We start from the raw sequence: 230,686 nt of genomic DNA on the forward strand, positions 1-230,686 counted from the left end.
CCATTCGGGCTTTGTTTGCGACCGGGAACTTCGAGGATGTCCGTGTCCTGCGTGATGGGAATTCGCTGCTGATTCAGGTCAAAGAGCGTCCGACCATTGCCAGCCTGACCTTCTCCGGCAACAAAGCGGTGAAGGAAGAAATGCTCAAGGAGAACCTTGAGGCATCGGGTGTGCGCGTCGGTGAAGCACTGGACCGCACCACCTTGTCCAACATTGAAAAAGGGTTGGAAGATTTCTACTACAGCGTAGGTAAATATAGCGCCACGGTGAAAGCGGTAGTGACGCCGCTGCCTCGCAATCGTGTCGATCTCAAACTGGTGTTTACCGAAGGGGTATCCGCCAAAATCCAGCAAATCAATATTGTCGGTAATAAATCTTTCAGTTCCGATGAGCTGATTTCCCGTTTCCAGTTACGCGATGAAGTGCCGTGGTGGAACGTGGTGGGAGATCGCAAATACGAGAAGCAGAAACTGTCAGGCGACCTGGAAACGCTGCGCAGTTTCTATCTCGACCGCGGCTACGCGCGTTTCAATATTGATTCAACGCAGGTGAGCCTGACGCCGGATAAAAAAGGCATTTACATCACTGTCAACATTACCGAGGGCAACCAGTACAAACTCTCGGGTGTGGTAGTGCGTGGCAACCTGGTGGGACACGCCACTGAAATTGAAGATTTAACCCGCATCCAACCGGGGGAGCTGTATAACGGCACCAAAGTAACCCGGATGGAAGAGGACATCAAAAAATTGCTGGGACGTTACGGTTATGCTTATCCCCGCGTGGTGACTCAGCCGGACATCAACGATACCGACAAGACCGTACGCTTGAACATCAATGTGGATGCGGGTAACCGCTTCACAGTGCGTCGTATTCGTTTTGAAGGCAATGATGTGTCCAAAGATTCCGTACTGCGCCGTGAAATGCGCCAGATGGAAGGTGGCTGGCTTGGCAACGATCTGGTGCAACAGGGTAAAGAGCGACTGAACCGTCTTGGGTATTTTGAAAGTGTCGATACCGAGACCCAGCGCGTGCCCGGAACACCGGATCAGGTTGACGTGGTGTACAAGGTCAAGGAGCGCAATACTGGTAGCCTTAACTTCGGTGTGGGCTTCGGTACAGAAAGCGGTATCAGCTTCCAGGCCGGTGTGCAGCAGGACAACTGGCTGGGAACCGGTAACTCGGTAGGGATTAGTGGTACCCGTAACGACTACCAGACCTATGTTGAACTGTCGATGACTGACCCGTACCTCACGGTGGATGGTGTGAGTCTCGGTGGTCGTGTTTTCTACAACAACTTCAAAGCGTTGAATGCTGATCTGGCCGACTATACCAACCAAAGCTATGGTATCGGTTCAACGCTGGGCTTCCCGATCAACGAAAACAACTCGTTACGCCTGGGTCTGGACTACGTGCATAACTCGTTGTCGGATATGAAACCTCAGGTCGCAATGTGGCGCTATCTGAATAAAGCGGGCGTCGATCCTGATCCTAACTCGACGTCCAGCGCCAGCTTCAGTGCCAACGATTTCTTCCTGACGCCAGGATGGACTTACAACAACCTTGACCGTGGCTACTTCCCGACCGCAGGTAACCGTGTCAACCTGAGTACCAAGGTGACGGTGCCGGGTTCGGATAACGAGTACTATAAGATGACCTTTGATTCCGCCAGCTATTTCCCGCTGAGCGAGAGTCGCAATTGGGTGCTGATGGCGAAAACCAAAGCGGGTTATGCTGATGGTCTGAGCGGTAAAGAAGTGCCGTTCTACGATAACTTCTTTGCGGGCGGCTCCAACACAGTGCGTGGTTTCCGTTCCAACACCATCGGTCCGAAAGCGGCCTACTACACCGCTGGGTCTTGTTCATCATCAAGCGTGTCATCGTGTAGCATCGCTAACTCGACTGATGCGGTGGGTGGTAACGCGATGGCGGTGGCCAGTGCCGAGTTAATCGTTCCAACACCGTTTATTAGCGATAAGTACGCCAGCTCTGTACGTACGTCGTTCTTCGTTGATGCCGGTACTGTGTGGGATACGCACTGGGAGAATACCGCCCAGACGTTGGCGGCTGGTATACCGGATTACAGTAAGCCTGGCAACATCCGTATGTCTTCGGGTCTTGCCGTGCAGTGGGTTTCACCTCTGGGGCCATTGGTCTTCTCTTACGCTCAGCCGTTTAAGAAGTATGATGGGGATCGCTCCGAGCAGTTCCAGTTTAACATTGGTAAGACCTGGTAAACGGGCTGCGTAGGTTTGAGTTTGAAAGGAAGATGTATCGGCATCCGGTGGCGATTTGAGCATATAGCTTGACTGCCGATGCCGTGATTACGATAAGCGCGTTCAGCGCAGAAATACTTAGGGTAAGGAGTTTTAACGTGAAAAAGTGGTTGTATGCCGCAGGGTTGGGTTTAACGCTGGCTGTTTCTGCTGGTGCTCAGGCTGCTGATAAGATTGCGATTGTCAATGTTTCCAGCATCTTCCAACAGTTGCCGCAGCGTGAAGCCGTAAGCAAACAGCTGGAAAACGAGTTCAAAGGCCGTGCTGCAGAATTGCAGTCCATGGAACGCTCTCTGCAGGAAAAAATGCAGAAGCTGCAGCGTGATGGTTCTACCATGAAAGCCAGCGATCGTTCCAAAATGGAAAGCGACGTGATGGCTCAGCGTGAGCAGTTCTCCAGCAAAGCTCAGGCTTTCGATCAAGACAATCGCCGTCGTCAGATGGAAGAACGCAACAAAATCCTGAGCCGTATTCAGGACGCGGTAAAAGCGGTTGCCACCAAGCAAGGTTATGACGTGGTTATCGACGCTAACGCGGTTGCTTATGCCGACAATGCGAAAGACATTACTGCTGACGTGCTGAAACAGGTTAAATAATCCATGTTTTCAATTCGACTGGACGCCTTGGCTCAACAGTTGGATGCACAATTACACGGTGATGGCGATATCGTCATCACCGCTGTTGCTTCTATGCATTCAGCACAAGCTGGACAGATTACATTTTTATCCGATAGCCGCTATCGTGAACAACTGAGCAGCACCCAGGCTTCGGCGGTAGTACTGACGCAAGCGGATTTGCCGTTCTGCAATAATGCCGCTGCGCTTGTGGTAAAGAATCCTTATTTGGCCTATGCGCGTATGGCGCAGTTGATGGATACAACGCCGGCGCCTGCACAGGGGATCGCACCTTCAGCGGTGATTGCTCCTGATGCGCGTTTAGGAGATGGGGTTTCGATTGGGGCTAATGCAGTTATTGAATCCGGCGTTGAGCTGGGTGACGGCGTGGTGATTGGTGCCGGTTGCTTCGTCGGTAAGCATGCCCGTATTGGTGCAGGCACCCGTTTATGGGCCAATGTGGCGATTTACCATAACGTTGTATTGGGTGAGCAGTGCCTGATTCAGTCCGGTGCGGTCATCGGTTCCGACGGATTTGGGTACGCTAATGATCGTGGTAATTGGATCAAAATTCCCCAGTTGGGAACGGTCATCATCGGCGATCGTGTTGAGATCGGTGCCAGTACCACTATCGATAGAGGGGCGCTGGACGACACCATTATTGGTAACGGTGTCATCATTGATAACCAATGTCAGATTGCACACAACGTTGTGATTGGGGACAATACCGCAGTTGCTGGTGGGGTAATCATGGCGGGCAGTCTGAAGATTGGCCGGTATTGCATGATTGGCGGTGCCAGTGTGATCAATGGTCACATGGAGATTTGCGACAAGGTTACAGTCACAGGGATGGGGATGGTCATGCGGCCGATCACCGAGCCGGGCGTTTATTCATCCGGGATCCCATTACAACCGAACAAAGTCTGGCGCAAAACAGCCGCGCTGGTGATGAATATTGATGAAATGAGTAAACGACTCAAGGCTGTCGAGCGTAAGCTCGAAGACCGCTAATCGTCCGTATTCGTTCCTCTGTGTTTCGGGTGTAAGACTCACGCCGACGTGCGCAATTTTTGTTTGCGGCCTGCATGTTGTTCCTCCCTTGTTGGGGAATACGCAGGCCGTGTTGTTAACGCTATCAATTTTTATTGACAGGAAGAGTATTTTGAATACAGACACGCATACTCTGCATATCGAAGAGATTCTGGATCTACTACCACACCGCTATCCGTTCTTGCTGGTGGATCGTGTACTGGATTTTGAGAAAGGAAAATTCCTGCGAGCGGTAAAAAATGTTTCTTTTAACGAGCCGTTCTTTCAGGGGCATTTTCCTGGCAAACCGATTTTCCCCGGAGTGTTGATTCTGGAAGCTATGGCGCAGGCTACCGGTATTCTGGCGTTTAAGAGCATGGGTAAACTGGAGCCGGGTGAATTGTATTACTTTGCTGCCATAGATGAAGCACGTTTCAAACGTCCGGTTGAACCGGGCGACCAGATGATTCTGGAAGTTGAGTTCATCAAGGAGCGCCGCGGTATTGCGCGTTTCAAAGGTGTTGCTAAAGTTGATGGTGAAGTGGCTTGTGAAGCGGAAATGATGTGCGCTCGTCGTCGGGAGGGCTGATTAGTGATTGATCAAACCGCCTTTATTCACCCCAGTTCCATTGTTGAAGACGGCGCTGTTATCGGTGCCGGTGTGCATATTGGTCCATTTTGCCATATCGGTGCGCAGGTTGAGATCGGTGCAGGTACGGTACTGAAGTCCCATGTCGTTGTTAACGGCATTACCAAAATCGGTTGTGACAACGAGATTTATCAGTTTGTCACGATCGGTGAGGTTAATCAGGATCTGAAATACGCCGGTGAGCCGACCCGTGTTGAAGTGGGCGATCGTAACCGTATCCGTGAGAGTGTGACTATTCACCGTGGTACTGCGCAAGGCGGTGGGTTGACTAAAGTCGGTAACGATAACCTGCTGATGATCAATACCCATATTGCTCACGACTGTGTTGTCGGCAATCGCTGCATTCTGGCAAATAACGCTACGCTGGGTGGTCATGTCAGCGTTGATGATTTCGCGATTATCGGCGGTATGACAGCGGTGCACCAGTTCTGCGTCATCGGCGCGCACGTAATGGTGGGCGGTTGCTCTGGCGTAGCGCAGGATGTCCCTCCGTATCTGATAGCTCAAGGCAACCATGCCACGCCATTTGGTATCAATATTGAAGGGCTTAAGCGTCGTGGGTTTGAGAAAGAGACCTTGCACGCTATCCGCAATGCTTACAAGTTGATCTACCGCAGCGGTAAAACGCTGGATGAGGTAAAAGCTGACCTTGAGGCTCTGGCGGCAGAGCATCCAGCGGTACAGGCCTATCTTGATTTCTTTAGCCGCTCAACGCGTGGCATTATTCGATAAGACATGACACAACGTCCCTTGACTATCGGACTGGTCGCCGGAGAAACCTCCGGCGATATTCTTGGCGCCGGTTTGATTCGTGCGCTAAAAGCGCACATGCCTGATGCCCGCTTTGTCGGTGTGGCGGGGCCACTGATGCAGGCTGAAGGTTGCGAAGCCTGGTACGAGATGGAAGAACTGGCGGTAATGGGCGTGGTTGAAGTGCTGGAACGCCTGCCCCGCTTGCTGAAAATCCGTCGTGACCTGACGCAGCGTTTCAGCGAATTGCAACCCGATGTGTTTGTCGGTATCGATGCGCCTGATTTCAATATCACCCTGGAAGGCCGCCTCAAGCGCAATGGTATCAAAACCATCCACTATGTCAGTCCGTCGGTATGGGCGTGGCGACAAAAGCGCGTTTTCAAGATAGGTAAAGCGACGCATCTGGTGCTGGCGTTTCTGCCGTTCGAAAAAGCCTTTTATGATCGTTTCAATGTACCTTGCCGTTTTATCGGTCACACCATGGCGGATGCAATGCCATTGCGTCCAGACAAAGCGGCGGCCCGGCGTGCACTGGGATTGCCGGAGCAGGGGCGTTGTCTGGCGATATTGCCCGGCAGTCGTGGTGCCGAAGTGGACATGCTGAGTGCGGATTTCCTGAAAACGGCGCAGATGCTGCGGCAAACCTATCCGGAACTGGAGATTGTCGTACCGCTGGTTAACTCGCGCCGCCGTGAGCAGTTCGAAAAAATCAAAGTGGATGTTGCTCCTGATATGGCGGTTCGACTGCTGGATGGGCAGGCGCGTGAAGCGATGATAGCCTGTGATGCCACGCTGCTGGCGTCCGGTACGGCTGCGCTGGAGTGTATGCTGGCGAAGTGCCCGATGGTGGTCGGTTACCGCATGAAGCCCTTTACCTATTGGCTGGCGAAACGACTGGTGAAAACACCATGGGTCTCATTGCCCAATTTGCTGGCAGGACGCGAACTGGTCAGAGAATTACTGCAGGATGATTGCACTCCTGACAAACTGTCGGCAGCGTTATTGCCCTGGCTTGAAGGCGGCGATGTGGCGCAGCACTTGCAGCAGACATTCTTACATTTGCATGAGCAGATTCGATGCGACGCTGATGAACAGGCGGCGCAAGCAGTACTGGAGCTGTGGCGGTCATGAGTGAAGTTTTTGTTTATCCACCGGCACATTGTATTGCCGGTGTGGATGAAGTTGGGCGTGGTCCGCTGGTTGGGGCGGTGGTAACGGCGGCGGTGATTTTGGACCCGAGTCGCCCGATCGTTGGACTGGCAGATTCCAAAACGCTCAGCGAGAAACGTCGTCTGGCGTTATATGATGAGATTCGCGAAAAGGCGTTGGCCTGGAGTCTGGGTCGTGCCGAGCCGGAAGAGATCGACACGCTTAATATCCTGCACGCTACCATGCTGGCGATGCAGCGTGCGGTGGCTGCGTTGCCTGTTACTCCAGATTTTGTGCTGATAGACGGCAATCGTTGCCCGGCTTTGCCGATGCCGTCACAGGCGGTGGTTAAGGGCGACAGTCGGGTGGCAGAAATCAGTGCGGCCTCGATTCTGGCTAAAGTGACGCGGGATCGTGAAATGGAAGTGTTGGACCAACAATTTCCAGAGTATGGATTTGCGCAGCACAAAGGGTATCCTACGGCATATCATCTTGAAAAGCTGGCGACGCTGGGCGCCACCCTTCACCACAGGCGCAGTTTTGCCCCGGTTAAGCGGGCGCTGGGTCTGGCGTAACGCAACCGTATGTAACACAAGCGCCTGTAACGTAAACGCATAGTGTGCCTGAGAGTATGCATCAGGCGATTTACTGAAAAGATTATGGGATCCGGAAATGGCCGAACCACGTTTTGTTCACCTGCGTGTTCACAGTGACTATTCCATGATCGATGGGCTGGCGAAGACCGGCCCGTTGGTAAAAAAAGCCGCCGCGCTGGGGATGCCAGCGCTGGCTATCACCGACTTTACCAACCTGTGTGGGCTGGTGAAGTTCTATGGCGGCGCGCATAGCGCCGGTATCAAGCCGATCATCGGGGCAGATTTTTATCTGCAGAGCGAAGAGTTAGGCGACGAACTGGCGCATCTCACCGTTCTGGCAATGAATAACGAAGGTTATCAGAACCTGACGTTGCTGATTTCGCGGGCTTATCAACGCGGGTATGGTGCTGATGGCCCGACCATTGACCGGGAATGGCTGGTGGAACATCAGGCCGGGATACTGCTGTTGTCCGGTGGGCGTCATGGTGATATTGGCAAGTTTTTGTTGCGTGGTAATCAGGTGCTGGTGGAGCAGAGCGTCGCGTTTTATCAGCAACATTTTCCTCAGCGGTTTTACCTCGAACTGACGCGTACCGGCCGACCGGATGAAGAAAGCTATCTGCATGCGGCAATAAAACTGGCGACCGCGCATGGCCTGCCGGTCGTTGCGACTAACGACGTTTGCTTTATCAGCCAGGATGATTTTGAGGCACATGAAATCCGCGTAGCGATTCATGACGGCTTTACGCTGGATGACCCTAAGCGTCCCCGTAATTACAGCCCGCAGCAGTACATGCGCAGTGAAGACGAGATGTGCGAGCTGTTTGCCGACATCCCTGAAGCGCTGATTAACACGGTAGAGATCGCCAAACGCTGTAACGTGACTATTCGGCTCGGTGAATATTTCCTGCCGCAATTCCCGACCGGCGACATGTCGACCGAAGACTATCTGGTGATGTGTGCCAAAAAAGGGTTGGAAGAGCGACTGGCGTTCCTGTTCCCGGATGAAGAAGTACGGGCTCAGCGCCGCCCGGAATACGATGAACGTCTGGATATCGAACTCGGCGTTATCAACCAGATGGGGTTCCCCGGCTACTTCCTGATTGTGATGGAGTTTATCCAGTGGTCAAAGGATAACGACGTACCGGTAGGCCCGGGACGAGGCTCCGGCGCAGGCTCGTTGGTGGCGTATGCACTGAAAATAACCGACCTGGACCCGCTGGAGTTTGACCTGCTGTTCGAACGTTTCCTCAACCCGGAACGTGTGTCGATGCCTGACTTCGACGTCGACTTTTGCATGGAAAAACGCGATCTGGTGATAGACCACGTCGCGGATATGTATGGCCGTGATGCGGTGTCGCAAATCATCACCTTCGGTACCATGGCGGCTAAAGCGGTAATCCGTGATGTGGGCCGTGTGTTGGGACATCCGTATGGTTTTGTCGACAGAATTTCCAAGCTGGTGCCGCCTGACCCAGGGATGACGCTGGAGAAAGCCTTTGCGGCCGAGCCGCAATTAGGTGAGATCTACGAGGCGGATGAGGAAGTCAAAGCGCTGATCGATATGGCGCGCAAGCTGGAAGGGGTGACCCGTAACGCCGGTAAACACGCCGGGGGGGTGGTGATTTCGCCGACCAAAATCACCGATTTTGCGCCGCTTTATTGCGATCAGGAAGGCAATCACCCGGTTACCCAGTTTGATAAGAGCGACGTAGAATACGCCGGTCTGGTGAAGTTCGACTTCCTCGGCTTACGCACGTTGACCATCATTAACTGGGCGCTAGAGATGATCAACGCCCGGCGCGAAAAGCAAGGGCTGGAACCGGTCGATATCGCCGCCATTCCGCTGGACGACAAGAAAAGTTTCGATATGCTGCAGCGTTCGGAAACCACAGCGGTATTCCAGCTTGAATCGCGCGGCATGAAAGACCTGATTAAGCGCCTTAAGCCGGACTGCTTTGAAGACATGATAGCATTGGTGGCGCTGTTTCGTCCGGGGCCGCTGCAGTCGGGGATGGTGGATAACTTCATCGACCGTAAGCACGGGCGTGAAGAAATCTCCTACCCGGATATTCAGTGGCAGCATGAAACACTGAAACCCGTGCTGGAACCGACCTATGGTATCATTCTGTATCAGGAACAAGTGATGCAGATTGCCCAGGTACTGGCGGGGTATACCCTCGGTGGCGCGGATATGTTGCGCCGTGCGATGGGTAAGAAAAAGCCCGAAGAGATGGCTAAACAGCGCTCGGTATTCAAAGAGGGTGCTGAGAAGATGGGCGTCGACGGTGAACTGTCGATGAAGATCTTCGATTTGGTGGAAAAGTTCGCCGGTTACGGGTTTAACAAATCGCATTCTGCTGCTTACGCATTGGTATCGTACCAGACGCTGTGGCTAAAGGCGCACTACCCGGCAGAGTTCATGGCGGCGGTGATGACCGCTGATATGGACAACACCGATAAGATAGTCGGGCTGGTGGATGAGTGCTGGCGTATGGGATTGAAGATCCTGCCGCCAGACATCAACAGCGGGCTGTACCATTTCCACGTTAATGATGACGGCGAGATTGTCTATGGCATCGGCGCCATCAAAGGGGTGGGCGAGGGGCCGATCGAAGCAATTATCGATGCGCGCAACAATGGCGGTTATTTCCGCGATTTATTTGATCTGTGCGCCCGTACGGATATTAAGAAGCTGAACCGACGAGTATTGGAAAAGCTGATTATGTCCGGCGCGTTTGACCGTCTTGGTCCCCATCGTGCGGCGCTGATGAATTCGCTGGCAGATGCCATGAAATCCGCCGATCAGCATGCAAAGGCGGAGGCTATCGGTCAGGCGGATATGTTCGGCGTACTGGCGGAAACCCCCGAACAGGTGGAGCAATCCTACAGTACCGTGCCGCCGTGGCCAGAGCAGGTGGTGCTGGATGGTGAAAGGGAAACACTGGGGTTGTACCTGACCGGCCACCCCATCAACCAGTATCTGAAGGAAATCGAACGTTACGCCGGAGGCGTGCGTTTGAAAGACATGCATCCCACGGAGCGGGGAAAAATGACCACTGCCGTTGGGCTGGTGCTTGCCGCCCGGGTGATGGTCACCAAGCGGGGTAACCGCATTGGGGTCTGCACGCTGGATGATCGTTCCGGTCGTCTGGAAGTGATGTTGTTTACCGATGCGCTGGAAAAATATCAGCACCTGCTGGAACAGGATCGTATTTTGATAGCCAGCGGACAGGTCAGCTTTGATGACTTCAGCGGTGGACTTAAAATGACAGTCAGAGAGTTAATGGATATCAGCGAAGCGCGTGAAAAATATGCGCGTGGACTTGCTATCTCGCTGACTGACAGGCAAATTGATGACCAGTTGTTAAACCGTCTTCGTCAGTCGTTGGAACCCCATCGATCGGGGACGATTCCGGTGCATCTTTACTACCAGCGTCAGGATGCGCGCGCCCGGCTACGTTTTGGTGCCGCATGGCGTGTGACGCCTACCGACGTGTTGCTGAATGATTTACGCACCCTGGTTGGTAATGAACAGGTTGAGCTGGAATTTGACTAAAATAGGAATACTATGAGTCTGAATTTTCTTGATTTTGAGCAGCCGATTGCAGAGTTGGAAGCGAAGATTGATTCCCTGACCGCAGTCAGTCGCCAAGATGAAAAATTGGATATTAACCTGGACGAGGAAGTAAAGCGTCTGCGTGAAAAGAGCGTAGAACTGACGCGTAAAATCTTCGCCGATCTGGGTGCCTGGCAGATTGCCCAATTGGCTCGCCATCCGCAGCGTCCTTATACTCTGGACTATGTTCAGCATATTTTCTCTGACTTTGATGAGTTGGCAGGCGATCGCGCTTATGCCGATGACAAAGCGATCGTCGGCGGGATTGCCCGTCTCGACGATCGGCCAGTGATGATTATTGGTCATCAGAAAGGCCGCGAAACCAAAGAAAAAATTCGTCGCAATTTCGGTATGCCGGCTCCGGAAGGCTACCGTAAAGCACTGCGTCTGATGGAGATGGCCGAGCGCTTTAAAATGCCGATCATCACCTTTATCGACACCCCAGGCGCCTATCCGGGCGTGGGCGCGGAAGAACGCGGTCAGTCTGAAGCGATTGCCCGTAATCTGCGTGAAATGTCCGGCCTGCGTGTACCGATTGTGTGTACCGTTATCGGGGAAGGTGGCTCCGGCGGTGCACTGGCCATCGGTGTTGGCGATAAAGTGAACATGCTGCAATACAGCACCTATTCGGTGATTTCGCCGGAAGGCTGTGCCTCGATTCTGTGGAAGAGCGCCGATAAAGCGCCGCTGGCGGCAGAAGCGATGGGCATTACCGCTCCGCGCCTGAAAGAGCTGAAGCTGATTGATTCCGTTATCCCAGAACCGCTGGGCTCTGCTCATCGCGATGTGGCTGCGATGGCGGCGTCTCTGAAGTCTCAGTTACTGTCTGACTTAAAAGAACTGGATACACTGAGCGAACAGGAACTGTTGAACCGTCGTTACCAGCGTTTGATGAACTACGGCTACTGCTGATTTAGCTCACTTGACGCCAGAAAAGTCCGCGATTGGGAACGATCGCGGACTTTTTGTTATGCTGATAACGGTTTTAGGCGATGCCTGATTTCCATTACGGTGATTGCCCGGATTGCCCGGATTGCCCGGATTGCCTGATTAGACCCTTTCCCCTTGTTTCATGACATCGTATCGACAAGCGTGGTGGTACGCCTTTTCGGAGAACCAACCTTATGCTGACACTGCTGGATATTCACCATATCGCGATTATTACCTCGGATTATGAGCGCAGTAAGCGCTTTTATTGCGACGTGCTCGGTTTTACGCTGCAACAAGAAGTTTACCGGGCAGCCCGTGATTCCTGGAAAGGGGATCTGGCGCTCAATGACCGCTACCTGATCGAACTGTTTTCATTTCCCTCGCCGCCTGCACGGGTTAGCCGACCGGAAGCCTGCGGGCTGCGCCATCTGGCGTTTGCGGTTGACGATATCGAACAGGCGGTCACCGCGTTGCACACTGCAGGTGTAGACTGCGAACCGGTACGGACGGACGAGTATACCGGGCGTCGGTTTACGTTTTTCGCTGATCCTGATGGGTTACCGCTCGAATTGTATGAACGCTGAGACCGATATTTCCTCCACACTGTTGACCACCGTTGGCGAACAGCTAGCTACCGGCGGGCGTTATCTGGTGGCTTACAGCGGCGGTCTGGACTCCACCGTGTTGCTACATGTGATGACACGCCTGCGTTTACCTCGCGCCTTGTCGTTACGGGCGGTATACGTGCATCACGGTTTGAGTGTGAATGCCGATGCATGGGCCGAGCACTGTCGTACCCAGTGTATTAACTGGCAGGTGCCGTTTAATGTGCTGGCTGTGAAGGTGGATGCACGCGATGGCGGCATTGAAGCGGCGGCCCGAACGGCGCGTTATCAGGTTTTGCATCAACATCTGTGTGAGGGAGAAACGCTGCTGACGGCTCAGCATCAGGATGATCAGAGCGAGACCTTTCTGCTGGCGCTTAAACGCGGTAGCGGCCCGGCAGGATTAGCGTCGATGGCGGCAAGTGCCACCCTGAACGGTGTGACGCTGTTGCGACCGCTGTTGGGTATCAGCCGTGAGCAACTGGAAGGGTATGCCAGGGCGCACCAGTTGGTTTGGGTGGAGGACGACAGTAATGCCGATGAGCGTTACGACCGTAACTTTCTGCGTCGACAAGTGCTGCCGGCACTCAGACAGCGCTGGCCCCATTTCCCTTCAGCCGTAGCGCGCAGTGCGGCACTCTGTGCCGAGCAGGAACAATTGTTGGATGAATTGCTGGCGGAGTCGCTGGCAACGTTGCGTAATGCCGATGGCGGATTAAGTGTGGATGCGCTGATCCCCATGAGCGCGACACGACGATTTGCGTTGCTGCGTCGCTGGCTGTCAGAGCAGGGGGCGCGTATGCCATCCCGCGAGCAATTGATGCGATTATGGCATGAGGTGGCACTCAGCCGTGAGGATGCCAACCCCCAGCTACAACTCGGCTCATGGCAGGTCAGACGGTTTCGTCATTATCTTTATTGGCTGCCGACAATGCAGCCGGTAACCGGTTATGTGTTGCCGTGGCGACCGACCGTCGCGCCGTTATCTCTACCGGATGGTCTTGGGCAACTGACGCTTTCGGCACAAGGGATTCGGGTGCGGCAGCCACGTAGCGATGAAAGCGTGACAGTACGCTTTGGCTTTCAGGGTTATGTACAGATAGTCGGGCGCGAGCACGGTCGCCCGATAAAGAAGCTGTGGCAGGAGCTGGGTGTACCGCCGTGGCTGCGCGATCGTACACCGCTGATATTTTACAACGAGCAGTTGATTGCAGCGGTGGGGCGGTTTGTGACCCGTGACGGGCAGGTGATGCCGGATGACGGCAAGCCGTTTATCGATGGCGAATGGTTTATCGACTGGTGCAAGGCGGAATGAAAACGGACAACCTAAGGTTGCCCGTTCGTGTTGCGAGGATAGGGGTCAGGGTTCACTGACGACAACTTTTCCAATCTCTGGGTGACTGAAGCTGAGGATATGGTCGAGACGGAGTTCGCGTTGTTGGCCCGCGTCGTCAATCACCAGATATTCGATGTTTTTTCGAGAGATCATATCACTGGCTTTACCCACCACGACTTCGCCATTACGCAGTTCTACCGTTAACGTCAAATGCTGCTGGCAGGTGGCTTCCAGGTTATCGTAGTCATCACAATTAATGGGTTGATATTCATTACTCATTGACATAATCGCTCACCAATAAGTTAGCGGCGGCATAGGCCGCCTGTTCCCTGACAGAGGATGGTAACTCGCTGTTTGTCGCGATGCCATCCAGGGTTTTCAACACACAACCCAGCGCGTCGGGTATATACCCCAGATCACCACTGGCGATCTCCGCGTACAGACGGCGTACTAATTCACTGTATTGTTGCACAATATCCTCCCTTAGAGCTTAACCCGGTAGAGATTCATGCACCCTTCGCTGTTATCGTGACTGCAATGTAATTCTACGAAGATAAACTCTCCTCTTCTTTCCGACTATAGCATAGGCCCCGGCAGGTTATCAGCATAATGCAACAGCATATTCTGCCATTACCGCCGGTTTGACGCGCGCGACTGTGATGTCGGTCGCTGCTGGGGTAGACTACCGGTTCTGTGACAAGGGGTAGAGAATGGCCTTAAAAGCAACGGTTTATAAAGCCAGTGTTAACATCGCCGATATGGATCGCGCGTTTTTCCAGGATGTCAGCCTGACGCTGGCTCAGCACCCTTCGGAAACCGACCAACGCATGATGCTGCGACTGTTGGCATGGATCTGTCATGCTGATGAGCAACTGAGTTTTACCAAAGGATTGTGCGCGGATGACGAGCCGGAAATCTGGCGCCACAGCGATGATGGTCGATTGATGTTATGGATTGAACTGGGGTTGCCGGACGAGAAGCGTCTGAAAAAAGCCTGCAGCCTGTCACCTGACGTGGTGCTCTATGCTTACGGTGAGCGTGCTGCCCGGGTGTGGTGGCAAAGCATGGCGGATAAAGCACGAGCCCTGTCTAACCTGACGGTACGTTTTTTGGATGATCAGCAACTGGCGAGTCTGGCTGCATTAGCCAGACGCACCATGACGTTACAAGCGACGTTGCAGGAGGGAACTATTTGGCTGTCCGACGATCAGAATAATCTGGAATTGTCGTTCAGTGACTGGCAAATTGCACAGGGTTAGGGATGATCTGACAGCATGCCAGCACAACACAGCAGGAGAATAAGGATGAAAAAACTGGCGACAGGGGTGATGCTTGTTGTTTTGTTATCGGGGCTGATGGGGTGTCATTCCCGTTCTCAGGTTCAGGATGAGCCGTTACGCCCGATGGCGCAGTATTATCGCGGTAAGCTGCCTTGTGGTACCTGCGGCGAGGCGGACACATCGCTTTTTTTGAGTGCGGATGGCAGTTTTGTTATGCAGGAGAGCTATCCATCGGGGGCTGATGGTAAGACGACGGTTGCGGAATCCGGTCGCTGGAGTCGCACTGCCGAGCGCCTGGTCTTGACCGATAGTCATGGTGAGAAGCGCTATTTCCGCCCATCGAATAATGATCTGGAAGTGTTGGGTGATGATGGTCATCCGCTGGCGACGGCTTCGCGTTACCGGCTTTTGGTGGTAGATAAGCAGGAGAAGTTGGCCGCACCCGATTGCATTAGCTGGCTTTCGAATGTCGACACGAGAGCGGGCACTACCGTGGCAGAGCGTCCTATAACGAAACAGCCGACTGGGTCTGTGCTTTCGGTGACGACCACGCAAGGGGTTGCAGCTATCCGCGTGAGCTATTACTCCCACTCCCGTGTGATCGCTTATCCCGTTTCATCGTCTTAATCTCATCGTTTTAATTTTATTTTTTTAACAACGACGTGAGCCGAATGAGTCGGCTTGCGTGAGCGGAGAACCTGGGTCGCACAGTTCTCCGCTCGGTGTGTTACCGTTACAGCATGCCTTTTAATTTATATAACCAGTCCAGCGCCTGACGCGGCGTCAGCGCATCGGGGTCGATAGACTCCAGCGCTTCCAGCGCTGGTGACGGCTCTTCTGGCGTTAGTAGCGCCAGTTGCGAACCATCAACATGGCTGGCGGAGGCATGACCAGCCAGTGACTCCAGTTCTTTCAGCTTTTGTCTGGCCCGTTTGATGACTTCTTTGGGTACGCCAGCCAGTGCGGCTACCGCCAGTCCATAACTCTTGCTGGCCGCCCCTTCCTGCACGCTGTGCATAAAGGCTATCGTGTCGCCGTGTTCCAGTGCGTCAAGATGGATATTGATCACCCCTTCCATTTTCTCCGGCAGGTTGGTGAGCTCGAAATAGTGGGTGGCGAACAACGTCATGGCTTTGATGTTGTTTGCCAGCGCTTCGGCACAGGCCCAGGCCAGCGATAAACCATCATAGGTGGAGGTGCCGCGCCCGATTTCATCCATCAGTACCAGGCTGTGTTCGGTAGCGTTATGCAGAATATTGGCGGTTTCCGTCATTTCCACCATAAAGGTGGATCGGCCAGATGCGAGGTCGTCAGCAGCACCGACGCGGGTGAATATACGGTCAACCGGGCCAATGACGGCCTGTTCGGCTGGGACGTAACTGCCAATATGTGCCAGTAAGACAATTAACGCCGCCTGGCGCATGTAGGTGCTTTTCCCGCCCATATTGGGGCCGGTGATGATCAGCAGTCGGCGCTGGGGTGACAGTGACAAGGGGTTGGCAATAAACGGTTCGCTCAGTACCCGCTCGACGACGGGGTGACGGCCGCCGCTGATTCTGATCCCCGGTTTGTCACTCAGGGTCGGGCAGACGTAATTCAGTGTGTCGGCACGCTCGGCCAGGTTGCTCAGCACATCCAGTTCCGCTAGTGCAGATGCACTTTGCTGGAGTTCCGCCAGATGCGGCAATAACAGGTCGAACAGCCCTTCATACAGCGCTTTTTCCAGCGCCAGCGCCTTGCCTTTTGAGGTCAGTACCTTATCTTCGTATTCTTTCAGTTCGGGAATGATGTAACGCTCGGCGTTTTTGAGCGTCTGACGGCGGACATAGTTCATCGGCACCAGGTGGCTTTGCCCACGGCTGACCTGAATGTAATAACCGTGTACACCGTTAAAGCCGACTTTCAGCGTATCGATACCGAGCCGCTCACGTTCACGGATCTCCAGTTTATCCAGATAATCGCTGGCACCGTCAGCCAGCATGCGCCATTCATCCAGCTCGTCGTTGTAACCGCTGGCAATAACCCCACCGTCGCGCACCAACACTGGCGGCGTTTCTACCACGGCGCGTTCCAGCAGGTCGCGCAGTTCATCGAAATGGCCGATAGAGGCGCGTAACTGCTGTACGGCTTCGGCGTTGACGGTTTCCAGCAGGGCATGGATATCGGGCAGTTGCTGAAACGCGTGACGCATTCTGGCCAAATCACGCGGGCGCGCGGAACGTAACGCCAGACGCGCCAGAATACGTTCCAGGTCGCCGACCTGACGCAAAAACGGTTGCAGTTCGGTGGCGGTATCCTGCAGCGCGCCGATAGCCTGTTGACGTTGCAGCAACACCTGAGTATCGCGAATGGGGGCGTGCAACCAACGCTTAAGCATACGGCTGCCCATCGCGGTCACGGTACAGTCGAGAACGGAAGCCAACGTGTTGTCGACCCCACCAGACAGGTTCTGCGTCAGTTCCAGATTACGGCGGGTTGCCGCATCCATAATAATGCCGTCCTGCTGGCGTTCCATGGTGATGCCACGGATATGCGGCAGCGATGTACGCTGGGTATCTTTGGCGTACTGCAACAGACAACCCGCGGCACGCAGGCCCAGTCGGGCTTGCTCTACGCCAAAACCGGTCAGATCGCGGGTACCAAATTGCAGGTTGAGCTGCTGGCGAGCGGTATCAAGCTCGAATTCCCACAGCGGACGGCGGCGCAGCCCGTGGCGGTGTTCGATCAGGGACATCGCTTCGAACGTTTCCGGATAGAGCAGTTCCGCCGGGTTGGTGCGCTGCAACTCAGCCGCCATGGTTTCCTTATCAACCGGCTCTACCAGACGAAAACGACCAGAGCTGATGTCCAGCGTGGCGTAACCAAATCCCCGGTTTTCCTGCCAGATGGCGGCCAGCAGGTTATCTTGTTTTTCCTGTAACAGCGCTTCGTCACTGATGGTGCCGGGGGTAACGATACGCACCACTTTACGTTCTACCGGCCCTTTGCTGGTCGCCGGGTCGCCAATTTGTTCGCAAATGGCTACGGATTCGCCTAACTGCACCAGCCGGGCCAGATAGTTTTCTACCGCGTGATGAGGGACACCGGCCATTGGAATCGGCTCACCCGCTGACGCGCCACGTTTGGTGAGCGAGATATCCAGCAATTGCGATGCGCGTTTGGCATCGTCATAAAACAGCTCATAGAAGTCGCCCATACGGTAAAACAGCAAAATATCGGGATGCTGGGCTTTCAACTTCAGATACTGCTGCATCATGGGGGTGTGGGCGTCTAAACTCTCTGGTGTACTCATCGCGTTGTGATGTCCATCTTCTTAAATTTTAATGCGTTAATGATACCGGCGATGATCATTAGCGCACATGAAATCCTGTGTTGCTCTGCTGGCCGGTTTGGTTATCACCCGGTGATTGGGCATATAGCCGACCTGCGTGGCTTTCATTCGTATGCAGGCTGCATGATAACGGAGTCTTCAAGGCAGGAAAACAAGAGGGGACGCCGCATTCTTCGAGCGCGCTCGAAACAATCGCGTTTGGTGATGGCGGTGACGTGGCTATCGATGCAAATCGAGGCCTGCGCGGCTGAGTTGGCAGCATTTCTCACATGGCTACCAGGCTCAGCCTCTTCTTCAAGGATCAAAAACGTCCTGTGTATGACGCGCCCGACGTGATGTCGTCTCCGTGGCGTCTGTATCAAAATGTTGACCAATGTTCGGCCGCGGGTTTTGAGTGTTTGCGTGTAGCATTTCTTCCCCCTGAAGAGTCCTGGCTGGATGTCAACAGAGGCGTTGCCTGATCTGCAACTGCCAGGTATCCATGATCGGTACTGGCCTGCGTTGTAGGGTTTTCCAGTCGGAATCGTCCCACCAACCCGGCAAGCAATTGCGACTGGTGGGTGAGGTTTGTCGCCGTCGTTGCGCCTTTTTCGACCAGCGATGCGTTTTGTTGTGTTACGAGGTCGAGCTGCCCTACGGCATCGGTAATTTGACTGATGGCGGAGACCTGCTCCTTCGCCGTAGAACTGATCTCTGTGATGAAGTCAGAGACGGTGCGTACTTGCGAAACGATGCTGTCCATCGATGCGCCAGCACTTTCAACCAGATGCGAACCGTTTTCGATTTTCTCCATACTGGAGCTGATCAGTTTTTTGATCTCTTTAGCGGCTTCAGCACTGCGTTGGGCTAGTGAGCGGACTTCACCCGCAACAACGGCAAAACCTCGACCCTGCTCACCGGCGCGGGCGGCTTCAACCGCTGCGTTCAGGGCCAGAATGTTAGTCTGGAAGGCGATGCCATCAATGATGGCGATGATCTCCGTGATTTGCTGGGCGCTGGCCGTGATGTCTTGCATGGTTGAGATCACCTGATGCATCACATCACCCCCTTGTTGCACCGTATCACGGGTTGACGACACGAGCCTGGTCGCTTGCTCCGCTGTTTCCGCGTTCTTTTGTACCGCGGAGCGAATTTCCATCATTGACGCTGTAGTCTGCTGTAAGCTGGAAGCTTGCTCTTCCGTACGCTTGCTCAGGTCGGTGTTGCCTGTGGATATCAGCATTGAATCGGTGAAAATAGCGTCGGAACTGGTACGTACCATCGCGACGATGCTCTGCAGACTATCTTTCATGTCGGCCAACGCGTTGAGCATTTCTCTGGCTTCGTCGCGGCCATGTACCTGGATGTGGCAGGTCAGGTCACCCCCGGCAATCTTCTGTGCCGCTTCGCAGGCATTCAGCAACGGTGAGGAGACGGCGGTGTGCAGGCGACGGCGTGCACCGAGGTAAAGGGCTAAACACACACATAGCGCCCCAATAAGTACGCCCATGCTGGTTCTGGCGTTCGATGCCTCGATCGCATCAAAGGCTGCCTGGTTCTTATCAGCGAAAGCATTAGAAACCTCAACAGTCTTGTCCACCGCTACGCGATGCGCTTCATAGAGCCTGTGCACGCCTGGCAGTCCCGCGCGCGCGGCCGCGGTATTGCCAGCGGCCAGCGGCTGCAATACGTCACGGCGCGCTGCCTCCATAAATTTCAGTGCGGCATTGTGTTGTTCTCCCAAAAGGTATTGCTCGATACCGAAGGTCGGTGTCTTGCGCCAGTAGTCCACACGAGTGGTATAGTCCTGGGCCAGTTTGTCGAACGTTTTTGTCGCTTCGGCTGGTGATAGCGTGCCATCAAGCCCTTGCGATAACGTCAGCCGAGCCTCAATCAGGTATAGAGGCGGTGGCAGGATATCCGCAGTGATGTCTTTCGCGGTGAAGATCTTACTGGCCTGCGAGAGCATTTGCTGCCCTGACCGCCAATTGACTGCACCTTGTGTTAACACTGACCCTAGACCGATAAGCAGCAAAAAAAGCAGGATGGATTTTATCGATTTCATTGGAACATCCTCTAAGTAGCGTCCTGGCAGAGAGTTTTTCTGCGCCCGAATTCGTTGCCAGCGAGAAGCTCGTGGCTGACTAAGCACACATGGTCAAATGGCCGCCTCATCATCCTGCAAGTCATTCCTGAACGCGGCTCATGAATTCCTACAGTAATTGTAATCGTTCTGGCATATATTGCTCGGGGCAATGTTCATGACAATCGGTTATTTCAGGCTATTTTTAAGAGAAATGCATTGCCGGGATGGGAATATTGTTTTTATAAAACAAGGTTATTGTCAGAATATTGTTGTCAGAGAGACGCCAGCCCTTGTTATGGGCTGGTTGTGTTGACCCGCTTCCTCTCGGTTAGTGCAATCCGGAATTAGATAATTGTGCTAATGATTTTGACCCTGACCTAAAACAGAACGAATTGGGTATGTCCGTAGAATTGGGTATGTCCGTATAAGTACTCGACTAACCTACCGTCAACCCGGCCCCTCGCTTGCAGCCGCTAACAGGGGGACCAGCACGTCGCTGATGGGGGTGGGAATACCGTGTAAATGGCCGTAGCGCTGTATCACGCCGTTACGGATATCCCACTCCAACGGGCGATTAGCCTGTCGGTCGGCGAGGATTGAGGTGCTTAAATCCGCTGGTGCATGATGGAAAACATCAACGATCTCCTGCACAACGCTATCGTCAAGCACCGCGCCTTGCGCACGTGCGACTGCCAGACATTCACGCAGATAGGCCAGCGCCAGCTCGGTAATATCCCCACGAGAGAACATCCCGGCGCGGCGATTTGCTAGCACCATCAGGCCGCCGACGGCATTTTGCAGCAGTTTACGCCAGGCCACCGAGGTGAAATCCGATGACAATTCAACCGTGCAGCGTGTGCCGCTGAGCGCATCAACGACCCGTTTTGCCTGAGGTACATCCGGCAGTGTCAGACGTGGTTTGGCGCGCAGCCAGACAGAGGCATCGGGTTCGCGCTGTGCCGGAAACCAGACGACTGAAGGCAGCACCTGTGCGCCGTTGACCAAAGGAGCCAGTTGGGTTTTCTGCTCGACGCCATTTTGCAGTGCACACACGACGGTATTTTCATCGCACAGTGTCGCCAGCCAGTCGGCGCAATCAGCAACCTGGGTCGTTTTCACCGCAAGAAACACCAAATCGAACGGATGGTTGAGAGTTGCAGGGTTACTCAATACCGGGCCAGGCACCACCACTTCACCGTCATCGTGGCGCAGAACTAACTGAGGATGTGCAGTGCGCCCGCAAAGGACTGGCGTGCGGTTAACGTCATGCAGTAGCGCCGCGATAGTGGTGCCGATAGCACCGGGGCCAATGAGCGCAATCGAAGGATGGTCTGGCATCTTGTCTCTCCTGATTTGACTGATTTATCACCAGTGTGCCGGTAGTCATCGTCGAGCGCAATTGGGTAGGGAATCATGGGGCGCTTGTTAGAGGAGCACGAGCGCCCTATGAGTCATTCATCACCTGCGCAATGCCGATGGCACGATGCCGAAGCGGCGGCGGAAAGCGGCGGTGAATTTGCTGTGAGATTCGTAACCGACATCAAGGGCGATGGCGGCAACTGAGCGTTCGGATGACTGCAATAACACCATGGCGGTTTCCAGCCGGGTTTCGCGCACGCAGCGGGTAATGGTGTTGTCTTCCTGCGCCAGTCGGCGGTTTAAGGTGCTGATAGTGGTGGATAGCGCTTGGGCCACCCGACCCGCTGACCAGTCGTCATATGGGCGTTGTGCCACTAGCCGACGCACGCGCTCACTCCAGTTCATCGTCACTGGCGGGGCGAGAACCACACCGGCGTGTTCAGCCAGTAGTAACAACACCTCCAGCATTCGGTGTTCACTCAGTGTGGCTGAACCGTCTGCATCGCGTAGTGCATCGACGGTGCGTAAAAACGCGGTTTTGATAGCAACGTTATCCGCCACCCTGGCGACTCGGCGTAGTGGTTCCAGCGCGGCAAACTGACCGAAAGACTGATAAAAATGGGTTATCGTCTCGGGTTGCAGGTTAAGGATCTGGGCCACATAGCGCCCTTGTGGCGCAGGGTCGTTGACAACATCCCATTGAGTGCCACGCGGTAAAATGAATATTTCTCCGGTCGAAAAATCACTGTGGCCTTCCGGTGCCAGCAACTGCTTGGTGCCAGAAACGACTAACCCAATCAGGTCGGCACGAATGACCACGGTGCGTAATGCGTATTGGCTGCGGGCAACAATCTGATGCAAAAGCAGCGGGCTGGTTGCAGCGTGTCGTGGGATAGGCTCGACGGGATTCGTCAGGGACAAGGCAGCATGATGGTGGGTTAGCGTCATCCCGTATTGTTATCCGTGGTGAAAATGGAGCAGAGATTGCACGAACCGGAACAACGGGAGCAAGGGCGGTTCGCTACTATTAGTCTCACAGTTTTAGTGTGTGCTGACACTCATCGTCGAGACGTCGCCGTTTGGAAAACGCGGTGAGTGACGGTCCAAGCCTATCATGAATAACAGAGGAGTATCGATATGAAAACCGGTTTGCGGATGTCCCGTTCCTGCGTTTCGTTATTTGCTGGTGCCATCATGACTGCTGCCGCAGCCCATGCGGATACGCTGACGTTGTCCAGCCCGGCAATTGCGCCGAACAGCACGCTGCCTGCCAGCTTTGAATTTAACGGTTTTGGCTGCAGCGGGCAGAACCAGTCCCCTGCGCTGAACTGGCATGGCGCACCAGCAGCAACTCAGAGTTTTGCCGTCACTGTCTATGACCCAGATGCACCGACGGGTTCCGGCTGGTGGCACTGGATGGTTATCAATATTCCAGCGAATGTACACAGCCTTGCCACTAACGCAGGCGAGATCGGTGGTAAGCACTTGCCAACGGGTGCCAGCCAGGTGCGTATTGACTACGGGGTGGCGGCATGGGGTGGTGTCTGCCCGCCAGCAGGTGACAAACCGCATCGGTATATTTTTACCGTGTACGCACTGAAAACCAAAACGCTGGATATTCCTAAAGACGCGAATCCGGCACTCGGCGGCTTTATGATCAACGCCAATACACTGGCTAAAGCCAGTTTCACGGCTTACTACGGCCGTCCGGCGCAATAATTGCCATCCATCTTTCCCCGTCAGAAGGCGGGGATATTTCTTTGCTGGTAAACCCGTGGTACGAGGTTTAGAAAAGGAGTAGAGCAATCCATTCTTTGACGATAATCACCGCTCAAACCATTTACACTGAGAAACGATGGTTGCCTCGTTTACCGCCCAGTGTACTATTGAGAGGAATCGCTGATTTTTGCCAGAACCGGACCTAATAATCTAATACCATGTACTTCTGCGTCAGTAAGTTCAGGATGTAAAAAATTTATCAATAGAATATCCCGATCTTCATCCGCATGGTTATAGACGTGATGGAGAAAACTATGATCGAAGAAAATGGATTTTCCCTCTTCCCAACGACGTTCCTCTCCTGCAACAATAAGCCCGCAATCCTCGGGAATATTAATGCCAAAGTGGCAAGTTATTTGCGCATTAGTCCAGTCATAATGTTCAGGAAGCCAGGCGCCGCCTTTTAGTCGCATAAAAGTGACCTCTCCACGCCATGGAAAGAGACTCTCTTCAACCCTATCAATTAATTTTTTCAAATGGGGGAAGTGAATTATTTTTTCACTGAACTCTCCACGACTCCAGAGCGAAATGGATGACCAATCTTTCTCTGAGAGATTCTTGAACAAATTACTGGAGGAATATACCTTAAGCTGATCCGTTGCGGCGGTGAATTCCTCTTTAATTGCCTGAAAATTTTCGGCTAATAGACCGGCGATTGACGCGGTTTTTTCACTTGCGCTCTCGTCAATCCATGGTCCATTGCTCAGTCCGGGGAAAAATAGTAAACGCGGTTTTTGTAATGGGTGCAATGGCTTATGGTGGGATTCGCCCAACATACCGGCCATAAAATCTGATAATCGCTCCGTTGAGTTAAGTCCATAGATGTCGGATACCTTTGCCACTATCTCAGAAAAGGATTTTCTGAGATAGTGGCTTAATTCACGCTTATCCATGTTGTTTATCCTTCTATTTTTCAGCAGTTACGTATGAGTTCAGAACGTGATCTTGCCACTTCCCATTTATTTTTAAGTAGGATTTTGCAAATCCTTCTCTCTCGAACCCCAGGCTTGCCAATATATTCTGGCTGCGTATATTATCGGGGAGATGATTCGCCATAATACGATGCAGACCATAGTTTTCATGGACGTAGGCGATGGCACTTTGTAGCGCTTCACGCATCAACCCTTTTCCCTGATAGGATTTATCGATGGAGAAACCTAAATAGCCCGCCTGAAATACACCATAAACAAAGTTAGTGAAATTAATACTCCCAATGATTTTGTCTTCTCCCTTAACCGTGAACACGAGCAGTAGGCATTTTTTGGCGTTGAAATCAGGTTGAGAGTCAATAATACGTTGCCTGATATTCTCAAGTGAGAAGTAATCTTCTGTACGCAATGGCTCAAACGGTGCGAAATTTTCCCTATTCTCAATTAAGAAGCATTGAAGTTGCTCGGAAAAATCCTCAGTAAGACGGTACACATCAGTTCTGGCTGTAGAGAATAACTTGGCTTTTTCTGTACTCATGGTTCTTTTTCCGATCAAATTGTTAGTTAGATGGCTGCAACTCAGAAGCATCAGGCTCATCTAATGGCACTATTTTTAGCGACAGGGCAAAAATTCCGCCAATTAAAGCAATCGCAAGAATTTCTATCAAAACATTTTGTGCGGGTTCCGCACCAATACCGATAAATGTTAAATAGACAGAGTAAGCCCCGTATAACACAATGACTGAGCTCATTACCAGGCTAAGCGTAAATGCACGGATCTCTTCAGGAAGACGAGCCAGTAAGTTACTGATTGCCACGTCTTGCCCCATTGTCACGCAGGCGCGGAAAAATAACACATATAAGATGAGTGAAAATATTCCATCCACATGTATATAAAGTAGATAACAACCAGCAGATAATAACGCCAGGCTACCAAAAGATAACATAACCAGAGTCTTATCATTGAACTTCGCTGCGGCACGAGGAACAATGATGCCTTTAACATAGTGAGCAGCATCAAAAGAGGCAATAAACAAGAATAATGGAATTAGATAGATAATGCTGATATCCATAATGTTATACTCTCTGAACTCTGCCACCATCAGATAAGTATGAACATGTACCATTGAGAAATTAAGTAAAACAATTATCAATGATATCTTCATTAACATGATCAACTGTTCCCGACTCATTGCTTTGAGATGGTAAATAAATGTCTTAAGTGTGTTTTTATTACTTGCCTTTGTATGGTGGTATTGGTTATCTGATTCTTTAGTTGTATTTTTCTTTGGGTAACGCCATAACCAGAGACCTAAGGCGATAAACATAATTGCCGGGATAAACAGCATCGCTTCTGCATATCCGATAGTACGATACATGATAAGTAAAATGAGGAGGAAGATAATTGGAACAATAGATACAATTTCCTTACCATAGCGTTGAGAAAGCAGAAGCGCTTTGGTGCGCAGACTACTTTCCTCGCCGTACTTAATTATTTGACTATCTATCATATCTTGCAGCATGGCCTGATAGGCCCCTGAAATCAGACTCATACCGATAGCACTGAGAAATGAGCTGAGGATCAACAGGGATATCTGCAAGCTGGCATCGTGAGTGCTCGTCAGAGAGAAAAATAGCGTGAGCAGTGCGGAGGCAGTAAAATAGCTACCCAGTGCAACACTTCTAAAATGCCCTAGCTTATCGGCGAGTAAGCCTGAAGGAATTTCAAGAAGAATGGAGGAGTAGAATGCGATAGAAACGCGTAGTGATACTGCAGAATTAAACATCCCTCCTAAAGCACCAACCAAGAGATGGCTTAACTGATTTGATGTCGATTGCATCGCACGGAAGGTACTATCCAGATAACCGATACCTTTTAACCAATGACTATTCTTCATTTTTATTGCTCACGTCTTGCCAGATAAAATTGAGTTAGGTAGTTAATAGCGAGTTGCGCATCATGTTTCTTAGGATGCAGAATATTGTCATGAAACAATGACCTTAATTCACTTTCTATGAGCTGTGGTGAAAAAGAGCGAATGATTTCTATCACCTGGTCGATATAACGCTCATACCAACTAATGGCGCGGATTTTTGCCAAAATGAGCCTGGCAGTCAGTGATGAGAATTTTTTCTGCATCACGAGATGGCGAGTAATATGGTCTATATGTACCCATGAAAGCGTTATTTCCTCATAACTTCCTGAATGATAGCGTACTGCCACATCAGCATCAGAGTGGTAATACCCCATAATATAGCCATGAAAAATTTGCCCCACGCCTACCATCCCTGAGCTATAACAATCAGCTGCACGCAGTGCCCCCATACTGGAACAACCCAGCAATAAACCGCCTGCCTGAATAAATTCCAGACACTCAACCACCGTTACAGACATTTTAGTACCGAATAAACCATCAGCGATTAATACCGGGCGACCACTGCCTGCCAATGCCGCTAATTCCCCACCCTGGATCGGCGGGCGATACTCGATAACATCACCATGTTTTTTAATTGCAGAAACTGACGGGCCCCCAAATACGATCGGTTTCCGTTTCGGCGAAAAAAGCATAAGTTACCCCACTCGGCCTGGATTTACATGCCAGTCATAGAGGCCAGGAATAATGGCTTTAACTGTATGAAAAGGCAGGTCGTTTAGCGATAAATCCACAATGTAAACATCGTCTAGCCCTTGCTTTTTGAGAGCGTCAGTAAGAAATTGCGTCGCCACTGTCAGGTTGGCAGGAGGGCGCTCTGATGGTGGCATCGTGACACCAGCATAGTGTTTGTGGAATAACGTCCTCAATTTGCTAAATTTAGAGGTATCAAACAGAGACTGAGAACGGTACTTCTTCTCCTGCCGATTTAGGTCTTCTCGGGATGCCTGTAGAGCTACGACCAACCCCTGAACCGCTTCCATCATCGCGGCGTCCAGCGCTTCAGACTCTGTAAAACCTGAGGCAGAACCCGCAATCATAAATTTCGGCCCCATACTGACGGGGTCATACAGCGCCACATAGTAAGTTGGCAAAGGGCCGTGTATACGCAACGCGAAGCTTTCGTACCCTTTATTGTTAAGGTTTTCCCACAGTGTCATGGTGGATTGTCTGGAAATAGTCGAGAGATCAACAAAGTCGGCACATATCTGGGACAAGCAGTTTTTATAGAACAAGGATGTCGTATTACGCTCGATTGATTCCATGATCGCAAAACAGATGGCCTCTTCCTGACTTCCTCCGCAGGCCAGTCCGGATGTATGAGCCTGTATATTAGAGTGATGTCTGTCAGGACCATGATAGGGAAATTGAACCTCAATAGCCGGGATAAGCCGTTCACGGCCTGTATGGTACTCATACCCTTTTATCCATTGCTCAATGGCGCACTCTGGCGTAAAGCCTAATTGCTGTAGTGTTTCTTTATCATCCTCGGTTGCCTGATGGTTAAAAATAGCGTGCTCACACCAGCAAGCACAGTACCTTTCATACGCTTCCATTAATGCGCTGCAGGTTGCTGCGGTTAAGCTACGACCTTTACCTTGTGTGGATGATATCTGACCTCTTTTTATCTCAGTTCTCACCGCATTAACGATAGATATTCCGGGAAGATTAATGAACTCGCCAACTGACGTGAGTCTTGAAATACCTAAACGTTTACGCAATGGTAGCGCAAGCGCTAATACTTCTTTTTCGGTATAACGTCTTAAACCGGGATGGGGTGCTGTCTTCAACAATCATTCCTCCCAGTTAAAAAATCATGGGCAAGGTTCAGACATTTCAATTGAATATATTTGTTTATCTGCTTTCTGACTGTTAAAGGAAGGTCGGCATAGATTTTCTGTGCATCGACTAAACTATGGGTTCTGACCAACTCTGTTAGTGAATGATAAAGTTGTGCGCTAATTAACTGTGACTTTCCCTGATAGTCATGAGTAAGCCAGTACTTTATTTCGTTTTTTTCTAGTGCACTGTGTAGCTTGCAACCAGGGCTAAGGCGTAACAACCCTTGCAGGTTTGTTTCATCTAATTCCCACTGGCGAAGTTCAACGATATGGTCACCAAAGACGACGGCATCAATATGTGTTGAAAGCAACATCTCTATTGCTTGCTGTGGTTCTTCAACGATTGGCTGCCCGCGCACATTGAATGAAGTATTGAGTAGAACGGGAAAACCAGAGAGTTTGCCAAAAGCATTCAACAATGTATGGATTTCGCTATTGTCATGCTCTGAGACTGTTTGTACCCGCGCCGTACCATCAACATGGGTGACTGCTGCGAGTTTGTCCCGATATGCCTGCTTCACTGGCAGTACTTCGAGCATATATTTATGTTCACCATCCCCGTCAAAATAATGGCTAAGGTGTTCAGCGGCGACCATTGGAGCAAAAGGGCGGAAGTCTTCACGGAATTTCACCCATTTGTTTATAAACTTCCAGGTATCGATAGAACATGGGCTTGCCAACAATGAACGAGCGCCAAGGGCGCGTGGGCCAAATTCAGAACCTTTACTGCAGGAAAAATACCCAATGATTTGTCCGGCGTTTAATCGTTCTGCTAATGCGGTAGTGTCAATCGGCGTAACGGTTATTCTGTCGGCAAAGCGGTTAGTGGCAAAAGCAATGTCCCGGTAATGGTACACTTTACCCAGATAGTCGTGGCTAAACGCATCGTTCAGGATTCTTCCATGCCTTTTATAATAAGCGGCGCTGGCTGCTCCGATTGAAATACCGGCATCGTGCTGTGCTGGGAATAGATAGAAATTTTTTAATTTAAGGTGATGACGGACTTTGAAATTAACAACGGAATTTAAGGCTATTCCACCAGTCATGACCAACGGCGTGCTATTTGTAATCTGGTAACGCTCGAGGCGAGAAAATATGCCTTTTTCCAACACTGCCTGTACCGATGCGGCCAGATTGGCATAATCCATAGGATTAGATTTCTTTTCAGTGAATTTTTGCTTCCACGAATAGCCATATGAGATGCCCGAAGGTGTTTCAATAGCGATTTCATCCGCATACTCGGGGGTGCCATACGGTGCTAATCCCATCAACTTACCGGAGGCCTGCCAGGAGTTAAAGACGAACTGACTTACCGACGCATAGGCTTCTCCAAGGGAAAAACTGCCGTTTCTTATATTAAACGATGGGCTGTATTCCCTATTGACCAATCGATAACCCTGCTGATCAAAAGCATAGTGCGATACGACATGTAACTGTGGCTTAATGCCGCTTAGGCCAGCATTGAGGTACGCGGCAAACTCTTCGCCGCTGCACAGAAGATCGTCGCAACCCACGACGGTGCCACCTGAACCATCAACGACCAACGCATTACCTTGGTCGAATCCTGAACCAGACCAGGCTGCAAAGGCATGGCATAGATGATGACTGGCAAATACTGCGTTGGCAGAAAACGGATCAAACAGCGTGAAATCAGCTGCATGGACTGGCTGATTAAGGCCGATGTATTCGGGCGTCGCAGACTGGATATTATAGGCAAAGCAATTCACATCATGATAAGTCAAACCAGCCGCTGAAAGGCAGTAATCGACAGCAAGGGTACTATCGAGGATGCTTCTGCCATCATGTTTAATCCGTGTTAGGCGCTCTAGCTGAATACCATAACGAATTTTACCGTTGACCATCAGGCATGCTGATGCGTCATGGCTGGCGGAAATACCGACAATCACATCATCATCAGGTCTAATAAGGGGGACTGAGGATGTAATGTCTGCGGTGATGCTCGCTTGAGAAGCAACGGTGATCCGATCGAACAGTCCGTCAGCCTGAAGATAGAGCGTCTGTTCGTTGGTACGACTTAGTTTATCTGGCGAAATGAGCAGTGTTCCGTTTTCTCCGACAATCTTCTGGCCATCGATGATTGCCGTCAGTTGGGTGGTGCGTGCGATGCTTCCCTGAAAACTGGCGACCAGACCAATTTTTACTCCAGTGTTTGCCTGGGGCAATGTGAGCCTGAGTTCTATGTGCGTCGATCTCTCTACATTCAGATGCCAACAATGCGGCATCAGGTGAGAAAGTGGCTCATTTGTAAATAAGTACAACCCGTGATAGTTCTCACTGAGCGATATCATACCGGCGTGCAACGCAAGGTGATCGTGCGGACTTCTCGATTTTATAAGACTGTCGCGTAGATTGGCTGCCAGCCCCGCGAGGTAAACAACAGCAGCAGACGTTCCTTTTACCGAATCGGTCTCGCCCGTGTGATTACGGGTTGGGTAGTCAAACTCTCTAACGATAAACTCTATATTGCCATTACCGACGGGCGTTTTCCCTGGGATCGTATTGTTTGTTAACAATAAGGCGACACCGATCACCTCTGGTGAAGAACCAGGAAAACGCTGACGCCCAACATCATGGCCTACTGATGCCAGGATATAAGGCTTTTCAGCGCTGTCGGAAAACGTGGACAACGTCGCATGCAGTGAATGAGAAAATTCAGTTTCAGCAGAAGAATACGCGTGAGCTTCAATATGGCAGTGTCCAAATTGCTTAGCGGCACGATGTCTTACGCTGTCGTAACCTTGGGAGAAAGCATCAAGGTAGCTGGCAGAAATAATACGGGAGAAATCCTCCCCAGAGTAAGAAAAAAGATAACTGGTTAATAAACTGGCGATTTTGACGGTGTGAGGGTTCAATATCTCTTTATTCGATACTTCAGCCAATCGTGCGATTTCATTTTTTATTGCACTATCAAATAGAAGGATATTCGTATTGTTAATGTCCATACATTGCCTCATCAACCAGTGTTGTTATATTTTTAAAGTCAAAATGAAGGGGTGAAGTTCATTCTTTGACAGGAATTTTCTATATTTGCCAAATCTGCCACGATGACTTCAGATGAGATGCCTACGCCTAATTCATAGGTGACAGCCTTAAGGTTGGTACACTTTTCTAGTGCCTGTTCTAGCAGCGGGAAAACGCCATCAACAATTTTTTCTGAGTGAGTGTCACGATATCGCCAGTGATGTGTAGGGTGAACGCTGCCTCCGGCAATATGAATTTCATTGACAGCGTGAAGTGGCAAACTATTCAGGACATCTTCCGGTTTAAGACCACAATAGATGGCATAAGAAAATACATGGCTGATATCCAGGACGACACCACACCGGGTAGAGTCAACCAGTCGATGAAAGAACTCACCTAATGTCATATCACCAGCAGCAATACTGAAAGAAGGTATTTCAGCACTAAATGGAATGCTGGAGACTTGTTGGATGCGATTGACCCCGTCGATTGCCATGGTGAGGACTGGTTCACAAAGTACCGGCGCTGCGAAATAGGGGAGGTTATAAGGCCCAATATTCCAGATACCAATATCTTCCAGACACCATGCTGCGTTTAACGCATTACTGATGTCATTCTGATGTTCCAGTACATCAGGTCTTAACCCATCAATTCCTGCAGGCTCCATACCTGAAAAATGGTGAATGATGGGATAATCGATAAAGCTCTGGCGAAATGCTTTGGCTACCACAATGTCTGGAATAGCGACAACGGATAGATGACTAATACCCTTTTGAGATAATAGCAATAACTCACTTAATTTATGACCATAGCTGTGGGTATAATCAATACCTAATCCTACAAGTGAGCTCATGCTGTTTCCTTAAGTGAAATTGCTACCTTCCCATTTTCATTGTGCAATCGTAAACACGCTGTTTTATTCTCGAATTTGATATCGGAAAGATGAACTGCTTTGCTCAATGATGATAATGAAAAATATTTATCGAGAATGATTTCTTCAGTTATGAATTTACCGGTAATATGATTTATATCCGATTGCCATGGTGAATTTTTTGAGTTTGTTGATATGCCAGAGTAAATGCCGTCAATCAGGAATATCGTTTTCTCTTCTTCAGTCAAATCGGACTTTTCAACAACAAATGAGCAAAAGCTTTCGATAAGGGTTCGGCTATTCCAGTTCCAAAAACTGTCAGACTCACAATAGGCTATTACCAGAGAAAGAAACTGTTCTTTGCTAAAAAAACGTGGGGAAAAATGCATATCTGAATAAAGCACTGTTCGCAAGTTACGCTGTCTTGCCGCTCGTTCAACGAGCAGTCTTTTGCTGTCCATGGTTTGAGCAAGATATTGATATTCTTTATCTGCATCCTTCATCCGATAGCGGTCACTATATAGCATTGATACATAGGCTTTCTGTAACTTTTTCGCGTCCAAGATTAACCTCCAGAAATAGCGACTTCGAATGTCAAATGATCGCCATCGGCTAGGGCTGGATTACTATCAACTGACATTGTGCTGTTAATGAAAAGGGTAATGAAAGGTTTTAACTTACAGCTTTCATCTTTCTCAATGGCTATTAATTTGAATGCCTCTGGATGTATGTTCCTGATTTCAAGTAAAACTTCATTAATGCTTTTCGCTTCCGTTTTTATCTTGCTCGTGATTTTTAATGATTCGGGCAGTGATATCTCAATCATTGTTGTGCGGCTCCATTAATGATTATGGCATTGGCATCCAGGGCGTTTTTTTGTAGTCAATAACTGATGTTGATTGTTAAGCATGTCTATTTTTAATAATTTTCCATTCAAACAATCACCAATCCCAAGAATAATCTTTAGTACTTCATTTGCTTGATATATCCCGAGCATTCCAGGGATAACACCAATAACACCATTTTCTGTGCAGGATGGGGCAAGTTCTGCTGGAGGGGCTTCAGGATAGACACAACGATAACAGGGGGCCTGGTTATTAGAACGTGTCATAACTTGCCCTGAATAGCGAAACACAGCCGCAGAGACTACGGGCTTCCCGGCTTTGACGGCTGAATCATTAATAATATACCGGGCGTTAAAGTTATCTGTGCAATCGACGATGATATCGTAACCGTCTACTAATCCATCAACATTTTCTGGTGTGATTCGTTCATCGATAGTATTTACTGTGATTTCTGAATTTAGAGCCCGCAGTGTATGCAATGCAGAATCAACCTTTTTCTTTTTAAGCATTTTTTCGTTATGAATAACCTGTCGTTGCAAATTGCTTAGATCGACAATGTCATGATCGACGACTGCAATTTCACCAACACCGGCCGCCGCGAGATATAGCAGGCATGATGAGCCAAGACCACCCGCTCCAATAACCAGTACCTTCGCTTGCATGATTTTTAACTGGCCATCGGTACCGATATCTTGCAGAGACAGATGTCTTGCATAACGCTTTTTATCATTTTCGCTCAGACTCAGTGGATACTCGATGGGATTTCCCTGTGCTTTCCAGGCTTCAAAACCACCTTGAAGGGAATAAATGTTAGAGTAATTAAGTAGCATTAAATTTAATGCTGCATACCGGGAACGTAAACCGCTGGCACAAAAGAGGACTATTGGTTTATCTAATTCTATTTTTCTCTTCTTTAGCTCTATTTCTAAAAAACCACGACCTATAGTAAGTGCCTGGGGAATAGTACCATCAAGATATTCATGGCTTTCTCTTACATCAATCAAAAGAAAACCAGTGTTGTCTTTCAACTCATCTACAGATATTGAACGGATACCGTCAATTCCATCGACTATGTTGTTCATAAATAAATACCTTTCGATTGTTGAAAGTGAGGTGTGATTTTGATGTCATGTTTAGATAATAAATTAAGGAAAGGTGGCCGCATTGCGGCCACTTTTTCTTACTCTTGCCACTCTTTGTTAGAAACAGTGCAAGTGACATCCAGCAGAATTTCATTTTCTGCTTCAGCATTTTCTGCATTCAGTTCAGCAACAGCCAACTCTAATTCTTGAGCCTTATCCATATCACTTTCCTTATAGTTGCACATCGATTTTTGAATTACGCAGAGCATGTTTATTCTGCGTGACAAATATTATGCACAATGAATAATTGTGTCAATGATGTTAAATAATGTTGTTTAATTTGGAGTAAAATTCCGTTCACTTGGTTTTTATATGGTTAATGGAGTGTTTATGCCTTTTCTGGGCATAAGATCAGAAGTTAATCTCTTCTTTATAAAAAATAATAACTTTTGATTTTAAATTATTTTGGAATTAAATATTTCACTGAAATATCATATTAAATAATTATCATGATTATATTTCGTTCTGTTAAAAGTGGAGGTAGCTGAATTTTATTCATTCTATTGGCGTTTATGGTGATGTAATTACGTCAAGGGATTATTTGTTGGATGGATTTTTCAGGTTGAACATGCTTTTTATTTAGGTCCGTTATTTTTATTAGGTCATATTCTGAAATGGCTATCTGGTTTTTCATTATATTTGATACTCAGTGGATTATCGGGTTTGGCGAAAACGGCATAATCTGTGAGGGGCAAGAAAGAAGGCGATGGCAATGTGCGCGATGAGAAATTTTTACTTTCACTGCTGGCCAAAGCCAGTTTCACGGCTTACTACGGCCATCCGGCGCAGTAACGGGCGGGCAGCGTATTTTCACCCCTACCAAACCGACTGCACTGTTACAGGAGGCCCTTCGCGGGTTGGGTATTGCCTGGTTACCCACTTTACTGTGTCAGGATGATCTACAAAAAGGGAGTCTGACACAGGTTTTAACGTTGTGGTGTCCTGAGTCTGTCACCTTTTTTGCTATTCATCTTTTGCTATTCATCCCAGCTATCCATCACGACGGTGCTCCGTCCTGTCGGTAGACTGCTGTACTGCCCCCATCGTCATCAAGATGACGGGTTCGCACTACCCGCAGATCCAGAAATACCCGTGTCGCTGCGGTCATCGCTTTGCTACCAGGAGTGGTGACAGTCAACCAGGACTAGGCATTTTCTCCGGCCTCAAGCGTTTGGCGCTGAGCGAGTGTCGGGAAGCATTTCATCCACAGCGCGACGACCAGCAAGGTGCCAATCCCCCCGACGACGATAGCCGGCACGACCCCCAGCCAGGCCGCCGTCACGCCGGATTCGAATTCCCCCAGTTGATTCGATGTGCCGATAAAGATGGAGTTAGCGGCACTCACCCGGCCACGCATCTCGTCCGGCGTTTCCAGTTGCACCAGCGTTGAACGGATGACGACGCTTATCATGTCGGATGCGCCCAACAATAGCAGGGCGAGCAACGACACAAACAGATTGGTGGACAGGCCAAAGGCGATGGTGGCGATGCCAAACATCGCGACGGCGGAAAACATGATTTTTCCGACGTGACGGGTCAGCGGGCGTCGGGTCAGGTAAACCGACATCAGCACGGCGCCAAGCGCGGGCGCGCAGCGCAGTAACCCTAATCCCCACGGGCCGGTGTGCAGGATATCTTTGGCGACGATAGGCAGTAGCGCGGTAGCGCCACCCAGCAATACGGCAAACATGTCCAGCGAGATAGACCCCAGAATCACCGGATTACGGCGGATAAAATTCATGCCGCCGAACAGCGTTTCCAGATTGGCCGGTGTGCGAGCCGGTGCTTTGTACTCATAGCGCAGATTGAGCAACACCAGAAATGACATCAGAAAGCAGGCTACGCTGGCGGTATACAGCGTGGTGGCCCCGATGAGGTAAATCAACCCGCCGAGTGCCGGGCCGACGATCACCGTCGCTTCACGGGCCGAGGCCATCAACGCCACGGCACGAGACAACTGGTTGGGGGCGATCAGATTCGGCAATAGCGCTTGGGTGGCTGGCATTTCGAAGGCTCGTGTCGCCCCCAGCAGCGCGGAACACGCATAAATCATGGTGGCGCTGATGGTGTGGGTAATGTTGCCCAGCACCAACACCAGTATCGTGGCCGCCATCAACAGACGGCAACAAAGGATAATTACCCGGCGGTTGTACTGATCGATAGCATGACCGGCAACCAATGTCAGCGCCAACTGGGGCAGGAACTGCGCCAGCCCGACCAGACCCAAATTCAGCGCGCTGTTGGTCAGGTCATACATTTGCCAGCCAATCCCGACCACCAGCATCTGAAACGCAAAAGAGGAAGCAATTTGTCCTAACCAAAAGCACAGAAAGGTGGGGTTTTTGAGTGGGGATGCGATTTCCACAGGGTGTTATCCATGCCAGTTATTGTAATGAGAAGTGTTCAGTGTACCCAACTTATTGTTTTATTAAACTGAAGTTTGCTCCACAGATGTAAGGAAAAGATAACGAATGACCCATGTCTTTCACGGCGCGTTGCGGTGGCGAGAAAAGTGAATAAATTGAGTGACTTTGATGAAAATGGCGAACGAATATCGGTTTGTCCGGCTCTTTTTGCTGACAGTGTTGAGTAAAAGGCTATAAAATAATAAACACGAGATTCATTATGTATTGATATATTTAAAATTTATCAAACTTATTTGGTATTAATGAGGATTATTATGCAACAGTTGCCTGCTTGCCCTAAATGTCAGTCTGAATACACCTGGCAGGATGACGCAATGCTGAATTGCCCGGAGTGCGGACACGTATGGTCGATGGAGGGTGACGCGGGGGCACAGGAGGAAGGCCTGGTGGTACGTGACGCCAACGGTAACCTGCTGGCAGATGGCGACACCGTTACCGTCATCAAGGATCTCAAGGTTAAAGGAAGCTCATCGACATTGAAAATCGGCACCCGGGTGAAAGGGATTCGTCTGGTGGAAGGTGATCACAACATCGATTGTAAGATCGAGGGTTTTGGCGCAATGAAGCTGAAATCTGAGTTTGTGAAGAAAAACTAAGCCGTTCCCCGCCTTATCGGGCGGGGCGTACTGCCCGACATAGTGTGGGATATTACGGTGAGGTACGGTGGGCTACCCGTGAGTTAGCTGGCAGTATCGATCGGTATATAGTCCACCCGGTTACGGCCCTGGTGTTTGGCCCGGTATAACGCGGCATCGGCCGTGCCGTACAGGGTATCGAATCCGGTGTGTGGCGGCGCCCAACTGACGCCGAAGCTGGCGGTGACCTGATGGTCAGGCAGCGGTTCCAGCGGTGTGTGATTCAGACTGGCGTGGATATGCTCGGCGATATCCACCGCTGCCATCAGCGTGTAGCCATCCAGCAGGATGGTGAACTCCTCGCCGCCGACGCGGCCAATACTGCCTTTTCCTTGTAATACATCACGAATACGAGCAATCAGAGAGCAGATGACGGCATCACCGGTTGGGTGGCCGTAGGCGTCGTTGACCTGTTTGAAATGGTCGATATCCAGCACGATCAATGCGGCCTGATCCTGCTCCAGTGCGTGATCGACCAGGTCGATGATCGCGCTGCGGTTGAATACGTCGGTCAGCGGGTCATGGGTGGCCTTGTACTCCAGTTCCACCGCCAACTGATGCAATTGGGTATTCAGGCGGGTCAGCTCGCGCTCCGCCCGATCGCTACGGGTGATCAGCCGGTGGGTTTCACGTACCAGACGTTGGTAGTGTTCTGCCAGCATAATCAGGCTTTCCCGATACACCTCCGCTGGCATGTCGGCCTGGGCGGCGATATTACGCGCCGACAGCAGGATGTCATATTCGGGGGTGAACAGTTCGTAGCTACTCATGCCGTTACTCCAGAATGTGAGGGTGGAATTCGAGTGCAGAAAAGTCGATATGCAGCTCCTGCCCAAACTCCTCGGCGATGTCATCGTCCTGGTCGTAGTACCAGTGCAATGCGATAGGAAGCTGCTGCTGGGCGGCCTTGTCGAGAATATTGAACAGGCTAAAAAGCATCTTGGTGCTGGAGCTATTGAAGTAGGGCAGCGATACATGCACGTCAATGCGCGTTGGTGAGGAGGGGAGTGCGGCAAGACACGCTTGCAGGTAGTGTTGTACCTGTTCAATCAGCGGGCCATAAAATGCTGCTGCGTTTTCCGGGTAAGACTCGCCGGAAAGTGAGAGCTGATGTGTATCAAAGCGAAAATCCACCGTCGGCGTGCTGGCTGTGCCGGTAATATGGAGATTGTTCGTTGTTATTATGTCTGTCATGGTTAAATCACCGCCTTCAGATAAAACGTGGAGAGCCCGGTGGCGTCGTCGCTATGAAAGGTGAACTGCAGTGGCTCGCTGGCGTCGCGGGCCACGGTCAACAGACCGATATCCGCCCCTTTGCTGGAAGCCGGAATGTCTTCACGCAGCGAGGTCTTATAGGCAAGTCTGATTTCATCAAGTGTCATCGTACACAGCGGTTCCAGCCGCTGGCGCAGTATCTCCGCATCTGCCGGGTATACCCGATTGGCGCTCAGTAAAAAGTATTTCCCCGCTTCAACGCCGATACACACCGAGCCATGACGGATTTCATTGGTTTGCTCTTCCGTCGTCAGTGCTGAGGCAGAATAATGAATGATGTTTTGCACCATTTCCACAAAACTGGAAAACAGTTTACGGCGCACGCTGGGTGGCACCCGGCTTTTTTCCAGTTGCAATCGCACCGTTTCCGCTAGCGAGCAGATAATGTTTTGTGAAAAGTACCCCACATAGTACAGCGCGATATCCTGCTGTTGGGTGAGGTCAAAGAATTCAGCGTACTTCGTTTCAGACATGTTCCGGTTTTACCTGGTTAAGCGTGTTCATGGTGCCTGAAGCCCCAAAATGTAAGATCGTCTCGTCGTGCCTGCGTCCCCTGCCAGGCGCGATGGTGTTGTAAGAGTTGAGTGGCAAGCTGGCTCATCGGCAATTCCCCGAGGCGTTGAAGCAGATTTTGCAGGCGACGTTTGCCGAATTTAATCTGCCGTTCGCCGCCTATCTGGTCGAGTAAACCATCGGTGGCGGCAAAGAACAGATCCTGCGCGGATAACGGGCGCTGAAACGCTGGCCAACTGTAGTCATATGGCGTGTTGGTATAACCCACGCCCATCCGGTCGCTATCAAGCGTCAGCAGGTCACCGCTTTGCGCATCGGTCAAGAATGCCGTCATACGCGCGCTGGCCCAGTTAAGGGTCTGTTCAGTGGTATTCACGTAGACCACCAGCGCGTCGCACCCATCATCGGAAGCGGACATCTGTCCCTGATAGCTGCTCTTTTGGCCCAATGTGTCTTTGATGTATCGATTGATGCTGCCTAGCAATTGCCCCGTCTGGTCCGGGCGGTATTGCGCCAGTGCCTGTTCCAGCGCTGAATTGAATATCAATGTCATAAAGGCACCCGGTACGCCATGCCCGGTGCAATCGGTAAGCACGGCCAGCCAGCCCTGTTCATATCGCCGGAAGGCATAGCAGTCTCCCCCGACGCAGTCGCGCGGTTCCCACACCAGACACCAATCCTGCAAGGTGGCTTCCAGTGTTTGACGGAATGGGGTCAGCATCGCCCCTTGAATGACGCTGGCGTACTCTATGCTTTGGACAATCTGCTGGTGCTGGCGCACATGGGTGTCCGACACGATGCGGAACAAATCGATACCCAGGCCGATACCAAGGTAGTGGCCGTTTTCGGTAATAATGAAGCCGTCAGCCAGAAAGCGATCACCGCTGATGACCGCCTTGTCCGCGACATCGCTCAGCGAGGCTGAGGCCTCGACGATAAGCGGCGTTTTATCCATAAACGCGATGCAGCTTTTTCGGTCATACAGTTCACGGTAATAAGGCCGTGCCATTTGCGACAGGAAACTATGGCGGTTGATCAGGCCAAACGGGCGTCCGTCTTCCACGACTGGCAGGCTAACCAGGTCTTTGTGGCGGCCGAACAGCTGCAATACAGTGGCGTTATCGGTGGAGGGAGAGACATCCGGCGTGGTGATACACAAGTCGCGTGCGCTTGGAAAGGAAACGAAATGTAACCGATGTTCCTGTGGCGGTAAGGCGCTCATTGTCTTGTCTTTCTGGGAAAATAGGCTATCGTCACGGTAACAGCCGCAGATGACGGAAACATGACAACGTGCTGAAATGCTAAGAAACTGTCAGGTTTCTCTTTACAGTCATGGCTAAATATTTCTGATGTGCTCGTTTCCTGAGCGTTTTTATGCTTTTTTCGTATTAATGAAAAAATAAAATGGCCGATATATTTTAGGAGTGGATCTGTCTTTTCTATTTCGTTCACGCGGTGCGAAAAATGAGACGGCGCCGTGTGGTTTGTAAACCACTCTTTCTATTTCCTGATAGTTTTAGGCGGCACTACCCTAAATAACGTGAGTGACGGAAGGTCAATACCACTCGACGTATAACAGATGTAAATCTGTTAAGCCGCCTGTTTGATACATGCTTCGGCAGGTATGTTGTTTTTTTCGGTGTGTTGGTGTTACGTCGCGGTAGTAAATCAGTGCCCTTAGAGGCATGTTTTCGTTAGAAAAAAGGAGTGATATCGTGGTTATATCAGGCATTCAGAGTCAAAACATTACATCGTCTTCCTATCCACAGCAGACTTATGTTGCGAATAGTAACTCAAGCGACAGCACCGATACTCTCGGCGCTAATCAATCTGTTTCCCTGAAAACAGGGAAAACAAATGATTCGCAAAATAATCAGTTCCAGGATAATAATTCTAGCGATGTGACCGACACGCGTGATCATAGTGTATCATCACTGGATGAGCGTTTAGCTAAAGAAAAATTACAGAAACAGCAAAATGAATCCTCCGTGGAGCGCTCATTGCGGATGACCGGTATCCCGCTGTATGGCGGCGTGCTGGTGTCTGTCGTGAAATATCCTGATGGTCAAAGTGAAAGTTATAATGTATTTACCGGGAAACGTATTTCATCTACGGATCCCAGTCTGAGTGGCGTGCGTGCGCCAGCGAGTGCAGCTGAGTTTGGTTATTATAGCCAGGGCTTATATAGCGGCATGTCGGCAGCGGAAGTGTACGAGAAAATACAGCAGTTATTGGGCGCGGGTTCTGGTGACGTTCCCTGGAAATTGCCGGGCAGCAGCAAATTGCCGCAAACCAGTTGATATGTAAACGTATTGCCGTCACTTTTGCCATATATAAAATATAATTAATGGCCTGATTTATTATCAGGTGGTTATCTATTTTCAAATTTTATGTCTTTAGCCTTTCCAAAACTAAGGCGCATATTCTTTTCTACGAACAACGTTTTTTCCCGCTTGCTCATCTGCATCCCATTCCAGTGAGTTCTTGTCTCTGATGGCCTCATCGCCGTCTATTTCCATCATCGGTTGCAATAAGATGTTCTCATTATGGATATAAGTAATTGTTTCTGTCGCTACGTTCGCACGTTGGTTAAGCTAGAGGTTATTGGTTGACCCTTCAGTGAGTTATGGGGCAACAACACCAGGCTTAATCTCATTCGCTGTGCTGACAAGGATACAAGAATGACCGCGATTCTCATTGAGGATGCCAGAGAAGAACACATTGCTGCTATCAGGGATATTTATACCCATTATGTTTTGCATGGCACCGCGACGTTTGAAACTGAACCGCCCGATGAGGCGGAGATGCTGGCCCGCTGGCGGAAAATTCATGACGCTGGCTTGCCCTGGCTGGTGGCAACGGAAAATCAACAGGTGTTAGGGTACTGCTATCTGGGGTTTTATCGCCCTCGCTACGCGTATCGTTTCACACTGGAAGATTCTATCTATTTGCACCCGGAGCAGGTGGGAAGAGGTTTAGGTAAGCGCTTGCTATCCGAAGCCTTATTACGGGCAGAGCAGCAGGGATACCGTCAGGTGGTGTCGGTCGTGGCTAATAGCGGCAATCAAGCCTCGATGCAATTGCACCTGTCGCTGGGGTTCGAACTGGCAGGCACGTTACGTTCCGTGGGCATGAAGCACGGGCGCTGGTTGGATACGGCCTTGTTGCAGCGTAGCTTGGGAGAAGGCGACAGTTCATTGCCACCAGCCTGAACGGTGTGAGCGAGTTCGCTTACCGGTATAACGGCGGTGGAGCCCGTCAGAACAGCGTGGTCGCTCTGACGGGGATTGGCAGTCATCAACGATGATGTAACTGGGCTTTCCACAGCGCCAGCACGCTCATCAACGCGGTGATCATCAGGTAGTAGCTCGGTGCCAGGCTACTGCCGGTGGCGCTGATCAGTAACGTACAGATGAATGGGGCAAAGCCGCCAAACACGGTGACAGCTACGTTATAGCTGATCGCCATGCCACTGGCACGGGTCGAGATTGGGAACAGATCGGCCATCATCGACGGTACGGTGGAGAAATACACTGACTTCAACAACGCCATCCATCCGACAACGATAATCAGTGATATGGCCGACAGATATTGTGTCATCAACCAGAATGCCGGATAGATAGTCACCGCCAGCAACAGCAGTGATCCCCACATCAGCGGCAGGCGTCCGATTTTTTCCGCCCACAGCCCCACCAGCGGCGTAATTACCGTCAGGATAATGCCGGCAATCAACGTGGCGCTAAACGCTGCGCCTGACGGCAAATGCAACGTTTTGGTCGCATAAGTAGGGACATAATTCAGCATGTAGTTGATAGCGGTGGAAATCACCATCAGGCCGACGGCAATCAGGAACAGTGCTTTCTGTCGGGTGAACAGGGTTTTGATCGGTGCCTGCGTTTTCTCGGCCTGCGCGAAGTTCGCCGGTTCATGCACATGACGGCGGATATACAACCCCACCGGGCCAATCAACAAACCGAAGGCAAACGGAAGACGCCATCCCCAGTCCTGAATCTGGGCTTCGCTCAATGATTGTGATAATCCCAGGCCGAATGCCGATGCCATCAGAGTACTGGCCCCTTGGGTGGCAAACTGCCAACTGGCGATAAAGGCGCGACGTTCAGGGAAATGCTCCACCAGAAACGCGGTGGAACTGCCGAACTCGCCACCTGCGGAAAAACCCTGAATCAGACGCGCCAGCATAATCAGAATCGGTGCCGCTACGCCGATGCTGGCATACGTGGGCATCAGGGTTATCATTGCGCCGCCCAGTAGCATCAGGCTAATGGACAACAACAAAGAGGCTTTGCGTCCGGCTCGATCGGCATAGGCACCCAGCACGATGGCACCCAGCGGGCGAATGAGAAAAGAAACGCCGAAGCTGCCGAAAGCCAGTAGTAAGGATACGGTTGGATCCTGCGTAGGGAAAAACGCATGGGCGATGTAATTGGCAAAAAAGCCGTATACCGCGATGTCAAACCACTCCAGCGCGTTGCCGATGCAGGTGGCAAATAGCGTTTTATACAGGCTGGGGCGTGCGGTACTGTGGTGTGAAACGGATGCAGTCGTCATAGATGTCTCCCTCAGCGTGGCGTATTGGCGTCACGGTGTGTGCGATGCGCAGACATAACCGTATGGCCTTGTTCACCCAGTTCCCAGAACAGGCGCGTCATGATCTGCAAACCTTCGCGGGCGACACTGATCAGCATGTGTTCATCCACGGCATGTTGGCCGCAGGCCGGGTAAGAGTGAGGGATCCACAATGTCGGCAGGCCGAGGATATCGGCAAACACTTCATTGGGCAGCGAACCGCCGAGGTTGGGCAGCAACGCCGGTTTTTTATCGCTGGTCTGGTGCATCAGGTCGAGCGTCCAGTTGACCAGCGGGTCGGTGGGGTCAAGGCGGGTGGCCGGTGTGCCACGCATGTCGCTGATTTCCACCATGGTGAAACCGTGAGTGTCGAGGTGCTGACGTAAATGCTGTGTCAGTTGTTGCCAGTCGGTGCCGACCACGAAACGCAACTGACAGACTGCGGTGGCGTGGCCGGGAATGGCATTCATCGGCCGTTGTGGGTTACCGGTCAGAAACGACAGCACTTCCAATGTATTCCAGCCGAACAGCCTTTCAGATGCGCTCAACCCAGCTTCACCCCAGTTCGGATCGATAGCCGGATCCGTTGCTTGCCCGCCGGGCGTGATATCTGAAAGGATGGTACGCAGGGCGGGTGTCAGATGCGGCGGCTTCAGTGCCTCTACCTGCATCTGGCCGTGCTGATTGACCAGACAGGCAATCGCGTTAGCCAGTTGTGTACCGGGGTTGCTCAGCAGCCCGCCCCAGTTGCCGGAGTGGTAATCCCGCTCGCGCGCACGGATGGTCAATCGAAAATTGACGCAACCGCGCGAGCCGAGGAACAGCGTCGGGCGTTCTGCGTTCAGACGTGGGCCGTCTGACGCGATGAACAAATCGGCTTGCAGCGCTTGTGCATGTTGATGACATACGTCGGCCAGGCCTGGTGAGCTTATTTCTTCACCCATCTCGAACAGCCACTTGCAGTTAAAGCCCAGTCGTCCCTGGCGAGCCTGAAATACCTGCTCCAGCGCCGCTATATTGACGGAGTGCTGGCCTTTGTTGTCGGCGCTGCCGCGTCCGTACCAGCGGCCTTCCCGTTCCACCAGTTTCCACGGGGAAAGCCCTTCGCTCCAGTGCTCATCATCGCCGAACACCACGTCGCCGTGGCCATAGCACAGCACGGTAGGCAGGCTGTCGTCTTCAATACGGGACGCTATCAAAAACGGGCGGTTAGCGCCTGTCGGGTTATCGATTTGCTGTAATTCGAAACCTAATGCCTGTAGTGCCGGTATGATTTCCCCGGTGAGATAGTGCTGTAGCTCAGCGTCCCGGTCGTTTCGCTGACTTTCGCTGGCGATGGCGACGCGACGCGCTAAAACGTCGCGAAAGCGACCGCTATCGAAGTACGCCAGAGCCTGTTGAATAACCTGTGGTGTTGTCATGTGATGCCTGTCTGTGATGATGTTGGGTGTTGTGTTTTTATGTTGGATGGTTTTTTGTCGAACTGATTCTTATCGAACAGACTCGTGTCGAACCGCTTTGTATCGATCTATTAACCATGTTCTAAGTCATCGCCAGCATTGCCACAATAATAATAATTGCAAGCGAGCTTTGCTTTTAATATAAAGCTGGGTTGCACAAAAACGAGGCAGGCAAAAAGGCGATGCATAACAGTGAAATCAGGTATTTTCTGGCGGTGGCCAATACTGGCTCGTTGAGCGCCGCCAGCCAGCAGCTGTTTGTGGCGGTATCCGCTATCAGCCGACAGATTCATAAACTGGAAGAACGCATCGGTGCGCCGCTGTTTGAGCGCCATGCGCGCGGTATGGTGTTGACCGATGCCGGGCAAATACTGGAAAACCATGTGCGTAAAAGCATGATGGACATGGAATACGCCATCGCGGAGATTCAAGGGTTAAAGGCGGTACGGCGCACGTTTGTCCGGGTCGCCTGTACTGACGGGATGGCATTCGATCTGCTACCGGGATTATTTGCCCGTTTTCGGCGGGATAACCCGGCAGTCACGTTCTTCCTGCAAGTCGGTAGCGCGATACAGGTATCAGAAATGGTACGCAACGGCGAGTGCGATGTGGCACTACAGTTTAGCTTATCCCCGGATCGCGGCGTTGAAGTCATGGCGTCTTATCCCGCACCGGTGCTACTGCTCATGCGGCCTGATCATCCGCTGGCGAACAAATCGATCCAGCTACCGGACCTGCATGGGTTTCCGCTGGTACTGCCGCAGCAGGGGACCACTATCCGCCAACTGTTTGATCTCTCTTGCCGGATGAGTGGCACGTTTCTGGAGCCGACGCTCAGTTGTAACAACTTCTCCGCGCTTTACTACTTTATGCAGCAAACGCCGGATGCCGTCACCGCCTGTAGCCATTTCTCGGTACTGTATCGAGCCAGGGAAGACGGCCTGTTGCTTAAGCCGGTACACAGCGAACCGTTGACCCAACGTAGCCTGCAGGTGCAGACACTCGCCGGTAAGCACCGTTCTGCCGCATTAAGCCACTTTATCACTTTTGTGATTGACGAACTGGGCCGCGAGCATGCGAGACTGGCGGCAGATATCGGGCTGGAGCCGCTACCTGCCGGGGCGTTGAAATAGTTGAGAATAGTGAAGAATAGTAGTCGATGAGTCTACCGTTCCCAGCGGCAGATACGCCAGCCCTTCTCTTGGGCTAACTCCGCCAGTTCAGGCTCCGGGTTGACGACATAAGCCTGATCAACGAATTCCAGCATGGCCCGGTCGTTAAGCGAGTCGCTGTAACCGTAAAGCTGACCAAAAGGCTCGGCGTCACGTTGTGTCAGCCATTCACGGATGCGGGTAACCTTACCGTGCTGATAAGTTGGCACCCCGTGAATATCGCCGGTAAAGCGGCCGTCTTCCAGGGTTACACCAATCGCCAGCGCGTGATCGGCCCCCAGGTGACGAGCAATCGGCCCAACCAGATGTTCGCCGCTGGCGGAGATGACCACCAGGGTATCGCCACGCTGGCGGTGCCACGCCATTTGTTCGCGTGCTGCCGGGTAGAGGCGGGGCAGAATATCGCGCTGGATAAAGCGTTCTATCCAGCCGGACACGGTCTCTGTGGTTAACCCAATGAGTGGCGACAGTGAGAGATACATATAATCTTCGATCGCTAATGTACCTTCGTAGTAGCTCTGCATCAGGTGTTTTTCCCGTTGCAGCAGCTCTTTGCCAGCGAATCCCTGTGATTCGAGCCAGCGTAACCACAAGCCGGTGCTGTCGGCGCAGATCAGGGTTTCGTCCAGATCAAACAGGGCTAAATCCATTGGGGTCCTCCGGGAAAATCAGAACGGATAGTGAAAACAGTGCGTATAGTGAAAACAGAATGTATCGGGCTGTCGATATTGTGGGCATTTACATTGACCTCCAGTGTATCAGTGATTGATGACAACGGCGCGTCAACAAAAGGCATCCGGCATGAACACGACCAGCCTGTAGCGTATGGCAATAACTTCAACCTTGCGAGCAAGCGCGCACAATCGCAACGAGATATAACAAGCTGATTGACGAGAATCATCCGTTGAATCATAAAGATGGCGGTCAGTTTATGGACATTTTTATTGTGGGCGAACCGGCGGTTTGGCGGCCCGTGGTGGCAGACAGTCATCATGTCTTCCACCGGTTTAATCGATAGCATAAAAATAATTAAATTTTGTTATTTGTTATCGGCAAGTAATCAATGCGACAATCACCCGCTTTCATCTATTGACGCTGGTGGGCGGAGCGGTAACAGTTCGCCACCTTAATGATAATCCGAACAAACCAAAGCGCATTGAAGCGCTGACAGTGTTGTGTAAACCCTCGTATAAGCCAACAGTGTCGTGTAAACCAAAAGGACGCGTGAGATGCGCACAGTAAAAAAACCTTACCCGTCGTTTCATGCCGAACATGTAGGCAGTTTTGTGCTGCCGCCTCGTTTGAAGCAGGCTCGGCTGGCGTGGCGGCAAGGGCTCATGACCCGTGATCGGTTAACCGAAATCGAAAACGAAGAAGTGCTGAATGTGGTCGAGCGCCAAAAGGCGTGCGGTCTGCACGCGATTACCGACGGTGAACTGCGCGTTCGCAATGGCATTACCGATTTTTTCTCTTGTCTGACCGGGGTCGACGTTGATGACGCCGTTTCCCCTGACGGTGATATGCCCCACCCATTACGGATCGTGGGCAAACTTGATTTTGACGACAGCCATCCGTTTCTGACCCATTATCGTTTTTTGCATCAGGCGGTGGGCGAGGGTGGGGAAAACCTGGCGAAACAGACGCTACCCAGCCCGAATATGCTGATGTACCCGGCCATTCGCACCAATGAGGTTTATCCGTCACTGGATGCATTTTGCGATGATCTGGCCGCGCTGTATCGCAAGATCATTCAGGCGTTTTACCGCCAGGGTTGCCGTTATATCCAGCTCGACGATCTGTTTTGGGCTCGCCTGTGCGACGGCCAAATGATGGCGCGAGAAAATGCCGCCGGGTTTGAATTATCTGAGTTACTGGAGCGCTGCACCCGCACGTTGAATCAGGCACTGGCGCAACGTCCGCAGGATATGTTTATCAGCCTGCACATGTGTTGTCGTCGTTTTTCACCCAACTGGGTGCATGGCCGTGGTCGGGAAGTCATGGGGCATGCGATGGCGAACCTGTCGGTAGACAGCTTGTTTATCGAGTACGATGACCGCCGTCCGGTTGGGTTGGAACCGTTGCGCCAGGTGAGTAGCCAAAAGGTGGTGCTGGGTGTCATCGATTCCCATAGTGCTGAGCTGGATGCGCCACAATCAGTCAAGATGGCCATCAATACCGCATCATTGTATGTACCGTTACAACAGTTAGCTATCAGCCCGAAGTGTGGCTTTGGACACTGCGAGCAGGATGGGATTACGGAAGAACAGCAGTGGGCCAAGCTGCGGCATATGGTGAATATCGCTCATAACGTCTGGACCTTGCCGGAATAGCCTGCCCGGTGAAACAGTTCTGTGATGTTGCGTCAGCGTTGACGACATGCGCCTGACGCAGGTTCGTCAGTGGTTCGTCTCTCCCCCTGAAACGTGTCGGTTGAAAATAGTTAGGTCATTCAGTGATCTGGCTCTCCTGTTGATTATTGGGTGCTATACATAATTCTTATGGCACTGCAACATAACCGCCGATGCCAGTCCTGCAGACTGGCAGCTAATGCGTTTCACGAGAAAAAATGATCGGCTGGTGCCGGTGTTATGGCAAAACAGACCGATCATCCTCTGACCAAATAAAGAGAATCTGTTATGGAAAGATGGTTTAAATCTCTGTTTGTTCTGGTTTTATTTTTTGTTTTCACGGCGAGTGCGGCAGATAAACTGCCCAATATCGTTATTCTGGCGACCGGCGGTACAATTGCCGGCTCAGCGGCAACGGGTACCCAAACCACGGGTTACAAGGCTGGCGCGCTTGGCGTGGATACGCTAATCAACGCTGTGCCTGAGGTGAAGAAACTGGCTAATGTGAAGGGGGAGCAATTCTCCAACATGGCCAGCGAAAACATGACCGGTGATGTGGTGCTGAAGCTAAGCCAGCGTGTGAATGAACTGCTGGCACGGGATGATGTGGATGGTGTGGTGATCACCCACGGGACCGACACGGTGGAAGAGTCGGCCTACTTTCTTCATCTGACGGTAAAAAGTGACAAGCCGGTGGTGTTTGTCGCGGCGATGCGTCCGGCAACGGCCATCAGCGCCGACGGCCCGATGAATCTGCTGGAAGCGGTACGCGTGGCGGGTGACAAGCAGTCTCGCGGTCGTGGCGTGATGGTGGTGATCAATGATCGTATCGGCTCTGCCCGCTACATCACCAAGACCAACGCCTCTACGCTGGATACGTTCAAGGCGAATGAAGAAGGCTACCTGGGCGTCATCATTGGTAACCGCATTTACTACCAAAACCGTATCGACAAGCTGCATACCACCCGGTCAGTGTTCGACGTGCGTGGCCTGACCTCACTGCCGAAAGTCGACATTCTTTATGGCTATCAGGATGACCCGGAATATCTGTATGACGCGGCTATCCAGCATGGCGTAAAAGGTATCGTCTATGCTGGTATGGGCGCGGGTTCAGTGTCGGTTCGCGGTATTGCCGGTATGCGCAAGGCGCTGGACAAAGGCATTGTCGTGATGCGTTCTACCCGTACAGGCAATGGCATTGTGCCGCCGGATGAAGAATTGCCGGGTCTGGTTTCTGACTCTCTTAACCCGGCGCATGCCCGCATTCTGTTGATGCTGGCATTGACTCGCACCAGTGATCCGAAAGTCATTCAAGAGTATTTCCATACTTATTGATTGTCTTTGTGTTGATTGCTTTCGCGTCGATAGCTGTCGCGTTGACGTGTGAGTGCTGTTTGATATACGCAGGCCGCCTTTGGGCGGCCTTATTGTTGGTAACAGAACCATCAATAGCAGCCGATGTTTCATGGGAAGATTAGCCATGTCTGGTGTAAATCGTGGCGTGTTGTGCTGGATTTGTGCGGAAAGCTGGCGTGAAGTGGCTTTCCCCGTGCCAGAGCCGTACGGAGGCTTTCTTAATGAGGATTATTGCCTGTATGATTCTGCTCTTGGTACGACAGGCGCTGGCTGACGGCAACGTTGCTGCGGGGAGCTGGCCTGAGAAAAAGAAGGACAGGTCGTGACATGACAGAACCCATTTTTATGGTCGGCGCCAGAGGGTGCGGAAAAACCACCGTCGGCCGTGAGCTGGCGCGGGCGCTTGGCTATGAGTTTGTCGATACGGATATTTTTATGCAGCACACCAGCGGCATGACGGTGGCGGACGTGGTGGCAGCGGAAGGCTGGCCGGGGTTTCGTCGCCGGGAAAGTGAGGCCTTGCAGGCTGTCGCGACATCGAATCGCGTGGTGGCGACCGGTGGCGGCATGGTGTTGCTGGAGCCAAACCGTCAGTTTATGCGCACGCACGGAACGGTCGTTTATTTGTTCGCGCCAGCCCAGGAGCTGGCGTTACGTTTGCAGGCCAGCCCACAGGCACACCAGCGACCGACACTGACCGGGCGGCCTATCGCCGAGGAAATGGAGGCGGTGCTCCGTGAACGCGAAGCGTTGTATCAGGACGTGGCGCACTATGTGGTCGATGCGACCCAACCGCCTGCCGCAATTGTCTGCGAATTGATGCAGACGCTGCGTCTGCCTGCGGCCTGACGGACAACTGATTTTTTAACAGAAGGGTTGGCATTATGCTGAATGTAAATGAGTATTTTGAAGGGAAAGTAAAATCCATCGGGTTTGACGGTAGCCGCATTGGCCGTGCCAGCGTCGGGGTGATGGAAGCAGGCGAATACACGTTTGGTACCGGGCAGGCGGAAGAAATGACGGTCGTCAGCGGTGCGTTGAATGTGTTGCTGCCGGGGGCACAGGAATGGCAGTTGTTCGAAGCCGGTGCGGTTTTCAACGTGCCGGAAAAAAGCGAATTCAAACTGAAAGTATCCGAGCCGTCCTCTTATCTGTGTCGCTATCTGTAATCCCTACTCGTTTCCTTGCGTGATAATCGGCTGCCGTGACTGGCAGCCGTTTTCTTTGCGCCAATCGTGTATTTTGCACATTCAGTATCGGTGTAATCTCCTGATCATTTCGTTGTCATATTTTCGTCGAAACGTTTTGCTATTTCGTTTTATAGTGATAGTGACGTTTGGTAATTATCAGAAAAACCGATGGTGATAGTGAGAATATATATTTATCTATATTGTTGATTTGTTATTAATTGGGAAAGCAATATTCTTTTCTTATAGAAAAAATTTCAGATAAGTCTGTAAATCTGCTATCAGCCATTGTATTTTCCTGTAAGGAGACCTTGCTTTGGACTCCGATGTCGTGAGTCCGCGTGATGGTAAGTGATACTTATGGCTGATGGTTTCCTTTTTTCTTCGAATGGAATGCCTCGTCACCAATGAGGCGATCGGTGTAGTTATCTAGGGAAGCATTTTAATAATAACGTGGTCATTATGCTCAAAACTATTCGCGCTCGAATTCTGGCCGTGTGTACGGCTATCATTGTGGTTGCTTTGGTAATTAATACGTTTTTAAATTACCGGGTAACCGATAAATATAACGATGAATCTATCAATAACCTGCTTGTTGCCGTAACCGCTGGTCATAGTCTGGCGATCAGTGATTGGGTAGCCTCTAAAAAACAAATTATTACTTCACTCAACGCCGTTGCGTTAACCAATGACGACCCCATCCCGGTGTTCAAACAGATGGCGGCTGCGGGCAGTTTCATCAACGTGTACATGGGGTATGCCAATCACACGGCGAAATTCTCAGACCCTGGCGGTATCCCGCCCACTTATGACCCGACCGTTCGCCCCTGGTATCAGCAGGCGGTGAGAGAAGGGAAGGCTGTTGCGACAGCACCTTATCTGGACATGGCAACCAATACCATCGTGGTGTCGTTTGTCGCTCCGGTACTGGATGGCGGTAGCGTCAAAGGCGTGCTGGGCAGTGACGTCACCATGGATAGCGTCATCGCTAACGTCAAAGCTATTCATCCGACACCGTCCAGCTACGGCATTCTTATCCAGGCCGATGGCACGATTATCGCCCACCCGGATGCCAAACTGACGCTGAAAAAGCTGGCTGAGATCGCCCCGCAGTTGAATCTGGCGCAGGTGCTGAAATCCAGCAGCCCGGTACAACTGAATATCAGTGGACGTGACATGCTGGTGAGAACGCAGCCAGTAGCCGGTACCGACTGGTATGTGCTGGTGGCGCTGGATAAGGCAGAAGCCACGGCGGGGATGGGATCGCTGTTGTGGACGTCGGTTATCGCGCTGGTGATCATCAGTATTCTGGGCTCGGTGGTGCTGGGGCTGCTTATTAGCGCGTCGTTGCGTCGCCTGCTGCAGATTCGTGACGCCATGGACGACATCAGCCACGGTAATAACGACCTGACCCAGCGTCTGCCGGATGAAGGTCATGATGAGGTGTCGCAGATCGCCCGTTCGTTCAATAGCTTTGTCGATAAGCTCAGCATGATCATGCTGCAGATCCGCGATATTAGCGCGTCGCTGCAAATGGCGACCGATGAAGTGGCGACCGGCAACAATGATTTGGCCTCCCGTACCGAAGCTGCCGCTGCCAGCCTGCAACAGACCGCTGCCGCGCTGGAGCAGATTTCCGCCACCGTTACACAGTCGGCCGGTTCTGCCCAGCAGGTGAATGACCGGGCGCTGGCGCTGGCGAACGATGCCAGCGTCGGGGGCAAAGTGGTCTCTGAAGTCATCAATACCATGGAAGAGATTGAGGTGGCGTCCGGCAAGATTGGCGACATCATCGGGGTTATCGACGGCATCGCCTTCCAGACTAACATTCTGGCGCTGAATGCGGCGGTGGAAGCGGCCCGTGCAGGTGAGCAAGGGCGTGGTTTCGCGGTGGTGGCCGGTGAGGTGCGTAATCTGGCGCAGCGCAGTGCGCAGGCGGCGAAAGAGATTAAGTCGTTGATCGAATCTACCGTTGATAGCGTGAATGTCGGTTCGCGTCAGGTTCGCCAGGCCGGGAATACCATGAGTGAGATTGTCGGCGGCGTATCATCGGTAACGACGGTCATGTCGGAAATCACGCATGCATCGGGAGAACAGATGCGTGGGATTCAGGAGATCAACAAGGCGGTCGCACAACTGGATTCGATGGTACAGCAGAATGCGGCTATGGTGCAGGAAGCGGCGTCTGCGTTCGCGTCGTTGCAATCGCAATCTGAAGAACTGCACTCGTCTATCAGTCACTTCAAGCTGTAAATCAACAAGGCGCCGGGTAACCCGGCGCCCAGAGGCCAACGGAGATGACCAGTCAACGTTGTGCCTCGCCCCCTAAGGCGTCGGTGAGGCTGGCTATCAATGCGGCGACTTCGCCGGTCATCAGCGTAAAATCTGCATCAAAGCGTTGTGCCACGTCTTCCCGGTCGATATCGTCGTTTTGTTCACGCAGCGTATCAGCGAATTTCAGCCGTTTGAGTGAGCCATCATCCGCCAGTACGAGCTGGATGCGCTCCTGCCAGTCCAGCGCCAGTTTGGTTACCACTTTGCCCGCTTCGATGTGGGTGGCTATCTCGTCACTGACCAGTTCCTGCTTCTTACAGCGGATCACGCCGCCATCTTCCAGCACCGCTTTCAGTTCGGCTTCGTCCTGCAAGGTAAAACCGGCGGGCGTTTGACCGGAGCGGACCCATTCGGTCAACGTCAGTTCAATCGGATTTTCCATCGTGAGTGGGACCACCGGCAGCGACCCCAGCGTTTTACGCAGCAGCGCCAGCGTATCTTCGGCTTTCTTGGCGCTGGCGGCATCCACCATAATCAGATGATTGACGGTGTCTATCCACAGCGAAATCTGGCTAAAACGACTGAAGGCGCGAGGCAACAGACTGTGCAACACGTCGTCTTTCAGCGCGTCTTTTTCGGTTTTCTTCAGTTTGCGGTGCTGTTCGCCTTCCAGTTTGTCGATTCTGGCTTGCAGTGCCTGTTTGATGACGGGAGCCGGCAGGATTTTCTCTTCTTTGCGCGCGCAGATCAGAATCTGACCGTTAGCCACGTGCGTCAGGGCATCACCATGAGGGCCCATCGGTGACACCCAGCCGGTTTTGGTCATATCCTGACTGCCGCAGGGGGTGAACGCGAAGGAGGCCAGCTGTGTCTCCATGGCATCCGCAGAGAGGCTGATATCGCGACTCAGACGATAGATCATCACATTTTTAAACCACAGCATTTTTCTTCCCAGACTGGCGCGTCTCTGGCGCACTTTCTCGTGATAACACGAAGCGAGTTTCAAGACGCAAGGGTTAATCGCAGCGGGCATAATAACGAATTGTGGAGAGAGGCGGTACGATTACGATAATGTCATCGTCAGTCAGACGTGAGTTCGGTAGATAATGGGCTCGGTAGATAAACAGGAGACAACGTGCGAATAGGTATTGATTTGGGCGGCACCAAAATCGAGGTGATCGCGTTGACGAATGACGGTGAGGAAGCCTTTCGTCATCGTGTGGCGACGCCGCGCCACGATTATCGTCAAACCCTGCTCACTATCGCCAACCTGGTCGAGATGGCGGAGCAGGCCACCGGGCAACGCGGCAGTGTGGGTATGGGTATTCCCGGTACGTTGTCACCGGTAACCGGGCTGGTCAAAAACGCCAACTCGGTTTGGCTGAATCAGCAGCCGCTGGATCAGGATCTGGCGCAACTGTTGGGACGATCGGTACGGGTGGCGAATGACGCCAACTGCTTTGCGGTATCCGAAGCGGTGGATGGTGCTGCGGCAGGGGCCAGTAAGGTGTTCGCGGTTATTATCGGTACCGGCTGTGGCGCGGGTATGGCGTTGGATGGCAGAGTGCACAGCGGGCGCAACGGCGTCGCAGGTGAATGGGGTCATAACCCATTGCCGTGGATGGATGAGGACGAATGGCGCGACCAGCAGACGATGCCCTGCTATTGCGGCCGTACCGGGTGTATCGAAACCTTTATTTCCGGGACAGGCTTTGGCATGGATTATCAACGTCTGAGCGGTCATGCACGGCACGGTCATGAGATTATTGCGTTGGCTGAACAGGGCGACCGACTGGCGGAGCAGGCATTGCAGCGTTATGAACAGCGGCTGGCGAAGTCGCTGGCGCATATCGTTAATGTGCTGGATCCTGATGTGATCGTGCTGGGTGGGGGAATGAGTAACGTGAAGCGACTGTATGACACCGTCCCGGCGCTGCTAAAGCAGTGGGTATTTGGCGGTGAGTGCGACACACCGGTTCGACAGGCGATGCACGGCGACTCCAGCGGTGTGCGCGGTGCGGCATGGCTGTGGCCGCGAGAATCATAACCGAGCAAGATGACGATGACAGGGGACGTCGACGACGTCCCCTGATGACTCATTTCACGGCATGATTCATTTCACAGCATAGACGCTGTCGAGCTGGCTGATGCCGAGACCGTTGCGCTTTTTGACCCGAATTTGCACCTGTATGCGCTCTTTCATCGCTTCCACATGGCTGATAACGCCGATGGTTTTGCCGGAGGCATTGAGGTTGTCCAGCACGTCCAGCGCGGTATCCAGCGTTTCGCCATCCAGTGTGCCGAACCCTTCATCAAGAAACAGCGAGTCGATACGGGTTTTCGCGCTCACCAGGTCGGATAATGCCAGCGCCAGCGCCAGGCTGACCAGAAAACTTTCGCCGCCGGACAAGGTTCGGGTATCGCGTACCGCGTCAGCCTGCCAGGTATCGACCACCTGTAACTCCAGCGTGTCGGAGGCCTTGCGTTGCAACAGGTAGCGTCCATGCAGCCGCGAGAGCTGACGATTGGCCAGGAACACCAGGTGATCCAGCGTCAATCCTTGTGCAAAACGGCGGAATTTATCGCCTTTTTGCGAGCCGATTAACTGATTGAGATAGCCCCAGTCATCACACACGTGCTGGCCTCGCTCGATAGCCTCGAGTAATTGGCGTTGCTTATCGCGGCGTTGCTGGTCACTGGTCAGTTGCTGGCGTAATTCGCCTTGTCGTTCGGCTTCGACTTTTACCATATCGCCGAGTCCGGAAAGCAACTGGCGAATATCCCAGTCGTTGATGCCTTCCGGCATGGATTCTGGGCGTGACGCCAGATGGTTTTCCAGCGTGTTATTCGCCTGTTGCAGCAAAGCCTCCACCTGCTGCTGGCGCTGGTTCAGGCGCTCTTTTAAGGTGACGAGCTGCTGGCGTTCCGTTTCATCCAACAAGGCCTGGCGAAACGCGGTTTCGTCATCGAACCCGGCCGCGGCCAGTTCTTCGGCAAACTGAGCCTGAAGCTGTTGTAACGCCGTATCGGCATGCTGGCTTTGTTGCTCCAGACTGTCGACTTCCCCGCTAAGACGGCTTTGCAGTGACTGGCCTTGTTGCCATTGCTGCTGTGCTTGCTGGCCTTCCTGCTCCAGTGTCTGACTGACCTGCCGCAATTGCTTGAGCACGTCGTTGACCGCCTGATTACCCATCAATTGCCAGCGTTGTTGCTGGGCCTGTTCCAGCGTGCGCTGGGTTTCAGTCAGTTGCAACTGGCCGGTTTTGATGGCGCTTTCGGTTTCTTCCAGCCGTCGCTGGCTGGCGATGATTTCCGCTTCCAGCGCGGCCAGTTGCGGCCGACACTGATTCTGTTCGTGCTCGTTTTCCTGCCAGCGTAACCATTCTGTCTGGCGTTGGCGTAACCATTCTTCCTGCTGTGCCAGTGTTGGTGCGGTCAACCCGAAGGTTTCCATCGTTTGGCTCAGGCTGTCGTGCAGGCGTGCCAATTCACGTTCGGTTTTATCCAGTAATAGCTGCTGTTCATCCCGTGATGCCTGCAATGCGGCCTGCTGCTGGCTGTTGAGCTCCAACTGCTGCACGGTTTGCGCCAGCAGTTGCTGGGCAGACGTGAGTAAATCCTTACTTTCCTGAATATGGCGTTGGTTGCGCTCACGGCTGGCAATTTGCGCCTGTAGCGACTGTTCTTGTGCATCGCAGGATTCAATCCACTGGTGTAGCGTCGGCAATTGGAGTGGATCGAAGCTCACCAGTAAATGCTCACTCACCGACTGGCACTGTTGCCGCAGCGATTCGTAATCGCGCTGGACGCTCTCAAGCGCGTTTTGTTGCTGCTGGCGGTGCTGTTTTTGCAACTGGAGCTGGGTTTCGGTTTGCACGACGTTGGCTTTCAGCGTCTCGACTTCCTGACGCAGCGCGTGCAATCGAATCTGGGTTTCTGAGGGGCGCAACGCCTGATAACGCTCCACCGCCGGGTGATGCGTTGAACCACACAGCGGACATTCTTTGCCCGGTTGTAATTGCTGGCGTTCTTTTTCCAGGCTAACGATGTGCAGTTCCAGCTCGTGACGTTTATCGAGATCCGCCAGATGGCTGGCCTGATTTTGATAATCCCGACGTTGCTGCACTTGCAGTTCTTCCAGCGTTTGAATCCGTTGTAGCGTCTCTAGCTGTTGCGCTTCCAGTAGGGTGCGCTGGCTAATCAACCGTTGCAGTACCGCTGCGCTGGTAGCCAGTTGCTGACGCTCCGGGCGTTCCGCCATGCGTCGTGCCAACTGCTGACGCAAGCCTGCCAGCGGGTGTTCCGCCTCCATCTGTTCATCCTGCTTCAGATGGTCATTCAGCAGTTGTTGGGCGCGCTCAGTGGCATTTTGCTGCGCCTGCTGTTTCTCAACCAGTGAAGCGCGCTGCTGGTCGAGGTATTCCGCCTGAATCTGCTGCTGTGCCACTTTTTCCTGCACGACGTGCAGGTCCTGCTGCCATTTATGCTGTTGCGGGAATTGCGCCTGCCACAGTGGAATATGGCTGCCCAGATACTGGTGGCGGCTATGCTGCTGGCGATAGGTATCGATATCTTCCAGCCGTTGCCGCGTTTGTTCTTGCTGGCGCTGCAATCTGGCCAACGTGGTTATCAGCATTTTTTGCTGTTCAACCAGATTATCCAACGCTTGCTGTTGCTGGTTGCGCTGTGTTTGCAGAGTGGCGATGTGATGATCCAGCGGCAAAATCCGCTCGTTAATCAGTGTTTCTTGTTGCTGACGGTAGTCCGCATGTTGCTGGCGTGCAGACAGCGCTTTTTCCAGCTGTGTCTTCAACTGGTTCTGGGCTTCCTGCTGGCGGCTGATTTGCTGGCGCACGTTGGTCAACTGTTGGCTCAGACGTTGTTTTTCCCGCTGCGCCCGCCCACGCTCGTCGAAGCGGGGACGTAGTTTTTCTGCGGGTTCGCCGCGCTCTAGTTTATCCAGTTGCGGTTGGGACTGTTGCTGTAATTGCTGCTGTGCGACGTGCTGTTGCTGTACGTGTTTTTGCGCCTGCTGGAGCTGTAATAGCGTGTCGTACCAGCGTTGATGCGCCAGGACTTCTTCCCGGTGTATCGACAGGGATTGCTCCTGCTGGCGGATAGCGTCCAGTTGTTGTTCCAGCGCCTGACGCTGCTCGTCACTCAGTAGTTCCAGCGTAGCGACCTTCGCCCGTAACGTTTCCAACTGGGTTTGTGCTTCTTTGTGTTTCTCAAAGACGCGCTCGGAGATCAACCCATAGATATCGGTGCCGGTCAGTTCTTCAAGTAATTCTGCCCGTTGATTGGCATCGGCGTTGAGGAACGCGGCGAACTGCCCCTGAGACAACATCATTGACTTGGTGAATCGATCGAAATCCAACCCGGTGAGGTCGGCTATCATCGTCAGCTTGTCGTTTACTTTGTCGGTCAGGATCTTGCCGTCAGCGCACAACGCCAGCTCAACTTTGGGCGGCTGCAGATTGCCTTCCGGGCTGTTGTGGGCGCGACGCTGGCTCCAGAACGCGCGGTAAGCGACATTTTTTACCTCGAATTCCACCTCAGCCAGACATTCGGCCGTGTGGCGGGTCATTAATTCGTTATGGCTGGGGCTGACCTTCAGGCGCGGCGTCTGGTGGTAGAGCGCCAGACAGATGGCGTCCAGCAGGGTGGTTTTCCCGGCACCGGTAGGCCCGGTGATGGCGAAAAGGCTATTGCTGATAAATGGCTCGCGCGTGAAGTCGATTTTCCACTCGCCCTGCAATGAGTTGAGGTTTTTCAGGCGCAGGCTAAGAATTTTCATGCGGACGTCTCCTGTCGCTGTGCGTCAATCTCCTGCATAACCCGATTGAACAATCCTTTTAGACGTTGCTGGCGCGGCTCATCCAGACCGTCTTCCAGTGCCAGACGTCGTTCAAATACCTCGGCCGGTTGTAACTCTTCCAGCGTCTCTTTTTCCAATTGCACCAGCATTTGCTGTTGTTGTTCCCGGGCACGACGCAGCAGGATCACGTCCACATTGAGTGGCTCGGTCAGTGCCTGAATATGTTGCTGGATGTCACTCAGGTAGTCCTGTGTGGCGATTTCAATATCCAGCCATACCGGTTTGTCGCCATGATAATCGCGGAACCCGGCCAGACGGCGTTCTATCTCCGGCAGATTGCCTTTCACCAGTTGCATCGGCTGTTCGCTCGGTATCGTCAGCGCGGTGACTTCCTGCAATTTTCCCTGTTCAAAGTGCACCAGGTAGACCGATTTCTCATGATTGAGCTCATCAAAACTCAGCGGGATCGGTGAGCCGCTGTAGCGGATGTGTTCGCATTGCGCCACGCGCTGTGGACGATGAATATGCCCAAGCGCAATGTAGTCAGCCGGTGGGAAAGCCTGTGCCGGGAAGGCATCCAGCGTACCGATGTAAATATCGCGCACGGAATCCGATGTGGCGACGCCCACGGTGGTGAGGTGCCCGGTGAGCACGATCGGCAGTTCTTTACCCAGTGCCGCACGCTGCTCGCAGGCAAGCTGATAACAGCGCTGATAATGGCTGGCGATAGCGTCTTGTAACGCCTGCTGTTTTTGTGCGCCAGACTGTCCCGCCTGGCTGGTAAGCACATCGCGCGGACGCAGAAACGGAACAGCGCACAGCATCGCGCCGGGCTCGCCGTCACGGTTATTCAGTACCCGTACCTGCTCATGGATATCGCCGTCAAAACCGGCGATCACCTGGGTATTCAGGCAGGCCAGCAACGCGCGGGATTCGTTCAGGGTCGCGACGGAGTCATGATTGCCGCCGAGCACCACCAACTGGCAACCGGTACGCTGCAACGCCACCACAAACTGGTTATACATTTCTCGGGCATAGCTGGGCGGTGCGCCATTATCGAACACATCACCTGCTACTATTACTGCATCGGCCTGATATTGCTCAACCTGCTGCACCAGCCAGTGCAAAAAAGCCTGATGCTCAGGCGCACGGCTACGGGTATAAAAGTACTGACCGAGATGCCAGTCAGACGTATGAATAATTCGCATGAGACTCCCTGCAGGTGAGTGCAAACGAGATGTTGTTTTTGGCGGTGTTCAGACAACGGCACAAGGCGGGCACCGTAGTTAATGGCGAAACGCCGCGTCTTTATCATCGGCGATTATAGGCGTGCAGTTTAGGGCATGTCCCATAATATCTGTATGAACATGGCAACATAGCGTGGTAGGGCGGAGAAAATCAGCCGGGCGGAGGTGCTGGTAAGGCCGCGTCAGGGGCGTGGTTTGTCGGGGGATTTTTCATAAATCTGTCATAAAACTGACGCATAATGCACACCGCACGCTAACCGTGACGATTAACGGCAGGATTGATATGGCAAGACGTATTTTGGTGGTGGAAGATGAAGCGCCGATTCGTGAGATGGTGTGCTTCGTGCTTGAGCAGAACGGCTATCAGCCGGTTGAGGCCGAGGATTACGACAGCGCGGTGAACCGGCTGGCTGAGCCTTATCCTGAGCTGGTGCTGCTGGACTGGATGCTGCCCGGTGGGTCCGGTTTACAGTTTATCAAGCACATGAAACGTGAAGCGCTGACGCGGGATATTCCGGTCATGATGCTGACGGCCCGTGGTGAAGAAGAAGATCGTGTGCGCGGTCTTGAAGTCGGTGCCGATGATTACATCACCAAACCGTTTTCACCGAAAGAGTTGGTGGCGCGCATCAAAGCGGTAATGCGTCGGATTTCGCCGATGGCGGTGGAAGAAGTGATCGAAATGCGCGGCTTAAGCCTGGATCCTTCCTCTCACCGGGTGACCACGGAAGAGCACGCGCTGGACATGGGGCCGACGGAGTTCAAACTGCTGCACTTCTTTATGACTCACCCTGAACGGGTATATAGTCGAGAGCAGTTGCTGAATCACGTGTGGGGCACTAACGTTTATGTTGAGGATCGTACTGTGGATGTCCATATCCGCCGTCTGCGCAAGGCGTTGGAGACCAGTGGACACGACAAGATGGTTCAGACCGTTCGGGGAACTGGATACCGTTTCTCAACACGTTATTGATAGCGTGAGTCCCGGAGAAAATCTGACGTGCTAGAACGTTTGTCCTGGAAAAAGCTGGCGCTGGAGCTGGCTTTTTTTTGTTTGCCCGGCTTATTACTGGGGCTGATTATCGGTTATCTGCCCTGGTTTCTACTGGCGTCGGTGCTGACGGCGCTGTGCTGGAACTTCTATAACCAACTGCGCTTGTCCTACTGGTTGTGGGTTGACCGCAGTATGACCCCGCCGCCCGGCCGCTGGAGCTGGGAGCCTTTGTTCTACGGTTTGTACCAAATGCAGTTGCGTAATCGCCGTCGTCGGCGCGAACTGGCACTGCTGATCAAACGTTTCCGCAGTGGGGCGGAATCGCTGCCGGATGCGGTGGTCATCACCACCGAAGAGGGCGTCATCATTTGGTGTAACCGGCTGGCGCAGCACCTGCTGAGTTTTCGCTGGCCGGAAGATAATGGTCAGAATATCCTCAACTTGTTGCGCTACCCGGAATTTACCCAGTATATGCAACAGCAAGATTTCAGCCGCCCGCTGACGCTGACGCTGAAAAATGCGCATCATGTCGAATTCCGGGTGATGCCGTATTCAGAAGGGCAGTTGCTGATGGTGGCACGTGATGTCACCCAGATGCATCAACTCGAAGGGGCGCGGCGTAACTTTTTCGCCAACGTCAGCCATGAGCTGCGCACGCCGTTGACGGTGTTGCAAGGCTATCTGGAAATGATGAACGACGAATCGCTGGATGGTGCTTTGCAGGCTAAGGTGCTGCACACCATGCAGGAACAAACCCGCCGGATGGATGGGCTGGTGCGGCAACTGCTGACACTGTCGCGTATTGAAGCCGCCGCGGCTATCGATCTCAACGAGAAGGTGGATATTCCGCTGATGTTGCGGGTGCTCAAACGCGAAGCGGATACCTTGAGTCAGGGGCGTCATGAGATAGTGTTTCGCGTCAATGAGCAGTTACAGGTGTTCGGCAACGAGGAGCAGTTGCGTAGCGCGGTGTCGAATTTGGTGTATAACGCGGTTAACCACACGCCGCAAGGCACGCGTATTGAGGTGTGCTGGCAGCAAACGCCGCAGGGCGCGCAGTTCCAGGTTAGCGATAACGGTCCGGGCATTGCCGCAGAACATCTTCCCCGTCTGACGGAGCGCTTTTATCGTGTCGACAAAGCCCGTTCGCGCCAGACTGGCGGCAGTGGGTTGGGGCTGGCCATCGTCAAGCACGCGCTCAGCCATCATGACTCTCGTCTGGAGATCCTCAGTGAAGAAGGTACAGGCTCTCGCTTCATGTTTACCTTGCCGAATCAGCTGATTGTTCGTTCGGTATTAAGTCAGAATGCCGCGAATCCGCTGCGCTAAGCCATGCGGCGGGACTTGATTGTCCCCGCCGCAGTGCCGAGAATAGTGCGTTCTTGTCTTTCACTTCTTTCATTTTCACTCCGATGGAAAACGCACATGAAACCCGTCCGTTACCTGTTTGCTTTGCTGTTGTGCCTGTCTGGTCAGCTTGCTGCTGCGCCGCAGGCGATGTTGGCAGGTAACCTTTCCAGTGCGGGTTCCGACACGCTGGCGAACCTGATGACGTTCTGGGCGGCGGATTTCAGTCAGCATCATCCCGGTGTTAATCTCCAGGTTCAGGCGGCGGGGTCATCCTCAGCGCCAACGGCACTGGCAGCAGGGGCGGCGCAACTGGGGCCGATGAGTCGGCCAATGAAAAGTAGCGAAATCGAAGCGTTCGAGCAGCATTATGGCTATGCGCCAACGGCAGTACCGGTCGCGCTGGATGCACTGGTGGTGTTGGTCAATCAGGATAACCCGTTAACCGGACTGACGGTGCGTCAACTGGACGCCATTTTCTCCATAACCCGCCGTTGTGGCGCGGGGAAAACGGTACAGCGCTGGCAGGAGTTGGGACTAAACGGCGTCTGGCAACAGCGTTCGTTACTGCGTTATGGGCGTAATTCTGCGTCCGGCACGTACGGCTTTTTCAAACAACAGGCGTTGTGTGGTGGTGATTTTCTGCCGCAGGTCAATGAGCTTCCCGGTTCTGCCTCAGTAGTGCAGGCGGTTGCGGCATCGGTGAATGCCATCGGCTACGCCAGTATTGGTTTTCGCGCCAGCGGGGTACGGGTGCTGGCACTGGCCATCAGCGACAAAGACGACTACGTGTTGCCGACTGCCGATACTATCCGTAGTGGACGTTATCCTTACACCCGCTATCTCTATATCTACGTGAATAAAACACCGGGCCAGCCACTGGAGCCGCTGACGGCTGCGTTTTTGGACCGGGTGCTGTCAGTGTCAGGACAGGCGTTGGTCAGCCAGGACGGCTACCTGCCATTGCCGGAAATGGTGCGTGAGCAAACCAGACGATCGCTCGGTCTTGATGACCTGACACCGGCGTCAATGAGTGTTTCTGCAACAAATTGATGATAAAGATGAATTTATTTCATGTGTCGTGAAAATTCCTCCATTGTCGTTGAGAAAAATGCATGACAGGATAGTTTTACTTTTAGCCGTCTGGATGGCTATAAAATTCAGTGGCGAAATTATTTTAGTTAAAACTATTTCTTCTGAAAACTATTTCTACTAAAAACGCATTCATCTAAAAATCGACTCGTCTGACACCTACTGCCGGAAATCAGCTATTTGGGGTCAGACGTGCAGGAGCAAAACATGACACAAGCCCTTCCTCCGTTTCGTGCCGATGTGGTCGGCAGTTTGTTGCGCCCGGCGGCTATCAAGCAGGCCCGTTTACAGTTTCAGGCCGGTGAGATCGATGTCGCCGCGTTACGCCGTGTTGAAGATCAGGAAATCCAGCGTGCCGTGGAATTGCAGCGTGCTGCTGGCCTGCAATTGGTGACCGACGGCGAATTCCGTCGTGCCTGGTGGCACTTTGACTTTTTCGACAGCCTCAATGGCGTGGAGCGTTATGAAGCGGAGCAGGGCATCCAGTTCACTGGTGTGCAGACAAAAGCCCGTGGCGTAAAAGTCACCGGCAAGGTCAGCTTTAATCCTCAGCATCCGATGCTGGAGGATTTCCGTTTCCTCCAACGTGTGTCTGGCGACGCCGTTGCCAAAATGACGATCCCCAGCCCGAGCGTGTTGCACTTCCGTGGCGGTCGTAAAGTGATTGATAGCACTGTTTATCCTGATCTGGCCGACTACTTCGACGATCTGGCGCTGACCTGGCGTGATGCCATCCGTGCCTTCTATGATGCCGGTTGCCGTTATCTGCAACTGGACGATACGGTATGGGCTTATCTGTGCTCTGAAGACCAGAGACGCCAGATTCGTGAGCGTGGTGATGACCCGGATTATCTGTGCCGTACCTATGCGCAAGTGCTTAATAAAGCACTGGAAGGCAAACCGGCCGATTTAGTGGTGGGCCTGCATGTCTGCCGTGGTAATTTCCGCTCCACCTGGATTTCCGAAGGGGGCTATGAACCTGTGGCGGAAACCCTGTTCGGGACAGTGAATGTGGATGCCTTTTTCCTCGAATACGATACCGAGCGGGCGGGTGGATTTGAGCCGCTGCGCTTCATCAAGCCAGGTCATCAGAAAGTGGTGTTGGGGCTTATCACCACCAAAAATGGGCAATTGGAAAACGCAGATGACGTACAAAAACGCATCGCCGAAGCAACACGTTATGTGGCGCTGGACCAACTGTGCCTGAGTCCGCAGTGTGGCTTTGCCTCTACCGAAGAGGGCAATACGTTGTCGGAAGAGCAGCAATGGGCAAAACTTAAACTGGTCGTGAATATCGCTAACCACGTTTGTCATTGCTGTTAGTTGGTGCAATGTCCTTTTTATAACGCCGGTATGCCCTACCGGCGTTTTTTATTCCCATAAGTTTTTAATATGGTTATTTGTTGCTCTTTGATGGAATTTTGAGCTTATCTTTCGCGCTGCAAACTGTTTTCATGCACAAATCATGTATAGTCTGTGGGTGAAAATATAAATTCTAATGCTGACTTTATATTGAAGATCAGATTAATGTTCTGGTTTACCGATCACGTATTGCCTTTTATTGCTATAAACGTTTTACTTAGCCCCCATTAACGCTGTGCAATAAAACCTCACATCATAATCCTGCACATCGCACGGCTCCCGCTTCTTGCGTGCGCCGCTTTACGCGCCCGGTTTGTGCCGGCAACACCATTTTTACAGGCAACAACAACATACATTATGAGTCATCGTTTAACTTCCAAAGATATCGTGGCATTGGGCTTCATGACCTTTGCCTTGTTCGTCGGCGCCGGGAATATCATTTTCCCGCCGATGGTCGGTCAACAGGCTGGCGAACACGTGTGGGTAGCCGCACTCGGCTTTCTGATTACCGCTGTTGGCTTGCCGGTGTTGACGGTGATAGCACTGGCGCGTGTGGGGGGGGGTATTGATACGCTCAGTAGCCCGATCGGCAAGAAAGCAGGTGTACTGTTGGCGACGGTCTGCTATCTGGCGGTAGGGCCGTTGTTTGCTACGCCGCGTACCGCGACGGTCTCGTTCGAGGTCGGTATTGCGCCGCTGGTGGGTGAGGGCGCGACGCCTCTGCTGGTTTACAGCCTGATCTACTTCGCTATCGTGATCGCGATTTCGCTCTATCCCGGCCGTCTGTTGGATACCGTTGGCCATATTCTGGCACCGGTGAAAATTATCGCCCTGACCGTGCTGGGGATTGCCGCGTTGGTATGGCCGGCAGGCACGCCAGCACCGACCGTTGAAGCCTATCAGCAGGTGCCATTCTCCACCGGTTTCGTGAATGGTTATTTGACCATGGATACGCTGGGCGCGCTGGTGTTCGGTATCGTCATCGTCAATGCGGCCCGTTCTCGTGGCGTGAGTGACGCCGGGTTGTTAACCCGTTACACCATTTTGGCTGGGCTGATTGCGGGGCTGGGATTAACGCTGGTTTATCTGAGCCTGTTCCATCTCGGTTCTTTCAGTGGTTCGTTGGTGCCGAACGCGCAAAACGGTGCTGAAATCCTGCATGCGTATGTACAGTACACCTTTGGCAACATGGGCAGCAGTTTCCTGGCGTTGCTGATCTTCATTGCCTGTATGGTCACTGCGGTGGGGTTGACCTGCGCCTGTGCCGAATTCTTTGCGCAGTACCTGCCATTGTCTTACCGTGCACTGGTGTTTGTGCTGGGGCTGTTCTCGATGGTGGTGTCCAATCTGGGGCTGAGCCACCTGATTCAACTGTCTGTGCCGGTACTGACCGCCATTTATCCGCCGTGCATCGTGTTGGTACTACTGAGTTTTACCCGTCGTTGGTGGAATAACAGCACGCATGTTATTGCACCGGTGATGCTGGTCAGCCTGGTCTTTGGCCTGTTGGACGGTATCAAGTCGTCGGCTTTTCAGTCATTACTGCCCGGCTGGACACAGAGCCTGCCGATGAGCGAGCAGGGGCTGGCCTGGTTGCCGCCATCCTTACTCATTCTGCTGGTAGTAGGGATTTATGACCGCATCACCGGTCGTCAGGAAGTCACGGCACATTCCTGAGTGGCAGTGGGACGGATGCTTTTCACCACAGGCGTTTGCCTGTGGTTTTTTCGTTTATAAAGACAGGGTTGCTCATTTATGGAACAACAATCCAAACCTATGGAACAACAATCCAAACTCAAGCGCGGCTTAAGTACGCGGCATATTCGTTTTATCGCGCTGGGCTCCGCCATTGGTACCGGGCTGTTTTACGGCTCGGCCAGCGCTATTCAGATGGCTGGCCCTAGCGTACTGCTGGCGTATCTGATTGGTGGCGTGTTCGCTTATATCATTATGCGGGCACTGGGGGAGATGTCTGTTAACAATCCGCAAGCCAGTTCTTTTTCCCGTTATGCCCGCGATTACCTCGGCCCGTTGGCCGGTTATATCACCGGGTGGACCTACTGCTTTGAGATGCTGATCGTCGCGATTGCCGATGTTACCGCTTTCGGCATTTATATGGGGGTCTGGTTTCCGGAGGTGCCGCACTGGATTTGGGTATTAAGCGTGGTGCTGATTATCGGTGCCATCAACCTGATGAATGTGAAAGTGTTTGGCGAACTGGAGTTCTGGTTTTCGTTTTTCAAGGTCGCGACCATTGTTGTCATGATCGTGGCCGGGGTTGGCATCATCGTTTGGGGGATTGGTAACGGCGGTGAGCCTACCGGTATCCATAATTTGTGGAGCAATGGCGGTTTCTTCAGTAACGGCGTGATGGGGATGATCCTGTCATTGCAGATGGTGATGTTTGCCTATGGCGGTGTCGAGATCATCGGGATTACTGCGGGTGAAGCCAAAGAACCGCACAAGTCCATTCCGCGCGCCATCAATTCTGTACCCTGGCGTATCCTGGTGTTCTACGTCGGCACCCTGTTTGTGATTATGTCGATTTACCCGTGGAATCAGGTGGGTACCAACGGTAGTCCGTTTGTACTGACCTTCCAGCACATGGGTATCACGGCGGCGGCCGGCATCCTGAATTTCGTGGTGATCACCGCCTCGCTGTCTGCCATCAACAGTGATGTGTTTGGCGTGGGGCGTATGTTGCACGGCATGGCGGAGCAAGGCCATGCACCGCAGGTGTTCGCCCGGTTGTCCCGTCGTGGTACCCCCTGGGTAACGGTGGTGGTGATGGTACTGGCGTTGCTGGTGGCGGTGTACCTCAACTACATCATGCCAGAGAAAGTGTTTCTGGTGATTGCGTCGCTAGCCACCTTTGCCACCGTATGGGTATGGATCATGATTCTGTGCTCACAGATTGCGTTTCGCCGCAAACTGAACCGCGAACAGGTGAATGCGCTGGCGTTTCCTCTGCCGGGTGGTGCGGCGACCGCAGCGGTCGGCGTTGTATTTCTGGTCTTTATCATCGGCCTGATTGGTTACTTCCCGGATACGCGCATTGCGCTGTACGCAGGTATAGTGTGGATCCTGCTGCTGTTGGCAAGTTACGCCCTTCGCCGTCGGCGCTGAGTGATAATCGTATTATCGTCGTTTACTTGCTGACCTGATACGGCGGAGCCGCAAGCAGCAGCATGATCCACGGCGGGCGGTGTTATGCAACGGCACTCATGCCAGGTTCTCTTTGGCGTCTTGTCGTTGCACATCCTGTGCGGAACGGGCCACCACCACTTTGCCGGTGATGCCACCATGTTCCACCAGTCGATGTGCCTCGCGCAGCCGGGCTGCATCTAGCGGATGCAGCACGCGGCAGGCAGTCGAACGTAGTACGCCCGCATCCACCAGCGCGGCCACTTCGTCGAGGATGCGGTGTTGCGCGATCATGTCCGGCGTGCCGAACAGCGGGCGTGTGAACACCATTTCCCAGTGTAGCGACACGCTCTTGCCCTTGAACGGCACCGCATCCAGCATCTCGTGATCAGTAATGATGCCCAGGTGCCCTTGTGGCGCGATTAAATCTGCCAGTTCGATCCAGTGCTCGGCCGTGTTCGACAGAGCAGCCACATGGGTGACAGGCGGCACCGGCAGTGCGCGGATCTGTGCTGGCAACGGTTTCTGATGGTCAATGACGTGGTGGGCGCCCAAGGCGAGGCACCAGTCGCGGCTTTCTTCGCGCGAGGCCGTGGCGATTACCGTCAGGCCAGTCAGCCGCCTGGCGAGCTGGATCAACATGGAGCCGACCCCGCCAGCGCCGCCCAGCAGCAACAGGCTGCCGACATTGGCTGGTTTGCCCGGCGGCACGCCAAGGCGGTCGAACAGCAGTTGCCAGGCGGTTAGCGAGGTTAGCGGCAGGGCCGCTGCTTCGGCGAAGCCCAGGGTTTCGGGCATATGGCCGACGATGCGCTCGTCTACCAGTTGAAACTGGGCATTGCTACCATTGTGATCGAAGGAACCTGCATAGTAGACGGCCTCACCCGGCCGGAACAGCGTGACCGCTTCACCAACGGCTGTGACGATCCCTGCCGCATCCCAGCCCAGCGAGCGGACGCTGTCGGGCGCAGCAACCAAACCTGCCCGGATCTTGGTATCCACCGGATTGACCGAGACGGCATGGACTGCCACAAGCAGGTCGTGCGGTCCCGGCTTCGGTCGCTCGGTGTCGATATCGGTCAGGCAGTCCGGATCGGTTAGGGCCGTACCGCGGCGAAACGCGATGGCAGCCATACGGGCAGGTGTCGTTTTCATCAGCAAACCTCCAGCGTGCCATACACGGCATCACGCAGTTCGGTGATGAAGCGGCCGGACATACCTTCGTACAACGTGTTGGTGAAGGCCACGACACTCAGACCTTGCGCCCGGTCCATGAACCAGGAGTGGCCGTAGGCACCGCCCCAGCGCCAGGTACCTTCGGATTCTGGTGAAGCCGCCAGACCGCGGTCACGCAGTACCGAGAAACCCAGACCGAAACCGAAACCAGGGGCATCGGGCAATTCTAGCCCGCCGGTCTGGTCACGTCCCATTTCCTCGACCAGTTCAACGGGTAGCAGTGTGCCGCCGCCTTGTCGCAGGATTTCCAGCAGACGTAGAAAGTCACCAGCCGTACCGGCCATACCGGCACCCCCCGATGGGAAGGCCTGAGCGTCGAAGATGCGGGCCGGACTATAGGTAATACCAACGGCTCCTTCGAAGGCGGAGACGGTTTCGCCCTCGGCGAGCCGGTGCGGCTTCGGCGCATCGTTGACATAGGGGGTTGCCACGCGCTGCGCATCACAGGCGACGAAGCCCGTGTCGGTCATACCCAGTGGGTCTGTGACCAGTTCCCTCACCGCCTTGTCCAGTGGTGTACCGTATATACGCTCGATCAGTGTGCCCAACACATCGGTTGCCAGTGAGTAGCCCCAACTCGTCCCCGGCTCGTATAGCAGCGGTACGCTGCTGAGGCGTCGCAGATTCTCCTCCAGGCTGATACCGGAAGCATCCATGCCATCCGAGACGCCAGCCCGTGTATAGGGGCCGTCTGCGTCGGCTTCAAAAAAACGGTAACCCAGCCCCGCTGTATGGCTAAGCAGTTGTCGCGCGGTGATACGCGCCGGTTGGCCATTGACCAATGCGGGACGAAACGTCGGCAACCAACGTTCAATACCCGTATCCAGATCGAGTCGGCCTTGTGCCACCAGCGCCAGCGCTGCGGTAGAGACGATGGGTTTGCTGACCGAAGCCAGTCGAAAGACCGTCTCCAGCGTCATTGCCCGTGCGCTTTCATCGTCGGCTAAACCAGCGGCTTGCTGGTGGATCAGTTCGCCGTCGCGGGCTACCAGGATAACGGCACCGACCAGACGACGGTCGTCCAGCGCCTGCTGCACGGCGGTCTCGATACGTGCTGACAGGTGTGCGTGTCGAACACCCTGACGCAGCGGGAATGACTGATTTGTCATGACAAATACCTCGATTCAATGGGTAACGCATCGACGATAGAAAATTTTTGATTAAAGAAAAAGTAGGCTACAGTTCCGTGATATGCGGAACTTTATGTCCGTAATTGTGAGAGGAGTAATTGTGAGAGGAATAGTATAGTGGACAGCCTAAATGGCTTCGTGGTGTTTGTGCAGGTTGCCGAGACGCGCAGCTTCGTCGCCGCTGGTCGGCTGCTGGGGGTCTCGGCCTCAGCTGTCGGCAAGAGTGTGGTGCGGCTGGAAGAGAAGTTGGGAGTGCGTCTGTTCCACCGCAGCACACGCAGCATCACGTTGACCGCCGAGGGCTCGCTATTTCTTGAGCGCAGCCGACGCATTCTGGCCGAGATTGAGGCGGCGGAACTGGAATTGTCGCAAGCGACTGCCGCACCGCGCGGACGCCTGCGGGTGAGCCTGCCGCTGGTCAGTTCGCTGGTGCTACCAGTACTTGGCGAGTTCATGCGTGAGTACCCCGAGATAGAGCTCGATCTGGATTTTACCGACCGGATGGTCGATGTGGTCGAGGAAGGTTTCGATGCCGTGGTGCGCACCGGTGAACCGGCGGATTCGCGTCTGTCGGCACGCCGTCTGGGCACCTTTGAAATGCAGCTGGTAGCCTCGCCGGACTATCTGGCACGTCGTGGTACCCCCATGCTGCCCGCCGATCTGCGTCAGCACTCCTGCCTGCACTATCGATGGCCCAACAGTGGCAAGCTGGAGAATTGGGCGCTGCGGCAAACGCCCGGTGAGCCAGAATGGCAACTGCCCACCTCGATGATCTGTAACAACATCGAGACGCGCGTGTGTTTTGCATTACAGGGACTGGGGATCGCCTATCTGCCGGATTTCGCCATCCGAGAACCCTTGGCTGATGGTCGGCTCAAGCCAATCCTGGCCGAGTATGTGCAGCACAGTGGGGTTTTCCATGTGCTGTGGCCTGCGAGCAAGCACCCCTCGCCAAAGGTTCGGGCGTTGGTCGATTTCCTGTGCTGTCGGGTATTCCCTGTCGTGAAGAGTAAGACACCCAGCCCCTGAGGTAAGCGCAGCCGATAACGAGGCGTGTCCCATGCCGCTTCATGAGAATGCCGAGTCACGTTTCAGAGAGTGTCTGCGTAGGATGAACCTGCCTAATTTATTGATAAAAAGGCTGTGTCTGGTTTTGGTATCGTTCAGCGACGTGCCGGGCTGGAGTCATGGTGAAATAAAAAAGCCAGCGGCAAGACCGCTGGCTGGTGCCTGAATAGCGAGAGCTGATTACAGGTTGTTGGCGTTTTCTTTCAGGTATTTCGCTACGCCGTCCGGGGAAGCGCCCATACCGGCTTTACCTTTTTCCCACTGAGCCGGGCACACTTCGCCGTGCTCTTCATGGAACTGCAGCGCGTCGACCATACGGAGCATTTCATCGATGTTACGACCCAGCGGCAGATCGTTCACGACCTGATGACGCACGATACCGTTTTTGTCGATCAGGAAAGAACCGCGCAGCGCCACACCCGCTTCCGGATGTTCGATACCGTAGGCTTTCTGGATTTCGCGTTTAATGTCAGCGACCATCGCGTATTTCACTTCGCCGATACCGCCGTTGTCGACTGGGGTTTTACGCCAGGCGTTGTGTACGAATTCAGAGTCAAAAGACACACCAACCACTTCAACGCCACGTTTCTTAAACTCTTCGTAGCGGTGATCGAAGGCGATTAGCTCAGACGGACAGACGAAAGTGAAGTCCATCGGCCAAAAGAAGATCACAGCCGCTTTACCGTTGATGTGTTTCTTCAGATTGAAATTCTCAACGATTTCCCCACTTCCCAGTACGGCGGCGGCAGTGAAGTCAGGGGCAGGACGAGTTACCAGGACCATAATTACTCCTGTAAATAGCTGTTAATGATAGGTGAATGTAGTAAACGCCGTAAGTATAGGTACAGCCTGCCAGTGAATAAAGCAAAAGCGACCAATCAATAAGATAGCTTTTGCCTATCGGATCAATTGATGATCCTTTTCACTGACGTGGGAACAGTCTGGCGCGCTGTCCCTCCTTTTACCCTGTGTTACTGTGCGACGTTAGCCGGGCCATCCAGCTGACCTGTTTTTGCCAGATGCATCATACGAGGATAGAACTGCCAGAATAATGTTTCAAATTGATGGTAGCCACGCTCAATATCGATAAATGAGCCCGAAAGCGCCGCCAGCTTCGGTCTTCGCACTGACATACGGTGCAGCACCTCGGCGATAAACGGCAGCTCGGCATAGCGTTCCAGCCAGCGTTCCGGCCACAAGTAATGATTCAGGTTACGAAAGCGCTCCGGGGTGTCGGGCAGGTGGGGGGCTATTTGCTGTTCTGCCTCGCTGACGAAGTGCGTCAGAGGTGTTGCCGGTTCTATCATCGACCAATGGCGCGCCAGAAAATGATCCCACAGCACGTCCAGCGCGATGGGCGCGACCCGGCGATAGTCCGCGCTGAAATGGCGGCAGGCCGTACGCACCTCCGGCAAACTGTCGGTCAGTACATCAACACGCCGGTGCAGGCGAATACCGGCGACCATCTCGGGTGGGTAAAGCTCGTCGGGGTTACCACGCACAAAGTCTGCCATCAGGTTTCCGGTCAGCGAGCTTTGCGCCAGCGTGGCGAGATGCAGATGTGCAAGAAAATTCATAGCGTCGACGCGCACTCCCAAGAGGCATAACGAATAAGGTTGGTGCGCCAAGTATAGAGGAAGGTGGGGGGATGTCCCGCTTATTTCTTGCAGCCTGTCCCGACGGGCTCTAGACTAAGCCGCTTCGTTTGTTCCACTGTGCCGAAATGTAAGTGAATAGTCATGCGTGTTGCCGATTTTTCGTTTGAATTGCCTGAATCCCTGATTGCCCGCTATCCGCAGGCACAACGTAGCGGTTGCCGACTGTTATCACTGGATGGCCCTACAGGCGCGGTCGCGCACGGCGTTTTTACCGATCTGCTCGATAAACTCCAGCCTGGAGACCTGCTGGTGTTTAACAACACCCGGGTGATTCCAGCGCGCCTGTTTGGTCGTAAGGCCAGCGGCGGCAAGCTGGAAGTGCTGGTAGAACGCATGCTGGATGATAAGCGTGTGCTGGCGCATGTGCGCGCTTCCAAGGCACCTAAACCCGGTACAGTGTTGTTGCTCGGCGAGGACGAGAGCGTGAAAGCGACCATGCTGGCGCGTCATGACGCCTTGTTTGAGATTCAGTTCGATGATACGCGCGATGTGTTGACCATTCTCAATGACATCGGGCACATGCCGCTGCCACCCTATATCGACCGTCCGGATGAAGCCGCAGACCGTGAGCTTTACCAGACTGTGTACAGTCAGCGCCCTGGTGCGGTGGCGGCACCCACCGCCGGTCTGCATTTTGATGAGCCGTTGCTGGCTGCTCTGAAAGAAAAAGGCGTGGAAATGGCCTTCGTGACTCTGCATGTCGGTGCCGGTACCTTCCAGCCAGTGCGGGTTGAGTCTATCGAAGACCATGTGATGCACGCCGAGTATGCCGAAGTGCCGCAGACGGTGGTGGATGCGGTACTGGCCTGTAAAGCGCGCGGCAATCGCGTGATCGCCGTCGGTACGACCTCGGTGCGTTCGTTGGAAAGTGCGGCTCAGGCTAGTGCGGAAGCTGTGATCGCCCCGTTTTTCGGCGATACCCGCATCTTCATCTATCCCGGTTATCACTATCAGGTGGTGGATGCGCTGGTGACCAATTTCCATTTACCGGAATCGACGTTGATTATGCTGGTGTCGGCGTTTGTGGGTTACCGCCATACGATGGATGCTTACCGCCAGGCGGTGGCCGAGCAATACCGCTTTTTCAGTTACGGTGATGCCATGTTCATCACCCGTAACCCGTCAGCGGAACAGGAGCAGGTGGGATAATCCGCCGCTGAACTTTTTCATATCTTTTTCATACCGCAGGCCAGGTTCTGTGGGTATATCAATGGTGTCATCAGACTGTTTTCTGATGCTGGAGGTTAAGTGAAGTACGAACTGTTGCAAACGGACGGCCGCGCGCGTCGTGGTCGTCTGGTTTTTGAACGTGGTGTGGTGGAAACCCCGGCATTTATGCCCGTCGGGACCTATGGCACCGTCAAAGGGATGACGCCGGAAGAAGTTAAAGAGACCGGTGCCCAGATAATCTTAGGTAACACCTTCCACCTGTGGTTACGCCCGGGGCAGGAAATCATGAAACGGCACGGCGACCTGCATGATTTTATGCAGTGGCATGGCCCGATCCTGACTGATTCTGGTGGTTTTCAGGTATTTAGTCTCGGCGATATCCGCAAGATTACCGAAGAGGGTGTGCATTTCCGCAATCCGATCAATGGTGACGCCATTTTCCTGAGCCCGGAAAAATCCATGGAAATTCAGTACGATCTCGGTTCCGATATCGTGATGATTTTCGACGAGTGTACGCCTTACCCTGCAGACTGGGACTATGCCAAGCGGTCGATGGAGATGTCGTTGCGTTGGGCGAAGCGCAGTCGTCAGCGTTTTGACGAATTAAGCAACAAAAACGCGCTGTTCGGCATCGTTCAGGGCAGTGTTTACGAAGATTTACGTGATGTGTCGGTAAAAGGGCTGGTGGACATCGGTTTTGATGGTTACGCTGTGGGCGGCCTCGCGGTCGGCGAGCCGAAGGCCGATATGCACCGCATTTTGGAGCATGTCTGTCCGCAGTTGCCGACAGATAAACCCCGTTACCTGATGGGGGTAGGCAAACCGGAAGATTTGGTGGAAGGGGTTCGTCGCGGTATCGACATGTTTGACTGCGTCATGCCGACGCGCAATGCCCGTAACGGCCATCTGTTCGTGACGGACGGCGTGGTCAAAATTCGTAATGCCAAACATAAAGACGACACCGGACCGCTGGATGAGCACTGTGATTGCTACACATGTCGCAATTATAGCCGTGCCTACTTGCACCACCTCGACCGTTGTAACGAAATACTCGGCGCGCGCCTCAATACCATCCACAACCTGCGTTATTATCAGCGCCTGATGGCGGGTTTACGTCAGGCTATCGGGGAAGGTAGATTAGAGAGCTTTGTGGCTGAGTTTTACCAGCGCATCGGTAAACCGGTTCCGCCGTTGGCCGATAGCGCGGCGGGAAATGACCATGAAGGTCATGTACCGCAATAAGCACGTTTGCGTGGCATGAACGTTTTATAGATAACTGTTGTTTTGATAACTAAAGAGGACATTTAAATGAGTTTTTTCATTTCCGACGCTGTGGCAGCAACTGCAGGTGCTCCGGCTCAAGGAAGCCCGTACTCTCTGGTGATTATGCTGGCCGTGTTCGGTCTGATTTTTTACTTCATGATCCTGCGCCCTCAGCAAAAACGTGCCAAGGAACACAAGAAGTTGATGGATTCGATCAGCAAAGGTGATGAAGTGCTGACTAACGGCGGCCTGGTTGGGCGTGTGACCAAAGTGGCTGATAACGGATTTATCACCATTGCCCTGAACGACACCAACGAAGTCGTGATCAAGCGCGATTACGTGACGTCCGTACTGCCGAAGGGTACCATGAAGGCCCTGTAATTTTTCGACTTTCCCGAAGGGAACTACCGTGTTAAACCGCTATCCTCTGTGGAAGTACCTGATGCTGATCGTGACGATCGTCGTCGGTCTGCTCTACGCACTTCCTAACCTGTATGGTGAGGATCCGGCAATTCAGGTCACTGGCGCGCGAGGAACCGCCGCCAGTGAATCTACGCTGGTCCAGATCCAGAATGTTTTGCAAGAACAACATATCGCCAGCAAATCTATTGCGCTGGAAAACGGTGCTATTCTCGCACGCTTCTCTACGCCGGACATCCAGCTTCGCGCTCGTGAAGTTCTGTTGAGTGCGTTGGGCGAGAAATACGTGGTTGCCTTAAACCTGGCACCTGCTACGCCGACCTGGCTGAGAATGCTGGGGGCGGAACCGATGAAACTGGGTCTTGACCTGCGTGGCGGTGTGCACTTCCTGATGGAAGTGGATATGGATACCGCGTTAGGCAAGTTGCAGGAACAGACCATGGATTCCCTGCGCAGCGATCTGCGCGAGAAAGGCATCCAATATGCGTCTGTTCGTAAAGCAGATAATTATGGCGTGGAAATTCTGTTCCGCGACGGTCAACTGCGTGACAACGCAGTGAACTACCTGACTCCGCGCCATCGCGATCTGGTGTTCAACAATAGCGGCAGTGATGCGCTGCGTGCGGTGATGAGCGATGCGCGGCTGAGCGAAGCCCGCGAATACGCGGTACAGCAGAACATCAATATCCTGCGAAACCGTGTCAACCAGCTTGGTGTGGCTGAACCCTTGGTACAGCGTCAGGGTGCTGACCGTATCGTGGTAGAGCTGCCGGGTATTCAGGACACGGCGCGTGCGAAAGAAATTCTGGGGGCGACCGCCACACTGGAATTCCGTCTGGTGAACAGCAATGTTGACCCAGCGGCGTTAGCCAGCGGTCGTGTGCCGGGCGATACCGAAGTCATGAACATGCGTGACGGTGGGCCGATAGCGTTGTACAAACGCGTGATTCTTACCGGTGACCATATTACCGACTCTACCTCCGGTAATGATGAATACAACCGTCCGCAGGTGAATATCTCGTTGGATAGCGCTGGCGGCAACATGATGTCCAATTTCACCAAGGACAACATCGGTAAACCGATGGCGACCCTGTTTGTGGAATACAAGGATAGCGGCAAGAAAGACGCCAACGGTCGTGCGATTCTGGAAAAACAGGAAGAGGTAATTAACGTCGCCACTATCCAGTCTCGTCTGGGCAATAGCTTCCGTATTACCGGTATCGACAACCCGAACGAAGCGCGACAGCTGTCGCTGCTGCTGCGTGCCGGTGCGCTGATTGCGCCGATTCAGATTGTAGAAGAACGTACCATCGGCCCGACGCTGGGGATGCAAAACATCACTCAGGGGCTGGAAGCTTGTCTGGCCGGTCTGGCGGTGTCTATCCTGTTCATGATCTTCTTCTATAAGAAGTTCGGCCTGATTGCGACTTCTGCGCTGTTGTTGAACCTGGTGCTGGTGGTCGGGATTATGTCGCTGTTGCCAGGGGCTACGCTGACCATGCCAGGTATTGCGGGTATCGTGTTAACCCTTGCCGTGGCGGTGGATGCTAACGTACTGATTAACGAGCGTATCAAAGAAGAACTCAGCAACGGACGCTCTGTGCAGCAGGCGATTGATGAAGGGTACCGGGGCGCATTTAGCTCCATCTTCGATGCCAACGTCACGACGCTGATTAAAGTCATTATCCTGTATGCGGTGGGCACCGGCTCGATTAAAGGATTTGCGATTACGACCGGTATTGGCGTGGCAACATCCATGTTTACCGCTATCGTTGGAACCCGTGCCATCGTGAACCTGCTGTACGGCGGCAAGCGCATCAAAAAGCTGTCTATCTGAGGAGTGCGTTGTGGCACAGGAATATACTGTTGAACAATTGAACTACGGCCGTAAAGTGTATGACTTTATGCGCTGGGACTACTGGGCCTTCGCGTTGTCCGGTCTGTTGTTGATCCTGTCTATCGTCGTGATGGGCGTGCGCGGTTTCAACTGGGGGCTGGATTTTACCGGTGGTACGGTTATTGAGATTTCGCTTGAGAAATCGGTCGATCTGGAGCAGATGCGCGAAGCGCTGCAAAAGGCTGGCTTTGCCGATCCGTTGGTACAGAACTTCGGTAGCAGCCGTGACATCATGGTGCGTATGCCGCCTGCTCACGACGAATCTGGCGGCCAGGCTCTGGGCAGCAAAGTGGTTAACGTCATCAACGCGTCAACCGGCCAGAATGCGGCAGTTAAGCGCATTGAGTTCGTCGGGCCAAGTGTGGGGGCGGATCTGGCGCAGACCGGTGCGATGGCACTGATGGCGGCGTTAATCTGTATCCTTATCTACGTCGGCTTCCGTTTCGAGTGGCGTCTGGCGGCAGGGGTGGTTATCGCGTTGGCGCATGACGTGATCATCACGATGGGGGTGCTGTCGCTATTCAATATTGAAATCGACCTGACCATTGTGGCGTCGCTGATGTCGGTCATCGGTTACTCGTTGAACGACAGTATCGTGGTGTCTGACCGTATTCGTGAAAACTTCCGCAAAATTCGTCGTGGAACGCCTTACGAAATCTTCAACGTGTCGCTGACCCAAACGCTGCACCGTACCTTAATCACATCAGGAACAACATTGGTGGTGATCCTGATGCTGTACCTGTTCGGTGGCGCGATGCTGAAAGGGTTCTCGCTGACGATGCTGATCGGTGTGACCATCGGTACGGCGTCTTCTATTTATGTGGCTTCCGCGCTGGCACTTAAGCTGGGTATGAAGCGTGAGCACATGTTGGTACAGAAAGTGGAAAAAGAAGGTGCGGATCAGCCGTCGCTGTTACCGTAACCCTGTTTGCACTAGTGCTTTGGTAACGAAAAACCCGCCGTCCGGCGGGTTTTTTTATGGCTGGTTGCAGGAGGGAAAATCAAGGGTGGGACTGACCTGGCTCACGGTGATTCTGCCCGGATTCGGCAATCACATCATGAACGCGCACAAAGCCGAGTTGCTCCGGTGTCATGCCTGAAAGCCGCACTTCTATTCTCGCCTCTGAAACCGGGGTGAGCGCAGGTGAGAAGGTGATCAACTGCGTCTGCATGTCGCCAGTCAACGGTTTGCCGCTAACCGGGTCCAGCGACCCCCAGTCAAATTGCGCCTGAAATGCGGGTAGCGTCAGGGTGTTCATGGTCTGGATAACCAGTAACGCCCGTGTGCCATTGGCTTCTGGCTCAACGTTGGTCAGTTCCAGGCTTAACCTGCCGATGCTGCTGTCGAGTAAGGCCCGGTTCTGCGCGGCGGGTAGCAGATAGACACCCGAGGTGGAGTTAGCGTTTAACGTATTCTGCTGTTCCAGCGCCATGGCACGGTTAGTGATGTCGTGTAATTTTTGGTCTATCTGACCTAATTCGTTTTTCACGTGGATAGTCTGCGGTTGTGCACATCCGGCGAGCAGCACAATAGCAGATAACATCGGGATAACTCGGTGGTACAAACGCATAGCCTGTTTCTCCCCGGAACCATAGCAGTGAGTCATGCTTCAATAATGTAGTGTCAGTGTAGACGTGATTTGCTGTCTCTTATAGTGAATGAGATACGGAGAAAAAGATAAGCAGAACAGGCTGAATCAAGAGAGAAAAATCAGAGCGTAGTGATCATCGACCACTACGCCGACTGCGGTTATTGCCAGCCGTAGCGACGGGCGAAGAAGTCCTTCATGGCCTGGGTGAGTAGCAGATAACCACTCAAGATTGCCAGTAGCCACGGGAAGTAGCTCATCGGCAGCGCTTGCAGTTGCAGGAAACCCGCCAGCGGTGAAAATACCAGACCAATGCCAGTTATCATGACTAATAGCGTCATCATCATCACCGGCCAGGAGGGACGGCTTTGGATAAACGGAATCCGCCGGGTACGGATCATGTGCACAATCAATGTCTGTGAGAGTAGCCCTTCAATAAACCAGCCGGACTGGAACAAGGTTTGTGCCTCCGGTGTATTCGCATGGAAGAACCACCACATCAGCGAGAATGTCAGTACGTCAAAAATAGAGCTAATCGGGCCGAAGAACACCATGAATCGACCAATATCGCCCGCATTCCAGCGCTGTGGCTTTTTGACCTGATCATCGTCCACGTTATCGAACGGGACTGCTATCTGCGAAATATCGTACATCAGGTTTTGAATCAACAGATGCAGTGGCAACATCGGCAAAAACGGCAGGAAGGCGCTGGCAATCAGTACGCTAAAGACGTTACCGAAGTTGGAGCTGGCTGTCATTTTGATGTATTTCAGCATGTTGACGAAGGTACGACGCCCTTCGATGACGCCTTCTTCCAGTACCATCAGGCTTTTTTCCAGCAGGATGATATCCGCCGCCTCGCGGGCGATATCCACCGCCGAATCCACTGAAATACCGATATCCGCTGCCCGCAGTGCTGGCGCGTCATTGATACCGTCGCCCATAAAGCCGACCACATGGCCTTCGGAACGCAGCAAACGGACAATACGCTCTTTGTGTAATGGTGTCAGACGGGCAAACAGCGTGGTGTCGCGGGCGGCTTGCGCCAGTTGTTCATCACTCAGCGCATCGATGTCACGACCCGTCAGTACGCCGGTCAGCTCAATATCCACTTCGCGACACACCTTGGCGGCCACCAGCTCGCTGTCGCCGGTGAGGATTTTTACCGTCACGCCGTTGTCCTTCAGCGCTTTCAGCGCAGGGGCGGTACTTTCTTTTGGCGGATCGAGAAAGGCGATGTAACCTTCCAAAATCAGGTCGGACTCGTCGACCCGGCCGTAATCCTGACGGTCGGCAGGCATCACTTTGCTGGCGACGGCCACCACCCGCAGGCCCTGACGGTTCAGGTCATCCGTCAGATGGCGAATGCGAGATAACAAGCTGGCGTCCAGCGGCAGTAACTGTTCAGCATGGCGCACCTGAGTACAGGCGCTCAGCGTTTCCTCCAGCGCACCTTTGCAGATTAACAGGTGTTCATGATTGTTTTCTGCGACGACAACCGACATACGGCGGCGCTCAAAATCGAACGGGATTTCGTCCACTTTGCGCCAGCGGGACAGTTCGGCTTGCTGTTCCTCACATGGAATACCCGCCAGCACCGCTTGATCAAGCAGATTGCGCAGCCCGGTCTGGTAGGCGCTGTTCAGCCAGGCTCGACGCAACACGCGCTGGCAGCTATTCCCAAATGCATCGGTGTGGCATTCCAGCACGATTTTATCCTGCGTCAGTGTCCCGGTTTTATCGGTACACAGGATGTCCATAGCGCCAAAGTTCTGGATGGCATCCAGCCGTTTGACGATTACCTTTTGGCGAGACAGTTTGACCGCGCCTTTTGCCAGCGTTGAGGTGACAATCATTGGCAACATTTCCGGCGTCAGGCCGACCGCGACCGACAGGGCGAACAAGGCAGCTTCCCACCAATCGCCTTTGGTGTAGCCATTGATAAGCAACACGATTGGCGTCATTACCAGCATGAAGCGGATCAACAGCCAACTGACGCGGCTGATACCTAGCTGGAACGCGTTTATTTCACCGGGATGTTGCACCACCCGGCCAGCCAGTTGGCCAAACCAGGTATCGCTACCGGTAGCAATGACCATCGCCTGCGCGGTACCGCTGACTACATTCGTACCCATAAAGCAGAGGGTGTCACATTCCAGCGCGGTGGCGGCATCGCTCTGGCGGCTGTTGGCTACTTTCTCCACAGGGAGAGATTCGCCGGTGAGCGATGCCTGACTGATGAACAGGTCGCGCGCCTGTAATATACGCAGATCGGCTGGGATCATATCGCCTGCGGCCAGCTTCACTATGTCACCCGGCACCAGTTGATCCAGCGGGATATCCTGAAAGTCGCTATAACCGGTGTGAGCATCGCTGCGCAGTACCGTGACCTTATTGCTGACCATCGCTTTCAGCGCATCAGCCGCTTTACCGGAACGGGCTTCCTGAATGAAGTTGAGCAGGGTTGATATCAGCACCATCAGCGCGATAACCAATGCGGCAGTCAGGTCTTCCGTGGCATAAGAAATCATGCCCAGCAGCGTCAGTAACAGGTTGAATGGGTTGCGATAGCAACGCCATAAGTGCCGCCACCAGGGCAGGGGTTGTTCGCCAGGAATACGGTTATCGCCATGCATCGTCCGCGCCCGTGTCACTTCATCCGGCATTAACCCTTCGGGATGGCTGGCGAATTCCTGATACAAGGCTGTTTCATCAAGACGGGCCAGCCGCAGGCAACGTGTCGCCATGGTATCCGTCATGGCCTGACTGGCGTTTACTTTTCCGTCTGGCATCAGGTCGCGCTGGAACAGGCGACGCGGCAGATGAAGGCCTAGTTGTGAAAACAGCTGTCGTGTGAGTCGAATAAACAGCATAAAAAATACTCCCTGCCGTAGCCAAAAAACGCTACAGCCTGATAACACGCAGGGACCGTAGGGCCTGCATGCGGCTACTAAATCAAAAGCAGGGACGAATTGAACGTCGCTGCCTTGCCTGTGTTAACCGGCAAGGCAGCAAAAGCTGACTTACCGGTAAATGACGCGCTGTCCTGGATGAGGATTCGGGTCAGGTCCCATTGAGGGGTCTCCGGTAGTGAAACGGTATGAAACTTGGGGAGTTTCCGCTTGATAATCCTGAGATGCCAGATGGCGATGAGCCGTTGATTGCTATCGACAAACCACATAATCAAGAAGCGACATTACTTTAGCCTAACTCACTTCAATCGAAGCTAAACCATCGTGCAGTCGACACAGAAAAAAGGCGTCGTACCGGCATTTGGGTTATAAGCGGAATTCGGGGTAAACTAGGCCAGGTTTATACGGCTAGGGTCTGGAAACGTTATGCATTGTCCTTTTTGTGCCGCAGTAGATACCAAGGTCATTGATTCTCGTCTGGTCGGCGAAGGGTCGCAGGTTCGTCGGCGTCGTCAGTGCCTGGTATGCAATGAGCGTTTTACTACCTTTGAGGTGGCGGAACTGGTGATGCCGCGCGTCATCAAGAGTAATGATGTACGTGAGCCATTCAATGAGGACAAACTGCGCAGCGGGATGTTGAAAGCACTGGAGAAACGCCCGGTCAGCTCTGATGACGTGGAAATGGCGATAACCCACATCAAATCCCAATTGCGGGCGACCGGCGAGCGTGAAGTGACGGCCAAGATGGTGGGCAATCTGGTCATGGATGCGCTCAGAAAGCTCGACAAAGTCGCTTATATCCGCTTTGCATCGGTATATCGCAGCTTTGAGGATATCCGCGAATTTGGCGAGGAAATCGCCCGTCTGCAGGATTAATCGTGCGTTGTTTTTTTGCGTATCGCACGATTCCAACATAATTCTCAATCCAGGATAAGCACCGGATGGCTACATACTCTGATGAATTCTATATGGCCCGCGCGCTGGAGTTAGCTCGCCGCGGCCGCTTTACTACGGCACCGAATCCGAATGTCGGGTGTGTGATCGTCAGAGATGGCGAAATAGTCGGTGAGGGGTACCACCAGAAAGCCGGTGAGCCCCATGCCGAAGTGCATGCGTTACGTATGGCAGGCGACAAGGCACGTGGCGCTACGGCGTATGTGACGCTGGAACCCTGTAGCCATCACGGGCGTACCCCACCTTGTGCCGATGCACTGGTCGCGGCCGGTGTGGCGCGGGTCGTGGCCGCGATGCAAGACCCTAACCCGCAGGTGGCCGGGCGCGGTTTGCATCGTTTACAACAGGCGGGTATCGCTGTGCAGCATGGCGTCCTGATGGATCAGGCGGAAAAAATTAACCGCGGCTTTTTAAAACGCATGCGCACCGGTTTCCCGTATGTACAACTCAAGCTCGGTGCGTCGCTGGATGGTCGAACGGCGATGGCTTCCGGTGAAAGTCAGTGGATAACCTCGCCGCAGTCTCGTCAGGATGTGCAACGTTTTCGTGCACAGAGTGCCGCTATCTTAAGTAGCAGCGCCACCGTGCTGGCGGATGACCCGTCGCTGACCGTGCGCTGGTCAGAATTGGATGCCGATACCCAGCGCCTTTATCCGCAAAGCGCGGTACGCCAGCCGGTACGCGTCATCGTCGACAGCCAGTCACGGGTGACGCCGCAGCATCGTCTAGTGAGTCAACCGGGCCAGACCTGGCTGGCGCGAGCGAGTCAGGATGCGCAGTCCTGGCCGGATGGCGTGGAGCAACTGACCATGCCGTTGCATGGCGGTGGCATTGATCTGGTGGCGCTGATGATGACGCTGGGCAAGCGTCAGATTAATACGGTCTGGGTGGAGGCGGGCGCTCATCTGGCCGGTGCATTATTGCAGGCTGGGGTGGTGGATGAACTGATAGTCTATCTGGCTCCGACATTATTAGGTGATGCGGCCCGGTCGTTGTGCGTATTGCCGGGGTTGGAACAGTTGTCGCAGGCCCCGATGTTCGAGATGACCGATGTTCGTCAGATAGGACCGGATGTTCGCCTGACACTGAAGCCTCGTTAGCCTGTTTCTGCGCGCGTTGAGGTGGCGGATATCCGTTACAGGGTCAAAAGCGGATACGCGCCCGGAAGAATATGATAGAATCCGCCCCCCTGCGGGGTCGTAAAACAATCAAAGGAAAGCTATGAACATTATTGAAGGTGTTGTTGCCGCTCCGAATGCCCGCGTGGCGATTGCTATTGCCCGTTTCAATCACTTTATCAATGACAGCCTGCTGGAAGGCGCGCTGGACGCGCTCAAGCGTATTGGTCAGGTGAAACAAGAAAACGTCACCGTGGTATGGGTACCGGGTGCCTATGAATTGCCGCTGACCGTGCGTGCGCTGGCTAACAGTCAGAAGTATGACGCCGTGGTGGCTCTGGGTACGGTGATTCGCGGCGGTACAGCGCATTTTGAATTCGTTGCCGGTGAATGCAGTTCCGGCCTGTCTCATGTCGCGATGAATAGCGACATTCCGGTCGCCTTTGGTGTGTTGACTACGGAAAGTATCGAGCAGGCTATCGAGCGCGCCGGCACTAAAGCGGGGAACAAAGGGGCGGAAGCCGCTCTGACCGCGCTTGAAATGATCAATGTATTACACTCAATCAAGTCAGCCTGATTTATTTTGTAAGGGGTATTCCGTGAAACCTGCTGCTCGTCGCCGCGCTCGTGAATGTGCGGTTCAAGCGCTTTATTCCTGGCAGTTGTCCAAAAACGATATTGCCGATGTTGAACTCCAGTTTCTGAGCGAGCAGGATGTCAAAGGCGTGGACATCGCCTATTTCCGCGAGCTGCTGGCGGGTGTCGCCACTCAGGCGGAAAAACTGGATGCCCAGATGGCGCCGTATCTTTCCCGTCAGTTGAATGAACTCGGGCAAGTTGAGCGTGCTATTTTGCGTCTGGCGGTGTATGAGCTTAGCAAGCGCGAAGATGTGCCGTACAAGGTTGCCATCAACGAAGCGATTGAGTTGGCTAAAGTGTTTGGCGCTGAGGACAGCCACAAGTTTGTCAACGGTGTGCTAGACAAAGCCGGGCCATACCTGCGGCCGGGTAAAAAATAAGTCAGTCAGGGCCGGTTTTCCGGCCTTGGTTTTTTTTAGGTTACCACTGTCTGGAAAGAGTATGGCTCAAGGTGAGTTTGACGTGATTGCCCGCTATTTCAATCGGGCTGGCTATTCACGACGGGGTGTTGAACTGGGGATCGGTGATGATTGCGCCCTGCTGAACATTCCGGACAAACAACTGCTGGCAGTCAGTACGGATACGCTGGTCTGCGGCATTCATTTTCTTCCCGATATTGACCCTGCCGATCTGGCGTATAAATCACTGGCGGTCAACTTAAGTGATTTGGCGGCGATGGGTGCAGATCCTGCCTTTGTGTCACTGGCGCTCACGTTGTCGGGCATTGATGCGGACTGGCTGGCCGCCTATAGCGACAGCCTGTTTGAGCAGCTTTCTTACTACGATATGCAACTGATAGGCGGTGATACCACACGTGGGCCGCTTAGCATGACGCTGACTATTCAAGGGTTGGTACCAGCAGGACGTGCGCTCAAACGCAGCGGAGCACGTATCGGCGACTGGATTTATGTCACCGGGACGCTGGGGGACAGTGCGGCAGGGTTAGCCATTTTGCAAGAGAGACTGCAGGTGTCTGATGCTGACGATCGCCAATGGCTGTTGCAGCGCCACCTGCGTCCTCAGCCCCGTATTCTGCAAGGGCAAGCGCTGCGCGATCTGGCCAGTGCGGCTATCGATCTGTCTGATGGATTAGCGTCAGATTTAGGACACATCCTTAAAGCCAGTGATTGCGGCGCACGTATCAATCTGGAGGCGTTGCCTTACTCTGGCGCGCTGCTGCGGCATACCGACCCGGAACAGGCTATGCGCTGGGCGCTGGGTGGCGGTGAAGACTATGAGCTGTGCTTTACGGTACCCGAACTGAATCGGGGCGCGTTAGAGGTAGCGATTGGTCATCTGGGGGCCAGTTACACCTGCATCGGCCAGATTGGGCCTGCGTCGGAAGGGCTGAGTTTCTTTCATTCTGGTCAGCCGGTGGACATCAATCTGAAAGGGTATGACCATTTTGGCGAGTGAGAACAAAGGATCGTTAGTTGCCAAACGCCGCCTGCGGATGAGTAATCCGTGGCATTTTCTGGCAACCGGTTTTGGCAGCGGTTTATCGCCGTGGATGCCAGGCACCGCCGGTTCGCTGGCGGCCATTCCTGTGTGGTATCTGTTGATGCTGCTGCCATTACAGCTGTATTCGCTGTTGGTGATGCTCAGCATCTGCGTAGGAGTTTACCTTTGCCACCGTACCGCCAAAGATATGGGCGTACATGATCATGGCAGCATCGTCTGGGATGAGTTTGTCGGCATGTGGATCACCCTGATAGCGGTGCCTTCAACCCACTGGGGCTGGGTCGTCGCCGGGTTTGTGATTTTCCGGATCCTGGATATTCTTAAACCCTGGCCGATCCGTTGGTTTGATCGTCACGTGCACGGCGGTATGGGCATCATGGTTGACGATATTATTGCCGGTGTCATCGCCGCGGCCATATTATATGTGGCAGGGCATGTGGTCTGATAAACGATAGTCAGATACATCGATAGCCCGGCACTTCGCACTGATAGCGCTGCCAGCGATAAAAAAACCGGGATATTCCCGGTTTTTTTCTGCCTGTTGGTGGCCAGTATCAGGCCAGCCAGTTTCGAATGCGACGTTCGATGCCAGCGGCATCCAGCGACAGCTCGGTACGGATTTCCGCTTGTGAGCCCTGCGGAATAAATATATCGGGCAGGCCCAGATTGAGTACGGGGACGGGCAGACGATTCGCCATCAGGTATTCATTCACACCGCTACCGGCACCGCCCATCACGGCATTTTCTTCCAGCGTCACCAGCACATCGTGGCTGGCAGCCAGCGAGGCGACCAGCGCTTCATCCAACGGTTTGACGAATCGCATGTCCACCAGTGTGGCGTTGAGCGCGTCGGCTACCTGTTGTGCTTCTGGTAACAGCGTACCGAAATTCAGAATCGCAATCTTCTCGCCCTGACGTTTAACGACGCCTTTGCCGATAGGCAGGGTTTCCAGCGGTGTGAGTTCCACACCCAACACATTGCCGCGTGGGTAACGAACCGCACACGGCCCCTGCTGATAGTGATAACCGGTATGCAGCATCAACCGGCATTCGTTCTCGTCGCTGGGTGTCATGATCACCATCTGTGGAATACAGCGCAGGAACGACAGGTCAAACGCGCCCTGATGCGTTTGACCATCTGCGCCAACGATGCCGCCACGATCGATAGCAAACAACACCGGCAGGTTCTGAATGGCGACATCATGGATGACCTGATCGTAGGCACGTTGTAGGAACGTGGAATAAATCGCCACGACCGGGCGATAACCGCCAATCGCCAGGCCAGCAGCAAAGGTCACCGCATGTTGCTCGGCAATGGCGACATCAAAGTACTGCTGCGGGTAGGTGCGCGAGAACGATACCATGCCTGAACCTTCACGCATGGCTGGGGTAATGGCCATCAGCCGGGAGTCTGCTGCTGCGGTTTCTTTCAGCCATTCGCCGAAAACGGCGGAATAGGTCGGCAGCGCTTCTTTATTCTTCGGCAAGGTGCCACTGGCCGGGTCGAATTTCGGTACGGCATGCCAACTGATCGGGTCCTGCTCAGCGGGGGCATAGCCTTTGCCTTTCTTGGTCATGATATGCAGCAACTGCGGGCCTTTCAGACTGCGCATATTCTTCAGGGTATGCACCAGTGATTGCACGTCATGCCCATCAACCGGGCCGATATAGTTAAAGCCCAACTCTTCGAACAGTGTACCCGGTACCACCATTCCCTTCAGGTGTTCCTCGGTACGCTTGACCAATTCTTTGATCGGCGGCAGGCCGGACAACACTTTCTTGCCACCCTCACGCAAGGTGGAGTAGAGCTTGCCAGAGAGCAATTGCGCCAGATGGTTGTTCAGGGCACCGACATTCTCGGAAATCGACATTTCGTTGTCGTTCAGAACCACCAGCATGTCCGGTTTGATATCACCAGCATGATTCATGGCTTCAAACGCCATACCGGCGGTGATCGCGCCATCACCAATCACACAGACGGTGCGCCGCCCCAGGCCTTCGCGCTCTGCCGCCACCGCCATACCGATACCAGCGCTGATGGATGTGGAAGAGTGACCGACGCTCAGGACGTCATACTCGCTTTCGCCACGCCACGGGAACGGGTGTAGCCCGCCTTTTTGGCGAATAGTCGCGATACGATCACGCCGCCCGGTCAGGATCTTGTGGGGATAAGCCTGATGACCGACATCCCATACCAGATGGTCGAAAGGCGTGTTATAGACATAATGCAACGCCACAGTCAGCTCGACTGTACCCAGACCTGAGGCAAAATGCCCGCTTGAGCGGCTGACGCTGTCCAACAGATACTGTCGCAGTTCATCGCACAATTTAGGCAGGCTTTCCCGTGGCAGCAGGCGCAGTTCCTCAGGGTTTTCCGCCAGCGCCAGCGTAGGGTATTTCGCTATATCAAAGGTCATTGGATACTCATCAAGCGGTATTGGTATTAAAATTATTTATCGCGTTCAACGACATAGTTCGCCAGCGCTCGCAGCGGGGCAATGGCTGCGGGTCTGTCCAGCGTGTCTTCCAGTTCATGCAGTGCCGAGAGCGACTCTTTGCACAACTCCCGGGCTTTTTGTTTGGCTTGCTCCAGCCCCAGCAACGCCGGGTAAGTGCTTTTACCGAGTTGTTGGTCGGCACCCTGACGTTTACCGGTGGTGGCACTGTCACCAATCACATCGAGAATATCGTCTTGCACCTGAAAGGCCAGTCCGACAGCGTTGGCATAACGATCGAGGTAAGGCAGAGCAAGACGCCCACGCTCACCGGCAGCCAGGGCACCCAGCCGTACCGACGCACGAATCAGCGCTCCGGTTTTGTGGCGATGGATACGTTCCAGTGTTTGCAAATCAACCTGATGGCCTTCCGCTGCCAGGTCCAGCGCCTGACCGCCGCACATCCCCGCCACACCGCTGGCGCTGGCCAGCTCGGAGATCATCGCCAGTCGGTCACGGTCGCTGACGTGTGGCATCGGTGCGTCAGCCAGAATGGAAAACGCCAGCGTTTGCAGGGCGTCACCCGCCAGAATCGCCTTGTCTTCGCCAAACCTGACATGGCAGGTTGGCTGCCCGCGCCGCAGATCGTCATCGTCCATGGCGGGTAAGTCATCGTGGATCAGAGAATAGGCGTGGATACATTCAACGGCAGCCGCCGGTGCATCAAGGCTGTCTGGCGAGACTGCGAATAACTGGCCGGTGGTATAAACCAGAAACGGTCGTAGCCGCTTGCCCCCCAACAGTGCGCCATGCGCCATCGCTTCCACCAGTGGACTACTCTGAAAAGGCAGGGTGGAAATGAAATGGTTGAGTGCGGCGTCGATACGCTGATGATGCGCTGCAAGCTGCTTGAGAAAATCTGTCATAACGGCTCATTATCCGGCGTAAAAGGTGTCAGGGCGGTATCGGGATCGTCATTGAGCAGAATCTGAACGCGTTGTTCAGCCTGCTGCAGTTTTACTTGTCCCTGACGTGCAAGCTGGACACCCTGTTCAAAGGCATTCAATGCCTCTTCCAATGGAAGCTCGCCCGACTCCAGACGCGACACAATCTGTTCCAGTTCGGCGAGTGAGCTTTCAAAGCTGACGGGTTGTTCAGTTTTTTTCGGCATATTCGTTTCCGGATCCTGTTTATACGCGCCTGTCGGCGCCGACGCTACCGGATTGTCACGGTAAGCGCCCTTATGGTGCGCAATTATGCGCTTAATCTGCGCAGCTTACCGCAATATGGTGGTATACTCCGCGCCCTGGATGCTATTGGTAACGCCACCCGGCTCGGGATAGTGTGTTACCAATAACGTAACTTTAGCGCTCAGGGTGCCCGCGTGTTGTCCGCGTACCCGTGTTTCACGCCTTCAGAATTAACTAACAATAGCCGCCATGAAGTTTATCATTAAATTGTTCCCGGAAATCACCATCAAAAGCCAATCTGTGCGGTTGCGCTTTATAAAAATCCTTACCGGTAACATTCGTAACGTTTTAAAACAGTATGATGAAACGCTGGCGGTTGTCCGTCACTGGGATCATATCGAGGTTCGTGCCAAAGATGAAAGCCAGCGCGTAGCGATACGTGATGCGCTGACACGCATCCCCGGCATTCATCATATCCTTGAGGTGGAAGACTGCGCCTATACCGATATCCACCATATTTTTGAACAAACGTTGGCCACTTACCGTGATCAACTGGAAGGCAAGACATTCTGCGTGCGGGTGAAACGTCGTGGTAAACACGATTTCAGCTCTCAGGATGTGGAGCGTTATGTCGGCGGTGGGTTGAATCAGCATATCGAGAGCGCACGGGTTAACCTTACCGCGCCTCAGGTCACGGTGCATCTGGAAATTGACCAGGATCGCCTGTTGCTGATCAAAGGGCGTTATGAAGGCATCGGCGGTTTCCCGATCGGTACCCAGGAAGATGTGTTGTCGCTGATTTCCGGCGGGTTCGATTCCGGTGTTTCCAGCTATATGCTGATGCGTCGTGGCTGCCGGGTTCACTATTGCTTCTTTAATCTCGGTGGGGCAGCGCACGAAATCGGCGTACGTCAGGTCGCGCATTATTTGTGGAACCGATTTGGCAGTTCACACCGGGTGCGGTTTGTCGCGATTGATTTCGAGCCGGTAGTCGGTGAAATCCTGGAAAAGGTGGACGACGGCCAAATGGGCGTGGTGCTCAAGCGCATGATGGTGCGTGCCGCGTCACGGATTGCTGAACGTTATGGCGTGCAAGCGCTGGTCACCGGCGAAGCGCTGGGGCAGGTATCCAGCCAGACGCTGACCAACCTGCGTCTGATTGATAATGCCTCGGATACACTAATCCTGCGGCCGCTGATTTCTCACGACAAAGAACACATTATTCGTCTGGCGCGAGAATTGGGTACGGAAGATTTCGCCAAGACCATGCCTGAGTATTGCGGCGTGATCTCCAAAAGCCCGACGGTGAAGGCGGTGAAAGCCAAAATCGAGCACGAAGAAAGCCTGTTTGATTTCTCGATTCTCGACCGCGTCGTGTCACAGGCGCGCAATATCGATATCCGTGAGATTGCTGAACAAACCCAGCAAAGTGTGACCGAAGTGGAAACCGTTGATGCCTTTGCCGCAAGCGATATTCTGCTGGATATTCGTTCACCCGATGAGCAGGACGAACACCCGTTGGCAGTGGAGCACGTTGAGGTGAAATCACTGCCATTCTATAAGCTGGGGACACAGTTCGGCGATTTGGATCAGAGCAAAACCTATCTGTTGTATTGTGAGCGTGGGGTGATGAGCCGTTTGCAGGCGTTGTACCTGCGTGAGCAGGGGTTCAATAACGTTAAGGTCTATCGTCCCTGAGGTGATCCCTGCGTTCGCTACCAGCAAAAAGCGCCATCATTCGGCGCTTTTTGTTTTTGTACGGCAATCAGGCCGGGTCCTGATAATTGTAGATCCCCGGCGGCAGAACCAGTTGTGCGGCGATTTCTGCGGCCTTGCTCTTACCTAGCAACAAATCGATTAGCTTCAGCGCAAAGTCGATGCTGGTCCCCGGTCCCTGACTGGTCAGCAGATTGACGCGTGGGTCGAATACCACCCGTTTTTCCAGCCATTTTTCTGGTGAAATCTGCTCTTTCAGTGCGGGGTAACCGGTCATGTTACCGACAGGAAACAACTGGTGATGCTCCAGCACCACAGCGGGCGAAGCACAGATCGCCGCGACGATTTTTCCTTCCTGATGAGTCTGGCGCAGGCGTTCAACCAGCAACGGGCTGTCGCGGAAACACTCGGCGCCTTGCAGGCCACCGGGCAATACCACGGCATCAAAGTCATGATCGGCGACGGCGACCAGCGGCGCGTCAGCAAGCAGTTTCACACCACGGGAACAGGTGATCTCTGTGTTGCCATCGCTCGCGACGCTGGCCGTGGTCACAAGGATCCCCGCCCTGACCAGCAGGTCGATGGTGGTCACGGCTTCGATTTCTTCGCTACCAGGCGCCAGACAGACCAGAACCGAGGCGGTCATATTCATTCTCCTTTCGTTTGATATAGTCGAACAGGCGGTTGTTTTCTGGCAGGGCGAGTCCGTGGGCGCGAGCGCGACGCAACAGGTAACCGGTGATGTAGTCGATTTCCGTATGACGCTGCGCCAGCACGTCCTGACGCATTGACGATGTGTTGGCCGCGGTGTTCTGAATGATTTGATTCACATAAAGCAGCAGGCTTTCCGACGAGGTATGGAATCCTTCACGGTCCATGACCAGCGCCACTTCCTGGCAGAGTGCGGCTATTTTTTCCGGATAAGCCTGCAACTCGCCGTTGGTGCACTGGTATTGCACGGTCAGCGGATTGATGACGCAATTGGCGGCCAGTTTCAGCCAGCAGGTTGCCGCAATATGAGTGTGCCAGGCAACGTCAGGCAGTGCCTGATGCAGCGTTTCAGCCAGCTGGCTTTGTTCTTCTTCATGGTGTGTGGTACGGCCAAGTGAACCGATGTGGGTTACGCCTGCCGCGACGTGTACTACTGTTGAGACGTCACGCCGTGCAGCATGAGTGGTGACGCCTAATAATAATGGTTGGCTGATTGGCGGCAGTTCTTCCCAGGTACCCATTCCGTTATGCAACAATAAAATAGTACAGTCGGGGCGTAGCCGAGGGAGCAGGGTGACAAGTGCATCGGAGACTTGCCATGCCTTTAGCGTGACCAGCAGTAATTCACTTTGCGCCAGATGTTCTGCGTTGTTGGCTGTCAGATTAAGGTTACAACGCTCACCGCTGAGCATCGTAACGTTAATCTGGCAGGAGACTTGCGGAATGCGCAACCACCCTTGTACATCATGCCCTTGCCGATGTAACGCGTTAAGCCAGAGTTGACCGATGGCGCCACAGCCAAGAACGGTAATTTTCATCCACACTTTCCTTTATCGAGCCAGCTTGTATCTGTCGGCCTATCATCTTTCTAACCTATCATAAAGTATTCTGCTGCCGTCTGCCGCTGCTTGTCGCCACGAAGGCGGTAAGGTCGGTGAAGTTTGCTTATTGGGCGTGAGCGGTTATCATGCTCGGCAGCTATTGTCAGGAGAAAAAATTATGCCATCTTTCGATATTGTTTCGGAAATCGATATGCAGGAAGTCCGCAATGCGGTGGAAAACGCGACCCGTGAACTGGGTACTCGCTGGGATTTTCGTAATGTGCCTGCCAGCTTTGAGCTGAATGAAAAAGCACAAACCATCAAGGCGACCAGTGAATCAGATTTTCAGGTTAAGCAATTGATTGAAATCATAAGGGAAAAGCTGGCAAAACGCGGAATTGAGGGCGGTTCGCTGGATATTCCTGAAGACATGGAACACAGTGGCAAAACCTACAGTGTGGAAGCGAAGCTCAAGCAAGGCATTGAAACTACGCTGGCGAAGAAAATCGTTAAACTGATTAAAGACAGTAAGCTCAAAGTTCAGGCCCAGATCCAGGGTGAACAAGTCCGTGTTACCGGGAAATCCCGCGATGACCTGCAAGGTGTGATTGCGCTGATACGTGGTGCTGATTTGGGGCAACCCTTCCAGTTTAACAACTTCCGCGATTAAACCGGCTGCCGATATGGCAGCAATACACGACATAACCAAAGGCACCGTCTCGGTGCCTTTGGTTTTTCAATCGATGAGGTGGTTTGGGTTGACCCTATTGAGGGTGTGACTGCGGCTCTTTTTCCTTTATAGGCGGTTAGCCGGTCAGGAAAAGTTAGCCAGCCGTCTGACCGACTAGCTGTTCCAACTGCTGCCGATTGGTTTTGCTGCGATCAATTTTCACATAGGCGCTGAGTTCGTCCGGTACGATCACCACATCTGCCACGCCAGGATGTTGTTGCAGTTTATCGGACAGCTTACTATCGCGTAGCGCTTCATCCGGTAGGGTAATGCGCAAGCTACTCAGATATGGTGGTTCCTGCATGGTGACGCTGACCAATAACCAGATAACCCCCAGCAATGCGCCCGCACTGAATACCAGTGACGCGCCATGCAGGTCATACAGCGCGCCGCCAAGACTACCGCCAATTGCCACCCCCATAAATTGGGTGGTGGAGTAAACCCCCATGGCAGTACCTTTGTAGCCTGCTGGCGACTCTTTGCTGATAAGAGATGGCAACAGTGCCTCCATGACATTGAACCCCAGAAAAAACAACTGAATGCCGATAAACAGCTGCCACAGTGCATGGTTGCCTGCTTGCAGTAAAACCAGCTCTGCGGCAATGATTATTATCACGCAAACAATAAACACCTGCTTCATGCGGCGTTTAACTTCCGCATAAATGACAAATGGCACCACGGCAGCGAACGATATCAGCATCGTGGTCAGATAGACTTTCCAGTGGTCTTGCGGTGCCAGACCTGCTTGCTCCATGACTCTCGGTAAAGCGACAAAGCTCGACATCAGCAGAATGTGCAGGCACATGATGCTGAAGTTGAGTTTTAGCAAGCGAGGGTTGGCTAGCACTTTGGCGACACCGCCACGCACGATGGCCGACTCACGGTTAAGCACATGGGAAGGGGCAGAGGGAATGACTGCCAGCGTGATGGCGATAGCCAGCAGCGCCAGCAGCGCAATTCCCCAAAACAGCGCATTCAGCCCTAGCGCATGGGTAACAATCGGGCCGACAACCATGGCAATCGCAAACGTAATACCGAAGCTGACGCCGATAAACGCCATGGCTTTGGTGCGGTTTTGTTCACGTGTTAAGTCTGACAGCAGCGCCATGACCGCAGCAGAAATCGCCCCGGAGCCTTGCAAGGCACGCCCCAGAATAATCCCCCAAATGGAATGGCTGAGTGCGGCGATGACACTACCCAACACAAATATCAGTAAACCGCCAACAATGAGCGGTTTGCGACCAATACGGTCAGACATGAGCCCGAATGGGATTTGAAAAACCGCCTGCATCAAGCCATAAATGCCGATGGCTATGCCAATCAGTGACTCGCTGGCACCCTGCAGAGCCATACCGTAGGTGGTGAGTACCGGGAGCACCATGAACATGCCAAGCATGCGAAGTGAAAAAACCAGACCCAGTCCCCATGTTGCCCGCTGTTCAATCGGGGTCATGCGATTATCGTTCATTGCTACCTCTGATATTTTATCAGCGCTATTTTAGTGTCCGTGCCAGAAGGCGTAAACGACGGGTTTGTTTCCGTATTTGGCAAAGCAGGGGAGGGGAGATAAAAAAACAGACGGGCAAGCCCGTCTGTCTGGTCGTATAGACTGATGAGATCAGTGCAGGTAGGTCAGCAGCGTGTCCTGCATCGGTGTCATGGAATCGACTGACATCATGACGCTCAATGACGTAATGGCGACAATAGAGAACAAGAACAGCTTTTTGGCCCAGGCACGATCGTCGTTCGGGCGTTTGTAGCCGGATAACGCCATGCCAAGCCACCAAACGCTGACCGCTGCTGCCACCACCAGGTATTTGTAACCAGCATAACCGCCCAATGACAGCATCAATGTAGCAATCATAAACGCCAGGATATACAACGTAATATGGTGCTTCGCGACGGAAATGCCTTTGACGACCGGTAATACCGGGATATTCGCTGCCTGATAATCTTTAAAGCGGAAAATCGCGATGGCGTAAGAGTGCGGCATCTGCCACAGACTGAAAATCAGCAACAGGATCAGTGCGCCAGCGTCAAACTGATTGCTGACGGCGCAGTAGCCGATAACCGGCGGTGCCGCACCGGACAGACTGCCAATCAATGTGCCATAAACTGAATGGCGCTTCATGTACAGGCTGTAAACACCGACATATACCACAAACCCCATCACCGCCAGCCACATGGCCAGCGGATTTGCCGCAAGATACAGTAACGCGAAGCCAGCAATACCTAACAGCGACGCATAAACCAGCGTATTTTTAAGCGGAATCAGCCCCTTGACCAGAGCCCGATTCTTGGTCCTCTCCATTTTTTTGTCGATGTCGCGATCGATAACGTTGTTAAAGACGCAACCAGATGCAACAACCAGCGATACCCCGATCAGGGTCGCGACAAACAGTGGGTAGTTAATGGTGCCTTTGGCTGCCAGTAAAAAACCACCGATAACGGAAATCAGGTTGCCAAAAATAATGCCGGGTTTGGTGACCTGCAGGTATTGCTTAATCATCATGTAAAAGGCTCGGTTACTGAATCATCATATTGTGGTGCGCGTTCATCATGATCCAAATGGATCCCACCACCACAATTGCGATAATCAGGGCGGTAAACACGATGGCTACCAGATTCCAGCGCTCTTCTGATGAGGTGTTGAGATGCAGGAAGTACACCAGATGAACCAGGATCTGGATAACAGCGCAACCCAGCACGGTTAACAGAATGGCGCTATGGGACGCCGAACTATTCATCACCAGACCGAATGGAATGACGGTCAGGATGATGGACAGGACGAAACCAATCAGATAGGACTTCACGCTACCGTGGCTGGCGCCTGCATGATCGTGTGTGGAATGACTCATTACATCGCCCCCATCAGATAAACAACAGTGAAGACACAAATCCATACCACGTCAAGAAAGTGCCAGAACAAGCTCAGGCACATCAGACGGGTTTTGTTGGTGCTGGTCAGGCCGTATTTCGTTACCTGAATCATCATGATAGCGATCCAGATAAGGCCTGAAGTCACGTGGATACCATGAGTACCAACCAGCGCAAAGAAGGAAGACAGGAATGCACTGCGGTCAGGGCCTGCGCCTTCTACGATCAGGTGGTGGAATTCATAGACTTCCATCCCGATAAACACCAGCCCGAACAGGAAGGTCAGACCCAGCCAGGCGTTAACCTGGCTCTTGTTACCTTTGTTCATGGCAATCATCGCCATGCCGTAAGTAATACTACTAAACAGCAGTGCGAAGGTTTCCACCAGCACGAACTTCAGATCGAACAGTTCTTTGCCCGTTGGGCCGCCAGCGGTACCGTTCACCAGAACGGAGTAGGTGGCGAACAACATCCCGAACAGGATGCAGTCGCTCATCAGGTAGATCCAGAAACCGAAAACCTTATTGGAGCCGGTATCGTGGTGCCCATGCTCGGCATGGGCTGCATTGTGATGAGTTAACGTATCAGTGGACATTTTTCACGCCTGCCTTGCTGAGTTTATCGAAGTTTTGATTTTCGATGTGTTCGACCTCGTTAACCGGCACGTAGTAGTCCACGTCCTGATTAAAGCTGTGGGCTATCCAGGTTACAATCATGCCCACAAAACCGATGATCGCCAGCCACCAGATGTACCAGATCATCGCAAAACCAAATACCAGACTGAATGCGGAGATGATTACGCCCGCACCGGTATTTCTCGGCATATGAATTTCTTCATACTGTGCCGGTTTGCGATAGGCTTCACCTTTTTCCTTCATTTCCCAGAACGCATCGCGCTCTTGAATATGCGGCACGATGGCGAAGTTATAGAACGGCGGCGGTGAAGACGTTGCCCATTCCAGCGTGCGAGCATCCCACGGGTCGCCAGTCAGATCGCGGTTTTGATCGCGGTCGCGGATACTGACGGCAAACTGGATAATCTGGCACAGCACACCGAGTGCAATCAGACCGGCACCGACGGAAGCGACCACCAGCAGCGGGTGAAATTCCGGGTTGATCTGCTGGCTCAGACGACGCGTCATCCCCATGAAGCCCAGTGCGTACAGCGGCATAAAGGCAACGAAGAAGCCGATGATCCAGCACCAGAACGCGCGTTTACCCCAGGTTTCATTCAGCGTGAAGCCAAATGCTTTCGGGAACCAGTAAGTGATACCGGCAAAGCAGCCAAATACCACACCACCGATGATCACGTTATGGAAGTGAGCGATCAGGAACAGACTGTTATGCAGTACAAAGTTAGCGCCCGGAACGGCCAGCAGTACCCCAGTCATACCACCGATGGAGAAGGTGATGATGAAACCGGTGGTCCACAGCATGGCAGAATGCGGTTGAATACGCCCTTGATACATGGTGAACAGCCAGTTGAAGATTTTAACCCCAGTCGGGATTGAAATAATCATCGTCGCTATACCGAAGAAGGCGTTGACGTTGGCTCCAGAACCCATGGTAAAGAAGTGGTGCAACCAAACGATGAACGACAGAACGGTAATTGCGATGGTTGCCCATACCAGTGAGGTATAGCCAAACAGGCGTTTTTTACAGAAGGTTGCCACCACTTCGGAGTAAATACCGAAGACCGGCAACACCAGAATGTACACTTCCGGATGGCCCCAGGCCCAAATCAGGTTGATGTACATCATCATGTTGCCACCCATATCATTGGTAAAGAAATGGGTGCCGAGGTAACGGTCCAGCGTCAGTAACGCAATGGTCACCGTCAGAATCGGGAACGCAGCAATAATCAGTATGTTGGTGCACAGCGCCGTCCAGGTAAACACCGGCATTTTCATCAGACTCATGCCAGGCGCGCGCATTTTCATGATGGTGGCGAAGAAGTTAACACCAGTCAGCGTCGTACCGACACCGGAAATCTGGAGACTCCATATCCAGTAGTCTACCCCCACACCAGGACTGTACTCCTTACCCGACAACGGCGGATAGGCCACCCAACCGGTCTGGGCGAATTCCCCGATACCTAACGACAGGTTGATCAGGATAACGCCGGCAACAAACAGCCAGAAGCTCAGTGAGTTCAGGAAGGGGAAGGCCACATCACGTGCGCCGATCTGCAACGGCACGGCCAGGTTCATCAGACCGACGACAAACGGCGTTGCCACGAAGAAAATCATGATAACGCCATGCGCGGTGAAGATCTGGTCATAGTGGTGGGGGGTAAGGAAACCCGCTTCACCAGCGGAAGCCAGCACTTGCTGACCACGCATCATCACGGCATCAGCAAAACCACGCAGCATCATCACCAAACCGACGATGATGTACATGATACCGATTTTCTTATGGTCTACAGAGGTGAACCACTCGGACCACAGCCATTTCCATTTACCGAAATAGGTAACGGCAGCCAGCAGCGCCAATCCACCTACAATGATTGCCGCCACCGTGACCATGATAATCGGCTCATGGTAGGGGATCGCATCAAGAGTTAATTTTCCGAACATCGTTTATCCCTCGACTCCTTTAATGAGAGGAGTGCTCGCTCATGTTCATGCCCTGGTGATTCTGCATGCCTTCTTCTTTTTTAGGCTCGCTTTCAGCACCATGCTGCATGTTCATGTTGTTGCCAATGAATTTGGTAATGATCTGGCGGAACAAATCAGGTTGTACCTGAGAGTAGTACTCTACCGGATGGTACTCGGTAGGCTGTGCCAGTTTGTTAAAGTCATTCATCGTGCTCAGCGTCTTGGATGACTTGCGTACATTCTCAACCCATTGGTCAAAGGCTTGCTGATCCGGGGTCGCAATGGCAGTGAACTTCATGCCAGAGAACCCTTGGCCACTGTAACCACCAGAGATACCGTCGTATTTGCCCGGCTCGTTGGCGATCAAGTGCAACTGGGTCTGCATGCCGGCCATGGCGTAGATCTGACCACCAAGACGCGGGATAAAGAAGGAGTTCATCACCGTGTCGGATGTAATCTTGAAATTGACCGGAACATTGGTCGGGAACGCCAGTTCATTGACCGTGGCGATGCCAAGATCCGGGTAAATGAACAACCATTTCCAATCAAGAGACACCACTTCAACATTAATGGGTTTGACCGTGGAATCCAAAGGCTTGTACGGATCAAGCGAATGGGTAGTTTTCCAGGTGATCGTCCCAAGGATGAGGATAATGATGATAGGGACCGTCCAGACAACGGCTTCGATTTTGTTTGAGTGCGACCAGTTTGGCGTGTACTTCGCTTTTTCGTTGGAGGCTCTGAACTTCCAGGCGAAGGCAATCGTCATAATGATCACCGGGATAACAACGATCAGCATCAAACCGAGTGCTGTCAGTATCAACGAACGTTGCTCTAACCCGACTTGTCCTTTGGGGTTCATCAATGCCATATCGCAACCACTAAGAAACAGTGTGGTGGCGATTAAAGACAACATCCCAAAAATTTTATTGTATTTCCTGAGTCTCATCTAGCGACCTCAATTACAAGGGCTCTATTGTCATTTCACGCGAGCGGGCATTTTACGGGAAGGTTACCGCACTGTAAACATCATTAAAGAGATGTCAGTCCGCTGTTTACAAATTTTGCCTGACCTGTCACACGTGAGCTACATTTCACAAAATTACTTTTAAAAACAGTGGGTAAACCGCCTACAGAAAAAGTATGTATCGCTTTTCAGGAATTACAACTATTCCTGAATATTATTTTATCTGAGTGTTAATATTTCGTTTCTGTAACGTTGCGTAAATTAATGTGGGCGACAGGATTTATTAAAGACAATGAAATAAATGTTTTTTGCCGTATGCCTGGAGAGAAAAATAATTTAATAAAGTGATAATAGATAATGAGGGTGTGTTTTTTAGCGATATCGCTTACCTGCCTCAGACGATGAAGTAAGCGAGTGCTCCTACCTTATCCTGACAGATGAATGTATGAGGCAGTGCACAACCGTGTTTACACATCACTGCTTTGTGCTGCCAGGTTTACCGGCGTTGTAAGGACAGATAATCAAGCAGAGCACCCAGCAAAACCGCCATTGCCGCCAGTGTTGCGCCTGTCGCCATCAGCATGTTTTTGGCACGTCCGCTCTCCAGCCAGCCCAATCCCAGCATGCCCCAGACAAGCAGGCCACCGACAAACACAATACAACCGATGAAAAACAGGCGGGAAGCCAATAGATAAAGGTGTGGATAGGCGTTACGACGCAGAAATTCGCCGCCTGATTGCACCTGTTCTAATGATGAACGACAGATACTCAGCAGGAGAAGTCCTGGGATAGCGATGATGATTGAAAACAGGTAAAACCAGGCCCACCCATACAGTTCTACAAACCAGCCAGCAATCGGACCGACATAAACCCGCCCCACAGCCGACAGTGCGGACAACAAGGCGAACTGGGTGGCGGAAAATGATTTGTTACAAAGCGTCATTAAGAGCGCCACGAAGGCGGCAGTTCCCATACCACCACACAGGTTTTCCAGAAACACCGCGCAGGCCATGGTGAACAGGTGTTTATCGGTGATGGCTAGCACCCAGTAACCGGCGTTCGAGACCGCCTGTAGCAGGCCGAACAGCATCAATGACCGAAATAGCGTCCAGCGCTGCATCAACACACCGCCGTACAACGCACCGATAATAGTGGCGAACAAGCCCAGCGTCTTATTAACTAACCCGACATCGCCCGGATTGAAGCCGACTCCGCGAATTAAGAAAGGTGTACTGAGGCTGACGGCAAACGCATCCCCCAGTTTGTACAACACGATCAACAGTAAAATTAGCCAGGCATTATCGCGGCCGAAAAAATCTTTCAGCGGCGCTAAGACCGCCTGCTCCAGCGAGCGAGGGGCCGGTTCGCTCATGGCAGGCTCCGGCGACAGCCAGGTTGCCAGTGTGCACAGTAATAAAAGACCAGCCATCAGCCAGTAGGTGGCATGCCAGCCGAGAAAACGATCGGCTATCCATAATGCCAGCCCGCCGGAAACCAGCATCGCCAGGCGATAACCTAAAACGGAAATAGCCGCGCCGCTGCCGCGTTCTTCTGGCGGTAACACGTCGGTTTTATACGCATCAAACACAATGTCCTGTGAGGCGGAACAAAATGCGATGATGACCGCCAGTAACGCCAGCCACCATAAATGATGTGCCGGGTCTACGGTGCCGATGGCGATGATGGTGGCTACCAGCAACAGCTGTGTGACCAGTAGCCAGCCACGCCGACGTCCCATAAACGGCGGCGTGTAGCGATCCATCAGCGGCGACCACAAAAACTTGAAGACATACGCCTGCCCCACCAGAGAAAAGAAACCGATGGTTTTCAGGTCCACGTTTTCCACCGTCATCCACGCCTGCAACGTACCGGAGGTCAGAGCCAGTGGTAAACCAGAGGCGAACCCTAAAATCAGAAGAATGACACTGTTGCGTTCACGGAAAAGCGAAAAAAAGCGGCTGAGCATGCGAGGTCCTTTTCCCTTGCCCCAGGAGGAGCAAGGGAGGTGAGACGGAATAAACCGTTATCGGGAGTTGGTTTTGATGAAGGTACTGATGCTGGTGTCCTGAGCCATGTCACTGATGACATCGCTCAGCACCTGATTGACCGACTCGGTAATCTTGCTGTTCGTGGCGGTAAGCGCGCCCTGTACATTATAGCTGGCACGGTAGTTCTTGATTTGCTTATTGCCATTGGCGGCTTGTGCGATGATAGAAATATCGGCACGAGTGGTAATGTTGTAGCGCAGGTTCCCTTCAGAAACATCCGCATACAGCTTGTTAACCACCACTTGCAGTGCTACCGGGCCGCCAGTGCCTATCATATAACCACGGGCAGACATCTGTTTCTCCAGCACTTCCTGCAACAGGAACCGCAGATCGCGTGATGGCATCAGCGTGATCAGTTGGCCGTCGCGATTGACCCTGGCCAGCGACTGGTCGGCACGTTGGTCTGCGCCATTAATGCTGATAGTTACCCCCATCAGGGTTGGATCCTGCGACGGCAGGGCAATTTTCGGGGTGACGTCCAGCGTGTTGCTTTTACTGGCGCATCCTGCCAGCACGAGTGCGGCGAACAACGGGAAAATGAATTTTTTTAACATGCGTGTCTTCTCGTCATAAAACGGTGGTTGGCGGATAAATATAGTTCGGTATCATATCATCGTCTTGGACAAGGGAAAGAGCAGAAAGTGGCCAGTATCCTGCTGAGCTTGCATCATTTTTTTCCATTGTGCTTGACGTAAAAGCTGTCTGGCACCGACGACTGGCATTTCAGCGAGATGCATTTCGGCGAGATATAGTGCAGTCCGTAGCCACGTATCCAGACCAGCGATGATTCCATTAATAATCAAAAAATGACTGAAATTGAAGTGGATAAGCGTGCAATCAGTAATAAAGGCCGCTTTGTCGAGAGCAGTTTCACTGATACCTGAAAAAGGTCACCCTATGATTCGCGAAACAATAGAAGCTAAGTTGCGTACCGAGTTCGAACCGCAACATATTGAAGTGATTAATGAAAGTTATCGCCATAATGTACCCGCTGGTTCAGAAAGCCATTTCAAAGTGGTGCTAGTCAGCGAGCGTTTTTCCGGTGAGCGGGTCATCGGCCGTCATCGTGCGATTTATCGCGTATTGGCTGATGAATTGGCAGGCCCGGTTCATGCGTTGGCATTACATACCTATACACCCCAAGAGTGGCTTGATTTACAAATGGCGGTGCCGTCTTCCCCACCTTGCGGCGGCGCGGGGTTAGACCGCTGAAATCAGGTGTCTCTCTACTTCTGTGAAGATGCGCATGACGGTGTGTATATGCCCGCTGGTGCATCACCGGTTGAGGGCATTGCGGTAATAAAAGGTGGTAATACTGGGCAGAGACAGGTGAAAAGTGTGAAAGTCCTCTGTCAATAGTCTGGTTACTCTCCTCGACTCGGTCTATTGATGCCGCTATAATGCCGCGTCTTATTTTCCGGAATGTATTCGGGACGCTTCTGACTATAGGGAACGGGTCCGCTAAAGTGGCCGTTCTGGTTCTGTGAGACTGTGATCAGCAAGGTTGCCCCAGGGCGCTTTATGAAAACGGCCTCTGAGGTTGACCGAGAACTGTGATTTTTTGAGGTAACAAGATGCAAGTTTCAGTTGAAACCACTCAAGGCCTTGGGCGCCGCGTAACGATTACTGTTGCTGCTGACAGCATTGAGAATGCCGTTAAGAGCGAACTGGTCAGTGTGGCTAAAAAAGTTCGTATCGACGGTTTCCGCAAAGGCAAAGTGCCGGCGAAAATTGTTGAACAGCGCTATGGCGCTTCCGTCCGTCAGGATGTACTGGGCGATCTGATGCAGCGTCACTTCGTTGATGCCATCATCAAAGAAAAAATCAATCCGGCTGGCGCACCGAACTATGTTCCGGGCGAATACCAGGTCGGTGGCGATTTCACCTACTCGGTAGAGTTCGAAGTTTATCCGGAAGTTGAGCTGAAAGGCCTGGACACTATCGAAGTTGAAAAACCGCTGGTAGACGTGTCTGACGCTGACGTTGACGGCATGCTGGACACCCTGCGTAAACAGCAGGCGACCTGGAGAGACGCCGATCGCGCTGCAGCGGCTGAAGACCGTGTAACCATCGATTTCACCGGTTCTGTTGGCGGTGAAGAGTTCGAAGGTGGCAAAGCGTCTGATTTCGTACTGGCCATGGGTCAGGGTCGTATGATCCCGGGCTTTGAAGACGGCATCGTCGGTCACAAAGCCGGTGATGAGTTCACTATCGATGTGAAATTCCCGGAAGATTACCACGCTGAAAACCTGAAAGGTCAGGACGCTAAGTTCGTTATCGTTCTGAAGAAAGTGGAAGAGCGTGAACTGCCGGAACTGACTGCTGATTTCATCAAACGTTTTGGCGTTGAAGACGGTTCTATTGACGGTCTGCGCGCTGAAGTACGCAAAAACATGGAGCGCGAACTGAAAGGCGCTATCCGTAATCGCGTGAAGTCTCAGGTTATCGACGGTCTGGTCAAAGCCAATGAGATTGACGTGCCGGCTGCATTGATCGACGGCGAAGTCGACGTACTGCGTCGTCAGGCGGCTCAGCGTTTCGGTGGCAACGAGAAGCAGGCTCTGGAACTGCCGCGTGAACTGTTCGAAGAGCAGGCTAAACGCCGTGTCGTTGTTGGTTTACTGCTGGGCGAAGTGATTGAGTCCCACGAACTGAAAGCTGACGAAGATCGCGTTAACGTACTGATCGACGAAATCGCCTCCGCGTATGAAGATCCGCGTGAAGTGGTTGAGTACTACAAGAAAAACAAAGAAATGATGAACAACATGCGTAACGTCGCTCTGGAAGAGCAGGCGATTGAAGCGCTGTTGTCTAAAGCGAAAGTGGTAGAAAAATCAGTGAGCTTCAATGAGCTGATGAATCAGACGACCGCTGCCTGATTACGATTTTTACCTGATATCGTTTCTTCAAAAGCCCGCAGCCTGTGCTGTGGGCTTTTTCCTTCCCGAGTACAGTAAACCGTTGGGCGTGCTGTTAGTTCCTGTCAAATCTGCACTATGATTAATAACGATTAATCAGGGCGTCATTCGATATGCTTTCGGCGCAGGATATCGCTTTAACCGAAATGAATCACTGGTGTAATCTTGAAAAAGGACGCATCGGTCCCCAACTGGTTAAATAACTGCGTAGATCGCATCGTCAGGGACATTCGCCTGATTCCGGCAACACAGAGATGGCTAACTGCGAGTCTTAGCATGGTCATCACTTTCTATCTCAAGTAGAATCAGGGTATATGCGCCAAATGCATTTTATCTAGGAGACGTTAATGTCATACAGTGGCGAACAAGAAAAACTGGCCCCGCACATGGCTTTGGTGCCGATGGTGGTTGAGCAGACTTCGCGTGGGGAGCGTTCTTACGATATCTATTCCCGGCTCCTGAAGGAGCGTGTGATCTTTCTGACTGGTCAGGTTGAAGATTACATGGCTAACCTGATTGTGGCGCAGATGCTATTTCTGGAAGCCGAGAACCCCGAGAAAGATATCTATTTGTACATTAACTCTCCGGGTGGCGTGATTACTGCCGGTATGTCGATTTACGACACCATGCAGTTCATTAAACCGGATGTCAGTACCATTTGTATGGGGCAGGCAGCGTCAATGGGGGCTTTCCTGCTGACAGCCGGTACCAAAGGCAAGCGTTTCTGTCTGCCGAACTCTCGGGTGATGATCCATCAGCCGTTGGGGGGATTCCAGGGGCAGGCGACGGATATTGAGATTCATGCCAAAGAGATCCTCAAGGTGAAAGCCCGGATGAATGAGCTGATGGCCAAACATACCGGTCAGTCTCTTGACGTGATAGAAAGGGATACGGAGCGTGACCGTTTCCTCTCTGCCGCCGAGGCAGTAGAGTACGGGTTAGTAGATTCTGTATTGACCCATCGTGAATAACGCCATTGATGCGAAATAGCCCGATGACGCGGGTTGTCGGCCGTTATGATAGCTGGCTGGTGTTTGTTGTGGCGCGATTGCTATGTGGTTGGCCTGCGGGCAAGAGACTAAAGAAGAGGTTTGACTCATGACAGATAAGCGCAAAGACGGTTCAGGGAAGCTGCTGTACTGTTCTTTCTGCGGCAAAAGCCAACACGAGGTTCGTAAGCTCATTGCCGGGCCGTCAGTGTATATCTGCGATGAATGTGTTGACTTGTGTAACGACATTATTCGCGAAGAAATTAAAGAAGTAGCGCCACACCGTGAGCGCAGCGCGTTACCGACGCCACACGAAATCCGCCGTCATCTTGATGACTATGTTATTGGTCAGGAGCAGGCGAAAAAGGTATTGGCGGTTGCCGTCTACAACCACTATAAACGTCTGCGCAATAGCGACAGCAACAATGGTGTTGAGCTTGGCAAAAGCAACATTCTACTGATTGGTCCGACGGGTAGCGGGAAAACGTTGCTGGCGGAAACGCTGGCCCGTTTCCTGGATGTACCTTTCACCATGGCGGATGCGACTACGCTGACTGAAGCCGGTTATGTGGGTGAAGACGTCGAGAATATCATTCAGAAGTTGCTGCAGAAGTGCGATTACGACGTACAGAAAGCGCAGCGTGGTATTGTTTATATCGATGAGATCGACAAGATTTCCCGCAAATCCGACAACCCATCCATCACGCGTGATGTGTCCGGTGAAGGTGTTCAGCAGGCACTGCTGAAGTTGATTGAAGGGACGATCGCCGCTGTTCCGCCGCAAGGTGGCCGCAAGCACCCACAGCAGGAGTTCCTGCAGGTTGATACCTCCAAGATCCTGTTTATTTGTGGCGGTGCATTCGCCGGGCTGGACAAGGTCATTGAGCAGCGTACTGATACTGGCCGCGGTATTGGCTTTAACGCGACAGTGAAAGGCGTGTCCCAGAAAGCGACAGAGGGTGAATTGCTGGGCCAGGTTGAACCGGGTGATTTGATCAAGTTTGGTCTTATTCCTGAGTTTATTGGCCGTTTGCCGGTGGTTGCTACGCTCAAAGAGCTGGATGAAGACGCATTGATCCAGATTCTTCGCGAGCCGAAAAATGCGTTGACCAAGCAGTATCAGGCGCTTTTCAAACTGGAAGGTGCTGAGCTGGAGTTCCGTGACGAGGCGTTGACTGCCATTGCGAAAAAAGCAATGGCACGTAAAACCGGTGCACGTGGTCTGCGTTCTATCGTGGAAGCGGCACTGCTGGAAACCATGTACGATCTGCCTTCACTGGAAAACGTGGATAAAGTGGTGGTTGATGAGTCTGTCATTTCAGAACAGACCGAACCGTTGCTGATTTACGGCAAGCCTGAAGCTCAGCAGGCATCTGGTGAATAATTAGCCTAAAAAACAACGCTGAACGATAAAATGGGGGAATTTAGTCCCCCATTTTTTTTTACACACGTTCAGTCGTTGAATGTAAGACATTTATCCCCATATACTCGATTACCTATAGGTGAAACCCGTGATGCACGTGTTCCACGGATTCCCTTAACCTGGCGGAAACGAAACTAAGAGAGAGCTCTATGAACCCTGAGCGTTCCGAACGCATAGAAATCCCCGTATTGCCGTTGCGCGATGTGGTGGTTTATCCGCACATGGTCATTCCGTTGTTTGTTGGTCGGGAGAAATCAATTCGGTGCCTTGAAGCGGCTATGGATCACGACAAAAAGATCATGCTGGTGGCACAGAAAGAAGCCTCAACGGATGAGCCTGGTGTTAACGATCTTTTCTCGGTAGGGACGGTCGCCTCTATTCTTCAAATGCTGAAATTACCCGACGGCACCGTTAAAGTGCTGGTGGAAGGGTTGCAGCGCGCGCGCATCACCACACTCTCCGATAGCGGGGAGCATTTTGCGGCCCAGGCGGAATACCTGGAGTCGCCGGCAATTGAAGAGCGTGAGCAGGAAGTGCTCATGCGTACGGCCATCAATCAGTTTGAAGGCTACATCAAACTGAACAAGAAAATTCCTCCTGAAGTATTAACATCGCTTAATAGTATTGATGATGCGGCGCGTCTTGCCGACACCATTGCTGCCCACATGCCGCTGAAGCTGGCGGACAAGCAATCCGTGTTGGAAATGTCCGATGTGACTGAGCGCCTGGAATACCTGATGGCGATGATGGAATCCGAAATTGATCTGCTGCAGGTGGAAAAACGGATCCGTAGTCGCGTTAAAAAACAGATGGAAAAAAGCCAGCGCGAGTATTACCTGAATGAGCAGATGAAGGCCATCCAGAAAGAGCTGGGCGAAATGGATGACGCGCCTGACGAGCAGGAGGCGCTGAAACGTAAGATTGAATCCGCCAACATGCCAAAAGAGGCCCGCGAGAAAGCGGAAGCGGAATTGCAGAAACTGCGCATGATGTCACCGATGTCGGCGGAAGCGACCGTAGTTCGCAGCTACATCGACTGGATGGTACAGGTACCATGGCAGGCTCGCAGCAAAGTGAAGAAAGACCTGGTGAAAGCCCAGGAAATGCTCGACAGCGACCACTATGGTCTGGAGCGTGTCAAAGAACGAATCCTCGAATATCTCGCAGTACAGAGCCGGGTTAGCAAGATAAGAGGGCCGATCCTGTGTTTGGTAGGGCCGCCGGGGGTAGGCAAAACCTCTCTGGGCCAGTCTATTGCCAAAGCCACCGGGCGCAAGTATGTCCGCATGGCGCTCGGCGGCGTACGTGATGAAGCGGAAATCCGCGGTCACCGCCGTACTTATATCGGTTCTATGCCGGGTAAACTGATCCAGAAGATGGCGAAAGTGGGCGTGAAAAACCCATTATTCCTGTTGGATGAAATCGACAAGATGTCTTCTGACATGCGTGGCGATCCGGCTTCTGCTCTACTGGAGGTACTGGATCCGGAACAGAACGTGGCATTTAACGATCACTATCTGGAAGTGGACTATGACCTGTCTGACGTGATGTTCGTCGCGACGTCTAACTCCATGAACATTCCGGCACCGCTGCTGGACCGTATGGAAGTGATCAGACTGTCTGGCTATACCGAAGATGAAAAACTCAATATTGCGCGTCAGCACTTGCTGCCCAAGCAAATTGAACGTAACGCCCTGAAAAAAGGCGAGTTGACGGTTGAAGATAGTGCCATCATCGGCATCATCCGCTATTACACCCGTGAAGCCGGGGTGCGTAGTCTGGAGCGCGAAATCTCCAAACTGTGCCGTAAAGCGGTGAAATCGCTGATGATGGATAAAGCCATCAAGCACATCCTCATCACCGGCGATAACCTGAAAGAGTATCTTGGCGTCCAGCGCTACGATTACGGCCGGGCGGATGAAGAAAACCGTGTTGGTCAGGTAACCGGTCTTGCCTGGACAGAGGTCGGTGGTGATCTGTTAACGATCGAAACCGCTAGCGTACCGGGCAAAGGCAAACTGACCTATACCGGCTCGCTGGGCGAGGTAATGCAGGAGTCAATTCAGGCTGCCTTGACCGTGGTACGCGCCAGAGCGGAAAAGCTGGGTATCAATTCCGATTTTTACGAAAAACGCGATATCCATGTGCATGTACCGGAAGGGGCGACACCGAAAGATGGCCCGAGCGCCGGTATTGCGATGTGTACTGCGCTGGTGTCTTGCCTGACGGGTAATCCGGTACGTGCAGATGTGGCGATGACCGGTGAAATTACCCTGCGTGGGCTAGTGCTGCCGATTGGTGGGTTAAAAGAGAAACTGCTGGCGGCGCATCGTGGTGGTATCAAGACCGTGCTGATTCCGGAAGAGAACAAGCGCGATCTGGAAGAGATTCCACAGAATGTGATTGCCGATCTGGAAATCCACCCGGTAAAACGCATTGAGGAAGTGCTGACGATTGCTTTGCAGAACTCGCCTTACGGTATGGATGTGGTAAAGACGGCTAAGAAGAAATAGTGACCTATAGCAAAAACCACTGAGAAAATAAGGGCTGGTAAGTGAAATGATGCTTGCCAGCCTTTTTTCGTGCCGCTAAGTTAGAGCACTGTTGATCCTGTTGGCTGGTAGCCTGCGGTTTGACTGAATAGATAAAGCTACGTGTTGCGCTGGGGGCTCTGGCGTAATGACAGTATTTCAGAGGGGATGAGAGTGTGAACAAGTCACAATTGATCGACAAAATTGCCGCAGATGCTGATATTTCCAAAGCGGCAGCAGGGCGTGTGTTGGATGCAATTATTGGGTCTGTTACTGAATCTCTGAAAGCCGGGGATGACGTTGCTTTAGTTGGTTTTGGTACGTTTTCCGTGCGTGAACGTGCCGCACGCACAGGACGTAACCCGCAGACCGGGAAAGAAATCAGTATTCCGGCTGCTAAAGTACCTGGTTTCCGTGCAGGTAAAGCACTGAAAGACTCAGTGAATTGATGATTAAGTAGCAAATTCCGAGTTGAGACGGTTTTCCAGTCCAAACACTACCTGACTCAGCGTGATGGGTAAGGTAAGATATAAGGCGCATCATGGTATGATGTGCCTTTTTTTACAGGTAATTAAGATTACTGTTATCCGGCAAATACTTGAATGCGCCCTGGCCGAGTGTGGCTATAGCGATAGCAGGGAGGCATGGCTACGGCCTGCGCAGGGGAAGTGTTATCCATTCTACAGCGGAGTGTTGTCACATTATGATGGACAATTTACGCGCGGCCGCTAACAACGTCGTGCTGAAAGTTATTCTTGCCTTGATTATTGGTTCATTCGTGTTGACCGGTGTGGGAGATTACCTGATACGTGGTTCAGGTGATTACGCGGCCAAGGTGAATGGACAAGAGATTACCCGTTCTCAGCTTGAGCAAGGGGTACAGAATGAGCGCAATCGTCAGCAGGAAATGCTGGGAGATAATTTCTCTGCCCTGGCCGCTAACGAAGGGTATATGCAGCAGTTGCGCAAACAGGTGCTGTCGCAGCTAATCGATGAAACGCTGGTGGTGCAGTACGCTCATACCCTGGGGCTGAATATCAGCGACGAGCAAATCAAACAGGCGATTTTCTCCGTGCCTGAGTTTCAGACCAATAACCGTTTTGATAACGACAAATACCTGGCGCAGGTGCGTCAGATGGGGCTGACGCCAGACGCCTATGCGCAATTCCTGCGTAAACAATTGCTGACTCAGCAGTTGATTCGTGGGTTAGGCAGTACGGATTTCGTATTGCAGCAGGAGCTTGATAACCTGGTGGCGATGGCTGCGCAGGATCGCACCATTCGTACGGCGACCCTTGATCTTGGCGTTCGTGCCAGGAGTCAGACTGTCTCTGATGACGAAGTGAAAAATTTCTACGATCAGAACAAGAGCCGTTATCTGGCACCTGAGCAGTTCAAAGTCAGCTATATCATGCTGGATGCAGCGTCTATCATGGATAAAACCAAGGTAGATAACAATGATATCGCGGCTTATTACGAACAACATAAGGGCGAGTTCACGCAGCCGGAACGCAAAAAGTACAGCGTTATTCAGCTGAAAACCGAAGCAGATGCTAAGGTCGTGCTCGACCAGTTGAAGAAAGGCGCTGATTTTGCAGCGTTGGCTAAAGAAAAATCCACCGACATTGTTTCGCGTCGTAACGGTGGCGATTTAGGCTGGATGGACGATGGCTCCACGGTCGATGAAATCAAACAAGCAGGTCTGAAGCAGAAAGGCCAACTTTCTGATGTTATCAAATCTTCCGTGGGCTATCTGATTATCCGCTTGGACGATATTCAGGCGCAGCGCGTCAAAGCGTTGGATGAAGTACGTGCTGATTTGGCTGAAAAGGTAAAACGTGAGAAATCACTGGATGCGTTTTACGCTTTGCAGCAGAAGGTGAGTGAAGCGGCCAGCAACGATAATGAGTCGCTGGTTTCTGCTGAGAAAGTCGCCAATGTCAAAGCCGTTCAGACCGACTGGTTTACGCGTGACAACGTACCTGCCGCATTGAATTTCCAGCCGGTTACTCAGGCGATTTTGGGTGGTTCTCTGGTGGGTGAGAATGGCACCCCGGGTAACAATTCCGATGTGATCAGTGTCGAAGGCGATCGTGCGTTCGTATTGCGTGTGACTGACCACAAACCGGAAGCAACCCAGCCGTTGGATAAGGTGCGCGATCAGGTCGTACAGTCGCTCAAGCGCCAGAAAGCGGAACAACAGGCCAGAGTTGACGCAGAAAAGATTCTTGCTGATCTCAATCAGGGGAAAACCGATAGCATGACTGCCGCTGGTCTGAGTTTTAGCGCAGCGAAAGTGATATCTTCGATCGGCCAGACGGATGCGCTGTCAGAGACGGTGTTTGCGATGCCACAGCCGAAGAAAGATAAACCGTCTTACGCTGTCGCGCAGGATCAGGCAGGCAATATCGTACTGGTCGCGTTGGATGCGGTGAAACCGCACGCTTTATCGGACGATCAGAAGAAACAGTTCGGTAACCAGATAGAGCAGAGCTCGGTGGGTGCACTGTTCGATACCCTGCTGACGAGTCTGCGCAGTCAGGCGAAAATTAAGCTCGGTAACGCGGCACAAGAAGTGCAATAACCCCCGCAGCGTTTTGCAACTCACTGCAACATTCAAAGGCCGCTTTCGCGGCCTTTTCCACATTTTTAGTTTGCTGTTTGCCGTGTATTGAGCGCTCGGGCATTGTAGCCGTGCTGTCAAACACAAGGAGGAAACAGCATGAAAAACTCAGGAATCAAAGCGTTATGTTTTATGGTGGGGTTGAGCCTTGCGGGGATGTCAACGTGGCTTCATGCCTCTCCCACAACAGCTTCACTGGAAAAAACTGGCGTGAGCGCAGCAAAACCTACCTCGTCGGAACATAAACCTGAAAAAGCGGCTAAGCCATCGGTGGCAACCGATGAAGAAGAAGTAAGTATTAACAAGGCGACAGCGGAACAACTGGCTGCGGCGCTTAATGGGGTGGGACTGAAAAAAGCACAGGCGATAGTTTCTTATCGTGAGCAAAACGGGCCATTCACCCAAATTGAGCAACTGCAGGAAGTACCGGGGATTGGCAGTGCGCTAATCGAACGTAATCAGTCACGTTTGCGTCTGTAAGTACGTTTATCGTCAGAACGTGTTGTTAAGGGAACGGTTTCAGTACGAGGGTAAACGTCAATGTGAAAAGCCAGTACCAGACAAGCATTCTCTTGTCTGGTACCTGACAGGGTTATTTCAGCCCGGTTTTTTTCTTCATGGCGGCCATGACCACGGATGGATTCTGGCGGTATTCAGCCAGCCCTTTTGCTCTCAGGTGACACGCCGCGCATTGCCCGCATCCTGTTCCTTTAATGCCGTTGTAGCAGGTGAGCGTATGGTTTTGCACGGTATCAAGCTGTTGATAGTAGTCTGCCAGTGCCCAGGTTTCTGCTTTGTTGAGCCACATCAGCGGGGTGATAAAACGAATGTCTTTGGCCAAACCCAGGGCTACTGCCTGGTTCAAGGCCTTAACGAATTCGTCCCGGCAGTCTGGATAACCAGAAAAATCGGTTTCGCAGACACCGGTAATAACAGTCTCGGCCCCCACCTGATAGGCGTAGATCGAGGCCAATGTCAAAAAGAGGATATTTCGGCCAGGAACAAAGGTACTTGGCAAGCCATCGACCGTGGCATCAAACTCGGGTACAGGAATATTGTCACGCGTGAGGCTACTCACAGCCAGTTCGTTGAGCAGATTGACGTTCAGTACCTTATGCGCTCTGGCTCCCAGTGTGTGAGCCAGCTCGGCAGCAACATCGATTTCAGCACGGTGGCGCTGCCCGTAGTCAAATGTGACGCAGTGGACTTCATCGTACTGCTGCAATGCCTGTATCAGGCAGGTGGTAGAGTCCTGACCACCACTAAAAACTACAACTGCACTTGTCATTCTTCTCTTCCCTCATGCATGGGTGCTACCAGTCGGCCGCAATCCGCCAAACTTATTCTGGCGGATACTGTACTTGTTCTGGTGGTTATAGTACTTGAAATCCCGATGCAGTTCAGTGCGAGGGGAGCGTGGCCGACCAGAATACCATCAGGAAAAGGGATGTCCTTCGGTCAGTTGCTGCAAGTAGGGCGTGACATCACCGATATGATTTTTTACCCAATCTGGATGGTAATAGGTATCGAGATAACGCTCACCGCTATCGCACAGCAAGGTAACGATCGCACCGCGGCGTCCTTCAGCCACCATTTTCCCTGCCAATTGCAACATACCCCATACATTGGTTCCGGTAGACGGGCCGACTTTACGTCCCAGAATTTTCTCCAGCCAGTACAAGGTGGCGATGCTGGCGGCATCAGGTACTTTCACCATATCGTCGATTACGCCGGGAATAAACGAGGGTTCGGCACGCGGGCGACCAATCCCTTCAATACGGCTGCTGGATGCTCCGATGAGAGTCCGGTCCTGCTGGTGATAGCAGTCATAGAATACCGAGTTTTCCGGGTCTACCACCACCAACTGCGTATCCAACCCTTTGTAATGGATATAGCGCCCAAGCGTAGCAGAAGTACCGCCAGTACCGGCGCTCATGACCAGATAGTCAGGGACAGGAAACGGTTCACGCGCCATTTGCCGATAGATGCTGTCCGCAATATTGTTATTACCGCGCCAGTCCGTGGCCCGTTCAGCATAGGTGAATTGATCCATATAGTGGCCGTGCAGCTCTTTGGCCAGCTCTTCGGAGGCGGCATAGATCTGACAGGATTGTTCGACAAAATGGCAGTTACCGCCGTAGAACGCGATTTGTTCGATTTTTCGTTTGGCGGTGCAGGATGGCATCACAGCAATAAACGGTAATCCCAGCAGGCGGGCGAAATAGGCTTCTGACACAGCGGTACTGCCGGATGAGGCTTCAATGATCGGCGTGCCTTCTTTGATCCAGCCGTTGCACAGGCCGTACAGAAACAGGGAGCGTGCAAGGCGATGTTTGAGGCTGCCGCTTGGGTGGGTGCTCTCGTCTTTGAGATAAAAATAAATACCGGGGTAATCCGGCAGAGTAAGGCGAATCAGGTGAGTATCTGCCGAACGTTGAAAGTCTGCCTCAATCGCGCTAACGGCGTCGCGTACCCAGGTGGTGGTCATGTGATGTTATCCTGCTGAAAGAAAATGATGTTTCATGGAATGTCCCACCACCTTAACGGGCGTGTATCAGCCTTGGGTGGCATACGATGTAGCGTATCGGGTTTTGCAGAAAAAAAGGTTGCCTTTTTGTTTTCGAAAAGCGCTAATGAGAGAAAATTTTTCTCTTTTATGACGCGATGATGGATAAAACCGATCGTATGCTGCTGTCGCTGTTACAGCAGGATTGTACCCTTTCACTGCAGGCGCTGGCTGAAGCGGTGAATCTGACTTCGACACCGTGCTGGAAGCGGTTAAAGCGGCTGGAGGATGACGGATATATCAAATCCCGGGTTGCATTGCTGGATAACGAAAAGCTGGGGCTGGGGCTGACGGCATTTGTGTTGTTGAAAACCCAGCAGCATAACAGTGCCTGGTATCAGACGTTTTCCCGGTTTGTCTCCGAGATGCCGGAAGTGTTGGCATTTTACCGTATGGCAGGTGAATACGACTATTTGATGCAGGTTCAGGTCGCTGATATGAAAAGTTACGATGCATTTTATAAACGTCTGGTCAATGGCATACCGGGGCTGGTTGATGTCACGTCCAGTTTCGCGATGGAATGCATAAAGCAGACAACCGCCTTGCCCCTTCAGGTATAAAATTTATTCACCATACACTTGATGTATAATAGCCCGTTTACCGCATTCTACTCTGCTATGCAGCTAATGGATTGAAACCGCGTGAGACTTTTTGTTCAACTGGGATGGTATTTCCGCCGTGAATGGAAGCGCTATCTGGGGGCAGTCATCCTGTTGATTGTGATTGCTGTTCTGCAATTGCTGCCGCCCAGACTGGTTGGCATTATCGTAGATGGCGTAACGCAGCACCAAATGACTACGGCTTCCGTGTTGTGGTGGATTGGTGGAATCCTGTTGATTGCCTTATTAACGTATCTGCTGCGTTACTTCTGGCGTATCTGGTTGTTTGGCGCGGCCTATCAACTGGCTGTTGAACTGCGCGAAGCGTTCTACCGGCAACTGAGTCGCCAACATCCCGCCTTTTATCTTCGTCATCGTACCGGAGACCTGATCGCCCGCGCGACCAATGACGTGGATCGGGTGGTATTCGCTGCGGGCGAAGGCGTGTTGACGCTGGTGGATTCACTGGTCATGGGCTGTGCGGTGCTGGTGGTCATGAGCACCCAGCTTAGTTGGCAGTTAACGCTGATAGCACTGGCACCGATGCCATTGATGGCGATTATTATCAAACGTTATGGCACCCAGTTGCACCTGCGTTTCAAAGACGCGCAGGCCGCGTTTTCCTCACTCAATGACCATGCTCAGGAAAGTCTCACCAGTATCCGCATGATCAAATCGTTTGGTCTGGAGGATCACCAGTCTGGCAGTTTTGCCAGGGTGGCTGCTGACGCCGGTCAGAAAAATATGCGAGTCGCACGGGTAGACGCGCGTTTTGACCCCACGATTTATATTGCCGTCGCCCTGTCTAATTTGCTGGCGGTCGGGGGCGGCAGTTGGATGGTGATACAAGGTTCTTTGACTCTGGGGTCATTGACCAGCTTTGTGATGTATCTCGGGTTGATGATTTGGCCGATGCTGGCGCTGGCCTGGATGTTTAATATTGTCGAGCGCGGCAGTGCCGCTTATAGCCGCATTCGCCAGCTCTTGTCCGAAGCGCCAGTGGTTGAGGATGGGACTCAACCCTTACCCGCTGAACCCGGAACGCTGGTGGCTGAGATTACGGCCTTCCACTACCCAGAACACTCAGCAATGGTGCTTAACGATGTCCGTTTTACATTGACATCCGGCAAAACACTGGGGCTTTGTGGGCCAACGGGTTCTGGCAAGAGTACGTTGCTGGCACTGCTATTGCGCTATTTCGATGTCGGGCAGGGGCAGATTACTTACCATGGGCAGGCATTGCATCGCCTCCAGTTGGACGCGTTGCGAGCGCGTTTTGCGGTGGTTGGGCAGACGCCTTTCCTGTTTTCGGATTCTGTCGCCAGTAACATCGCGTTGGGGCGTCCTGAGGCATCCCAACAACAAATAGAAGAGGCAGCGCGACTGGCAAATGTTCATGACGACATTCTTCGCCTGCCACAGGGTTACCAGACTGAGGTGGGCGAGCGGGGCGTGATGCTGTCTGGCGGTCAAAAACAGCGTATCGCTATTGCCCGTGCCTTGTTGCTGGAAGCCGAAGTACTGGTGTTGGATGATGCGTTATCGGCGGTAGACGGACGTACAGAACATCAGATTTTAAGTAACTTGCGCCAGTGGGGACAGAAGCGAACCCTGATTATCAGTGCACATCGCTTGTCGGCGCTGGTCGATGCCGATGAGATTCTGGTGTTGCAGCAAGGGCATGTGGCGCAGCGTGGTGATCACGCACATCTATCACAGCAGACGGGATGGTATCGCGATATGTACCGTTATCAGCAACTGGAAGCCGCATTGGATGATTCCCCCCGTGAGGAGCAATCAAGTGAATAATCCTCGTGCATTATGGCCAACGTTAAAACGGTTGCTGTCTTACGGATTACCGTGGAAGAAAACGGTAGGAACCGGCGTGTTGTTATTATGGATTGCGGCGGGGGCTGAGGTAGCCGGGCCGGTTTTGGTCAGTTACTTCATCGATCACCTGGTCAGCAAAGGCGAGTTCCCGCTGGTGATAGCGGCTGGCCTGGCGGTGGGATATGTGTTGCTGCAAGGGATGGCTGCTTTTTTGCATTACGTTCAGGCGCTGATGTTCAATCGGGTAGCTGTCGGCGTCGTGCAGCAGTTGCGCACGGATGTCATGGACGCAGCCCTGCGTCAACCGTTGGCGGTGTTCGATACCCAGCCGGTAGGGCAACTCATCTCTCGGGTGACCAACGATACCGAAGTTGTGCGTGATCTGTATGTCATGGTCGTGGGCAGCGTGTTGCGTAGCGCCGCATTGATTGGGGCGATGCTGATTGCCATGTTTAGCCTGGACTGGCGTATGGCGCTGATAGCCACTGCTATCTTTCCAGCGGTTGCGATGGTGATGGTGATTTACCAGCGTTACAGCACACCGATTGTTCGCCGGATGCGTAGCTATCTGGCGGATATTAATGACGGCTTTAACGAGTCGATTAGCGGCATGAACGTCATTCAACAGTTTCGCCAACAGATGAGATTCGGCAAAAAACTGAGTGACGCAAGCTGGGCGCATTATAACACCCGGATGCAGACGCTGAGGCTGGATGGGTTTCTGTTACGCCCGCTATTAAGCCTGTTTTCGGCATTGGTGATGTGTGGCTTGTTGCTGCAATTCGGATTCAGCGCGGTCGGTTCTATTGGCGTCGGGGTGTTGTATGCGTTCATCAATTATCTGGGGCGATTGAATGAACCTCTGATCGAACTCACCACCCAGCAATCGATGCTGCAACAGGCTGTTGTTGCCGGGGAGCGCATTTTTGAACTGATGGATGGTGCCCGACAGCAGTACGGTGACGATACTCGCGCACTGGAAAGCGGCCGTATCGATATTGAGCAGGTGACGTTTTCTTACCATAAAGATAAACCGGTATTGCACCACATTGAGTTGCATGTGCCGGATCGGGGATTTGTCGCGTTGGTTGGGCATACCGGTAGTGGTAAGAGTACGCTGGCAAGTCTGCTGATGGGGTATTACGTTCCAGATAGTGGTGAAATCCGTCTGGATGGTCGTCCATTGTCGGGGTTATCGCATCAGGTGCTGCGTCAACATGTGGCGATGGTACAACAGGACCCCGTTGTGTTGGCTGACTCCATGTTCGCTAATGTCACGCTGGGGCGAGATATCAGTGAGGAAAAGGTCTGGCAGGCGCTGGAGGCGGTGCAACTGGCCCTGCTGGTGCGAGACATGCCAGAAGGCATTCATAGTCGCATTGGCGAGCAGGGCAATAACTTGTCCGTGGGGCAAAAACAGTTGCTGGCGCTGGCCAGGGTACTGGTAGCGGCCCCCCGGATCCTGATTCTGGATGAAGCGACCGCCAATATTGACTCCGGTACGGAACAGGCTATCCAGCGAGCGCTGCGGCTGGTGCGCTCCCACACCACCTTGGTGGTGATAGCACATCGCCTGTCAACCATCGTTGAGGCTGATAACATTTTGGTACTGCACCACGGTAAAACGGTGGAGCAGGGAACGCATGAACAGTTGTTGGCGAAAAACGGTCGCTACTACCAAATGTATCAATTGCAGCAGGCGAGCAGAGAACTGATCCTTTCACAGCCACATGATTCTGCGGAACTGATCTCCCAGGCACCATGACTGCCAGTATCGGGCAGCGTTTCGCACCATAATTTGGCAGAGCTTTCCTTACTGTGCAGTGCCGTGCACTGAAATTAAGCGTGATGCACTATTTTTGTGCGTTGCGCGCTCCTGTTTTTCCCGTTCATTGTCCATACTTTATTCACTCCTCTTCTTTTCTGTCTTTAAAGCGTCGCGTTTCGTCACTTTTATGCGGGTGCTGTCGTTATGGCACACGATTTGCTTTAAGTGATACGTGGACATATTGAGAGTGACGGGCACAAGCCTGAACTTACACAGTTAGGGGGATGAGGATGAAACTGGTTACTGTAGTCATTAAACCGTTCAAGCTGGAAGACGTTCGTGAAGCACTGTCTTCTGTAGGCATCCAGGGGCTCACCGTCACTGAGGTGAAAGGGTTTGGGCGTCAGAAAGGGCATGCCGAGTTATATCGCGGCGCAGAATACAGCGTGAACTTTTTACCAAAAGTGAAGATCGACATCGCGATTGCTGACGACCAACTGGATGAAGTTATTGATGTCATCAGCAAAGCTGCTTACACCGGTAAGATCGGCGACGGCAAAATCTTTGTTGCAGAACTGCAACGCGTCATCCGTATCCGTACCGGCGAAACTGACGAAGCCGCATTATAACAATTACCTGATTTAGCCTTATTAAATAGGGATGAATGAAAAAATGAAGAAACTTTCCTTGTCGTTAGGTTTAGGTGCGGCAGCCATGCTTCCGACATGGGTTATGGCGGATACGCCAGCACCTGTAGTAGACAAAGCGGACAATGCGTTCATGATGATTTGTACCGCGTTGGTACTGTTCATGACCATTCCTGGTTTGGCGCTGTTCTACGGTGGTTTAATTCGTAGCAAAAACGTACTGTCCATGCTGACCCAGATAACAGTGGCTTTTGCCCTGGTGTGCATCCTGTGGGTGATTTATGGTTACAGCGTGGCATTTAGCACGGGTAGCCCGTTTTTCGGCGGCCTGACTAACTTCATGCTCAACGGCATTGATATCAACTCAATCAGCGGTACATTTTACCAGTTCATCCATGTGGCTTATCAGGCGTCTTTTGCCTGTATTACTGTGGGTCTGGTGCTTGGCGCGCTGGGTGAACGTATTCGTTTCTCAGCGGTACTTATCTTCTCTACACTGTGGTTCACCTTGTCTTATCTGCCGATGACCCACATGGTCTGGGGCGGCGGCTATCTGGCGGCCGATGGTGCACTGGACTTCGCTGGCGGTACGGTGGTGCATATTAATGCGGCGGTTGCGGGTCTGGTTGGTGCATTGCTGTTGGGCAAACGCGTTGGTTTCGGTAAAGAGGCGTTCAAACCACACAATCTGCCGATGGTTTTCCTGGGTACTGCGATTCTGTATATCGGCTGGTTCGGCTTTAACGCCGGTTCTGCCGCTGCCGCTAACAATATTGCTGGCCTGGCGTTCCTGACTACGGTGGTGGCGACCGCCGCAGCGATTCTGGCCTGGGTTGTAGGCGAATGGATTACTCGTGGTAAACCATCGCTGTTGGGTGCTTGCTCTGGTTGTATCGCCGGTCTGGTTGCCATTACGCCCGCTGCTGGTACGGTAGGTGTCGGTGGTTCCATGGTGATTGGTTTTGCCGGTGGCTTTGCTGGCCTGTGGGGCGTGACCGTGCTGAAAAAATGGCTGCGTGTTGACGACCCTTGTGATGTGTTCGGTGTGCATGGCGTTTGCGGTATCGTTGGGTGCTTGCTGACGGGTGTGTTTACAGCGTCATCACTGGGTGGTGTCGGTTATGCGCAGGGCGTGACAATGGCGCATCAGGTATGGGTTCAGCTGTTTAGCGTGATTGTTGCCATCGTATGGTCTGGCGTTGCAGCGTTCATTTCCTTCAAGATTGCGGATATTGCTGTTGGTCTGCGTGTACCGGAAGAACAAGAGCGCGAAGGTTTGGACGTCAACAGCCACGGCGAAAACGCGTACAACCAGTAATCTTTCGTGTTCAGTATCGGTAACGGATAAATACCGGCTACCGTTATGAGGCAAACAAAAAACCACCTTGAAAAAGGTGGTTTTTTTATCGCTCAACATTTTTATCTTTCAATATCGCGGGGATTACTGTCCATGCCGACGGATGACGCCTTCCTGCACACTGGAGGCGACCAGCACGCCTTCGCGGGTGTAGAACTGGCCGCGTACAAATCCGCGAGCACCGGAGGCTGAAGGGCTTTCGACAGTGTAAAGCAGCCAGTCATCAAGCCGGAACGGCCGATGGAACCACATCGCGTGGTCAATCGTCGCGACTTGCATACCCCGTTCCAGGAACCCGACACCATGTGGCTGTAGTGCCGTGAGCAGGAAGTGGCAGTCAGAGGTATAACCGAGCAGATACTGGTGAGTCCGCTCGTCATCCGGCATGGTGCCGTTGGCTCGACACCACACTTGCCTGACCGGGGGCGCGGCCTCGCCTTTCAATGGATTGTGGAATTTTACCGGACGAATTTCGATAGGCCGGTCGTTAGTAAACACCTGCCGCATAGCAGGAGGAATCAACGACTCCATGCTACGGGCAATGTCCTGCTCTGAAGGAAGCGATTCTGGCGGTGTGACGAGTGGCATGTCGCTTTGATGTTCAAAACCACTCTCCCGAGTCTGAAAAGACGCCGTCATGTAAAAAATCGAACGGCCGTTCTGAATCGCGCTGACGCGTCTGGCGCTAAAACTGTTGCCATCCCGTAGGGTTTCTACGTCGTAAATGATCGGTTTCTGGCTGTCACCGGGGAGTAAGAAGTAACTGTGAAACGAATGGACGAAACGCTCTGGCGGCACGGTCTGCTTGGCAGCGGACAACGCCTGGCCGACCACCTGACCGCCAAATACCTGGCGTAATCCCAGATCCTGACTTTGGCCGCGAAATAGGCCTTCTTCGAGTTTTTCCAGATTTAGCAGGTCGAGAAGTTGTTGTAATGCCTGACTCATAGTTCTGCCTTTGGAGTAATGTGATTACGCACGTCAATTCATCGTCTAAGGAACCTAATTCCATCAAAACAAATCAGTGGAGTTTGGGATAGCCATGAGCGTTGCCATAACTATCGGAATTTTCCACCATAATTGTCATGCAGGTTGGTTCATACTTCTTAACGGATGCAGTCAACTGACTGCCATCCTGAATAGAATAATTAAGGAGGCTTAGCCTATGAGATTATGGCATATCTTTAGCGGTATTACGGTATCGATCGCGCTCAGTGGGTGTGTTAACAACCATAGCGTTGCTCCTGAAAACCATAATATTGCGCCTGAAACAACTGCACCGGCAATGCGGCAGACCCAGATGCTTTCTCAACCTGTTAGCGGCATGCCTGCTGTTACCGGCACAGTGAATATTCGCCAAAAAATCGCGTTGCCGCCTGATTCAGTACTGACGGTGACAGTTTCTGATGCAACGATCCCGGATGCGCCTTCAAAAGTGATTTCCCAGCGCGTAATCCGTACAGAAGGTCAGCAGGCACCGTTCCGATTTGTATTACCCTATAACCCATCAGAAATTCGGCCGGATGCGCGTATTCTGCTTAGCGCTGCCGTCGCAATAAATAACCGGGTCACACTGATTACTGAGCATGTCATGCCTGTGGTCACGAATGGTGTGAATAATGCCGATCTGAACCTGATACCGGTTCAGGCGGTGCCTGTTCCTGCGAAACCCGCCGGGTTTCTGACACCTAACACAGAAACGACAACGCCTGATGAGTCTTCTGGCTCGTCACCGCAGTTGTATTAATCTCAATTAACGTTATTTTTCGCTGGCGGTGCGTTGTCTGTTAAATGTCTTGCATATACCGCCAGCGAAATCTATCCAGATCGATCTTCCCTTCTGAATTCAGCATAACGCCTTCAGCCTGAAGGGCTGATTTTTGGCGCTGAAAATCCGGGCCTGTCAGCGAGATCTCACCTTTTCGGTTAATCACCCGATACCAGGGCAATTGGCTGCCTGCAGGCAGCCCACGCAATATGCCGCCAACCTGACGGGCCGCACGTGCTGAGCCAGCAAGATGCGCGACATCACCATAAGTAACGACACATCCGTAAGGAATCGCGGCGATAACGTGAATGACACGCTGGCGGAAATTATCCGATTCAATAGTCATGGACGGGCTCAGAAGGTGTTAGAACGGGTAAGGTGATACATAATATTGAGTATAAAAGCTGGCGGTGAGTAAGAAAACAGCGGTTAAGCGCTGTTTCCTTGCAATTGCTTAGTCCATCACCGATAATGCCCTCCGCTTCGCAACTGCGGAGCTGTCAATGGAGGCCCCGTTGGTTCTCCCGCAACACTAACCTGCGGACCCGGTCAGGTCCGGAAGGAAGCAGCCGCAGCAGGCGACGTGTGTGCCGGGATGTAGCTGGCGGGGCCTCCACCATTTTACGCCTTCCTGATGTTGTCACCATTTTCTTTTCCCCCGCCGTTTAACCATTAGTAAAAAAATTGAATGTTTAACTATCTAGGTAAAAAAATAAAAATTGATAAGACGATGGTTAAATTAATTGTGGGAGAAGGGGTGAATAATAAATAAGGAAAGTCTTAAGTCAAAATGTACACTTTTTGTTACAAATGGTGTGGATTTCTGGCGCTAAAAAACAAAGGCCGATAACATATCGGCACAGTGTATTCATGTATTAAGCTGCTGTTTTTCGTGCTTATCGAACATATTTCCATACGGCAGTTGGCACTTTGTCGTAAAGTTTATTCATCGTTAGCTCAGCCAGACGATGGTCGGCAGCTGAATAGAACATTTCAAGTTCGTCGTTAGAAAGCTCGTACTTGTTTTTTTCTATAACACGCTCAAGCGTGTCGATGGTTGTACATTTACGCAAACGCATTAAATAGTCGATTTTTTTCATAGTGACCTTGTTAATTTTCCTGGATTTAAATTAAGTATGAAACAAATTATTGCTTAAGTTTTTACTACCGTACAGACGCTCTTTTCTGAGAACATTCTGAATAATTGCGACTTGGATTTTTTCCATTTCTGCAACTCTGAATCATTTATACCGTAGTTGCTGAAAAGAATATAAGTATCGTCCAGGTATTTTTCAACCCGCTCACACAGCGCCGCTTCATGCGGATATTTTATTTTGTAGGTAACAACAAATGCCGCAATGTGTTCGATAAGTTCGTTTAGTTGAAGATTGACCGCAGAGGTCGGATCATTCACCCAGCCACGACTGCTGTCACCTAATGTTGCGATACTTTCGTCGTGCAGATTTTCACACAAGAATCTGAGTTGGGCAATATCATAATGTTGAGGTGTGTACTCATCCATTTCTATCCCTCCGTAAGCTACGATTCAATGTCACTTAGGGCTACCACTTGGCCAGACAGGTGGTGTGATGAAGTGCAGAAGATAGAATGCCCCTCAGTATGCCTCAATGTCCCTTAATCTTAAGACGAACAGGGGTAACACGGTGAATGCCGGAGAATGATGCAACGTCACTGTCAACAATCATTCTGAATTCATTATAGCAAAAAAGCTAACAGTTATGATGTGGTCGAACCATCTTTATGACGATGGCTGTCATCGGTGTAGGCTGCTTCCGGTGTGCCGTGATATATTTATCGGCCACTGAAGCAAGTATATTTAATTTTTTTCGACGTTAGCAAGAATCACTGTGTTAATTATTCTTTCTGGCTTGTCTTTATTTGTAAAGATTTTGAAGATGTGAAAACGCTCTTATTTTATCCTTTTGTTTTTAAAAGAAATTGGAAAAGTGGTCTGATGTGATGGACGGTGCGACGATGCGCACCTTCCGATAAGTTTTTAGCTAATAATAATTAGCGTTTTTTCTTTTTCCTACCCTGTACTACGTTGAAGCGTGGGTTTGTTTTACAGATAACATAGACACGCCCGCGCCGTTTGACCACGATACAGTCTTTGTGGCGAGTTTTGGCACTGCGAAGAGAACTTAATACCTGCATGGATAATTCCCCCTATTACGATTTGAGAAAGCGGCCGAAACGCTGCTGAAAGCGCGCTGCGCTCCCTTCTTTAGCGTATTCTTTCTGTTTACCGGTGTAATAAGGGTGAGAAGCGGAAGATACGTCGATGGTAACGTATGGGTAGACTTCCCCCTCGTATTCGTAAGTCCGGTCAGTGTTGATTGTAGAGCCGATTTTATAAAACACATTCTCACTGGTGTCGTGGAACAGTACGGTACGGTAGTTAGGGTGGATACCCGATTTCATGATGACCTCTTTTGTTATGTTATAACATATCTTTATTTTGCGCTTTTTCAGATCAATGATCAACGCCAGTGTTTGTAGGGATTGGTGAGGTGGAGGAGTGTAGGGCGATGTTCGCTGTGTTTGTCGCGCATTAAAAAAGGCCGCATAGCGGCCTTTTGAGAAGAGATATCACGGTTTAGTGACTGGTTTGTGAGTGCTCATGATGCGGCTCGTTGTCGTCTTTCTTCTTGCCGAAGCGTCGGCGAACGACCACAAAGAACACGGGTACGAAATAGATAGCCAATACGGTGGCGGTGATCATCCCACCCATTACGCCGGTACCGACCGCGTTTTGTGCACCGGAACCTGCACCCGTACTGATGACCAGCGGGACCACACCCAAAATGAACGCCAGCGATGTCATCAGAATGGGGCGAAGACGCATACGCACCGCATCCAGCGTGGCTTCCACCAGGCCTTTTCCTTCTTTCTCCATCAGGTCTTTGGCAAATTCGACGATCAGGATGGCGTTCTTGGCGGATAACCCAATGGTTGTCAGCAGGCCCACCTTGAAGTAGACATCGTTTTCCATTCCACGCAAGCCAGCCGCCATGACGGCACCGAACACGCCCAACGGAACCACCAACATAACCGAGAAGGGAATTGACCAGCTTTCATACAGCGCTGCCAGACACAGGAATACTACGATGGCGGAGATAATGAGCAGTGCCGGTGCCTGGTTACCTGCCAGTCGTTCCTGATAGGACATGCCCGTCCAGTCGAAACCAATACCTGGCGGTAATTGCGAAGCCAGCTCTTCCATCAGGGCCATCGCTTCCCCTGTACTTTTACCAGGAGCCGCTTCACCCACCAGTTCCACAGACGGCAGGCCGTTATAACGCTCCAGACGTGGTGAACCGTATTCCCAGTGTGCAGAAGCAAACGCCGAGAACGGTACCATCTGATTAGACGTACCACGGACGTACCATTTCTGGATATCGTTGGGCAGCATACGGTATTTGGCATCAGCCTGAACGTACACCTTTTTCACCCTGCCACGGTCAATAAAGTCATTGACGTATGTGCCCCCGAGTGCGGTAGACAGTGTGGCGTTGATGGTGGCAATCGATACCCCAAGCGATTGTGCTTTTTCCTGATCAATTTCCAGGCGGTATTGCGGTGTATCTTCCATCCCGTTAGGACGAACTCGCACCAGCGTATCCGGATGTTGGGCGATCATACCCAGCAACTGGTTACGGGCTGCCATGAGCTTATCGTGACCGAGGTTATTCTGATCGATCAGTTCAAAGTCAAAACCACTGGCAGTACCCAACTCGACGATAGCCGGTATGTTGAACGGGATAACGATCGCTTCTTTGATTTGCGAGAAAGCGCCAAAAGCACGACCGATAATGGCATCGACTTTGTTGGCTGCACCTTTTCGTTCATCCCAATCGTTCAGGCTGGCAAACGAGATCCCCATGTTCTGACCGCGGCCAGCGAAGCCGAAGCCGTTAACGGTAAAGACCGATTTCACGTTGTCTTTTTCGTTATGCAGGTAGTAGTCACTCACCTGGTCGAGCACCTTCTGGGTACTTTCCTGAGTTGCACCTACCGGCAACTGAACCATTGTCAGTAATACGCCCTGGTCTTCCTGCGGCAGGAAAGAGCTGGGGATTTGAGTAAAGGCAAAGCCCAGGCTCGCGACCACGAGCAGATACACCACCAGATAACGGCCCGTGCTGCGCAGAATATTGGCAACACTGCTGGTGTAGTGATGGGTACTCTTGTCAAAAAGACGGTTAAACCAACCAAAGAAACCTTTTTTCTCGCCGTGGTTGGGCACGGGCTTCAGGATGGTCGCACATAACGCCGGTGTCAGAATCAATGCCACCAGTACCGACAAGACCATGGCGGACACGATAGTGATGGAAAACTGGCGGTAGATAGCACCGGTCGAACCGCCCGAGAATGCCATTGGGATAAATACCGCGGACAACACCAGTGCAATACCCACTAGCGCGCCCTGGATCTGCCCCATGGATTTGCGGGTCGCTTCCTTGGGCGATAGCCCTTCTTCCGACATCACACGCTCTACGTTCTCGACCACAACGATGGCGTCATCCACCAACAGACCGATGGCGAGCACCATGGCGAACATGGTCAGCGTGTTAATCGAGTAGCCGAAAGCGGACAGGATGGCGAACGTCCCCAGCAATACCACCGGTACGGCAATAGTGGGAATCAGTGTGGCACGGAAGTTCTGTAAGAACAGATACATCACCACGAACACCAGCACGATGGCTTCAACCAGCGTTTTCACCACTTCGTAAATAGAGATTTTTACGAACGGGGTGGTGTCATACGGGTAAACCACTTTCAGACCGGCAGGGAACGTCGGCTGCAATTTGGCGATTTCCGCTTTTACCGCTGAGGCGGTATCCAGCGCGTTAGCACCAGTGGCGAGCTTAATCCCCAGCCCCGCGGCCGGGCGGCCATTGTAACGTGCGATAGTGGTATAGTTTTCACCGCCAAGCTCAATGCGGGCAACGTTATTCAGGCGAACCTGCGAACCATCCTGATTGACCTTAAGCAGAATGTTGCCGAACTGCTCGGGTGAATTAAGCCGGGTTTGCGCAATGATCGACGCATTCAGCTTTTGGCCAGGCACTGGCGGGGTACCACCTAACTGACCTGCGGCTATCTGGTTATTTTGTACCTGAATCGCTGTAACGACATCGCTGGTGGTGAGCTGGTAATTGTTCAGCTTGTCCGGATCAAGCCAGATACGCATGGCGTACTGTGCACCGAACAGCTGTGTATCGCCCACACCGCGCACACGGCTAATCGGGTCTTTGATGGTGGAACCGACAAAGTCAGCGATATCCTGCTGGGTGACACTACTGTCATCGCTGACAAAACCTAACACCATCAGAAAGCTGCTGCTGGATTTCTGCACGCTCACGCCTTGCTGCTGTACTTCCTGTGGCAGCAGAGGCGTGGCCAGTTGCAGTTTGTTCTGCACCTGAACCTGAGCAATATCCGGGTTAGCATCGGCATCAAATGTCAATGTGATCTGCACGGTACCTGACGAATCACTGTTGGAAGACATATACAGTAATTTGTCGATACCGTTCATGTTCTGCTCGATGACCTGTGTGACGGTATCTTGCAGGGTCTTCGCATCAGCCCCCGGGTAGGTCGCTGTTATCTGAACTGCCGGTGGCGCGATGGTCGGGTACTGCGCAATAGGCAACTTCAGGATTGCCAGTGTCCCGGTCAACATCACCATAATGGCGATGACCCAGGCAAAAATCGGGCGATCTATGAAAAACTTGGCCATGGATTACCGGCTCCTGTTAAGACTTAGCGGGTTGAGACTGCGGTTGCTGCTGCGCATTACCTGCGGTCACTTCCTGCGCTTTTACCTGCATACCCGGTCTGATTTTTTGCAGGCCTGTCACGATGACACGATCACCCGGTTTAATGCCCGAGGTGATGAGCCATTTGTCGCCAAACGCCTGACCGGTAGTAACAGGATGGACTTCCACTTTATCGCCTTCGCCAACGACCATCACCGTAGCGTCGCCACGAGGTGTGCGGCTCACGCCCTGCTGTGGAACCAGGATGGCATTTGGATTCACGCCAGCATCCATTTGTGCGCGAACGAACATGCCCGGCAACAGGTTGTGATCCGGGTTGGGGAACACGGCACGCAGCGTAATGGAGCCAGTCGTCTCGTCGACAGTGACGTCAGAGAATTCCAGCGTACCGTTCTGACTGTAACGCATTCCGTTATCCAGCGTCAGATGAACGCTAGCTTTGCCATTGGTCTGTTGTAACGCACCGCTTTCCAACTCTTTTTTCAGATGCAGGAAATCGTTAGTGGATTGGGTGACATCCACATAAATCGGATCCAACTGTTGGATGGTCGTCAGCGCCGTTGTCTGGGCATTGGAAACCAGCGCGCCTTCCGTGACGGTGGATTTTCCTACCCGGCCAGTAATTGGGGCGGTTACACGCGTATAGTTCAGGTTGATCTGGGCGCTGTCGAGCGTGGCTTTGGCGGCTGCGACGGCAGCTTCATTCTGGCGCGCCGTCGCGACGGCCTGATCGTAATCCTGCTTACTGACGTAATTGGTGCCGAGCAGCGGTTTGTAGCGCTTAACCGTTAACTCTGCAATTTCAGCATTCGCCTGAGCCTGAGACAGGGCAGCCTTGGCGTTGTTGTACTGGGCCTGATAGGTCGCTGGATCAATCTGGTACAGCGATGTACCCGCTTTGACATCGCTGCCTTCGACAAAGTTACGCTTGAGAATAATACCATTTACCTGAGGGCGTACTTCGGCAATACGATAGGCGCTGGTGCGTCCCGGCAGTTCCGTGGTGATATTCAGAGTTTGTGATTTTATCGTAACGGTGCCGACTTCCGGTGCGCCCCCCTGATGGGCACCCCCTTTAGAGGCCTGATTGTCACATCCTGTGAGTACGAGGCCGCCAGAAAGCATCAGCATTGTTGCCAGAGGCGTAAGCCTTCTGTTTTTATTCATAGGTAAACCCCAAGTATCCGATTTTTAATTGACCAATGGATCACATGCTATTAAACCCATTGCTGCGATAAATTCAGGTCCGTGCTATGTTACATACATCCGTGAATGTATGTAAATCTCGCTTCTCTTTAAAGTCAGCGCTATGGCACGAAAAACCAAACAACAGGCACATGAGACCAAACTCCAGATTATGGACGCGGCAATGCGTCTGTTTTCTGAGCATGGTGTTTCCTCAACATCATTGTCTGATATTGCGACCGCTGCTGGCGTGACACGTGGTGCTATTTACTGGCACTTCAAAAACAAAGCTGAACTGTTTGATGAGATATGGACGCGGTCTGAGTCCAAAATTTCTGACTTTGAAGCTGAGTATCAGGCAAAATTTCCTGACGATCCACTGCATGTGCTCAGAGAGTTGCTAATTTATATCTTGAGACTGACTGATTCCGATAGCGAGTGGCGATCGATGATGGAAATTATCTTTCATAAATGTGAGTTTGCCGACGAGTTACTGCCGACATCCAATGCCCGTAAAGATCTCTACTTCGACTGCTATAACAAAATAGAAGTCTCGCTGATAAAGTGCATTTTGCAAGGCATGTTGCCAGCGGATCTCAATTCCCGGCGTACGGCGGTGATCATACGGGCTTATCTGTCGGGCATTATGGAAAACTGGTTGTTCCTGCCGGAAAGTTTCGATTTGAAAAATGAAGCGCCTTATCTGGTGGATGGGCTAATTGATATGCTGCGTAGCAGTCCTGCCTTGCGCCAGATAGGCAAGACCGTCGTATAAGTGGCGTGATAAACACAATCAGTATAAATGGAGACAGAATAGAACGTCATAAACACCACCTGACATACCTTGTCTTTCGGCAGACGTGATAAACTGCGTTATCTCTGTAAAACTGATGATGCATCATGAAGCGCTGTGCCGCCATTTCTGGTTTATTTCCTATTTCGCTCCGCTCTTTTTCCGATATCTGCTCCTTTATTCGTGCTATGAGTGCACGATATGGTCGCCTCTGTTTGCCGGGCATCTGGGTCGGCTTATTCGGCATCCTCCTGCTGCAACCTGCATTAGCTGCGGGTAACGATTTGCCCAGTCGGGCTGAGATCCAAAACCGTCTTGATACGCTGAATAAGCAAAAAAGCCTGACCTCGGTAGACAAACTGAGCCAACAGGATCTGACCCAGACACTGGACGTGCTGGACTCTATCGATCGCGTCCGGCAGGAAACCAACCAACTGAAACAACAGGCGGCACAGGCGCCGGCCAAACTTAAGCAGGTGAATGAGGATCTGGTGTCGCTGGGCGGCGCGGCACCGGTGCCCCAGCAATCGTTGGAGTCGCTGGCGTTAAAGCAGCTGGAAGCGCGCCTGAATGAAACGCTGGACGATTTGCAGTCAGCGCAGGAAAACCTTTCTACTTACAACAGTCAATTGATCTCGCTGCAAACCCAACCAGAGCGGGTGCAAAGCGCACTGTATGCCGCTTCGCAACACAGTCAGCAGTTACGCACCCAACTCAGTGGACTGGACCCGTCACAGGAGCCACTACGGCCGAGTCAACAGGTTTTGCTACAGGCAGAGCAGGTGCTGGTCAGTCTGCAAATGGAGCAGCAGCGCAAAAGTTTGGAAGTGAATACCACGTTGCAGGACCTGCTGCAAAAGCAGCGGGATTACACCGCCGCGCAGATAGGCCAACTGGAGCACATGGTGCAGACGTTGCAGGGCGTGATTAACAATAAGCGCCTGACGCTGTCGGAAAAAACAGCCAAAGAGGCACAGAATTCCGATGAGCTGCAACGTATTCAGGAAAACCCGCTGGTGAAAGCGGAAATGGAAACGAATCGTCAACTCAGTCAGCGTCTCATTAAAGCAACGGAAGCGGGAAATACGCTGGTTCAGGAGAGTATTCAGGTTAAAAACTGGCTGGATAGGGCTACGCAATCGGAACGTAACCTGAAAGAGCAGATTACCGTGTTAAAAGGCAGCCTGTTGCTGTCGCGTATTCTTTATCAGCAACAGCAAAATCTGCCGTCGGCTGATGCAATGAGCGATATCAGCGCGCAGATAGCTGACCTGCGTCTGGAGCAGTTTGACATTAACCAGCAACGCGATGTGTTGTTTCGGGGAGATGAATACATCCAGCAACTGGTCGCGCACACTAACACCGCCGTAGATGGTGAAGTGACGGATGCGCTGGAACAGATTCTGGATATGCGCCGCGAGTTACTCGATCAGCTCAATAAACAACTCGGTAATCAATTGATGCTGGCGATTAACCTGCAAATCAGCCGCCAACAGTTGATGAGCGTTAACAATTCACTGCAACGAACCCTGACCCAGCAAATTTTTTGGGTAAGCAGTAATAAGCCGATGGATTGGAGTTGGCTGAAAGATTTGCCGTCGGCGCTGAAACAACAGGTCAAAAACCTGCATTTCACCCTCAAAAATGGGCAACTACGCCAGGGGCTCATGGATTCGCTGCTGCTGATTATCCCGGCAATGGTGATAGTGGGGTTGCTGTGGTGGCGGCGCAAAAGTATCGATGCCTATATGGGGAAACTGGCAGACGACGTAGGGCAACTCAAGCGCGACAGCCAGTTGCATACACCGAAAGCCATTTTGCTGTTGATCCTGCGGACCTTGCCGGGTGTGCTGGTGATACTGTCGCTGGGGCTATGGCTGAAACGCAGCGATAACCAGATCAGCAGTTTTGCCTGGTTGCTGAGTGAACATCTGGCATTGTTTTGGGTGGTCTTCGCTACGGCTTGCCTGAGTCTTAAACCGGGGAACCTGAGCGAACGTCATTTTAATATCCCGGCGTCCCGCTGTGCGCATTATCGGCGTCAGACGGTGCGGCTCGGCGGCGCACTACTGCCGTTGATGTTCTGGTCGGTGGTGGGTGAGAAAGCGCCACTGTATCTGGTGGATGATGTTATTGGGCAGAGTGTGATGGTCTGCAACCTGTTGTTGCTGACCATTCTGGTGTTCCCGGTATGCCGTGACTGCTGGCGCGAGAAAGAACGTCATACCGTGCAATTAATTGTCGTCACCATGATGGCTGCCATGCCGCTGTTCCTGATCGGATTAATGCTGAATGGGTTTTTCTATACCACATTGCGACTGGCCAGCCGCTGGATTGAGAGTCTGTACCTGTTGATCGTCTGGAATATTGTGTATTTCGCGACTATCCGTGGGTTAAGTGTGGCGGCTCGTCGTCTGGCTTATCGCCGCGCGGTGGCACGACGCCAGAATCTGGTCAAGGAAGGTGCGGAAGGCAGTGAACCGGTACCAGAAGCGCCGCTGGCGCTGGAGCAAATCAGCCAGCAGTCTTTGCGCCTGACGACCATGGTGCTGTTTCTGGCGTTCTCCGGCGCGTTTTACTGGATTTGGGCTGATCTGGTTACCGTTTTCTCTTATCTGGATAGCATTACGCTATGGCATTACAGCACGGCGAATGCCAGCGGTACGGTCTTGCAACCGGTCACCTTGGGTAACTTGCTGGTGGCACTGGTGATTGGTGGGGTGGCGTATGTGATGACGCGTAACCTGCCAGGCTTGCTCGAAGTGCTGGTGCTCTCACGCATGCAGTTACGACAGGGCACGTCTTATGCCATCACGACGATATTGACCTATTTTATTACGGCGGTTGGTGCTATCACATCACTCAGCTCCCTCGGGGTCTCCTGGGACAAATTGCAATGGCTGGTGGCGGCATTATCGGTGGGGTTAGGGTTTGGCTTGCAGGAAATTTTCGCCAACTTTGTCTCGGGGCTGATTATTCTGTTCGAACGCCCCGTGCGTATCGGCGATACCATCACCATCGGGGCGTTCTCCGGTTCAGTCAGTAAGATTCGCATCCGGGCCACCACGATCACCGATTTTGACCGTAAGGAGGTGATCATTCCCAACAAAGCATTCGTGACCGAGCGTTTGATCAACTGGTCATTGTCCGACACCATTACGCGCGTGTTGATTCGTATTGGCGTTGCCTATGGTTCTGATCTGGATAAGGTTAAAGAAATACTGCTACAGGCCGCGCGTGAGAATCCGCGCGTGATGGCGGATCCGGAACCGCAGGTGTTCTTCCTGTCGTTTGGCGCGAGTGCGTTGGATCATGAGCTGCGTTTATATGTGCGTGAACTGCGCGATCGCAGCTATACCGTCGATGAGTTGAACCGCACGATTGACAGGCTGTGTCGCGAAAATAATATCAACATTGCTTTCAACCAGCTTGAAGTATATCTGCACAATACGCAGGGCAAAGAAGTACAAGAAATATCCCGCGTGCTGACGCCACCGCAGAATGAGGGTGAAACCCGGTAGCCGCCGGTTGTGGCAACGGGCAAAGGGGAGCGATATCGGATGCCGGTGCAGGTGGTAGGCCTGCTCCGGTATCAGGCTGGTGTTTGCTCGGGGGCGTTGGCCTTTAACTGATAATCCCGGCGGACGATTTCCAGCGCGGCCAGTACCACCTGTGGCTCAATGTGATTGTCTTTCCAGCAGCATGATGAGATCGACCGCCAGTTTGACGTCTGGCGTTTCATTTTCCAGCGACATGATTTTTCTACCTCACTCCGATCCTGTTTTGTTTTTTCTAAAACATAGCAGAAAATAGTGAACTACGGTCAATATCCCTGTTCCTGACGTTCAATCTGCCTTTCCAGTTTTGAGAGCGCCTGACGGCAACGAGTCAGTCGGCCTTCCAGCGCCGCCAGTTCGCGTTGCAGACGCTGTTGTTCATTGAGCATATGTTGTTCGCTGAGCGTGCTTTGGGTTGCCAGCAGGCTCTCCCTGTCCTGAATCATCGCCAGTAGTCGACGCTCATAACCCTGATATTCAGCCAGTTTTTGATAACGGTCCTGCGGTGCTGGCGTTGTGGGTTCGTGTTCCCGTAATGGCTGCGTCGCCAGCTCTCGCTGGAGCGCTGTCATTTGTGTCAGCAATTTCTCCGCCATGAATGCAACCCTGTCCTGACGCTGCTCTTGCACATACTGTTGCAGATGCTGGTAATTAAGGCGGATTTCATCGAGATAATCGCCGAGCCTGGTACCGTAACAGCTGAAAAGCTGACGGTCAAAACGTGACCGGGGAGCTTGTCGCGCGGCAATCGGTTCGACAGCTTGCGCCAGCGTATCAATCTGGCGTGTCAGTACGGCCAGCAATGCCTGTGTATCCATGTCGTCTCCTCCGTCGCTTTACCGCTGTATCCGTACGTTGCGGCAGGGGAATAACGGGCCGGTTCAGTGTGTGCTGAAAGCCGGTTTGCCGCTGTGGAATTTGAAATCGTTGTCCGGGCTGGTAATCAACTGTGCTTCTGTCTGCGCGAAAAACGCGATACGCGCGCTAATATCCTGTCCGGCAATCTGTTGTGCCAAAGCAAGATAATCCTGATAGTGCCGGGCCTCGGAGCGCAGTAGTGAAATATAGAACTTGCGCAGACTCTCTTCCAGATGGGGCGCCAGTCTGGCGAAGCGTTCGCAGGAGCGAGCTTCGATAAATGCACCGATAATTAACTTATCCACCAGCGCATCCGGCTCATGTGTTTTCATGTGTTGCGTCATGCCACGCGCGTAACGGCTGGCGGGTATGTTCTGGTAAGAAATACCGTGTTGCTCCATGACTTCCAGCACCTGATAAAAATGGTGTAATTCTTCACGGATCAACAGCACCATTTTATCGATCATGTCCTGACTGTAATGGCAGTTTGCACGTGCGGTAATCTGCCGTGAAATCAGCGCATTGGCTTTCAGCGTCTGCATGTCGCCCATTCCCCGGAAGGCAAACTTCTCATACGGGGCAATCCACTCCTGCAACTGATGCCTGATATCCTGCTCGACAGCATAACGTCGGAGCAGAAACAGCGCGCTTTGGGCGGCTTTCAACTCACACAGTACGTGGTCGCGCAACAGCGTGGGCAGGTTTTCCGGTTTGCGGGCTTCGTCAATCCACTCATCGGGTGTAGTGGCCTGAAGAAAGGCGTGAATCGGGTCGAGGATGGAATGTTCAAACATGTACGACGATGGGTTGAGTTAACGTGGCGGTATGATACAACGTTTCCTGTGGATTGCGATCGGGTCAAGCGGGCCGGGCTGCCGGGGCCGATAAAGGCGGGGAAGACAAGGAGGCGATATGTATCGGATAGTGTTGATAACCGTAGGGTGGCTGGCGGTGGTGCTGGCAGCGTTGGGCGTGGTGTTGCCGTTGCTGCCGACTACGCCGTTTTTACTGCTGGCGGCCTGGTGCTTCGCCCGCTCTTCACCACGGTTTCACGACTGGTTGTTGTATCGTTCCTGGTTTGGTAGTTACCTGCGTCACTGGCAACAGCACCGTGCCCTGCCGCCGGGCGTCAAAGTTAAAGCAGTTATCGTGGTTATCGCGACCTTTGCCTTGTCATTGTGGCTGGTGGAAGTCAGTTGGGTCAGGGGGATGCTGCTGGTTATTCTGGCGGTGTTGCTGACGTTTATGCTGCGTTTACCGGTTATTGATCCGAAACAATAGCCTGCGATAAAAATGTGCAGATCCGAGCGGGCCGGTTGCATTTGCCCGTCAGTTTGACTAGATTTGAGCGTTTTCGTGCGCGAGCCGCCACCGTATTTTTTATCGTCAGCACCTGTAGGCAGCATGGCGAAGCACCGTGGCGGTGTTCAGTGAATATCAGGTTTTATCAGGCACAACATTATGACCGCAACTCAGCAGCCAGAATTAATTAAAAACAGTATCAAGAGTATTCCGGATTATCCCAAGCCGGGCATACTGTTTCGTGATGTGACCAGCTTGCTGGAAAATCCGCAGGCGTATTCGGCGAGCATCGACATGCTGGTTAAACGTTATCAGAACACCGGCATTACCAAAGTTGTCGGTACCGAAGCACGTGGTTTCCTTTTTGGTGCCCCGGTAGCGCTGGCGTTGGGCGTCGGGTTTGTTCCGGTGCGTAAGCCGGGTAAACTGCCGCGAGCGACGCTGAGCGAAAGCTACGAGCTGGAATACGGCAGCGATACGCTGGAAATTCACACCGACTCTATTACCGCTGGTGATAACGTGCTGGTGGTAGACGACCTGCTGGCGACCGGCGGCACGATTGAAGCGACGGTCAAGCTGATTCGCCGTCTTGGCGGCCAGGTTTCCGACGCGGCATTTATTATCAATCTCTTCGACCTGGGTGGACAGCAGCGCCTTGAAAACATGGGCATCACTTGCTACAGCCTGGTCGATTTCCCCGGCCATTGATGACAGCAGTCTCGCCGATGGCGGCGAGACTGTGTTAGCATCACCTCCTCAATAACTCAACTTCTGCGGTATTGATGAGCTATCAGGTTCTTGCCCGTAAGTGGCGTCCCCAAACCTTTGCCGACGTGGTAGGCCAGGAACATGTCCTGACCGCGTTGGCTAATGGTCTTTCGTTAGGCCGTATCCATCATGCTTACCTGTTTTCCGGTACCCGGGGCGTAGGCAAGACGACGATCGCCCGTTTGCTGGCGAAAGGGCTGAATTGCGAAACCGGGGTGACGGCGACACCTTGCGGTCAGTGCGATACGTGCCGGGAAATAGAGCAAGGCCGATTTGTCGATCTGATTGAAATCGATGCGGCATCCCGCACTAAAGTTGAAGACACGCGAGACTTACTGGATAACGTGCAATACGCGCCAGCTCGCGGTCGTTTCAAAGTTTACCTGATTGACGAAGTGCACATGCTCTCCCGCCACAGTTTCAACGCGTTGTTGAAAACACTGGAAGAGCCGCCTTCGCATGTGAAATTTCTGCTGGCAACCACAGACCCGCAAAAACTGCCGGTGACGATTTTGTCGCGCTGTTTGCAGTTTCATCTCAAAGCATTGGATGCCGAGCAAATTCGCCAACATCTGCAACAGGTTCTGGAGCAGGAACAATTGGCGGCGGAGCCACGTGCGCTGCAATTGCTGGCCCGTGCGGCCGATGGCAGTCTGCGTGACGCATTGAGCCTGACCGATCAGGCGATCGCCATGGGGCAAGGGCAGGTGACAGCCGCTGCGGTCAGCGAAATGCTGGGTACTCTGGATGATGAGCAACCGCTGGGGCTGATTGAAGCACTGGTAAAAGGCGATGGGGCCGGGGTGATGGCGCTGATGGAGCAATCGGCAGTACGCGGTACTGACTGGGAAGCCTTGCTGGTAGAAACCCTGACACTGCTGCATCGGATTGCCATGCTGCAGTTGCTGCCATCCGCTCTGGGCGATGAATACCACCAGGTCGCCCCTCGTTTGCGCGAGCTGGCGCGGGTTGTCCCGCCTTCGGATGTGCAACTCTACTATCAGACATTGTTGGTCGGCCGCAAAGAGCTGCCGTTTGCACCCGATCGTCGTATGGGCGTGGAAATGGCGCTGTTGCGGGCATTGGCGTTTCATCCCAGTCAGGTGATTGCTGAACCGGTTCCTGTTAGTGCATCTCCGCTCGCACCTGCGGCTGGAGTGCCTTTAGCGACTGAACCGGTCCGTATGCCTGCATCAGCACCGGTGGTCGGTGCTGTACCGGCTGCACCCAGCGCCGAGCCGGTGATAAGCCATGCGCCGCCGGGGGGAAGTGAATCCTCTTCGCCTTCAGCCTTGCCGCCAACGCAGGAAAGTAATTTGCCGGATGCGACCGCACAACTGTTACAGGCGCGTAGCCAGCTACTGAACCGGCAGGGAAATCCTCCCGCAAAAAAGGCTGAACCGGCGGCGTCAGGAAAAACGCGGCCGGTAAACTCGGCACTGGAGCGTCTGGCGTCAGTGACCGAGCGTGGTCAGCAGCAAATGGCAGCCAAAGCGGTGGCGCAGGACGAGCAGAAAAAGCAGGAGGCGTATCGCTGGCGGGCGCAGAAGAAAGCCGCGACGACGGAAACCGAGCCGGTGACGACGCCCAAAGCGCTGCGTTCGGCACTGGAATATGAAAAAACGCCGGAACTGGCCGCAAAGTTGGCGGTAGAAGCGATGGCGCGGGATGCCTGGGCGGCGGAAATCGATCGTCTGACGCTGCCGAAACTGGTACAACAGCTGGCGCTTAATGCATTTAAAGAGACGCCGGAAGACGGGGTGATTCATCTGCACCTGCGTTCTTCACAGCGTCATCTGAATTCGGCGGCGGCGCAGAAAGCGTTGTCGGAGGCACTGGCGGCGCATTATGGACGCGATGTCAGCCTGACGGTTACCGAAGACGATACCCCGACGGTGCTGACACCACTGGAGTGGCGACAGGCCATTTATGAGGAGAAGCTGGCGCAGGCGCGTCAGTCCATCCTGTCTGATACTAATATTCAAACGCTACGGCGTTTCTTTGATGCGGAACTGGACGAAGAAAGTATCCGCCCCGTTTAACCCCGCTGCCCATCGGCAGCCCGAAAGTGGTAGAGAGAGCGATATGTTTGGTAAAGGCGGTTTAGGCAATCTGATGAAGCAAGCTCAGCAGATGCAGGAAAAAATGCAGAAAGCGCAGGAAGAGATTGCCAATCTGGAAGTGACCGGGGAATCGGGCGCAGGGATGGTAAAAGTGACGATTAATGGCGCTCACAATTGCCGTCGTGTTGAAATCGATCCGAGCTTGATGGAAGACGACAAAGAAATGCTGGAAGACCTGATTGCGGCAGCATTCAATGATGCGGCGCGCCGTATCGCTGAAGTTCAGCAGGAAAAAATGGCGTCGGTTTCCAGCGGTATTCCGTTGCCACCCGGCTTCAAGATGCCGTTCTGATGCAAACCAGCCCGCTTCTTGAAACATTGATGGAGGCGCTGCGCTGCTTACCCGGCGTGGGGCCAAAATCAGCACAACGCATGGCGTTCCACCTGTTGCAGCGCGATCGCAGCGGTGGTATGCGTCTGGCGCAGGCGCTGACCCGTGCCATGTCGGAAATAGGCCATTGTGCCGATTGTCGGACTTTTACCGAGCAGGACGTTTGCAGCATTTGCGCGAACCCGCGCCGTCAGCAGAACGGCCAGATTTGTGTGGTGGAAAGCCCGGCGGATATCCACGCCATTGAACAGACCGGGCAGTTCGCGGGTCGTTATTTTGTGTTGATGGGGCACCTGTCGCCGCTTGATGGCATAGGCCCTGGCGATATCGGGCTGGATCGGCTGGAAGAACGTCTGGCGTCGGAAACCATCAGTGAGGTGATTCTGGCGACCAACCCGACGGTGGAAGGCGACGCAACGGCGAATTACATCGCTGAGCTGTGCGCCGAACACGGGGTTATGGCCAGCCGTATCGCCCACGGTGTGCCGGTAGGCGGTGAGCTGGAAATGGTGGACGGTACCACGCTGTCTCACTCGCTGGCTGGGCGTCATCCTATCCGGTTCTGATTTTTACTACCGTCAATCTCTACGGCCGTCACCCGACGGCCTGTGTGCCTCAGCCGTCTTCTGTATCGTCAATTGCACATCCCCCCTTGAAACCCTGACGGTTAATCCCCATCTGTTGCTCATCCTCCGTTGAATCAGCCTGAATAAATACGTATTGAGGGAAGTAATAATGAGTATGAAAGGCCAAGAGACCCGCGGCTTCCAGTCAGAAGTCAAGCAACTGCTGCACTTGATGATCCATTCGCTGTACTCCAACAAAGAAGTGTTCTTGCGCGAATTGATCTCCAACGCGTCCGATGCTGCGGATAAGCTGCGTTTTCGTGCACTGTCCGCCCCTGACTTGTATGAAGGTGATGGAGAACTGCGCGTTCGGGTATCTATCGATAAAGAAAAGCGCACTCTGACCATCAGTGATAACGGTATCGGCATGAGCCGCGATGACGTTATCGACAATCTGGGGACGATTGCCAAATCCGGTACCAAGGCGTTTCTGGAGTCTCTCGGTTCTGATCAGGCAAAAGACAGCCAGTTGATCGGCCAGTTTGGTGTCGGGTTCTACTCCGCGTTTATCGTCGCCGATAAGGTCACGGTAAAAACCCGTGTGGCGGGTGCCGATGCCGAACAGGGTGTGTTCTGGGAGTCAGCCGGTGAAGGTGAATACACCATCGCTGATATCGCTAAAGCGCAACGTGGTACCGAAATCACCCTGCATCTGCGCGAAGGCGAAGATGAGTTTCTCGATAACTGGCGGGTGCGCTCAGTCATCAGCAAATATTCCGACCACATCGCACTGCCGGTAGAAATTGAATCCCGCACGGAAAGTGAGGAAGAGGGCGGTGAAGAGACCGTCACTTGGGAGAAAATCAACAAGGCTCAGGCCCTGTGGACCCGCAACAAGTCAGACATCAGCGATGATGAGTACAACGAGTTTTACAAACATATCGCCCATGACTTTACCAACCCACTGAGCTGGAGCCACAACCGGGTAGAAGGAAAGCAGGAATACACCAGCCTGTTATATATTCCTTCCCAGGCTCCTTGGGACATGTGGAATCGCGATCACAAGCATGGTCTGAAACTGTATGTGCAGCGCGTATTCATTATGGACGATGCCGAACAGTTCATGCCGAACTACCTGCGCTTTGTCCGCGGTTTGATAGACTCCAATGACCTGCCGCTCAACGTATCCCGTGAAATTCTGCAGGATAACCGTGTCACGCAGAGTTTGCGTACTGCGTTGACGAAGCGTGTGTTGCAAATGCTGGAAAAACTGGCTAAAGACGACAGCGAAAAATACCAGACGTTCTGGAGTCAGTTTGGCCTGGTGTTGAAAGAAGGCCCGGCGGAAGACGGCGGTAACCGTGAAGCCATTGCCAAACTGCTGCGTTTTGCGACCACCCACAATGATAGCGATGCACAGACCGTATCGCTGGATGACTATATCAGCCGCATGGTGGAAGGTCAGGATAAGATCTATTACATCACGGCTGACAGCTATGCTGCGGCCAAGAGCAGCCCGCATCTGGAACTGTTCCGCAAGAAAGGCATTGAGGTCCTGCTGCTCTCCGATCGTATCGACGAATGGATGATGAGCTACCTGACCGAGTTTGACGGTAAATCGTTCCAGTCGGTTAGCAAAGCTGACGAGTCGTTGGATAAGCTGGCAGATGAAGCCAACGAGTCGCAAAAAGAAGCAGAAAAAGCGCTGGAGCCATTTGTCGAGCGTGTTAAGACGCTGCTGGGAGAGCGTGTAAAAGAGGTTCGTCTGACGCATCGCCTGACTGATACCCCGGCGATCGTAACGACGGATGCCAATGACATGAGCACCCAGATGGCGAAGCTGTTTGCCGCAGCCGGGCAGCAGGCACCGGAAGTGAAGTACATTTTTGAATTGAATCCGGAACATGCACTGGTGAAACGTGCCGCTGACACCCAGGATGACGCGCAGTTCGGTGAGTGGGTCGAACTGTTGCTGGATCAGGCGCTGTTTGCCGAGCGTGGTACGCTGGAAGACCCTAACCAGTTTATCCGCCGTATGAACCAACTGCTGACTGCCTGATTAGCACCGTTAGCATGATAAGCGCCCCGGTCAACCGGGGCGTTTTTTATCGGCCTAAAACCCTGTCTTCAGGGGGATGAGGGTTTGTTACCATATCGGTTTCCCGCCTGACTCCCTGTCGTCTACACTCTCAGAGTCGGCTGAAAAGCCATGCGCCATCACGAATTTCAGCTTTGCCGTGCCCGCTGAAGCGAGCCCGTTCCTTGAGGAAGCGCCTCCGGAATGGTATGGTTTAGCGTTTTTCAAATTTTTTTTAAAAAAACTACATAGCAAGGGGAATTACGCAATGCGTATTATTCTGCTGGGCGCTCCGGGCGCAGGCAAAGGTACTCAGGCTCAGTTCATCATGGAGAAGTATGGCATTCCGCAAATCTCCACCGGCGATATGCTGCGTGCGGCGGTAAAAGCCGGTAGCGAACTGGGCAAGCAGGCAAAAGAGATCATGGATGCGGGTAAACTGGTGACAGACGAACTGGTGATTGCCCTGGTTAAAGAGCGTATCGCACAGGATGACTGCCGCAATGGTTTCCTGCTGGATGGTTTCCCGCGTACCATTCCTCAGGCTGACGCGATGAAAGAGGCTGGTATTGCCGTCGATCACGTGATTGAGTTTGATGTGCCGGATGAGCTGATCGTTGAGCGTATTATCGGCCGTCGCGTACACGCGGCTTCCGGTCGTGTGTATCACGTGAAATTCAATCCGCCCAAAGTGGAAGGCAAAGATGACGTGACCGGTGACGAGCTGACTATCCGTAAAGATGATCAGGAAGACACTGTGCGTAAACGTCTGGTGGAATATCACCAGCAGACCGCTCCGCTGGTGAACTACTATCAGCAGGAAGCGGCAGCTAACCACACCCTTTACCACAAGATTGATGGTACACGTCCGGTTAACGATGTCAGTGCAGAACTGGCTCGTATTCTGGGCTGATCCCGTTTTTCGCAGGCGCTGCCATCACTGGCGGCGCTTCTTCTTTATCCCCTGACAGTCTCCTTTCGCTGTTTCCCCTATTCGGCAGCAGGATAACAACGGCGTTTTCAGCCAACGGTTTGCCCCGATGAGGGAGTATCGTTCCCGGCAATCGCTGGTATCGGCGTTAACCTCGTAGCCTGCGGTTCCTCATCGTCCGGTTTCCGCTACAATGTGGTTTCATTCTCGTCTACACATGATGCCGAAGCGACAGTAAAGGAAAACGTTGATGAAAAAAGAGAAACGCGGTGTGTTGATGGTGAATCTGGGGACGCCGGATGCACCGACGCCGCAAGCGGTAAAACGTTATCTGGCCGAATTCCTGCATGACCGGCGTGTGGTTGACCTGACCCGGCTGATATGGTGTCCGTTGCTGCACGGTATTATTCTGCCGACCCGTTCGCCACGAGTGGCAAAGCTGTATCAGTCGGTGTGGATGGATGAAGGTTCACCGCTACTGGTTTACAGCCGCCGACAGCAGCAGGCGCTGGCAGCAAGCCTGCCGGATATTCCGGTAGCGTTGGGGATGAGCTATGGCTCGCCGAGTCTGCAGTCCGCACTGGACGCGTTGCTGGCACAGGGCGTGACCGAGGTGACGGTATTGCCGATGTACCCACAGTATTCCTGCTCCACCACTGCGGCAGTGTGGGATGGTGTGTCCGCGCTGTTGCGTAACCGGCGACAAATTCCGGGTATTCGCTTTATTCGTGATTATGCTGAGCACCCGGCCTATATCGCAGCGTTAAAGCACAGCGTTGAACAGTCATTTTTACAGCATGGCGTACCGGATAAGCTGGTGATTTCCTTTCACGGCATTCCACAGCGCTACGCCGATGAAGGTGATGATTATCCTAAACGTTGTGCCGCTACGGCACAGGCGTTAGCGGCGGCACTGGGATTATCGTCAGAGCAAGTGATGATGACCTTCCAGTCTCGTTTCGGTCGTGAGGCCTGGTTGACGCCTTATACCGATGAAACGATGCAGGCGCTGCCGAAGCAAGGGGTAAAACGAATCCAGGTGATTTGCCCTGGTTTCGCGGCTGACTGCCTTGAGACGCTCGAAGAGATCAAAGAGCAGAATCGGGAGCTCTTCCTGCACGCGGGCGGCGAGTCTTTTGAGTATATTCCCGCGCTGAACGACGCGCCGTTGCATATTGCACTGCTGGCGCAACTGGTCGGTGAGCAGGGATAAACCGATATCGGTGAGGAAACGTCAGGCACCGTGGGGTGCCTGACAGGAGTTTTCTTAGATTGGACAGGCTTTGGCGGCGACGATCTCGTCCACGTCCAGCATGGTTATCATGGTTTCGGCGATTTCCCGCTCGCCCATCACAACGTGGTCGGCACCGTGCTCGGTGATATAGGTGACTTCATCGTCATAGTGCGCTCGGGCGATGATTTTCAGGTCTGGACGTTTGGCTCTCGCCGCTGCCACAATTTCCCCGGCTTCGTATCCGTTAGGGATCGTCAGCAGCAGCCAACTGGCGCAATCGAGGCGGGCAATGTCCATGATGTCAGGCCGGGTCGCGTTGCCCAGTACGGTTTTAATCCCCTGTTCCCGCAAGCTATCGACGCGCGCTCGCGATGTTTCAACCACCACCATCGGAATGTCGGCCTGATGCAGCCGGGCGCCGATCAAGCTGCCTACACGTCCGTAGCCGACCAATAGCGCATGGTTACACAGTTCAACCGGAATCTGCTTTTCTTCTTCGATCGCTTCTTCAACGATTTGCTCTTCAATGGTTTCGTGCCGTGCCAGATAACGTTCCAGCAAAGCGAAGAGCAGCGGGTTGAGCATAATCGACAAAATCGCGCCTGCCAGCACCAGATTGCGGCCATTCTCTGACAGCATACCGAGCGAAATACCAAGGCCCGCCAGAATAAAGGCAAACTCGCCAATTTGTGCCAGACTGGCGGAGATGGTCAGTGCTGTACGTCTTGAGTGACCGAACATATGCACCAGCAGGAACGCGGCCATCGACTTACCTATCACGATAATCAGCAACGTGGCCAACACTGCCAGTGGTTCATGTATCAGGATCATGGGGTCGAACAACATGCCGACGGACACAAAGAACAGGACGGCAAAGGCGTCACGCAAGGGGAGAGTATCGTGGGCGGCACGTTGACTGAGTTCTGACTCGTTTAACACCACACCCGCGAAAAAAGCCCCCAGTGCGAATGACACATCGAACAGTTTGACGGCACCGAAGGCGATGCCCAACGCCATTGCCAGCACGGCCAGCGTAAATAATTCCCGTGAGCCGGTACTGGCGCTTTTTGCCAGCACCCACGGCACCACACGTCTGCCGACCACCACCATCAGCGTAATAAACGCCACCACTTTACCCAGCGTAATTGCCAGATCTTGCAAAAGCTGGCTGGTATTGGCGGTATCGATTTTCAACATGTCGGCGAACGCTGGCAGCAGTACCAGTGTCAGTACCATCGCCAGATCTTCAACAATCAGCCAGCCAATGGCGATTTGCCCGCGTTGGCTGTCAATTAACTGGCGCTCTTCGAGCGCTCGTAGCAGTACCACGGTACTGGCGGTGGACAGACACAAACCAAACACCAACCCCTCAGGTAGACTCCAGCCCAGTATTGATGACAGTCCGGCCCCTAGCAGGGTCGCCATCACTATCTGTGCCACAGCGCCGGGGATGGCGATCGACTTTACCGCCATTAAATCCCGTAGCGAAAAATGCAGCCCAACACCAAACATCAGCAAAATTACGCCCAGTTCGGCAATTTCCGGTGCCAGTTGAGTATCAGCGACAAAACCGGGTGTAAACGGGCCGACCATCACACCGGCCACCAGATACCCGACTAATGGCGAAATACGCAGTCGGTTAGCCAGAATACCCAGTAAGAAAGCCAGCACCAGACCGACGGCCATCGTGGAGATTAAGGGGGTGGTATTATCATGCATTCCGACTCCTTTACCATGCGTAACGAGAATGGGCGGATATTCCTGAGCCGACGGCAGGCTGTGGCTCCTGAATGCTTATGTGCTCTGCCGCGCTAACTCGTTCTCCGTCCGTGTAACGCCGGTGCTATGCAACGTCAGAGGAGTTAAAACCGTCGGAAAGGCGACAGAGTGAGACATAAATGATGTTTTTCATCTGTTTAAATAGTGTAACACATATTTATAGTTAAATTATTGCTTTTATCATTGATATATAGAGCTAATTTAATTTCTTTTTGTGGGTAAACCAGATGGGACGCTATCAGTGATATCACGGCCATGATTCAATGTATGAATTATCAGTCGGATAGTTCCACATCATTGTGATATGGCTACTGCATCGCTATCACCACGCCATAGTGAAAAAACGCTCGGGTTCACCATAACGTCAACTATCCCACCCTGACTTGTGTTAGCTTGTGCATGTATTTACCAGTTTAATGTAACAATCCTATACCAAAAGTTATTCGGGTTGCAGGGGGGGCATACTTGCGTTTTGCACGTGCCGCCTGGTCGTAGCCTGGATATGACGAGTCGATAAGGGATTTTTATCACGGGAGTTGTCATGCATTTTTCTGTCAAAAGTCTGGGGTGCCTGATTGCGGTAACACTGGCGGTGTCGTCACCTGCTGCACAGGCATGGGAAAAAGATAAAACTTACAACATCACTATCCTGCATACGAATGATCATCATGGTCATTTCTGGCATAACGATTACGGCGAATATGGTCTGGCGGCGCAAAAAACGCTGGTAGACCAGATTCGTCAGGACGTCACAGCTAAAGGCGGCAGCGTGTTACTGCTGTCAGGCGGGGATATTAACACCGGGGTGCCGGAGTCAGACCTGCAGGATGCTGAGCCGGACTTTCGTGGCATGAACCTGGTCGGCTACGACGCCATGGCAGTCGGTAACCATGAGTTCGATAACCCACTCACGGTGTTGCGTCAGCAGGAAAAATGGGCGCATTTCCCGCTGCTTTCCGCCAACATCTACCAGAAAAGCACCAGTAAGCGATTATTCAAACCCTATGCGCTCTTCGATCGTCAGGGGGTGAAAATCGCAGTGATTGGCCTGACAACGGATGACACGGCCAAAATTGGTAATCCAGAGTATTTCCACGATATTGAGTTTCGCAAGCCAGCCGATGAGGCGAAGAAAGTCGTGGAACAGCTACGCAAAAAAGAAAAACCAGATGTGATTATCGCCGCCACCCACATGGGGCATTACGATAATGGCGAGCACGGTTCTAACGCACCGGGTGATGTGGAAATGGCACGCAGCCTGCCTGCGGGGTATCTCGATATGATTGTCGGCGGCCATTCGCAGGACCCGGTATGTATGGCCAGCGAGAATAAAAAACAGGTCAATTATGTGCCCGGTACGCCTTGCGCGCCGGATCGTCAAAACGGCACCTGGATTGTGCAGGCGCATGAGTGGGGTAAATACGTCGGTCGTGCTGATTTTACCTTCCGTAATGGTGAGCTGACACTGACGCATTATCAACTGATTCCCGTCAATCTGAAGAAGAAAGTAGAGAAGGCCGACGGTACCAGCGAACGTGTGTATTACACCCAGGAAATCAGCCAGAATCCGGACATGGTGAAACTGCTGACGCCCTTTCAGGAAAAAGGCAAAGCACAGCTGGATGTCAAGGTGGGGAGTGTGAATGGCCGACTGGAGGGTGATCGTAATAAGGTGCGTTTTGTACAAACCAACCTGTCGCGCGTATTGCTTTCTGCGCAACTGGAACGCGCCAAAGCTGATTTCGCTGTGATGAGTGGCGGTGGCGTGCGCGACTCCATTGAGTCCGGTGACATCACTTACAAGACTTTGCTCAAAGTCCAACCGTTCGGCAACACGCTGGTATACGCCGATCTGAAAGGCAGCGAGGTGGAAAAATATCTGGCAGTCGTCGCCAATAAGAAAGTCGATTCCGGCGGTTATGCTCAGTTCCTGAATGTGGGTCTGCAAGCGGATGGCACTGGCGTTAAGAACGTGAAAATTAAGGGCGAACCACTGCAGGCCGACAAAGTCTACCGTATTGCCACCTTGAGCTTTAATGCCACTGGCGGGGACGGTTATCCGAAGCTGAGTGAGCTGCCAGGTTACGTCAATACCGGTTTTGTGGATGCAGAAGTACTGCGCCAGTATGTTGAGGATCATTCTCCTCTACAGGCGGCAGATTATGAGCCGAAAGGTGAGATTGTTTATCAGTAGTGATGGCTTATTAGTAATGATTGCTGAGTCAATGAATCGCATGTAATCGATAAGTCATTTGGCGGTTGCTATCCTGGTATTAACGGGGCAACCGCTACTTTACTTGTCACGTCATGGATCGTGGGTCATGTCTGGACCCGGTTATCCGGTATTTGAGATATTTCGTAAAATAACCGTTGTTATTTTTATCTCCCAATAAATGATGATGGTTTGAATATTGTTTTTAACTGCGTTTTTAAAATAATGAAAATATGAAGTGTGTGGATGTATTCGCCATGCTTCATTTTACGAGTACGTTGATTGAATTACCCCCCCTCCCTCTTTTGGCAGCACGATGCATCGCGTTACAAGGCCCAGTCAGCCTCATTCAGGTGGGGCAGAGCATAAGCGTATTAAGCTGTAATTCGAATTATTTCGGATATATAACTCACTAATAATTACCTGCCACTTGAAAAGGGTTGAATAGGTCATGAGGTGATAACGTTGACAGTTTTTTATTTTATCAGCTAGGATGGCGTGGCCATAATTCGTTGAATCGTATGGCTTGAACAATAAATTACACATTACTATTTTTTATATGCGATTTATTCAGGAGATTGAATAATGCGAATGACCTCTATTGGCATTTTTATGCTGGCTACCTTGCCTTTTGTGAGTGAAGCGGCAACCAGCGTTACGATTGATGCTCTGCGTAATTGTCAGACCGCGCCATTGGTAGACACAGTATCGGGTACATCGGCTAAATTCTCCTTAGAACCAGGAAGGTATGTTTTATCTCTTGTTTCTAACACGATGAACTGTACCAGCTCTTCTGGCTGTATTATTGATACCGTCATGGTGCAGGGTGGGTTTAAAAACGCGCGTTGGGGTGTTTCTGTTACCAGTAATCCGGTTGTGGTAGATTCAACCGGCTCAGCGTTTATCGCCTATGTTAGCGATGACAATTGTTCTGATAATATTGGCCAGGCCACGTTGTTGATACAAAAAGCAAACTAATCGAGTGATGGCCTGTAGCCGGATTAGCTGTCGGGTACAGGCTGATGGTTTGCTTGTTGGGATTAAATCAGTTTCCACCGTGAATATAAACGTGTTGTGGTGTTGGTGATGTGTTTATGCATCTCAGATTATTGACGGTGCTCGCTTGAAAATAACGCCTCGTTGGAGTGAACCCTGTGGCGTTATTCCTTTCTATCTCTTCCCGTCCTTGTATCGTTTCAGGTGATCATGATCGCATTTCATTATGAAAGAAAATGAGAATGTTAGCCTGAGAACTTTTTAGTCCGGGGAAAATACATTTTGTTTTCTTTTTCAAATCAGTGATGTCAGCATCAAATTTGCCATATGCTGGGGGAAGGCTTGCTTAACGTTATGATACTGTTGAATCATCGTATTAGGGCGTGGTGGCTTGTCTTTTCGCCGTACGACAGCTTACTCAGCGATGTCGAGGGTTGTTATGCCATGCAGAGAGTAAACCGGATTTACTGATGAATACTCTTTTTTATGCTTAAAAAGCATATAAGTAATCTTTATGTTTTCTGCTATTTAAAAGGGGGGCGCTGATTTTATTAGATATAGGGTATGTGATTGGCGAGTGTGGCATAAAAAATTGATAATACAACCTCATAAAAAGGTGTTAAACAAATGAAAATATCTCTTGCCAGGAAGATTTGGCTTCCACTTATCATTAGTTTGTTATGTCTGGCAGGGACGCTGCTTTATGGATCGATGAAAATTAAGCAAGATCAATTATCGCTGAGGGAAATGGAGTTAATGCATGTGACTCAGCTGGCGTTGGGGATTGTAAAAACTAATGCTGAGTTAGCCAGCAGCGGAGCGATTTCTTTAGAGGAAGCTCAGCGGCGTGCAATGAGGTCTATAAAAGATTTGCGCTATGGCGATTCAGGTTATTTCACCATTCTCAACTCCGAACCCCGCGTCTTAATGCACCCGATTAATGAAAAGCTGATTGGTCAAGGGCCAGATGTAAAAGACGCTAACGGTACCTTTATTTACCGGGATATGGTGGCCGTGACAAAGAACAGTGAAGCGGGTTATACGGCTTACGCCTTCCCCCGTCCCGGCTCCACCGTTGCACAACCTAAAGCAGCCTATAATTTACGCTATGCGCCCTGGGATTGGATAATCACGACGGGGCTGTATATTGATGATATTAATGAGGCGTTTACTCATTCTTTATATAACAACGGCATGATTTTTATCTTAGTCAGCGTGTTACTTTCGCTGCTGGTTTACTGGATAAATCGCAGTATCTTGCGTGTACTGGGAGGTGAACCGTCTTATGCCGCAGAAGTCGTAGAGCGTATCGCGGCGGGGGATTTATCGCATTCGGTGACGACATTACCTGGCGATAATATCAGCCTGCTGCATGAAATGGAGATGATGCGCAAACAGCTGATTACTGTCATCGAAGATATTCGTGCTGGCGCAGAGGTGATTGATGCCAGTAGTGGTGAGGTGATTGCCGGTAATAGCGACTTATCCTCTTATACGGAACGGCAGGCTAGCGCACTGGAGAAAACCTCGGCGAGTATGGAGGAAATTACCTCTACCGTTAAACAGAACGCCGACAATACGGAACAGGCCCGTCACCTGGCGCATTCGGCACTGGGTATTGCCTCTCGCGGTGGTGAAGTGATGCGGGAAGTGAACGACACCATGGATGGCATTTCTGAAAGCTCAGATAAAATCGCTAATATTACCGAAGTGGTGAATAACATCGCATTCCAGACCAATATTCTTGCGCTGAATGCGGCGGTGGAAGCGGCGCGAGCCGGTGAACAAGGGCGCGGTTTTGCTGTTGTGGCTGGTGAAGTACGAAGCCTGGCGTTACGCAGTGCGCAAGCGGCTGGAGAGATAAAAAGCCTGATAGAAGAGTCGGTTTCCCGCGTGAATAGTGGCTCGGCGAAGATAAAAATGGCCGACAGCAGCATCAAGGATGTCATCAGCGCGGTGCAGCATGTGGCGGACATTGTGTCAGAAATCGCGACGGCGACCAGCGAGCAGGGCAAAGGAATCAGCTATATCAATGAATCGATCGTCCAGATTGATTCTATCACTCAGCAGAATACCGCTCTGGCTCAACGGGCCGTCGCGGCGGCGAATGAACTGGAAATACAGGCTCAGGGGTTAAAAACCTCGGTTGCCTATTTTAATACCGACGGCGTGGATCATAGCCGGGGGGCGCTGGCGATTGGCCGGGTGTCATCACGGTAACGTCAATCTACTCATAGCACTGGCGGCCGGTAGATGGCCGCCTTTTCATCCGCGTGTTTGCACTTACTGGGTTTGTTTGATTGGCACTCATTCTTGTCTTCTTGCGGTCTTTTCGGCCCTCTTTTGCCGTGTCATGGCGCATCCCAATCACTTGTTTTACAAACCAAATCGTGATCACCACCGTCGTTTTTGAAAGAAACTGATGTTATATTGGTACTAAATGAAACGTTGTTTTAATTATGGATTGTCACTCATCAACTCATGACCGTTATGAAGCGGTGGCAGAGGGCGACACTGGCCGTGGAACCCTCTGCCGCCGTCTTCTTCCTGATGATTAATATCGCTATGGTCAGTCGTGCTTGGCTATGTCGGCAAACTGCGCCTTCAGTACATTGGCCAGATCAGTCGCGGCCAGTTCGAGGTCTAATCCTCGTTTGCCACCTGAGACAAAAATGGTACCGAATTGCTGAGCACCCTCGTCGATTACCGTCGGTAACAGTTTTTTCTGCCCTAACGGGCTGATACCCCCGACCAGATAACCCGTCACCCGCTGGGCTAGCTGTGGGTCTGCCATGTCGGCCTTTTTGGCCGCCAGCGCTTTGGCCACTTTTTTCAGATCCAACTGACTGGCGACTGGAGTCACCGCGACAGCCAGCTGTTTGGCATCGCCGTTGAGCGATACCAGCAGGGTTTTGTAAACCTGCTGTTTATCCAGCCCGAGTTTGCGGGCGGCTTCTTCACCAAAATTGGTTTCATCAGCATCATGATGGTAGCTATGAAGCGTAAAGGTGATTTTTTGCTTCTCAAGCAGTTTGACTGCGGGTGTCATAATGTACTGTCCTTGCTTCAAAAGGTGGCCGTATGGGCCTGTAACAAGTCGGGTAGGTTATTTTCACCGTACAAATGCAGGGCGCCGACAGACACAACATAATTTCCCTGCGGCAGCGCGGCCAGTTGCTGTTGCCAGCGCTGATTGCGGTGATTCATCAGCATTTCCGTTATTTCGTTGCTGAATGTGGACGGTACATTGTCCGCCCAGGTTGGTTTGTGATTGAGCCACCAACTGACCATCGTTTGCAACAGGCGTGCGTTGGTATGCCAGTGGATAAGGGTGTCTTCCAGCAATGGCAATCCACCCTGTGGTAATTGCAGCAACAAGTCGACCTGCTGCTGTTGGCCTTCCAGCTCGATGATGTTCACCCCCCTGTCGCGAGCGGCGTTAATCAACTGGTAATCAATGCCATAATCCGGTCGCAGGCCTAACATCATCGCCTGACGTGCCTGTAGCATCAGTGCGGCCTGCCAGGCGGGAACCCTGTCAATACTGTCGTAGCTGAACGACAGTTCCCGGCATATCTGTTGCAGACGCGCGAGCGTGGCGGCGTCCAGACGTTCTGCCAACGGGGGCTCTGCGCCAATCGGGTCAAACGGTGAGTCACTGCCAGAGATATCCGCTTCCACGATGAGTGCGGTGGCCTGTTCAAGGCGGCCCAATAATTCGGCAGGTAAGGGGAACATATCCACCGTACCCATGTGAATACTGCCCACCAGATGGAACTGGCGTTGGTTAACGATCTCGACATCCAGCGCCGGGTAACGGTAACCCGCAGGCGCGAGAAGACCGAGAAACGTCGCAATCTGGCGTATCAGCCGTTTCATATCGACATCTCCGGTTGTGGCGGTTTCGGGCGTCATCTTGCGAACAGACATCATGCCTTCGCAACGAAGACCGCTCGTGCCGTCAGGTCCTCTATGCTAAACGGTTCGCCCGGCAAGTTGTATCGCTAATTCGGCATGTCCACTACGGGCGTGGTAAGAAAAAAGGGTGTGAAAGCGGTGCGATGCAGCATATCGATAGCACATCGCACCGAGAGATGTACCCCGATTTAGCCATGTCCGGTTGGCGCGTCCGGGGGGGTAAAGCGCAGCAGCCGGTTGGCGTTGCTCACCACGGTAATCGACGAGAGCGCCATCGCTGCACCAGCGACGACCGGGTTTAGCAGGGTACCTGTTAAGGGGTAGAGCACACCGGCGGCAATGGGAATACCAAGCGTGTTGTAGATAAACGCACCCAGCAGGTTCTGCTTCATGTTGCCCAGTGTCGCCCGGGAAAGCGCCAGCGCATCGGCAACACCGTGCAGACTATGGCGCATCAGCGTCATGGCCGCAGTTTCTACGGCGATATCGCTGCCACTGCCCATGGCGATTCCGACGTCGGCCTGTGCCAATGCTGGTGCATCGTTGATACCATCACCAATCATCGCGACCCGTTTCCCCTGCGACTGCAACTGACGAATGGCGTCGGCTTTACCGTCCGGCAGTACCCCGGCGATGACCTGGTCAATACCGGCTTCACGGGCAATGGTCTGGGCTGTCGCCGCATTATCGCCCGTGAGCATCACCAGCTGATAGCCCTGCCGATGTAACCGTTGCAGCGCACTCACGCTGTCCTGACGCAGGGTGTCCTGCACGGAAAATAGCGCCGCTATATGACCGTTTGCCACCAGTAACACCGGGGTCATGCCATCTGCCGATTGTTTTTCGAGCCAGTAGCGCGGTGAGTTTTCACCGTCATCCAGTGTGACCTGATGCTGTTTCAGCAACGCCGGGTTGCCGAGCAGCAGTGAAGTGTCGCCTACCTGGCCGCTGACGCCTAACCCCGGCAGGGTACGAAATTGCGTCACGGTACTGAGCGGGATGTCATCAGCGCGCTGAACTATCGCCTGCGCTAGTGGGTGATGAGCGCTTTGCTCCAGCGAGGCAGCCCAGCTCAGTGCCTGTGATTCGCTGATACCACCGAATGTATGCAGGGCCACCACATGTGGCTTGCCTTCTGTCAGTGTGCCGGTTTTATCGAACACCAGTACATCAAGCTGGCTGGCCTGCTGTAGCGCTTGCGCATTTCTCACCAGTACACCCAACTCAGCGGCTCGCCCGACGCCGGAGATTATCGACATCGGCGTTGCCAGCCCCAATGCGCAAGGGCAGGCGATAATAAGAACAGTCGTCACGATAACCAGCGTGTACACGAGGTGGGGTGCCGGGCCGACAACATACCAGATAGCACCGCTCACCAAGGCTATCGCCACTACAACTGGTACAAAGACGGCGGAAATCCGGTCAGCCAACTGGCCGATGGCGGGTTTACTGCTCTGTGCCTGACGTACCAGATGAATGATACGGGCCAGCGTGGTCTGGTTGCCGATAGCACCGGCGCGCAAGGTCGCACTACCATCCTGCACCTGGGTTCCCGCGTGTACTTTATCACCCGCCGATTTCTGCTGCGGGAGCGCTTCACCGGTGAGCATGGCTTCGTCAACCCACAACTCGCCTTGCTCTAGCTGACCATCTACCGGAATACGGTCGCCGGTAGTCAGGCGCAGTGTCATACCGGTTTGCACCTGCGAAAGCGGAATAACATGGTCACCTTGTTCTGTAACCAAACGGGCGGTGGGCGGCGTCAAATCCAGTAATCGCTCCAGCGCCTGCGATGAGCGTTGACGGGCCCGTTGCTCCAGCGCATGGCCAAGATTGATCAAACCGATGATCATGGCACTGGCTTCGTAGTAAAGGTGACGTGCCTCCATCGGGAAGGCAGTCGGCCACAGGTTGACGGTAATGGAGTAAAGCCAGGCTGCACCGGTACCGAGTGCCACCAGGGTATCCATGGTCGCACCGCCATTCATCAGGCTACGCCAGGCATTGCGATAGAAATGTCCGCCAGCGGCGATCATGACCGCCAGCGTCAACACCCCAACCAGCAACCACCCGGTACGATTGTGGTCGGTGAGCATCATGTTATCGCCGATCATGCCCCAAACCATCAGTGGAATACCGAGTGTCAGGCCGAGAGCAGCCTGCCAGCGAAAACGCCGCACCGCCTGACGCGATGTGTGCTCTTGCCGGGCGCGCCGTTCGGCTTCATCAAGGATGATTTCCGCACCGTAACCTGCGTTTTGTACTGCTTCAATCAGCGTCTGATGCGGCACGCTGCCACTGACCAGTGCGCTGCGTTCGGCCAGATTAACGTGTGCTTGTGTCACGCCGGGAACCCGTTGCAGCGCTGACTGCACCCGGCTAACGCAACTGGCACAGCTCATGCCGCTTAATAACAACTGGACCGTGTCGTCATCACTCGCAGCGAGATTGTCGGCTGGCGTGACGCCAGCCGTTACCGCGTTGGCCGTGCTCATGTCGACACCGGTACGTGTATTGACAGCATCGGTGTTTGCCGGAACAGAGGTAAAAGCCGCTGACAGCCTGTCCGGCGTGAAGGCGTGGGGTGTTGTCAGCGGCTCAGATTTTGGGTGATGGCTCTCCGCTGCCAGCGTGGCATGAAAACCGGCCTGCTCAACGGCGGCTACCAGCGTTTGCGGGTCGGCATCACCATAAACTGCCGCCTGTTGCAGGGTAATGTCTGCTGCGGCGACACCCGGTACCGCTTCCAGCGCTTTGCGGGTTGATGCCACGCAATGCTGGCAATTGAGGCCGGAGAGCTGCAGGGTGACATTCGGGATGGCTGGGCTGGCTTCATAACCGGCTTCTTCGATGGCGGTTATCAGTGTTTGGGTATCTGCATCGCCGGTAACGTTGGCGTGTTTTAGTGATACATCAACCTGTTCCACATCCGGCCGGGACTCCAGGGCTTTTTTTACCCTGCCGACGCAGTGTTCACAGGATAATCCCTGTAATGAAAGACGTATGGTTTGCGACATAATAATATTCCTCGGTGATCACAGCAGGCTGTCAAAGGCATTGACCGTCGTCGTGATTTTGATTAGTTCTAAGCACTACCTGAAGCGTAAACCTTCCAGCAAGGGAAGGGTCAAGGGGGAATCATGAATATCAGTGATGTGGCGAAAAAAACCGGACTGACCAGCAAGACTATCCGTTTCTATGAAGAAAAGGGGCTGATGACGGCACCGCTACGATGCGAAAATGGTTACCGTAGTTATGATCTTCACCATATTGAAGAGCTAACGCTGTTGCGGCAGGCGCGTCAGGTGGGGTTCACGCTGGAGGAGTGTCGTGAGCTGGTCACCCTGTTCAATGACCCGATGCGGCACAGTGCCGATGTGAAAGCCCGCACATTACAGAAAGTGCAGGATATCGAACAGCAGATCGAAGAGCTCAAGTCGATGCGTCAGCGTTTACTGACGTTGGCAGAGTCCTGCCCCGGCGACAGTAGCGCCGAATGTCCGATCATTACCCAACTGGCTGGATGCTGCCATACTGGCGCAGGTGGGCAAGGTAAGCACCCACAGCCTTAGAGCCTATCCCATGATATTACGCGCGCGGTTTGACCTGTAGCGTAATGCCTTCCACGGCGGTGACTTCCACCACGGTGCCAGCAGGCAGGTCTTGCTCTGCCTGGATGCGCCAACTGCTGTCGCCAATGTTAACGCGACCAAAGCCGTTAACCAGCGGTTCGCTCAACGTGGTATGCAGGCCAATTAACTGCTGGCCACGTTGATTGAGCACTGGTGCTGGCTGTTTTTCAAGGCGACGGCGTAACCACTGCCACCACCATAACGCGGCAATCACTGTGAGTACGGCAAAGGCGATGCCTTGCCAGGCCCAGTCCAGCGGCAATAGCCAGGCAAGAATGCCGGTGAGCAGCGCGGCGACACCGCTCCACAACAGATAACCGCCAGCACCCAGCATTTCAGCCGCCAGCAGCAACCCGCCGAGCGATAACCAGAACCAGTGGGCGTTTTCCAACACCTGCGCCATCATGACTATTTTCTCCGGTCTGCCTGACTCTCTTTGATAAGTTCACTGATGCCGCCAATGGTGCCCATCAGGTTGCTGGCGTCTAATGGCATCATGATCACTTTGCTGTTGTTGGCAGACCCGATGGTTTGCAGTGCGGCGGTGTATTTCTGCGCCACGAAGTAATTGATTGCCTGGATGTTGCCTGCGGCAATAGCTTCAGACACCATTTGGGTGGCGCGGGCTTCCGCCTCAGCCGCACGTTCGCGAGCTTCGGCTTCGAGGAAGGCGGATTGACGCTCCCCCTCGGCTTTGAGAATTTGCGCCTGTTTTTCCCCTTCGGCTTTCAGAATCACCGCCTGCCGTACCCCTTCCGCCTCCAGAATATCGGCGCGTTTGGTTCGTTCCGCTTTCATCTGGGCATTCATCGAGGCAATCAACTCGGCTGGCGGGCGTACGTCACGAATTTCGATACGGGTGACTTTGATACCCCAGGGATTGGTCGCTTCGTCGACGATATGCAACAACCGGGTATTGATACTGTCGCGCTGCGACAGCATTTCATCGAGTTCCATCGAACCGAGCACAGTACGAATGTTGGTCATGGTCAGGTTGATGATGGCCAGTTCCAGATTGCTGACTTCATACGCGGCGCGGGAAGCGTCCACCACTTGAATAAAGCAGACGGCGTCGATGGTGACGTTGGCGTTATCCTTGGAGATGATTTCCTGAGACGGAATGTCCAGCACCTGCTCCATCATATTAATTTTGCGGCCGATTCTGTCCATAAACGGCACCATCAGATTCAGGCCGGGCATCAGTGTGCGGGTGTAGCGGCCAAAGCGTTCCACTGTCCACTGATAGCCTTGCGGTACGATTTTGATACCAGACCAGACGATCACCAGCGCAACGACGATCAGAACCGGGATAAAGGTCAGCATGTGCTCTGTTCTCCGTGGGTTTCTCCTGTGGAAAGTGTAACGCAGGATAGCCTAACTGGCGTAGTAAAGTTACGGGTGAACAAGGGATTATGCGAGCCTGCCTGTAAAGCAGGCTGCAAGAGCAAAATACCGATTACATATCCAGTTCGATGTCATCTAATGGCATACAACAGCAGGGCAGAATTTCGTCCCGTTGCAGGCAGGCGAGCGGTGTTTCCCGGTAGGCAACTTTGCCTTTGGTGAGGCGTAGTCGGCAGGAGCCGCAATAACCAGAACGACACTGATACTCGACCGGAACACGCTGGGATTCAAGCGCTTCCAACAAGGTGGTGTGTTCGTCAGAGCAAAGCAACTGCGCCCCTGACAGGCGCAGTGTAATGGTGGGAGCCGTCATCGTGATTACAGTTGGAAGTCGCTAAGGTCGTCAGTGTTGATTTCTGAGTCAATCTGGCCGACTAAATAGGAGCTGACTTCCACTTCCTGTGGTGCCACCTGCACGTTATCCGACACCAGCCAGGCATTGATCCACGGAATGGGGTTGGTGCGGGTTTCAAACGGCAACGGTAGACCCACTGCCTGCATGCGGATGTTGGTAATGTATTCAACATACTGGCACAGGATGTCTTTATTCAGACCGATCATCGAGCCGTCGCGGAACAGGTATTCCGCCCACTCTTTTTCCTGTTGTGCCGCCAGCACGAACAGGTCGTAGCATTGCTGCTGACACTCTTCTGCGATCTGGGCCATTTCCGGGTCGTCCTGGCCTGCGCGCATCAGGTTGAGCATGTGCTGGGTGCCAGTGAGGTGCAATGCTTCATCGCGGGCGATCAGCTTGATGATTTTGGCGTTACCTTCCATCAGTTCACGCTCGGCGAAGGCGAAAGAGCAGGCGAAGCTAACGTAGAAACGAATGGCTTCCAGCGCGTTAACGCTCATCAGGCACAGGTAGAGTTTTTTCTTCAACTCGTAGAGGTTGACGGTCACGGTCTTGCTGTTGATCTGATGGGTACCTTCCCCCAGCAGATGGTAGTAGCTGGTCAGTTCAATCAGCTCGTCATAAAAACCGGAGATGTCTTTTGCCCGCTTGAGGATTTCCTCATTGGTGACGATGTCATCGAACACAATCGACGGATCGTTGACGATATTACGAATAATGTGGGTATAGGAACGGGAGTGGATCGTTTCCGAGAACGCCCAGGTTTCCACCCAGGTTTCCAGTTCCGGGATGGAAATGAGCGGCAGCAAGGCGACGTTAGGACTGCGGCCCTGAATGGAATCCAGCAAGGTCTGGTATTTCAGGTTGCTGATAAAAATGTGTTTCTCGTGTTCTGGTAACGCCTGATAGTCGATACGGTCGCGGGAAACGTCTACCTCTTCCGGGCGCCAGAAGAAGGAAAGCTGTTTTTCGATCAGCTTTTCGAAAATTTCATACTTCTGCTGATCGTAGCGCGCCACATTAACCGGCTGACCGAAAAACATCGGCTCCAGCAACTGATCGTTTTTATTCTGTGAAAAAGTGGTATAAGCCATGGTCTCTCCAAACAAGCCAACAGCGCGGCCCGAGGGCGGCGCTGTTAAACCTCTGTAACCCGAGCGGGCGATGTCGCCGCTACCCTGTCAGGCTAACCGCGACGAGATGAGGAAGTCGTCATTGCAGGGGAACCGCCAGTGCGGCTCCCCCAGCGCCGTGCTTAGATTTTACACGCGCCGCTTTCGCAGCCGTCGTCCTGCGGTGCAGAGTCCAACAGGTCATCCTGCGCATCTTCGGCACCGTCGCGGGTGTTTTGATAGTAGAGGGTCTTCAACCCGAATTTGTACGCCGTGAGCAGATCTTTGAGCAACTGCGTCATCGGCACTTTGCCTGACGGGAAACGCGCCGGGTCGTAGTTGGTGTTGGCTGAAATCGCCTGATCGACGAATTTCTGCATCAGACCAACCAATTGTAGGTAACCATCGTTAGACGGCATATCCCACAGCAACTCATAGGCGTTTTTCAGCGTTTCGTACTCTGGCACCACCTGACGCAGAATACCGTCTTTGGATGCTTTGACGCTGATGTGGCCGCGCGGAGGCTCTATGCCGTTGGTGGCATTGGAGATCTGCGATGACGTTTCCGACGGCATTAGCGCTGACAGCGTAGAGTTACGCAGACCATAGGTCTGGATATCCTTACGCAGCGTTTCCCAGTCATAGTGCAGCGGTTCACTGCAAATATTGTCCAGATCACGCTTGTAGCTGTCGATTGGCAAAATGCCCTGCGAATAGGTGGTTTCGTTGAACCACGGGCAGGCACCTTGTTCGCGAGCCAACTGATTCGAGGCTTTCAGCAGATAGTACTGGATGGCTTCGAAGGTCTGATGCGTCAGGTTATTGGCGCTACCGTCGGAGTAACGCACGCCGTGTTTCGCCAGATAGTAGGCGAAGTTGATAACACCAATACCCAGCGTACGACGGCCCATCGCGCCGCGTTTCGCAGCCGGAATCGGGTAGTCCTGATAATCGAGCAGGGCATCCAGCGCGCGCACGGCTAATATCGCCAGCTCTTCCAGTTCATGTAGCGAACTGATAGCGCCCAGGTTAAAGGCCGACAGGGTGCACAGCGCGATTTCGCCGTTTTCATCGTTGACGTCTTCCAGCGGTTTGGTCGGCAACGCGATTTCCAGACACAGGTTAGACTGGCGTACCGGCGCAATCAGTGGATCAAACGGGCTGTGGGTGTTGCAGTGGTCGACGTTCTGAATGTAAATACGACCCGTGGAGGCACGCTCCTGCATCATCAGCGAGAACAGTTCAGCGGCTTTGAGCTGTTTTTTGCGAATGCTGTCGTCCCGCTCGTATTTCACGTACAGGCGTTCAAATTCATCCTGATTGTTGAAGAAGGCATCGTACAGTCCCGGTACGTCAGACGGGCTAAACAGCGTGATGTCTTCGCCTTTCACCAGACGCTGGTACATCAGCTTGTTGAGCTGTACGCCGTAGTCAAGGTGACGCACGCGGTTGCCTTCCACGCCTCGGTTGTTTTTCAACACCAGCAGGCTTTCCACTTCCAGATGCCACAGCGGGTAGAACAGTGTGGCCGCGCCGCCACGCACCCCGCCCTGAGAGCAGGATTTCACCGCGGTCTGGAAGTGTTTGTAGAATGGGATACAGCCGGTGTGGAAGGCTTCGCCACCACGGATCGGGCTGCCCAGTGCACGAATACGGCCCGCGTTGATGCCGATGCCGGCGCGCTGAGACACGTATTTTACGATAGCACTGGACGTCGCATTGATGGAATCCAGGCTGTCGCCGCATTCGATCAACACGCAAGAACTAAACTGGCGGGTTGGCGTACGCACGCCAGACATAATCGGCGTCGGCAGCGAGATTTTGAACGTCGATACGGCGTCATAGAAACGCTTGACGTAGTCCAGCCGGGTTTCACGCGGGTAGCTGGAAAATAGACAAGCGGCGACCAGAATGTACAGGAACTGGGCGCTTTCGTAGATGTCACCGGTCACGCGGTTTTGGACCAGATATTTCCCTTCCAGCTGTTTGACGGCTGCATAGGAGAAATTCATGTCTCGCCAGTGATCGATGAAAGCGTCCATGTGAGCGAATTCTTCTTCCGTGTAATCTTCCAGCAAATGGCGATCGTACTTACCCATCTCGACCATTTTCACCACGTGATCATACAACTTCGGTGGTTCGAACTGACCGTAGGCTTTTTTGCGAAGATGAAAGATAGCCAGACGCGCAGCCAGATACTGGTAGTCGGGGCTTTCACGAGAGATCAGGTCAGCCGCAGCCTTGATGATCGTCTCGTGGATATCGGCAGTTTTGATGCCGTCGTAGAATTGGATGTGGGAACGCAGTTCTACCTGAGAAACAGAGACATTGTGTAACCCTTCTGCTGCCCAGGTGATTACCCGGTGGATTTTGTCCAGATTGATGCGTTCTTTACTGCCATCGCGTTTGGTAACAAGCAGACTCTGGTTCATGTGGCGTAGCACCTGTTTTTTGACACGAGTTTTGTTTTTATCGGCCCCCCCGCTGCTTCATTTACAAAAAACGCAAACAAAAAAATAGTGTTTTCTGTCAGAAGCAAACACTATATATAGGGGGTGGGCCAACTTTTGATAACAAGATAATGTGAAAAGTGACGTATTGCAAGTGAGCAAAACGGGGCTCTCTTGTGGATAACATAGGGAATAAATGTTACAAGCGCGCTAAATCCCAGCCACTGTGCGGCTTCCTTATTTTGTCAACCGCAGGGGATAAAAAATAAAAAAATTGATCAACCGCCGGTTTCTTGTCCTGTTGCCGTGCTCACGCTATGGCTAAAACCGTGTTTCAGACAAGTTGTTAGGAATAATCTGAGTTTGATGTGTTGCCCAATTGTTGATAAGGCGCAGTTTATGCCGGGAAACTTATTCTCCATTGATAAAAAAGCCGGTGGGGTGACCACCGGCTTGCGCCTTTAACGGCCACGCGATTAAAGACATACATAACGAAAGGTACGCCCAACCGCTTTGTTTGGTCAGCTTACTTGTTCGGTATGAATCATATAATTGACGTCGACGTTCGCGCCGAGCCGGAAGCGGTCTAGCAACGGGTTATAGTGCAACCCAGTCATGTGACGCTCCCGTAGCGGCGTCTGGTCTACCCAGGTCAGTAGTTCCGCCGGGCGGATGAATTTTTTGATGTCGTGTGTGCCGCGCGGCACCATATTAGTCAGGTATTCGGCCCCGACAATCAGCATCAGCCAGGCTTTGGCGTTGCGGTTGATGGTAGAGAAAAAGACGTGACCACCGGGTTTCACCAGTCTGGCGCAGGCCAGGACTACGGAGCGTGGGTCCGGCACGTGTTCCAGCATCTCCATACAGGTGACGACGTCATAAGCACCGGCATGGGCGTCGGCATGGGCCTCCACCGTTTCTTGCACGTAACTGACGTCAATGCCGCTTTCCAGCGCGTGCAGTCGGGCGACCTGCAAGGGTTCAGCCCCCATATCCAGTCCGGTAACACGGGCACCTTCTCGTGCCATGCTTTCGGCCAGAATACCGCCGCCGCAGCCTACATCCAGTACCTGTTTGCCGAAGATGCCGTCGGCACGTTCGATGATGTAATCCAGGCGCAGCGGGTTAATACGGTGCAGCGGTTTAAATTCTCCTTCCAGATCCCACCAGCGTGAGGCGACAGCCTCAAATTTGGCGATTTCATCAAGGTCGACATTCAGTGTTGCGGCCGAGGATTTCAGAACATCGGCTTCTGCGGGGTTCGTGGTGTCTGTATTCATGGTGCGTGATCACCTTTCATCAATAATTGACTGGGGCCGAGTATAGCGAGCGAAAGGCGCTGGGTGTAGTCGCTCGCACTGGCTTGATAACTTGCGGCGTCTTGTGATGACGGTAGCACTGCCGCAATGAAATGCGCCGCATCCGGTAAAGAAGCACCCGCAAACCGGCGCGAAGTTTCCCCTGAAACCCCGGTTTATGATATCATTTTCCACCTTTTAAAATCGGGTAGATGTGAATAGAGGGATAGCGGCTCCATGAGCGACCTAGCCAGAGAAATAACACCGGTCAACATCGAGGAAGAGCTGAAAAGTTCATATCTGGATTACGCCATGTCCGTCATCGTCGGGCGTGCGTTACCGGACGTTCGCGATGGTCTAAAGCCGGTACACCGCCGCGTGCTGTACGCGATGAGTGTGCTGGGTAACGACTGGAACAAGCCTTATAAGAAATCGGCCCGTGTGGTCGGGGACGTTATCGGTAAATATCACCCACACGGTGATAGCGCGGTTTACGACACGATTGTGCGTATGGCCCAGCCGTTCTCGTTACGCTACATGCTGGTAGACGGGCAGGGCAACTTCGGTTCCATCGACGGCGACTCCGCCGCAGCGATGCGTTATACCGAAGTACGCATGTCGAAGATTGCCCACGAACTGCTTTCCGATCTGGACAAAGAAACCGTGGATTTTGTGCCTAACTATGACGGCACAGAACAGATCCCGGACGTGATGCCCACCCGTATCCCCAACTTGCTGGTCAACGGTTCTTCCGGGATTGCAGTGGGGATGGCGACCAACATTCCACCCCATAACCTGTCTGAAGTAATTAACGGCTGCCTGGCCTATATCGATGATGAGAACATTAGCGTTGAAGGGCTGATGGCTCACATTCCGGGGCCGGATTTCCCGACTGCCGCTATCATCAACGGCAAACGCGGTATTGAAGAAGCCTACCGTACTGGCCGCGGCAAGGTGTATATCCGCGCGCGCGCCGAAGTGGAAGCGGATGCCAAGACCGGTCGTGAAACCATCATCGTGCATGAAATCCCTTATCAGGTGAACAAAGCACGGTTGATTGAAAAGATAGCCGAACTGGTAAAAGACAAGCGCATCGACGGTATCAGCGCGTTGCGTGATGAGTCCGACAAGGACGGCATGCGCATCGTTATTGAGATCAAACGTGATGCCGTGGGCGAGGTGGTGCTTAACCATCTGTATTCCCAGACCCAGATGCAGGTGTCCTTCGGCATCAATATGGTGGCGTTGCATCAGGGTCAGCCGAAGCTGATGACCCTGAAGGACATTCTGGCGGCGTTTGTTCGTCACCGCCGTGAAGTGGTGACGCGTCGTACCATTTTCGAGCTGCGCAAAGCACGCGAACGCGCCCATATCCTGGAAGGTCTGGCGATTGCGCTGGTTAATATCGACCCCATCATCGAACTGATTCGTCATGCCTCGACCCCGGCCGATGCAAAAACCGCGCTGGTGGCACAGGCGTGGGAACTGGGCAGCGTGGCCGCGATGCTGGAACGTGCGGGTGATGACGCCGCGCGTCCGGAATGGCTGGAGCCGGAATTCGGTATCCATGACGGCAAATATCGCCTGACCGAACAGCAGGCGCAGGCGATTCTGGACCTGCGTTTGCAGAAACTGACCGGTCTGGAACATGAAAAACTGCTGGATGAATACAAAGAACTACTGACGCAGATAGCCGAGTTGCTGTTCATCCTGCGTAGCCCTGAGCGCCTGATGGAGGTGATCCGTGAGGAGTTGGAGGCTATTCGTGAGCAGTATAACGATGCGCGCCGCACCGAGATCACCCACAATAGCGCTGACATCAACATTGAAGACCTGATCTCCCAAGAGAACGTGGTGGTGACCCTGTCGCATCAGGGTTATGTGAAGTATCAGCCGTTGACCGATTATGAAGCCCAGCGTCGTGGTGGTAAGGGTAAATCTGCCGCTCGTATCAAAGAAGAGGACTTTATTGACCGTCTGCTGGTGGCCAATACTCACGATACCATCCTGTGTTTCTCCAGCCGTGGTCGCCTCTATTGGTTGAAGGTCTATCAGTTGCCGGAAGCCAGCCGCGGTGCACGTGGTCGTCCGATTATTAACCTGTTGCCGTTGGAACAGGATGAACGCATTACCGCCATTCTGCCGGTACGTGAGTACGAAGAAGGGATGAATGTGTTCATGGCGACGGCCAGCGGTACGGTCAAGAAGACCGCGCTGACTGAGTTCAGCCGTCCGCGTAGCGCCGGTATTATCGCGGTCAATCTGAATGACGGCGATGAACTGATTGGCGTCGATCTGACCGACGGCAGCAACGAAGTGATGTTGTTCTCCGCCGAAGGCAAGGTGGTACGTTTCTCTGAGTCCGCGGTGCGCACGATGGGACGTACGGCTACTGGGGTACGTGGCATCAATCTGCAGGATGACGATCGCGTCGTGTCGCTGATTGTTCCGCGCGGTGATGGCGATATTCTGACCGTGACGCAAAACGGCTTCGGTAAGCGTACAGCCGTGACCGAGTACCCGGTGAAATCGCGTGCCACTAAGGGCGTTATTTCCATCAAGGTCAGCGAGCGCAACGGTAAAGTGGTTGGTGCGGTGCAGGTTGATACCGCCGATCAGATCATGATGATCACCGATGCCGGTACGCTGGTGCGTACCCGCGTATCCGAGGTCAGCATTGTTGGCCGTAATACGCAGGGGGTCACCTTGATCCGTACCGCTGAGGAAGAGCGTGTAGTTGGTCTGCAGCGTGTGGCTGAGCCGGTGGAAGACGATGAACTCGATAGCGTGGTGCCGGTTGACGGTGAACTGCCGCAAGAGGATATCGACGAACCGGAAAGTGATGATGATGCACCCGCAGACGATGAGTAATGCCTTGTCCTGCAGGTAAATTGTCCTGCCGGTAACCCCGCAAGAGCCAGCGCCTGATGCGCTGGCTTTTTTTATGCAGGATCGGTACTGTATCGACTGGTTCTGACCGTGTTTTCCCGTGCTGACAACCTCTACGGTATCCCTTTGAAAGTTATCGCTTCTTTTCAGACTACCCTCAAAGTCTCCCGGTATATGTTCCGGGTGCTGGCGACCACGCTGTGGATTCTGGGTGCGCTGATTTCCGTTTTTTACGTGAACAAGGAACTGAATCAGCGGGAATCGCACCTGCGCCAGATTTTCTCACTCAATTTTGAACAGTCGCTGGGGTATATCCGCCATACTACGGATGTTGCACGTGAATTACGGTATATCGCCGCCAATCGCTTCAGTACTCCGACGTTATCTCGCGAACATCCATCGGCCAAAAAAACGCCGTTTTCTGTTTACCCGTTATCACCCACGTTTAACTGCGCCGAGCAGTACGCAAAGAACCCTACCCAGTTGCAGTCACTGAGCGGTTTCTTTGAGCAGTGGCATGATGATTTTTCGTCGGTGTATGACCTTAACCGTATCTTTTTTATTGATGGCAGCCAGCAATGTCTCGTTGATTTTAGTATCCGCAATCAATCGCTGGATAGCGATAGCCTGTTGAAAAGCGTGCAGGAGCGGTTACAGAACCAGAAATCCAACCTGACCGGCAATCGCCGCGAGGAGAGCCTGTTTTGGGTGACGCCCGGCCCGACGCCGGAAGAGGGGTATCTGTACGCGCTGACACCGGTGTATGTCGATAATCATCTGGTCACCATGATGGGGATAGAGCAGACCATCCGGCTGGATGATTTCATGCTCAATGGCGACCTGCCGTTTAGTATCAGATTACTGGACCAAAATGACCGCGTATTATTGCAACTGACCAATAGTCAGTCTGGCGGCAATATTCCTGGCCGTTATCCCGACTCGAACAATTACTTCGGTTATAGTGATGGGTATAGTGCGCTGTTGATGAAAAAGGCACTACCGCCAACGTCAATGGCGGTGGTGTATTCACTGCCGCTGGAAGTGCTGCTGATGTCGCTCAATACGCTGATGATCAATATCGCGTTGTTGAACCTGATGTCGGCTATCTGTCTGTTTTTATTGACGCGTCTTTTTGAACGCAAGATCTTTTTGCCAGCCGAGCGTAACGCGTTCCAACTGGAAGAAAATGAGCAATTTAACCGTAAAATCGTGGCTTCGGCCCCCGTCGGGATTTGTATTTTAAGGATTAGTGACGGCACCAATATCCTCAGTAATGAGCTGGCGCACAATTACCTCAGCCTCCTGACGTATGAGGACCGGGTACGCATTATTCGTATCATTTGCGAACAGCAGTCCAAATCGCTGGATGTGGTGACCGGGCGCAATCACCATTTGCAAATCAGTTTCGTACACTCACGCTATCGCAACGAGAATGTGGCTATTTGTGTCTTGCTTGACGTCAGCGCCCGGGTGCGTATGGAAGAGTCATTGCAGGAAATGGCGAATGCCGCCGAACAGGCCAGCCAGTCCAAATCGATGTTTTTAGCGACAGTCAGTCATGAACTGCGTACGCCGCTGTATGGGATTATCGGCAACCTGGACTTGCTGCAGACTAAATCGCTGCCCTCGGATGCCAACCGACTGGTGGAAGCAATGCAAAATTCTTCAGCGCTGCTGCTGAAGATCATCAGCGATATCCTTGATTTCTCGAAGATTGAATCGGAACAGTTGAAGATTGAGCCCAGCGAGTTTGCACCGCGTGAGGTGATCAATCACATCGTGAGCAACTATCTGCCGCTGGTGGTGAAAAAGCGCCTCGAGTTGTATTGCTATATCGACCCTCGCGTCCCCTTGCAATTGATGGGAGATGCGGTGCGGCTACAACAGGTGCTGAGTAATCTGCTTAGTAATGCCATCAAGTTCACCGATACCGGTTGTATCGTGTTTCAGGTGGTGTGCAGCGATGAAGGGTATCTGGTGTTTAAAGTGCGGGATACCGGGGTGGGAATCGATACCCGTGCCGTAATGAAGTTGTTTGACCCGTTCTTTCAGGCTGGAACCGGTGTGCAGCGCCATTTTCAGGGGACTGGGTTGGGGCTGGCGATTTGTGAAAAACTGGTCAGCCTGATGGATGGCGACATTACGATTGAATCCGAGCCGGGGCTTGGTAGTGAGTTCGGCATTCGTATTCCGCTTTACCGTGCGAGCTATCCGCAGACATTACCATTACCCGATGTGCAGGGAAAAACCTGCTGGCTACAGATTCGCAATGCGGTGATGGAGCGCTATCTGCTGGATTTACTCCAGTCCTGTGGTCTGGGCGTTCAGCGCTATGAAGAGGAGCTCACGGTAGGCCACGATGACGTGATGATAGTTGACCATCCACCAGAGGTTGAACCGAATACGCACGTCTGTGTGGAAATCAGCGGAACGCATGCCGGCGCTGCTCAGGAGGTCCGGACTGGGTACTGGCTCTACAGTACCGCCGTATTACATGAACTGCCGACGCTGTTGCAGCGTATTTATCGGGGAGAAGAAGCGCTTTCGACGGCAGCATCTTCCCTGTCGACGGTCAGTTACAGTCGTACTGAAAATGGCGATATTCGCCTGCTGGTGGTGGATGATCATCCGATTAACCGTCGGTTGCTGGCTGACCAGCTCGGTTCGCTCGGGTATCAGGTGATTACTGCCAATGACGGGCTGGATGCATTGGACGTGCTGGCGAAAAACCCGGTAGATATTGTCCTTACTGACGTCAACATGCCGAATATGGACGGTTACCGCTTTACTCAGCGGTTGCGGGAGATGGGACAGACACTGCCGGTGATTGGTGTAACGGCTAACGCATTAGCCGAGGAGCGGCAACGCTGCCTGCAGGCCGGGATGGATAATTGCCTGTCCAAACCGGTGACGCTGGATACATTGCAACAGTCACTGTCGTATTACAGTAATCTGGTCAGATTGGGGAACACGGCGTAACGGTATAGCCGTTATGCAGTCTTTGCCGACCTATCACCACGTCACAAAGAAAGAGGGGGTCGGCAAACAAGCCTGTTTGCCGACAAGATGATTACTCTTTGTCAGACGGCGACACGCCGACCGAGGAGAGGTAGTTTAACAACGCAATATCGTTGTCCACGCCCAGTTTGGTCATGGCCGATTTCTTCTGGCTGCTGATAGTCTTAATGCTGCGGTTGAGCTTTCTGGCTATTTCGGTAACCAGGAAGCCTTCGGCAAACAGGCGCAACACTTCACTTTCTTTCGGCGACAGGCGCTTATCGCCATAGCCGCTGGCGCTGATTTTTTCCAGTACCTTGCTGACGCTTTCCGGCGTGAATTTTTTGCCTTTTTGTAACGCGGCCAGTGCTTTGGGCAGGTCAGTCGGTGCCCCTTGCTTCAATACTATCCCTTCGATGTCCAACTCCAATACGGCACTGAGAATAGCCGGGTTGTTGTTCATGGTCAGCACGATGATGGAAAGATGGGGGAAGTGGCGCTTGATATATTTAATTAAGGTAATGCCATCACCGTATTTATCGCCTGGCATGGATAAATCGGTGATCAGGACGCTGGCGTCCAGTTTGGGAAGATGGTTAATCAGGGCTGTCGAGTCTTCGAATTCACCCACGACGTTAACCCATTCAATTTGTTCCAGCGATTTTCTAATGCCGAACAAAACAATAGGATGGTCGTCTGCGATAATTACGTTTAGATTGCTCATTGTTTTTTACTCGTATTGTTGGCCACCAGGCTGCAACAGTGCTGTGACAAAACTGTCTATCTGCTGAAGATGGTCTTCTATCTGCGCACGATCCTGGGTGGTAATAAGCTTTTCCAGCGCTTCACATAACTGCTTGCCGGGATGAAGATTCAACATGGCAAAGACACCCTTCAGGCGGTGTGCGGTTTGCGCGAGTGACAAAAAATCGCCATTTTGGGCTTCAGTATATAGTCTCTTTATGTCCTCCGGTACTGTATCAACAAACAAGGAATAGTAGTCACTGTTGTGTAACTGACGGACATAGAAGCCGATATCATCCTGTTCTTCAGACAGGCCATCATCCGTGTTTGTCTCCAGTTGCTGTTCGATCAGTTTCAGCAGACCGTCCTGCAGCAGTTGGCTGATATTGTAATTGGTACGCAGACGACGGTGCCCCAGCGGGATCAACTGCGTATCGTCACTGGTAACCAGCAACGTATCGCTATTCACCCTGTTGGGATCATCGGTAATCGTGATCTCTGCATCCTGATTCACCAGCCGCTCGTCATAAACCACGACATCCGCGCCCCAATTGCCAGCCATACGGCTCACAATGGTACGAACTTCGTCCGAGGTGATATTCAGAAGCAGTGTGATATCGTCCAATAATTTCTCATCTTCTTGTGCAGGCAGTGGCTCCGGCTGCATTTTCAAGGTCAGCACATACTGGGTACCGAGTCCTGGCCGACTATTGATTTGCAGTTGACCGCCCAGTTTGTTGCACAGTTGATTGCATAAAAATAGGGTTAATCCGGAATTGTGGCGGAAGCGATCGGAAAGTGGGGGGGTGGCGAATGGATGCACCAGATTATCCCGTTCCATACCGGAGATATCCGTGCCAGTGTCGCTGATTCGGATCAGCAACTGATCGGCAGCATGGGCCGACAGCTCGCAAGAGAGGGTAATTTTGCCGTAATCAGTATTGGTGATGGAGTAATCCAACAGTAACGACAGGGTTTTCTTCAGCAATTCGCTGTCGCCCAGATAGGTCTGGCGTGGGTCAAGTTTGTAGTGATTGAACAGCTTAAGCCCTTTTTGCTGGATACGCGGCAGCAGCTCCAGGATTAAATCGTCGAATAACGTTAGTGGTGAAAACGAGCCATGCACCAGATGCCATTCAGCGGTTTCCAGCCGTGCTTGTAGGGCGATGTTTTCCATCAGACGGATAGCACTGCTGGTCTCGGCTATCAGCGTCTGGATCGTTTTCTGCTGCTCTGACGGTGTATCGATGTGACGCAGCGCCAGCGCCAATTGGTGCGCAGCGGACAACGGTTGCCGGAACTCCTGACTCAGGTTACGGAACAGGCGCTTGCGAACCGACACATTCTTGTCGAACTCCCGCTGCGCCAGCTGCAGCCTTTTGGTAATCAGTATTTCCTGATCCTGCTCGCGCAACAGGAACAGGCACAGAGAAGGCGTATGCTGGCTATGAAAAACGCGGACTTCGTACATTTCATTATCCACGGTAGCCTGGATCACCCCTTGATGTTCTTCTGCCAGCGTGGAGATTTTTTTCAGGCTAAGGTGAGGGTAAAGCCTTTCCGCCAGCGCGTTGGCCACCATCACTTTATTGTTGTTGAAATCGTAAACCAGTACGCCTATCGGGATACGGCTGACAATTTCGCTGTACATTCGCTGCTGTTCTTGTAGGTGATGAGACCGGTCATCTTTGGGGCGGGCATAGTAGCGTCGTAACGCGTAAAACCACGCCAGTGAGATAAACAGCAACGCCAGATTGAGCGCAATCAGCCAGATATTATTGCGTAGCATATCCGCCACCAGTCGGCCCAACGGAATGGCATACACCAGCTTAATCGGCGCGTTCATTAACTGGGCGGAGATTTCCAGTAAGGAACCCTGGCGACGAATGTCGGTGGGAATGTCGTTATCAGCGCTGGCGTCGGCGTTGACCGGTGGGGTCTGTTGTCGAAGGATGAAGCTGTCTTGAGATAGCGAGTGAGGAATTAAATCATTGATGGATAAATCAAATGCAATAACCGTGGCCAGATGCCCAGGCTGATTGAAGGTGGTACGCAGCGTAAAATAGTAATCGTTGTAAAAGCGCAGTTTACGCAAGGGGGAAAAACTTTCACGTTCATCCAGCGTATTCGCCTGCTGTAGCATCTCGGCTTTGCGTGACTCCACCATGGATGACAAATAACTACCACGGAATTGCGACGAGATATCTTTCAGCGGCTGGGTGGAAATCATCGTCAGGCTATTGTCCTGCCCGTTGAGGTAGTACATCGAGTAGATATCAGTCTTCGCGCCCCATAACACATCCAGATATTGCGACATCCGTTGCATGGTGCCGAGGGTGCTCTTGTCGTAGGGCCCGAATACTAATGCATCGGTTTTATGACCACTCTTTTCGACATAAAACACGTTCGGCATCAGCGTAATCAGATTGACGCCAGGGGGAGTCGGCGTGCTGGCGTCATTGATGAAGTTTTTGTAGATCTGGTCGGTAAAAAAACGGTAGGCGTCAATACGCTTTTGCATGCCTTGTGCAATGTCTGTCAGGGTGGATTTTTTCTCCGTCATCCAGCTAGTAACATAGTTATAGCTATAGGTGCCGGTCATCAGTAGCAACAACAGGATAAACAGCAGGAAAAAACGCACGATAACCGCAGGCATGACATCAGGCTCCTGATGAACAGATAAAAAGATGAGGACTGACGCTATCTGTCAGTCGTGGCAGGACAACGCCGGGTACCGGCAGCCTCCACGCCATGAATGCCTTCCCTGCGAGGACATGACGGGCAATAAAACCAGCAGCCCGCATGGCGAGGCGCACCGCGTTGTTACCCCACCGCGATGACAGAGCATGTGTGAAAGAACGTAAAAAGGAACCTGAAATCGTATCCATTACTAAATAACTATCGTCACTGAACCTGACAGAAGGGTATTTTTACCACAATTGTGGCGTTTTATCGAAAGGGGAAGTGTGACGACAACCAGAGGGTACAGCCGCTGAAGTGTTAGGTCAGCGGGAAATACGCCACGAATTCTACAATGCGTGTGCAGATAAAAAATGCCGGGAACAACCCGGCAAGGAGAAGGTAATTTATGATAAAACGGAGTGAAATTTGATGATGGCAATGGAATTCTAGGGCCGTCGGTAATAAGAAATTTGTCACTTAATGCTAACTTCACCGGATTGTTTTTCATTCTGTGCGGTAGCGATTTATACCATGGCTGTTTATACAATACGTTGTTTACGCAGTCAGGCGCTTAGGGCTTCTTGCGGTATTCACGTGAGTCGCTACAGGTAAAATAAATACTACCCATTGTTATATGCCAGACGAACAATCAGCGCTTTTATCGATTGATTTATCGCAGGAATAAATAGAAAAAGGCATAAATAGTCAGGATGAAGAAAAACACAATAATCCCTGTTTTTTATAAGGGTAAAAAGAGGTGTTTCATTTTGTGGCAATTTGCGTTACTGACGCAGAATTATTGGGAAACTATTTTAGGCGATTGTGTGGCTAATATGTCGGTAGGCAAACGGAAATCGCAGGCCGTCTGGTTATACAATACCGTTTGGGCAGCTTATGGCGATGCGCTTCACATCGGATGTGTTTAGCGCATCTTGCCAGATTGTGAGCGCAATACAGAAATAATAGGTGAATATGCGGGTTATTACGGGGTAGATATCAAGCTAATGACTTTTTTTTTGTAGGGATAGGCCCGTATAATTCCCTACTTTCAGTTAGGCTATGGGGTGAATGTGTTGCAATTCTCCGACCTGCTGCGCCAGATGCATCAGGCACTCAACGAACCCTTGCCGGAGCAGGCAGGTTTTCATGCGATTACGCTGACCATGTCATTGCAGGACAGTTCGCAATTGCTGGCGTGGCTGGCCTCGCAGCCTGTTTATCCGCAGTTTTACTGGCAGCACCGTCAGGATGATGAAGAAGCAGCGGTGTGTGGTCAGGCGCGTGTGTTTGAGGATGTCGCGCACGCCGAGGCATTTCTGCAACGTCATGATGTGGATGACAGTGTGCGTTTGTGGGGGTTGAACGCCTTTGAACAGCGCCCATCAGGAGCCAACACGTCTTCATTTCTGTTTTTGCCGCGTATTGCCTTATTACGGCAAGGACGGCGCCTTCGTTTGCGGGTGAATTTATTCAGCGACATTTCGCTGCGCGCCGAGGCTCGCGACGCACAGGACTTTCTGCGCCAGCTACACGCTCCTCAACCGTTGCCGCAACTGCATTCCCGCATTGAAGCCACCCAGCATTGTCCGGATCGCCAGCAGTGGATTGCGTTATTGCATCAGGCACTGGCGGATATCGCTGCTGGCAAAATGGAAAAAGTCGTGCCTGCACGAGAGACGGTCTTATCGCTTGATAAGCCTTTGCGGGCAACAACATTAATGGCGGCCAGTCGTGCCGTTAATCACCACTGCTACCATTTTATGCTGGCATTTGCACCGCATCAGGCCTTTCTTGGATCCAGCCCTGAGCGCCTCTATCGCCGACGGCATACCCGTCTGGAAACGGAGGCGCTGGCGGGAACGGTTGCCAGTCACCAGAATGATGAAAAAGCCGCTGAACTGGCAGAGTGGCTGATGAACGATGTCAAAAACCAGTGTGAAAACATGTTGGTAGTGGACGATATCTGCCAGCGGTTGCATCAGGTTGCGTTGACGCTGGATGTGATGCCGCCGGAGATTGTGCGTTTACGCAAGGTCCAGCATTTACGGCGAACAATTCAGGCGACTCTGCGCAGTAGTACGGATAGCGAGTGTCTGTATTTATTGCAACCGACTGCGGCTGTGGCCGGGTTGCCGCGTGCTGTAGCCCGGACATTTCTGGCTCAACATGAGCCGTTTCAGCGTGGCTGGTATGCCGGTTCGGCCGGGTATTTGTCGCGCCAGCAGTCTGAATTTAGCGTAGCGTTGCGTTCCGCCAGCGTGGCTGAGAGTCAAGTGACGCTATATGCTGGCGCGGGAATCGTGGCGGGATCTGATCCTGAGCAAGAATGGCAGGAGCTGGAGAATAAGGCTGCCGGGTTAAAATCGTTGCTGGACGAGGCTATTTCATAGCGCGATTTATTGCCTGTTACTGGCCTATATCAAAGTTGGCCGGATGAAAAAAAATATAATTATTGCCACAACCCGCAACCGGAGTTGTTGAGTCGATCATGTCCACACATATTTTTAACCGTCGCTGGGCAACGGTGGTTTTCGAGGCGCTCAGCCATCAAGGCGTGCGCCATGTCTGTATTGCGCCCGGATCACGTTCGACCCCGTTAACGCTGGCGGCGGCCTCGCATCCGGCGCTGGTATGCCATACCCATTTTGACGAGCGTGGTCTTGGTCATCTGGCATTGGGGCTGGCTAAGGCCTCAGGTGAAGCCGTGGCGGTGGTGGTGACGTCCGGTACGGCGGCCGCCAATCTTTATCCTGCGATCATTGAAGCGGGATTGACCGGCGAACGGCTGGTCATACTGACGGCGGATCGCCCACCGGAGCTTATCGATTGCGGCGCGAATCAGGCGATTCGGCAACCCGGTATGTTTGCTTCTCACCCGACGGTGACACTGGAATTGCCGCGTCCTACCCCAGATATTCCCGCTCGCTGGCTGGTGTCTGCACTCGATAATGCGTTGGGGGAATTACACCACGGTGCATTGCATATTAACTGCCCCTTCGCTGAGCCGTTATACGGTGATGACGATCCGGCCGCGTTTCAGGACTGGTTACAGGCGCTGGGCGACTGGTGGCATCACCCCCAGCCGTGGTTACAGCATGAACAGACATTGCCGATGGTGCCAATGCAGCCAGACTGGCCGCAATGGCGGCAGCGGCGTGGTGTCGTGCTGGTCGGGCGAGTGCCGCCACAGGCTGGTGTTCAGATAGCTGATTGGGCGCGTCAGCTCGGCTGGCCGCTTATCGGCGATGTCTTATCGCAGACAGGCCAACCGCTGGCCTGCGCCGATGTGTGGCTAAAGCACCCGCAGGCGGACGCGTTGCGTCAGGCTGACATGGTGGTGCAATTTGGCGCCAGCCTGACCGGTAAACGACTGTTGCAGTGGCAGGCGACAATAGCACCTGAACAGTATTGGTTGGTTGATGCCCTGCCGGGGCGGCTCGATCCTGCCCACCATCGTGGGCGTCGTCTGGTTGCCGATATTTCCGACTGGCTGGCTGCTCATCCAGTGGCAGTACAGCCTGCCTGGGCACCGGAGGTGGAATCTTGCGCGGCACGGGTTGCCTGCCAGGTTGCCACCCGCTTATCCAGTGGTTTCGGTGAGGCGCAACTGGCACATCGCGTAACGGAACTGCTGCCGCCAGAAGGGCAATTTTTTGTCGGCAACAGCCTGACGGTCAGACTGGTGGATGCGTTTGCCCGTTTACCTGCTGGGTATCCGGTGTACGCCAACCGTGGCGCCAGCGGTATTGATGGACTGCTGTCGACGCTGGCTGGCGTACAGCGTGCTAACGCCCGGCCGATGCTGGCAATTGTCGGTGACCTGTCGGCGCTGTATGACCTCAATGGGTTGGCATTATTGCGCCAGCCACCTGCGCCACTGGTGCTGGTGGTGGTAAACAATAATGGCGGGCAGATTTTCTCGTTATTGCCGACCCCAGAAGCTCAACGCGAAACCTTCTATTGCATGCCACAGCAGGTGGATTTCCGCCATGCGGCGGCGCTGTTTGGGCTGCGTTATGCCAGGGCGCAGCAATGGTCAGACGTGCAGGAAGCTGTCAGCAATGGGTGGCGGTTGGGTGGCACGACATTGCTTGAAGTGGTAGTCGAGCCCAAAGCAGGGGCTGAAACACTGCAACAGCTACTGGCTGAGGTGTCGACGTGGTAATGCATTGCCGTCGTCTGGGGCAGCCACAGCCGGGAAAACCCTGGCTGGTGGTGCTGCACGGACTGCTCGGCAGTGGTGAGGACTGGCAACCGGTGCTGCCGTATTTAACCGACTTTTCGTTGCTGCTGGTGGATTTACCGGGGCACGGCGAGTCCCGGCTGTTAACGGTGGCTGATTTCGCCGATGTCAGTCAGCAGTTGACCGTGTTGCTAGCGCAACAGGGCGTAGCCGGGTATTGGTTGCTGGGGTATTCGCTGGGCGGTCGCATTGCCATGTACCACGCCTGTCAGGGCGCGGCGGGTGGGTTGCAGGGGCTGTTGGTGGAAGGCGGGCATCCGGGGTTGGCATCGCCAGACGAACGCGAGGCTCGACAGCAGCATGATGCCAACTGGGCGCGGCGTTTTCGCGCTGAGCCGCTCGATAGCGTACTGGCGGATTGGTATCAGCAACCCGTTTTTGCCCAGTTATCGCCAGTGCAGCGCACGGCATTGATAACACTGCGCAGCAGTAACCACGGGCCTGCCGTCGCCGATATGCTGGAAGCGACATCCTTGTCTCGTCAGCCTTGTCTGATTGACGCATTGCATCAGTTACAGGTTCCATTCGGTTACCTTTGTGGTAGCCAGGACACAAAATTTCAGGCGCTGGCCACTCAGCATCGCTTACCGCTGCTGAGTGTGGAGGGTGCCGGGCACAACGCTCATCATGCGAATCCGTCAGGTTATGCCGACCGGGTTCGCCAGTTTATTTCGTATCCCGAAAGGAAGATCCACTATGCTTTATCCCAGTGAAGAACTGCTTTACGCACCGGTAACATGGCACGATTGCAGCGGGGATTTTGTCGATATTCTCTATCACAAGTCGACCGACGGCATCGCCAAAATCACCATCAATCGTCCTCAGGTGCGCAATGCGTTTCGCCCGCAAACGGTAAAGGAGATGATTCAGGCGCTGGACAATGCCCGTCATGACGATGGTATTGGCGTCATCGTCCTGACAGGTGCCGGTGAGAAAGCCTTCTGTTCCGGTGGCGATCAGAAAGTCCGTGGCGATTACGGCGGTTACCAGGACGATAGCGGCGTTCATCACCTGAATGTGCTGGACTTTCAGCGTCAAATTCGTACCTGTCCGAAGCCGGTCGTGGCGATGGTGGCCGGGTATTCCATTGGTGGCGGCCATGTGCTGCACATGATGTGCGATCTGACCATCGCGGCGGACAATGCCATTTTTGGTCAGACTGGGCCGCGTGTCGGTTCTTTTGACGGTGGTTGGGGCGCGTCCTACATGGCGCGTATCGTGGGGCAGAAAAAAGCCCGTGAAATCTGGTTCCTGTGCCGTCAGTATGACGCTCAACAGGCGCTGGATATGGGCCTGGTTAACACCGTGGTGCCGCTGGCTGAACTGGAGCGAGAAACCGTGCGTTGGTGCCGTGAGATGTTGCAAAACAGCCCGATGGCGCTGCGTTGCCTGAAAGCGGCGCTGAATGCAGACTGCGACGGGCAGGCGGGCTTGCAGGAATTGGCGGGCAACGCCACGATGCTGTTCTACATGACGGATGAAGGGCAGGAAGGCCGTAATGCCTTTAATGAAAAACGTCAGCCTGATTTCAGCAAATTCAAACGGAACCCCTGATGCGCGAGGCTACCCTCTATCGTTACAGCGTGCCGATGGACGCTGGGGTGGTGTTGCGTAACCAGCGTCTGAAAAACCGTGATGGGCTGCTGCTTCGCTTGCGTGATGGCGAGCGCGAAGGGTGGGGTGAGATAGCGCCGCTACCGCAGTTCAGCGTGGAAACGCTTGAAGAGGCATTCAATACGGCGCAGGTGCCGTTACAACATTGGCTGGCTGGGCAAACACCGGATGAATGTGGGATGCCGTCGGTGGATTTCGGCGTCAGTTGCGCGTTGGCAGAATTGGCCGGGGCGTTACCCGACGCGGCAGATTACCGTAAGGCTCCGCTGTGTAGTGGCGATCCGGATGAGCTGTTTGCCATGTTGCAGCACCTGCCCGAGCCGCTGGCAAAGGTGAAAGTCGGGCTGTATGAGGCAGTACGTGACGGTATGATCGTCAATCTGTTGCTGGAAGCCTTGCCTGATTTGCGGTTGCGTCTGGATGCGAACCGTAGCTGGACACGGCAGAAGGCTGACGGCTTTGCCCGCTATGTCACACCGGCTTATCGTGCCCGCATCGCTTTTCTGGAAGAGCCGTGTAAAACGCGTGACGAGTCACGCGATTTCGCCAGGGACACCGGTATTGCTATCGCCTGGGATGAAAGCGTGCGTGAGCCGGGGTTTCAGGTGCAAGCGGAGCCGGGTGTGGCGGCGATTATCATCAAACCTTCACTCACTGGCAGTCTGAGCCGTTGTCGACAACTGGCTGAGCAGGCGCATCAGGCCGGTTTGACGGCGGTTATCAGTTCCAGCATTGAATCCAGTCTGGGGTTGACGCAGCTGGCACGGGTGGCGCATTGGCTGACGCCGGGAGTGCTACCGGGGCTGGATACGTTGGACCTGATGCAGGCGCAGGTCGTTCGCGCCTGGCCTGATAGTACGTTACCGCTGATGACGGTAGACCGTCTGGAGCAGGTATGGCAGGCCTGAGCGACTGGCCCTGGCGAAGCTGGGCGGTATCGCAGCCGATGGCCCCGGCGCTGATAGACGACAGCGGAATCTGGACCTGGCAGCAGGTAGCAACACATCTGAATCAACTGGCGATCGGTTTCGTGCGTCAGGGGGTTAAGCCGGGGATGGGGGTCGCACTGCGCGGTAAAAACAGCACCACGATGCTGTTTTGTTATCTGGCGTTGTTGCAGTGCGGCGCACGTCTGTTGCCGCTGAATCCCCAACTGCCGGATACGCTGCTGGATGCGTTGTTGCCGTCACTGAATATCGAGTATGGGTTGTGTACCGGCGAACACGGTTGGCCGCAAGGCATCATGCCGTTACATGTGCCGTCACCCCTGTCAGCACCAGAGATGCCGCCACCGCTGCCATGGGCGGCGCAACGGCTGGCGACCATGACTCTAACCTCCGGTTCCAGCGGCATGCCGAAAGCCGCGGTGCATACCTGTGAAGCGCATCTTGCCAGCGCGGAAGGTGTGCTGGCGTTGATGGCGTTCAGTGCTGGCGATCGCTGGCTGCTGTCGCTGCCGCTGTTTCATGTGTCCGGACAGGGGATCGTCTGGCGCTGGCTGGCCGCCGGTGCGTCACTGGTCGTGAAACCAGACCAGCCGCTGGATGTCGCGTTGCGCGTGTGCACCCATGCCTCTCTGGTGCCTACCCAGCTCTGGCGTTTGTTGTCGCAGAATCGTTCACCGGTAAGCCTGCGGGCGGTCTTGCTGGGTGGTTCGATGATCCCGGCAGAGCTGATGCAACAGGCCGAAGCGCGGGGGATCCGCTGCTGGTGTGGCTACGGTCTTACCGAACTGGCATCGACAGTCTGCGCCAAGCGCGCGGACGGCCATGACGGCGTTGGGTTACCACTGGCTGGTCGTGAGATTATGCTGGAGGGTGAGGAGATCTTGCTGCGTGGCCGTTGTCTGGCGTTGGGGTACTGGCGCGAAGGGCGGGTCAACCCGCTTACTGACGCGAAAGGCTGGTTTCATACCCGTGATCGCGGCCAGTGGAATGGTCGCGAATGGCGAATTCTGGGGCGGCTGGATAATCAGTTTTTCAGCGGGGGTGAAGGTATTCAACCCGAGGATGTGGAAGCCGTGCTGATGCAACATCCGGATGTGACCTACGCGTGCGTGGTGCCCGTGGATGACCCCGAGTTCGGTCAGCGTCCGGTGGCGGTGGTTGAGGTGGCGAACAATCTGCCGCTGTCGCAATTAGTTGCGTGGTGGCAATCCCGGCTGGCGGGGTTTCAACGTCCGATAGCCTGTTACCTGTTGCCGGACGAATTGAAAAACGGCGGGATAAAAATCTCCCGTCAACAGGTGAAAGCCTGGGTGGAACAGCAACCGCGCAGCCTGGCATAACCGCCTGATTCCCAGCCCAATCGTATTACGCTTGCGGTTATTTACGCTTTTGGCCGCTGAATATTCGGGTAAAATGCCTGTTAACATTATCGTGCTATGCGCGTTTAACTTAATCGTATTAAGGATTATAGATATGAAAAAGTGGGGTATTGCTTTGGCGGGAGGTTTGCTGCTGGCGACGGTTTCCGCTCATGCCATCAGTCTTTCCGGGGAAGCAGGACGAAATTACACCGGTGCCAGCGCAGGTTTCGGTCTGGGCATGCCCGGTTTGTCTGGTAATGTCGGCTGGGGTCATGATGACAAACACAGTAACGACGTTTACAGCGCCGGTGTGGATTATACCTTCGCCTTGAGTAATGCGTCGCTGAAAGTCGGTGCCAAAGGGCTTTATCTGAACCAGAATCGTTTTAAAGACGGTTATGGCGTGGCGCTGGGTGGCGGATTGCAGGTACCGATGACCAGTTCTATTTCCCTGTACGGTGAAGGGTATTACTCGCCGGACGCGTTCTCCAGCCACGTTGATCACTATGTGGAAGCCCGTGGTGGCGTGCGTTGGCAGCCGTTCCGTCCGTTATCGTTGGATGTCGGTTATCGCTATATCAATATGGCGTCTGGCGAATCCAGCAACGATAACCGTGTCGCGGATACCGCTTACGTTGGCGTGGGGCTGAATTTCTAATCCCATTATCAATCTGTACACACTGTCGGTGTGTATAAACAGTCGATTTGTACAAGCGATCGATTTTTAAAAACAAAAGGCGTGCTGAGTCACGCCTTTTGTCTTTTTATCCGGTGACACGTTTTGCCCGCTAACGCGTTTATCAGGCAAAACGCACCATTGTGTTTATAGCGACGAATTTCTAAAGTGGTGTGAAACCATCATAAGGAGTGCCGTGGATGCTTAGGGTTGAGATGTTATGTACCGGCGATGAAGTCCTGCACGGGCAGATTGTGGATACCAACGCCGCCTGGCTGGCGGATTACCTGTTTTCACAGGGTGTGCCGATGACCAGCCGCATGACGGTGGGCGATAAGCTCGAAGAACTGGTCGCCGCGTTAACCGAGCGTAGCCAGCGAGCTGACGTACTGATCGTCAATGGTGGGTTGGGCCCGACCAGTGATGATCTCAGCGCGCTGGCGGCCGCTACCGCTGCCGGAGAAACGCTGGTTGAACATCCTGAATGGCTCGTCCGGATGGAGGCCTTTTTCACCGAGCGTGGCCGTGTTATGGCCGATAGTAACCGCAAACAGGCACAACTGCCTGCCAGTGCGGAACTGGTGGATAACCCGGTCGGTACCGCCTGTGGGTTTGCCATGCAACTGAACCGGTGTCTGATGTTTTTCACCCCCGGCGTGCCTTCTGAATTTAAAGTGATGGTGGAGCAGCAGATTCTACCGCGTCTTCGCCAGCGTTTTACGGTAGCTGAACCGCCACTGTGCCTGCGGCTGACCACCTTTGGGCGCTCCGAAAGCGACTTGGCCAGCCAGCTTGACAGCTTGCCGTTACCACCAGACGTCGTGCTGGGGTATCGCTCCTCGATGCCGATAATCGAGCTGAAACTCACTGGCCCCGCAGCCCGGCGTCAGGAGATGGAAGCGGTGTGGCAAACAGTGCGTGACGTGGCTGGCGAAAATATGATTTTCGAGGGCACGGAGGGGTTACCTGCGCAATTGGCCCGACGCCTTCGCGAGCGTGGGCTGCGTCTGGCGGTGGCGGAAGACTTCACCGCCGGTTTGCTTAACTGGCAGTTACGCGAGGCGGAGGTCCCGCTATCCGGCGGTGAGTTACGGTTGGAGAAGACCGCATTAACGCTGGATGATGCTGCCGGAGAGACGCTAACGCTGGCAGAGCGTCATCAGGCGCAATTAGCGTTATATGTGGGGCGTTCTGAGGAAGATGGGGTGCTGACGCTGGCGTTGCATACCCCAGAAGGGACATTTGCCCAGACCATTCAGGTGAATGCGCGACGCTATAGCCGCAAAACCCATCAGGATGTGGTGGCGATGTTGGCGATGAATATGCTGCGCCGCTGGTTTAACGGCTGGCCAGTGTATGGCGGTCATGGCTGGATAAGCGTGCTGGCGACGCGCTAATCTGCCACTTGGGAAAACGAAAGCGGGGGCCGTGGCCCCCGTCGTTAGCGTCAGAAATTCGCCAAGGATCAGTACAACAAGGATCAGTACAACAAAGAGTACAACTGACGGCGGTATCGGGCAGCCAGTGCATCGCCAGTACCCAGTGCTGCCATGATATCCATCAGTGTCTTGCGGGCACTGCCATCGGCCGCCGCCAGATCTTTTTTCAGCAAGCCCATCAGCAGTTCCAGCGCTTCTTCGTTACGCCCGACCTGATGCAGTTGCAGACTCAGCTGTACCGCCAGTTCCTGATTATCCGGCGACGCGGCCAGTTGCTGTTGGAGGTGCTGAATCTCCGGTGTATCCGCCGCTTGTTTCATCAATTCGATTTGCGCCACCAGCCCATGATAACGGGTGTCCTGATCCTGCAGTGGGATCGTATCCAGCACCGCTTGCGCATCCTCGGAGCGATTGAGTTGGATCTGCACTTCCGCTAGCAACAGTGCGATGTCGCTGCGCTTGGTGTCCAACTGCCAGGCGTCTTTCAACAGAACCACCGCTTCTTTTAACTGGTTTTCCTGAATCAGCTGCTGCGCCTGCGCCAGTTTGAGGTCTTCAGCTTTCGGCAAGACACGTTGCAGCAGGTCGCGGATGACGTCTTCCGGTTGTGGACCCTGGAAACCGTCTACGGGCTGACCGTCCTTGAACAGATACACCGTTGGAATAGCGCGCAGACCGAACTGTGCCGCCACACGCTGCTCAGCATCGCAGTCTACTTTCGCCAGGATAAACTGACCGGCATACTCCGCCGCCAGTTTGTCCAGCACAGGGCCCAGTTGCTGGCAATGAGTACTGCGTTCAGACCAGAAGTAAAACAGCACCGGGGCGCTCATGGATTGTTCCAGCACCTGATGCAAATTGGTCTCGTTGATATCAATCACGTTGGCGTGTTGTTCAAACATGTCATTCTCTCTCAGCCTTTTTAGCCATTATGGGGGTGATGTCCGACACTTCAACCCCGAATCAGGATTTTGTCCGCAGCAGATGGTCAAGCACGCAGCCCGGTAGCACGCGACGCAGTACGGTAATGCCATGGGCAAGCAACGTGACCGGATAGCGTAATTTCGGGCGTGGACTTTCCAGCGCGTGAATCAATTTCGGCAGCACGGCTTGCGGTGGCAGCGTGAAACGGCTGGCGATACCAGGGTTGGTGACCGGTTTATCCTGTTGCGTCTGCGCCACATTGTCGGTGAATCGGGTACTGATGGGGCCGGGTTCGATCAACGATACATGTATACCACTGCCGTGTAGTTCCATACGCAAGGCGTCGGACCAGGCTTCCAGCGCGTATTTACTGGCCGCGTAAGCGCCTCGCCCTGGGGTGGAGATGAGTCCCATGACCGAGCTGGTCTGGATAATTCGTCCTTCGCCGTGCGGCAACATGGCGGGCAGCAACAGCTGGGTTAACTGGTGGGTGCCAAACAGATTACTGGAAAACTGCTGTTCCAGTTGCTGACGGGAGATGGTGTTAAGCGGCCCGTACAGCCCGTAACCGGCGTTGTTGAACAAGCCGTAGAGCTGGTTGCCGGTCAGGGCAATCACGATATCCGCCGCTTGCCTGACGCTGGCGCTGTTGTCGAGATCCAGGTCAATCCCTTCAAAGCCCAGCGAATTCATGCGCGCCACATCCTGATGACGGCGGCAGGCCGCCAGTACGCGATAGCCGCGTTGTTGCAAACATTGAGCGGCAATCAGGCCAATGCCGCTGGAGCAACCGGTAATCAAAACCGCTTTTTGCATAACTTTACCTAACGAAAACGCTTAAATATCAAGAGTCGTGGTTAACTGTTAGTCTTTACTAGACTCAGTGTTGGTGAATAATGGGGTCAAGCTGTGTCGCCATCCATTGTGCGATAAACGGCTGAGCGTCACGGTTAGGATGGATGCCATCATCCTGCATCCATTCTGGTTTGAGATAAACCTGTTCCATGAAAAACGGCAACAGAGGAACACCCAACGTCGTGGCAAGCCGCGGATAAACCGCGCTGAACGATTCCGTATAGCGCCGTCCATAGTTGGCTGGCAAGCGGATTTGCATCAGCAACGGTTGGGCGTTGGCCGCTTTGACTTGAGTAATCACGCTGGCGAGTTCCCGCTCCAGGTCTTGGGGGGGAAACCCACGCAGACCGTCATTGCCGCCCAGTTCAATCAATACCCAGCGCGGCTGATGCTGTTGTAGCAACACCGGCAGGCGTGCCAGCCCCTGAGCGGCGGTGTCGCCGCTGATGCTGGCGTTCACCACCCGGACCGTGACGGCAGGGGAGCGCGACTGCCAGGTCGCATCCAGTAATGCAGGCCAGGCCTGGTTCGCCGCCATGCGATAGCCTGCGCTCAGGCTGTCGCCCAGCACCAATAGCGTATCTGTCGCGAAGGCGCGCAGACTGAACAGGCCCCAAAATAGAAGGATAACGACATGCCTGCAGAAAACATTCTTGAAGTTCATCATCTTAGTAAGCACGTTGGTCAGGGGGAACATCAGCTCTCCATCCTCACCGGAGTTGAGCTGGTTGTCAAACCTGCTCAGACCATTGCGCTGGTGGGCGAGTCCGGTTCGGGGAAATCGACCCTGTTGGGGATTCTGGCCGGACTGGATGACGGCAGCAGCGGGCAGGTGTCGCTGCTTGGTCAGCGGCTCGATAGCCTGGATGAAGAAGGCCGTGCCGCACTGCGGGCGCAGAATGTGGGGTTTGTGTTTCAGTCTTTTATGCTGGTGCCGACCCTGACCGCGCTGGAGAACGTGCAGTTACCGGCGCTACTGCGTGGCGAAAGTGATCGCAACAGCCGTCAACAGGCCGAGCAGCTTTTACAGCAGCTTGGGTTGGGAGCGCGATTACACCACCTGCCCGCGCAGCTTTCCGGCGGTGAACAGCAGCGCGTCGCGCTGGCACGTGCGTTCAGCGGCCGCCCACGGTTGCTGTTTGCCGATGAACCGACCGGTAACCTCGACCGTCAAACGGGCGATCGTATCGCTAATCTGCTGTTTTCTCTCAATCGCGACTTTGCTACCACGCTGATCTTGGTGACGCATGATGAACAACTGGCGGCGCGTTGTGAGCGTTGCCTGCGGTTGCGTGACGGAAAATTGTGGGAGGATGCATGATTTGGCGTTGGTTTTGGCGAGAGTGGCGATCGCCGTCGTTGCTGATTGTCTGGCTTGCACTGACGCTGTCGGTGGCTTGCGTGCTGGCGCTGGGGTCTATCAGCGATCGGATGGAGAAAGGGCTGAGTCTGCAAAGTCGGGATTTTCTGGCGGGTGATCGCGTGCTGCGGGCATCACGCCCGGTAGATGAACAGTGGTTACAGCAGGCGCAGCAAGTAGGACTGACGCAGAGTCGACAAGTATCGTTCATGACCATGACCTATGCGGGGGACAACGCGCAACTGGCACAGGTCAAAGCCACCGATACGCAGTATCCACTGTATGGCGAGCTGAAGACACAACCCGCTGGACTTAGGGTGTCGCCGGGCTCGGCGCTGGTCGCCCCGCGTCTGCTCGCGTTACTAGGGATAAAGGTGGGCGATAAGTTGGATGTCGGCGATACCACCTTGACCATCGCCGGTGAACTACTGCAAGAACCGGACGCGGGGTTTAATCCGTTCGAGACCGCACCACGGATATTAATGAATCTGGCGGATGTGGAAAAAACGGGTGCGATTCAGCCCGGTGGGCGCATTACCTGGCGCTATATGTTTGCCGGGACACCGTCACAAATCACCCGCTTTAGCGACGTTATCACGCCACAGTTGAAGCCGGATCAACGTTGGTATGGTATGGCGGATTCGCAGGGTGCCGTGGGTAAATCGTTGCAACGCTCCCAGCAGTTCCTGCTGTTGTCGGCGCTGCTGACGCTATTGCTCTCGGTCGCGGCGGTCGCGGTGGCGATGGGGCATTATTGCCGTAGCCGTTACGATCTGGTGGCGGTACTGAAAACGCTGGGGGCGGGGCGTCAGGCGTTGCGTCGGCTGATTATCGGACAGTGGGTGTCGGTACTGATGTTATCGGCATTGTGCGGCAGCCTGCTGGGAATGGGTTTTGAGGCGCTGCTGATACGGGTGCTGGCGCCGGTGTTGCCGGGCGAATTACCCGCTGCTGGGGTATGGCCGTGGGGCTGGGCGCTGGGAACGCTGGTGCTGATCTCATTGCTGGTGGGGATTCGCCCTTACCGGCAGTTGCTGGCGACCTTGCCGTTGCGGGTATTACGTCAGGATGTGGTGGCGAATGTGTGGCCGTTGCGCTATTACCTGCCCGCCGTGGCAGTGGTGGTTATCGGTTTACTGGTGGTGTTGTCTGGCGGCGGCGCGTTGTTGTGGTCGCTGCTGGGAGGAATGCTAGCGTTATCGCTGCTGCTGGGCGGCATTGGCTGGGGCAGCTTGCTCGTGTTGCGCCGCCTGACGCTGAAAAGGCTATCATTGCGTTTGGCTATCAATCGCTTATTGCGTCAACCGTGGGTCACGCTGGGTCAATTGGCAGCATTTTCGTTGTCTTTTATGCTGCTGTCACTCTTGCTGCTGCTGCGTGGTGATTTGCTGGAGCGCTGGCAACAGCAGTTACCACCAGGCAGCCCTAACTATTTTGTGTTGAATATCAACGCAGATCAGGTGCCGCAAGTCAGGGATTTTCTGGTGCAGCATCAGGTGAAACCGCAAACGTTCTACCCGATCATCCGCGCTCGTCTGACGGAAATCAATGGGCTGAGGGCGACCGATATGGTACACGAAGATGACCCCGGTGGGGAAACCGTCAACCGGGAATTGAACCTGACCTGGCTGGCGCAGTTGCCGGGGCATAATCCGCTGGTGGCAGGGCAGTGGCCGCCCAAAGCGGGTGAAGTGTCGGTGGAACAAGGCGTGGCGCAACGTCTGGGGGTGAAAATAGGCGATACGCTGACGTTTACCGGCGATACCCAGCCGTTTCAGGCCACCATCAGCAGCCTGCGGCAGGTGGATTGGGAAAGCCTGCGGCCGAACTTTTTCTTTATCTTCCCACCCGGATCGCTGGATAGTCAGCCGCAGTCGTGGTTGACCAGCTTTCGTTATGATGGCGACGATACTTTGATCACCCAGTTGAATCGACAGTTTCCCACGCTGACGGTGTTGGATGTCGGGGCGATTCTACAGCAGCTTGGTGCGGTGTTGCAGCAGGTCGGGCTGGCGCTGGAAGTGATGGTGGTGCTGGTGCTGTTCTGCGGCGCGCTGTTATTGCTGGCACAGATTCAGGTGGGGATGCGCCAGCGGCGTCAGGAGTTGATTGTCTATCGCACGCTGGGGGCCGGGCAGCGTTTATTACGCGCCACCTTGTGGTGGGAGTTTGCGGTGCTGGGGCTATCTGCCGGTGTGGCGGCGGCGCTGGGGGCAGAAGCGGCATTGTGGTTGTTGCAACGTAAGGTGTTTGATTTCCCGTGGCAGCCGAACCTGTGGCTGTGGGTCGGATTGCCGGTCGTGGCGGCATTGTTGTTGTCGCTGTACGGCAGCTGGCTGGGGCTGCGCTTGTTGCGCGGTAAGGCATTGTTTCGACGTTATCACGCCTGAGGCTAACTCAGGCGTTTTTTAGCGTCACGCGGTCAGTGCGTTATTGTGTCTTCACCGTTTTTACTGCTGGGATTTTTGTATTTCATCAGGTACTGATGTTGGAAGATGCACATACGGATGGCGTTGCGGTATTCGCCGTTGATGAAGAACTCATGAATCAACTCGCCTTCCACTTCAAAGCCTAGCTTGGTGTAGATGTGGATGGCTTTCTGGTTCTCTTTGTCTACGATCAGGTACAGCTTGTAGAGGTTGAGAATTGAAAAGCCGTAATCCATTGCCAGTCGGGCAGCGGCGCTGGCATAGCCTTGCCCCTGATGGGTCGGGTCGATGATTATCTGAAATTCGGCGCGACGGTGGATGTGGTTGATCTCCACCAGTTCCACCAGACCGACTTTAGTGGCATCGTGCTCAATAATAAAACGACGTTCGCTCTGGTCGTGGATGTGTTTGTCGTACAAGTCGCTCAGTTCGACAAATGCCTCGTAAGGCTCTTCAAACCAGTAGCGCATGACGCTGGCGTTATTATCCATTTGATGAACAAAGGTGAGGTCGTCACGCTCCAGTGGGCGCAGGCGCACAACTTCATGGATCTCCGGCATAACTTCTCCTGATGATGGACGATGGGGTGACGTTAACCAGCTTGCCGCGTGTGGTCAATCAGCCGATGCCGAAAGTGCATCACTGCGTGCCGCCGGGAGACGGCACGCAGTGATGCGTTGCGGTAATAATTAGAAGTCGACGCTGGCGCGCAACACCACTTCACGCGGGTCGCCAATCGCTACGTATTGACTACTGCCGCTGGAGGGATAGTAGGTTTTGTCGAACAGGTTTTTGATGTTCAGTTGCCATTTCACCTTGTAACCGTTGAGCGGCACGCTATAGGCGATAAAGGCATCCGCCACGGTGTAGTCGTCAAGGAAGAAGCTGTTGGCGGCATCGCCGGGTCGACGGCCCACGTAGCGAGCGCCGACGCCTGCGCGCAGATCATCACCCGCGTGAAGGCCCAGATTACCGAAGTCGTTGGTCAGGAACAGTGACGCGGTATGGCGCGCCACGTTGGCCAGTTCATTGCCCTGATTCGTCGGGTCGGAAGTGACGCGTGCATCGGTAAAGGCGTAGGCACCGATCAGGCTCAGGCTGTCGGTTAACTTACCGGCCACATCCACTTCTACCCCTTGCGAACGCACTTTACCGGCGGTGCGGGTAACGGTTTCGCTGATGCCGTTAATGGTCTGTTGTTCATCCACCATCACGTTGCGTTTTTGAATATCGAATAACGCCAGATTGGCGGTAATACGATTGGGCAAATCCAATTTGGCACCGACTTCGTAGGAGCGTCCGACTTCCGGCTCCATCGTCGCCCCTATTGCTTTGTTGACGGCCGAGTTAGGCTTAAAGGATTCGCTATAACTGGTGTACAACGAGGCGTAAGACGTGAGGTTGTACACGACGCCTGCACGTGGCACCAGTCGGCTGTCCGACCTGTCGGTATTGGTCACGAAGGGGCGTCCTTTGCCTGACATGACATCAAAGCGATCATAGCGCACGCCGCCTAACAGCATCCAGTGTTCATCCAGTCGTATGGCGTCCTGCATGAAAACGCCAGTGCTATCCACGTCTTCTTTCTGGTCGCTCTCAGCCGCAATAACCGAGTTGGATGCCGGGAAGCGGCCATATACCGGGTTATAGATATTGAAACTGCTGTTGTTTTTGCCACGAATCATATTGCCGCGATGGGTACGGTCAGCTTCATGATCGAAACCGAATAACAACTGGTGGTTGATGCTGCCCCAGTCGATGTCGCCATTCAACGTCAGTTGCACATTCTGTGACTGACTGTGCGCATCCTGCGTCGCATCGGCCCGGCGTGTCAGAAACCCGGTTGTCGGATTAAGCGACATGGCACGCGCCTGATTGTCGTTATAGGTATTGCGGCTATAGGCGTAATTCAGTTTGCTTTTCCAGCGCTCATTCAGCGTATTTTCCATCTGGAACGTCAGGGTGTCCTGATCGCCGCGGGTGGCGTTATAGGTTTCATCAAACCGTCGTTCGCGCGGTGTGGCAACGGGTTTGCCGGTACGGCTATCGATGACGGTCCCGCGATCAAACGGTGTCAGATATTCCATGTGCTCATAAGCAACCAGCACGGTGGTATTTTCGCCATACCACATCAGTGAGGGGGCTACGGTTGTCTGACGATTGCGTCCGAAATTACGCCAGTAATCGGTTTCATCGTGATCGACAATCAGGCGATAAGCCAGACCAGAGGTGCTGAGCGGGCCGGTGATGTCAAACTGACCACCGCCGCCATTAAAGCTGCTGTTCCAGCCTTCGATATGGGTTTTCTGCACCAGCTCTGGTTTTTTGCTGATGATGTTGATCATGCCGCCAGGGTCGCCCCAGCCGTACAGCATGGATGCTGGCCCTTTGAGGACTTCTACTCGCTCGGTGGTCGGGGTGACGTTGCGCGCCTGAATAGAACGTACGCCGTCACGCAGGATGGAACCGTCACGGTTATCACCGAAACCGCGCTTCATCACGGCGTCCTGTGTTCCGCCCAGCGTGTTGGCCTGAGTGATGCCGCTGACGTTGTACAGCGCATCGTCAAGATTTCTGACCGCCTGATCCTCCAGTACCTGCTGCGGCACCACGTTAACGGCCTGCGGTATATCCAGCAGGCGGCTGTCGGTACGGGTACCGGTCACGGCGTTGTGCGGTTGATAGCCGGTTTCCCCCGTGCGGGTTGCAGGCGTGCTAGCGTTCACTACCAGGGTATCTTCCTGCTTTTTGGTGTCTGACGGGGTAGTGCTATCGGTTGATGCGGCGGTGGCCTGAAGGCTGAGTGGCAGCAAAGCCAGCAGCGGCCAGCTTTTTTGCCAGTGGCGGTTATTCATGTGTTAACTGACTCCAATAGGTCCCTGAAAAATCAATCGGTAAAAATTGTTGATAGAGTTGTTGTAAGGTGCGCTGTGGATCGATGTCGCTAAACAGCGTCGGGTAGAGGGCTTTGGCGAACATTTCCACCATCACCACGTGATAAGGGCTGAGATAAAAGTTGTGCCACATACTCCAGGCCCGGCCGTTGCCGACGGCGCTGAGGTGTGAGAGCAGAGGCTCTTGCAGCAGTAGCGTGCGTAAACTGTCGCTTGCCTGACGGGGCGTGACGTCCGGGCCGAGCATCAGGTCAGAAAAGCGTTTGCCGTCAGGCCCGGCCATGCCGGTGGCAATATAGACATCAGGTTGAGCGGCTAAGACCTGTTCCGGGCTCAGCTCGCCGTACACCCCTTTGACTTTGCCTGCCGCGACGTTATCGCCGCCAGCAAAGGCCAGCAATTCGCCGAGATTGCCGTTGACGGCAGTGGTACAACAGGTATCCCGGCGTCCAAGGTGCAAATGCAACATCACCGTGGTTTTGCGCCCCTGATACTGTACGAGCCGTGTTCTGATGGCATCCATATGCTGCTGATAGAACGCGATAAAGGCATCGGCGCGAGACGGCTGGTTCAGTACCTCACCCAACAGGCGCAGGCTGGGGACGGTGTTTTTCAGCAGGTCAATGCGCAGGTCGACATAAATGTAAGGAATGCCCGCCTGCGTTAACGCCTGTTGGATGCTCTGTTCGTTGTCGGCCCCTTTGGCCAGCCGCGGCAGGATCACCAAGTCTGGCTTCAGTGGCAATAGCATCTCTGCGTTGACGCTGTTGAGATTGCCATTACCCAACTGTGGAATACGCCCGATGTCGGGGAATGTAGCCAGATAGCGCCCCCAGCTTTGGGAATCGTAACGTGCCAGGTCGCCCGGCCATCCCACGATGCGCTGCGCCGGGTTACCCGGTTCCAGCAAGGCCAGTGTATACAACATGCGACTTTCACCCAGCACGATACGTTGCGGGTTATCTGGAACGATGACCTGACGACCGGCGATATCGGTGACGGTTTTGGCCTGTACCAGAGGGGAAAGGCTAAGTATGACCAGAAGGAGAAAAATGATACGCATGTGCTTTTCTCGTAAAAATTAGGCGTGAAAAAATAATAAGAATTATTTTTATTTGCAACAAAAAGACGAAAAAGGAAAGTAAAAAAAGAAAAGCCCTGATGTTTCACAGGGCTATCGCGGGTGATGCGGATAATTGTTAATGCCGTTGTGGTACGGCGAGCGCACTAACGGAGGATCAAGAGGGGGTCTTATCGTCGTGATGCTCGTAACCACGACCGAAGCGTCGTTCCAGTCGGCCCTGGAGCAATTCCAGCCCGATAGATAGCAACCAGTAAATTACGGCGGCGGTGGTGAGCATTTCCATGTAGTGGTAGGTGCTGCGCCCGTAAGACTGCGCCAGAAAATTCAGTTCCCACAAGCCCATCAGCGACACCAGCGACGAGTCTTTGATCATTGAAATGAACTGAGAACCGGCTGGAGGAATAATGATGCGTAGCGCCTGCGGTGCCACCACGTGGGTGGTAATGACCCAGCGCGACAACCCCAGGGCCATCGCCGCTTCTTTCTGACCTCGGGGAACCGAGAGGACGCCACTGCGAATGGTTTCCGCCAGATAAGCGCCGTAGTTGAGCGATAGCGCAATAATACCGGAGGTGAAAGCGCTCATCACAATACCAACCTGGGGCAGGGCGAGGTAGATTATCAGTACCTGCACCAGCAGCGGCGTGCCGCGAAACAGCGAAACGTAAAACGTGGCGCAGCCAAATGCGATGGCGCTGGAAGAGAGCCTGCCTGCTGCGGCGATAACCGCCAGCAGGATACAGAACAGCATGGATATGAGGGTGATGACGACGCTCAGCACCGCCCCCTGGATGAAGCCGTCCGGCGACAGGTGCATCCCGAGCATGGCAGGCAGTTTCTGACGGATAAGGCCGGTATCCAAATCCATAAACGAAAACAGCCACAACAGCAGGCTGAGCAATACCAGCCAGGTCAGCCCCGCACGCAAACGAAAACCTAATCCGGCGCGTTCAGGCGCCGGTGGCATGTTGGATGGGGTTTTAGCGGGTGAACGCGACATTACGGGGTGACCCCGGTGATGTCTTCACCAAACCACTTCATGGAGATGGCTTTGAGGGTACCGTCGGCACGCAGTGCGGTGATGGTGTCGGCCAGTGTTTTGCTCCATTCCGGGTCGCCTTTATCAACGGCAATCCAGTTTGGTTCGGCATACAGTTCCTGCAGAATGCGCAGTTGCGGCAGCTTTTCGAGGCGTGGTTTAGCGGTGATGCGATCGGAAATGACCGCATCCAGACGTTTACCTGGGCCCAACGCCAGATTACGGAATGCCATCTCTTCATCGGTGGGGACCGCTTGAACATGGTCAAACGGGAAGGCAATCGGCTTGCCGCCCGGGATCACCAGACTTTTGTTGAGGTAATTCTCATAGCTGGAACCCAACCCTAGCCCGACTTTCTTGTTGCTCAGGTCAGCAGCCGAGTGGATGTTTTTCTCATCTTTATGGACGATCAGCACGGCGAAGGTGCTGTAGTAGGGGGTAGCGAAATCCAGCACTTTGGCGCGTTCGGCGTTTGGTGTCATCGAGCAGATGCACATATCCCAGCGGCCTTGCCATTTACCACCGACGATGGTTTCCCAGCCTGGCGTTGCCAGTTCCAGCTTTGCCCCCAGTTTCTGCGCGACAGCGTTGGCAACATCGACATCAAAACCGACCAACTGATTGTTATCATTCAGATAACTGAATGGTGGGTAGTCATTGAACAACACATTACGGACAACACCGGTTTGTTTAACCCGGTCCAGCGTGCTACCGGCCTGCGCGGTGCTAAGCGCCAAACAGGTACTCAGCGCGAGAGCCATCAGAGTGAGGAGTTTTTTCATCTATTTTCCCTATAAGCGAGCATCACAACGATTAACGCGGGGCGAGTGGCCGCATGCCGTGTGGAAATCACAAAGGCGCTATTTTATAGCAGCAGCGGGCGAGTGCAAAATAAGGTCTTTGTCGGGCAGTTGGAAAGCCGGGCATAAGCATCGTTGATTGGTGGTATCTTATCGTCAGCCTGGCTGGGGGGCTATAGACAAAAAAAAACCTGCCACCGAAGTGGCAGGTTTGACAGCGTGAGGCACGGTTCGCGTTATTTTTTGCGAGCGTACTTCAGGGAGTCGAGGGCAACAGCAAAAATGATGATGCCGCCTTTGATAATGTACTGCCAGTAAGGGCTGACGCCGATGTAAGTCAGACCGTAGTTGATGAGGGTGAAGATGATAACCCCGGTCACGACACCGGCAACCGTACCCACACCACCGGCAAAAGACACGCCGCCGACCACGCACGCCGCGATGGCGTCAAGTTCGTACATAAAGCCCAGGTTGTTAGTGGCACTACCGATACGACCTGCTTCCAGCATACCGCCGAAGGCATAGAACACGCCGGACAGCATATACACCCAAATCAGGTTCAGCGACACGTTCACACCAGACACTTTGGCGGCTTCCGGGTTACCGCCGATAGCGAAGATGTTTTTACCAAAACGGGTTTTGTTCCACAGAATCCACACGAACACTGACGCAATCGCTGCATAGAACGTGATGTAGGACAGTTTGAAATCACCGAGGCGCACAAAGCCCTGCGTGAAGGTGGAGAAACGGTCGTCAAAGCCGGCGATCGGGGAAGCACCCACGATGTCGTAGTACAGTGAGTTGATACCGTAAACGATGATCATCGTACCCAATGTGGTGATGAACGGCGTCACTTTCAGGTAGGCGATGATAAGACCGTTGACCAGACCAATCACTGCACCGATAGCACAAACGATCAGAATAACCAGCGGGATCGGCATGGTTTCCAGGTGTGGGAACACCTTGTTGGTGTTGTCCATCGCCTGTAACAGCGTGGCGGCAACCACCGCGGCGAGGCCGACCTGGCGACCGGCCGACAGGTCGGTACCTTGCGTGACGATAAGCCCGGCTACGCCAAGCGCGATGATGACGCGCACCGAGGACTGGGTAAGAATGTTACTCAGGTTGGTGAGACTGAGGAAGGTCGGGTCCTGGATAATAATAATCACCAGCAGTACCAGCAGTACGGCGTAAATGCCACTGTCTTTCAGCCAGGTGAGCGCACTTTTTTTAGTTGTAGCTTTCATGGTAACAGCCCTTGCATCATTAAAGGTGTAACGACGCTAAACGGAGAATTTCGTTCTGCGTGGTGTTCTTGGTTTCGACAATGCCTGCGACGAGGCCATTACTCATCACCAGAATACGGTCGGTGATGCCCAACAGCTCTGGCATTTCAGACGAAATGATGATGATCCCTTTGCCTTTTTTCGCCAGCTCTGAAATCAGCTGATAAATTTCGAATTTCGCGCCCACGTCAATGCCGCGGGTCGGTTCATCGAGCATCAGTATTTCCGGCTGAGTCAGCAGCCAGCGTCCGATGATGACCTTCTGCTGGTTACCGCCGGACAGCGAGCCGATAGCGGTGTGGTGGCCTGGGGTTTTTACCCGCATGGAATCAATCACCCACTGCACATCGCTTTTCATGCGTTTGTTGTCCAGCAGGCCGAGGCTGTTCTTGTATTTGTGAATATTGGAAATCAGCGAGTTGAAGCCGACATCCAGATAGGCGTAGATACCGGTAGAGCGGCGCTCTTCGGTGACCAACGCGAAACCGTTATTAATCGCTTCGTTAGCGTTATGGTTGTTGAGCTCTTTACCGTGCAGTTTGATGGTGCCGCTGAGTTTTTCACGGATACCGAACAGGGTTTCGACGATATCGGTACGTTTGGCGCCGACCAGTCCTGCAATCCCCAGAATTTCGCCCTGGCGCAGGTCAAACGACACATCGCGGATAGACGGCTGACGCATTGAGGTCAAACCGCGAACTTCCAGCATCACGTCACCTGGGGTGTTGGTTTTATCCGGGAAGCGCTGGTTGAGGGAGCGGCCCACCATCATGGCGATGATCTGGTCCATATTCAGGCCTTCCAGCGGCTGAGTTGCGACCCACTGACCGTCACGCAGTACGGTGATTTCATCGCACAACTGGAAGATTTCTTCCATTTTGTGGGAGATATAAACAATGCCGCAGCCCCGGTCTTTCAGCTTACGGATGATGGTGAACAGATGGTTCACCTCTTTTTCCGTCAGTGAAGAGGTGGGCTCGTCCATGATGACGATTTTGGCATTGTAGGAGAATGCTTTGGCGATTTCGATCATCTGCATCTGTGACACGGACAGCGAGGCCACCTTGTCGCGCGGATCGATATCGATATCCAGTTCATCGAAAATGGCTTTGGTGTCGCGATACATTTTTTCCTGATCGACGAACAACCCTTTTTTGGGATAACGGCCGAGCCACATGTTATCCATGACCGAGCGTTGCAGAACCAGGTTCAACTCCTGGTGCACCATGGATACACCATTCTCCAGCGCTTCTTTCGCGCTTTTGAAATCGATTTCCTGCCCCTGGAATTGAATGCTGCCGGTATCTTTCTGATAAATGCCGAACAGACATTTCAGTAGAGTCGATTTGCCTGCGCCGTTTTCTCCCATCAGGGCATGGATAGAGTGGGGGCGCACCTTCAGGTTGACATTATCCAATGCCTTTACACCGGGAAACGACTTACTGATATTGGTCATTTCCAGCAGGAATTCGCGCTGAGTGGTTTGAGTATCACTGGTCATATTTTACCTGGTCGAAATAATTACCTGGCTGAAACGTTGCCAGACCGAACATGACTGTCTGGCTGAAAAAACCGGTCGTTCAAACAGTGAAGGGCGCAGCGGTTGCCGCGCCCCGACGAGATTACTTCGTGAACTGCGCCAGGTTGTCTTTATCAACCGGCACGTAAGGTACGCGAACGACCTTGTTTTCAATTTTGAAGTTGGTGCCTTCTGCTGCCGGTTTGCCCAGCGCCAGGTTCTTCGCCAGGTCAATTGTGGCTTTGGCCTGGTTGTCGGCATCATTCAGCACGGTACCGGCCAGTGCGCCGGATTTGATCAGCGACAGAGCTTCTGGCAGCGCGTCAACGCCAAATACCGGAACGCTGCTCTTGTTATGCGCTTTCAGCGCTTCGACCGCACCCATTGCCATAGCGTCGTTGTTGGCAATCAGCACTTCGATCTTGTCGGCGTTAGGGCCAGACATCCAGGCGTCAACTTTGTCTTTCGCCATGGCGGTATCCCACATGGCGGTATCCATCTGCAACTGCTGGACTTTCAGGCCGTCTTTGGTCAGGGTGTCAATCACGTATTTGGTACGTGCTTCAGCATCCGGGTGACCCGGTTCGCCTTTGAGCAGTGCGTACTGGATAACGCCGTCTTTGTTCAGATCCCATGATGGGTTGGCTTTCCAGTGTTTGGCGATCAACTGACCCTGAATGATCCCGGATTCTTTGGAATCGGTACCGACGTAGTAGGCTTTGTCATAGCTGGCCAGTACTTTAGCGTTCGGTTCTTTGTTGAAGAACACCACCGGTACATCGGCCGCTTTCGCTTTCTGTACCACAATGGCGGCAGCAGCTGGGTCAACCAGGTTGATAGCCAGTGCTTTCACGCCTTTGGCCAGCAGGACATCGACCTGATCGTTTTGTTTGGATTGGTCGTTCTGCGAGTCATTCATCAGCAGTTCGACGCCACCCAGGGCTTTGGCTTCTTTTTCAATATCTTTGCGCACCATCGACATGAAGTTATCGTCGTATTTGTAGATGGTGACGCCGATACGGGTATCCGCGGCATGGGCGGAGGCTCCGAACATCATGCTGGCAACCAGGGCGGTGAGAGTGAAAACCTTCTTATTCATGATATCTCCGGGTTTATGCAGGGTAGTTCTCAGTCCGGCCGCACAACGCAAGGTAGACGTAGTACGGCAGTCAGTTAGTCGTCATCAGTGGCGGGTAACGCCAGTCTGATGGAGTTTGCAGGCATGGCCCGCTTAAAGCCTGACTTCCCTGTTTCAGGCGGCGTTCGCCGGTTGGCTGCGCGACCTGATAATGCATCCTGAATATAAACAGCGTCCTGAAACTGATATTGTGAACGTTTTCGCCGTGGCGGCCGCTAACAATTCAACTGACTGGGCGACCGTGTTACAAGGCGTCCGGCCTACGCAGTACGCCACCATCATAGAGAGCGCAATGTTAATTAACTGTGAATTTACTCACAAATTGAAAGCGGTTACATGGATGATTTGAATGAATTAGTGACCGCTTCCACATTTTAACGGGCCGCCACCGAGTGCCGCCGTACCAGCGTCGGCATGAAACAGTGTCTGGCCGTTGGGTCCAGCAACCCGGCCGCGCCTTTTAGCGCCAGTTCTGTGGCGATTTTCGCCATAGAAACAATAGGGTAGCGGATAGTGGTCAGGCGTGGGTCGGTGTAACGGGAGATGGGGATATCATCGAAGCCGACCACAGAGAACCGTTCCGGTACCGAAATGCCATTATCTTTCAACGCCATTAAGGCACCCGCGGCCATACCGTCGTTATAAGCGAAGACGGCTGTTAACTGCTGGTTGCGTCCCAGCAGTTCCACCATCGCCGCTTCTCCCCCCTGCAGGTCAGGCTCGCCGGCGGCAATCCACTCATCAGGCGGCTCGATGCCATGTTCCTGTAACGCTTGTCGCCAGCCAGTCAGACGTTCCGTTACGTCTTCTATCGGGTGACTGGATCGCAGATAACCAATGCGTTGATGCCCTTGTTGTAACAACATGCGGGTCGCCATCATGGCACCGCTGACGTTATCGAGGCAGACGCAGCGGTGCGCGTAGTTCGGCAGCACCCGGTTGATCAGCACCATGCCGGGGACCTGATCCATGAATCCTGCCAGCTCCTCATCGGATAAGGCTTTGGCATGTACGATCAGCGCGTTACAACGCTGGCGGATCAGGACTTCGATGGCATGCCGTTCCTTTTCTTCCTGGTGATAGGAATTGTTGATCAGCACATGCTTTTGCAGGCGCTGCGCCACGGTATCAACGGCTTTGACCATCGCGCCGAAGAACGGGTCCGATACGTCCATGACCACCACGCCGATGGTGTCACTGACCTGTGATGCCAGTGCCTGCGCGTTAGCATTCGGCCGGTAGCCCAATTGTTCGACGGTCTGCAGCACCAGATCGCGTGTCTGTTGGGTGACCGCGCTGTTGTTATTGAGCACACGGGAAACGGTAGCGATGGAAACGCCCGCCTGACGTGCGACATCACGGATGGTAATCATGCAACTCACCACAGAAGAAAAAGTTCACAAGGGCGCCTCTGGCATTCAACCTGTTGGGGGCTATTCTGTCAGGCGTTATGGATAGACTACGTGAGTCATGTCACAGTGATGAAAGCGGTTACATACAATTCTGTAACCTTTGTGACGAGGGTCATTATCCGGGAAAAAGATCGCGGCCAGATGCGACAATCTTGATGAAGGAAGGATGAGGAACGGACACGGGGATAACGCCCCGGTGATGCCGGGGCGTAAAGCAGAGTGGAAGCTAAAGAGGACGCTTTATTCAGCGGCGTAGCCGCTTTCGGGAATCACTTCGCCGTCAAGCCAGGCGTGATTATCGCGCAGCGCCAGACGTCCAGCCAGGAACCAGCCGACAACCAGCGGGTAGATGCTGTGTTCCTGCGTTTGCACCCGCTCTTGAATATCCTGCTCGGTATCGCCGGGAAAAATGGGCACTCTGGCTTGCAGAATAACCGGGCCACCGTCCAACTCTTCGGTGACAAAATGCACCGAAGTACCGTGCTCGCTGTCGCCGTTTTCCAGCGCCTTGCGGTGGGTATGCAGGCCAGGATATTTAGGTAATAGCGATGGGTGGATATTCAGCATCTTCCCCAGAAAACGGGTAACAAATTCGGCGCTGAGGATCCGCATATATCCGGCCAATACCACGACATCAGGCTGATATTTCTCGATTTCGATTGCCAGAGCGGCATCGAAATCGGCACGACTGGCGTAATCGCCCGGCAGTAACGCGTGGGTAGCGATACCAGCGTCACGAGCCCGCTTGAGACCGAAAGCATCAGGGTTATTGCTCAATACCGCACTAATTCGCCCGGGAAGGTGACCATGCTGACAGGCGTCAATTAACGCCTGCAGATTGCTTCCCTGACCTGAAATCAGGACAACGATGTTTTTCATCACTGGATGACCACGGTTTCTCCGCCATCGGTACGGGTAATAACACCGATTTTCCAGGCGGTTTCACCGTTGCTGGTAAGGTGAGCGATAGCATTGTCCGCTTGTTCGGCTGGCAGCGCGATGATCATGCCCACGCCACAGTTAAAGGTGCGGTACATTTCGTGGCGGCTAACGTTGCCGTTTTGCTGCAACCACTGGAACACAGACGGCCACTGCCAGCTGGATTCTTCAATCGTCGCCTGCATACCTTCCGGCAGTACGCGCGGAATATTTTCCCAGAAACCACCGCCGGTGAGGTGAGAAATGGCGTGTACGTCTACGTTTTCAATCAGTGACAGGACGGATTTCACGTAAATTTTAGTCGGGGCCAGCAGATGGTCAGCCAGTGGTTTGCCATCCAGTTGAATCTGTTCCGGATTAGCGCCACTCACTTCGAGGATTTTACGGATCAGCGAGTAACCGTTGGAGTGCGGGCCGCTGGAAGCCAGTGCGACCAGTGCGTCGCCTTCGCGTACTTTACTGCCGTCAATAATCTCGGCTTTTTCAACCACGCCGACGCAGAAACCGGCCACGTCGTAATCATCACCGTGGTACATGCCGGGCATTTCAGCCGTTTCGCCACCCACCAGTGCACAGCCAGACTGTTTGCAGCCTTCGGCGATACCGGTGATAACGCGAGCGGCGGTGTCCACATCCAGCTTGCCGGTGGCGTAATAATCCAGGAAAAACAGCGGCTCGGCACCTTGTACCACCAGGTCGTTGACGCACATTGCCACTAGGTCGATACCAATCGTATCGTGACGCTGCAGGTCCATCGCCAGACGCAGCTTGGTGCCAACCCCATCGGTACCGGAAACCAGTACCGGTTCGCGGTATTTTTGCGGTAAGGCGCACAGGGCACCGAAACCGCCCAATCCACCCATGACTTCCGGGCGACGGGTCTGTTTCACTACACCTTTGATACGGTCTACCAATGCATTGCCAGCATCAATATCCACGCCTGCGTCTTTATAGCTGAGAGAGGTTTTATCGGTCACTGCGGAGTCCCCACGGAGGTTACGATTGGTTTAAAAAATGGAGCGCGCTAATTCTAACAGCGTAAGCAAACGTTTGCGAGCGGTGTCTTCGCTGTGTGACGCTTTCGTCAGGAGACGATGGAGGCCGTTATCGGCGGTCTGGGGGATGGATAGCGATAATTTCCGTTTTCGCTTGATTTGGATCAGACTGGAATCTATGGCGTACATTTGAAAAAGCGGTATAATCCCGCGATTTTTTTGGCCGTCCACTGCCGATGGGGAGTAAAAAGTAATGAAAATCGTCGAGGTAAAACACCCGCTCGTTAAGCATAAACTGGGTCTGATGCGCGAGCACGATATCAGTACCAAGCGTTTTCGCGAACTGGCGTCTGAAGTCGGTAGTTTACTGACCTATGAAGCCACCGCCGATCTGGCGACGGAAAAAGTGACCATCGAAGGCTGGTGCGGCCCGGTTGAAGTTGACCAAATCAAGGGTAAAAAAATTACCGTCGTACCGATCCTGCGTGCTGGCCTTGGCATGATGGAAGGGGTGCTGGAAAACGTACCGAGTGCGCGTATCAGCGTGGTAGGGATGTACCGTGACGAACAAACTCTGGAGCCGGTCCCTTATTTCCAGAAACTGGCTTCTAACATCGACGAACGCATGGCGCTGGTCGTTGACCCGATGCTGGCGACTGGCGGCTCGATGATTGCCACTGTCGACCTGCTGAAGAAAGCGGGTTGCCGCAGCATCAAGGTGCTGGTACTGGTTGCCGCGCCTGAAGGTATTGCCGCGCTGGAGAAAGCGCATCCGGATGTGGAGCTGTACACCGCCTCTATCGACAAGGGCCTCAACGAACACGGTTACATTATGCCGGGCCTGGGCGATGCGGGCGACAAGCTGTTTGGTACGAAATGATATCCAGCCGACTGTAGAGTCGGCTTTTTTTTGCGTATAAGCCGCCGTTTCTGACCTAACCTAATGGCTGGCCCTGCGCATTCCACGGATGGCGACATTTTTTCAGCGTCGATGGAAAGTGGTCGACGCTGAACTTTCTGCCGGGGTTCCCGGTATTTTTCAGTCTGAGACACAGAGGAAAACACGATGACTCGTCGCGCCATCGGCGTCAGTGAACGCCCCCCGCTTTTGCAAACGATACCGCTGAGTTTCCAGCATCTGTTTGCGATGTTCGGAGCCACCGTACTGGTGCCCATTCTGTTCAAGATTAACCCGGCGACCGTACTGCTGTTCAACGGTATCGGTACATTGCTTTATCTGTTTATCTGTAAAGGTAAAATCCCGGCGTATCTGGGCTCTAGTTTTGCGTTTCTCTCTCCGGTCTTTCTGCTATTGCCGCAGGGATATGAAGTGGCGCTGGGCGGCTTTATTCTGTGCGGCGCACTGTTTTGTCTGGTGGCGTTACTGGTGAAAAAAGTCGGAACCGGCTGGCTGAACGTGATTTTCCCGCCAGCGGCAATGGGGGCGATTGTTGCGGTGATCGGGCTGGAACTGGCGGGTGTGGCGGCCAACATGGCGGGCTTGCTGCCGGCTACCGGTACTGAAATGGACACCAAGACCGTCACCGTTTCGCTGGTAACACTGGCGGTAACCGTGCTGGGTTCCGTCTTGTTTCGCGGTTTTCTGGCGATTATCCCTATCCTGATTGGCGTACTGGTGGGTTATGCGCTTGCTTTCGTGATGGGCATGGTGGATTTAACGCCGATCGCTCAGGCGCACTGGTTCGCTTTACCCACCTTTTATACACCGCGTTTTGAGTGGGTGGCGATGCTGACGGTACTGCCAGCCGCGCTGGTGGTAGTCGCCGAACATGTGGGCCATCTGGTGGTCACCGCCAATATCGTGAAAAAAGATCTGATGCGTGACCCAGGTCTGCACCGGTCGCTGTTTGCTAACGGTATTTCGACCATGCTATCCGGCTTTTTTGGTTCCACACCGAATACGACTTACGGTGAGAATATCGGCGTACTGGCGATCACGAAAGTGTACAGTACCTGGGTTATTGGCGGAGCGGCGATCATTGCGATTCTGCTCTCTTGCGTCGGCAAGCTGGCAGCGGCAATTCAGGCCGTGCCGGTTCCGGTAATGGGCGGTGTGTCGCTGCTGCTGTACGGTGTTATCGGTGCATCCGGTATTCGCGTGCTGATCGAATCCAAAGTGGATTACAACAAGGCGCAGAATCTGATTCTGACCTCGGTCATCCTGATCATCGGCGTTAGCGGTGCGAAGATCCACCTGGGCGCGGTCGAGCTCAAAGGGATGGCGCTGGCCACGGTGGTGGGGGTGTTCCTGAGCCTCGTGTTCCGCGTTATCAGCCTGTTCCGTAAAGAAGAAGAGGTGATTGATGTGAGTGACGACGCGAGCGACAAAACGTCTGCTCACTCATCTTCTGCACATTAATTCTCCGGCCCGTCGATGTTGCGACGGGCGGTGCGTTGAACCGGCGGGATGCCGGTTCAATCGCAAAAGGTTTCTATGCTAAACTTGATTCGTTTTCCTGCCTGTTTGGTTTGAGGTGCTTCTGAACACACCGGCACAGTTATCATTGCCACTCTATTTACCCGATGACGAAACCTTTGCCAGTTTCTACCCGGGAGAAAACACGTCTCTGCTGGCTGCTATCCATACGACGTTAGAACAGGAACATGGCAGTTACATCTATTTCTGGTCACGTGAAGGCGGTGGTCGTAGTCACCTGTTGCATGCAGCCTGTGCTGAATTGTCCCGTCTTGGTCGTGCGGTCGGCTATGTGCCGCTGGATAAGCGTGCCTATTTCGTTCCAGAGGTACTGGACGGGATGGAGCAACTGGCGCTGGTCTGTATCGACAATATTGAAGCGATCGCCGGTGATGAAGCGTGGGAAATGGCGCTGTTTAATTTGTACAACCGCATTCAGGAAGGCGGGCGTACCCGTCTGCTGATTACCGGCGATCGACCGCCGCGTCAGATCAATCTGCAACTGGCGGATCTGGCTTCGCGTCTCGACTGGGGGCAAATCTATCGGTTGCAGCCATTGTCGGATGAAGAAAAAGGCGAAGCGTTACAATTGCGGGCTCGGTTGCGTGGTTTTGAACTGCCGGAAGACGTCAGCCGTTTTCTGCTAAAACGGCTGGACCGGGAAATGCGCACGCTATTTATGACGCTAGACCAGCTCGATCACGCGTCCATCACTGCCCAACGTAAACTGACGATCCCTTTCGTCAAAGAGATCCTCGGGCTGTAACGCCGTCTGTCACAGGATATCCAATACCTGCTCTGGTGGGCGACCCAGTTTAGCGTGGCCGTTGGCAATCACGATTGGGCGTTCAATCAATTTCGGGTGGGTGACCATTGCCTCAATCAGTTGAGCCTCTGTCAGTGTGTCGTCAGCCAGATTCAACTCGCGGTACAACTCCTCTTTTCGACGCATCAGTTCGCGCGCACTGTTAAATCCCAGTTGTTTAATCAGCCTGGTGAGGGTCGCGGCATCCGGTGGCGTATCCAGATACAACACCACCTCCGGTTCGATGCCTTGTTGCTGGAGCAGCGTCAGTGTTTCTCGGCTCTTGGAGCAGCGGGGGTTATGATAGATGGTCACTGATTTACTCATTCCATTTACCTTTTTCAGGATTTTTCATAAGGGCGGAAACGTTGCTGCATAGCACGTAACTGGTCGATGCGGGCGTCGTAGCGTGCCTGATCGAGGCTGCCGAGCTTGCTTTGCGAGCTGGCGTTACTCAGCAAACGAATCGCCTGATCCAGTTTGCCGTTAAGTGCCAGGCTTTCCGCCCGGGATGCCAGCTCTTCACCGCGCATATTCTGTGCTGCAGACGCCTGCGCCAGTAAGTCCCAGCCATTTGGATCGTCCGGATGGGCATACGTGTATTTACGCAAGATACGGATAGCGTCGGCGGATTTATGGCTTTCTACCATCGCGTTAGCCAGATTGATCTGCAGTACTGGATTGTCCTGCGCATCCGGCACTTTCTGCAAACGGGCAACGGCTTGATCCGCGCGCTGCTGGCCGATGTCGATATCGGTCATGAGATCAAGAAACCAAGGGCTTGACGGCGATTTATCTAGCAAGGGTTGCAGTGCCGTGCGTGCTTCATCGTATTTCTTGGCTTGGTAAGCCCGAATAGCACGACCGTATTGAGCGGCCTGCTGCTCGCGGGCGTTGCCTTTGGCCCAGTTATCCAACAGGGCGGCGCCATACGGGTTATCTTGCGAGACGTACATTCCCAACACGCGCGCCTTGGCGAACAGAAAATCCTGCGAGGAGTGCACCGGCGTGGATTTCATCTGATTGGCGCGGTTGCGGGCGTCTGACAGTCGGCTTTCCGGCAATGGGTGAGTCAGCAACATTTCTGGCGGTTTAGTGGCGTAGCGTGAGAGGTCCGCCAATCGTTGCAGGAAATTGGGCATCGCCTGTGGGTCAAACCCGGCTCGTTGCAATACCTGAATCCCGATGCGGTCCGCTTCCTGTTCATTCGCCTGGGTAAAGCTGATGACGCTTTGCTGTGCCCCCGCTAGCGTGCCGCTGAGTGCGGCGAACCCGGCCTGTGGGTTTGCCATCGCCAGTAGCAGTGAACCAAACGCGCCAGCCCAGGCGAGCGGGGCGCTGGCTTTCTGGGCTTCCATGGCGCGGGCCAAATGACGCTGGGTTACGTGGGAGATTTCGTGCGCCAGTACCGAGGCCAGCTCACTTTCACTTTCCACATAGCGGAATAACCCGGAGTGCAGCACGACATTGCCGCCGAAGAAGGCGAAGGCGTTGATTTCGTCGTTGTTGACCAGAAAGAAGTGAAACGGCGTACGCACGGAATCGGCCGACTTAACCAGCCGCCCGCCCAACTGATTGATGTACTGCAGCAATAGCGGGTCGTTAATCAGCGGTGCACCGGCACGCAGCTGGCGCAGGTAAAAATCCCCCATCACCAGTTCCTGATTAATACTGAGCGTTCCGCCCGCGGTGGTGCCGATATCCGGCAACGTGTCCTGTGTCGTGGCTGTGACCATCAGCGGGCTTGCGCTCAGTAACGCGCCTGCCAGTATGGCGATGACCGTCTGTTTGAACCGATAGGACATAACGAAGACAACCTTTCGAACAACCTGAAAGAATGGTCATCATCTTAGCCAGCAGTGGCACACAATGAAACATGAATAGGGAAAAAGGCGGTGTAAAAAATGGGAAATGCGTGGTGGTCTGTGGTTTGCCGACGCACCGAATACCGCGTCGGCAATAATCAGGAGCAGAATAATCAAGAAAAGGAAAAGGTTCAGGCACCTTTTAAGTAATTCAGTACGATATCGTGGTGATTACTGGTCTTGAAGTCATCGAATACTTTTTCGATGTTGCCTTCAGCGTTGATCAGAAAACTGACCCGGTGAATGCCATCATAGGTTTTACCCATAAAGGTCTTTTCACCCCAGACGCCGAACTGCTCTGCTACCTGATGGTCTTCATCAGCCAGCAAGGTAAAGTTCAGCAGCTCTTTTTCCGTAAAGCGGGACAATTTCTCCGGCTTATCGGTGCTGATACCCAGAACCTCAACGCCGAATGTCTTCAGCTCGTCCATGTTATCGCGAAGCCCACAGGCTTGCACGGTGCAACCTGGCGTCATGGCCTTGGGATAGAAATACACCAACACCCGTTGTCCCTGGAAGTCGGCCAAATTAACTTGTTCGCCATCCTGGTCGGGCAAGCTAAATTTCGGTGCGGTATCACCGGCTTTCAGTGTGGTCATCACTACTCTCCATCTTTCTCTTCGTGCTGTGGATAGTTCACGACGCTAATACTGCCTTGCGCGTGCAGTTCTGTACATAGCTGATGAAAGGCTGGCTCAATAATTGAACCGGCTAACGCAGCCGGGCTGTGCGCCGTAATCTGGATATACAGTTGCGGCGGCGTATCGCCATCGGCAGGGCGGGTTTTGGACACCAGCTCGGCGATGTTCATTTGATGAGAATCAAACAGATCAGTAAAGCGTTCAATGATGTGTGGGGAGTCAGCAACATCCACTTTGACCCACACGGTGGCAGGCATCGGCGGGCGGGACTGCGATTCTGTACGTTTCATCACAATCAGCAAATCCAGTTCGACACCTTTGAGCGGCAGGGTGGATTCGATAAGCGTAATCGCGTTCCAACTGCCAGAAAGCAACATGATAAACGTGAACTCGGTGCCCAGCATCGCAAGTCGGCTATCTTCGATGTTGCAACCACAGCTACTGACGTGGCGGGTAATCGTATTAACGATACCGGGACGATCCGTCCCCAACGCGGTAATGACCAGATAGTGTTCTTGTGGGCGCGGCAAAATAGTGCTTCCTGTACAAAATGTTGGGAGTAACATGGTAAACATAAAAAAAACCACCTGCCAAGCGCAGACAACCACGGTTGTCTGCTTGCTTTTGCATAGAAGTCAAAAGTACCATGAAGCACTTGTTTGTGGAGGGGATGGCTAATGTTTACGGGTAGTATTGTTGCTCTGGTGACGCCGATGGACGACAAAGGTGCCGTTGATCGCGCGAGCCTGAAAAAACTGATTGATTATCATGTCGCTAGCGGTACGTCCGCGATTGTGTCTGTGGGCACCACCGGCGAGTCCGCCACCTTGAGTCACGATGAGCATGGCGACGTGGTGATGTTGACGCTGGAATTAAGCGACGGCCGAATCCCGGTTATCGCCGGTACCGGTGCCAATTCAACGGCTGAGGCGATTTCCCTCACCCAGCGTTTTAACGATACGGGTGTGGCCGGGTGCCTGACCGTGACGCCGTATTACAACAAGCCGACCCAGCATGGTTTGTTCCTGCATTTCAAGGCGATTGCCGAGCACACCGACCTGCCGCAGATCCTCTACAATGTGCCATCCCGTACGGGTTGTGACATGTTGCCGGAAACCGTCGCCCGTCTGTCAGAAGTCAAAAATATTGTTGCCATTAAGGAAGCGACCGGGAACTTAAGCCGTGTCAGCCAGATCCAAGAGCTGGTTCATGAAGATTTCATTTTGCTGAGCGGCGACGACGCCAGCTCGCTGGACTTTATGCAACTCGGTGGCAACGGCGTGATTTCCGTGACAGCCAATATCGCGGCCCGTGAAATGGCGGCGCTGTGCGAGCTGGCGGCTCAAGGGAATTTCGTTGAAGCCCGCCGTCTTAATCAGCGTCTGATGCCGTTGCATCATAAACTGTTTGTTGAACCCAATCCGATTCCGGTGAAATGGGCCTGTAAGGCATTGGGATTGATGGCGACCGATACGCTTCGTCTGCCGATGACGCCGCTGACCGATGCCGGTCGCGACGTGATGGAGCAGGCTATGAAGCAGGCGGGTCTGCTGTAACCGTTAGGGAGATTTGATGAGTTCTTCATTGCAAAAGTCGATGGTGGCAAAGGTTGTCGGTGTTTCGCTGATCATGTTGCTGGCCGCCTGTACCAGCGATCAACGCTACAAGCGTCAGGTTAACGGCGATGAATCCTATCTGCAAACCCCCGAACACCGGGCGTTGAATGTACCGCCCGGTCTGATTCTGCCGCTGCAGAATGGGGATTTCGATATTCCTCCAGTCAACCAGAATGGGCTGGTTGGTAAAGCGCTGGATATTCGCCCGCCGATGCAGCCATTGGCTTTGTTGAATGGTTCCCGCGGTCAGGTGTCTGGCAATACGGCGACGTTGTTGCTGGAGAACAATGCGCGCAACAGCAGTCTGTGGTCGGTGTTGACGCAGGTCCTCCAGTCGAAAGGCTACACGATTGCCAGCCGCCAGGATGCCAACCGGACGCTGACGACCGATTGGATCACCTGGAAGCGTGAAGATGAAGATGTCGCGCATCAGGCGCGTTACCAGATAACGCTGCAGACGCAAGGCTATCAACTGGCGTTGACCGTGAAACTGCTGGATCTGCAGCAGAACACCAGCCCGGTGACAGATAGTAGCGAAACTCAGCGTTATACCGCGATGATGCTCAATACGCTGTCTGACGAACTGGATAAGCGCCTGAACGATAATGACAGCGCTCAGGCTAGCCGTAACAGCCAGCAGCTCAATGTGCAGAGCGGTGCTGATGATTCCGGTCTGCCATTGCTGGTGGTGCGTGGTACCTACAATCAGGTATGGGACCGTCTGCCGAAAGCGCTGGATAAAGTCGGGATGACTGTTAACGATCGCAGCCGTCCGCAAGGTTCGGTGTCTGTCAGCTATAAGGCACCGAGCAGCGGAACCTGGAATGAACTGGGGGCGCGCGATCCACAATTGCCGAACGGCGATTACAAACTGCAGGTCGGTGATTTGGGTAACCGCAGTACGCTGCAATTTATCGACTCCAAAGGGCATACGCTAAGCCAGTCGCAAAATGATGCGCTGGTCGCTGTGTTGCAGGCCGCGTTCAGCAAGTCGTAAAACGCAAAAGGGTCGGGTTCTCCGGCCCTTCTTCATTTAGTCATCAACGTGATGGGTTTATCAACACGTTCAATTAACGGGCCCGGTGCGGGTGGCCCTTACTTGTGTGGAGTAATAAAAGATGCAAAAGCTAGCTGAGTTGTATCGCGGAAAAGCGAAAACGGTCTACACCACGGAAGATCCGGATCTGTTGGTGCTGGAGTTCCGCAATGATACGTCAGCAGGGGATGGTGCTCGCATTGAGCAGTTTGATCGTAAAGGGATGGTGAATAACAAGTTCAACCACTTCATCATGACCAAGCTGGAAGAAGCCGGGATCCCAACCCAGATGGTGAGCCTGTTGTCGGATACTGAAGTACTGGTGAAAAAGCTGGAAATGGTACCGGTCGAATGCGTAGTGCGTAACCGTGCTGCAGGATCGCTGGTTAAACGCCTGGGTATCACTGAGGGTGAGATTCTCAATCCGCCGTTGTTCGACCTGTTCTTGAAAAACGACGCCATGCACGACCCGATGGTGAACGAGTCCTACTGCAAGACCTTCGGCTGGGTCAGCGAAGAGAATCTGGCACGTATGAAGGAACTGAGCTACAAAGCCAATGAGGTACTGAGCAAGCTGTTTGGCGATGCGGGCCTGATCCTGGTGGACTTTAAGCTGGAGTTCGGTCTGTTCAAGGGCGAAGTGGTGCTGGGCGACGAGTTCTCGCCGGACGGTAGCCGCCTGTGGGATAAAGAAACCCTGAACAAAATGGATAAAGACCGTTTCCGTCAGAGCCTGGGTGGCCTGATTGAAGCCTATGAAGAAGTCGCACGCCGTCTGGGTGTTAAACTGGACTAACTGCGCAATCGTTTACGTTCTGGCAGGCGGCTGTAGTTTCCGGTTGCCAGAACGGGACAGCTGTTTGCCTGATACCTGTTAATCTGCCAAAGGTCTATCTGGTAGCGATTTGTCTGACAAGTCGGCGCCTGTCAGCCCGTTGCCGGATACTGCCTGACGACATCCGATCGTAGGTCTCTCTGATGCTTCTTCGCGGCTGGTCTCCTGCTGCGTGGCACTCTTCATATTGCTTTAGTGAATCATGCTGTCTGAGTGAAATGAGTGCTATTATTTCCCGCCTGTGTGTCGACTGATTCAGGCAAGGATATGTTTTATGGCCTTTTTTGACCCAACGTTACTTATCTTACTGGCATTGGCTGCCCTCGGTATTATCAGCCAGAACATGACGGTTACCCTGGCTATTTTATTTTTGGTGGTGGTGCGCATTACCCCGCTGAATCACTATTTTCCGTGGGTGGAAAAATATGGCCTGTCGTTTGGGGTGTTGGTACTCACCATCGGCGTGATGGCTCCTATTGCCAGCGGCAAAATTTCTGCCGGTGATGTGTTCTCTTCGTTTTTACACTGGAAATCGTTGCTGGCGGTGGCTATCGGTATTGCAGTCTCCTGGCTTGGTGGGCGAGGCGTCGTACTGATGAGTAACCAACCTTCGGTTGTGGCCGGTTTGCTGGTGGGTACCGTGATGGGGGTAGCGTTATTTCGTGGCGTGCCAGTGGGGCCGCTGATTGCGGCGGGATTACTCTCGCTGCTGATCGGCAAAGGCTAAATTTTCTTCGGGGTGTGGCGTGGAATCTTTCGTTGTCAGCCAGCATTATCAGCAGCGCTGTGGCATTCGTCGCCTGCTGGTGTTAAGCGGCCAGCCTGACTGGTGCGGCGAGCAGGCTGTACGTTTGAGCGCTCTGCTGTCTGGTGACTGGTTGTGGGTGGGCACATCGGCACCACCGCTCATGAACCTTTTACCACCCGCACGCGTACGTGGTGTGTTGGGGCAGGAGTATCAGCACGCGATATTTGATGCCAGAGAAGGTTTCGATGCGCAAGCGCTGGCGGTGCTGGCAGGGGCGCTCAGGGCTGGCAGTTGGTTATTGTTGTTAGTTCCCGCGTGGGCGTCGTGGCCTGATAGCCCGGATACCGATAGCCTGCGCTGGAGCGAGCAACCACTGCCGATTGCCACGCCTCGCTTTATCCGACATGTGCAGCGCCAACTGTTGGCGGATGAAGAGGTCGTGGTATGGCGCCAGCAAGACGCCGAACCGGTGATTTCTCCCCCCGCACGTCGCCCGGATTGGTTGCCCGCTAGCGGTGAGCCGACATCTTGCCAGTACCGCATCGTGCAGCAACTGCAGCATACCGCGTGTGCCGTGTCGGTGATTACCGCACCGCGTGGGCGTGGCAAATCAACGCTGTCCGGTATGTTGGCGAGCCAGTGTCAGGGGGGATGTTGGGTAACGGCACCGTCACGTGCTGCTGGCGAGATTCTGTTGCGACAAGCCGGGGAGGCAGCAACATTTTGGGCACCGGACGCCCTGTTGGCGTTCTGTCAGCAGCACGGTACACCACCGGTAGACTGGCTGTTGATTGATGAAGCCGCCGCTATCCCTACGTCGCTATTGCGATCTTTATTGCCGTTTTTCCGTCGGGTGGTGATGACGACCACGGTTCAAGGCTATGAGGGGACTGGACGTGGTTTTCTGCTTAAGTTTTGTGCCTCATTGCCGGACTGGCAGGCTATCGAACTGACTGAGCCATTACGTTGGGCACAGCAGGATCCGCTGGAATACATTGTGGATCGCATGATGCTGTTTGATGCCGAAAAACGGGTACCGGAGCGACTTGATGCTTACCCCGTTATTCGTCCAGAGCAGCAGGACGACTGGCTGAGCCAACCTGAGCGCCTGGAAGGGTGTTATGGGTTACTCTGTAGCGCTCATTACCGCACTTCCGCTCTGGATTTACGCCGCTTGATGGATGCCCCCGGTATGTATGTTGCCAGCGCTTGTGTCGACGAGAAGATTGGAGGGGTTATCTGGCTGGTGGATGAAGGGGGATTATCGGCGACGCTGGCGCAGGAGGTCTGGGCCGGGCGACGTCGCCCAAGCGGAAATTTGGTAGCGCAGTCGTTGGCCGCACACGCTAATCAATGGCAGGCACCGGTGTTACGATCGCGTCGTATCAGTCGTATCGCTGTGCTAGCCGCCCATCGAGGTCAGGGAATCGGTCTGGCACTGGTGCGAGAGCAACAGCAACAGGCTCAACAGGCGCGGCTGGATTTTCTGTCTGTCAGTTTCGGTTTTCAGCCAGACTTGTGGCAGTTCTGGCAACGTTGCGGGTTCCAACTGGTGCGTATCGGTAGTCATGTTGAGGCCAGCAGTGGGTGCTATAGCGCGATGGCGCTGTTCCCGCTCAGTGAGGCAGGGGAAGCGTTGACTGCTTTAGCACACCATGAATTACGTCGGGATTGGTTTTGGCTGCGGCGCGATATTCCGTTGACGCTGGATTTGCCACTGGAGACAGAACAGGCATTCACGGTTGATGACTGGCGTAATCTGGCGGGGTTTGCTCTGGCTCACCGTCCGCCGGAAGCCTGTCAGGGGGCGTTGTCACGTTTGGTATTCCACTCGCCGATGGCATTGGTGGCCTTAAGGCTGTGGCTTGAGCAAGGTAAAAGCGCAGCGGAGTGTGTTCAGCAACTGCAACTGGCGGGCAAAAAGGCGTTGGTTCAGCGCTGGCGTACCGAAACGGCCCAGGCGTTGCAGCATTTGGATGCCGCACAATGGCAATGCTGGCATGACATTATCCTATAGCGAAATAAGTGGTTTTATTCCTCAAATTTATTTCAAGTGGTAACGATCACAATTTTGCAACTAAAACTGTGAGATGACCTGCTGATTTCCTCCGTTCATATACACTGATCCTGATACAGGATAATGGAATAACTTGTTCAATAAACCTCAATATTGACCCGCCATCGAGGGGCGTATAGTGACCGCTGAATATTTTACATAGTCGGTTCCCCCAGAAGAGAACCGCAGGAGAGGCGATATGAAGCATGACTATTTTGTGGTGCAACAGCCACCTTCACCTAAGCAGTTGTTTTTACTATTTCACGGCGTAGGCGACAACCCGGTTTCTATGGGACAGATTGGCCGTTATTTTGCTGATGCATTTCCCATGGCGCAGGTTATCAGTGTGGGAGGGCCGGAAGCGATTGGCTTGGGCGAAGGACGCCAGTGGTTTTCGGTTCAGGGGATAACGGAAGATAACCGTGCCCGCCGCGTGAATGCCGTTATGCCGCGTTTTATTGATACGGTTCGCTATTGGCAGGCGTCCACGGGAATCGATTATTCCCACACGGCGTTGATTGGTTTTTCTCAGGGTTCAATCATGATTCTGGAAGCGCTGAAAGCAGAGAAGAATCTGGCTGGTCGGGTGGTGGCATTCAGTGGCCGTTTTGCCACGCTGCCTGACCAGCCGATGTACGATGTGGTGGTTCATCTGGTTCATGGTGAGGAAGACCCGGTGATTACCGTCGAGCATGCCCGGCAGGCAGCACAGAGCTTGCGCGCTCAGGGATCGGATTTTACGTTGGATCTGGTGCCGCAACTCGGGCACGCCATCGATGGCCGCATGATGGAATACGCGCTGGACCGACTGCATCACTATATTCCTAAACGTTTCTGGGATGAGGCGGTGATGGGGGAGCGCGGTGAGCTGGTGGCATTCCGCTAACTGACCGATGACGGGTTTCGTGTTTTAAGCTACGTATTTTAAGCCAGAAATGCGGCAGAAATCGCCCATCAATAAACAGGCCGGGCCACAATAGTGACCCGGCCTTATGATGTTCAGTGTATGCCTCAGGGTTTTTTTTGCGGCCAGTCGTCTTCGTCATCCCACTGCGCGTTGTTATCGCGGTGTGGCGGCAAAGGCGGTTTGTTATTCAAAAAGCGTTTATGGTCAAGGCGACGTAGCTCCTTGATACCGTTGACCAGCATCCCCAATAGCACCAGCAGTATTACCCACCAGTAATCAGCCAGCCATCCCATGGTTGTTCCTCATTATTTTAGCGACTCTTATCGTATAAGCCTTATTGTAGCTGGTGAGCTGCCATCATTTCAGGTTATCGGTAAATACAGACCGGTTGCATGTCAGCGGATACGCTGTTTATCAACCGATATATTGTGTATCAACAGACAGTATAAAGCGCTGAAACAGGCCCAGTAGATTGGGTTCCAGCCACTCCCGCCCGGCGATGTCTTCGCCTTGCCAGGCTTGTAAAATGCACTCAGGCGTTAGCTGTGACTGAGCAACCTGAGCCAGCGGTGCGTAGCTGAGGTGCCAGGGTTCTATTGCGACACCACCGTTATCCTGGGCGAAGGGTCGGTAGAAACCAAAGCTGGCCATATGGCGGGTGAGCCAGTCGTTCAGACTGGAAAAATAACCGCCTGATTGGTATTCCCAGGGTTCCAGTTGCAATTTCTGACCGGTAGGTAATAGGTCCGGATCGTAAACATCCAGATCACTGCCCCAATGGTGGCGGCTGCCGCCCGGCAATGCGGACCAGCGCAGAATAGCCTCGCAACGAGCGCCTTCATCCAGCGCTAGTGCATCAAGCGGCTGGCTGTGCTGGTCCAGCAGTGGGCGCAGGCCGGTAAACTTGCCATTCCAGATCTGGCGCTGGCGGTCAAAATCCCTAAATGTGCTGGCAGGCTGTAAATTGAATCCAGCTTGTCGCGCCGCCTGCTGCATGGCAGTAAACGCCGCGACCGCTTCAGGCTGTAGACGATGCGAACCGCTCAACATCACCAGATGACGGTCGCTTTTGCCAGTCAGGCAGGCGGGGGACATCATGCGATCAATTGCTCCATAATGCGTTGATACATGCGGCTGAGCAGTTGCAAGTCAGCAGCGTTAACGCACTCGTTCACTTTATGGATGGTGGCGTTGACAGGCCCCAATTCGACCACTTGAGCACCCATACGGGCAATAAATCGCCCGTCTGACGTTCCGCCGGTAGTCAGGAGTTGCGGTGTGATTTCGCTGTAGTGTTCCACCGCGTTGACGACGGCATCGACCAGTTCACCGCGTCCGGTCAGGAATGGGTGACCAGATAACTGCCATTCCAGCGTGTAATTAAGCTGGTGACTATCGAGTAGAGTCTTGACCTGCTCTTTAATCAGTTCATCGGTCAGCTCAGTGCTAAAGCGGAAATTGAACTGGACGAACAGTTCGCCGGGGATAACGTTATTGCTACCGGTACCGGCGTTAATATTGGCTATCTGCATGCTAGTAGGCGGGAAGAACTCATTGCCCTGATCCCAGACGGTCTCCACCAGCTCATTGAGTGCGGACATCGCCCGATGCACCGGGTTATCCGCCAGATGTGGGTAAGCAACATGCCCCTGAACACCGTGAACCCGCAGATTGGCGGTGATGGAGCCGCGTCGGCCATTTTTCACCACATCGCCAACACGTTCGGTACTGGATGGCTCGCCGACCAGGCAATAGTCCAACCGTTCCTGGCGTGCCATCAATGCTTCGACCACCTTGACGGTACCATTGACGGCACTGGCTTCTTCGTCGGAGGTGATGAGAAACGCCAGACGCCCCTGATGATTAGGATGCGTTGCAACGAAACGTTCTGCTGCTACCACCATGGCGGCCAGCGAGCCTTTCATGTCTGCCGCACCGCGCCCAAACAACATGCCATCGCGAATGGTGGGTTCAAAGGGTGGGGTTTGCCACTGGCTTTGGTTGCCAACCGGTACCACATCGGTGTGGCCGGCAAATGCCAGTGTCTTTCCCTGGCCGCGCCAGGCCCAGAAATTCTGGGTATCACCGAAGTCCATTGCTTCAATAATAAAGCCGATAGCTTTCAGACGCTCAATCATCAGTGCCTGACAACCTGCGTCATCCGGGCTGAGGGACGGGCGTTTAATGAGTTGCTGGGCCAGTTCAATTACCGGGCAAGACATGTGCGGTATTCTCCGTAAAAAAGTGCTGATAGCTGTCGTCACTAAAACCAAGCAGGGTTTTCCCGTCATCGGTTACCAGTAACGGGCGTTTTATCAACGCCGGTTGCTCCAGCATAACAGCTTTTGCCGCCACGTCGTTGTTGATGCTGTTGCGATAGGCTTCGTCCAGCTTACGCCAGGTGGTGCCGCGGGTGTTGAGCAACGGCTGCCAGCCAATGTCATCTATAAATGATTGCAGACGCTCTGCGGTTAACCCATCTGCCCGGTAGTCGTGGAAGCGATAGTCGATACGATGCTCTTCCAGCCAGCGACGGGCCTTCTTTATGGTGTCGCAGTTCTTGATTCCATACAGGGTGATAGCCATATATTTAAAACTCGTTATTTTTCATGTTATAAGGCGAAAAAGCATACCGCATAACGATGAAATACGGCAGAGTATTAAAATTATCTTAAGAAATCATAGGGTTGGAATTAACGAAAAGTTGCGGAAATGCGAAAGAGAGCACATTTCTGCGCCCCAAAGTCTTTATCTTGGTCAAAAAAGAAGCGTATAATAACCCTGTAAGACCACAAAGCCTTAAGGAGCTACCAACATGATCGAAATCGAACTCAACAACTGGAAAAGCTTCATCGACGCAATGCTGCGTAAGTAATTGCTGATGTATTTAGACTAGTACAATTTTATTTACTGTCATTAGTTACCAGGACCCATATTGAGTGTCACCAAAGCAGCAACCCACGGGTTGCTGCTTTTTTTATGTGACTGACAACGCTTTTAATGAACTGATTTATAAAAATTAATTTTCACTTAAGGTGGTTGTGTTATCCATAAACTCCCCCGTTTTACCCCATTTTTCTCTTTTCATTTTTGTGATCTATGTCGCTAATTTTCGCTCATGTTTTTCAGATTTCTGCCGCCGGTGGTGAAGGGTAAATGAGGAAGCCTGAGTAAATAAAAGAGGCTATTATTTGTATTTGTCGTTACCCATGTCGGTGAGCCACGTCGATCGAGGATTAAGGTGGTAAAGGCACAAGTTGATAACGACATCCGCAGGCAGAGATAAATGGGTTGGGTGACGCCGGAGTAGTAGTCAATGTGATCCCCGGTTCAGGCCATCGACATCTCAGTTTATCGCCCCGGCGTTTGCGATGACCGCGGTGCTAGTAAAATGTACTAATAAAAAGAGAGTAGTCACCCACGTATAAGATGCCAAATAATGCCGATGCGGCTGGTAAATCTGTGGGATGAATGGAGTCAGTTCGCTTTTTTATCATGTTTTATCACTTTTTGGTGATGTTCGGCTGGACAAATGCGCCGCTACTTGCTGTACTGTATTTGACACAGATTTTGTGTCGTTCATTCATGTAAAGGTAAGTTTGATGTCTAAGATTAAAGGTAGCGTTAAGTGGTTTAATGAGTCCAAAGGATTCGGTTTCATTACTCCGGAAGATGGCAGCAAGGACGTATTCGTTCACTTTTCTGCTATCCAGAGCAACGGTTTCAAAACCCTGGCTGAAGGTCAGCGCGTAGAGTTTGAAATCACCAGCGGCGCTAAAGGACCTTCTGCTGCTAACGTTATCGCTATTTAATTATACCGATTTCCTGAAAAACCCGCCTGATGGCGGGTTTTTATTTTGTATTTTACTCTTCTCTTAATGGGTGCTCAGCCAGCCCATCAGCGCAAATGCCAGTGCTGTCATCATCAGTGAACCAAGCAAATTAAGCAGCAGATTGAACAACGCCGCTGCCCATTCGCCGCTCTGCAGTAAGGTCACCATTTCGTAGGAAAAGGTGGAAAACGTTGTCAAACCACCGCAGAAACCGGTTGTGAGCAACAGTTTCCAGTGTGGCGGAAGGTCAGGCTGGCGGATGAAATAGCTCATGCAGGCACCGATAATGAAGGCTCCTGACAGGTTTGCCAGCAGCGTGCCCGCCGGAATCTGGGGAAACAGGCTGTTAAACCGCACACTCAATTGCCAGCGTGCGACGCTGCCAATCCCACCGCCAAGAAAAATAGCAAGTAACGTACTGTACATAGTCACCTTTTCGTTCAGGGGTAAGTTAGACTACTCTCGAAAGGGCACGCGTGATGCCGATTGAGGGACGCGTAGACATCATCAGCCGGAAAGGCGGTTATGGAGGAATGTCATCTCCGTTACTGTCTGATAAAGTTTACCTATATGCCGATGTGTTTTGTAGCCGTGGTAGTTTTACCAAATGTATCCGCCTGTTATGAAGGAGCCTGATATGAAGGTGGCGCTTGGTCAATTTGCTGTTCAGCGTTTATGGCAGGACAATGCCCAGACCTGCATGACATTAATGGTACAGGCTGCCTCTGTCGGTGCCGATCTGCTGGTGTTGCCGGAGGCTGTTCTGGCTCGCGATAACGCGGACCCGGAATGGGGCGTCGGGTGTGCCCAACCGATAACCGGCCCTTTTGTTAGCCAACTGCTGGCGGCGAGTCAGTCACTGGATATCAGCGTTGTGTTTACCTTGCATACCCCGGCGGCGGAAGGGAAAGTGCATAACACATTACTGGTTATCCGGCGGGGAGAAGTTCTGGCCCATTACCATAAACTGCATTTGTACGATGCTTTTGCAGTACAGGAGTCTCGTCGGGTGACGCCGGGAAGCGCATTGCCTCCGCTGGTGGAGGTTGCGGGAATGCGAGTCGGGCTGATGGTGTGTTACGACATTCGTTTTGCCGAGATGGCGCGTCAGTTGGCGATTAGCGGAGCTGATGTTCTGGTCGTCCCGGCCGCCTGGGTGAAAGGGCCGCACAAAGAAGCGCACTGGGAGTTACTGGCGCGAACCCGAGCGCTGGAAAATACCTGTTATCTGGTCGCGACCGGCGAGTGTGGCGACAGGAATATCGGTAATAGCATGGTGATAGACCCTATGGGGGTGGTGATTGCTCAGGCTGCTGAGCAACCGGAGTTGCTGCTGGCGGAGTTGCACCTGGAGCGAATTCAAACCGTTCGTCGCCAGTTACCTGTGCTACATCACAATCGCTTTAAGCCGCCTGTATTACGATAAGAGTAAGGCTATCCTGGTCGGGTAAAAACATCGGGTACTGCGTTGCGTCTTACTTTGTTACAGATAGGCATTGCCTTATCCGGTATATCGATTTAAAAAGAGCATTATTAGTGCATTAAAGCGCGCTGGCTTTTCCAGCTCACATCATCAGGTAGGTATGTATGGAAGGTATCAGTATTGCCAAACTTTTAGTGATTGGCGCCTTGATTGTTCTGCTGTTTGGCACCAATAAATTGCGCAGTCTGGGCGGCGATCTGGGCGCGGCTATCAAAGGCTTCAAAAAAGCCATGAACGATGATCAGCCAGCGGCGAAATCTTCCGCTCAGGACGAACATCCCGCTGCTATCAGCGAAACGCGTCCGAAAGAATAAACGTATCGGCTGACAGTATTGAAACGAAAAAGCGGAGGGGGTTACCCATCCGCTTTTTGTGTTGCCGATATTTTTGGTAAGGAAATGTTGCAGGTAATAACCTGTTATTTCACTTCAATCCCTTTGGCCTGCAGGTCTGCATGGTAGGAAGAGCGGACAAACGGACCACAGGCGGCATGGGTAAAGCCCATTGCCAGCGCTTCCGCTTTCATTTCTTCGAATTCTTCCGGCGGTACATAACGTTGTACCGGCAGGTGATGACGGCTTGGCTGCAGGTATTGTCCCAACGTCAGCATGGTCACACCGTGTCGACGCAAATCGCGCATCACATCCAGAATTTCGTCGTTGGTTTCCCCCAAGCCCACCATCAGACCGGATTTGGTTGGAATGGTTGGGTGCGACGCTTTGAATTTCTCCAGCAATTTTAACGACCATTCATAATCAGCACCCGGACGAACCTGACGATAAAGACGCGGCACGTTTTCCAGATTATGGTTGAACACGTCTGGCGGGGTAGCGGTTAAGATATCCAGCGCCCGGTCCATCCGGCCACGAAAATCCGGCACCAGTGTTTCGATTCTGATGGTTGGGTTTTTGCGGCGTATCGCACTGATACAGTCGGCAAAGTGCTGTGCACCGCCATCGCGCAGGTCATCACGGTCAACCGATGTGATGACCACATAACGCAACCCCATATCATGGATAGTTTGCGCCAGTTTTTCCGGCTCGTTGGCATCGGGCGTCAGCGGGCGGCCGTGGGCAACATCACAGAATGGGCAACGGCGGGTGCAAATAGCCCCAAGGATCATGAACGTGGCCGTACCATGATTAAAGCACTCTGCCAGGTTAGGGCAGGAGGCTTCTTCGCAAACCGAGTGCAGACCATTGCGGCGCATGGCGTCCTTGATGCCCTGAATCCGGCTGGAGTCCGCAGGTAATTTTATCTTCATCCATTCTGGTTTGCGGAGCATTTCCTGACGCTCGGTAGCGACGGTGCGTACCGGGATCAGGGCCATTTTGTCTGCATCGCGGTATTTGACGCCACGTTCGATCTGAATCGGTTTACTCATAGTTGCGTAATTTCCAGTTCTGAGTCGCTGTTATGAATTTATCTAAAATTCATTGGATTACGTGAGTGGTTAAACTTTTTTTTAAAAAACTCACAAAATTATATCATCTTTGTCTTCTGACGAGCAGCCATAGAACAACAAATTGCAGAAACAATGTAAATAAACTGTAACTGAATGGTTTTAGACTATGTCACTCGGCATGCAGCGGGTGCGGTTCTCCCTGCTGTGACCAGTCCCAGTCCAGCCATTCCTGCTGTTGGTAGTCCAGCTGTGCCATAAACGCCTGTACCATGACCGGAGCGGTGTCAGCTACCGTCGTACCGGGAACCAGTTCACTGAGCTGGGTCATGCTCATACCGGCATAGCCGCAAGGGTTGATACGCAGGAAAGGGGACAGATCCATCGCAATGTTTAGCGCCAGACCATGAAACGAACAGCCGTGCCGGATACGCAATCCCAGTGAGCAAATTTTACGCTCGCCGACATAGACGCCGGGAGCATCCGGGCGGGCATTCGCCTCAACAGCATAATGCGCCAGCGTGTTGATAACGGTATTTTCGATAGCGGTTACTAACTGGCGTACGCCCACTTTACGTCTTTTGATATCAATCAGCACATACATCACCTGCTGGCCGGGGCCGTGATAGGTGACCTGACCACCGCGATCGCTTTGAATCACCGGAATATCACCGGGCATCAGGACGTGTTCGGCTTTGCCTGCCTGACCCTGGGTAAAAACGGGCAGGTGTTGCACCAGCCATAACTCGTCGGCGCTGTGGCTATCCCGCTGCTCGGTAAAGGTATGCATGGCCTGCGATACCGGTTCATAAGGCTGTATGCCTAATTGACGCACTATGATGGTGTTGCGTGCTGTGAGCGTATCCTGTTGCAAGAGTGTCATCGTCGGGTAAAGAAGGGATGAGCGCAATTATAGCGAGGGGAGACTTGAGCGAATAGCGCTTTCCTCGCTTGTCTCCGGATTAGGGAGACAAGGCCGGAGAATCGGGCTGGTTAGAGCACCACACGCACAATATCGATGTTACCCAGCTCTTCGTAGAGCGTTTCAACCTGCTCAATATGGGTTGCGGTGATGGTAATCGACACGGAGTGGTAGTTGCCCTTGGTACTGGGTTTGACCTGTGGGGTGTAGTCACCGGGAGCATGGCGCTGGACCACTTCCACAACCAGATCCACCAGCTCCGGTTTTGCCAATCCCATGACCTTGTAGGTAAATGAACATGGAAATTCAAGCAGTTCGTTGAGTTTGGTTTTCATGGTGACTCCAGAGTTATTCATTAGTACAAAAATTACCACTCCCGCCGAAGCGGGAGTGTATAAGTATGACCGAAAGCGGGCTGTCGATCCTTTAGTGAGCAACATAAGGGCGGTTGCTCAGGATTCAAGGGGGATCAACTAAACCAACGGTGGAACATCAGTTTGATGTAATCAAACAGACGACCGAAAATACCGCCTTCTTTGACTTCGTTCATGACGACCAGCGGGCGCTGATCAATGACCTTGCCATCGAGTTGGAAGTTGATAGTACCCACCACCTGGTTTTTAGCCAGTGGCGCATGCAATTCTGAATTGGTAAGCACATAGCTGGCTTTCAGATCTTTCATGCGTCCACGCGGGATAGTGATGTAAACATCTTTATCGACACCCAATGATACCCGGTCGCTATTACCGAACCATACCGGCTCAGACGCGAACTCTTTACCGGTTTTCAGCGGTGCGACGGTTTCAAAGAAGCGGAAACCCCAGGTGAGCAGTTTCTTGCTCTCTGTTTCGCGGCCTTTGTACGTCCGTCCACCCATCACCGCGGAAATCAGGCGCATCTGCCCTTCGGTTGCTGAGGCAACCAGGTTATATCCCGCGGATGCGGTATGGCCGGTTTTGATACCATCCACGGCCAGGCTGCTATCCCACAACAGACCATTGCGGTTCAACTGACGAATGTTGTTGAAGGTAAATTCTTTTTCTTTGTAGGTCGCGTATTCATCCGGTACATCACGGATCAATGCCTGACCAATCAGCGCCATATCACGGGCTGAACTGTACTGGCCTTCCGCGTCCAGGCCGTGAACAGTTTTGAAGTTGGTATTCTGTAAACCCAACGCCTTGACGTAACCATTCATCAGGTTGACGAACGCATCCTGACTGCCAGCCACGTAATCCGCCATTGCCACACAGGCATCGTTGCCGGACTGCAGGATGATCCCTTTATTCAGTAGATAAACCGGTACACGATCGCCCGGTTTAAGGAACATCAGTGAGGAACCCTGAAAGTCGGGGTTACCGGTCGCCCAGGCGTCTTTACCAATCGTCACGACGTCGTTCGGCGTAATTTTCCCGGCTTTAATCGCCTGACCGATAACATAACTGGTCATCATCTTGGTCAGACTGGCCGGATTGCGGCGGGCGTCGGCGTTCTTTTCCGCCAGGACTTTACCCGAGTTGTAATCAATCAGGATGTACGCTTCGGCATCAATGTCCGGGACGGCAGGGATCATGGTTTTCAGATTAATGTCGTCTGCGTAGGCGAAAGTGGATGCACTGATGGCGAGCAACGTGCCGAGCGCAATACGTTTGGTAAAACAAGACGTGATTACTGTTTTCATGATTGGAACAACAACATCCGTGGGTATAAGTTAAAAAACGAGCCACACTATAGCAGATGAAAATCGGGGCGGCACCAGACAATACGTTACGTGGTTTTGCTGATCGCCATAGGTGGTATCGTTATCGCTTGTGTGGATAACGAAAGAGGAGATTAACCCCTCTTTCGAGTGTAAATGCGTTACTGCGCGCCAGATACAGTCGTGATAAATGATGGCTGTTGCGCTTCACTCGACAGACGCTGCTGCAGGTCAACGGCCTGTTGGCGGTTCTGGAATGGGCCTAATTGGATGCGATACAAGCCGTTACTCAGGGTCACCTTGCCGGGCACGCGGAAACGGTCGTTCAGGCTTTTCAGCCAGGTTTGCGCCCGTTGCTGATCGCTTAACGCCCCGACCTGCAACACAATATTACCCGAGCCTGCGGGCACGCTTGCCGATGATGCGAGGGATGACGTGGCGACAGAGGCTACGCCGACAGCCGGTGTTGAGCGAACCGGCACCGCAGTGGGAGTCGTCTCCGAGCCTTCCAGTACACCACTGGGCAGAGGTTTAGGCGAGCCGAGGAAACCGCCCCCAGTTGCGCCACCGGCGTGAGGAGCCGACGTATCCGCAGCGCCAGTCATACCACCGGCGTTGCTTGTAGCCGGTACCAGCGTGGCATTGCTGATCGGTCGTACTGCAGCGGCAGGCTGTGGCGCGCTTTCCATCATTGGCGTTCCCATACCACTTGAACCCAGTGTGGGGCGAGCCGGTAAAGCAAAGCTCTGCTTGGCCACGCGTGTACCGATGGTTCCTGGACCGGAAAGCGTACCGTCCGGTGCTACGTTGATGAAGTCTACCTTCACCTTGGTATTATTGGACAGGTTAAGACGGTCGGCCGCCCCTTTGGTCAGATCGATGATTCTGCCTGGCGTATAAGGCCCGCGATCATTGATGCGTACCACCAGACGGCGGCCGTTGCTGAGATTAGTAACGCGCACGTAACTGGGAATAGGCAACGTTGGATGTGCCGCCGCCATCGCATTGACATCGAATTCTTCACCGGTCGCGGTGCGGTTACCGACAGATTCTCTGTCGTGCCAGGCCGCAAACCCGCTTTCACTGAAGTTTTCCGGGTTTTTGACAATACGGTATGTTTTACCATTCATGCTGTAATCTTGCATGTTGGCAGGGTTATACGGTTCGTAACGCGGTTCGACACCGCCGATTTCTTCTACCGGGCCGTTGTATGCTGAGGCCTGCGGTGAGGGAGACTGCGGCTGTTCCGTGACGCTACAGCCAGCCAGAGCCAGGCTGAGCGCGCCAATCCAAACCCAATCCTTACGCATTGCTTACCCCTATAAATTCTTGGATAACATTTTGCGGTGAGTGTGTATCGACATGACGATACCGAACCCCGCCATCAAGACGACCAGCGCCGAACCGCCATAGCTGACCAACGGCAGCGGCACACCAACCACCGGCAGAATACCACTCACCATGCCGATGTTAACAAACACATACACGAAAAAGATAAGCATCAGACCGCCGACCATCACCCGGCCGAAGGAGGTCTGCGCATTGGCGGCTATCACCAGACCACGCATGATCAGGAACAGATAAAGTGCCAGCAGAATTAGCACGCCTATCAAGCCGAGCTCTTCTGCCAGTACGGCGAAGATGAAGTCGGTGTGACGTTCTGGCAGGAACTCTAACTGGGATTGGGTGCCCTGTAACCAGCCTTTGCCGCTCAAGCCACCGGAACCTATTGCGATTTTCGACTGAATAATATGGTAGCCAGCACCCAGCGGGTCGGTTTCCGGGTCAAGCAGCATCATGATTCGGTCTCGTTGATAATCATGCATCAGGAAAAACCAGAGCACGGGAATGAACGCGGCCAGCAATAGGGCGGCAACTGCAATCAGCCGCCAGCTCATGCCTGCGAGAAACAGCACGAACAAACCCGATGCGCAAATCAGGATAGCGGTACCCAGGTCCGGCTGGGCGGCAACCAGTAGCGTGGGGACGAAGGTTAACGCCAGCGCGATAGCCGTGTTTTTTAGTGAAGGTGGACACATATCACGGTTGATATAGCGAGCCACCATCAGCGGTACCGCAATTTTGGCGATTTCTGATGGCTGGAATCGCACCACACCGAGGTCGAGCCAGCGTTGCGCGCCCTTACTGATTTGGCCGAATACATCCACCAGTACCAGCAGAATAAAACAAAAAATGTACAGATAAGGTGCCCAGCTTTCATACACCCGTGGCGGAATCTGCGCCATGCCAATCATGACGACCAGCCCCAGCACGCATTGGGCAACTTTGCGCTCCATCATACCTGGGTCTTGCCCGCTGGCGCTCCACATGACGAACAGGCTATAGCCCAGTAACGCCATTACACACAGAAGGAAAGGCAGGTCAATGTGTAGTTTGGTCCAGATTGAGCCTTTTTGTTGACTGTCTGTCATGGTGTCTCTACTCGGTTTCACTGCCCGGCGGCGACGGCGGCGCATCCGGCAGGCTGGTATTATTGTCGCCCAACATAATATGGTCGAGGATCTGACGCACAATGGTCCCGACGGCGGGGCCGGCGCCGCCGTTTTCCAGAATGATGGACATAGCGACTTTCGGATTGTTGTAGGGGGCGAAGGCAACCATCAGTTTGTGGTCACGTAGCCGCTCGGCAATCCGGTTGGCATTATAGGTTTCGTTTTCCTTCAGGCCGAATACCTGTGCCGTCCCTGACTTGACCGCAACTTTATACGGCGCATCGGCGAAGAATTTATGCGCGGTACCGTTCGGGCGGTTAGCCACGCCATACATACCGTCTTTGACGATTTCCCAATAACCGGAACGAATATCACCAATCTGCTGGTGTTGTGGTTGACGGAACGGCACCTTTGTGTTGTTTTCCATCGTACTGCCAAGCAGGTGCGGTACTTGTACCTGACCGTCATTAATCAGCGTCGTCAGCGCTTTCAGCATTTGAATCGGCGTAGCGGTCCAGTAACCCTGACCGATACCAACAGGGATAGTATCCCCCTGATACCATGGTTTTTTATAACGCTTCATTTTCCATTCACGCGTCGGCATGATGCCCGGACTTTCTTCTTTGTCGGACAAATCGATCCCTGTACGTTGACCGTAACCGAATTTAGTCATCCATTCTGACAGACGGTCGATCCCCATATCGTAAGCAACCTGATAGAAGAAGGTATCCGCGGATTCTTCAATAGCTTTGGTCAGGTTCAGGCGACCATGCCCCCATTTTTTCCAGTCGCGAAACCGTTTTTCCGAACCGGGCAACTGCCACCAGCCGGGATCGAACAGCGACGTATACGGGGTAATGACATTGGCACTCAGCGCAGAAACCGCGATATAGGGTTTGACGGTTGAAGCCGGTGGGTAAACCCCTTGTGTCGCACGGTTGATCAACGGGCGGTTTGGATCGGTCAGCAGGGCGTGATAAGTCTTACTGGAAATACCGTCTACGAACAAGTTCGGGTCATAGCTGGGGGTGGATACCATCGCCAGAATAGACGCGTCTTTCGGATCGGTGACCACCACGGCGGCTCGGCTGCCTTCCAGCAATTTTTCGATATAAAGCTGAAGGTTGAGATCCAGTGTCAGGGTGATATCTTTACCCGCTTGCGGAGGTTGCTCGTGCAACTGGCGGATGACGCGGCCGCGGTTATTGACTTCCACTTCCTCGTAACCCGGTTTGCCGTGCAGCACATCTTCGTAATAACGCTCAATGCCGAGTTTGCCGATATCATGCGTGGCGGCGTAATCCGCAAGCCTGCCTTCCTGGTCCAGCCGTTCCAGGTCTTTATCGTTGATTTTGGAAACGTAGCCGATGACATGGGTGAGTGCAGAACCGTAAGGATAGTAGCGGCGCTGGTAGCCTTTGACTTCTACACCGGGAAAACGGTACTGGTTGACCGCGAAGCTCGCGACCTGCACTTCATTCAGTCCGGTTTTGACGGGAATGGAGGTGAAGCGGCGTGAGCGCTTGCGCTCTTTTCTGAAGTTATCAATGTCTTCATCGGTCAGGTCAATAATGGGCTTGAGCGCCTGTAGCGTCTCTTCCAGGTTGTTAACTTTTTCGGGAATCAGCTCCAACTGGTAAATGGTACGGTTGAGCGCCAGTGGCGTACCGTTACGGTCATAAATGATGCCACGGCTGGGGGCTATCGGTACCAGCTTGATACGGTTTTCATTTGAACGAGTACGGTAATCGTCAAAACGTACAATCTGCAGATGGTATAGGTTGGCGACCAGAATACCGCTTAGCAGCAAAATGCCCAGGAATGCGACCAGCGCCCGGCGAACAAACAAGGCCGCCTCAGCCGTATAGTCACGAAAGGGTTTACGTTCTATATTCATCCAGCGATTGCTACTTCACAGGGTTCATCATTCGCCTTACTCCCGATGGTAAGGATGATTGGTGGTAATGCTCCAGGCCCGGTACAGACTTTCTGCTACCAGCACACGCACCAGCGGATGAGGCAGCGTCAGCGGTGACAGCGACCAGCTTTGCTCCGCGGCGGCTTTGCATTGTGGTGCTAACCCTTCCGGGCCGCCGATCAGCAGGCTGATATCGCGTCCGTCTTGTTTCCAGCGTTCCAGTTGTTGCGCCAACTGCGGCGTTTCCCAGCGTGAGCCGGGAATATCCAGTGTGACGATGCGGTTGCCTTTCCCTACAGCCGCTAGCATCAACTCACCTTCCCGCTCAAGGATCCGCTTGATATCCGCGTTTTTGCCACGCTTACCCGCCGGGATTTCCACCAGCTCAAACGGCATATCTTTGGGAAATCGGCGAAGATAATCGGTAAAACCTGTCTGCACCCAGTCGGGCATCTTGGTGCCGACGGCGACCAGTTGCAGCTTCATATCAGCCCCAGAGCTTTTCCAGTTCGTACAGGTGACGGCTTTCTTCCTGCATCACATGAACGATCACATCACCGAGGTCGACCACGACCCAATCGGCGTCATTTTCCCCTTCGACACCTAACGGCATCAGTCCGGCGGCGCGGGATTCCTGTACAACGTGATCGGCGATAGAGCTGACATGGCGGCTGGATGTTCCGGTGCAAATCACCATGTAGTCTGTGATGCTGGATTTCCCTTTTACATTGAGCGCCACGATATCCTGACCTTTCAAATCGTCCAGTTTATCAATAACGAAATCTTGGAGTGCTTGGCCTTGCAAAGGTTCCCCCTTCGATAAGTGGTTAATCAGCCGGTTATGTCGGCCAGGCGGTATTGGCGGATAACAGCCGTTTCACTGAAGCCATAAGGCTACGGCAGGAGGTTTTCCTGTGGCTGAAACCAGCGGCGGAGTATATCACGGCCTTATAATGAGTGGTATCGACGTGTGGTTATCGATAGAGTCCGTGTGTGTCAATATACTTCAGCACGCTCTCGGGCAGCAGGTCATGGCAATCGAGGCCGTTTTGTCGACGCTGACGGATTTCTGTCGCTGAAATTGAGAGCAACGGCGTATGGGCAAGATAAATCAACCCATGGTTTTGACGGTGTAATTGTGCGGCATCCTGGGTTTGATGCCGTGTCAGCCAGGTTTCCAGTTCGTCGGTATCCAACTGTTGGCGATAACCGGGTCGGGCGCACACCAACAGGTGACAGTAGTCCAGAATCTCCTGCCAGCGGTGCCAGTGATGCAGCGTCAGCAGCGAGTCTTGCCCGATAATG

201 protein-coding genes, 1 other RNA gene, 1 pseudogene, 1 riboswitch and 1 other annotated feature (2 of these 205 running past the window's edge) are annotated in these 230,686 nt (G+C 53.1%); of the genes and pseudogenes, 98 read left to right on the plus strand and 105 right to left on the minus strand.

Annotation, left to right across the window (positions count from 1 at the left end; translation table 11 throughout):
• From bamA to tilS, 11 genes are all read left to right on the plus strand, one after another.
• A protein-coding gene (gene bamA, locus DD586_RS04695) for an outer membrane protein assembly factor BamA (protein WP_012883668.1) crosses the window boundary here: on the plus strand, nucleotides 1–2,234 show its 3' portion. The gene continues 184 nt to the left of window position 1, outside the view; only the last 2,234 of its 2,418 coding nucleotides appear in the window; the start codon falls outside the window, past its left edge; the stop codon is at nucleotides 2,232–2,234.
• 137 nt (nucleotides 2,235–2,371) lie between these two features.
• Entirely contained in the window at nucleotides 2,372–2,869 is a 498-nt protein-coding gene (skp, locus tag DD586_RS04700; RefSeq protein WP_012883669.1) for a molecular chaperone Skp, read from the plus strand.
• A 3-nt stretch (nucleotides 2,870–2,872) separates the two neighbouring features.
• Complete coding sequence (gene lpxD / locus DD586_RS04705) at nucleotides 2,873–3,898, plus strand: UDP-3-O-(3-hydroxymyristoyl)glucosamine N-acyltransferase (protein WP_012883670.1); 1,026 nt, start codon at nucleotides 2,873–2,875, stop codon at nucleotides 3,896–3,898.
• Between the two features lie 151 nt (nucleotides 3,899–4,049).
• Nucleotides 4,050–4,505, plus strand: a complete 456-nt coding sequence (fabZ, locus tag DD586_RS04710; protein ID WP_012883671.1) for a 3-hydroxyacyl-ACP dehydratase FabZ — start codon at nucleotides 4,050–4,052, stop codon at nucleotides 4,503–4,505.
• A 3-nt stretch (nucleotides 4,506–4,508) separates the two neighbouring features.
• Complete coding sequence (gene lpxA / locus DD586_RS04715; protein ID WP_012883672.1) at nucleotides 4,509–5,297, plus strand: acyl-ACP--UDP-N-acetylglucosamine O-acyltransferase; 789 nt, start codon at nucleotides 4,509–4,511, stop codon at nucleotides 5,295–5,297.
• 3 nt (nucleotides 5,298–5,300) lie between these two features.
• On the plus strand, nucleotides 5,301–6,449 hold the full coding sequence (gene lpxB, locus DD586_RS04720; RefSeq protein WP_012883673.1) for a lipid-A-disaccharide synthase: 1,149 nt from the start codon (nucleotides 5,301–5,303) through the stop codon (nucleotides 6,447–6,449).
• The gene (rnhB, locus tag DD586_RS04725; protein WP_012883674.1) at nucleotides 6,446–7,042 is read left to right on the plus strand and encodes a ribonuclease HII; all 597 of its coding nucleotides are present in this window, start codon (nucleotides 6,446–6,448) and stop codon (nucleotides 7,040–7,042) included. The genes lpxB and rnhB overlap by 4 nt, the downstream gene beginning before the upstream one ends.
• Nucleotides 7,043–7,139: 97 nt before the next feature.
• On the plus strand, nucleotides 7,140–10,622 hold the full coding sequence (dnaE, locus tag DD586_RS04730) for a DNA polymerase III subunit alpha (protein WP_012883675.1): 3,483 nt from the start codon (nucleotides 7,140–7,142) through the stop codon (nucleotides 10,620–10,622).
• Between the two features lie 12 nt (nucleotides 10,623–10,634).
• Entirely contained in the window at nucleotides 10,635–11,594 is a 960-nt protein-coding gene (gene accA / locus DD586_RS04735) for an acetyl-CoA carboxylase carboxyl transferase subunit alpha (RefSeq protein ID WP_012883676.1), read from the plus strand.
• Nucleotides 11,595–11,806: 212 nt separating this feature from the next.
• Nucleotides 11,807–12,196, plus strand: coding sequence for a VOC family protein (locus DD586_RS04740; protein ID WP_012883677.1), 390 nt, complete (start codon nucleotides 11,807–11,809; stop codon nucleotides 12,194–12,196).
• Nucleotides 12,186–13,532, plus strand: coding sequence for a tRNA lysidine(34) synthetase TilS (gene tilS, locus DD586_RS04745; protein ID WP_012883678.1), 1,347 nt, complete (start codon nucleotides 12,186–12,188; stop codon nucleotides 13,530–13,532). Before DD586_RS04740 ends, tilS begins: the two co-directional genes overlap by 11 nt.
• Before the next feature lie 45 nt (nucleotides 13,533–13,577).
• Here the strand turns inward: tilS and rof are convergent, their stop codons facing one another.
• Complete coding sequence (gene rof, locus DD586_RS04750; RefSeq protein WP_012883679.1) at nucleotides 13,578–13,838, minus strand: Rho-binding antiterminator; 261 nt, start codon at nucleotides 13,836–13,838, stop codon at nucleotides 13,578–13,580.
• Nucleotides 13,825–14,025 carry a YaeP family protein gene (locus DD586_RS04755; protein WP_012883680.1) on the minus strand — a complete coding sequence of 67 codons (201 nt, stop codon included), beginning with the start codon at nucleotides 14,023–14,025 and terminating at the stop codon, nucleotides 13,825–13,827. The genes rof and DD586_RS04755 overlap by 14 nt, the downstream gene beginning before the upstream one ends.
• Before the next feature lie 238 nt (nucleotides 14,026–14,263).
• Between DD586_RS04755 and DD586_RS04760 the strand changes: the two genes are divergently transcribed.
• Both DD586_RS04760 and DD586_RS04765 read left to right on the plus strand, forming a co-directional pair.
• Nucleotides 14,264–14,812 carry a YaeQ family protein gene (locus DD586_RS04760; protein ID WP_012883681.1) on the plus strand — a complete coding sequence of 183 codons (549 nt, stop codon included), beginning with the start codon at nucleotides 14,264–14,266 and terminating at the stop codon, nucleotides 14,810–14,812.
• A 45-nt stretch (nucleotides 14,813–14,857) separates the two neighbouring features.
• Complete coding sequence (locus tag DD586_RS04765) at nucleotides 14,858–15,460, plus strand: copper resistance protein NlpE N-terminal domain-containing protein (protein ID WP_012883682.1); 603 nt, start codon at nucleotides 14,858–14,860, stop codon at nucleotides 15,458–15,460.
• A gap of 106 nt (nucleotides 15,461–15,566) precedes the next feature.
• Here DD586_RS04765 and mutS read toward each other — a convergent pair whose 3' ends face one another.
• The 4 genes from mutS to DD586_RS04785 all read right to left on the minus strand — a co-directional run bounded on the left by mutS (nucleotide 15,567) and on the right by DD586_RS04785 (nucleotide 22,536).
• Entirely contained in the window at nucleotides 15,567–18,125 is a 2,559-nt protein-coding gene (mutS, locus tag DD586_RS04770) for a DNA mismatch repair protein MutS (RefSeq protein WP_012883683.1), read from the minus strand.
• Nucleotides 18,126–18,522: 397 nt separating this feature from the next.
• The gene (locus DD586_RS04775) at nucleotides 18,523–20,208 is read right to left on the minus strand and encodes a methyl-accepting chemotaxis protein (RefSeq protein WP_012883684.1); all 1,686 of its coding nucleotides are present in this window, start codon (nucleotides 20,206–20,208) and stop codon (nucleotides 18,523–18,525) included.
• Between the two features lie 468 nt (nucleotides 20,209–20,676).
• The gene (locus DD586_RS04780; protein WP_012883685.1) at nucleotides 20,677–21,567 is read right to left on the minus strand and encodes an oxidoreductase; all 891 of its coding nucleotides are present in this window, start codon (nucleotides 21,565–21,567) and stop codon (nucleotides 20,677–20,679) included.
• 120 nt (nucleotides 21,568–21,687) lie between these two features.
• Entirely contained in the window at nucleotides 21,688–22,536 is an 849-nt protein-coding gene (locus DD586_RS04785) for a helix-turn-helix transcriptional regulator (protein WP_012883686.1), read from the minus strand.
• A 189-nt stretch (nucleotides 22,537–22,725) separates the two neighbouring features.
• On the opposite strand from DD586_RS04785, the gene DD586_RS04790 reads away from it, so the two are divergent.
• The gene (locus DD586_RS04790) at nucleotides 22,726–23,307 is read left to right on the plus strand and encodes a YbhB/YbcL family Raf kinase inhibitor-like protein (protein WP_012883687.1); all 582 of its coding nucleotides are present in this window, start codon (nucleotides 22,726–22,728) and stop codon (nucleotides 23,305–23,307) included.
• Nucleotides 23,308–23,471: 164 nt separating this feature from the next.
• Here the strand turns inward: DD586_RS04790 and DD586_RS21075 are convergent, their stop codons facing one another.
• From DD586_RS21075 to DD586_RS04845, 12 genes are all read right to left on the minus strand, one after another.
• Complete coding sequence (locus DD586_RS21075) at nucleotides 23,472–24,260, minus strand: aspartyl/asparaginyl beta-hydroxylase domain-containing protein (RefSeq protein ID WP_012883688.1); 789 nt, start codon at nucleotides 24,258–24,260, stop codon at nucleotides 23,472–23,474.
• A 13-nt stretch (nucleotides 24,261–24,273) separates the two neighbouring features.
• Complete coding sequence (locus tag DD586_RS04800; protein WP_012883689.1) at nucleotides 24,274–24,834, minus strand: GNAT family N-acetyltransferase; 561 nt, start codon at nucleotides 24,832–24,834, stop codon at nucleotides 24,274–24,276.
• Nucleotides 24,835–24,856: 22 nt separating this feature from the next.
• Nucleotides 24,857–26,194: an MFS transporter gene (locus DD586_RS04805; protein ID WP_012883690.1), complete on the minus strand. Its 1,338-nt coding sequence runs from the start codon at nucleotides 26,192–26,194 to the stop codon at nucleotides 24,857–24,859.
• Between the two features lie 2 nt (nucleotides 26,195–26,196).
• A complete protein-coding gene (locus DD586_RS21080) occupies nucleotides 26,197–26,865 on the minus strand; it encodes a TfuA-like protein (protein WP_012883691.1) in 669 nt (222 codons plus the stop codon).
• A 3-nt stretch (nucleotides 26,866–26,868) separates the two neighbouring features.
• A complete protein-coding gene (locus tag DD586_RS04815) occupies nucleotides 26,869–28,020 on the minus strand; it encodes a YcaO-like family protein (protein ID WP_071818919.1) in 1,152 nt (383 codons plus the stop codon).
• Complete coding sequence (locus tag DD586_RS04820) at nucleotides 28,017–31,034, minus strand: carbamoyltransferase C-terminal domain-containing protein (protein WP_012883693.1); 3,018 nt, start codon at nucleotides 31,032–31,034, stop codon at nucleotides 28,017–28,019. Before DD586_RS04820 ends, DD586_RS04815 begins: the two co-directional genes overlap by 4 nt.
• Before the next feature lie 38 nt (nucleotides 31,035–31,072).
• Nucleotides 31,073–31,906, minus strand: a complete 834-nt coding sequence (locus tag DD586_RS04825) for a multinuclear nonheme iron-dependent oxidase (protein WP_012883694.1) — start codon at nucleotides 31,904–31,906, stop codon at nucleotides 31,073–31,075.
• On the minus strand, nucleotides 31,903–32,487 hold the full coding sequence (locus DD586_RS04830) for a hypothetical protein (protein WP_012883695.1): 585 nt from the start codon (nucleotides 32,485–32,487) through the stop codon (nucleotides 31,903–31,905). Before DD586_RS04830 ends, DD586_RS04825 begins: the two co-directional genes overlap by 4 nt.
• A 2-nt stretch (nucleotides 32,488–32,489) precedes the next feature.
• Nucleotides 32,490–32,750: a ubiquitin family protein gene (locus tag DD586_RS04835; RefSeq protein WP_012883696.1), complete on the minus strand. Its 261-nt coding sequence runs from the start codon at nucleotides 32,748–32,750 to the stop codon at nucleotides 32,490–32,492.
• A 15-nt stretch (nucleotides 32,751–32,765) separates the two neighbouring features.
• Nucleotides 32,766–33,851, minus strand: coding sequence for a molybdopterin-synthase adenylyltransferase MoeB (gene moeB, locus DD586_RS04840; protein WP_012883697.1), 1,086 nt, complete (start codon nucleotides 33,849–33,851; stop codon nucleotides 32,766–32,768).
• A gap of 98 nt (nucleotides 33,852–33,949) precedes the next feature.
• Nucleotides 33,950–34,072, minus strand: a complete 123-nt coding sequence (locus DD586_RS22350) for a hypothetical protein (RefSeq protein WP_012883698.1) — start codon at nucleotides 34,070–34,072, stop codon at nucleotides 33,950–33,952.
• A 983-nt stretch (nucleotides 34,073–35,055) separates the two neighbouring features.
• Nucleotides 35,056–36,276: an MFS transporter gene (locus tag DD586_RS04845; protein WP_012883699.1), complete on the minus strand. Its 1,221-nt coding sequence runs from the start codon at nucleotides 36,274–36,276 to the stop codon at nucleotides 35,056–35,058.
• A 315-nt stretch (nucleotides 36,277–36,591) separates the two neighbouring features.
• Between DD586_RS04845 and DD586_RS04850 the strand changes: the two genes are divergently transcribed.
• Nucleotides 36,592–36,933 carry a zinc ribbon domain-containing protein YjdM gene (locus DD586_RS04850; RefSeq protein WP_012883700.1) on the plus strand — a complete coding sequence of 114 codons (342 nt, stop codon included), beginning with the start codon at nucleotides 36,592–36,594 and terminating at the stop codon, nucleotides 36,931–36,933.
• A gap of 83 nt (nucleotides 36,934–37,016) precedes the next feature.
• Here the strand turns inward: DD586_RS04850 and DD586_RS04855 are convergent, their stop codons facing one another.
• From DD586_RS04855 to DD586_RS04870, 4 genes are read right to left on the minus strand one after another with little or no spacing between them, the layout of a single operon-like run.
• Nucleotides 37,017–37,742 carry a GGDEF domain-containing protein gene (locus DD586_RS04855; protein WP_012883701.1) on the minus strand — a complete coding sequence of 242 codons (726 nt, stop codon included), beginning with the start codon at nucleotides 37,740–37,742 and terminating at the stop codon, nucleotides 37,017–37,019.
• A gap of 4 nt (nucleotides 37,743–37,746) precedes the next feature.
• Nucleotides 37,747–38,166 carry a DUF1987 domain-containing protein gene (locus DD586_RS04860; protein ID WP_012883702.1) on the minus strand — a complete coding sequence of 140 codons (420 nt, stop codon included), beginning with the start codon at nucleotides 38,164–38,166 and terminating at the stop codon, nucleotides 37,747–37,749.
• A 2-nt stretch (nucleotides 38,167–38,168) separates the two neighbouring features.
• Complete coding sequence (locus DD586_RS04865) at nucleotides 38,169–38,720, minus strand: SiaB family protein kinase (RefSeq protein WP_012883703.1); 552 nt, start codon at nucleotides 38,718–38,720, stop codon at nucleotides 38,169–38,171.
• A 17-nt stretch (nucleotides 38,721–38,737) separates the two neighbouring features.
• Nucleotides 38,738–39,982 carry a SpoIIE family protein phosphatase gene (locus DD586_RS04870; RefSeq protein ID WP_012883704.1) on the minus strand — a complete coding sequence of 415 codons (1,245 nt, stop codon included), beginning with the start codon at nucleotides 39,980–39,982 and terminating at the stop codon, nucleotides 38,738–38,740.
• A 493-nt stretch (nucleotides 39,983–40,475) separates the two neighbouring features.
• Between DD586_RS04870 and DD586_RS04875 the strand changes: the two genes are divergently transcribed.
• Both DD586_RS04875 and DD586_RS04880 read left to right on the plus strand, forming a co-directional pair.
• Nucleotides 40,476–41,060: a hypothetical protein gene (locus DD586_RS04875; RefSeq protein ID WP_012883705.1), complete on the plus strand. Its 585-nt coding sequence runs from the start codon at nucleotides 40,476–40,478 to the stop codon at nucleotides 41,058–41,060.
• A 381-nt stretch (nucleotides 41,061–41,441) separates the two neighbouring features.
• A complete protein-coding gene (locus DD586_RS04880; RefSeq protein ID WP_012883706.1) occupies nucleotides 41,442–41,972 on the plus strand; it encodes a GNAT family N-acetyltransferase in 531 nt (176 codons plus the stop codon).
• 85 nt (nucleotides 41,973–42,057) lie between these two features.
• Here DD586_RS04880 and DD586_RS04885 read toward each other — a convergent pair whose 3' ends face one another.
• Nucleotides 42,058–43,329, minus strand: a complete 1,272-nt coding sequence (locus tag DD586_RS04885; RefSeq protein ID WP_012883707.1) for an MFS transporter — start codon at nucleotides 43,327–43,329, stop codon at nucleotides 42,058–42,060.
• Nucleotides 43,330–43,340: 11 nt separating this feature from the next.
• Nucleotides 43,341–44,768: a M20 family metallopeptidase gene (locus tag DD586_RS04890; protein ID WP_012883708.1), complete on the minus strand. Its 1,428-nt coding sequence runs from the start codon at nucleotides 44,766–44,768 to the stop codon at nucleotides 43,341–43,343.
• Nucleotides 44,769–44,989: 221 nt separating this feature from the next.
• On the opposite strand from DD586_RS04890, the gene DD586_RS04895 reads away from it, so the two are divergent.
• On the plus strand, nucleotides 44,990–45,940 hold the full coding sequence (locus DD586_RS04895) for a LysR family transcriptional regulator (protein WP_012883709.1): 951 nt from the start codon (nucleotides 44,990–44,992) through the stop codon (nucleotides 45,938–45,940).
• A 32-nt stretch (nucleotides 45,941–45,972) separates the two neighbouring features.
• Here the strand turns inward: DD586_RS04895 and DD586_RS04900 are convergent, their stop codons facing one another.
• Nucleotides 45,973–46,629, minus strand: a complete 657-nt coding sequence (locus tag DD586_RS04900) for an HAD family hydrolase (RefSeq protein ID WP_012883710.1) — start codon at nucleotides 46,627–46,629, stop codon at nucleotides 45,973–45,975.
• A gap of 579 nt (nucleotides 46,630–47,208) precedes the next feature.
• Here DD586_RS04900 and DD586_RS04905 point away from each other — a divergent pair.
• The 5 genes from DD586_RS04905 (at nucleotide 47,209) to DD586_RS04925 (ending at nucleotide 53,123) form a co-directional block, all read left to right on the plus strand.
• Nucleotides 47,209–48,309 carry a 5-methyltetrahydropteroyltriglutamate--homocysteine S-methyltransferase gene (locus DD586_RS04905; RefSeq protein WP_012883711.1) on the plus strand — a complete coding sequence of 367 codons (1,101 nt, stop codon included), beginning with the start codon at nucleotides 47,209–47,211 and terminating at the stop codon, nucleotides 48,307–48,309.
• A 306-nt stretch (nucleotides 48,310–48,615) separates the two neighbouring features.
• Nucleotides 48,616–49,662, plus strand: a complete 1,047-nt coding sequence (locus DD586_RS04910) for an asparaginase (RefSeq protein ID WP_012883712.1) — start codon at nucleotides 48,616–48,618, stop codon at nucleotides 49,660–49,662.
• 348 nt (nucleotides 49,663–50,010) lie between these two features.
• Entirely contained in the window at nucleotides 50,011–50,532 is a 522-nt protein-coding gene (gene aroL, locus DD586_RS04915) for a shikimate kinase AroL (RefSeq protein ID WP_012883713.1), read from the plus strand.
• A gap of 35 nt (nucleotides 50,533–50,567) precedes the next feature.
• Complete coding sequence (ppnP, locus tag DD586_RS04920) at nucleotides 50,568–50,852, plus strand: pyrimidine/purine nucleoside phosphorylase (RefSeq protein ID WP_012770784.1); 285 nt, start codon at nucleotides 50,568–50,570, stop codon at nucleotides 50,850–50,852.
• 480 nt (nucleotides 50,853–51,332) lie between these two features.
• On the plus strand, nucleotides 51,333–53,123 hold the full coding sequence (locus tag DD586_RS04925; protein ID WP_012883714.1) for a methyl-accepting chemotaxis protein: 1,791 nt from the start codon (nucleotides 51,333–51,335) through the stop codon (nucleotides 53,121–53,123).
• Nucleotides 53,124–53,175: 52 nt separating this feature from the next.
• Here the strand turns inward: DD586_RS04925 and rdgC are convergent, their stop codons facing one another.
• Nucleotides 53,176–54,087 (minus strand): recombination-associated protein RdgC, encoded by a 912-nt coding sequence (gene rdgC, locus DD586_RS04930; RefSeq protein WP_012883715.1) that lies wholly within the window; start codon nucleotides 54,085–54,087, stop codon nucleotides 53,176–53,178.
• A 192-nt stretch (nucleotides 54,088–54,279) separates the two neighbouring features.
• On the opposite strand from rdgC, the gene mak reads away from it, so the two are divergent.
• Nucleotides 54,280–55,191: a fructokinase gene (gene mak / locus DD586_RS04935; protein ID WP_012883716.1), complete on the plus strand. Its 912-nt coding sequence runs from the start codon at nucleotides 54,280–54,282 to the stop codon at nucleotides 55,189–55,191.
• Nucleotides 55,192–55,257: 66 nt separating this feature from the next.
• Here the strand turns inward: mak and DD586_RS04940 are convergent, their stop codons facing one another.
• Together DD586_RS04940 and sbcD are read right to left on the minus strand one after the other, a co-directional pair.
• Nucleotides 55,258–58,941: an SbcC/MukB-like Walker B domain-containing protein gene (locus tag DD586_RS04940; protein ID WP_012883717.1), complete on the minus strand. Its 3,684-nt coding sequence runs from the start codon at nucleotides 58,939–58,941 to the stop codon at nucleotides 55,258–55,260.
• Complete coding sequence (gene sbcD / locus DD586_RS04945) at nucleotides 58,938–60,170, minus strand: exonuclease subunit SbcD (RefSeq protein WP_012883718.1); 1,233 nt, start codon at nucleotides 60,168–60,170, stop codon at nucleotides 58,938–58,940. Before sbcD ends, DD586_RS04940 begins: the two co-directional genes overlap by 4 nt.
• Before the next feature lie 322 nt (nucleotides 60,171–60,492).
• On the opposite strand from sbcD, the gene phoB reads away from it, so the two are divergent.
• From phoB to proY, 6 genes are all read left to right on the plus strand, one after another.
• The gene (gene phoB, locus DD586_RS04950) at nucleotides 60,493–61,182 is read left to right on the plus strand and encodes a phosphate response regulator transcription factor PhoB (RefSeq protein WP_012883719.1); all 690 of its coding nucleotides are present in this window, start codon (nucleotides 60,493–60,495) and stop codon (nucleotides 61,180–61,182) included.
• Between the two features lie 27 nt (nucleotides 61,183–61,209).
• Entirely contained in the window at nucleotides 61,210–62,532 is a 1,323-nt protein-coding gene (phoR, locus tag DD586_RS04955; protein WP_012883720.1) for a phosphate regulon sensor histidine kinase PhoR, read from the plus strand.
• Between the two features lie 96 nt (nucleotides 62,533–62,628).
• Entirely contained in the window at nucleotides 62,629–63,603 is a 975-nt protein-coding gene (locus DD586_RS04960; RefSeq protein ID WP_012883721.1) for a PstS family phosphate ABC transporter substrate-binding protein, read from the plus strand.
• A 246-nt stretch (nucleotides 63,604–63,849) separates the two neighbouring features.
• Complete coding sequence (locus DD586_RS04965) at nucleotides 63,850–64,965, plus strand: cobalamin-independent methionine synthase II family protein (RefSeq protein ID WP_012883722.1); 1,116 nt, start codon at nucleotides 63,850–63,852, stop codon at nucleotides 64,963–64,965.
• 396 nt (nucleotides 64,966–65,361) lie between these two features.
• Nucleotides 65,362–66,681 carry a branched-chain amino acid transport system II carrier protein gene (gene brnQ, locus DD586_RS04970; protein WP_012883723.1) on the plus strand — a complete coding sequence of 440 codons (1,320 nt, stop codon included), beginning with the start codon at nucleotides 65,362–65,364 and terminating at the stop codon, nucleotides 66,679–66,681.
• A 99-nt stretch (nucleotides 66,682–66,780) separates the two neighbouring features.
• A complete protein-coding gene (gene proY, locus DD586_RS04975) occupies nucleotides 66,781–68,130 on the plus strand; it encodes a proline-specific permease ProY (protein ID WP_041164800.1) in 1,350 nt (449 codons plus the stop codon).
• A 96-nt stretch (nucleotides 68,131–68,226) separates the two neighbouring features.
• Here proY and DD586_RS04980 read toward each other — a convergent pair whose 3' ends face one another.
• On the minus strand, nucleotides 68,227–69,282 hold the full coding sequence (locus DD586_RS04980) for a zinc-binding alcohol dehydrogenase family protein (protein ID WP_041164803.1): 1,056 nt from the start codon (nucleotides 69,280–69,282) through the stop codon (nucleotides 68,227–68,229).
• A 20-nt stretch (nucleotides 69,283–69,302) separates the two neighbouring features.
• Entirely contained in the window at nucleotides 69,303–70,493 is a 1,191-nt protein-coding gene (locus DD586_RS04985; protein ID WP_012883726.1) for a serine hydrolase domain-containing protein, read from the minus strand.
• A 138-nt stretch (nucleotides 70,494–70,631) separates the two neighbouring features.
• On the opposite strand from DD586_RS04985, the gene DD586_RS04990 reads away from it, so the two are divergent.
• Nucleotides 70,632–71,543, plus strand: coding sequence for a LysR family transcriptional regulator (locus tag DD586_RS04990; protein ID WP_012883727.1), 912 nt, complete (start codon nucleotides 70,632–70,634; stop codon nucleotides 71,541–71,543).
• A gap of 219 nt (nucleotides 71,544–71,762) precedes the next feature.
• Here DD586_RS04990 and DD586_RS04995 read toward each other — a convergent pair whose 3' ends face one another.
• Both DD586_RS04995 and DD586_RS05000 read right to left on the minus strand, forming a co-directional pair.
• Nucleotides 71,763–72,365, minus strand: a complete 603-nt coding sequence (locus DD586_RS04995; protein ID WP_012883729.1) for a peroxiredoxin C — start codon at nucleotides 72,363–72,365, stop codon at nucleotides 71,763–71,765.
• Nucleotides 72,366–72,553: 188 nt separating this feature from the next.
• Complete coding sequence (locus DD586_RS05000) at nucleotides 72,554–73,159, minus strand: ACP phosphodiesterase (RefSeq protein ID WP_012883730.1); 606 nt, start codon at nucleotides 73,157–73,159, stop codon at nucleotides 72,554–72,556.
• A 162-nt stretch (nucleotides 73,160–73,321) separates the two neighbouring features.
• Between DD586_RS05000 and queA the strand changes: the two genes are divergently transcribed.
• The 5 genes from queA to secF all read left to right on the plus strand — a co-directional run bounded on the left by queA (nucleotide 73,322) and on the right by secF (nucleotide 78,912).
• Nucleotides 73,322–74,389: a tRNA preQ1(34) S-adenosylmethionine ribosyltransferase-isomerase QueA gene (gene queA / locus DD586_RS05005; RefSeq protein WP_012883731.1), complete on the plus strand. Its 1,068-nt coding sequence runs from the start codon at nucleotides 73,322–73,324 to the stop codon at nucleotides 74,387–74,389.
• Nucleotides 74,390–74,488: 99 nt separating this feature from the next.
• A complete protein-coding gene (tgt, locus tag DD586_RS05010; protein ID WP_012883732.1) occupies nucleotides 74,489–75,652 on the plus strand; it encodes a tRNA guanosine(34) transglycosylase Tgt in 1,164 nt (387 codons plus the stop codon).
• Between the two features lie 66 nt (nucleotides 75,653–75,718).
• On the plus strand, nucleotides 75,719–76,054 hold the full coding sequence (yajC, locus tag DD586_RS05015) for a preprotein translocase subunit YajC (RefSeq protein ID WP_012770768.1): 336 nt from the start codon (nucleotides 75,719–75,721) through the stop codon (nucleotides 76,052–76,054).
• A 28-nt stretch (nucleotides 76,055–76,082) separates the two neighbouring features.
• A complete protein-coding gene (gene secD, locus DD586_RS05020; RefSeq protein WP_071818920.1) occupies nucleotides 76,083–77,930 on the plus strand; it encodes a protein translocase subunit SecD in 1,848 nt (615 codons plus the stop codon).
• A gap of 10 nt (nucleotides 77,931–77,940) precedes the next feature.
• On the plus strand, nucleotides 77,941–78,912 hold the full coding sequence (secF, locus tag DD586_RS05025) for a protein translocase subunit SecF (protein ID WP_012883734.1): 972 nt from the start codon (nucleotides 77,941–77,943) through the stop codon (nucleotides 78,910–78,912).
• Between the two features lie 79 nt (nucleotides 78,913–78,991).
• On the opposite strand, the gene DD586_RS05030 is transcribed toward secF, so the two are convergent.
• Nucleotides 78,992–79,561: a SadB/YajI family lipoprotein gene (locus DD586_RS05030; protein WP_012883735.1), complete on the minus strand. Its 570-nt coding sequence runs from the start codon at nucleotides 79,559–79,561 to the stop codon at nucleotides 78,992–78,994.
• Nucleotides 79,562–79,740: 179 nt separating this feature from the next.
• Nucleotides 79,741–82,452, minus strand: coding sequence for a magnesium-translocating P-type ATPase (gene mgtA, locus DD586_RS05035; RefSeq protein ID WP_012883736.1), 2,712 nt, complete (start codon nucleotides 82,450–82,452; stop codon nucleotides 79,741–79,743).
• 465 nt (nucleotides 82,453–82,917) lie between these two features.
• Between mgtA and nrdR the strand changes: the two genes are divergently transcribed.
• From nrdR to pgpA, 6 genes are all read left to right on the plus strand, one after another.
• Nucleotides 82,918–83,367, plus strand: coding sequence for a transcriptional regulator NrdR (gene nrdR, locus DD586_RS05045; RefSeq protein ID WP_012883737.1), 450 nt, complete (start codon nucleotides 82,918–82,920; stop codon nucleotides 83,365–83,367).
• Between the two features lie 65 nt (nucleotides 83,368–83,432).
• Nucleotides 83,433–84,545, plus strand: a complete 1,113-nt coding sequence (gene ribD, locus DD586_RS05050; protein ID WP_012883738.1) for a bifunctional diaminohydroxyphosphoribosylaminopyrimidine deaminase/5-amino-6-(5-phosphoribosylamino)uracil reductase RibD — start codon at nucleotides 83,433–83,435, stop codon at nucleotides 84,543–84,545.
• Nucleotides 84,546–84,666: 121 nt separating this feature from the next.
• A complete protein-coding gene (gene ribH / locus DD586_RS05055) occupies nucleotides 84,667–85,140 on the plus strand; it encodes a 6,7-dimethyl-8-ribityllumazine synthase (protein WP_012883739.1) in 474 nt (157 codons plus the stop codon).
• Nucleotides 85,141–85,162: 22 nt separating this feature from the next.
• Complete coding sequence (gene nusB, locus DD586_RS05060) at nucleotides 85,163–85,582, plus strand: transcription antitermination factor NusB (RefSeq protein WP_012883740.1); 420 nt, start codon at nucleotides 85,163–85,165, stop codon at nucleotides 85,580–85,582.
• Nucleotides 85,583–85,643: 61 nt separating this feature from the next.
• Entirely contained in the window at nucleotides 85,644–86,618 is a 975-nt protein-coding gene (gene thiL / locus DD586_RS05065; RefSeq protein ID WP_012883741.1) for a thiamine-phosphate kinase, read from the plus strand.
• Nucleotides 86,599–87,108, plus strand: coding sequence for a phosphatidylglycerophosphatase A (gene pgpA, locus DD586_RS05070; protein WP_012883742.1), 510 nt, complete (start codon nucleotides 86,599–86,601; stop codon nucleotides 87,106–87,108). The genes thiL and pgpA overlap by 20 nt, the downstream gene beginning before the upstream one ends.
• A gap of 109 nt (nucleotides 87,109–87,217) precedes the next feature.
• Here the strand turns inward: pgpA and dxs are convergent, their stop codons facing one another.
• From dxs to xseB, 3 genes are read right to left on the minus strand one after another with little or no spacing between them, the layout of a single operon-like run.
• Nucleotides 87,218–89,080, minus strand: a complete 1,863-nt coding sequence (gene dxs, locus DD586_RS05075) for a 1-deoxy-D-xylulose-5-phosphate synthase (protein ID WP_012883743.1) — start codon at nucleotides 89,078–89,080, stop codon at nucleotides 87,218–87,220.
• Nucleotides 89,081–89,112: 32 nt separating this feature from the next.
• Nucleotides 89,113–90,024, minus strand: a complete 912-nt coding sequence (gene ispA, locus DD586_RS05080; protein ID WP_012883744.1) for a (2E,6E)-farnesyl diphosphate synthase — start codon at nucleotides 90,022–90,024, stop codon at nucleotides 89,113–89,115.
• Entirely contained in the window at nucleotides 90,021–90,269 is a 249-nt protein-coding gene (xseB, locus tag DD586_RS05085; RefSeq protein WP_012883745.1) for an exodeoxyribonuclease VII small subunit, read from the minus strand. Before xseB ends, ispA begins: the two co-directional genes overlap by 4 nt.
• Before the next feature lie 268 nt (nucleotides 90,270–90,537).
• On the opposite strand from xseB, the gene thiI reads away from it, so the two are divergent.
• Nucleotides 90,538–91,986, plus strand: coding sequence for a tRNA uracil 4-sulfurtransferase ThiI (gene thiI / locus DD586_RS05090; RefSeq protein ID WP_012883746.1), 1,449 nt, complete (start codon nucleotides 90,538–90,540; stop codon nucleotides 91,984–91,986).
• Nucleotides 91,987–92,053: 67 nt separating this feature from the next.
• Here the strand turns inward: thiI and yajL are convergent, their stop codons facing one another.
• Entirely contained in the window at nucleotides 92,054–92,650 is a 597-nt protein-coding gene (yajL, locus tag DD586_RS05095; RefSeq protein ID WP_012883747.1) for a protein deglycase YajL, read from the minus strand.
• The gene (gene panE / locus DD586_RS05100; protein WP_012883748.1) at nucleotides 92,613–93,533 is read right to left on the minus strand and encodes a 2-dehydropantoate 2-reductase; all 921 of its coding nucleotides are present in this window, start codon (nucleotides 93,531–93,533) and stop codon (nucleotides 92,613–92,615) included. The genes yajL and panE overlap by 38 nt, the downstream gene beginning before the upstream one ends.
• 181 nt (nucleotides 93,534–93,714) lie before the next feature.
• Between panE and DD586_RS05105 the strand changes: the two genes are divergently transcribed.
• Nucleotides 93,715–94,206, plus strand: a complete 492-nt coding sequence (locus DD586_RS05105; RefSeq protein ID WP_012883749.1) for a YajQ family cyclic di-GMP-binding protein — start codon at nucleotides 93,715–93,717, stop codon at nucleotides 94,204–94,206.
• Between the two features lie 154 nt (nucleotides 94,207–94,360).
• Here DD586_RS05105 and DD586_RS05110 read toward each other — a convergent pair whose 3' ends face one another.
• From DD586_RS05110 to DD586_RS05145, 8 genes are all read right to left on the minus strand, one after another.
• Nucleotides 94,361–95,734 (minus strand): MFS transporter, encoded by a 1,374-nt coding sequence (locus DD586_RS05110; protein WP_012883750.1) that lies wholly within the window; start codon nucleotides 95,732–95,734, stop codon nucleotides 94,361–94,363.
• Nucleotides 95,735–95,884: 150 nt separating this feature from the next.
• Nucleotides 95,885–96,775, minus strand: a complete 891-nt coding sequence (gene cyoE, locus DD586_RS05115; protein ID WP_023639160.1) for a heme o synthase — start codon at nucleotides 96,773–96,775, stop codon at nucleotides 95,885–95,887.
• Nucleotides 96,776–96,791: 16 nt separating this feature from the next.
• On the minus strand, nucleotides 96,792–97,124 hold the full coding sequence (locus DD586_RS05120) for a cytochrome o ubiquinol oxidase subunit IV (protein WP_012883752.1): 333 nt from the start codon (nucleotides 97,122–97,124) through the stop codon (nucleotides 96,792–96,794).
• Nucleotides 97,124–97,738 (minus strand): cytochrome o ubiquinol oxidase subunit III, encoded by a 615-nt coding sequence (locus DD586_RS05125; protein WP_012883753.1) that lies wholly within the window; start codon nucleotides 97,736–97,738, stop codon nucleotides 97,124–97,126. Before DD586_RS05125 ends, DD586_RS05120 begins: the two co-directional genes overlap by 1 nt.
• A complete protein-coding gene (gene cyoB / locus DD586_RS05130) occupies nucleotides 97,728–99,719 on the minus strand; it encodes a cytochrome o ubiquinol oxidase subunit I (RefSeq protein WP_012883754.1) in 1,992 nt (663 codons plus the stop codon). Before cyoB ends, DD586_RS05125 begins: the two co-directional genes overlap by 11 nt.
• Nucleotides 99,720–99,738: 19 nt before the next feature.
• Complete coding sequence (gene cyoA / locus DD586_RS05135) at nucleotides 99,739–100,689, minus strand: cytochrome o ubiquinol oxidase subunit II (RefSeq protein ID WP_012883755.1); 951 nt, start codon at nucleotides 100,687–100,689, stop codon at nucleotides 99,739–99,741.
• Nucleotides 100,690–101,203: 514 nt separating this feature from the next.
• The gene (gene ampG, locus DD586_RS05140; RefSeq protein ID WP_012883756.1) at nucleotides 101,204–102,673 is read right to left on the minus strand and encodes a muropeptide MFS transporter AmpG; all 1,470 of its coding nucleotides are present in this window, start codon (nucleotides 102,671–102,673) and stop codon (nucleotides 101,204–101,206) included.
• A gap of 57 nt (nucleotides 102,674–102,730) precedes the next feature.
• Nucleotides 102,731–103,309 carry a lipoprotein gene (locus DD586_RS05145; RefSeq protein ID WP_012883757.1) on the minus strand — a complete coding sequence of 193 codons (579 nt, stop codon included), beginning with the start codon at nucleotides 103,307–103,309 and terminating at the stop codon, nucleotides 102,731–102,733.
• A gap of 343 nt (nucleotides 103,310–103,652) precedes the next feature.
• Between DD586_RS05145 and bolA the strand changes: the two genes are divergently transcribed.
• The 8 genes from bolA (at nucleotide 103,653) to DD586_RS05185 (ending at nucleotide 113,719) form a co-directional block, all read left to right on the plus strand.
• Entirely contained in the window at nucleotides 103,653–103,967 is a 315-nt protein-coding gene (gene bolA, locus DD586_RS05150) for a transcriptional regulator BolA (protein WP_012883758.1), read from the plus strand.
• Between the two features lie 362 nt (nucleotides 103,968–104,329).
• Nucleotides 104,330–105,634, plus strand: a complete 1,305-nt coding sequence (gene tig / locus DD586_RS05155; protein ID WP_012883759.1) for a trigger factor — start codon at nucleotides 104,330–104,332, stop codon at nucleotides 105,632–105,634.
• Nucleotides 105,635–106,020: 386 nt separating this feature from the next.
• Nucleotides 106,021–106,644 (plus strand): ATP-dependent Clp endopeptidase proteolytic subunit ClpP, encoded by a 624-nt coding sequence (gene clpP, locus DD586_RS05160; protein WP_012883760.1) that lies wholly within the window; start codon nucleotides 106,021–106,023, stop codon nucleotides 106,642–106,644.
• A gap of 127 nt (nucleotides 106,645–106,771) precedes the next feature.
• Complete coding sequence (clpX, locus tag DD586_RS05165) at nucleotides 106,772–108,046, plus strand: ATP-dependent protease ATP-binding subunit ClpX (protein ID WP_012883761.1); 1,275 nt, start codon at nucleotides 106,772–106,774, stop codon at nucleotides 108,044–108,046.
• Nucleotides 108,047–108,234: 188 nt separating this feature from the next.
• Nucleotides 108,235–110,598, plus strand: a complete 2,364-nt coding sequence (gene lon / locus DD586_RS05170; protein ID WP_012883762.1) for an endopeptidase La — start codon at nucleotides 108,235–108,237, stop codon at nucleotides 110,596–110,598.
• A 194-nt stretch (nucleotides 110,599–110,792) separates the two neighbouring features.
• Entirely contained in the window at nucleotides 110,793–111,065 is a 273-nt protein-coding gene (gene hupB, locus DD586_RS05175; protein WP_012770737.1) for a nucleoid-associated protein HU-beta, read from the plus strand.
• 254 nt (nucleotides 111,066–111,319) lie between these two features.
• Entirely contained in the window at nucleotides 111,320–113,200 is a 1,881-nt protein-coding gene (ppiD, locus tag DD586_RS05180) for a peptidylprolyl isomerase (RefSeq protein WP_012883763.1), read from the plus strand.
• A gap of 138 nt (nucleotides 113,201–113,338) precedes the next feature.
• Nucleotides 113,339–113,719, plus strand: a complete 381-nt coding sequence (locus DD586_RS05185) for a ComEA family DNA-binding protein (RefSeq protein ID WP_012883764.1) — start codon at nucleotides 113,339–113,341, stop codon at nucleotides 113,717–113,719.
• A gap of 112 nt (nucleotides 113,720–113,831) precedes the next feature.
• On the opposite strand, the gene queC is transcribed toward DD586_RS05185, so the two are convergent.
• Together queC and DD586_RS05195 are read right to left on the minus strand one after the other, a co-directional pair.
• A complete protein-coding gene (gene queC / locus DD586_RS05190; protein ID WP_012883765.1) occupies nucleotides 113,832–114,527 on the minus strand; it encodes a 7-cyano-7-deazaguanine synthase QueC in 696 nt (231 codons plus the stop codon).
• 147 nt (nucleotides 114,528–114,674) lie between these two features.
• Entirely contained in the window at nucleotides 114,675–115,727 is a 1,053-nt protein-coding gene (locus DD586_RS05195) for a PLP-dependent cysteine synthase family protein (RefSeq protein ID WP_012883766.1), read from the minus strand.
• A gap of 176 nt (nucleotides 115,728–115,903) precedes the next feature.
• Here DD586_RS05195 and DD586_RS05200 point away from each other — a divergent pair, with 176 nt between their 5' ends.
• From DD586_RS05200 to amtB, 5 genes are all read left to right on the plus strand, one after another.
• Nucleotides 115,904–116,365 (plus strand): Lrp/AsnC family transcriptional regulator, encoded by a 462-nt coding sequence (locus DD586_RS05200; protein ID WP_012883767.1) that lies wholly within the window; start codon nucleotides 115,904–115,906, stop codon nucleotides 116,363–116,365.
• An 81-nt stretch (nucleotides 116,366–116,446) separates the two neighbouring features.
• Nucleotides 116,447–118,213, plus strand: a complete 1,767-nt coding sequence (locus DD586_RS05205) for a SmdA family multidrug ABC transporter permease/ATP-binding protein (RefSeq protein WP_012883768.1) — start codon at nucleotides 116,447–116,449, stop codon at nucleotides 118,211–118,213.
• Nucleotides 118,206–119,999, plus strand: coding sequence for a SmdB family multidrug efflux ABC transporter permease/ATP-binding protein (locus DD586_RS05210; protein ID WP_012883769.1), 1,794 nt, complete (start codon nucleotides 118,206–118,208; stop codon nucleotides 119,997–119,999). Before DD586_RS05205 ends, DD586_RS05210 begins: the two co-directional genes overlap by 8 nt.
• 293 nt (nucleotides 120,000–120,292) lie before the next feature.
• A complete protein-coding gene (glnK, locus tag DD586_RS05215; RefSeq protein WP_002208627.1) occupies nucleotides 120,293–120,631 on the plus strand; it encodes a P-II family nitrogen regulator in 339 nt (112 codons plus the stop codon).
• 43 nt (nucleotides 120,632–120,674) lie between these two features.
• On the plus strand, nucleotides 120,675–121,967 hold the full coding sequence (gene amtB / locus DD586_RS05220; protein ID WP_012883770.1) for an ammonium transporter AmtB: 1,293 nt from the start codon (nucleotides 120,675–120,677) through the stop codon (nucleotides 121,965–121,967).
• A 123-nt stretch (nucleotides 121,968–122,090) separates the two neighbouring features.
• On the opposite strand, the gene tesB is transcribed toward amtB, so the two are convergent.
• Nucleotides 122,091–122,954 carry an acyl-CoA thioesterase II gene (gene tesB, locus DD586_RS05225; RefSeq protein ID WP_012883771.1) on the minus strand — a complete coding sequence of 288 codons (864 nt, stop codon included), beginning with the start codon at nucleotides 122,952–122,954 and terminating at the stop codon, nucleotides 122,091–122,093.
• A 217-nt stretch (nucleotides 122,955–123,171) separates the two neighbouring features.
• Here tesB and DD586_RS05230 point away from each other — a divergent pair, with 217 nt between their 5' ends.
• On the plus strand, nucleotides 123,172–123,753 hold the full coding sequence (locus DD586_RS05230; protein WP_012883772.1) for a YbaY family lipoprotein: 582 nt from the start codon (nucleotides 123,172–123,174) through the stop codon (nucleotides 123,751–123,753).
• Between the two features lie 40 nt (nucleotides 123,754–123,793).
• On the opposite strand, the gene DD586_RS05235 is transcribed toward DD586_RS05230, so the two are convergent.
• On the minus strand, nucleotides 123,794–124,120 hold the full coding sequence (locus DD586_RS05235; RefSeq protein WP_012883773.1) for an MGMT family protein: 327 nt from the start codon (nucleotides 124,118–124,120) through the stop codon (nucleotides 123,794–123,796).
• A 167-nt stretch (nucleotides 124,121–124,287) separates the two neighbouring features.
• Here DD586_RS05235 and ffs point away from each other — a divergent pair.
• Nucleotides 124,288–124,384, plus strand: an RNA gene (ffs, locus tag DD586_RS21230) — signal recognition particle sRNA small type.
• Nucleotides 124,385–124,670: 286 nt separating this feature from the next.
• Here ffs and DD586_RS05240 read toward each other — a convergent pair.
• From DD586_RS05240 to DD586_RS05260, 6 genes are all read right to left on the minus strand, one after another.
• Complete coding sequence (locus DD586_RS05240) at nucleotides 124,671–124,874, minus strand: HHA domain-containing protein (RefSeq protein WP_009114000.1); 204 nt, start codon at nucleotides 124,872–124,874, stop codon at nucleotides 124,671–124,673.
• Between the two features lie 53 nt (nucleotides 124,875–124,927).
• On the minus strand, nucleotides 124,928–125,296 hold the full coding sequence (tomB, locus tag DD586_RS05245; RefSeq protein WP_012883774.1) for an Hha toxicity modulator TomB: 369 nt from the start codon (nucleotides 125,294–125,296) through the stop codon (nucleotides 124,928–124,930).
• A gap of 509 nt (nucleotides 125,297–125,805) precedes the next feature.
• Complete coding sequence (gene ykgO / locus DD586_RS21235; RefSeq protein ID WP_012883775.1) at nucleotides 125,806–125,949, minus strand: type B 50S ribosomal protein L36; 144 nt, start codon at nucleotides 125,947–125,949, stop codon at nucleotides 125,806–125,808.
• 15 nt (nucleotides 125,950–125,964) lie between these two features.
• Nucleotides 125,965–126,216 (minus strand): type B 50S ribosomal protein L31, encoded by a 252-nt coding sequence (locus DD586_RS05250; protein WP_012883776.1) that lies wholly within the window; start codon nucleotides 126,214–126,216, stop codon nucleotides 125,965–125,967.
• Nucleotides 126,217–126,391: 175 nt separating this feature from the next.
• Nucleotides 126,392–129,538, minus strand: coding sequence for an efflux RND transporter permease subunit (locus tag DD586_RS05255; protein WP_012883777.1), 3,147 nt, complete (start codon nucleotides 129,536–129,538; stop codon nucleotides 126,392–126,394).
• Nucleotides 129,539–129,554: 16 nt separating this feature from the next.
• Nucleotides 129,555–130,745: an efflux RND transporter periplasmic adaptor subunit gene (locus tag DD586_RS05260; RefSeq protein WP_041164309.1), complete on the minus strand. Its 1,191-nt coding sequence runs from the start codon at nucleotides 130,743–130,745 to the stop codon at nucleotides 129,555–129,557.
• Nucleotides 130,746–130,887: 142 nt separating this feature from the next.
• Between DD586_RS05260 and acrR the strand changes: the two genes are divergently transcribed.
• Entirely contained in the window at nucleotides 130,888–131,538 is a 651-nt protein-coding gene (acrR, locus tag DD586_RS05265) for a multidrug efflux transporter transcriptional repressor AcrR (protein WP_012883779.1), read from the plus strand.
• Nucleotides 131,539–131,663: 125 nt separating this feature from the next.
• Nucleotides 131,664–135,077: a mechanosensitive channel MscK gene (gene mscK / locus DD586_RS05270; protein WP_012883780.1), complete on the plus strand. Its 3,414-nt coding sequence runs from the start codon at nucleotides 131,664–131,666 to the stop codon at nucleotides 135,075–135,077.
• Nucleotides 135,078–135,148: 71 nt separating this feature from the next.
• On the opposite strand, the pseudogene rsmS reads toward mscK, so the two are convergent.
• The 3 genes and pseudogenes from rsmS to miaE form a co-directional block, all read right to left on the minus strand.
• Nucleotides 135,149–135,311: pseudogene (rsmS, locus tag DD586_RS21240) on the minus strand (pleiotropic regulatory protein RsmS).
• A gap of 68 nt (nucleotides 135,312–135,379) precedes the next feature.
• The gene (gene priC / locus DD586_RS05275) at nucleotides 135,380–135,931 is read right to left on the minus strand and encodes a primosomal replication protein PriC (protein WP_012883781.1); all 552 of its coding nucleotides are present in this window, start codon (nucleotides 135,929–135,931) and stop codon (nucleotides 135,380–135,382) included.
• A 63-nt stretch (nucleotides 135,932–135,994) separates the two neighbouring features.
• Nucleotides 135,995–136,765, minus strand: coding sequence for a tRNA isopentenyl-2-thiomethyl-A-37 hydroxylase MiaE (gene miaE / locus DD586_RS05280; protein ID WP_012883782.1), 771 nt, complete (start codon nucleotides 136,763–136,765; stop codon nucleotides 135,995–135,997).
• 118 nt (nucleotides 136,766–136,883) lie between these two features.
• On the opposite strand from miaE, the gene DD586_RS05285 reads away from it, so the two are divergent.
• From DD586_RS05285 to hemH, 8 genes are all read left to right on the plus strand, one after another.
• Complete coding sequence (locus DD586_RS05285) at nucleotides 136,884–137,252, plus strand: DUF454 family protein (RefSeq protein WP_012883783.1); 369 nt, start codon at nucleotides 136,884–136,886, stop codon at nucleotides 137,250–137,252.
• A gap of 180 nt (nucleotides 137,253–137,432) precedes the next feature.
• Nucleotides 137,433–137,981, plus strand: a complete 549-nt coding sequence (gene apt / locus DD586_RS05290) for an adenine phosphoribosyltransferase (RefSeq protein ID WP_012883784.1) — start codon at nucleotides 137,433–137,435, stop codon at nucleotides 137,979–137,981.
• Nucleotides 137,982–138,055: 74 nt separating this feature from the next.
• Entirely contained in the window at nucleotides 138,056–140,083 is a 2,028-nt protein-coding gene (dnaX, locus tag DD586_RS05295; protein WP_012883785.1) for a DNA polymerase III subunit gamma/tau, read from the plus strand.
• Nucleotides 139,410–139,474, plus strand: a sequence feature (DnaX frameshifting element). It overlaps the preceding gene by 65 nt.
• 43 nt (nucleotides 140,084–140,126) lie before the next feature.
• A complete protein-coding gene (locus DD586_RS05300; RefSeq protein ID WP_012883786.1) occupies nucleotides 140,127–140,456 on the plus strand; it encodes a YbaB/EbfC family nucleoid-associated protein in 330 nt (109 codons plus the stop codon).
• A complete protein-coding gene (gene recR, locus DD586_RS05305) occupies nucleotides 140,456–141,061 on the plus strand; it encodes a recombination mediator RecR (RefSeq protein WP_012883787.1) in 606 nt (201 codons plus the stop codon). Before DD586_RS05300 ends, recR begins: the two co-directional genes overlap by 1 nt.
• A gap of 175 nt (nucleotides 141,062–141,236) precedes the next feature.
• Nucleotides 141,237–143,120: a molecular chaperone HtpG gene (gene htpG / locus DD586_RS05310; protein ID WP_167316304.1), complete on the plus strand. Its 1,884-nt coding sequence runs from the start codon at nucleotides 141,237–141,239 to the stop codon at nucleotides 143,118–143,120.
• Between the two features lie 286 nt (nucleotides 143,121–143,406).
• A complete protein-coding gene (gene adk, locus DD586_RS05315; RefSeq protein WP_012883789.1) occupies nucleotides 143,407–144,051 on the plus strand; it encodes an adenylate kinase in 645 nt (214 codons plus the stop codon).
• A 268-nt stretch (nucleotides 144,052–144,319) separates the two neighbouring features.
• Nucleotides 144,320–145,282 carry a ferrochelatase gene (hemH, locus tag DD586_RS05320; RefSeq protein ID WP_012883790.1) on the plus strand — a complete coding sequence of 321 codons (963 nt, stop codon included), beginning with the start codon at nucleotides 144,320–144,322 and terminating at the stop codon, nucleotides 145,280–145,282.
• Between the two features lie 54 nt (nucleotides 145,283–145,336).
• Here hemH and ybaL read toward each other — a convergent pair whose 3' ends face one another.
• Nucleotides 145,337–147,022 carry a YbaL family putative K(+) efflux transporter gene (gene ybaL, locus DD586_RS05325; protein ID WP_012883791.1) on the minus strand — a complete coding sequence of 562 codons (1,686 nt, stop codon included), beginning with the start codon at nucleotides 147,020–147,022 and terminating at the stop codon, nucleotides 145,337–145,339.
• A 601-nt stretch (nucleotides 147,023–147,623) separates the two neighbouring features.
• Between ybaL and ushA the strand changes: the two genes are divergently transcribed.
• From ushA to DD586_RS05340, 3 genes are all read left to right on the plus strand, one after another.
• Complete coding sequence (gene ushA / locus DD586_RS05330) at nucleotides 147,624–149,276, plus strand: bifunctional UDP-sugar hydrolase/5'-nucleotidase UshA (RefSeq protein WP_012883792.1); 1,653 nt, start codon at nucleotides 147,624–147,626, stop codon at nucleotides 149,274–149,276.
• Nucleotides 149,277–149,879: 603 nt separating this feature from the next.
• Nucleotides 149,880–150,272 (plus strand): hypothetical protein, encoded by a 393-nt coding sequence (locus DD586_RS05335; protein WP_012883793.1) that lies wholly within the window; start codon nucleotides 149,880–149,882, stop codon nucleotides 150,270–150,272.
• A gap of 645 nt (nucleotides 150,273–150,917) precedes the next feature.
• Nucleotides 150,918–152,510 (plus strand): methyl-accepting chemotaxis protein, encoded by a 1,593-nt coding sequence (locus DD586_RS05340; protein ID WP_012883794.1) that lies wholly within the window; start codon nucleotides 150,918–150,920, stop codon nucleotides 152,508–152,510.
• 349 nt (nucleotides 152,511–152,859) lie between these two features.
• Here DD586_RS05340 and ybaK read toward each other — a convergent pair whose 3' ends face one another.
• The 3 genes from ybaK to copA form a co-directional block, all read right to left on the minus strand.
• The gene (gene ybaK / locus DD586_RS05345; RefSeq protein WP_012883795.1) at nucleotides 152,860–153,339 is read right to left on the minus strand and encodes a Cys-tRNA(Pro)/Cys-tRNA(Cys) deacylase YbaK; all 480 of its coding nucleotides are present in this window, start codon (nucleotides 153,337–153,339) and stop codon (nucleotides 152,860–152,862) included.
• Between the two features lie 17 nt (nucleotides 153,340–153,356).
• Nucleotides 153,357–154,169: a TraB/GumN family protein gene (locus DD586_RS05350; protein WP_012883796.1), complete on the minus strand. Its 813-nt coding sequence runs from the start codon at nucleotides 154,167–154,169 to the stop codon at nucleotides 153,357–153,359.
• Between the two features lie 227 nt (nucleotides 154,170–154,396).
• Nucleotides 154,397–157,225 carry a copper-exporting P-type ATPase CopA gene (gene copA / locus DD586_RS05355; protein ID WP_012883797.1) on the minus strand — a complete coding sequence of 943 codons (2,829 nt, stop codon included), beginning with the start codon at nucleotides 157,223–157,225 and terminating at the stop codon, nucleotides 154,397–154,399.
• 123 nt (nucleotides 157,226–157,348) lie between these two features.
• Here copA and cueR point away from each other — a divergent pair, with 123 nt between their 5' ends.
• A complete protein-coding gene (cueR, locus tag DD586_RS05360; protein ID WP_012883798.1) occupies nucleotides 157,349–157,780 on the plus strand; it encodes a Cu(I)-responsive transcriptional regulator in 432 nt (143 codons plus the stop codon).
• 16 nt (nucleotides 157,781–157,796) lie between these two features.
• On the opposite strand, the gene DD586_RS05365 is transcribed toward cueR, so the two are convergent.
• The 6 genes from DD586_RS05365 to ubiG all read right to left on the minus strand — a co-directional run bounded on the left by DD586_RS05365 (nucleotide 157,797) and on the right by ubiG (nucleotide 164,441).
• Nucleotides 157,797–158,246 carry an NfeD family protein gene (locus tag DD586_RS05365; protein WP_012883799.1) on the minus strand — a complete coding sequence of 150 codons (450 nt, stop codon included), beginning with the start codon at nucleotides 158,244–158,246 and terminating at the stop codon, nucleotides 157,797–157,799.
• A 2-nt stretch (nucleotides 158,247–158,248) separates the two neighbouring features.
• On the minus strand, nucleotides 158,249–159,163 hold the full coding sequence (locus tag DD586_RS05370; RefSeq protein WP_012883800.1) for an SPFH domain-containing protein: 915 nt from the start codon (nucleotides 159,161–159,163) through the stop codon (nucleotides 158,249–158,251).
• A 133-nt stretch (nucleotides 159,164–159,296) separates the two neighbouring features.
• A complete protein-coding gene (yfaE, locus tag DD586_RS05375) occupies nucleotides 159,297–159,557 on the minus strand; it encodes a class I ribonucleotide reductase maintenance protein YfaE (protein ID WP_012883801.1) in 261 nt (86 codons plus the stop codon).
• A gap of 5 nt (nucleotides 159,558–159,562) precedes the next feature.
• Nucleotides 159,563–160,693, minus strand: coding sequence for a class Ia ribonucleoside-diphosphate reductase subunit beta (gene nrdB / locus DD586_RS05380; protein ID WP_012883802.1), 1,131 nt, complete (start codon nucleotides 160,691–160,693; stop codon nucleotides 159,563–159,565).
• A 161-nt stretch (nucleotides 160,694–160,854) separates the two neighbouring features.
• On the minus strand, nucleotides 160,855–163,143 hold the full coding sequence (gene nrdA, locus DD586_RS05385; RefSeq protein ID WP_012883803.1) for a class 1a ribonucleoside-diphosphate reductase subunit alpha: 2,289 nt from the start codon (nucleotides 163,141–163,143) through the stop codon (nucleotides 160,855–160,857).
• Between the two features lie 539 nt (nucleotides 163,144–163,682).
• Nucleotides 163,683–164,441, minus strand: coding sequence for a bifunctional 2-polyprenyl-6-hydroxyphenol methylase/3-demethylubiquinol 3-O-methyltransferase UbiG (gene ubiG, locus DD586_RS05390; protein WP_012883804.1), 759 nt, complete (start codon nucleotides 164,439–164,441; stop codon nucleotides 163,683–163,685).
• A gap of 255 nt (nucleotides 164,442–164,696) precedes the next feature.
• On the opposite strand from ubiG, the gene gyrA reads away from it, so the two are divergent.
• The gene (gene gyrA / locus DD586_RS05395) at nucleotides 164,697–167,330 is read left to right on the plus strand and encodes a DNA topoisomerase (ATP-hydrolyzing) subunit A (RefSeq protein ID WP_012883805.1); all 2,634 of its coding nucleotides are present in this window, start codon (nucleotides 164,697–164,699) and stop codon (nucleotides 167,328–167,330) included.
• A gap of 108 nt (nucleotides 167,331–167,438) precedes the next feature.
• Nucleotides 167,439–170,327: a two-component system sensor histidine kinase RcsC gene (rcsC, locus tag DD586_RS05400; RefSeq protein WP_012883806.1), complete on the plus strand. Its 2,889-nt coding sequence runs from the start codon at nucleotides 167,439–167,441 to the stop codon at nucleotides 170,325–170,327.
• A 91-nt stretch (nucleotides 170,328–170,418) separates the two neighbouring features.
• Here the strand turns inward: rcsC and rcsB are convergent, their stop codons facing one another.
• Complete coding sequence (gene rcsB, locus DD586_RS05405) at nucleotides 170,419–171,069, minus strand: response regulator transcription factor RcsB (protein ID WP_012883807.1); 651 nt, start codon at nucleotides 171,067–171,069, stop codon at nucleotides 170,419–170,421.
• Between the two features lie 6 nt (nucleotides 171,070–171,075).
• The gene (gene rcsD / locus DD586_RS05410) at nucleotides 171,076–173,745 is read right to left on the minus strand and encodes a phosphotransferase RcsD (RefSeq protein WP_012883808.1); all 2,670 of its coding nucleotides are present in this window, start codon (nucleotides 173,743–173,745) and stop codon (nucleotides 171,076–171,078) included.
• 1,090 nt (nucleotides 173,746–174,835) lie between these two features.
• Between rcsD and menF the strand changes: the two genes are divergently transcribed.
• From menF to DD586_RS05455, 8 genes are all read left to right on the plus strand, one after another.
• Nucleotides 174,836–176,161, plus strand: coding sequence for an isochorismate synthase MenF (gene menF / locus DD586_RS05420; protein WP_012883809.1), 1,326 nt, complete (start codon nucleotides 174,836–174,838; stop codon nucleotides 176,159–176,161).
• A gap of 98 nt (nucleotides 176,162–176,259) precedes the next feature.
• Nucleotides 176,260–177,936, plus strand: a complete 1,677-nt coding sequence (menD, locus tag DD586_RS05425; RefSeq protein ID WP_012883810.1) for a 2-succinyl-5-enolpyruvyl-6-hydroxy-3-cyclohexene-1-carboxylic-acid synthase — start codon at nucleotides 176,260–176,262, stop codon at nucleotides 177,934–177,936.
• A complete protein-coding gene (gene menH, locus DD586_RS05430; RefSeq protein WP_041164316.1) occupies nucleotides 177,936–178,727 on the plus strand; it encodes a 2-succinyl-6-hydroxy-2,4-cyclohexadiene-1-carboxylate synthase in 792 nt (263 codons plus the stop codon). Before menD ends, menH begins: the two co-directional genes overlap by 1 nt.
• A complete protein-coding gene (gene menB, locus DD586_RS05435; protein ID WP_012883812.1) occupies nucleotides 178,711–179,568 on the plus strand; it encodes a 1,4-dihydroxy-2-naphthoyl-CoA synthase in 858 nt (285 codons plus the stop codon). The genes menH and menB overlap by 17 nt, the downstream gene beginning before the upstream one ends.
• Entirely contained in the window at nucleotides 179,568–180,536 is a 969-nt protein-coding gene (gene menC / locus DD586_RS05440) for an o-succinylbenzoate synthase (protein WP_012883813.1), read from the plus strand. The genes menB and menC overlap by 1 nt, the downstream gene beginning before the upstream one ends.
• Nucleotides 180,524–181,915 (plus strand): o-succinylbenzoate--CoA ligase, encoded by a 1,392-nt coding sequence (menE, locus tag DD586_RS05445; protein WP_012883814.1) that lies wholly within the window; start codon nucleotides 180,524–180,526, stop codon nucleotides 181,913–181,915. The genes menC and menE overlap by 13 nt, the downstream gene beginning before the upstream one ends.
• A gap of 133 nt (nucleotides 181,916–182,048) precedes the next feature.
• On the plus strand, nucleotides 182,049–182,594 hold the full coding sequence (locus DD586_RS05450) for a YfaZ family outer membrane protein (RefSeq protein ID WP_012883815.1): 546 nt from the start codon (nucleotides 182,049–182,051) through the stop codon (nucleotides 182,592–182,594).
• Nucleotides 182,595–182,812: 218 nt separating this feature from the next.
• The gene (locus DD586_RS05455; protein WP_012883816.1) at nucleotides 182,813–184,009 is read left to right on the plus strand and encodes a nicotinamide mononucleotide deamidase-related protein YfaY; all 1,197 of its coding nucleotides are present in this window, start codon (nucleotides 182,813–182,815) and stop codon (nucleotides 184,007–184,009) included.
• An 83-nt stretch (nucleotides 184,010–184,092) separates the two neighbouring features.
• Here DD586_RS05455 and DD586_RS05460 read toward each other — a convergent pair whose 3' ends face one another.
• The 3 genes from DD586_RS05460 to tesA form a co-directional block, all read right to left on the minus strand.
• Nucleotides 184,093–184,953, minus strand: coding sequence for a thioredoxin family protein (locus DD586_RS05460; protein ID WP_012883817.1), 861 nt, complete (start codon nucleotides 184,951–184,953; stop codon nucleotides 184,093–184,095).
• 61 nt (nucleotides 184,954–185,014) lie between these two features.
• Nucleotides 185,015–185,791, minus strand: coding sequence for an SDR family oxidoreductase (locus tag DD586_RS05465; protein WP_012883818.1), 777 nt, complete (start codon nucleotides 185,789–185,791; stop codon nucleotides 185,015–185,017).
• Between the two features lie 64 nt (nucleotides 185,792–185,855).
• Nucleotides 185,856–186,497: a multifunctional acyl-CoA thioesterase I/protease I/lysophospholipase L1 gene (gene tesA / locus DD586_RS05470; protein WP_157668884.1), complete on the minus strand. Its 642-nt coding sequence runs from the start codon at nucleotides 186,495–186,497 to the stop codon at nucleotides 185,856–185,858.
• Here tesA and ybbA point away from each other — a divergent pair.
• On the plus strand, nucleotides 186,465–187,151 hold the full coding sequence (ybbA, locus tag DD586_RS05475; protein WP_012883820.1) for a putative ABC transporter ATP-binding protein YbbA: 687 nt from the start codon (nucleotides 186,465–186,467) through the stop codon (nucleotides 187,149–187,151). The genes tesA and ybbA overlap by 33 nt on opposite strands.
• Nucleotides 187,148–189,580 carry a putative ABC transporter permease subunit YbbP gene (gene ybbP, locus DD586_RS05480; protein WP_012883821.1) on the plus strand — a complete coding sequence of 811 codons (2,433 nt, stop codon included), beginning with the start codon at nucleotides 187,148–187,150 and terminating at the stop codon, nucleotides 189,578–189,580. The genes ybbA and ybbP overlap by 4 nt, the downstream gene beginning before the upstream one ends.
• 32 nt (nucleotides 189,581–189,612) lie before the next feature.
• On the opposite strand, the gene speG is transcribed toward ybbP, so the two are convergent.
• From speG to purM, 11 genes are all read right to left on the minus strand, one after another.
• Nucleotides 189,613–190,179: a spermidine N1-acetyltransferase gene (gene speG, locus DD586_RS05485; RefSeq protein WP_012883822.1), complete on the minus strand. Its 567-nt coding sequence runs from the start codon at nucleotides 190,177–190,179 to the stop codon at nucleotides 189,613–189,615.
• A gap of 129 nt (nucleotides 190,180–190,308) precedes the next feature.
• Complete coding sequence (locus DD586_RS05490; RefSeq protein WP_012883823.1) at nucleotides 190,309–192,474, minus strand: TonB-dependent siderophore receptor; 2,166 nt, start codon at nucleotides 192,472–192,474, stop codon at nucleotides 190,309–190,311.
• Nucleotides 192,467–193,576 (minus strand): ABC transporter substrate-binding protein, encoded by a 1,110-nt coding sequence (locus DD586_RS05495; protein WP_012883824.1) that lies wholly within the window; start codon nucleotides 193,574–193,576, stop codon nucleotides 192,467–192,469. Before DD586_RS05495 ends, DD586_RS05490 begins: the two co-directional genes overlap by 8 nt.
• A 175-nt stretch (nucleotides 193,577–193,751) precedes the next feature.
• Nucleotides 193,752–194,597 carry an amino acid ABC transporter permease gene (locus tag DD586_RS05500; protein WP_012883825.1) on the minus strand — a complete coding sequence of 282 codons (846 nt, stop codon included), beginning with the start codon at nucleotides 194,595–194,597 and terminating at the stop codon, nucleotides 193,752–193,754.
• Nucleotides 194,597–195,418, minus strand: coding sequence for an ABC transporter substrate-binding protein (locus tag DD586_RS05505; protein ID WP_012883826.1), 822 nt, complete (start codon nucleotides 195,416–195,418; stop codon nucleotides 194,597–194,599). Before DD586_RS05505 ends, DD586_RS05500 begins: the two co-directional genes overlap by 1 nt.
• Nucleotides 195,419–195,672: 254 nt before the next feature.
• Nucleotides 195,673–196,683, minus strand: a complete 1,011-nt coding sequence (mglC, locus tag DD586_RS05510) for a galactose/methyl galactoside ABC transporter permease MglC (RefSeq protein WP_012883827.1) — start codon at nucleotides 196,681–196,683, stop codon at nucleotides 195,673–195,675.
• 19 nt (nucleotides 196,684–196,702) lie between these two features.
• Nucleotides 196,703–198,223 (minus strand): galactose/methyl galactoside ABC transporter ATP-binding protein MglA, encoded by a 1,521-nt coding sequence (mglA, locus tag DD586_RS05515; protein WP_012883828.1) that lies wholly within the window; start codon nucleotides 198,221–198,223, stop codon nucleotides 196,703–196,705.
• Nucleotides 198,224–198,344: 121 nt separating this feature from the next.
• Nucleotides 198,345–199,340, minus strand: coding sequence for a galactose/glucose ABC transporter substrate-binding protein MglB (gene mglB / locus DD586_RS05520; protein WP_012883829.1), 996 nt, complete (start codon nucleotides 199,338–199,340; stop codon nucleotides 198,345–198,347).
• Nucleotides 199,341–199,753: 413 nt separating this feature from the next.
• Nucleotides 199,754–200,752, minus strand: a complete 999-nt coding sequence (gene galS / locus DD586_RS05530) for an HTH-type transcriptional regulator GalS (RefSeq protein WP_012883830.1) — start codon at nucleotides 200,750–200,752, stop codon at nucleotides 199,754–199,756.
• 279 nt (nucleotides 200,753–201,031) lie between these two features.
• Entirely contained in the window at nucleotides 201,032–201,670 is a 639-nt protein-coding gene (gene purN, locus DD586_RS05535) for a phosphoribosylglycinamide formyltransferase (protein WP_012883831.1), read from the minus strand.
• The gene (purM, locus tag DD586_RS05540) at nucleotides 201,670–202,707 is read right to left on the minus strand and encodes a phosphoribosylformylglycinamidine cyclo-ligase (RefSeq protein ID WP_012883832.1); all 1,038 of its coding nucleotides are present in this window, start codon (nucleotides 202,705–202,707) and stop codon (nucleotides 201,670–201,672) included. The genes purN and purM overlap by 1 nt, the downstream gene beginning before the upstream one ends.
• Before the next feature lie 271 nt (nucleotides 202,708–202,978).
• On the opposite strand from purM, the gene upp reads away from it, so the two are divergent.
• The 3 genes from upp to hda all read left to right on the plus strand — a co-directional run bounded on the left by upp (nucleotide 202,979) and on the right by hda (nucleotide 205,928).
• Nucleotides 202,979–203,605: a uracil phosphoribosyltransferase gene (gene upp, locus DD586_RS05545; RefSeq protein WP_012883833.1), complete on the plus strand. Its 627-nt coding sequence runs from the start codon at nucleotides 202,979–202,981 to the stop codon at nucleotides 203,603–203,605.
• A gap of 186 nt (nucleotides 203,606–203,791) precedes the next feature.
• A complete protein-coding gene (gene uraA, locus DD586_RS05550; RefSeq protein ID WP_012883834.1) occupies nucleotides 203,792–205,105 on the plus strand; it encodes a uracil permease in 1,314 nt (437 codons plus the stop codon).
• Between the two features lie 115 nt (nucleotides 205,106–205,220).
• Complete coding sequence (gene hda, locus DD586_RS05555; protein WP_012883835.1) at nucleotides 205,221–205,928, plus strand: DnaA inactivator Hda; 708 nt, start codon at nucleotides 205,221–205,223, stop codon at nucleotides 205,926–205,928.
• 9 nt (nucleotides 205,929–205,937) lie between these two features.
• On the opposite strand, the gene arsC is transcribed toward hda, so the two are convergent.
• From arsC to DD586_RS05575, 4 genes are all read right to left on the minus strand, one after another.
• Nucleotides 205,938–206,294 carry an arsenate reductase (glutaredoxin) gene (gene arsC, locus DD586_RS05560; RefSeq protein ID WP_012883836.1) on the minus strand — a complete coding sequence of 119 codons (357 nt, stop codon included), beginning with the start codon at nucleotides 206,292–206,294 and terminating at the stop codon, nucleotides 205,938–205,940.
• A 14-nt stretch (nucleotides 206,295–206,308) separates the two neighbouring features.
• The gene (bepA, locus tag DD586_RS05565) at nucleotides 206,309–207,772 is read right to left on the minus strand and encodes a beta-barrel assembly-enhancing protease (protein ID WP_012883837.1); all 1,464 of its coding nucleotides are present in this window, start codon (nucleotides 207,770–207,772) and stop codon (nucleotides 206,309–206,311) included.
• A gap of 191 nt (nucleotides 207,773–207,963) precedes the next feature.
• Nucleotides 207,964–208,431 (minus strand): thioredoxin-dependent thiol peroxidase, encoded by a 468-nt coding sequence (bcp, locus tag DD586_RS05570; RefSeq protein WP_012883838.1) that lies wholly within the window; start codon nucleotides 208,429–208,431, stop codon nucleotides 207,964–207,966.
• Nucleotides 208,432–208,433: 2 nt separating this feature from the next.
• Entirely contained in the window at nucleotides 208,434–209,003 is a 570-nt protein-coding gene (locus DD586_RS05575) for a glycine cleavage system transcriptional repressor (protein ID WP_012883839.1), read from the minus strand.
• A 147-nt stretch (nucleotides 209,004–209,150) separates the two neighbouring features.
• Between DD586_RS05575 and dapA the strand changes: the two genes are divergently transcribed.
• The 6 genes from dapA (at nucleotide 209,151) to ypfH (ending at nucleotide 215,650) form a co-directional block, all read left to right on the plus strand.
• Complete coding sequence (dapA, locus tag DD586_RS05580) at nucleotides 209,151–210,029, plus strand: 4-hydroxy-tetrahydrodipicolinate synthase (protein WP_012883840.1); 879 nt, start codon at nucleotides 209,151–209,153, stop codon at nucleotides 210,027–210,029.
• Nucleotides 210,030–210,045: 16 nt separating this feature from the next.
• Nucleotides 210,046–211,086, plus strand: a complete 1,041-nt coding sequence (gene bamC / locus DD586_RS05585) for an outer membrane protein assembly factor BamC (protein ID WP_012883841.1) — start codon at nucleotides 210,046–210,048, stop codon at nucleotides 211,084–211,086.
• Nucleotides 211,087–211,207: 121 nt separating this feature from the next.
• A complete protein-coding gene (gene purC / locus DD586_RS05590) occupies nucleotides 211,208–211,921 on the plus strand; it encodes a phosphoribosylaminoimidazolesuccinocarboxamide synthase (protein WP_012883842.1) in 714 nt (237 codons plus the stop codon).
• 313 nt (nucleotides 211,922–212,234) lie between these two features.
• Complete coding sequence (locus tag DD586_RS05595; protein WP_012883843.1) at nucleotides 212,235–212,687, plus strand: DUF441 domain-containing protein; 453 nt, start codon at nucleotides 212,235–212,237, stop codon at nucleotides 212,685–212,687.
• A 19-nt stretch (nucleotides 212,688–212,706) separates the two neighbouring features.
• Nucleotides 212,707–214,725: a tRNA(Met) cytidine acetyltransferase TmcA gene (locus DD586_RS05600; protein WP_012883844.1), complete on the plus strand. Its 2,019-nt coding sequence runs from the start codon at nucleotides 212,707–212,709 to the stop codon at nucleotides 214,723–214,725.
• Between the two features lie 238 nt (nucleotides 214,726–214,963).
• On the plus strand, nucleotides 214,964–215,650 hold the full coding sequence (gene ypfH / locus DD586_RS05605; RefSeq protein ID WP_012883845.1) for an esterase: 687 nt from the start codon (nucleotides 214,964–214,966) through the stop codon (nucleotides 215,648–215,650).
• A gap of 125 nt (nucleotides 215,651–215,775) precedes the next feature.
• Here ypfH and DD586_RS05610 read toward each other — a convergent pair whose 3' ends face one another.
• The 4 genes from DD586_RS05610 to DD586_RS05625 form a co-directional block, all read right to left on the minus strand.
• On the minus strand, nucleotides 215,776–215,964 hold the full coding sequence (locus DD586_RS05610) for a YpfN family protein (protein ID WP_012883846.1): 189 nt from the start codon (nucleotides 215,962–215,964) through the stop codon (nucleotides 215,776–215,778).
• Nucleotides 215,965–216,085: 121 nt separating this feature from the next.
• Nucleotides 216,086–216,769 carry a M15 family metallopeptidase gene (locus DD586_RS05615; RefSeq protein ID WP_012883847.1) on the minus strand — a complete coding sequence of 228 codons (684 nt, stop codon included), beginning with the start codon at nucleotides 216,767–216,769 and terminating at the stop codon, nucleotides 216,086–216,088.
• Entirely contained in the window at nucleotides 216,766–217,893 is a 1,128-nt protein-coding gene (gene dapE / locus DD586_RS05620) for a succinyl-diaminopimelate desuccinylase (protein ID WP_012883848.1), read from the minus strand. The genes DD586_RS05615 and dapE overlap by 4 nt, the downstream gene beginning before the upstream one ends.
• Nucleotides 217,874–218,257 carry an ArsC family reductase gene (locus DD586_RS05625; RefSeq protein WP_012883849.1) on the minus strand — a complete coding sequence of 128 codons (384 nt, stop codon included), beginning with the start codon at nucleotides 218,255–218,257 and terminating at the stop codon, nucleotides 217,874–217,876. Before DD586_RS05625 ends, dapE begins: the two co-directional genes overlap by 20 nt.
• A 229-nt stretch (nucleotides 218,258–218,486) precedes the next feature.
• Here DD586_RS05625 and ypfM point away from each other — a divergent pair, with 229 nt between their 5' ends.
• Nucleotides 218,487–218,546 carry a protein YpfM gene (gene ypfM / locus DD586_RS22445; protein WP_146214195.1) on the plus strand — a complete coding sequence of 20 codons (60 nt, stop codon included), beginning with the start codon at nucleotides 218,487–218,489 and terminating at the stop codon, nucleotides 218,544–218,546.
• A gap of 727 nt (nucleotides 218,547–219,273) precedes the next feature.
• Entirely contained in the window at nucleotides 219,274–219,483 is a 210-nt protein-coding gene (cspE, locus tag DD586_RS05630; RefSeq protein ID WP_009113827.1) for a transcription antiterminator/RNA stability regulator CspE, read from the plus strand.
• A 63-nt stretch (nucleotides 219,484–219,546) separates the two neighbouring features.
• On the opposite strand, the gene crcB is transcribed toward cspE, so the two are convergent.
• Entirely contained in the window at nucleotides 219,547–219,930 is a 384-nt protein-coding gene (gene crcB, locus DD586_RS05635) for a fluoride efflux transporter CrcB (protein WP_012883850.1), read from the minus strand.
• A gap of 65 nt (nucleotides 219,931–219,995) precedes the next feature.
• A riboswitch (Fluoride riboswitch) is annotated at nucleotides 219,996–220,057 on the minus strand.
• Between the two features lie 84 nt (nucleotides 220,058–220,141).
• Between crcB and DD586_RS05640 the strand changes: the two genes are divergently transcribed.
• Together DD586_RS05640 and tatE are read left to right on the plus strand one after the other, a co-directional pair.
• Complete coding sequence (locus tag DD586_RS05640) at nucleotides 220,142–220,930, plus strand: deaminated glutathione amidase (RefSeq protein ID WP_012883852.1); 789 nt, start codon at nucleotides 220,142–220,144, stop codon at nucleotides 220,928–220,930.
• 161 nt (nucleotides 220,931–221,091) lie between these two features.
• Nucleotides 221,092–221,301, plus strand: a complete 210-nt coding sequence (gene tatE / locus DD586_RS05645) for a twin-arginine translocase subunit TatE (RefSeq protein ID WP_012770646.1) — start codon at nucleotides 221,092–221,094, stop codon at nucleotides 221,299–221,301.
• Between the two features lie 104 nt (nucleotides 221,302–221,405).
• On the opposite strand, the gene lipA is transcribed toward tatE, so the two are convergent.
• The 10 genes from lipA to nadD all read right to left on the minus strand — a co-directional run.
• On the minus strand, nucleotides 221,406–222,371 hold the full coding sequence (gene lipA, locus DD586_RS05650; RefSeq protein WP_012883853.1) for a lipoyl synthase: 966 nt from the start codon (nucleotides 222,369–222,371) through the stop codon (nucleotides 221,406–221,408).
• A 190-nt stretch (nucleotides 222,372–222,561) separates the two neighbouring features.
• The gene (gene lipB / locus DD586_RS05655) at nucleotides 222,562–223,272 is read right to left on the minus strand and encodes a lipoyl(octanoyl) transferase LipB (protein ID WP_012883854.1); all 711 of its coding nucleotides are present in this window, start codon (nucleotides 223,270–223,272) and stop codon (nucleotides 222,562–222,564) included.
• Between the two features lie 110 nt (nucleotides 223,273–223,382).
• A complete protein-coding gene (gene ybeD, locus DD586_RS05660) occupies nucleotides 223,383–223,646 on the minus strand; it encodes a DUF493 family protein YbeD (RefSeq protein WP_012883855.1) in 264 nt (87 codons plus the stop codon).
• 134 nt (nucleotides 223,647–223,780) lie between these two features.
• Nucleotides 223,781–224,992, minus strand: coding sequence for a D-alanyl-D-alanine carboxypeptidase DacA (gene dacA, locus DD586_RS05665; RefSeq protein ID WP_012883856.1), 1,212 nt, complete (start codon nucleotides 224,990–224,992; stop codon nucleotides 223,781–223,783).
• A gap of 179 nt (nucleotides 224,993–225,171) precedes the next feature.
• On the minus strand, nucleotides 225,172–226,320 hold the full coding sequence (gene rlpA / locus DD586_RS05670; RefSeq protein WP_012883857.1) for an endolytic peptidoglycan transglycosylase RlpA: 1,149 nt from the start codon (nucleotides 226,318–226,320) through the stop codon (nucleotides 225,172–225,174).
• A gap of 9 nt (nucleotides 226,321–226,329) precedes the next feature.
• On the minus strand, nucleotides 226,330–227,442 hold the full coding sequence (mrdB, locus tag DD586_RS05675) for a peptidoglycan glycosyltransferase MrdB (protein ID WP_012883858.1): 1,113 nt from the start codon (nucleotides 227,440–227,442) through the stop codon (nucleotides 226,330–226,332).
• Between the two features lie 7 nt (nucleotides 227,443–227,449).
• On the minus strand, nucleotides 227,450–229,360 hold the full coding sequence (gene mrdA / locus DD586_RS05680; protein ID WP_012883859.1) for a peptidoglycan DD-transpeptidase MrdA: 1,911 nt from the start codon (nucleotides 229,358–229,360) through the stop codon (nucleotides 227,450–227,452).
• Nucleotides 229,361–229,396: 36 nt separating this feature from the next.
• Entirely contained in the window at nucleotides 229,397–229,867 is a 471-nt protein-coding gene (rlmH, locus tag DD586_RS05685) for a 23S rRNA (pseudouridine(1915)-N(3))-methyltransferase RlmH (RefSeq protein ID WP_012883860.1), read from the minus strand.
• A gap of 1 nt (nucleotide 229,868) precedes the next feature.
• Complete coding sequence (rsfS, locus tag DD586_RS05690; RefSeq protein ID WP_012883861.1) at nucleotides 229,869–230,186, minus strand: ribosome silencing factor; 318 nt, start codon at nucleotides 230,184–230,186, stop codon at nucleotides 229,869–229,871.
• A gap of 169 nt (nucleotides 230,187–230,355) precedes the next feature.
• Nucleotides 230,356–230,686 carry the 3' portion of a nicotinate-nucleotide adenylyltransferase gene (gene nadD, locus DD586_RS05695; protein WP_012883862.1) on the minus strand. It continues 329 nt past the right edge of the window, so only the last 331 of its 660 coding nucleotides appear in the window; its start codon lies off the right edge, out of view — the gene reads right to left on this strand; the stop codon is at nucleotides 230,356–230,358.

The sequence above is a fragment of the Dickeya parazeae Ech586 genome (assembly GCF_000025065.1).
Taxonomy (GTDB): domain Bacteria; phylum Pseudomonadota; class Gammaproteobacteria; order Enterobacterales; family Enterobacteriaceae; genus Dickeya; species Dickeya zeae.

Excerpts from the sequence above, each read along its gene's own strand:
- DD586_RS04780 (WP_012883685.1), bottom strand. The coding sequence starts at position 21,567 with ATGCCAGACCATCCTTCGATTGCGCTCATTGGCCCCGGTGCTATCGGC.
- lpxD (WP_012883670.1), top strand. The coding sequence starts at position 2,873 with ATGTTTTCAATTCGACTGGACGCCTTGGCTCAACAGTTGGATGCACAA.
- acrR (WP_012883779.1), top strand. The coding sequence starts at position 130,888 with ATGGCACGAAAAACCAAACAACAGGCACATGAGACCAAACTCCAGATT.
- DD586_RS05365 (WP_012883799.1), bottom strand. The coding sequence starts at position 158,246 with ATGATGGCGCAGGTGTTGGAAAACGCCCACTGGTTCTGGTTATCGCTC.
- uraA (WP_012883834.1), top strand. The coding sequence starts at position 203,792 with ATGACTCGTCGCGCCATCGGCGTCAGTGAACGCCCCCCGCTTTTGCAA.
- nrdR (WP_012883737.1), top strand. The coding sequence starts at position 82,918 with ATGCATTGTCCTTTTTGTGCCGCAGTAGATACCAAGGTCATTGATTCT.
- DD586_RS04895 (WP_012883709.1), top strand. The coding sequence starts at position 44,990 with ATGCATAACAGTGAAATCAGGTATTTTCTGGCGGTGGCCAATACTGGC.
- ybaL (WP_012883791.1), bottom strand. The coding sequence starts at position 147,022 with ATGCATGATAATACCACCCCCTTAATCTCCACGATGGCCGTCGGTCTG.
- glnK (WP_002208627.1), top strand. The coding sequence starts at position 120,293 with ATGAAACTGGTTACTGTAGTCATTAAACCGTTCAAGCTGGAAGACGTT.
- mglB (WP_012883829.1), bottom strand. The coding sequence starts at position 199,340 with ATGAATAAGAAGGTTTTCACTCTCACCGCCCTGGTTGCCAGCATGATG.
- clpP (WP_012883760.1), top strand. The coding sequence starts at position 106,021 with ATGTCATACAGTGGCGAACAAGAAAAACTGGCCCCGCACATGGCTTTG.
- ispA (WP_012883744.1), bottom strand. The coding sequence starts at position 90,024 with ATGACAGATTTTCTCAAGCAGCTTGCAGCGCATCATCAGCGTATCGAC.
- DD586_RS05240 (WP_009114000.1), bottom strand. The coding sequence starts at position 124,874 with ATGAAAAAAATCGACTATTTAATGCGTTTGCGTAAATGTACAACCATC.
- cyoE (WP_023639160.1), bottom strand. The coding sequence starts at position 96,775 with ATGATTAAGCAATACCTGCAGGTCACCAAACCCGGCATTATTTTTGGC.
- tig (WP_012883759.1), top strand. The coding sequence starts at position 104,330 with ATGCAAGTTTCAGTTGAAACCACTCAAGGCCTTGGGCGCCGCGTAACG.
- DD586_RS05340 (WP_012883794.1), top strand. The coding sequence starts at position 150,918 with ATGAAAATATCTCTTGCCAGGAAGATTTGGCTTCCACTTATCATTAGT.
- yajC (WP_012770768.1), top strand. The coding sequence starts at position 75,719 with ATGAGTTTTTTCATTTCCGACGCTGTGGCAGCAACTGCAGGTGCTCCG.
- DD586_RS04775 (WP_012883684.1), bottom strand. The coding sequence starts at position 20,208 with ATGAAATCGATAAAATCCATCCTGCTTTTTTTGCTGCTTATCGGTCTA.
- ykgO (WP_012883775.1), bottom strand. The coding sequence starts at position 125,949 with ATGCAGGTATTAAGTTCTCTTCGCAGTGCCAAAACTCGCCACAAAGAC.
- proY (WP_041164800.1), top strand. The coding sequence starts at position 66,781 with ATGGAACAACAATCCAAACTCAAGCGCGGCTTAAGTACGCGGCATATT.
- amtB (WP_012883770.1), top strand. The coding sequence starts at position 120,675 with ATGAAGAAACTTTCCTTGTCGTTAGGTTTAGGTGCGGCAGCCATGCTT.
- DD586_RS05105 (WP_012883749.1), top strand. The coding sequence starts at position 93,715 with ATGCCATCTTTCGATATTGTTTCGGAAATCGATATGCAGGAAGTCCGC.
- DD586_RS04890 (WP_012883708.1), bottom strand. The coding sequence starts at position 44,768 with ATGACAACACCACAGGTTATTCAACAGGCTCTGGCGTACTTCGATAGC.
- DD586_RS05610 (WP_012883846.1), bottom strand. The coding sequence starts at position 215,964 with ATGGGATGGCTGGCTGATTACTGGTGGGTAATACTGCTGGTGCTATTG.
- dnaE (WP_012883675.1), top strand. The coding sequence starts at position 7,140 with ATGGCCGAACCACGTTTTGTTCACCTGCGTGTTCACAGTGACTATTCC.
- DD586_RS04995 (WP_012883729.1), bottom strand. The coding sequence starts at position 72,365 with ATGGTCCTGGTAACTCGTCCTGCCCCTGACTTCACTGCCGCCGCCGTA.
- htpG (WP_167316304.1), top strand. The coding sequence starts at position 141,237 with ATGAAAGGCCAAGAGACCCGCGGCTTCCAGTCAGAAGTCAAGCAACTG.
- DD586_RS04855 (WP_012883701.1), bottom strand. The coding sequence starts at position 37,742 with ATGAGTAGCTACGAACTGTTCACCCCCGAATATGACATCCTGCTGTCG.
- lipB (WP_012883854.1), bottom strand. The coding sequence starts at position 223,272 with ATGACACTCTTGCAACAGGATACGCTCACAGCACGCAACACCATCATA.
- tesA (WP_157668884.1), bottom strand. The coding sequence starts at position 186,497 with ATGATGAACTTCAAGAATGTTTTCTGCAGGCATGTCGTTATCCTTCTA.
- DD586_RS04870 (WP_012883704.1), bottom strand. The coding sequence starts at position 39,982 with ATGAGCGCCTTACCGCCACAGGAACATCGGTTACATTTCGTTTCCTTT.
- DD586_RS05125 (WP_012883753.1), bottom strand. The coding sequence starts at position 97,738 with ATGTCCACTGATACGTTAACTCATCACAATGCAGCCCATGCCGAGCAT.
- DD586_RS05230 (WP_012883772.1), top strand. The coding sequence starts at position 123,172 with ATGAGATTATGGCATATCTTTAGCGGTATTACGGTATCGATCGCGCTC.
- rlmH (WP_012883860.1), bottom strand. The coding sequence starts at position 229,867 with ATGAAGCTGCAACTGGTCGCCGTCGGCACCAAGATGCCCGACTGGGTG.
- DD586_RS04985 (WP_012883726.1), bottom strand. The coding sequence starts at position 70,493 with ATGACAAATCAGTCATTCCCGCTGCGTCAGGGTGTTCGACACGCACAC.
- DD586_RS04835 (WP_012883696.1), bottom strand. The coding sequence starts at position 32,750 with ATGATTGAGATATCACTGCCCGAATCATTAAAAATCACGAGCAAGATA.
- xseB (WP_012883745.1), bottom strand. The coding sequence starts at position 90,269 with ATGCCGAAAAAAACTGAACAACCCGTCAGCTTTGAAAGCTCACTCGCC.
- DD586_RS05250 (WP_012883776.1), bottom strand. The coding sequence starts at position 126,216 with ATGAAATCGGGTATCCACCCTAACTACCGTACCGTACTGTTCCACGAC.
- yajL (WP_012883747.1), bottom strand. The coding sequence starts at position 92,650 with ATGACCGCCTCGGTTCTGGTCTGTCTGGCGCCTGGTAGCGAAGAAATC.
- galS (WP_012883830.1), bottom strand. The coding sequence starts at position 200,752 with ATGATTACCATCCGTGATGTCGCACGTCAGGCGGGCGTTTCCATCGCT.
- DD586_RS05350 (WP_012883796.1), bottom strand. The coding sequence starts at position 154,169 with ATGAAACGGCTGATACGCCAGATTGCGACGTTTCTCGGTCTTCTCGCG.
- DD586_RS21075 (WP_012883688.1), bottom strand. The coding sequence starts at position 24,260 with ATGGATAAGCGTGAATTAAGCCACTATCTCAGAAAATCCTTTTCTGAG.
- DD586_RS04785 (WP_012883686.1), bottom strand. The coding sequence starts at position 22,536 with ATGACGCTAACCCACCATCATGCTGCCTTGTCCCTGACGAATCCCGTC.
- yfaE (WP_012883801.1), bottom strand. The coding sequence starts at position 159,557 with ATGACGGCTCCCACCATTACACTGCGCCTGTCAGGGGCGCAGTTGCTT.
- ampG (WP_012883756.1), bottom strand. The coding sequence starts at position 102,673 with ATGCTCAGCCGCTTTTTTTCGCTTTTCCGTGAACGCAACAGTGTCATT.
- DD586_RS04905 (WP_012883711.1), top strand. The coding sequence starts at position 47,209 with ATGCGCACAGTAAAAAAACCTTACCCGTCGTTTCATGCCGAACATGTA.
- upp (WP_012883833.1), top strand. The coding sequence starts at position 202,979 with ATGAAAATCGTCGAGGTAAAACACCCGCTCGTTAAGCATAAACTGGGT.
- DD586_RS04925 (WP_012883714.1), top strand. The coding sequence starts at position 51,333 with ATGCTCAAAACTATTCGCGCTCGAATTCTGGCCGTGTGTACGGCTATC.
- sbcD (WP_012883718.1), bottom strand. The coding sequence starts at position 60,170 with ATGCGAATTATTCATACGTCTGACTGGCATCTCGGTCAGTACTTTTAT.
- ybbA (WP_012883820.1), top strand. The coding sequence starts at position 186,465 with ATGCCTGCAGAAAACATTCTTGAAGTTCATCATCTTAGTAAGCACGTT.
- hemH (WP_012883790.1), top strand. The coding sequence starts at position 144,320 with ATGAAAAAAGAGAAACGCGGTGTGTTGATGGTGAATCTGGGGACGCCG.
- accA (WP_012883676.1), top strand. The coding sequence starts at position 10,635 with ATGAGTCTGAATTTTCTTGATTTTGAGCAGCCGATTGCAGAGTTGGAA.
- arsC (WP_012883836.1), bottom strand. The coding sequence starts at position 206,294 with ATGAGTAAATCAGTGACCATCTATCATAACCCCCGCTGCTCCAAGAGC.
- DD586_RS05490 (WP_012883823.1), bottom strand. The coding sequence starts at position 192,474 with ATGAATAACCGCCACTGGCAAAAAAGCTGGCCGCTGCTGGCTTTGCTG.
- DD586_RS04865 (WP_012883703.1), bottom strand. The coding sequence starts at position 38,720 with ATGTCTGAAACGAAGTACGCTGAATTCTTTGACCTCACCCAACAGCAG.
- DD586_RS05285 (WP_012883783.1), top strand. The coding sequence starts at position 136,884 with ATGTATCGGATAGTGTTGATAACCGTAGGGTGGCTGGCGGTGGTGCTG.
- cyoB (WP_012883754.1), bottom strand. The coding sequence starts at position 99,719 with ATGTTCGGAAAATTAACTCTTGATGCGATCCCCTACCATGAGCCGATT.
- lon (WP_012883762.1), top strand. The coding sequence starts at position 108,235 with ATGAACCCTGAGCGTTCCGAACGCATAGAAATCCCCGTATTGCCGTTG.
- DD586_RS05455 (WP_012883816.1), top strand. The coding sequence starts at position 182,813 with ATGCTTAGGGTTGAGATGTTATGTACCGGCGATGAAGTCCTGCACGGG.
- DD586_RS04910 (WP_012883712.1), top strand. The coding sequence starts at position 48,616 with ATGGAAAGATGGTTTAAATCTCTGTTTGTTCTGGTTTTATTTTTTGTT.
- ribD (WP_012883738.1), top strand. The coding sequence starts at position 83,433 with ATGGCTACATACTCTGATGAATTCTATATGGCCCGCGCGCTGGAGTTA.
- ybeD (WP_012883855.1), bottom strand. The coding sequence starts at position 223,646 with ATGAAAACCAAACTCAACGAACTGCTTGAATTTCCATGTTCATTTACC.
- ppnP (WP_012770784.1), top strand. The coding sequence starts at position 50,568 with ATGCTGAATGTAAATGAGTATTTTGAAGGGAAAGTAAAATCCATCGGG.
- speG (WP_012883822.1), bottom strand. The coding sequence starts at position 190,179 with ATGCCGGAGATCCATGAAGTTGTGCGCCTGCGCCCACTGGAGCGTGAC.
- mrdA (WP_012883859.1), bottom strand. The coding sequence starts at position 229,360 with ATGAATATAGAACGTAAACCCTTTCGTGACTATACGGCTGAGGCGGCC.
- moeB (WP_012883697.1), bottom strand. The coding sequence starts at position 33,851 with ATGAACAACATAGTCGATGGAATTGACGGTATCCGTTCAATATCTGTA.
- ubiG (WP_012883804.1), bottom strand. The coding sequence starts at position 164,441 with ATGAATACAGACACCACGAACCCCGCAGAAGCCGATGTTCTGAAATCC.
- DD586_RS04860 (WP_012883702.1), bottom strand. The coding sequence starts at position 38,166 with ATGACAGACATAATAACAACGAACAATCTCCATATTACCGGCACAGCC.
- queA (WP_012883731.1), top strand. The coding sequence starts at position 73,322 with ATGCGTGTTGCCGATTTTTCGTTTGAATTGCCTGAATCCCTGATTGCC.
- ybaK (WP_012883795.1), bottom strand. The coding sequence starts at position 153,339 with ATGACACCCGCAGTCAAACTGCTTGAGAAGCAAAAAATCACCTTTACG.
- dapA (WP_012883840.1), top strand. The coding sequence starts at position 209,151 with ATGTTTACGGGTAGTATTGTTGCTCTGGTGACGCCGATGGACGACAAA.
- dacA (WP_012883856.1), bottom strand. The coding sequence starts at position 224,992 with ATGAAAACAGTAATCACGTCTTGTTTTACCAAACGTATTGCGCTCGGC.
- DD586_RS04760 (WP_012883681.1), top strand. The coding sequence starts at position 14,264 with ATGGCCTTAAAAGCAACGGTTTATAAAGCCAGTGTTAACATCGCCGAT.
- nrdA (WP_012883803.1), bottom strand. The coding sequence starts at position 163,143 with ATGAACCAGAGTCTGCTTGTTACCAAACGCGATGGCAGTAAAGAACGC.
- DD586_RS04765 (WP_012883682.1), top strand. The coding sequence starts at position 14,858 with ATGAAAAAACTGGCGACAGGGGTGATGCTTGTTGTTTTGTTATCGGGG.
- DD586_RS04900 (WP_012883710.1), bottom strand. The coding sequence starts at position 46,629 with ATGGATTTAGCCCTGTTTGATCTGGACGAAACCCTGATCTGCGCCGAC.
- DD586_RS05145 (WP_012883757.1), bottom strand. The coding sequence starts at position 103,309 with ATGTTAAAAAAATTCATTTTCCCGTTGTTCGCCGCACTCGTGCTGGCA.
- ppiD (WP_012883763.1), top strand. The coding sequence starts at position 111,320 with ATGATGGACAATTTACGCGCGGCCGCTAACAACGTCGTGCTGAAAGTT.
- aroL (WP_012883713.1), top strand. The coding sequence starts at position 50,011 with ATGACAGAACCCATTTTTATGGTCGGCGCCAGAGGGTGCGGAAAAACC.
- bepA (WP_012883837.1), bottom strand. The coding sequence starts at position 207,772 with ATGTCCTATCGGTTCAAACAGACGGTCATCGCCATACTGGCAGGCGCG.
- bamC (WP_012883841.1), top strand. The coding sequence starts at position 210,046 with ATGAGTTCTTCATTGCAAAAGTCGATGGTGGCAAAGGTTGTCGGTGTT.
- DD586_RS05500 (WP_012883825.1), bottom strand. The coding sequence starts at position 194,597 with ATGTCGCGTTCACCCGCTAAAACCCCATCCAACATGCCACCGGCGCCT.
- DD586_RS05625 (WP_012883849.1), bottom strand. The coding sequence starts at position 218,257 with ATGGCTATCACCCTGTATGGAATCAAGAACTGCGACACCATAAAGAAG.
- ribH (WP_012883739.1), top strand. The coding sequence starts at position 84,667 with ATGAACATTATTGAAGGTGTTGTTGCCGCTCCGAATGCCCGCGTGGCG.
- mglC (WP_012883827.1), bottom strand. The coding sequence starts at position 196,683 with ATGAAAGCTACAACTAAAAAAAGTGCGCTCACCTGGCTGAAAGACAGT.
- bcp (WP_012883838.1), bottom strand. The coding sequence starts at position 208,431 with ATGACCACACTGAAAGCCGGTGATACCGCACCGAAATTTAGCTTGCCC.
- brnQ (WP_012883723.1), top strand. The coding sequence starts at position 65,362 with ATGAGTCATCGTTTAACTTCCAAAGATATCGTGGCATTGGGCTTCATG.
- bolA (WP_012883758.1), top strand. The coding sequence starts at position 103,653 with ATGATTCGCGAAACAATAGAAGCTAAGTTGCGTACCGAGTTCGAACCG.
- DD586_RS05030 (WP_012883735.1), bottom strand. The coding sequence starts at position 79,561 with ATGCGTTTGTACCACCGAGTTATCCCGATGTTATCTGCTATTGTGCTG.
- DD586_RS05260 (WP_041164309.1), bottom strand. The coding sequence starts at position 130,745 with ATGAATAAAAACAGAAGGCTTACGCCTCTGGCAACAATGCTGATGCTT.
- DD586_RS22350 (WP_012883698.1), bottom strand. The coding sequence starts at position 34,072 with ATGGATAAGGCTCAAGAATTAGAGTTGGCTGTTGCTGAACTGAATGCA.
- DD586_RS04980 (WP_041164803.1), bottom strand. The coding sequence starts at position 69,282 with ATGGCTGCCATCGCGTTTCGCCGCGGTACGGCCCTAACCGATCCGGAC.
- purC (WP_012883842.1), top strand. The coding sequence starts at position 211,208 with ATGCAAAAGCTAGCTGAGTTGTATCGCGGAAAAGCGAAAACGGTCTAC.
- panE (WP_012883748.1), bottom strand. The coding sequence starts at position 93,533 with ATGAAAATTACCGTTCTTGGCTGTGGCGCCATCGGTCAACTCTGGCTT.
- cspE (WP_009113827.1), top strand. The coding sequence starts at position 219,274 with ATGTCTAAGATTAAAGGTAGCGTTAAGTGGTTTAATGAGTCCAAAGGA.
- tomB (WP_012883774.1), bottom strand. The coding sequence starts at position 125,296 with ATGGATGAGTACACACCTCAACATTATGATATTGCCCAACTCAGATTC.
- DD586_RS05505 (WP_012883826.1), bottom strand. The coding sequence starts at position 195,418 with ATGAAAAAACTCCTCACTCTGATGGCTCTCGCGCTGAGTACCTGTTTG.
- ybbP (WP_012883821.1), top strand. The coding sequence starts at position 187,148 with ATGATTTGGCGTTGGTTTTGGCGAGAGTGGCGATCGCCGTCGTTGCTG.
- DD586_RS05460 (WP_012883817.1), bottom strand. The coding sequence starts at position 184,953 with ATGTTTGAACAACACGCCAACGTGATTGATATCAACGAGACCAATTTG.
- menE (WP_012883814.1), top strand. The coding sequence starts at position 180,524 with ATGGCAGGCCTGAGCGACTGGCCCTGGCGAAGCTGGGCGGTATCGCAG.
- mscK (WP_012883780.1), top strand. The coding sequence starts at position 131,664 with ATGAAGCGCTGTGCCGCCATTTCTGGTTTATTTCCTATTTCGCTCCGC.
- DD586_RS04960 (WP_012883721.1), top strand. The coding sequence starts at position 62,629 with ATGAAACCCGTCCGTTACCTGTTTGCTTTGCTGTTGTGCCTGTCTGGT.
- lpxB (WP_012883673.1), top strand. The coding sequence starts at position 5,301 with ATGACACAACGTCCCTTGACTATCGGACTGGTCGCCGGAGAAACCTCC.
- DD586_RS04965 (WP_012883722.1), top strand. The coding sequence starts at position 63,850 with ATGACACAAGCCCTTCCTCCGTTTCGTGCCGATGTGGTCGGCAGTTTG.
- rof (WP_012883679.1), bottom strand. The coding sequence starts at position 13,838 with ATGTCAATGAGTAATGAATATCAACCCATTAATTGTGATGACTACGAT.
- DD586_RS05300 (WP_012883786.1), top strand. The coding sequence starts at position 140,127 with ATGTTTGGTAAAGGCGGTTTAGGCAATCTGATGAAGCAAGCTCAGCAG.
- DD586_RS04790 (WP_012883687.1), top strand. The coding sequence starts at position 22,726 with ATGAAAACCGGTTTGCGGATGTCCCGTTCCTGCGTTTCGTTATTTGCT.
- DD586_RS05495 (WP_012883824.1), bottom strand. The coding sequence starts at position 193,576 with ATGCGTATCATTTTTCTCCTTCTGGTCATACTTAGCCTTTCCCCTCTG.
- DD586_RS05370 (WP_012883800.1), bottom strand. The coding sequence starts at position 159,163 with ATGCTGACCTTTATCCCGGTTCTGATCGTCGTTGCGCTGGTGATCGTC.
- nrdB (WP_012883802.1), bottom strand. The coding sequence starts at position 160,693 with ATGGCTTATACCACTTTTTCACAGAATAAAAACGATCAGTTGCTGGAG.
- DD586_RS05615 (WP_012883847.1), bottom strand. The coding sequence starts at position 216,769 with ATGATGTCCCCCGCCTGCCTGACTGGCAAAAGCGACCGTCATCTGGTG.
- phoB (WP_012883719.1), top strand. The coding sequence starts at position 60,493 with ATGGCAAGACGTATTTTGGTGGTGGAAGATGAAGCGCCGATTCGTGAG.
- DD586_RS04740 (WP_012883677.1), top strand. The coding sequence starts at position 11,807 with ATGCTGACACTGCTGGATATTCACCATATCGCGATTATTACCTCGGAT.
- cueR (WP_012883798.1), top strand. The coding sequence starts at position 157,349 with ATGAATATCAGTGATGTGGCGAAAAAAACCGGACTGACCAGCAAGACT.
- rlpA (WP_012883857.1), bottom strand. The coding sequence starts at position 226,320 with ATGCGTAAGGATTGGGTTTGGATTGGCGCGCTCAGCCTGGCTCTGGCT.
- purN (WP_012883831.1), bottom strand. The coding sequence starts at position 201,670 with ATGAAAAACATCGTTGTCCTGATTTCAGGTCAGGGAAGCAATCTGCAG.
- tesB (WP_012883771.1), bottom strand. The coding sequence starts at position 122,954 with ATGAGTCAGGCATTACAACAACTTCTCGACCTGCTAAATCTGGAAAAA.
- tilS (WP_012883678.1), top strand. The coding sequence starts at position 12,186 with ATGAACGCTGAGACCGATATTTCCTCCACACTGTTGACCACCGTTGGC.
- ushA (WP_012883792.1), top strand. The coding sequence starts at position 147,624 with ATGCATTTTTCTGTCAAAAGTCTGGGGTGCCTGATTGCGGTAACACTG.
- dxs (WP_012883743.1), bottom strand. The coding sequence starts at position 89,080 with ATGACCTTTGATATAGCGAAATACCCTACGCTGGCGCTGGCGGAAAAC.
- DD586_RS04805 (WP_012883690.1), bottom strand. The coding sequence starts at position 26,194 with ATGAAGAATAGTCATTGGTTAAAAGGTATCGGTTATCTGGATAGTACC.
- DD586_RS04885 (WP_012883707.1), bottom strand. The coding sequence starts at position 43,329 with ATGACGACTGCATCCGTTTCACACCACAGTACCGCACGCCCCAGCCTG.
- DD586_RS05335 (WP_012883793.1), top strand. The coding sequence starts at position 149,880 with ATGCGAATGACCTCTATTGGCATTTTTATGCTGGCTACCTTGCCTTTT.
- menC (WP_012883813.1), top strand. The coding sequence starts at position 179,568 with ATGCGCGAGGCTACCCTCTATCGTTACAGCGTGCCGATGGACGCTGGG.
- rcsD (WP_012883808.1), bottom strand. The coding sequence starts at position 173,745 with ATGCCTGCGGTTATCGTGCGTTTTTTCCTGCTGTTTATCCTGTTGTTG.
- queC (WP_012883765.1), bottom strand. The coding sequence starts at position 114,527 with ATGACAAGTGCAGTTGTAGTTTTTAGTGGTGGTCAGGACTCTACCACC.
- DD586_RS05450 (WP_012883815.1), top strand. The coding sequence starts at position 182,049 with ATGAAAAAGTGGGGTATTGCTTTGGCGGGAGGTTTGCTGCTGGCGACG.
- priC (WP_012883781.1), bottom strand. The coding sequence starts at position 135,931 with ATGGATACACAGGCATTGCTGGCCGTACTGACACGCCAGATTGATACG.
- DD586_RS05255 (WP_012883777.1), bottom strand. The coding sequence starts at position 129,538 with ATGGCCAAGTTTTTCATAGATCGCCCGATTTTTGCCTGGGTCATCGCC.
- menD (WP_012883810.1), top strand. The coding sequence starts at position 176,260 with ATGTCCACACATATTTTTAACCGTCGCTGGGCAACGGTGGTTTTCGAG.
- DD586_RS04825 (WP_012883694.1), bottom strand. The coding sequence starts at position 31,906 with ATGAGCTCACTTGTAGGATTAGGTATTGATTATACCCACAGCTATGGT.
- DD586_RS04800 (WP_012883689.1), bottom strand. The coding sequence starts at position 24,834 with ATGAGTACAGAAAAAGCCAAGTTATTCTCTACAGCCAGAACTGATGTG.
- mgtA (WP_012883736.1), bottom strand. The coding sequence starts at position 82,452 with ATGCTGTTTATTCGACTCACACGACAGCTGTTTTCACAACTAGGCCTT.
- tatE (WP_012770646.1), top strand. The coding sequence starts at position 221,092 with ATGGAAGGTATCAGTATTGCCAAACTTTTAGTGATTGGCGCCTTGATT.
- crcB (WP_012883850.1), bottom strand. The coding sequence starts at position 219,930 with ATGTACAGTACGTTACTTGCTATTTTTCTTGGCGGTGGGATTGGCAGC.
- mrdB (WP_012883858.1), bottom strand. The coding sequence starts at position 227,442 with ATGACAGACAGTCAACAAAAAGGCTCAATCTGGACCAAACTACACATT.
- ypfH (WP_012883845.1), top strand. The coding sequence starts at position 214,964 with ATGAAGCATGACTATTTTGTGGTGCAACAGCCACCTTCACCTAAGCAG.
- cyoA (WP_012883755.1), bottom strand. The coding sequence starts at position 100,689 with ATGAGACTCAGGAAATACAATAAAATTTTTGGGATGTTGTCTTTAATC.
- DD586_RS04820 (WP_012883693.1), bottom strand. The coding sequence starts at position 31,034 with ATGGACATTAACAATACGAATATCCTTCTATTTGATAGTGCAATAAAA.
- DD586_RS05235 (WP_012883773.1), bottom strand. The coding sequence starts at position 124,120 with ATGACTATTGAATCGGATAATTTCCGCCAGCGTGTCATTCACGTTATC.
- rdgC (WP_012883715.1), bottom strand. The coding sequence starts at position 54,087 with ATGCTGTGGTTTAAAAATGTGATGATCTATCGTCTGAGTCGCGATATC.
- rcsB (WP_012883807.1), bottom strand. The coding sequence starts at position 171,069 with ATGAGCAATCTAAACGTAATTATCGCAGACGACCATCCTATTGTTTTG.
- DD586_RS05595 (WP_012883843.1), top strand. The coding sequence starts at position 212,235 with ATGGCCTTTTTTGACCCAACGTTACTTATCTTACTGGCATTGGCTGCC.
- pgpA (WP_012883742.1), top strand. The coding sequence starts at position 86,599 with ATGACCATTTTGGCGAGTGAGAACAAAGGATCGTTAGTTGCCAAACGC.
- DD586_RS05200 (WP_012883767.1), top strand. The coding sequence starts at position 115,904 with ATGATGGATAAAACCGATCGTATGCTGCTGTCGCTGTTACAGCAGGAT.
- thiI (WP_012883746.1), top strand. The coding sequence starts at position 90,538 with ATGAAGTTTATCATTAAATTGTTCCCGGAAATCACCATCAAAAGCCAA.
- DD586_RS04850 (WP_012883700.1), top strand. The coding sequence starts at position 36,592 with ATGCAACAGTTGCCTGCTTGCCCTAAATGTCAGTCTGAATACACCTGG.
- miaE (WP_012883782.1), bottom strand. The coding sequence starts at position 136,765 with ATGTTTGAACATTCCATCCTCGACCCGATTCACGCCTTTCTTCAGGCC.
- DD586_RS05465 (WP_012883818.1), bottom strand. The coding sequence starts at position 185,791 with ATGCAAAAAGCGGTTTTGATTACCGGTTGCTCCAGCGGCATTGGCCTG.
- mglA (WP_012883828.1), bottom strand. The coding sequence starts at position 198,223 with ATGACCAGTGATACTCAAACCACTCAGCGCGAATTCCTGCTGGAAATG.
- thiL (WP_012883741.1), top strand. The coding sequence starts at position 85,644 with ATGGCTCAAGGTGAGTTTGACGTGATTGCCCGCTATTTCAATCGGGCT.
- adk (WP_012883789.1), top strand. The coding sequence starts at position 143,407 with ATGCGTATTATTCTGCTGGGCGCTCCGGGCGCAGGCAAAGGTACTCAG.
- clpX (WP_012883761.1), top strand. The coding sequence starts at position 106,772 with ATGACAGATAAGCGCAAAGACGGTTCAGGGAAGCTGCTGTACTGTTCT.
- apt (WP_012883784.1), top strand. The coding sequence starts at position 137,433 with ATGACCGCAACTCAGCAGCCAGAATTAATTAAAAACAGTATCAAGAGT.
- recR (WP_012883787.1), top strand. The coding sequence starts at position 140,456 with ATGCAAACCAGCCCGCTTCTTGAAACATTGATGGAGGCGCTGCGCTGC.
- DD586_RS05110 (WP_012883750.1), bottom strand. The coding sequence starts at position 95,734 with ATGAACGATAATCGCATGACCCCGATTGAACAGCGGGCAACATGGGGA.
- menH (WP_041164316.1), top strand. The coding sequence starts at position 177,936 with ATGCATTGCCGTCGTCTGGGGCAGCCACAGCCGGGAAAACCCTGGCTG.
- lipA (WP_012883853.1), bottom strand. The coding sequence starts at position 222,371 with ATGAGTAAACCGATTCAGATCGAACGTGGCGTCAAATACCGCGATGCA.
- DD586_RS05185 (WP_012883764.1), top strand. The coding sequence starts at position 113,339 with ATGAAAAACTCAGGAATCAAAGCGTTATGTTTTATGGTGGGGTTGAGC.
- DD586_RS04880 (WP_012883706.1), top strand. The coding sequence starts at position 41,442 with ATGACCGCGATTCTCATTGAGGATGCCAGAGAAGAACACATTGCTGCT.
- DD586_RS05120 (WP_012883752.1), bottom strand. The coding sequence starts at position 97,124 with ATGAGTCATTCCACACACGATCATGCAGGCGCCAGCCACGGTAGCGTG.
- menB (WP_012883812.1), top strand. The coding sequence starts at position 178,711 with ATGCTTTATCCCAGTGAAGAACTGCTTTACGCACCGGTAACATGGCAC.
- dnaX (WP_012883785.1), top strand. The coding sequence starts at position 138,056 with ATGAGCTATCAGGTTCTTGCCCGTAAGTGGCGTCCCCAAACCTTTGCC.
- dapE (WP_012883848.1), bottom strand. The coding sequence starts at position 217,893 with ATGTCTTGCCCGGTAATTGAACTGGCCCAGCAACTCATTAAACGCCCG.
- DD586_RS21080 (WP_012883691.1), bottom strand. The coding sequence starts at position 26,865 with ATGCTTTTTTCGCCGAAACGGAAACCGATCGTATTTGGGGGCCCGTCA.
- DD586_RS04940 (WP_012883717.1), bottom strand. The coding sequence starts at position 58,941 with ATGAAAATTCTTAGCCTGCGCCTGAAAAACCTCAACTCATTGCAGGGC.
- DD586_RS05195 (WP_012883766.1), bottom strand. The coding sequence starts at position 115,727 with ATGACCACCACCTGGGTACGCGACGCCGTTAGCGCGATTGAGGCAGAC.
- copA (WP_012883797.1), bottom strand. The coding sequence starts at position 157,225 with ATGTCGCAAACCATACGTCTTTCATTACAGGGATTATCCTGTGAACAC.
- DD586_RS05000 (WP_012883730.1), bottom strand. The coding sequence starts at position 73,159 with ATGAATTTTCTTGCACATCTGCATCTCGCCACGCTGGCGCAAAGCTCG.
- DD586_RS05640 (WP_012883852.1), top strand. The coding sequence starts at position 220,142 with ATGAAGGTGGCGCTTGGTCAATTTGCTGTTCAGCGTTTATGGCAGGAC.
- mutS (WP_012883683.1), bottom strand. The coding sequence starts at position 18,125 with ATGAGTACACCAGAGAGTTTAGACGCCCACACCCCCATGATGCAGCAG.
- gyrA (WP_012883805.1), top strand. The coding sequence starts at position 164,697 with ATGAGCGACCTAGCCAGAGAAATAACACCGGTCAACATCGAGGAAGAG.
- rnhB (WP_012883674.1), top strand. The coding sequence starts at position 6,446 with ATGAGTGAAGTTTTTGTTTATCCACCGGCACATTGTATTGCCGGTGTG.